The 222927-nt window shown below is 68.1% G+C and carries 202 protein-coding genes, 3 tRNA genes and 10 pseudogenes (2 of these 215 cut by a window edge); 118 read left to right on the top strand and 97 right to left on the bottom strand.

The features are described from left to right. On the top strand, nt 1-1140 hold the 3' portion of the coding sequence (locus tag ACWH43_RS19190; RefSeq protein ID WP_158446923.1) for an ABC transporter permease. It extends 579 nt beyond the left edge of the window; the window shows 1140 of its 1719 coding nt (coding positions 580-1719); its start codon lies off the left edge, out of view; its stop codon occupies nt 1138-1140. A gap of 2 nt (nt 1141-1142) precedes the next feature. Beyond that, nucleotides 1143-2237 (top strand): ABC transporter ATP-binding protein, encoded by a 1095-nt coding sequence (locus ACWH43_RS19185; RefSeq protein WP_158446922.1) that lies wholly within the window; start codon nt 1143-1145, stop codon nt 2235-2237. A 108-nt stretch (nt 2238-2345) separates the two neighbouring features. Here the strand turns inward: ACWH43_RS19185 and ACWH43_RS19180 are convergent, their stop codons facing one another. Continuing rightward, nucleotides 2346-3764, bottom strand: a complete 1419-nt coding sequence (locus ACWH43_RS19180) for a LysR family transcriptional regulator (RefSeq protein ID WP_158446921.1) — start codon at nt 3762-3764, stop codon at nt 2346-2348. A 354-nt stretch (nt 3765-4118) separates the two neighbouring features. Between ACWH43_RS19180 and ACWH43_RS19175 the strand changes: the two genes are divergently transcribed. From ACWH43_RS19175 to ACWH43_RS19155, 5 genes are all read left to right on the top strand, one after another. After that, nucleotides 4119-6230, top strand: a complete 2112-nt coding sequence (locus ACWH43_RS19175) for a TonB-dependent receptor domain-containing protein (RefSeq protein ID WP_158446920.1) — start codon at nt 4119-4121, stop codon at nt 6228-6230. An 83-nt stretch (nt 6231-6313) separates the two neighbouring features. Continuing rightward, nucleotides 6314-7246, top strand: coding sequence for a siderophore ABC transporter substrate-binding protein (locus ACWH43_RS19170; RefSeq protein ID WP_158446926.1), 933 nt, complete (start codon nt 6314-6316; stop codon nt 7244-7246). A gap of 63 nt (nt 7247-7309) precedes the next feature. Continuing rightward, nucleotides 7310-8266, top strand: a complete 957-nt coding sequence (locus ACWH43_RS19165; RefSeq protein WP_158446919.1) for an ABC transporter permease — start codon at nt 7310-7312, stop codon at nt 8264-8266. After that, nucleotides 8256-9218, top strand: a complete 963-nt coding sequence (locus ACWH43_RS19160) for an iron chelate uptake ABC transporter family permease subunit (RefSeq protein WP_260349280.1) — start codon at nt 8256-8258, stop codon at nt 9216-9218. Before ACWH43_RS19165 ends, ACWH43_RS19160 begins: the two co-directional genes overlap by 11 nt. After that, nucleotides 9215-9970 carry an iron ABC transporter ATP-binding protein gene (locus ACWH43_RS19155; RefSeq protein ID WP_260349279.1) on the top strand — a complete coding sequence of 252 codons (756 nt, stop codon included), beginning with the start codon at nt 9215-9217 and terminating at the stop codon, nt 9968-9970. Before ACWH43_RS19160 ends, ACWH43_RS19155 begins: the two co-directional genes overlap by 4 nt. Before the next feature lie 34 nt (nt 9971-10004). Here the strand turns inward: ACWH43_RS19155 and ACWH43_RS19150 are convergent, their stop codons facing one another. Then, nucleotides 10005-10847, bottom strand: coding sequence for a helix-turn-helix transcriptional regulator (locus tag ACWH43_RS19150; protein ID WP_158446917.1), 843 nt, complete (start codon nt 10845-10847; stop codon nt 10005-10007). A 97-nt stretch (nt 10848-10944) separates the two neighbouring features. On the opposite strand from ACWH43_RS19150, the gene ACWH43_RS19145 reads away from it, so the two are divergent. The 4 genes from ACWH43_RS19145 to ACWH43_RS19130 all read left to right on the top strand — a co-directional run bounded on the left by ACWH43_RS19145 (nt 10945) and on the right by ACWH43_RS19130 (nt 16046). Next, on the top strand, nt 10945-12471 hold the full coding sequence (locus ACWH43_RS19145; protein WP_158447989.1) for a sugar ABC transporter ATP-binding protein: 1527 nt from the start codon (nt 10945-10947) through the stop codon (nt 12469-12471). A gap of 23 nt (nt 12472-12494) precedes the next feature. Beyond that, the gene (locus ACWH43_RS19140) at nt 12495-13550 is read left to right on the top strand and encodes an ABC transporter permease (RefSeq protein ID WP_158447990.1); all 1056 of its coding nucleotides are present in this window, start codon (nt 12495-12497) and stop codon (nt 13548-13550) included. Between the two features lie 61 nt (nt 13551-13611). Continuing rightward, the gene (locus tag ACWH43_RS19135; protein WP_158447991.1) at nt 13612-14715 is read left to right on the top strand and encodes a substrate-binding domain-containing protein; all 1104 of its coding nucleotides are present in this window, start codon (nt 13612-13614) and stop codon (nt 14713-14715) included. A 74-nt stretch (nt 14716-14789) separates the two neighbouring features. Further along, the gene (locus ACWH43_RS19130; RefSeq protein ID WP_158447992.1) at nt 14790-16046 is read left to right on the top strand and encodes an LVIVD repeat-containing protein; all 1257 of its coding nucleotides are present in this window, start codon (nt 14790-14792) and stop codon (nt 16044-16046) included. A 417-nt stretch (nt 16047-16463) separates the two neighbouring features. On the opposite strand, the gene ACWH43_RS19125 is transcribed toward ACWH43_RS19130, so the two are convergent. The 7 genes from ACWH43_RS19125 to ACWH43_RS19095 all read right to left on the bottom strand — a co-directional run bounded on the left by ACWH43_RS19125 (nt 16464) and on the right by ACWH43_RS19095 (nt 23658). After that, nucleotides 16464-17618, bottom strand: coding sequence for a pyridoxal-phosphate-dependent aminotransferase family protein (locus ACWH43_RS19125; RefSeq protein WP_158447993.1), 1155 nt, complete (start codon nt 17616-17618; stop codon nt 16464-16466). 80 nt (nt 17619-17698) lie between these two features. Further along, entirely contained in the window at nt 17699-18751 is a 1053-nt protein-coding gene (locus ACWH43_RS19120; protein ID WP_158447994.1) for an NAD/NADP-dependent octopine/nopaline dehydrogenase family protein, read from the bottom strand. Nucleotides 18752-18761: 10 nt separating this feature from the next. Continuing rightward, complete coding sequence (locus ACWH43_RS19115) at nt 18762-19883, bottom strand: NAD(P)/FAD-dependent oxidoreductase (protein ID WP_158447995.1); 1122 nt, start codon at nt 19881-19883, stop codon at nt 18762-18764. Between the two features lie 40 nt (nt 19884-19923). Further along, nucleotides 19924-20718 carry an ABC transporter permease gene (locus ACWH43_RS19110; protein ID WP_158447087.1) on the bottom strand — a complete coding sequence of 265 codons (795 nt, stop codon included), beginning with the start codon at nt 20716-20718 and terminating at the stop codon, nt 19924-19926. After that, nucleotides 20715-21578, bottom strand: coding sequence for an ABC transporter permease (locus ACWH43_RS19105; protein ID WP_260349278.1), 864 nt, complete (start codon nt 21576-21578; stop codon nt 20715-20717). Before ACWH43_RS19105 ends, ACWH43_RS19110 begins: the two co-directional genes overlap by 4 nt. Then, a complete protein-coding gene (locus tag ACWH43_RS19100) occupies nt 21571-22644 on the bottom strand; it encodes an ABC transporter ATP-binding protein (protein WP_158447997.1) in 1074 nt (357 codons plus the stop codon). The genes ACWH43_RS19105 and ACWH43_RS19100 overlap by 8 nt, the downstream gene beginning before the upstream one ends. A 60-nt stretch (nt 22645-22704) precedes the next feature. Continuing rightward, the gene (locus ACWH43_RS19095) at nt 22705-23658 is read right to left on the bottom strand and encodes an ABC transporter substrate-binding protein (protein ID WP_260349277.1); all 954 of its coding nucleotides are present in this window, start codon (nt 23656-23658) and stop codon (nt 22705-22707) included. Between the two features lie 288 nt (nt 23659-23946). On the opposite strand from ACWH43_RS19095, the gene ACWH43_RS19090 reads away from it, so the two are divergent. Continuing rightward, nucleotides 23947-24840 carry a LysR substrate-binding domain-containing protein gene (locus ACWH43_RS19090; protein ID WP_158447999.1) on the top strand — a complete coding sequence of 298 codons (894 nt, stop codon included), beginning with the start codon at nt 23947-23949 and terminating at the stop codon, nt 24838-24840. A gap of 62 nt (nt 24841-24902) precedes the next feature. Here the strand turns inward: ACWH43_RS19090 and ACWH43_RS19085 are convergent, their stop codons facing one another. Genes ACWH43_RS19085 through ACWH43_RS19075 form a run of 3 tightly spaced genes read right to left on the bottom strand, consistent with a single transcriptional unit; the run spans nt 24903 to nt 29565 of the window. After that, nucleotides 24903-25841 carry a siderophore ABC transporter substrate-binding protein gene (locus tag ACWH43_RS19085; RefSeq protein ID WP_158448000.1) on the bottom strand — a complete coding sequence of 313 codons (939 nt, stop codon included), beginning with the start codon at nt 25839-25841 and terminating at the stop codon, nt 24903-24905. 35 nt (nt 25842-25876) lie between these two features. After that, complete coding sequence (fes, locus tag ACWH43_RS19080; protein ID WP_158448001.1) at nt 25877-27472, bottom strand: enterochelin esterase; 1596 nt, start codon at nt 27470-27472, stop codon at nt 25877-25879. Continuing rightward, the gene (locus ACWH43_RS19075) at nt 27466-29565 is read right to left on the bottom strand and encodes a TonB-dependent siderophore receptor (protein ID WP_260349276.1); all 2100 of its coding nucleotides are present in this window, start codon (nt 29563-29565) and stop codon (nt 27466-27468) included. The genes fes and ACWH43_RS19075 overlap by 7 nt, the downstream gene beginning before the upstream one ends. Nucleotides 29566-29841: 276 nt before the next feature. Between ACWH43_RS19075 and ACWH43_RS19070 the strand changes: the two genes are divergently transcribed. Further along, nucleotides 29842-30726: a helix-turn-helix transcriptional regulator gene (locus tag ACWH43_RS19070; RefSeq protein WP_158448003.1), complete on the top strand. Its 885-nt coding sequence runs from the start codon at nt 29842-29844 to the stop codon at nt 30724-30726. Between the two features lie 54 nt (nt 30727-30780). On the opposite strand, the gene ACWH43_RS19065 is transcribed toward ACWH43_RS19070, so the two are convergent. The 9 genes from ACWH43_RS19065 to ACWH43_RS19025 all read right to left on the bottom strand — a co-directional run bounded on the left by ACWH43_RS19065 (nt 30781) and on the right by ACWH43_RS19025 (nt 44876). Beyond that, the gene (locus ACWH43_RS19065; RefSeq protein ID WP_158448004.1) at nt 30781-31149 is read right to left on the bottom strand and encodes a hypothetical protein; all 369 of its coding nucleotides are present in this window, start codon (nt 31147-31149) and stop codon (nt 30781-30783) included. An 11-nt stretch (nt 31150-31160) separates the two neighbouring features. Next, on the bottom strand, nt 31161-33362 hold the full coding sequence (locus ACWH43_RS19060; protein ID WP_260349275.1) for a TonB-dependent receptor: 2202 nt from the start codon (nt 33360-33362) through the stop codon (nt 31161-31163). Next, a complete protein-coding gene (locus ACWH43_RS19055; protein ID WP_158446178.1) occupies nt 33359-34633 on the bottom strand; it encodes a hypothetical protein in 1275 nt (424 codons plus the stop codon). Before ACWH43_RS19055 ends, ACWH43_RS19060 begins: the two co-directional genes overlap by 4 nt. Beyond that, a complete protein-coding gene (locus ACWH43_RS19050) occupies nt 34630-36354 on the bottom strand; it encodes an ABC transporter ATP-binding protein (RefSeq protein ID WP_158446179.1) in 1725 nt (574 codons plus the stop codon). The genes ACWH43_RS19055 and ACWH43_RS19050 overlap by 4 nt, the downstream gene beginning before the upstream one ends. Next, the gene (locus ACWH43_RS19045; RefSeq protein ID WP_158446180.1) at nt 36351-38243 is read right to left on the bottom strand and encodes an ABC transporter ATP-binding protein; all 1893 of its coding nucleotides are present in this window, start codon (nt 38241-38243) and stop codon (nt 36351-36353) included. Before ACWH43_RS19045 ends, ACWH43_RS19050 begins: the two co-directional genes overlap by 4 nt. A gap of 118 nt (nt 38244-38361) precedes the next feature. Next, nucleotides 38362-39315, bottom strand: coding sequence for a helix-turn-helix transcriptional regulator (locus ACWH43_RS19040; protein ID WP_260349274.1), 954 nt, complete (start codon nt 39313-39315; stop codon nt 38362-38364). 417 nt (nt 39316-39732) lie between these two features. After that, the gene (gene fhuB / locus ACWH43_RS19035; protein WP_158446182.1) at nt 39733-41730 is read right to left on the bottom strand and encodes a Fe(3+)-hydroxamate ABC transporter permease FhuB; all 1998 of its coding nucleotides are present in this window, start codon (nt 41728-41730) and stop codon (nt 39733-39735) included. Further along, a complete protein-coding gene (locus ACWH43_RS19030; RefSeq protein ID WP_158446183.1) occupies nt 41723-42613 on the bottom strand; it encodes an ABC transporter substrate-binding protein in 891 nt (296 codons plus the stop codon). Before ACWH43_RS19030 ends, fhuB begins: the two co-directional genes overlap by 8 nt. A gap of 67 nt (nt 42614-42680) precedes the next feature. Next, complete coding sequence (locus ACWH43_RS19025) at nt 42681-44876, bottom strand: TonB-dependent siderophore receptor (protein WP_260349273.1); 2196 nt, start codon at nt 44874-44876, stop codon at nt 42681-42683. A 249-nt stretch (nt 44877-45125) separates the two neighbouring features. Here ACWH43_RS19025 and ACWH43_RS19020 point away from each other — a divergent pair, with 249 nt between their 5' ends. Further along, a complete protein-coding gene (locus tag ACWH43_RS19020; RefSeq protein WP_158446185.1) occupies nt 45126-46025 on the top strand; it encodes a helix-turn-helix transcriptional regulator in 900 nt (299 codons plus the stop codon). Between the two features lie 31 nt (nt 46026-46056). Here ACWH43_RS19020 and ACWH43_RS19015 read toward each other — a convergent pair whose 3' ends face one another. Both ACWH43_RS19015 and ACWH43_RS19010 read right to left on the bottom strand, forming a co-directional pair. After that, on the bottom strand, nt 46057-46578 hold the full coding sequence (locus ACWH43_RS19015; RefSeq protein WP_260349272.1) for an AraC family transcriptional regulator: 522 nt from the start codon (nt 46576-46578) through the stop codon (nt 46057-46059). Further along, nucleotides 46553-47494: an N-carbamoyl-D-amino-acid hydrolase gene (locus tag ACWH43_RS19010; RefSeq protein ID WP_158446187.1), complete on the bottom strand. Its 942-nt coding sequence runs from the start codon at nt 47492-47494 to the stop codon at nt 46553-46555. The genes ACWH43_RS19015 and ACWH43_RS19010 overlap by 26 nt, the downstream gene beginning before the upstream one ends. 114 nt (nt 47495-47608) lie before the next feature. On the opposite strand from ACWH43_RS19010, the gene ACWH43_RS19005 reads away from it, so the two are divergent. From ACWH43_RS19005 to ACWH43_RS18985, 5 genes are all read left to right on the top strand, one after another. Beyond that, nucleotides 47609-48520: a LysR family transcriptional regulator gene (locus ACWH43_RS19005; RefSeq protein ID WP_158446188.1), complete on the top strand. Its 912-nt coding sequence runs from the start codon at nt 47609-47611 to the stop codon at nt 48518-48520. 142 nt (nt 48521-48662) lie between these two features. Further along, nucleotides 48663-49670, top strand: coding sequence for an ABC transporter substrate-binding protein (locus ACWH43_RS19000; RefSeq protein ID WP_260349271.1), 1008 nt, complete (start codon nt 48663-48665; stop codon nt 49668-49670). 37 nt (nt 49671-49707) lie between these two features. Further along, nucleotides 49708-50487: an ABC transporter ATP-binding protein gene (locus ACWH43_RS18995; protein ID WP_158446189.1), complete on the top strand. Its 780-nt coding sequence runs from the start codon at nt 49708-49710 to the stop codon at nt 50485-50487. Next, nucleotides 50474-51265 (top strand): ABC transporter permease, encoded by a 792-nt coding sequence (locus tag ACWH43_RS18990; protein ID WP_158446190.1) that lies wholly within the window; start codon nt 50474-50476, stop codon nt 51263-51265. The genes ACWH43_RS18995 and ACWH43_RS18990 overlap by 14 nt, the downstream gene beginning before the upstream one ends. Before the next feature lie 22 nt (nt 51266-51287). Next, nucleotides 51288-52790, top strand: a complete 1503-nt coding sequence (locus ACWH43_RS18985) for an amidohydrolase family protein (protein WP_158446191.1) — start codon at nt 51288-51290, stop codon at nt 52788-52790. 33 nt (nt 52791-52823) lie between these two features. Here the strand turns inward: ACWH43_RS18985 and ACWH43_RS18980 are convergent, their stop codons facing one another. Both ACWH43_RS18980 and ACWH43_RS18975 read right to left on the bottom strand, forming a co-directional pair. Next, nucleotides 52824-54068: a Zn-dependent hydrolase gene (locus tag ACWH43_RS18980; RefSeq protein ID WP_158446192.1), complete on the bottom strand. Its 1245-nt coding sequence runs from the start codon at nt 54066-54068 to the stop codon at nt 52824-52826. Nucleotides 54069-54074: 6 nt separating this feature from the next. Then, entirely contained in the window at nt 54075-55424 is a 1350-nt protein-coding gene (locus tag ACWH43_RS18975; protein WP_158446193.1) for a dihydroorotase, read from the bottom strand. Between the two features lie 262 nt (nt 55425-55686). Between ACWH43_RS18975 and ACWH43_RS18970 the strand changes: the two are divergent. Continuing rightward, nucleotides 55687-55835 (top strand): annotated as a pseudogene (locus ACWH43_RS18970) (aldehyde dehydrogenase); the annotation flags it as partial. A gap of 1 nt (nt 55836) precedes the next feature. Continuing rightward, a pseudogene (locus ACWH43_RS18965) lies at nt 55837-55991 on the top strand (DUF779 domain-containing protein); the annotation flags it as partial. A gap of 43 nt (nt 55992-56034) precedes the next feature. Here the strand turns inward: ACWH43_RS18965 and ACWH43_RS18960 are convergent. Then, complete coding sequence (locus ACWH43_RS18960) at nt 56035-56658, bottom strand: DsbA family protein (RefSeq protein WP_158446194.1); 624 nt, start codon at nt 56656-56658, stop codon at nt 56035-56037. 177 nt (nt 56659-56835) lie between these two features. On the opposite strand from ACWH43_RS18960, the gene ACWH43_RS18955 reads away from it, so the two are divergent. Then, nucleotides 56836-57498: a response regulator gene (locus tag ACWH43_RS18955; RefSeq protein WP_158446195.1), complete on the top strand. Its 663-nt coding sequence runs from the start codon at nt 56836-56838 to the stop codon at nt 57496-57498. After that, nucleotides 57495-58826 carry an ATP-binding protein gene (locus ACWH43_RS18950; protein WP_158446196.1) on the top strand — a complete coding sequence of 444 codons (1332 nt, stop codon included), beginning with the start codon at nt 57495-57497 and terminating at the stop codon, nt 58824-58826. Before ACWH43_RS18955 ends, ACWH43_RS18950 begins: the two co-directional genes overlap by 4 nt. 382 nt (nt 58827-59208) lie before the next feature. Here the strand turns inward: ACWH43_RS18950 and ACWH43_RS18945 are convergent. Next, a tRNA-Leu gene (locus tag ACWH43_RS18945) sits at nt 59209-59293 on the bottom strand. Nucleotides 59294-59571: 278 nt separating this feature from the next. Here ACWH43_RS18945 and ACWH43_RS18940 point away from each other — a divergent pair. Together ACWH43_RS18940 and ACWH43_RS18935 are read left to right on the top strand one after the other, a co-directional pair. Continuing rightward, nucleotides 59572-60576: a complex I NDUFA9 subunit family protein gene (locus tag ACWH43_RS18940; protein ID WP_158446197.1), complete on the top strand. Its 1005-nt coding sequence runs from the start codon at nt 59572-59574 to the stop codon at nt 60574-60576. Nucleotides 60577-60594: 18 nt separating this feature from the next. Next, the gene (locus ACWH43_RS18935) at nt 60595-61263 is read left to right on the top strand and encodes an HAD family hydrolase (RefSeq protein WP_158446198.1); all 669 of its coding nucleotides are present in this window, start codon (nt 60595-60597) and stop codon (nt 61261-61263) included. Nucleotides 61264-61279: 16 nt separating this feature from the next. Here the strand turns inward: ACWH43_RS18935 and ACWH43_RS18930 are convergent, their stop codons facing one another. Then, entirely contained in the window at nt 61280-62275 is a 996-nt protein-coding gene (locus ACWH43_RS18930) for a 2-hydroxyacid dehydrogenase (protein ID WP_158446199.1), read from the bottom strand. Between the two features lie 172 nt (nt 62276-62447). On the opposite strand from ACWH43_RS18930, the gene ACWH43_RS18925 reads away from it, so the two are divergent. Then, nucleotides 62448-62978, top strand: coding sequence for an SH3 domain-containing protein (locus tag ACWH43_RS18925; RefSeq protein ID WP_158446200.1), 531 nt, complete (start codon nt 62448-62450; stop codon nt 62976-62978). Nucleotides 62979-63007: 29 nt separating this feature from the next. On the opposite strand, the gene irrA is transcribed toward ACWH43_RS18925, so the two are convergent. Then, a complete protein-coding gene (gene irrA / locus ACWH43_RS18920; protein WP_158446201.1) occupies nt 63008-63472 on the bottom strand; it encodes an iron response transcriptional regulator IrrA in 465 nt (154 codons plus the stop codon). Nucleotides 63473-63776: 304 nt separating this feature from the next. Between irrA and fabA the strand changes: the two genes are divergently transcribed. From fabA to ACWH43_RS18895, 5 genes are all read left to right on the top strand, one after another. Continuing rightward, entirely contained in the window at nt 63777-64289 is a 513-nt protein-coding gene (fabA, locus tag ACWH43_RS18915) for a 3-hydroxyacyl-[acyl-carrier-protein] dehydratase FabA (protein WP_158446202.1), read from the top strand. Nucleotides 64290-64414: 125 nt separating this feature from the next. After that, nucleotides 64415-65641, top strand: coding sequence for a beta-ketoacyl-ACP synthase I (gene fabB, locus ACWH43_RS18910; RefSeq protein WP_158446203.1), 1227 nt, complete (start codon nt 64415-64417; stop codon nt 65639-65641). 7 nt (nt 65642-65648) lie between these two features. Beyond that, nucleotides 65649-66479, top strand: coding sequence for an enoyl-ACP reductase FabI (gene fabI / locus ACWH43_RS18905; RefSeq protein ID WP_158446204.1), 831 nt, complete (start codon nt 65649-65651; stop codon nt 66477-66479). Between the two features lie 11 nt (nt 66480-66490). Continuing rightward, nucleotides 66491-67015 carry a YcxB family protein gene (locus ACWH43_RS18900; RefSeq protein ID WP_158446205.1) on the top strand — a complete coding sequence of 175 codons (525 nt, stop codon included), beginning with the start codon at nt 66491-66493 and terminating at the stop codon, nt 67013-67015. A gap of 41 nt (nt 67016-67056) precedes the next feature. Beyond that, a complete protein-coding gene (locus ACWH43_RS18895; RefSeq protein WP_158446206.1) occupies nt 67057-67302 on the top strand; it encodes a DUF2188 domain-containing protein in 246 nt (81 codons plus the stop codon). A gap of 23 nt (nt 67303-67325) precedes the next feature. Here the strand turns inward: ACWH43_RS18895 and ACWH43_RS18890 are convergent, their stop codons facing one another. Together ACWH43_RS18890 and ACWH43_RS18885 are read right to left on the bottom strand one after the other, a co-directional pair. Continuing rightward, the gene (locus ACWH43_RS18890; protein ID WP_158446207.1) at nt 67326-67670 is read right to left on the bottom strand and encodes a hypothetical protein; all 345 of its coding nucleotides are present in this window, start codon (nt 67668-67670) and stop codon (nt 67326-67328) included. Nucleotides 67671-68029: 359 nt separating this feature from the next. Further along, complete coding sequence (locus tag ACWH43_RS18885; protein ID WP_158446208.1) at nt 68030-69262, bottom strand: argininosuccinate synthase; 1233 nt, start codon at nt 69260-69262, stop codon at nt 68030-68032. A 241-nt stretch (nt 69263-69503) separates the two neighbouring features. Between ACWH43_RS18885 and ACWH43_RS18880 the strand changes: the two genes are divergently transcribed. Beyond that, entirely contained in the window at nt 69504-70112 is a 609-nt protein-coding gene (locus tag ACWH43_RS18880) for a 2-hydroxychromene-2-carboxylate isomerase (RefSeq protein ID WP_158446209.1), read from the top strand. Between the two features lie 33 nt (nt 70113-70145). Here ACWH43_RS18880 and ACWH43_RS18875 read toward each other — a convergent pair whose 3' ends face one another. Together ACWH43_RS18875 and ACWH43_RS18870 are read right to left on the bottom strand one after the other, a co-directional pair. Further along, entirely contained in the window at nt 70146-71231 is a 1086-nt protein-coding gene (locus ACWH43_RS18875; RefSeq protein ID WP_158446210.1) for a M48 family metallopeptidase, read from the bottom strand. Nucleotides 71232-71268: 37 nt separating this feature from the next. After that, a complete protein-coding gene (locus tag ACWH43_RS18870) occupies nt 71269-71826 on the bottom strand; it encodes a LemA family protein (protein ID WP_158446211.1) in 558 nt (185 codons plus the stop codon). Between the two features lie 441 nt (nt 71827-72267). Between ACWH43_RS18870 and rpsA the strand changes: the two genes are divergently transcribed. The 8 genes from rpsA (at nt 72268) to mepA (ending at nt 79726) form a co-directional block, all read left to right on the top strand. Further along, the gene (gene rpsA / locus ACWH43_RS18865; protein WP_158446212.1) at nt 72268-73971 is read left to right on the top strand and encodes a 30S ribosomal protein S1; all 1704 of its coding nucleotides are present in this window, start codon (nt 72268-72270) and stop codon (nt 73969-73971) included. Nucleotides 73972-74225: 254 nt separating this feature from the next. Continuing rightward, complete coding sequence (locus tag ACWH43_RS18860; protein WP_260349269.1) at nt 74226-75515, top strand: Hsp70 family protein; 1290 nt, start codon at nt 74226-74228, stop codon at nt 75513-75515. 182 nt (nt 75516-75697) lie between these two features. Next, entirely contained in the window at nt 75698-76669 is a 972-nt protein-coding gene (gene sppA / locus ACWH43_RS18855) for a signal peptide peptidase SppA (RefSeq protein WP_158446213.1), read from the top strand. Between the two features lie 28 nt (nt 76670-76697). Next, a complete protein-coding gene (gene ihfB, locus ACWH43_RS18850) occupies nt 76698-76982 on the top strand; it encodes an integration host factor subunit beta (protein ID WP_089176829.1) in 285 nt (94 codons plus the stop codon). A 148-nt stretch (nt 76983-77130) separates the two neighbouring features. Further along, nucleotides 77131-77469 carry a LapA family protein gene (locus ACWH43_RS18845; protein ID WP_158446214.1) on the top strand — a complete coding sequence of 113 codons (339 nt, stop codon included), beginning with the start codon at nt 77131-77133 and terminating at the stop codon, nt 77467-77469. Then, on the top strand, nt 77469-78422 hold the full coding sequence (locus ACWH43_RS18840; RefSeq protein WP_158446215.1) for an ornithine cyclodeaminase family protein: 954 nt from the start codon (nt 77469-77471) through the stop codon (nt 78420-78422). Before ACWH43_RS18845 ends, ACWH43_RS18840 begins: the two co-directional genes overlap by 1 nt. A gap of 24 nt (nt 78423-78446) precedes the next feature. Next, nucleotides 78447-78755: a hypothetical protein gene (locus ACWH43_RS18835; RefSeq protein ID WP_158446216.1), complete on the top strand. Its 309-nt coding sequence runs from the start codon at nt 78447-78449 to the stop codon at nt 78753-78755. A 32-nt stretch (nt 78756-78787) separates the two neighbouring features. Then, nucleotides 78788-79726, top strand: a complete 939-nt coding sequence (gene mepA, locus ACWH43_RS18830) for a penicillin-insensitive murein endopeptidase (protein ID WP_158446217.1) — start codon at nt 78788-78790, stop codon at nt 79724-79726. A gap of 52 nt (nt 79727-79778) precedes the next feature. Here mepA and ACWH43_RS18825 read toward each other — a convergent pair whose 3' ends face one another. Both ACWH43_RS18825 and ACWH43_RS18820 read right to left on the bottom strand, forming a co-directional pair. Then, nucleotides 79779-80960 (bottom strand): extensin-like domain-containing protein, encoded by a 1182-nt coding sequence (locus ACWH43_RS18825; RefSeq protein ID WP_158446218.1) that lies wholly within the window; start codon nt 80958-80960, stop codon nt 79779-79781. A 593-nt stretch (nt 80961-81553) separates the two neighbouring features. After that, entirely contained in the window at nt 81554-81853 is a 300-nt protein-coding gene (locus ACWH43_RS18820; protein ID WP_158446219.1) for a hypothetical protein, read from the bottom strand. Nucleotides 81854-82066: 213 nt separating this feature from the next. On the opposite strand from ACWH43_RS18820, the gene ACWH43_RS18815 reads away from it, so the two are divergent. The 3 genes from ACWH43_RS18815 to ACWH43_RS18805 all read left to right on the top strand — a co-directional run bounded on the left by ACWH43_RS18815 (nt 82067) and on the right by ACWH43_RS18805 (nt 84648). Then, nucleotides 82067-83035, top strand: coding sequence for a Tim44 domain-containing protein (locus ACWH43_RS18815; protein WP_158446220.1), 969 nt, complete (start codon nt 82067-82069; stop codon nt 83033-83035). A gap of 172 nt (nt 83036-83207) precedes the next feature. Further along, complete coding sequence (gene dapB, locus ACWH43_RS18810; RefSeq protein ID WP_158448021.1) at nt 83208-84014, top strand: 4-hydroxy-tetrahydrodipicolinate reductase; 807 nt, start codon at nt 83208-83210, stop codon at nt 84012-84014. 13 nt (nt 84015-84027) lie between these two features. Beyond that, on the top strand, nt 84028-84648 hold the full coding sequence (locus tag ACWH43_RS18805; RefSeq protein WP_158448007.1) for an alpha-ketoglutarate-dependent dioxygenase AlkB family protein: 621 nt from the start codon (nt 84028-84030) through the stop codon (nt 84646-84648). Nucleotides 84649-84661: 13 nt separating this feature from the next. Here the strand turns inward: ACWH43_RS18805 and ACWH43_RS18800 are convergent, their stop codons facing one another. From ACWH43_RS18800 to ACWH43_RS18790, 3 genes are all read right to left on the bottom strand, one after another. After that, nucleotides 84662-85282, bottom strand: coding sequence for a trimeric intracellular cation channel family protein (locus tag ACWH43_RS18800; protein WP_158448008.1), 621 nt, complete (start codon nt 85280-85282; stop codon nt 84662-84664). A 17-nt stretch (nt 85283-85299) separates the two neighbouring features. After that, a complete protein-coding gene (gene grpE, locus ACWH43_RS18795; RefSeq protein ID WP_158448009.1) occupies nt 85300-85920 on the bottom strand; it encodes a nucleotide exchange factor GrpE in 621 nt (206 codons plus the stop codon). Between the two features lie 114 nt (nt 85921-86034). Then, entirely contained in the window at nt 86035-88803 is a 2769-nt protein-coding gene (locus ACWH43_RS18790) for a [protein-PII] uridylyltransferase (RefSeq protein ID WP_158448022.1), read from the bottom strand. Nucleotides 88804-89107: 304 nt separating this feature from the next. Between ACWH43_RS18790 and ACWH43_RS18785 the strand changes: the two genes are divergently transcribed. The 5 genes from ACWH43_RS18785 to ACWH43_RS18765 all read left to right on the top strand — a co-directional run bounded on the left by ACWH43_RS18785 (nt 89108) and on the right by ACWH43_RS18765 (nt 93033). Next, entirely contained in the window at nt 89108-90067 is a 960-nt protein-coding gene (locus tag ACWH43_RS18785; RefSeq protein WP_158448010.1) for an aliphatic sulfonate ABC transporter substrate-binding protein, read from the top strand. 15 nt (nt 90068-90082) lie between these two features. Next, nucleotides 90083-90916: an ABC transporter permease gene (locus ACWH43_RS18780; protein ID WP_158448011.1), complete on the top strand. Its 834-nt coding sequence runs from the start codon at nt 90083-90085 to the stop codon at nt 90914-90916. Between the two features lie 11 nt (nt 90917-90927). Continuing rightward, nucleotides 90928-91710: an ABC transporter ATP-binding protein gene (locus ACWH43_RS18775; protein WP_158448012.1), complete on the top strand. Its 783-nt coding sequence runs from the start codon at nt 90928-90930 to the stop codon at nt 91708-91710. 111 nt (nt 91711-91821) lie between these two features. Beyond that, entirely contained in the window at nt 91822-92331 is a 510-nt protein-coding gene (locus ACWH43_RS18770; RefSeq protein WP_158448013.1) for an OsmC family protein, read from the top strand. Nucleotides 92332-92493: 162 nt separating this feature from the next. Then, nucleotides 92494-93033 (top strand): hypothetical protein, encoded by a 540-nt coding sequence (locus ACWH43_RS18765; protein ID WP_158448014.1) that lies wholly within the window; start codon nt 92494-92496, stop codon nt 93031-93033. Between the two features lie 33 nt (nt 93034-93066). Here ACWH43_RS18765 and ACWH43_RS18760 read toward each other — a convergent pair whose 3' ends face one another. Beyond that, nucleotides 93067-94251 carry a DNA recombination protein RmuC gene (locus tag ACWH43_RS18760; protein WP_158443742.1) on the bottom strand — a complete coding sequence of 395 codons (1185 nt, stop codon included), beginning with the start codon at nt 94249-94251 and terminating at the stop codon, nt 93067-93069. A 113-nt stretch (nt 94252-94364) separates the two neighbouring features. On the opposite strand from ACWH43_RS18760, the gene def reads away from it, so the two are divergent. From def to truA, 3 genes are all read left to right on the top strand, one after another. Continuing rightward, nucleotides 94365-94901: a peptide deformylase gene (gene def / locus ACWH43_RS18755; RefSeq protein WP_158443743.1), complete on the top strand. Its 537-nt coding sequence runs from the start codon at nt 94365-94367 to the stop codon at nt 94899-94901. 151 nt (nt 94902-95052) lie between these two features. Then, on the top strand, nt 95053-95982 hold the full coding sequence (gene fmt, locus ACWH43_RS18750) for a methionyl-tRNA formyltransferase (RefSeq protein WP_158443744.1): 930 nt from the start codon (nt 95053-95055) through the stop codon (nt 95980-95982). 145 nt (nt 95983-96127) lie between these two features. Then, nucleotides 96128-96871 carry a tRNA pseudouridine(38-40) synthase TruA gene (gene truA / locus ACWH43_RS18745; RefSeq protein WP_158443745.1) on the top strand — a complete coding sequence of 248 codons (744 nt, stop codon included), beginning with the start codon at nt 96128-96130 and terminating at the stop codon, nt 96869-96871. 7 nt (nt 96872-96878) lie between these two features. Here the strand turns inward: truA and ACWH43_RS18740 are convergent, their stop codons facing one another. The 3 genes from ACWH43_RS18740 to ACWH43_RS18730 all read right to left on the bottom strand — a co-directional run bounded on the left by ACWH43_RS18740 (nt 96879) and on the right by ACWH43_RS18730 (nt 99172). Next, a complete protein-coding gene (locus ACWH43_RS18740; RefSeq protein WP_158443746.1) occupies nt 96879-97460 on the bottom strand; it encodes a hypothetical protein in 582 nt (193 codons plus the stop codon). 66 nt (nt 97461-97526) lie between these two features. Next, the gene (dapE, locus tag ACWH43_RS18735) at nt 97527-98738 is read right to left on the bottom strand and encodes a succinyl-diaminopimelate desuccinylase (protein ID WP_158443747.1); all 1212 of its coding nucleotides are present in this window, start codon (nt 98736-98738) and stop codon (nt 97527-97529) included. Further along, the gene (locus ACWH43_RS18730; protein ID WP_158443748.1) at nt 98735-99172 is read right to left on the bottom strand and encodes a DUF805 domain-containing protein; all 438 of its coding nucleotides are present in this window, start codon (nt 99170-99172) and stop codon (nt 98735-98737) included. The genes dapE and ACWH43_RS18730 overlap by 4 nt, the downstream gene beginning before the upstream one ends. A gap of 235 nt (nt 99173-99407) precedes the next feature. Here ACWH43_RS18730 and ACWH43_RS18725 point away from each other — a divergent pair, with 235 nt between their 5' ends. The 10 genes from ACWH43_RS18725 to ACWH43_RS18680 all read left to right on the top strand — a co-directional run bounded on the left by ACWH43_RS18725 (nt 99408) and on the right by ACWH43_RS18680 (nt 108945). Continuing rightward, nucleotides 99408-100022, top strand: a complete 615-nt coding sequence (locus tag ACWH43_RS18725) for a ribonuclease D (RefSeq protein ID WP_158443749.1) — start codon at nt 99408-99410, stop codon at nt 100020-100022. Between the two features lie 246 nt (nt 100023-100268). Further along, nucleotides 100269-101051, top strand: a complete 783-nt coding sequence (gene lptC / locus ACWH43_RS18720; RefSeq protein WP_158443750.1) for an LPS export ABC transporter periplasmic protein LptC — start codon at nt 100269-100271, stop codon at nt 101049-101051. A 1-nt stretch (nt 101052) separates the two neighbouring features. After that, nucleotides 101053-101760, top strand: coding sequence for an LptA/OstA family protein (locus tag ACWH43_RS18715; protein WP_260349268.1), 708 nt, complete (start codon nt 101053-101055; stop codon nt 101758-101760). Beyond that, complete coding sequence (lptB, locus tag ACWH43_RS18710) at nt 101699-102664, top strand: LPS export ABC transporter ATP-binding protein (RefSeq protein WP_260349267.1); 966 nt, start codon at nt 101699-101701, stop codon at nt 102662-102664. The genes ACWH43_RS18715 and lptB overlap by 62 nt, the downstream gene beginning before the upstream one ends. Nucleotides 102665-102893: 229 nt before the next feature. After that, a complete protein-coding gene (rpoN, locus tag ACWH43_RS18705) occupies nt 102894-104423 on the top strand; it encodes an RNA polymerase factor sigma-54 (RefSeq protein ID WP_158443752.1) in 1530 nt (509 codons plus the stop codon). Nucleotides 104424-104732: 309 nt separating this feature from the next. Further along, complete coding sequence (hpf, locus tag ACWH43_RS18700; protein ID WP_158443753.1) at nt 104733-105317, top strand: ribosome hibernation-promoting factor, HPF/YfiA family; 585 nt, start codon at nt 104733-104735, stop codon at nt 105315-105317. 83 nt (nt 105318-105400) lie between these two features. Beyond that, a complete protein-coding gene (gene ptsN / locus ACWH43_RS18695) occupies nt 105401-105862 on the top strand; it encodes a PTS IIA-like nitrogen regulatory protein PtsN (protein ID WP_158448015.1) in 462 nt (153 codons plus the stop codon). A gap of 270 nt (nt 105863-106132) precedes the next feature. Continuing rightward, nucleotides 106133-107749, top strand: coding sequence for a fumarate hydratase (locus ACWH43_RS18690; protein WP_158443755.1), 1617 nt, complete (start codon nt 106133-106135; stop codon nt 107747-107749). Then, complete coding sequence (locus ACWH43_RS18685; RefSeq protein WP_158443756.1) at nt 107746-108072, top strand: hypothetical protein; 327 nt, start codon at nt 107746-107748, stop codon at nt 108070-108072. Before ACWH43_RS18690 ends, ACWH43_RS18685 begins: the two co-directional genes overlap by 4 nt. 216 nt (nt 108073-108288) lie before the next feature. Continuing rightward, complete coding sequence (locus ACWH43_RS18680) at nt 108289-108945, top strand: MBL fold metallo-hydrolase (protein ID WP_158443757.1); 657 nt, start codon at nt 108289-108291, stop codon at nt 108943-108945. A 69-nt stretch (nt 108946-109014) separates the two neighbouring features. Here ACWH43_RS18680 and ACWH43_RS18675 read toward each other — a convergent pair. Next, nucleotides 109015-109361, bottom strand: a pseudogene (locus tag ACWH43_RS18675) (carboxymuconolactone decarboxylase family protein). Nucleotides 109362-109411: 50 nt separating this feature from the next. On the opposite strand from ACWH43_RS18675, the gene ACWH43_RS18670 reads away from it, so the two are divergent. Both ACWH43_RS18670 and ACWH43_RS18665 read left to right on the top strand, forming a co-directional pair. After that, nucleotides 109412-109738 (top strand): ArsR/SmtB family transcription factor, encoded by a 327-nt coding sequence (locus tag ACWH43_RS18670; protein WP_260349266.1) that lies wholly within the window; start codon nt 109412-109414, stop codon nt 109736-109738. After that, the gene (locus ACWH43_RS18665) at nt 109735-110271 is read left to right on the top strand and encodes a rhodanese-like domain-containing protein (RefSeq protein ID WP_158448016.1); all 537 of its coding nucleotides are present in this window, start codon (nt 109735-109737) and stop codon (nt 110269-110271) included. Before ACWH43_RS18670 ends, ACWH43_RS18665 begins: the two co-directional genes overlap by 4 nt. Before the next feature lie 286 nt (nt 110272-110557). Here the strand turns inward: ACWH43_RS18665 and efp are convergent, their stop codons facing one another. After that, a complete protein-coding gene (efp, locus tag ACWH43_RS18660) occupies nt 110558-111127 on the bottom strand; it encodes an elongation factor P (RefSeq protein WP_158448017.1) in 570 nt (189 codons plus the stop codon). A 117-nt stretch (nt 111128-111244) separates the two neighbouring features. Here efp and epmA point away from each other — a divergent pair, with 117 nt between their 5' ends. The 3 genes from epmA (at nt 111245) to ACWH43_RS18645 (ending at nt 114106) form a co-directional block, all read left to right on the top strand. After that, complete coding sequence (epmA, locus tag ACWH43_RS18655; protein ID WP_158448018.1) at nt 111245-112309, top strand: EF-P lysine aminoacylase EpmA; 1065 nt, start codon at nt 111245-111247, stop codon at nt 112307-112309. Continuing rightward, nucleotides 112306-113373, top strand: a complete 1068-nt coding sequence (locus ACWH43_RS18650) for a lysine-2,3-aminomutase-like protein (protein WP_158448019.1) — start codon at nt 112306-112308, stop codon at nt 113371-113373. The genes epmA and ACWH43_RS18650 overlap by 4 nt, the downstream gene beginning before the upstream one ends. 70 nt (nt 113374-113443) lie before the next feature. Next, nucleotides 113444-114106 (top strand): DsbA family oxidoreductase, encoded by a 663-nt coding sequence (locus ACWH43_RS18645; RefSeq protein ID WP_260349265.1) that lies wholly within the window; start codon nt 113444-113446, stop codon nt 114104-114106. A gap of 59 nt (nt 114107-114165) precedes the next feature. On the opposite strand, the gene ACWH43_RS18640 is transcribed toward ACWH43_RS18645, so the two are convergent. Next, nucleotides 114166-114936 carry a sulfite exporter TauE/SafE family protein gene (locus ACWH43_RS18640; protein ID WP_158445802.1) on the bottom strand — a complete coding sequence of 257 codons (771 nt, stop codon included), beginning with the start codon at nt 114934-114936 and terminating at the stop codon, nt 114166-114168. Nucleotides 114937-115113: 177 nt separating this feature from the next. Here ACWH43_RS18640 and pyrF point away from each other — a divergent pair, with 177 nt between their 5' ends. The 10 genes from pyrF to ACWH43_RS18590 all read left to right on the top strand — a co-directional run bounded on the left by pyrF (nt 115114) and on the right by ACWH43_RS18590 (nt 126825). After that, nucleotides 115114-115818 carry an orotidine-5'-phosphate decarboxylase gene (gene pyrF, locus ACWH43_RS18635; RefSeq protein ID WP_158445801.1) on the top strand — a complete coding sequence of 235 codons (705 nt, stop codon included), beginning with the start codon at nt 115114-115116 and terminating at the stop codon, nt 115816-115818. 40 nt (nt 115819-115858) lie between these two features. Further along, a complete protein-coding gene (locus ACWH43_RS18630) occupies nt 115859-116146 on the top strand; it encodes a DUF1330 domain-containing protein (protein WP_158445800.1) in 288 nt (95 codons plus the stop codon). A gap of 3 nt (nt 116147-116149) precedes the next feature. Further along, entirely contained in the window at nt 116150-116458 is a 309-nt protein-coding gene (locus ACWH43_RS18625; RefSeq protein WP_061965366.1) for a DUF1330 domain-containing protein, read from the top strand. A gap of 80 nt (nt 116459-116538) precedes the next feature. After that, on the top strand, nt 116539-117660 hold the full coding sequence (locus tag ACWH43_RS18620) for an anhydro-N-acetylmuramic acid kinase (protein WP_448153583.1): 1122 nt from the start codon (nt 116539-116541) through the stop codon (nt 117658-117660). Between the two features lie 196 nt (nt 117661-117856). Next, complete coding sequence (locus tag ACWH43_RS18615; protein ID WP_158445799.1) at nt 117857-118477, top strand: helix-turn-helix transcriptional regulator; 621 nt, start codon at nt 117857-117859, stop codon at nt 118475-118477. A gap of 375 nt (nt 118478-118852) precedes the next feature. Beyond that, on the top strand, nt 118853-119638 hold the full coding sequence (locus ACWH43_RS18610; protein ID WP_158445798.1) for an IclR family transcriptional regulator: 786 nt from the start codon (nt 118853-118855) through the stop codon (nt 119636-119638). Then, on the top strand, nt 119635-123483 hold the full coding sequence (locus tag ACWH43_RS18605; RefSeq protein ID WP_158445797.1) for a hydantoinase B/oxoprolinase family protein: 3849 nt from the start codon (nt 119635-119637) through the stop codon (nt 123481-123483). Before ACWH43_RS18610 ends, ACWH43_RS18605 begins: the two co-directional genes overlap by 4 nt. Before the next feature lie 55 nt (nt 123484-123538). Next, nucleotides 123539-125212, top strand: coding sequence for an OPT/YSL family transporter (locus ACWH43_RS18600; RefSeq protein WP_158445796.1), 1674 nt, complete (start codon nt 123539-123541; stop codon nt 125210-125212). A gap of 62 nt (nt 125213-125274) precedes the next feature. After that, entirely contained in the window at nt 125275-125946 is a 672-nt protein-coding gene (locus ACWH43_RS18595) for an AroM family protein (RefSeq protein WP_158445795.1), read from the top strand. 180 nt (nt 125947-126126) lie between these two features. Next, nucleotides 126127-126825 (top strand): ribonuclease activity regulator RraA, encoded by a 699-nt coding sequence (locus ACWH43_RS18590; protein ID WP_158445794.1) that lies wholly within the window; start codon nt 126127-126129, stop codon nt 126823-126825. 196 nt (nt 126826-127021) lie between these two features. Here the strand turns inward: ACWH43_RS18590 and ACWH43_RS18585 are convergent. Together ACWH43_RS18585 and ACWH43_RS18580 are read right to left on the bottom strand one after the other, a co-directional pair. Beyond that, nucleotides 127022-127357: pseudogene (locus ACWH43_RS18585) on the bottom strand (transposase); the annotation flags it as partial. 464 nt (nt 127358-127821) lie between these two features. Next, a pseudogene (locus tag ACWH43_RS18580) lies at nt 127822-128575 on the bottom strand (IS5 family transposase). Nucleotides 128576-129125: 550 nt separating this feature from the next. On the opposite strand from ACWH43_RS18580, the gene ACWH43_RS18575 reads away from it, so the two are divergent. From ACWH43_RS18575 to ACWH43_RS18560, 4 genes and pseudogenes are all read left to right on the top strand, one after another. Further along, nucleotides 129126-129521, top strand: a complete 396-nt coding sequence (locus ACWH43_RS18575; protein WP_158448020.1) for a hypothetical protein — start codon at nt 129126-129128, stop codon at nt 129519-129521. 88 nt (nt 129522-129609) lie between these two features. Then, nucleotides 129610-129762, top strand: a pseudogene (locus tag ACWH43_RS18570) (transposase); the annotation flags it as partial. Between the two features lie 329 nt (nt 129763-130091). Next, nucleotides 130092-130382: pseudogene (locus tag ACWH43_RS18565) on the top strand (transposase); the annotation flags it as partial. Continuing rightward, nucleotides 130334-130945, top strand: coding sequence for an IS5 family transposase (locus tag ACWH43_RS18560; protein WP_448153582.1), 612 nt, complete (start codon nt 130334-130336; stop codon nt 130943-130945). The pseudogene ACWH43_RS18565 and the gene ACWH43_RS18560, both read left to right, overlap by 49 nt. Here ACWH43_RS18560 and ACWH43_RS18555 read toward each other — a convergent pair. Together ACWH43_RS18555 and ACWH43_RS18550 are read right to left on the bottom strand one after the other, a co-directional pair. After that, nucleotides 130942-131671 (bottom strand): annotated as a pseudogene (locus ACWH43_RS18555) (IS5 family transposase). The gene ACWH43_RS18560 and the pseudogene ACWH43_RS18555 overlap by 4 nt on opposite strands. A gap of 102 nt (nt 131672-131773) precedes the next feature. Next, a protein-coding gene (locus ACWH43_RS18550) for an IS630 family transposase (protein WP_375796999.1) occupies nt 131774-132717 on the bottom strand; the annotation gives its coding sequence in 2 pieces (ribosomal slippage) (nt 131774-132381 and nt 132381-132717; 945 coding nt in all). Nucleotides 132718-132840: 123 nt separating this feature from the next. Between ACWH43_RS18550 and ACWH43_RS18545 the strand changes: the two are divergent. Continuing rightward, nucleotides 132841-133195 (top strand): annotated as a pseudogene (locus tag ACWH43_RS18545) (integrase core domain-containing protein); the annotation flags it as partial. A 193-nt stretch (nt 133196-133388) separates the two neighbouring features. Here ACWH43_RS18545 and ACWH43_RS18540 read toward each other — a convergent pair. The 11 genes and pseudogenes from ACWH43_RS18540 to ACWH43_RS18490 all read right to left on the bottom strand — a co-directional run bounded on the left by ACWH43_RS18540 (nt 133389) and on the right by ACWH43_RS18490 (nt 145905). After that, complete coding sequence (locus tag ACWH43_RS18540; RefSeq protein WP_158444711.1) at nt 133389-134606, bottom strand: glycosyltransferase; 1218 nt, start codon at nt 134604-134606, stop codon at nt 133389-133391. After that, a complete protein-coding gene (locus ACWH43_RS18535; RefSeq protein ID WP_448153666.1) occupies nt 134587-135360 on the bottom strand; it encodes a class I SAM-dependent methyltransferase in 774 nt (257 codons plus the stop codon). Before ACWH43_RS18535 ends, ACWH43_RS18540 begins: the two co-directional genes overlap by 20 nt. Nucleotides 135361-135405: 45 nt before the next feature. Further along, a pseudogene (locus ACWH43_RS18530) lies at nt 135406-136593 on the bottom strand (glycosyltransferase). Between the two features lie 368 nt (nt 136594-136961). After that, nucleotides 136962-137726 carry a class I SAM-dependent methyltransferase gene (locus ACWH43_RS18525; RefSeq protein ID WP_158444706.1) on the bottom strand — a complete coding sequence of 255 codons (765 nt, stop codon included), beginning with the start codon at nt 137724-137726 and terminating at the stop codon, nt 136962-136964. 45 nt (nt 137727-137771) lie between these two features. Beyond that, nucleotides 137772-138638, bottom strand: a complete 867-nt coding sequence (locus ACWH43_RS18520) for a TylF/MycF/NovP-related O-methyltransferase (RefSeq protein ID WP_158444704.1) — start codon at nt 138636-138638, stop codon at nt 137772-137774. Further along, nucleotides 138635-140038 (bottom strand): Wzt carbohydrate-binding domain-containing protein, encoded by a 1404-nt coding sequence (locus ACWH43_RS18515; RefSeq protein ID WP_158444702.1) that lies wholly within the window; start codon nt 140036-140038, stop codon nt 138635-138637. Before ACWH43_RS18515 ends, ACWH43_RS18520 begins: the two co-directional genes overlap by 4 nt. Next, on the bottom strand, nt 140035-140838 hold the full coding sequence (locus ACWH43_RS18510; RefSeq protein WP_260348066.1) for an ABC transporter permease: 804 nt from the start codon (nt 140836-140838) through the stop codon (nt 140035-140037). Before ACWH43_RS18510 ends, ACWH43_RS18515 begins: the two co-directional genes overlap by 4 nt. Beyond that, entirely contained in the window at nt 140835-142781 is a 1947-nt protein-coding gene (asnB, locus tag ACWH43_RS18505; protein WP_448153581.1) for an asparagine synthase (glutamine-hydrolyzing), read from the bottom strand. Before asnB ends, ACWH43_RS18510 begins: the two co-directional genes overlap by 4 nt. Before the next feature lie 12 nt (nt 142782-142793). Further along, a complete protein-coding gene (locus ACWH43_RS18500) occupies nt 142794-143846 on the bottom strand; it encodes an SDR family oxidoreductase (protein WP_158444697.1) in 1053 nt (350 codons plus the stop codon). Between the two features lie 73 nt (nt 143847-143919). Then, on the bottom strand, nt 143920-145182 hold the full coding sequence (locus ACWH43_RS18495) for a nucleotide sugar dehydrogenase (RefSeq protein ID WP_311734784.1): 1263 nt from the start codon (nt 145180-145182) through the stop codon (nt 143920-143922). A 123-nt stretch (nt 145183-145305) separates the two neighbouring features. Further along, on the bottom strand, nt 145306-145905 hold the full coding sequence (locus tag ACWH43_RS18490) for an IS5 family transposase (protein ID WP_260348160.1): 600 nt from the start codon (nt 145903-145905) through the stop codon (nt 145306-145308). A gap of 462 nt (nt 145906-146367) precedes the next feature. Between ACWH43_RS18490 and ACWH43_RS18485 the strand changes: the two genes are divergently transcribed. Next, a complete protein-coding gene (locus tag ACWH43_RS18485) occupies nt 146368-147570 on the top strand; it encodes a BaiN/RdsA family NAD(P)/FAD-dependent oxidoreductase (RefSeq protein ID WP_158446149.1) in 1203 nt (400 codons plus the stop codon). Nucleotides 147571-147734: 164 nt separating this feature from the next. On the opposite strand, the gene ACWH43_RS18480 is transcribed toward ACWH43_RS18485, so the two are convergent. Next, a tRNA-Gly gene (locus ACWH43_RS18480) sits at nt 147735-147809 on the bottom strand. A 380-nt stretch (nt 147810-148189) separates the two neighbouring features. On the opposite strand from ACWH43_RS18480, the gene ACWH43_RS18475 reads away from it, so the two are divergent. The 5 genes from ACWH43_RS18475 (at nt 148190) to ACWH43_RS18455 (ending at nt 153754) form a co-directional block, all read left to right on the top strand. Further along, entirely contained in the window at nt 148190-149593 is a 1404-nt protein-coding gene (locus tag ACWH43_RS18475; RefSeq protein WP_375797000.1) for a GNAT family N-acetyltransferase, read from the top strand. Between the two features lie 76 nt (nt 149594-149669). Next, the gene (locus ACWH43_RS18470; protein WP_260348068.1) at nt 149670-150353 is read left to right on the top strand and encodes an FAD-dependent oxidoreductase; all 684 of its coding nucleotides are present in this window, start codon (nt 149670-149672) and stop codon (nt 150351-150353) included. A gap of 475 nt (nt 150354-150828) precedes the next feature. Then, a complete protein-coding gene (locus ACWH43_RS18465) occupies nt 150829-152346 on the top strand; it encodes a porin (RefSeq protein WP_260348069.1) in 1518 nt (505 codons plus the stop codon). Between the two features lie 125 nt (nt 152347-152471). Further along, the gene (locus ACWH43_RS18460; protein ID WP_260348070.1) at nt 152472-152780 is read left to right on the top strand and encodes a helix-turn-helix transcriptional regulator; all 309 of its coding nucleotides are present in this window, start codon (nt 152472-152474) and stop codon (nt 152778-152780) included. A gap of 293 nt (nt 152781-153073) precedes the next feature. Further along, complete coding sequence (locus tag ACWH43_RS18455; protein WP_260348071.1) at nt 153074-153754, top strand: Crp/Fnr family transcriptional regulator; 681 nt, start codon at nt 153074-153076, stop codon at nt 153752-153754. 216 nt (nt 153755-153970) lie between these two features. Here ACWH43_RS18455 and ACWH43_RS18450 read toward each other — a convergent pair whose 3' ends face one another. Continuing rightward, a complete protein-coding gene (locus ACWH43_RS18450) occupies nt 153971-155101 on the bottom strand; it encodes a helix-turn-helix transcriptional regulator (RefSeq protein ID WP_448153579.1) in 1131 nt (376 codons plus the stop codon). Nucleotides 155102-155129: 28 nt separating this feature from the next. Between ACWH43_RS18450 and ACWH43_RS18445 the strand changes: the two genes are divergently transcribed. Together ACWH43_RS18445 and ACWH43_RS18440 are read left to right on the top strand one after the other, a co-directional pair. Next, nucleotides 155130-156152 (top strand): outer membrane protein, encoded by a 1023-nt coding sequence (locus tag ACWH43_RS18445; protein ID WP_158446140.1) that lies wholly within the window; start codon nt 155130-155132, stop codon nt 156150-156152. Between the two features lie 101 nt (nt 156153-156253). Then, nucleotides 156254-156985, top strand: a complete 732-nt coding sequence (locus tag ACWH43_RS18440; protein ID WP_158471886.1) for a GDSL-type esterase/lipase family protein — start codon at nt 156254-156256, stop codon at nt 156983-156985. A gap of 227 nt (nt 156986-157212) precedes the next feature. Here ACWH43_RS18440 and ACWH43_RS18435 read toward each other — a convergent pair. From ACWH43_RS18435 to ACWH43_RS18425, 3 genes are all read right to left on the bottom strand, one after another. Further along, nucleotides 157213-157287, bottom strand: a tRNA-Thr gene (locus ACWH43_RS18435). 107 nt (nt 157288-157394) lie between these two features. Then, nucleotides 157395-158114, bottom strand: a complete 720-nt coding sequence (gene pdeM, locus ACWH43_RS18430) for a ligase-associated DNA damage response endonuclease PdeM (RefSeq protein WP_375797001.1) — start codon at nt 158112-158114, stop codon at nt 157395-157397. Beyond that, a complete protein-coding gene (locus ACWH43_RS18425) occupies nt 158111-160588 on the bottom strand; it encodes a ligase-associated DNA damage response DEXH box helicase (protein WP_158446122.1) in 2478 nt (825 codons plus the stop codon). Before ACWH43_RS18425 ends, pdeM begins: the two co-directional genes overlap by 4 nt. Before the next feature lie 170 nt (nt 160589-160758). On the opposite strand from ACWH43_RS18425, the gene ACWH43_RS18420 reads away from it, so the two are divergent. Further along, the gene (locus ACWH43_RS18420; protein ID WP_158446121.1) at nt 160759-161583 is read left to right on the top strand and encodes a glutamate racemase; all 825 of its coding nucleotides are present in this window, start codon (nt 160759-160761) and stop codon (nt 161581-161583) included. A gap of 115 nt (nt 161584-161698) precedes the next feature. Here ACWH43_RS18420 and ACWH43_RS18415 read toward each other — a convergent pair whose 3' ends face one another. Beyond that, entirely contained in the window at nt 161699-162637 is a 939-nt protein-coding gene (locus ACWH43_RS18415; protein WP_158446120.1) for a class I SAM-dependent DNA methyltransferase, read from the bottom strand. Nucleotides 162638-162738: 101 nt separating this feature from the next. Between ACWH43_RS18415 and ACWH43_RS18410 the strand changes: the two genes are divergently transcribed. Further along, complete coding sequence (locus ACWH43_RS18410) at nt 162739-163821, top strand: ligase-associated DNA damage response exonuclease (RefSeq protein ID WP_260348074.1); 1083 nt, start codon at nt 162739-162741, stop codon at nt 163819-163821. Between the two features lie 4 nt (nt 163822-163825). Here the strand turns inward: ACWH43_RS18410 and ACWH43_RS18405 are convergent, their stop codons facing one another. After that, entirely contained in the window at nt 163826-164599 is a 774-nt protein-coding gene (locus ACWH43_RS18405) for an SGNH/GDSL hydrolase family protein (protein ID WP_158446119.1), read from the bottom strand. A 134-nt stretch (nt 164600-164733) separates the two neighbouring features. Here ACWH43_RS18405 and ACWH43_RS18400 point away from each other — a divergent pair, with 134 nt between their 5' ends. The 3 genes from ACWH43_RS18400 (at nt 164734) to ACWH43_RS18390 (ending at nt 167641) form a co-directional block, all read left to right on the top strand. After that, on the top strand, nt 164734-166371 hold the full coding sequence (locus ACWH43_RS18400) for a cisplatin damage response ATP-dependent DNA ligase (RefSeq protein WP_158446118.1): 1638 nt from the start codon (nt 164734-164736) through the stop codon (nt 166369-166371). Nucleotides 166372-166565: 194 nt separating this feature from the next. Then, nucleotides 166566-167246, top strand: a complete 681-nt coding sequence (locus ACWH43_RS18395; protein WP_158446117.1) for a response regulator — start codon at nt 166566-166568, stop codon at nt 167244-167246. 140 nt (nt 167247-167386) lie between these two features. After that, nucleotides 167387-167641, top strand: a complete 255-nt coding sequence (locus ACWH43_RS18390) for a DUF6460 domain-containing protein (RefSeq protein WP_260348075.1) — start codon at nt 167387-167389, stop codon at nt 167639-167641. A gap of 32 nt (nt 167642-167673) precedes the next feature. Here the strand turns inward: ACWH43_RS18390 and ACWH43_RS18385 are convergent, their stop codons facing one another. Together ACWH43_RS18385 and ACWH43_RS18380 are read right to left on the bottom strand one after the other, a co-directional pair. Continuing rightward, nucleotides 167674-168762 (bottom strand): quinone-dependent dihydroorotate dehydrogenase, encoded by a 1089-nt coding sequence (locus ACWH43_RS18385; protein WP_158446115.1) that lies wholly within the window; start codon nt 168760-168762, stop codon nt 167674-167676. 62 nt (nt 168763-168824) lie between these two features. Then, complete coding sequence (locus ACWH43_RS18380) at nt 168825-169178, bottom strand: DUF952 domain-containing protein (RefSeq protein WP_158446114.1); 354 nt, start codon at nt 169176-169178, stop codon at nt 168825-168827. Nucleotides 169179-169343: 165 nt separating this feature from the next. On the opposite strand from ACWH43_RS18380, the gene ACWH43_RS18375 reads away from it, so the two are divergent. After that, nucleotides 169344-169973 carry a S24 family peptidase gene (locus tag ACWH43_RS18375; protein ID WP_158446113.1) on the top strand — a complete coding sequence of 210 codons (630 nt, stop codon included), beginning with the start codon at nt 169344-169346 and terminating at the stop codon, nt 169971-169973. An 83-nt stretch (nt 169974-170056) separates the two neighbouring features. On the opposite strand, the gene ACWH43_RS18370 is transcribed toward ACWH43_RS18375, so the two are convergent. From ACWH43_RS18370 to ACWH43_RS18355, 4 genes are all read right to left on the bottom strand, one after another. Beyond that, entirely contained in the window at nt 170057-171511 is a 1455-nt protein-coding gene (locus ACWH43_RS18370; RefSeq protein WP_158446112.1) for a sensor histidine kinase, read from the bottom strand. 10 nt (nt 171512-171521) lie between these two features. Beyond that, on the bottom strand, nt 171522-172976 hold the full coding sequence (locus ACWH43_RS18365) for an FAD-dependent oxidoreductase (RefSeq protein ID WP_377785479.1): 1455 nt from the start codon (nt 172974-172976) through the stop codon (nt 171522-171524). 86 nt (nt 172977-173062) lie between these two features. Beyond that, the gene (locus ACWH43_RS18360) at nt 173063-175393 is read right to left on the bottom strand and encodes a putative bifunctional diguanylate cyclase/phosphodiesterase (RefSeq protein WP_158448101.1); all 2331 of its coding nucleotides are present in this window, start codon (nt 175391-175393) and stop codon (nt 173063-173065) included. Nucleotides 175394-175588: 195 nt separating this feature from the next. Further along, complete coding sequence (locus ACWH43_RS18355) at nt 175589-176530, bottom strand: enoyl-CoA hydratase-related protein (protein ID WP_158443640.1); 942 nt, start codon at nt 176528-176530, stop codon at nt 175589-175591. A gap of 440 nt (nt 176531-176970) precedes the next feature. Here ACWH43_RS18355 and ACWH43_RS18350 point away from each other — a divergent pair, with 440 nt between their 5' ends. The 6 genes from ACWH43_RS18350 (at nt 176971) to ACWH43_RS18325 (ending at nt 181554) form a co-directional block, all read left to right on the top strand. Then, nucleotides 176971-177138, top strand: a complete 168-nt coding sequence (locus ACWH43_RS18350; protein WP_260348079.1) for a hypothetical protein — start codon at nt 176971-176973, stop codon at nt 177136-177138. A gap of 58 nt (nt 177139-177196) precedes the next feature. Continuing rightward, nucleotides 177197-178486: a UDP-N-acetylglucosamine 1-carboxyvinyltransferase gene (murA, locus tag ACWH43_RS18345; RefSeq protein ID WP_158443639.1), complete on the top strand. Its 1290-nt coding sequence runs from the start codon at nt 177197-177199 to the stop codon at nt 178484-178486. 45 nt (nt 178487-178531) lie between these two features. Further along, a complete protein-coding gene (locus ACWH43_RS18340; RefSeq protein WP_158443638.1) occupies nt 178532-178975 on the top strand; it encodes a DUF2948 family protein in 444 nt (147 codons plus the stop codon). Nucleotides 178976-179175: 200 nt separating this feature from the next. After that, nucleotides 179176-180468 carry a histidinol dehydrogenase gene (gene hisD / locus ACWH43_RS18335; RefSeq protein ID WP_158443637.1) on the top strand — a complete coding sequence of 431 codons (1293 nt, stop codon included), beginning with the start codon at nt 179176-179178 and terminating at the stop codon, nt 180466-180468. A gap of 85 nt (nt 180469-180553) precedes the next feature. Further along, nucleotides 180554-181042, top strand: a complete 489-nt coding sequence (locus tag ACWH43_RS18330) for a UPF0262 family protein (protein WP_158443636.1) — start codon at nt 180554-180556, stop codon at nt 181040-181042. Nucleotides 181043-181149: 107 nt separating this feature from the next. Then, nucleotides 181150-181554 carry an arsenate-mycothiol transferase ArsC gene (locus ACWH43_RS18325; RefSeq protein ID WP_158443645.1) on the top strand — a complete coding sequence of 135 codons (405 nt, stop codon included), beginning with the start codon at nt 181150-181152 and terminating at the stop codon, nt 181552-181554. A 171-nt stretch (nt 181555-181725) separates the two neighbouring features. On the opposite strand, the gene ACWH43_RS18320 is transcribed toward ACWH43_RS18325, so the two are convergent. From ACWH43_RS18320 to ACWH43_RS18285, 8 genes are all read right to left on the bottom strand, one after another. Further along, nucleotides 181726-183450, bottom strand: a complete 1725-nt coding sequence (locus ACWH43_RS18320) for a pilus assembly protein TadG-related protein (RefSeq protein ID WP_158443635.1) — start codon at nt 183448-183450, stop codon at nt 181726-181728. A 30-nt stretch (nt 183451-183480) separates the two neighbouring features. Further along, a complete protein-coding gene (locus ACWH43_RS18315; protein ID WP_260348081.1) occupies nt 183481-183897 on the bottom strand; it encodes a TadE/TadG family type IV pilus assembly protein in 417 nt (138 codons plus the stop codon). 180 nt (nt 183898-184077) lie between these two features. Next, nucleotides 184078-185295, bottom strand: a complete 1218-nt coding sequence (locus tag ACWH43_RS18310; protein WP_158443633.1) for a phosphopentomutase — start codon at nt 185293-185295, stop codon at nt 184078-184080. A 2-nt stretch (nt 185296-185297) separates the two neighbouring features. Further along, on the bottom strand, nt 185298-186926 hold the full coding sequence (locus ACWH43_RS18305; RefSeq protein WP_158443632.1) for an ABC transporter ATP-binding protein: 1629 nt from the start codon (nt 186924-186926) through the stop codon (nt 185298-185300). Further along, a complete protein-coding gene (locus tag ACWH43_RS18300) occupies nt 186923-188098 on the bottom strand; it encodes an ABC transporter permease (protein WP_158443631.1) in 1176 nt (391 codons plus the stop codon). Before ACWH43_RS18300 ends, ACWH43_RS18305 begins: the two co-directional genes overlap by 4 nt. A 2-nt stretch (nt 188099-188100) precedes the next feature. Continuing rightward, nucleotides 188101-189189, bottom strand: coding sequence for a microcin C ABC transporter permease YejB (locus ACWH43_RS18295; RefSeq protein ID WP_158443630.1), 1089 nt, complete (start codon nt 189187-189189; stop codon nt 188101-188103). 175 nt (nt 189190-189364) lie between these two features. Further along, nucleotides 189365-191233: an extracellular solute-binding protein gene (locus ACWH43_RS18290; protein ID WP_448153578.1), complete on the bottom strand. Its 1869-nt coding sequence runs from the start codon at nt 191231-191233 to the stop codon at nt 189365-189367. 302 nt (nt 191234-191535) lie between these two features. After that, on the bottom strand, nt 191536-192078 hold the full coding sequence (locus tag ACWH43_RS18285) for a c-type cytochrome (RefSeq protein ID WP_158443628.1): 543 nt from the start codon (nt 192076-192078) through the stop codon (nt 191536-191538). A gap of 204 nt (nt 192079-192282) precedes the next feature. Here ACWH43_RS18285 and ACWH43_RS18280 point away from each other — a divergent pair, with 204 nt between their 5' ends. Together ACWH43_RS18280 and ACWH43_RS18275 are read left to right on the top strand one after the other, a co-directional pair. After that, entirely contained in the window at nt 192283-193026 is a 744-nt protein-coding gene (locus ACWH43_RS18280) for a 3-deoxy-manno-octulosonate cytidylyltransferase (protein WP_158443627.1), read from the top strand. Nucleotides 193027-193034: 8 nt separating this feature from the next. Next, complete coding sequence (locus ACWH43_RS18275) at nt 193035-193889, top strand: prephenate dehydratase (protein ID WP_158443626.1); 855 nt, start codon at nt 193035-193037, stop codon at nt 193887-193889. A gap of 190 nt (nt 193890-194079) precedes the next feature. Here the strand turns inward: ACWH43_RS18275 and ACWH43_RS18270 are convergent, their stop codons facing one another. The 4 genes from ACWH43_RS18270 to mmsB all read right to left on the bottom strand — a co-directional run bounded on the left by ACWH43_RS18270 (nt 194080) and on the right by mmsB (nt 197110). Beyond that, nucleotides 194080-194385, bottom strand: a complete 306-nt coding sequence (locus tag ACWH43_RS18270) for a DUF6295 family protein (protein ID WP_260348083.1) — start codon at nt 194383-194385, stop codon at nt 194080-194082. Nucleotides 194386-194399: 14 nt separating this feature from the next. Further along, entirely contained in the window at nt 194400-195146 is a 747-nt protein-coding gene (locus ACWH43_RS18265; protein ID WP_260348084.1) for a dienelactone hydrolase family protein, read from the bottom strand. A 76-nt stretch (nt 195147-195222) separates the two neighbouring features. Then, nucleotides 195223-196179, bottom strand: coding sequence for an NAD(+) diphosphatase (gene nudC, locus ACWH43_RS18260; RefSeq protein ID WP_158443625.1), 957 nt, complete (start codon nt 196177-196179; stop codon nt 195223-195225). A gap of 43 nt (nt 196180-196222) precedes the next feature. Beyond that, a complete protein-coding gene (gene mmsB, locus ACWH43_RS18255) occupies nt 196223-197110 on the bottom strand; it encodes a 3-hydroxyisobutyrate dehydrogenase (protein WP_158443624.1) in 888 nt (295 codons plus the stop codon). A 60-nt stretch (nt 197111-197170) separates the two neighbouring features. Here mmsB and ACWH43_RS18250 point away from each other — a divergent pair, with 60 nt between their 5' ends. Further along, nucleotides 197171-197449 carry a type II toxin-antitoxin system RelE/ParE family toxin gene (locus ACWH43_RS18250; RefSeq protein WP_158443623.1) on the top strand — a complete coding sequence of 93 codons (279 nt, stop codon included), beginning with the start codon at nt 197171-197173 and terminating at the stop codon, nt 197447-197449. After that, entirely contained in the window at nt 197424-197771 is a 348-nt protein-coding gene (locus tag ACWH43_RS18245) for a HigA family addiction module antitoxin (protein WP_158443622.1), read from the top strand. Before ACWH43_RS18250 ends, ACWH43_RS18245 begins: the two co-directional genes overlap by 26 nt. A gap of 1 nt (nt 197772) precedes the next feature. Here the strand turns inward: ACWH43_RS18245 and ACWH43_RS18240 are convergent, their stop codons facing one another. Then, nucleotides 197773-198927 (bottom strand): isobutyryl-CoA dehydrogenase, encoded by a 1155-nt coding sequence (locus ACWH43_RS18240; RefSeq protein WP_260348085.1) that lies wholly within the window; start codon nt 198925-198927, stop codon nt 197773-197775. 268 nt (nt 198928-199195) lie between these two features. Continuing rightward, nucleotides 199196-200692 (bottom strand): CoA-acylating methylmalonate-semialdehyde dehydrogenase, encoded by a 1497-nt coding sequence (locus tag ACWH43_RS18235; RefSeq protein ID WP_158443621.1) that lies wholly within the window; start codon nt 200690-200692, stop codon nt 199196-199198. 124 nt (nt 200693-200816) lie between these two features. Here ACWH43_RS18235 and ACWH43_RS18230 point away from each other — a divergent pair, with 124 nt between their 5' ends. Then, nucleotides 200817-201746: a LysR family transcriptional regulator gene (locus ACWH43_RS18230; RefSeq protein WP_158443620.1), complete on the top strand. Its 930-nt coding sequence runs from the start codon at nt 200817-200819 to the stop codon at nt 201744-201746. A 27-nt stretch (nt 201747-201773) separates the two neighbouring features. On the opposite strand, the gene ACWH43_RS18225 is transcribed toward ACWH43_RS18230, so the two are convergent. The 3 genes from ACWH43_RS18225 to ACWH43_RS18215 form a co-directional block, all read right to left on the bottom strand. Further along, complete coding sequence (locus ACWH43_RS18225; RefSeq protein ID WP_158443619.1) at nt 201774-203081, bottom strand: GGDEF domain-containing response regulator; 1308 nt, start codon at nt 203079-203081, stop codon at nt 201774-201776. 173 nt (nt 203082-203254) lie between these two features. Continuing rightward, nucleotides 203255-205015 (bottom strand): ABC transporter permease, encoded by a 1761-nt coding sequence (locus tag ACWH43_RS18220; protein ID WP_260348087.1) that lies wholly within the window; start codon nt 205013-205015, stop codon nt 203255-203257. A gap of 19 nt (nt 205016-205034) precedes the next feature. Beyond that, complete coding sequence (locus tag ACWH43_RS18215) at nt 205035-206024, bottom strand: ABC transporter substrate-binding protein (RefSeq protein ID WP_158443618.1); 990 nt, start codon at nt 206022-206024, stop codon at nt 205035-205037. A 198-nt stretch (nt 206025-206222) separates the two neighbouring features. On the opposite strand from ACWH43_RS18215, the gene tal reads away from it, so the two are divergent. From tal to ACWH43_RS18200, 3 genes are all read left to right on the top strand, one after another. Then, nucleotides 206223-207176 carry a transaldolase gene (gene tal / locus ACWH43_RS18210; RefSeq protein WP_158443617.1) on the top strand — a complete coding sequence of 318 codons (954 nt, stop codon included), beginning with the start codon at nt 206223-206225 and terminating at the stop codon, nt 207174-207176. 2 nt (nt 207177-207178) lie between these two features. Further along, entirely contained in the window at nt 207179-207889 is a 711-nt protein-coding gene (locus tag ACWH43_RS18205) for an SDR family NAD(P)-dependent oxidoreductase (RefSeq protein ID WP_158443616.1), read from the top strand. Nucleotides 207890-207997: 108 nt separating this feature from the next. Next, the gene (locus ACWH43_RS18200) at nt 207998-208600 is read left to right on the top strand and encodes an HdeD family acid-resistance protein (protein ID WP_158443615.1); all 603 of its coding nucleotides are present in this window, start codon (nt 207998-208000) and stop codon (nt 208598-208600) included. Between the two features lie 6 nt (nt 208601-208606). On the opposite strand, the gene ACWH43_RS18195 is transcribed toward ACWH43_RS18200, so the two are convergent. Further along, a complete protein-coding gene (locus tag ACWH43_RS18195) occupies nt 208607-209125 on the bottom strand; it encodes a hypothetical protein (protein WP_158443614.1) in 519 nt (172 codons plus the stop codon). 95 nt (nt 209126-209220) lie between these two features. After that, complete coding sequence (locus ACWH43_RS18190; RefSeq protein ID WP_158443613.1) at nt 209221-210900, bottom strand: thiamine pyrophosphate-binding protein; 1680 nt, start codon at nt 210898-210900, stop codon at nt 209221-209223. Nucleotides 210901-210951: 51 nt separating this feature from the next. On the opposite strand from ACWH43_RS18190, the gene ACWH43_RS18185 reads away from it, so the two are divergent. After that, nucleotides 210952-211221 carry a type II toxin-antitoxin system Phd/YefM family antitoxin gene (locus ACWH43_RS18185; RefSeq protein WP_260348089.1) on the top strand — a complete coding sequence of 90 codons (270 nt, stop codon included), beginning with the start codon at nt 210952-210954 and terminating at the stop codon, nt 211219-211221. Continuing rightward, nucleotides 211191-211574: a type II toxin-antitoxin system VapC family toxin gene (locus ACWH43_RS18180; protein WP_158443611.1), complete on the top strand. Its 384-nt coding sequence runs from the start codon at nt 211191-211193 to the stop codon at nt 211572-211574. The genes ACWH43_RS18185 and ACWH43_RS18180 overlap by 31 nt, the downstream gene beginning before the upstream one ends. A 9-nt stretch (nt 211575-211583) precedes the next feature. Here ACWH43_RS18180 and ACWH43_RS18175 read toward each other — a convergent pair whose 3' ends face one another. The 3 genes from ACWH43_RS18175 to amaB all read right to left on the bottom strand — a co-directional run bounded on the left by ACWH43_RS18175 (nt 211584) and on the right by amaB (nt 215777). Continuing rightward, nucleotides 211584-212768: a CaiB/BaiF CoA transferase family protein gene (locus tag ACWH43_RS18175; protein ID WP_158443610.1), complete on the bottom strand. Its 1185-nt coding sequence runs from the start codon at nt 212766-212768 to the stop codon at nt 211584-211586. A gap of 142 nt (nt 212769-212910) precedes the next feature. Beyond that, the gene (locus ACWH43_RS18170) at nt 212911-214107 is read right to left on the bottom strand and encodes an acyl-CoA dehydrogenase (RefSeq protein WP_158443609.1); all 1197 of its coding nucleotides are present in this window, start codon (nt 214105-214107) and stop codon (nt 212911-212913) included. Between the two features lie 149 nt (nt 214108-214256). Beyond that, nucleotides 214257-215777, bottom strand: a complete 1521-nt coding sequence (amaB, locus tag ACWH43_RS18165) for an L-piperidine-6-carboxylate dehydrogenase (RefSeq protein ID WP_158443608.1) — start codon at nt 215775-215777, stop codon at nt 214257-214259. Between the two features lie 254 nt (nt 215778-216031). On the opposite strand from amaB, the gene gcvA reads away from it, so the two are divergent. The 3 genes from gcvA to ACWH43_RS18150 all read left to right on the top strand — a co-directional run bounded on the left by gcvA (nt 216032) and on the right by ACWH43_RS18150 (nt 218908). Then, complete coding sequence (gene gcvA / locus ACWH43_RS18160; RefSeq protein ID WP_158443607.1) at nt 216032-216946, top strand: transcriptional regulator GcvA; 915 nt, start codon at nt 216032-216034, stop codon at nt 216944-216946. A gap of 159 nt (nt 216947-217105) precedes the next feature. Further along, nucleotides 217106-218329, top strand: a complete 1224-nt coding sequence (locus ACWH43_RS18155; protein WP_448153576.1) for an NAD(P)/FAD-dependent oxidoreductase — start codon at nt 217106-217108, stop codon at nt 218327-218329. 72 nt (nt 218330-218401) lie between these two features. Further along, on the top strand, nt 218402-218908 hold the full coding sequence (locus tag ACWH43_RS18150) for a DinB family protein (protein ID WP_158443605.1): 507 nt from the start codon (nt 218402-218404) through the stop codon (nt 218906-218908). Nucleotides 218909-218964: 56 nt separating this feature from the next. Here ACWH43_RS18150 and ACWH43_RS18145 read toward each other — a convergent pair whose 3' ends face one another. Further along, nucleotides 218965-219540 carry a GNAT family acetyltransferase gene (locus ACWH43_RS18145; protein ID WP_448153575.1) on the bottom strand — a complete coding sequence of 192 codons (576 nt, stop codon included), beginning with the start codon at nt 219538-219540 and terminating at the stop codon, nt 218965-218967. 175 nt (nt 219541-219715) lie between these two features. Here ACWH43_RS18145 and ACWH43_RS18140 point away from each other — a divergent pair, with 175 nt between their 5' ends. The 4 genes from ACWH43_RS18140 (at nt 219716) to ACWH43_RS18125 (ending at nt 222788) form a co-directional block, all read left to right on the top strand. Then, the gene (locus ACWH43_RS18140; RefSeq protein WP_158443603.1) at nt 219716-220348 is read left to right on the top strand and encodes a LysE family translocator; all 633 of its coding nucleotides are present in this window, start codon (nt 219716-219718) and stop codon (nt 220346-220348) included. Between the two features lie 6 nt (nt 220349-220354). After that, nucleotides 220355-220921 carry a chromate transporter gene (locus ACWH43_RS18135; RefSeq protein WP_158443602.1) on the top strand — a complete coding sequence of 189 codons (567 nt, stop codon included), beginning with the start codon at nt 220355-220357 and terminating at the stop codon, nt 220919-220921. Next, the gene (locus ACWH43_RS18130; RefSeq protein ID WP_158443601.1) at nt 220921-221460 is read left to right on the top strand and encodes a chromate transporter; all 540 of its coding nucleotides are present in this window, start codon (nt 220921-220923) and stop codon (nt 221458-221460) included. The genes ACWH43_RS18135 and ACWH43_RS18130 overlap by 1 nt, the downstream gene beginning before the upstream one ends. A gap of 119 nt (nt 221461-221579) precedes the next feature. Next, complete coding sequence (locus ACWH43_RS18125; RefSeq protein WP_448153574.1) at nt 221580-222788, top strand: M20 family metallopeptidase; 1209 nt, start codon at nt 221580-221582, stop codon at nt 222786-222788. Between the two features lie 6 nt (nt 222789-222794). Here the strand turns inward: ACWH43_RS18125 and ACWH43_RS18120 are convergent, their stop codons facing one another. After that, a protein-coding gene (locus ACWH43_RS18120; RefSeq protein ID WP_158443599.1) for a TetR/AcrR family transcriptional regulator crosses the window boundary here: on the bottom strand, nt 222795-222927 show its end. It continues 449 nt past the right edge of the window; the window shows 133 of its 582 coding nt (coding positions 450-582); its start codon lies off the right edge, out of view; it ends in the stop codon at nt 222795-222797.

Raw genomic sequence — 222927 nt, 5'->3', positions numbered from 1 at the left:
CTCGGCTGCTCCGGCTTCAGGCTGTTCCGCCGCATCGTCTTCCCGCTGGCGCTGCCGGGCTATCTCGCCGGCGCCTCGCTCGTCTTCGTCAAGGTCTTCGACGACCTCGCCACGCCGCTGCTCCTCAACGTCAAGGACATGCTGGCGCCGCAGGCCTATCTGCGCGTCACCTCGATCGGCATCGCCGATCCGATGGGCTACGTCATCTCGGTCGTGCTGATCGCCGCTTCGGTGCTGGCGATGTGGCTCTCGGCGGCGGCGCTGAAGGGGCGCGACTATGCCACGACGCAGCGCGGCGGCGGCGGGCTCGCGAGGCGGCGGATGCGGCCGGGCGAGGCCGTGCTCGGCTATGGCGTCGTGCTGCTGATCCTGGCGCTGGTGCTGGCGCCGCATCTGGGGCTGCTGCTGCTCTCCTTCGCCACGGTCTGGTCGTTCTCGCCCCTGCCGGACGGCTATACGGTGGCGCATTACGCGCGCGTCTTCGGCGAGAGCTCGCTCTACATCAAGAACACGCTGATCTATGCGACGCTGGCCGGCGGCATCGACGTGGTGCTCGGCATCGCCATCGCTTATCTCGTGCTGCGCACCAGGCTCGTCGGGCGCGAATGGCTGGACTGGGCCGCCTCGGCGGCGCTCGCCATCCCGGGCGTCGTGCTCGGCATCGGCTATCTGCGCAGCTTCTACGGCATCACCCTGCCGGACGGCACGCCGCTCGCGGCGCTCTGGATCACCATCGTGCTGGCGCTGGCGATCCGGCGGCTGCCCTATGCGCTGCGCGCCTGCCATGCCGCGCTCCAGCAGATCTCGGTCTCGCTCGAGGAGGCGGCGGAGAATCTCGGCGCCACCAAGGCGCGCACGGTCCGCCGGGTCGTGGTGCCGCTGATGGCGGGCGGCATCCTCGCCGGCTTCGTCACCAGTTTCGCGACGGCGGCGGTCGAGCTTTCCGCGACGCTGATGCTGGTGCAGTCCAATTCCGACGCGCCGCTCGCCTATGGGCTCTACGTCTTCATGCAATCGGCCGCGGGGCGGGGGCCGGGCGCGGCGCTGGGCGTGGTCGCGGTGCTGCTGGTCGCGCTCTGCACCTATCTCTCGCATCTCGTCATCGAACGCGGCCAGAAAGCCAAGGGACTGGGCCATTGACCATGAACGCCGCTTTCCGCGCCACGCCCGCCGTCTCGGTCGAGATCGAGGGCGTCAACCTCTCCTATGGCGACAACCATGTGCTGAAGGATGTCAGCCTGGCGATCAGCCCCGGCGAGTTCTTCGCCTTTCTCGGCCCCTCCGGCTGCGGCAAGACCACGCTGCTCCGGCTGATCGCCGGCTTCAACCAGGCCGATACGGGCCGCGTCCTGATCGGCGGCAGCGACATCTCCCGCCTGCCGCCCTGGAAGCGCGATGTCGGCATGGTCTTCCAGTCCTACGCGCTCTGGCCGCATATGACGGTCGCCGCCAATGTCGCCTTCGGGCTGGAGGAGAAGGGCGTTCCCCGGGCGGAGATCGCGCGGCGGGTCGAGGAGGCGCTGGCGATGGTCGGCCTTGCCCATCTCGCCGGCCGCCGGCCCTCGCAGCTCTCCGGCGGCCAGCAGCAGCGCGTCGCGGTGGCGCGCACCATCGCGGTCGAGCCGAAGGTGCTGCTCCTCGACGAGCCGCTCTCCAATCTCGACGCCAAGATGCGCGTGCAGGTGCGCCGCGAATTGCGCGACCTGCAGCAGCGCCTCGGCCTGACCACGATCTTCGTCACCCATGACCAGGAGGAGGCGAACACGATCTGCGACCGGATCGCGGTGATGAACGACGGCACGGTCCAGCAGGTCGGCACGCCGATGGAGCTCTATGAGCGGCCCGCCAATCTCTTCGTCGCGAATTTCCTGGGCACCGCCAATATCCTCGACGGCAGGCTCGTCGGCAGCGGCGGCGAACGCGCCTTCGTGCTCGGCGACGGGCTCAGCCTGCCCGTCCCGGCCGGGGCCGTCCTGCCGGCGCAGCCGAAGCTGCTCTTCCGGCCCCAGCATGCGGCGCTGGAGCCGGCGGGTGCGGTCGCCGGCGAGGCTCCCGTGCTGCCGGCCACCGTCGCGCGCTACGAATTCCTCGGGGCGACGATCCGCTACGGCGTGGCGGTCGGCGGCGCCGAGATCGCCGTCGACGTGCCGTTCCGGTCCGGGCGCGACCTCTATGCGGTGGGGACGCCGGTCGGGCTGAGGCTGGCGGCGCCCGCCCTGTGCTGGATGGAGCGCTGATCCCGTGGCTCCGGCCTGCGATCGGTGGCGGGGAAGCGCCGCTGCACGAAATGGAGCGCGAAGATCGCCGGCTCGCGCTATCCGGAAGGCGCCGGGGCCGGCGCCTCGTCAGGGCGTGGTCCTGCGCCTGCTCGCGGCGGTGCGCACCCGCGCAGCCGCCGGCGCCTGCTGCTGTCGGTCGCCCCAGCAAAGGGCGGCCTGCTCCCGCAGGGCGCGGAATTCCGAAGCGGGGCTGCGCGTCGCCATCATCAGCGCGACGGCCGCCATCTCCAGGATCTCGTGCGTGGCCTGGGGATCCTCGGCCTGTCCGCGCCAGACCTTCAGCCAGTGATCGAAGGTCGTCGGCCGCGCCCCGCGGCGCAGATTGTCGCGCGGCGAGGGTGCAAGCTCGATCTCGGCGACGTCGCCCTCCGCGAAGCGCTGGAGGCCCCGGCCCTTGCTCGGGCCGAGCTCGAACACGCCGCGCCCGCCATGGCCGATCAGGGCCTCGCCCTCGCCGAGAAGCCTGAGCGCGTCGGCATGGATTCCGGGGTAGGACGGCCGGTGGGCGCCGATCAGGCTTGCCGGCGCGCGCAGCGGATTGAGATGGCGGACGCCCATATTGGCGAGGGTGTGCAAGCCGAATAGCCGCCGCAGCCGCAGCAGGCCGATGACCGGCGCGGCGAAGGCGGCGAGCGGCAGATAGACGATGCCGTGCTTGCCGAGCCCCCGCTTCGCGGCGGCCAGGGAACTCGCGACCCGGATGCCGAGCGCCCGGCAGTGCAGGGCCAGGAGATCGCCATTGCCGCCGGTCGAGCCGCTATGCCCGTGCAGGATGACGGGGTGGCCGGCCCGCGCGACCAGCGCCGCCGCCTGAAGGAACCAGAACGGGTGCCGGCCGCGCGGCGAGATGTAGACCGGCCAGTCGAGCGCCGCGCCGGCGTCGAGGGGCGGCGCCGGGGGCACGATCCTGCGGGCCGCCCTGATGAAGCCGCCGAGCTCGCTCGCGGTCTCGCCGCGCCGATGCAGCGCGATCACCAGCGCCCCGACCTGCTCGGGGTGGACGGATTCGGCCAGGATGGCCGAGAAGGCGTCGTCGGCCTCGTCCAGGGTCAGGCTACGGGCGCCCGCTCCGGCGCCGGTGGCGCGCACATAGCCCATGAAGCGGGAGACCGCGTCCGCCGGCCTGCCGGCATCGGGGGAGAAGGCGCTGCGCCAGGGTTCCGGCCGGATCTCGTCCTTGAGCGGGAGCGGCTGCTCCTCCGCGGCCTCCTGCTCGGGGGAGAGCAGGGCGCGCGCCCGGGAGAGCACCTCCCTGACGGGCTCGCGCATGGCCTGGGCCCTGACGGTCGGCACCATCCTCTGCCCGGCGCTGCGGGTGAAGATCGCGTCGCCTGTCGCCATGCGGAGCTGCGCCAGCGCCCGGCTGACCGCGGAGGGGCTCAGCCCGAGCCGCTGCGCCGCCCCCCCGACGCTGCCCTCCTCCAGCAGGATGTCGAGCGTCGCCAGCAGGTTGAGGTCGGTGGGGGCGGAGGTGGGGCGCGACATGGCCTGACGGATGAAGGAGCGGAGAGGATAACGGGAGGATGACAGGGAAAGTGTTCTTTCCGCAACATCTCAAGGCAATTTCTCGTGAGCTTGTTGCGCGTGATGAAATATAGAATCGTTACAAACAGCGTTCTCCTTGAGATTATGGGCGGTTTTGCCGAAAGGTCTTCGTCGGGAGAATGATTACAAAGAGAGTTCCATAATTTATCATTGCTTGCGGTTGCTCTGAACGGTAGCGCCTTCATCCGTCACTTACACCTGCGGTTTCGCTTTGTCTTGCTCGATATGCCTTCAACGGCGCGGAGGACGAGGCGTGGCAGGCTGCAAGACAATCAGTGGGCGAAGGAGAAGGGCATGTTGGGGCAAGCCGAGGCGGCCGGGCCGGGAGCGGAATGCGGGAGCGGGAAGGCTTCCGGCGGCGGGTGGGCACTGAAGGGCGGGATCTCGCTGCTGGCCCTCGCATTGGCGGCCGCCCTGCCGGAAGCGGCGGCGGCCCAGCAGGGCCAGGCCGCGAGCGGGGCCGATCTCGACCTCGATACGATCACGGTCACCGCTTCCTCGACCCAGTATACGGTCCGCGATGCGCCGGCGAGCGTCTCGGTGATCGGCGAGCAGGAGATCCAGCGCCGCCCCGTCAACGACGTCGACGAGATCCTGCGCGAGGTGCCCGGCGTCAATATGGGCTTCGGCAGCGACGGCAAGCGCGGCATCAGCATCCGCGGGCTCGGCTCCGGCTACACGCTGATCCTGGTCGACGGCAAGCGCGTCAATGCCGGGCTGACGAATCTGCGCCACGGCAACGGCGACAGCAACTGGGTCCCGGTCGAGGCGATCGAGCGGATCGAGGTGGTGCGCGGACCGATGTCGACGCTCTACGGCTCGGACGCCTTCGGCGGCGTCGTCAACATCATCACCAAGCGCCCGGGCAGCCGCTGGGGCGGCTCGGTCTCGGTCGAGACCATGGTTCCCGGCAACGCCAAGGCCGGGCGCAGCGACAAATCCGCCTTCACCCTGTCGGGGCCGCTGATCCCGGACACGCTCTCGCTGCGGATCTACGGCAACTATGCCAGGCGCGGCGACGACGAGCCCGGGCTCAACCTGCTCAATACCGGCCGCTACGGGCTGCGCAACTATGACGGCAGCGCCATGCTGAGCTGGACGCCGAACAGCGACCATACGGTGGATCTGGAGGTCACGGCCAGCGAGCAGAAGGCGACCGGGGAAGTGGACGAACTGGAGGGCGGCGTGTCGCGCGGCCCCTCGCGGATGACCCGCGAGACCGTCTCGCTCTCGCATAAGGGCAATTGGGGCTTCGGCACCTCGACCCTGACGGCCTCGGCCGAATTCGCCACCAATCACAGCCGCACGGTCACGGCGGGGCTGCCGGTCGACAACAGCATCGACGCCAATCTCTACACGCTGGAAGGCCGCTTCAGCCGGCCCTTCGACCTGTTCTTCCGGCACAACCTGACCGTCGGCGGCACTGTGCAGCACGAGACGCTGGACGACCCGCAGAATCTCGGCAAGACCAACTCCGTCACCAAGTCGACGGGCACCACCGACACGAGCCTCACCAATTACGCGCTCTATGTCGAGAACAACACCACCCTCACCGACAAGCTGATCTTCACCCAGGGGCTGCGCGGCGACTTCCACGAGAAGTTCGGCGAGCACGCCTCGCCGAGGCTCTACCTCGTCTACAATCCGACGGATTCGCTGACCTTCAAGGGCGGCTGGTCGACGGGCTTCAAGGCGCCCAATCTGCGCCAGCTCAACCCGAACTGGGTGACGACCTCGCGCGGGCGCGGCTGCGGCGCGGTCGGCGGGCCCTGCGAGATGGTCGGCAACCCCGACCTCAAGCCGGAAACCCTCGACGCCTTCGAGGTCGGCGCCTATTTCGACGGCGCCCTCTTCGGCATCCATGGCTGGAAGGCGAGCGCGACCTATTTCTACAACGACATCCAGAACAAGATCACCTCGGCGCGGGTCGCCTCGCTGATCCTGCCCAACGGCACGAAATACGTGCAGCAGGTCAATGTCGACCGGGCCCGCACGCAGGGCATCGAGGGCAATCTGACCGTGCCGCTGCACGAGCGCCTGACCTGGACGACCAACTTCACCTATCTGATCGAGGCGGTGAATCTCGAGACCAAGGAGCCGCTGAGCGCCTCTCCCGAGCTGTCGGTCTATTCCGAGCTGAGCTGGAAGGCGACCGAGAAGCTCTGGCTGAACCTGTCGGCCAACTATCTCGGCAAGCAGGTCGATTATGTCGCGACGTCGGAGACGCTTACGGCCCAGGTGGTCAAGCCCTATACCATCTTCAATCTCGGGGCGACCTACCAGATCCGCGACGATCTCAGGCTGAAGGCCGGCGTGCTCAACCTCTTCGACAGGCAGGTCTCGACCGGCAGCAACTACACCGAGGAAGTCCGTCGCTACTATGTCGGGCTGAACGGCACCTTCTGAGCCGGAACCCGGCCCGTCACGGCCGTCGCCGCCGGCGGCGGCCGCTTGCGTCATCCTCCATAACCCAGGGAGCTATCCTCATGATGATCTCGCGCCGGGGCTTCGCCTCATGGTTCGCCTCACGGGCGGCGGCACTCTCGCTCGGCGTCGGCCTCGGCCTCGCGCCGGCCCTCGCCGAGCCGATCAAGATCGCGCACGCCAAGGGCGAGACCACGCTGCCCGCGACGCCGCGGAAGGTGATCGTCTTCGATCTCGCCTCGCTCGACACGCTCGACGCGCTCGGCGTGTCCGTCGCCGGCGTCCCGGGCGGCAACCGCCCGCGCTATCTGGCGAAGTACGACGCGGACAGCTACGCCAAGGTCGGCACCCTGTTCGAGCCGAACTACGAGGCCGTCGCCGCGGTGGGGCCTGATCTCATCATCGTCGGAGGCCGCTCCGGCGCCAAATACGAGCAGCTCGCCAAGCTCGCGCCGACCATCGACCTCACCTCCGACGCCAAGGACCCCTATGGCAGCGTCCAGCGCAACGTCGCCACGCTCGGCCGGATCTTCGGCAAGGAGGGCGAGGCCAAGGCGAGGCTCGACCGGCTGCAGGGCTCTGTCGACGCGCTCAAGGCCAAGGCGCCGTCGGTCGGCAAGGGGCTGCTCGTCCTCACCACCGGCGGCAAGATGAGCGCCTATGGCCCGGGCTCGCGCTTCGGCCTCCTGCATGAATTCGGCGTGGCGCCGGCGGTGACCGACCTCAAGGTCGGGCGGCACGGCCAGCCCGTCTCCTTCGAGTTCATCCGCAAGGCGAATCCGGACTGGCTGTTCGTGATCGACCGCGACGCCGCGATCGGCCGGGAAGGCGCGGCGGCGAAGCTGCTCGACAACGAGCTGGTCGCGCAGACGACGGCGTGGAAGAAGAAGCAGGTGGTCTATCTCGACCCGGTCAACTGGTATCTGGTCGGCGGCGGGCTGACCGCGATGCAGGCCACGGTCGACCAGCTCGTCCAGGCTTTCGCCGGGGCGAACTGACGGAGCGTCGAAACCGAGCGCATGCGGCTTTCCAAACCTCCGCCGTCGCGTTACCTGCGCCGCATGCGGCTTCTTCCCATCTCGGCCCTGTTCGTCCTGGCCCTGGCCGCGACGAGCCTGCTCATCGGAGCGGGCGGCCTGTCGCCGGCCGAGCTGCTCGCCGGCGGTGACGAGGGCCGGCTGCTGCTGCTCGCCAGCCGGCTGCCGCGGACCTTCGCGCTGATCCTCACCGGCGCCTCGATGGCGGTCGCCGGCATGATCATGCAGCTCATCGCCCGCAACCGCTTCGCCGAGCCCTCGACGGCCGGGACGGTGGAGTCGGCCGGGCTCGGCATGCTGACGGTGACGCTGCTCGCGCCCGGGGCGCCGGTCCTGCTGCGGATGCTGGTCGCGTCCGCCTTCGCGCTCGCCGGCACCTGCCTGTTCCTGGCGCTGCTGCGGCGGGTGCCGCTGCGCTCGCCGCTGGTGGTGCCGCTGGTCGGGCTGATCCTCGGCGGGGTGATCAGCGCGATCTCCAGCTTCATCGCCTATCGCTACGATCTGCTGCAGTCGCTGGGGGCCTGGACGACCGGGGATTTCTCGGCCGTGCTGCGCGGCCGCTACGAGATGCTGTGGCTGGCGCTGGCGCTGACCGGGCTCGCCTGCGTCGCCGCGAACCGCTTCACCGCGGCCGGGATGGGGCGCGACTTCGCCACCAATCTCGGCATCGACTATCGCCGCGTCGTGGCGTTCGGCCTCTCCATCGTCGCCATGGTGACGGCGCTGGTGGTCGCGACCATCGGCATGATTCCCTTCCTCGGCCTGATCGTGCCCAACATCGTCAGCCTGATCATGGGGGACAACATGCGCCGCTCGGTGCCCTATGTCGCGCTGTTCGGCGCCGCCTTCGTCCTCGCCTGCGACATTCTCGGCCGGGTGCTACGCTATCCCTTCGAGATTCCCGTCGGCACGGTGATGGGCGTGTTGGGCAGCGGGATCTTCCTGTTCCTGCTGCTCCGGCGAGGCGCGCGTGCGGGTTAGGGCTCCTTCTCCGCGCGCCGTGCTGATCCTGCTCGGCCTGCTGGCTCTGGCCGCGGCGGCGGGCTTCATGACCATCGGCCTGACCGGGCGGCTCGACTTCGTGCTGCCGCTGCGCGCGACCAAGCTCGCCGCGCTGCTGCTCGTCGGCTATGCCGTCGCGGTCTCGACCGTGCTGTTCCAGACCGTCAGCGGCAACCGCATCCTGACGCCCTCGATCATGGGGCTGGACGCGCTCTATGTGCTGATCCAGACCGTGGTCGTCTTCCTGTTCGGAGCCGCCGCCTTCGGCGCGGTCGATGCGCGGCTGGTCTTCCTGGTCGAGGCGGCCAGCATGATCGGCTTCGCGGCCGTGCTCTATCGCTGGCTCTTCCTCGGCGCGCGGCACGGGCTGCATCTGCTGCTGCTGGCGGGGGTGATCTTCGGGGTCTTCTTCCGCAGCCTCTCGAACCTGCTGCAGCGGATGATCGACCCGACCGAGTTCGTGGTGCTGCAGGACCGCTTCTTCGCCAGCTTCAACACCATCGATCGCGACCTGCTCGGGCTCACCGCCGTGATCGTGCTGCTGGTGTCGGTCGCGGGCTGGCGGATGCGCCATGTCTTCGACGTGCTGGCGCTCGGCCGCGACGCCGCGATCTCGCTCGGCGTCCCGCATCGCGCCACCGTCACGCGCGTGCTGCTGATGGTCACGGTGCTGGTCAGCGTCTCGACGGCGCTGGTCGGGCCGGTCACCTTCCTCGGGCTTCTCGTCTCCAATCTCGCCTACCAGCTCGTGCGCTCGCACCGCCATGTCCTGATCCTGCCGGCGGCGGTGCTGATCGCCTGGATCTGCCTGGTCGGCGGGCAGGTGGCGCTCGAGCGCGCCTTCGGCTTCGACACCGCGCTCAGCATCGTGATCGAGTTCGCGGGCGGCATCGTCTTCATCCTGTTGCTCTTGCGCGGAGGCCTGCGGTGATCGAGATCAGCGGCGTCAGCAAACGCTATGACGAGACCGTCGTGGTCGACGACGTCTCGATCACCCTTCCCCGGGCCGGCATCACCGCCGTGGTCGGCCCGAACGGCGCCGGCAAGTCCACGCTGCTGACGATGATCGGCCGGCTCGTCTCGGCGAGCGCCGGGCGCATCGCGGTGGACGGGCTCGACGTCGCCACCACGCCCGGGGACGTGCTGGCGCGGCGGCTCTCCATCCTGCGGCAGGACAACCACATCGTGTCGCGCCTGACGGTGCGCGATCTCGTCGCCTTCGGCCGCTACCCCAGCTCCAAGGGCCGTCTCACCCGCGACGACGCCGCGCATATCGAGCGCGCGCTCGCCTATCTCGGGCTCGAGGCCCTGGCGGAGCGCTTCCTCGACGAGCTTTCCGGCGGCCAGCGCCAGCGCGCCCATGTCGCCACGGTGCTGTGCCAGGACACCGACTATGTGCTGCTCGACGAGCCCCTGAACAATCTCGACATGAAGCATGCGCGCGACATGATGCGGCTCGTCCGCCGCATGGCCGACGAGCTCGGCAAGACGATCGTGATCGTGCTGCACGACATCAACGTGGCCGCGACCTATGCCGACCGGATCGTGGCGATGCGCGACGGCCGGATCGTCCGCTCCGGCCCGCCGGAGGCGATCATGACCTCGCAGGCGCTCGCGGCGATCTACGACATGGAGATCGAGGTCGCGCGGATCGGCGATCGGATGCTCGCCATCCCCTATTAGAGCGTCGGGCCGAATATCGTACGCGGCACGGCGCCTACCAGGCCGCCAGGCAGCGCCGCGCGACGTATTCGGTCGGCGTCATCTCGAAGCGCCTGGCGAAAGCCGTCGTGAAGGCCGCGCTCGTCCCGAAGCCGATCTGCCGCGCCACCGCGCTGACGGGCATGCGCTGACCCGCCAGCAGCTCGAGTCCGCGCATCATCCGCGCCTCGCGCAGCAGGTCCCGCCAGGACATGCCGAGTTCCGCCCGGCACTGCCGCTGCAATGTCCGGCCGGACAGGCCCGAGGCGGCCGCGGCACCTTCGAGCGAGGCGTCGCCGAGATGATCGCGCAGATACAGGGCGACCCGGCGCATCGGCTCCGACTGGACCACCGGCAGCCACAGCATCCGCTTGTTGGCGAACCACTCGGCGCACAGACCCGACAGGGTCCGGAAGAACATCCGCGCGGTCCCCCCGTCCGCGACCTGCGCCGGCGACCAGCGCACCGCCCGCGCCAGCATCTCCCGCGCCAGCGGCGTCGCGGCCGTCGTCCAGCAGCCGTGATGGATCCAGGCCGCGTCCGCGGGCTCGAGATGCGCCACCAGCAGCGTCGTGCCGGGCGCCGAACGCATCCTGAAGGCGCGGTCGGCCGGTACGAAGATCAGATGCCCGGCCACGATCAGCCAGCCGCCCGCGGCGCCCTCGACGTCGAGCTGCCCGGTCTCGACCAGGATCAGCTTGTGCATCCGGTCGCCGGGAGACGCCTCGCAGAGCTGCGCCGTCACCGTTTCGGCATAGGGGGCCGCCGCGTCCTCCGCGGCGATCAGGCGCCGCGTCGACGCTTCGGGCGCGAAAGGCCGCGTCAATCGCTCCAGCCGGTCGCGTGTGCTGACGCTCAAGAAAAATTCCTTGCCAGTTTTTTCAATTTACGACAGCCTCCCCCTCCTAGAACGAAGCGTTCCTGATCGCAAGGACGCTCATGGGGAAACGGCTTTGATGGCTGCGTTTGCGCCAGAAGGCGTCGAGGAATCGGGGGCACGCCCGCTGCTGTCGATTGCCGGCCTGTCGAAATCCTTCGGCGGCACGCAGGCGGTGCGCGATGTCTCGTTCGACCTGCGCGCCGGCGAGGTCCTGGCGCTGCTCGGGCAGAACGGCGCCGGCAAGTCGACCGTCATCAAGATCCTGGCCGGCGTGCACCTGCCCGATGCCGGCGCGATCCGGCTGGCCGGGGCGCTCCACGATCCGCGATCGGAGCCCGGCGGCATCGCCTTCATCCATCAGGATCTCGGCCTGCTCGACTGGATGACGGTCGCAGAGAACATCGCCATGGCGCAGGGCTATCCGCGGCGGCTGGGGCTGGTGGACTGGCGCGCGGTCGAGGAGCAGGCGCGCGCCTCGCTGGCCGGGATCGCCGACGGGATCGACCCGCGGCAGCGGGTCGGCGATCTGTCGCGCACGGAGAAGTCGCTGGTCGCCATCGCCCGCGCGGTCGGGATCAGGGCGCGCGTCCTCGTGCTCGACGAGCCGACGGCGAGCCTGCCGCAGGGGGATGTCGAGACCCTGTTCAGCGTGCTGAGGAAGCTGCGCTCGCGCGGGGTCGGGATGATCTACGTGTCCCATCGCCTCGACGAGGTCTTCGCCGTCTGTGACCGCCTCGTCGTGATGCGCGACGGCCGGGTGGTCGATCAGAGGCCGGTCTGCGACGCGCAGCCCGACAGCCTGATCGAGACCATCGTCGGGCGCCGGCCGGACAGCGTCTTCGTCCGCTCCGAGCCGCCGCCGCCCCAGCCGATGCTGGTCTGCGAGGATCTGCGCTGCGGCGGCTCGCCGCCGCTGAGCTTCTCGGTCGGCCGCAGCGAGATCGTCGCCCTGGTGGGCCTGCGCGGGGCGGGGCAGGAGCTGGTCGGCCGCGGATTGGCCGGCGCCGCCGCCATGAGCGGAAGGGTCACCCTGGAGGGGCGGCCCGTCGCGGCGCGGTCGCCCCAGGACGCGATGCGCTGCGGCCTCGGCTTCGTCGGCGGAGACCGGCTGGCCGAAAGCGTCGCCGCTCCGCTGACCGTCCGCGAGAATCTGTTCATCAACCCGGCCGCGCTCGGGCGCGGCGGGCTCGACCTGCGGACGCCGGCGGCCGAGCGCCTGGAGGCCGTCGCCCTCGGCGACCAGGTGCGGCTGCATCCCAACGATCCCGACATGCCGATCGAGATGCTGTCGGGCGGCAATCAGCAGAAGGTGGTGGTGGCGCGCTGGATGCGCATCGGGCCGAACCTGCTCATCCTCGAGGACCCGACGGCGGGGGTGGATGTCGGGGCCAAGGCCGAGATCTACCGCCTGCTGCACGAGGCGCTCGGCCGGGGCCAGGCGATCCTGCTGGTCTCGACCGATTTCGAGGAGGTCGCGGCGATCTGCCATCGCGCGCTCGTGTTCCGGGACGGCGCCATCGTCGCGGAGCTCGCCATGGCCGAGCTCACGGTCGCGGTGCTGACGCGGGCCGCCGCCATGGGCGCAGCGCACAGGCATCACTGAGGGCACCCACCAACGGAGCGTATATGGCCAGCATCAAGTCCGCAGCGCTCGAACCGACCGAGCTCGACCTCGAAGGTCTCGGCCCGGGCCAGCGCGTCCTGCGCCTTCTTCCCGTCTACGGCCTGCCGATCCTGATGGTCGCGCTGATCGCGCTGTTCTCGATTCTGCTGCCCGAGACCTTTCCGACCCTGCTGAACCTGCGCTCGATCCTGGCCGACAAGTCCATCATCGCCATCCTCTCGCTCGCCGCCATGGTGCCGATGATGGCCGGCCGCATCGATCTCACCGTCGGCTACGGTATCGTGCTCTGGCACATTCTCGCCATCGCCCTGCAGACGCAGTTCGGCCTCGACTGGCGCGTCACCATCGTGATCGTGCTCCTGCTCGGCTGCCTGCTCGGCCTGATCAACGGCCTGCTGGTCGAGATGGCGCAGATCGACAGCTTCATCGCCACGCTCGGCACCGGCACGGTGCTCTACGCCACCGCGCTCTGGTACACGGGCGGCCGCCAGGTCATCGGCATGATCCCGCGCGATTTCACCGCGCTCTACACCTCGCAACTGTTCGGCCTGCCCATCGCCGCCTTCTACGTCCTGGCGATCAGCCTGATCCTGTGGATCGCGACGGAATATCTCCCGGTCGGCCGCTATCTCTACGCCATCGGCGGCAACCAGCGCGCCGCCGCGCTGAACGGCATCCCGACCCGGCGCTATGTCATCGGCGCCTTCGTCGTCTCGGGCCTGCTCGGCGCCGTCGCGGGCGTGATCCTGGCCGCCCGGCTGCGTATCGGCCAGGCGAGCGTCGGCCTCGAATTCCTGTTGCCGGCGCTGGTCGGCGCCTTCCTCGGCTCGACCACGATCCGGCCCGGCCGGGTCAATGTCTGGGGCACGGTCGTCGGGGTCGGCATCCTGGCGGTCGGCATCTCGGGCATCCAGCAGTTCGGCGGCCAGTTCTATGTCGAGCCGCTGTTCAACGGCGTGACGCTGCTCGTTGCGATCGGCATCGCCGGCTACACGCAGCGCCGGCGCCGCCTGCGGCCTCCGGCCCCGCCGAGGCCGACCGGCGCCGAAGGCGCCTGAACATCCTCCGCGCCGGCGCTCGATCGCCGTCGCGGCCGGCCACAACCAAGGGAGGAAAGAAATGGGCACACGCATTTGGCAATTGCTGCTCGTGATCGCGCCGAGCCTGCTGCTCGCCCCGGCCGCGCGCGCCGACGCGGTTTCGGACGCCAGGGCCTTCGCGGCCAAGATGTCGGCGCCGGCGGCGCCCTGGGCCGGCCCGACGACGGGCCCCAAGGCGCTGCCTGGCAAGACGATCGTCTACATCTCCACGGACCAGAACAATGGCGGCGCCCGCGGCGTCGGCGAAAGCGTCAAGGAGGCGGCCGACGCGATCGGCTGGAAATACCGCCTGCTCGACGGCCAGGGCTCGGTCTCCGGCCGCACCAGCGCGATGAGCCAGGCGATCGCGACCAAGCCCGACGTGATCGTGCTCGGCGCCATCGACGCCACCGAGCAGTCGAGCGCGCTGGAGGATGCGGCCAAGCAGGGCATCGTTCTGATCGGCTGGCATGCGGTGGCGCATTCGGGCCCCGCGCCCAAGCTCTCGCTGTTCACCAACATCACCACCGACCCGCTCGAGGTCGCCCGCGCCGCGGCCTCGCTGCCCTGCGCCGAGACGAACGGCAAGGCCGGCGTCGTGATCTTCACCGACAGCACCTATGAGATCGCGGTCCGGAAGGCGCGCGCCATGGAGGCGCTGATCAAGGAGTGCGGCGACAGCAAGGTGCTCGAATTCGTCGACACCCCCCTGGCCGAATCCTCGACCCGCATGCCGCAACTGACGACCTCGCTCCTCCAGAAATACGGCAAGAGCTGGACGCATTCGCTCAGCATCAACGACCTGACCTTCGACTTCATGGCGCCGTCCCTCGCCGCCGCCGGCATTCCCGGCGACGGGGCGCCGCTCGCCGTTTCGGCCGGGGACGGCAGCGGCGCCGCCTTCCAGCGCATCCGGCAGAAGGAATACCAGCAGGCGACCGTGGCCGAGCCGCTGCGGCTGCATGGCTGGCAGATCGTCGACGAGGCGAACCGCGCCTTGAGCAAGCAGAAGGACAGCGGCTTCGTCGCCCCCGCCCATCTCTTCACGGCCGCGAATATCGGCTCGGACGGGGGGCCGAAGGACAATTACGACCCCGACAACAATTACGCCGCCATCTACAAGAAGATCTGGGCCGGCCAGTAGCAGCGCTCGCCCGGGCCGGCGGCGTGCCGGCCCGGGCGATGCTTCCCCTCCACGCTCCAAAACCTGGATCGACCATGTCACAGGACCTGCCGAAGCCGGATTATGCCCGCAACCTCAAGCTGATCGGCCATTCCGACCAGGGCGGCCGCCCCGACGGCGTCCAGCTCATGGTCAACAAGGGCCATGCCATCACGGGCCACATGTTCTCGAAGGGGTTCAGCGTCGTCGACGTCCGCGATCCGCGGCGGCCCAGGGCGGTGAACTACATCCCGGCGCCGCCGAACACCTGGAACATCCATCTCCAGACCTTCGGCGACCTCCTGCTGGTCATCAACGCGAAGGACATGTTCGCCTCGGCCGAGTTCCAGGACGAGAAGAACTATTATTCGGGGGCGCTCGGCGAGAAGGTCGGCACCGCCGCGAGCAGCCCGGCGGTCCGGAACTGGACGGCCGGCATGGCGGTCTACGACATCGCCGACCCGGCTCACCCCCGGCAGATCGGCTTCCTGCCGGTCGCGGGCGGGGGAATCCACCGCATCTGGTACACGGGCGGGCGCTGGGCCTATGTCTCGGCGCTGCTCGACGGCTTCACCGACTACATCTTCATGACCGTCGACCTGGCCGATCCGACCAGGCCGCGCGAGGGCGGCCGGGTCTGGCTGCCGGGCATGAACGCGGCCGCCGGCGAAACCCCGAGCTGGCCGGCGCATCGCCGCTTCGGCCTGCATCACGCCACGGTCAGCGGGACGACGGCCTATGGCGCCTGGCGCGATGCCGGCCTCGTCGTCATCGACGTGGCGGACCCGGCCGCTCCGGCCCTGAAGCTCCACCACAACTGGTCGCCGCCCTTCAACGGCGGCACCCATAACTGCCTGCATCTGCCGGCCCGCGACCTGCTCGTCGTCGCCGACGAAGCCGTGCTCGACGATTATGAGGACGGCTTCAAGCCGATCTGGCTGTTCGATGTCCGCGATCCGATGAAGCCCATCAGCATCTCGACCTGCCCGGAGCCGGACGATGCCGACTACCGCCGCAAGGGCGGCCATTTCGGCCCCCACAACATCTACGAGAACCGCCCCGACGGCTTCGTCAGCGACCGGCGCATTTTCGCGACGCAGCAGAACGCCGGGATCCGGGTCTACGACATCGCCAACCCGTTCCGGCCCGAGGAGATCGCCGCCTTCGTTCCGCCGCAGCCGCCGCGGCTGATGGACCATCGCCCCAACCGCCCCAGGGTCATCCAGTCCTGCGACGTCTATGTCGACAGGGAGGGGCTGGTCTACGCCAACGACTACAATGGCGGGCTCTCCATCCTCGAACTGACGGTGTGAGCGGCGGCTGCCGCGGAACTGGGGGGCGCCCCGCCGCAAGGCCCGGAGCATCGGCCCCGAAAACGGGAATGCGGGTCTCGAAAAGCCGAGGCGGAAGCAGGGCGTCAGCCTGCGGCGGCCTCGCTCTTCCGCTTCCTGCGCAGAGCCTGGAGAAGCGCGGTCCCCCTTCAGGGCCAGGAGCAGGAGGAAGGTCAGGGTCATGACGATGCAGGCCGCCGCCGCGATGGCGGGGCTGATGTTCGCGCGCAGCGAGGAGCGCGGCAGGCGCCGGCGGCGAGGCGAGCCCGCCGCCGAGCAAGGGCGGGGTGCTTCCTGTGGGGCCGACCGGTCGGGCACGGGCATCTTCCCGCCCGTCCACGGAACGCGACCCGCGGATCCCGTCCTCTCGCGGATTTCGGCTTGGGCGCGCGCCTTGGCTCAGTCGCGCAGCAAGGCCATCGCCGCGTCGACGCCGCCTCGCTGGTGCGGGACGTCCGCCGCCGCGAGCCCCATCTCGACCCCGGCCAGCGCGCCGATCAGGCTCAGTTCGTTGCATTCGCCGAGATGGCCGATCCGGAAGACCTTTCCCGCGACCTTGCCCAACCCCGAACCGAGCGAAATGTTGAAGCGCTCGAGGGCGATCCGGCGGAAGCGGTCCGCATCGTGCCCTTCCGGCATCATCACGGCCGTCAGCACCGGCGATTGCTCCGCCGGGACTTCGCACAGCACCTCCAGCCCCCAGGCCTGAACGGCAGCGCGGCAGGCATCGGCGAGGCGCCGATGGCGCGCGAACACGTTGGCGAGCCCTTCTTCCTGCAGCATCGCCAGCGCTTCCCTGAGCCCGTAGAGCAGGTTCGTCGCCGGCGTGTAGGGGAAGAAGCCGCCGGCGTTGAGCTTGATCATCTCCTGCCAGTCCCAGTAGGAGCGCGCCATCCTGCTGGAGCTGGCCGCAGCCAGCGCCTTTTGCGAAACCGCGTTGAAGCTCAGTCCCGGCGGGAGCATCAGCCCCTTCTGCGAGCCGGAGACCGTGACGTCGACCTGCCATTCGTCGTGCCGGTAGTCGACGGAAGCGAGCGACGAGATCGTGTCGACCATGAAGAGGGCGGGGTGTCCGGCGGCGTCGATCGCCCTGCGGATCTCGGCGATCCGGCTGGTCGCTCCCGTCGAGGTTTCGTTGTGAACCACCATCACCGCCTTGATGCGGTGCGCCTTGTCGTCCGCGAGATGCGCCTCGATCGCGTCCGGATCGGCACCGCGGCGCCAGTCGCCGGGGATGAAGGCGACTTCGATCCCGAAGCGCGCCGCGATCGCCTTCCAGAGCGTCGCGAAATGCCCGGTCTCGGCCATCAGCACGGTGTCGCCGGGGGACAGCGTATTGACGATCGCCGCTTCCCAGGCGCCGGTCCCGGAAGAGGGATAGATCACGACCGGCTGGGTCGTCCCGAACACGGTCTTGCAACCCTCCAGGACGGTTCGGCCGAGTTCCGCGAACGCCGCGCTGCGATGGTCGATGATCGGCATCGCGATCGCTCTCAGGATCCGGTCCGGAATCGGGCTCGGTCCCGGGATGTTCAGAAAGTGCCGCCCCTGCATGGCCTCGCCTCCGGTCAATGGGCCGCGCCGCGGCGGCCGTGTTTGGCTTCGTGGTTCGTCGTGTCCCGCCGCCTGCGGCCTCAGGCCAGCAACTGCTCGCGCGACAACCCTCTCCGGGCGAGGGCGGGCAGGATGTCGTTGTCCTGCGCGAGGTCCCGGCCGTAGAGGGCGGAGAAGATGGCGAGGCCCGCCTGATGCAGCGGCATCGGCACTCCGGCGAGGCGCCCCAGCTCGGCCAGCGGCAGAAGCCCGAAGGGCACGTCCTCCAGCGTGTAGCGCGTCTCGATGGTGGCGGGGCCGAGCGTGACCGGCTGCGTCCCGGCGAGCATCCGCGAGGTCTCGCCCAGCGGCGCGTCCGGCACGCCATAGGTCAGCGAATAGTGCTCGCGCATCGTTCTCACCTGCACGCCGAAGGCCGCGGCCAGGGCCAGCCGCTCCGCATCGATCGCTTCCAGCAGGCGCCCGACCGCCATCGTCATGTTCTCGCTCTGGCCCCAGGCTTCTCCCTTCTCCATGCGGGTGAAGTTGGCGAGCGCCAGCGCCATATGGCTTTGCGGATTGACGTTGCTGAGGGAGACGGCGAGGAGACCGTCGACGGCGCGGAAGCGGTCGCCGAACAGGCTGCGGCAGAGCGCGAGCCCTTCGTCGGCCAGGCGGCGGGGCAGGGTGGCGATATCGACCTTGCTGCGGATCGTGGCGATCCTGACCGTGTGGGGGCCGGTGCGGCGGGAGCGGAGAATCGTGGTGCTCAGCGCCACGACGGGCGCTTCGACGCCGCGGTCCGCGAGCAGCCGCGACAGGTAGAAGGCGCCCAGCGAGGCATGCGAGGAGATGATGACGGGCTGCCCCGCCCGGAGCAGCGGCGCCATGGCGTCCATGACGTGCTTGTGCCCGTTCGCCGGCAGGGCGACCAGCACCGCGTCGGCGCCTGCGAGCGCGGATTCGCAGCTCTTCGCCACGTCCGGCCGGAATTCTCCCTCGATCTTTCCTTCGCTGACGAGTGCGGCTCCCGCGGCGAGCGCCTCCGTGCTCCTGCCGCTCGGCGACCAGAGCACGGCGTCGTGCCCGCGTTCGGCGAGAAAGGCGGCTGCGGCGAAGGCGGCAGCGCCGGCTCCCATGATGGCGACGCGCATCGGGCGATCCTCAATTGAAGAAGCGGCTGGGGCGGAATGCGGAGAGTTCGTCGCGGCTGCGCCCATGCACGAGTTCGTCGGCGACGGCTTCGCCCAGGAAGGCTCCCAGCGTCACGCCGCTATGCGTCACCACCGCATAGTAGTTCGACAGGCCCGGAACGGGGCCGACGGCCGAGTAGCTGTCCTGCGGAATGGGGCGCGTCGCGATGCGGACGGCCTCGACGGGGACGTTCTTCAGCGCCGGAACGGTCCTGGCGGCCCGCCGCATCAGCTCCTGCGCCAGCGGATGGCCGGGCAGGGCGCCTTGGTCGTCGGCGAGCAGGCGGTCGAGCTCGTTCGAGCGCAGCAGGAAACGGCCGCCGCCATCGGGGCGCATATTGATCAGCGGGGTGCGAAGCGCGCTTCTGAGAGGGGCGCCGGCGGGTGGCGTATAGGCGACGATGCCGAGCGTCGGCGCCAGCGGGATGCGGTATTCGGGCGCCGGGACGATGTCGTTGAGCCACCGGCCTGCGCAATTCACCACGACGTCGGCCTCGATCGTGCGGCCGTCCTCCAGCACGACGCCGCCGCAGCGGTTCCCGGCCAGCATCAGCCGGGCCGCGCGAGCCTCGAGGAGGCTGGCGCCGTGACGCTCCCGGGCCGCGCCGATCAGGGCGCCGGAATAAGGGACGGGGTCGAGCCAGCCGTCGCGGGGGTAGTGAATGACGGGCGCGCTGCCGATCGCCTCGGGATTGATCTCCGGCTCGAGCCGGCGCACGTCGTCCAGCCCGAGGACCTCCGCCGGATAGCCCCAGGCGACGAGCTGCTCCAGCTTCGCCATCGGATCGCTGCCGTCGCGGCCGCCGGCCTCCGCTTCCGCGTCCTGCCATTGCAGCACGCCGGGCCGGTGATACCAATTCGCGCCGGGGAATTCGGCCAGAATCGCCTCATGCGCCTGGCGCCCGGCGAAATTGAGCCGGAAATAGGCCTCGGATGTCAGCTTCTCGCAGGCGTTGACCCAGGCATAGGTCACGCTCGACGTGCCGCCGCCGGGCCGCCGCTCCTCGACGACGGTCACATCCGCTCCGGCCTGCGCGAGGCGATAGGCCACCGACGAGCCGACGACGCCGGCCCCCACAACAATTGCTTTCATTGTCCAGTCCTCGAGAGGTCGGGGTCGATCGGCGGGGCGTTCAGCCCTTGCCGACCAGGATGCGGTCGAGCCCGTAGATGCGGTCCACGACGGCCATGAGCAGGAAGGTGAGAAGGATGACGACGGTCGAGACCGAGGCGACCAGCGGGTCGATCGACTCCTCGATGTAGTGGTACATGCGTACCGGCAGCGTCATCGAGGACGGGGTCGCGACGAACACGGTCATCGTCACCTCGTCGAAGCTCTGGATGAAGGAGATGACCCACCCGCCAGCGACGCCGGGAATCATCAGCGGAAGGAGCACCCGGCGGAACACGGTCCATCGTGAGGCTCCGAGCGAGATCGCCGCGCGTTCGATGGCCGGATCGCTCGTCGTCAGGGCCGCCAGGACGAGGCGCAGCCCATAGGGAAAGATCACCAGCACATGAGCTCCGAGAAGCCCGGCGAAGGTTCCCGTCGTCCCGATCTGCGTGAAGAAGCGCAGGAAGGCGACGCCGAGCACGACATGCGGGATGATTAGCGGCGACAGGAAGAGCGCGACCAGGCCTTCCCGCCCGGGAAAGCGATGGCGCGCCAGGGCGAGCGCCGCCGGCACGGCCAGCAGCATCGCCAGCGTGGCCGAGAGGAAGCCCAGCAGGATGCTGAACCAGAAGGCGTCGATGAACTGGCTATGGTCGAGAATGGCCCGGAACCAGCGCAGCGAGAGCGCCGAGGTCGGCAGGGACAGCAGGTTCGCGGGCGTCAGCGACATCCACATGACCACCACCAGCGGCGCCAGCATGAAGGCGACGAACAGGGTGTGGAAGGCGATCGCGAAGGCTCCGTTGCGGCTCATTGCGCGAACCTCGCATAGCGCCGCTCGACGATGCGGTTATAGGTCAGCATGATCGCGGCGTTGACGGCGAGCAGGACGATGGCGATCGCGGCTCCGAGCGGCCAGTTCAGCGTCCCGAGGAATTCGTCGTAGGTCGCCGTGGCGACGACCTTGAGCTGCCGCCCGCCGATGATCGCCGGGGTTGCGAAGGCGCTGGCCGCCAGGGCGAAGACGATCAGCGACCCCGACAGGATGCCCGGGACGACCTGCGGCAGCACGATGCGCCGAAAGACCGTGAATTCGCTGGCGCCGAGCGAGCTCGCCGCCCGGATCACCTTGGGGTCGAGGCGCTGCAGCGCGGCCCAGACCGAGATTACCATGAACGGCACCGCCACATGCACCAGCGCGATGACGACGCCCTGAACGGTATAGAGCATCGGTATCGGGCTCGAGGCGAGGCCGAGGGCCGCGAGGACCTGGTTGATCACGCCGTTCCGGCCGAAGAGCAGGGCCCATCCCAGCGTGCGCACGACGACCGAGATGAGCAGCGGGCTCAAGGTCACGATCAGGAAGATCGAGCGCCAGGGAGCGCGCATGCGCGACAGGAAATAGGCTTCCGGGGCGCCGATCAGGATGCAGATCGCCGTCGTCGCCAGCGCGATGCCGACCGTGCGCAGGAAGATGGCGTGATAATAGGGGTCCCCCAGCGTATCGGCGTAGTTGCCGAATGTCAGGCCGCCCGTCCGGCCCGTGTTCAGGTCGAAGGCCTGGAAGCTCAGGCCGGCGATCATCACGAGGGGAGTGACCAGCAGCGCGGCGAAGAACAGCAGCGCCGGCAGGCTCAGGAGATAGGGCGCGCTCCGGCGCCTGGCGCTAGCCATGGGCGGCCTCCGGGACGATGGCTGCATCTTCCGCGGCCCAGGCGATCGACACCGCATCGCCTTCCCCGAAGCGCGGGACGCCGCGATGCGGCTCCGACACGAGCACGGCGCCGACCTGGGTGTCGACCGAGAACAGCCAGCAATTGCCCTGGAAGACGCGCGATTGCAGGAGGCCCTCGACCGTGCCCGTGCCGGGAGCGCCGAGCCGGACCTTCTCGGGGCGCAGCGCGATCGAGACGGCGTCCCCCGCCGCCAGCGAATGGCGAAGCCGCCCGCCGACCTCCGTCGCCAGGCCGTCGATGCGCAGGCGCGCGAGCGCCCCGTCGACGGCCGCGACCTTGGCCGGGATCTGGGAGGATCGCCCGACGAAGGCGGCGGCGAAGCGGCTGGCTGGCGCGTCGTAGAGCGTCAGCGGGTCGGCGAGCTGGACGATGCGGCCGGCATCCATCACGGCGATCTTGTCGCAGGTCGCGAGGGCCTCGGCCTGGTCGTGCGTGACCATGATCGTCGTCGTGCCGACGCGCCGCTGGATGGCGCGGATCTCGATCTGCATCTCCTCGCGCAGCTTGGCGTCGAGATTGGACAGCGGCTCGTCGAGCAGGAGGAGGGCGGGCTCGATGGCGAGGGCCCGCGCCAGCGCGACCCGCTGTTGCTGCCCGCCGGAAAGCTGGCGCGGATAGCGCTCGCTCATGGCCGACAAATGCACCAGGTCGAGCGCCTGGCGGACCTTCCCCTCCCGCTCGGCGCGGCCGATCCCGCGCATCTCCAGCCCGAAGGAGACGTTTTCCGCCACGGTCATGTGCGGAAAGAGGGCGTAGCTCTGGAACACGATGCCCATTCCGCGCCGGTTCGCCGGCACGCCCGCCAGGTCCCGGCCGTCCAGAAGGACGCGCCCGCTGCTGGGCTCCTCGAACCCCGCCACGATGTTCAGGGTCGTGGTCTTGCCGCAGCCGGAAGGCCCGAGAAGTCCGACGAATTCTCCCGGTTCGATCGCCAGGTCGATGCCGGCGAGCGCCGTGAAGGCAGCGAAACGCTTCGTGAGCGCCTCGAGCGCGATCTTAGCCATTGTCTGGAAAGTCCGTTCTGGAATGCCCCGGCCGGGCGAAGCCGGCCGGGCCGGGAAGGATCAGCGTTCCACTTCGCGATTCCAGCGCTGCGTCCAGGCCGCGCGGTGCTGGTTGACCACCGGCCAGTCGATCTTTGCGAGCTTGCCGACGGCCTCGTCGCCGACGGCAAGCCCCTCCTTCTCCTCCGCGCTGAGCTCGGTCTTCCGGTTGACCGGCCCGTAGCCCGCCTTGGCGAAGACCTTCTGGATGGCGGGCGAGAGCATGTGCTGGATGAATTTCTGCGATTGCGCGGGGACGTCGCTGTCGACGACCGGGCACATCGTCACCATCAGGGCGGCGGCGCCTTCCTTCGGCTCCACCGCCTCGAGCGGCAGGCCTTCCTTCCTGAGGGCGACGGCGCGCGAGCGGGCGATGACCGTCATGGCGATCTCGCCGCTTTGCAGGAGTTCCTCCAGTTTCGGGGCGGAGGGGGCGAAGGTCACGATGTTCGGGCGGATCTCCTCCTTGAAGGCCTTGAAGCCCGGGTCGATATTCGCCTCGCCGCCGCCCTTGGCGCGGGCGACCATGATCAGGCCGTGGAGGCCGGTCGTGCTGGCGGCGCCGAGCAGCGCGACTTGGCCCTTATAGGCGCTGTTGCCGAGATCCGCCCAGGATGCCGGGGCCGGAAGACCCTTCTCCTTGAAGATCTTGGTGTTGTAGACCGGCGCGGTGACGCCGATGCCGAAGGCGATCGCTTGCTCCGACAATTTCGCGATCGGATAGATGTCGTCGAGGACGGGCGCCTTCTGGATCGGCGCGCAGAAGCCGAACTGCACGGCCTGGTACATCGGGCCGTCATCGACGATCGCGATGTCGATTTCCTGCTTGCTGCGCTGCGCCTGCAATTTCGCCAGCGTCGCGGTCGACTGGCCGGCGACGTACTCGATCCTGACGTTGTTGGCCTTCTCGAACGGCGGAATCACGGATTCGCGCATGAGCCGCTCGAAGGAACCGCCATAACCCGCGACATACATGGTATCCTGCGCGCGGGCGCCGGACGATACCGCCGCCATGGCCAGCAGCGCCGCCCCGATTGCCGTCGGACGGATTCTGCGACGTGGAGAACTCATAGCTTCGACCCCTCGGTTCTTATCCTGGTTGACCGCAGGGTTTCGACGAGAGGGTTATATGTCAATTGACGAAATCTGGATCGCTCGATCCGGATTTGATATGAGTAGGTTCGACCGCCTCGTGGCGGCGGCCTGCCGCCCGCGCCCGACAGCACCGGCAGTCTGGATCCTCCGGCTTCGAGGCGCCTTGATGTGACGCAGATCAGCCACAAGCATTGGGAGGCCTTCAACGCCGTCTTGCATGTCGGCAGCTTTACCCAGGCCGCGCGCCTGCTGCGAACGTCGCAGCCTTCGATATCGAGGCTCCTGAAGGAGCTTCAGGAACGCCTCGGATTCGCGCTGTTCACCCGCGCCGACGGGCGGAGCTGGCCGACGGCCGAGGCGCTTGCCCTCCATGACGAGGTCGAGCGCAGCTTCGTCGGGCTCGAGCGCATCGCCGAGCGGGCCGCGCAGATCAGGGAGCGGCGCGTGGAGCAGCTCCGGATCGTCAGCATGCCGGCGCTGGCCCATCAGTTTCTGCCGGCCGCGCTGGCGCGTTTCCTGGCGGCCCGGCAGGGGGTGGCGGCCGCCTTGCAGGTGCAGCGCTCCGAAACCATCGCGTCCTGGGTCTCGACGCGCCAGTTCGATATCGGCTTCGCCATGCTGCCGATGGAAAAGCCGGGCGTGGACATCGAGCTTTTCGACCCGGCCATCGGGGTCTGCGTGATGCAGCCGGACCATCCGCTGGCCGGGCGCGAGGTCGTCACGCCGCGGGATCTGCACGGGCTGCCCTTCGTCGGCAAGGGACGCGACAGCTTCGTGCATTTGCCGCTGCAGCAGGCGCTGGACGACGCGGGCGCCGTACCGGACATCCGTGTCGATACGCCCATCGCCGCCATAGCCTGCGAATTGGTGGCGAATGGAGTGGGCGTTACGGTCACGGACCGCTTCACGGCCGGCGCCTTTGCCGCCAGGGGATTGGTCTGGCGCCGTTTCCAGCCCGACGTACCTTACAATTTCGGCGTGCTCTTCCCCTCGCACAGTCCACGGACCGAGCTCGTGAACGAGTTCATGCGCTTCCTGCGCAGCGATTGCCTCGCTCCCTGACGCATCCCGATCCTGCTGGGAAGCGTGCGGCCATCCCCGTCGCCCGGTCTCGGGCGCTGCGTTCAGCGCGGCCGCGAGAAGGCCTGCGTCAGTTGGTCGATCGCACCCTGCAGCGACTGGGCGCCGCCGCCGGAGAGATACCAGGCGGGCGCGTCCAGATAGACGACCTGCTTCGTCTTCCAGGCCGTCGTCTGCCCGACGAGCTCGTTGTCGAGCAGGGTCGCCGCTGCCTGGCCTTCCTTCTGCCGCCCGATGGCGGCGTCGCGATCGAGCACGAAGAGCCAGTCCGGGTTCGCCTTCCGGATGAGCTCGTAGGAGATCGGCTGGCCATGGACGCCGGGCTTGATGTTTGTCATGGCCGGGGCGACGCCGAAGACGTCGTGGATCATGCCGAAGCGGGAGCCCGGACCATAGGCGCTGATCCGGCCGCCGGTGACGAGCAGGAAAAGGCCCTTGCCGGCCTGCATCGCCTTCTGGCGCAATGCGGCGACGGAAGCCTGGATGCGCGCGACCAGCGCCGCCGCCTCCCTGTCCTTGCCGAAGAGCTGGCCCAGCGTCGCGATGTTGACCAGGTCGCTGGCATAGGGCTGGGCGGCGTCGCCGGTCAGGTCGAGCGTCGGCGCGATCCGGGAGAGTTCGGCATATTTCGCGCGCGAGCGGCCGCCGACGATGATGAGGTCCGGGCCAAGCGCGCTCAGCGCCTCGTAATCGGGCTCGAAGAGCGAGCCGATCCGCGCATAGCGCTTGTCGGCATAGCCGGCGAGATAGGACGGCATGGTGAAATCCGGCACGCCGGCGACGGGAACGCCGAGCGCATCCAGCGTGTCGAGCGCCGTCAGGTCGAAGGTCGCGACCCTGGCGGGAATGCCGGGCAGGGACAGTTCGCCGCGATCATGCTTCACCGTGACCGGCGCGGCATGAGCCCGGCCGCCGGCCGCGGGGATGGCGAGCAGGGCAGCGCCGGCGATCTGGCGCAGGAACTGGCGGCGGTCACATGGCATGGTTCGGACTCCTGGAGCGATGCGCCAGCGATGATCTAGCGTCTGCCGAACAGCGCCAGCAGGCCGTCGGCCAGCGCCCCGCGCCAGACGAGATAGTCGTGGCCGCCGGCATAGTCGCGATAGGTCACCTCATAGTCGCGTGCAACGAGCACGTCGCGCAGATGTCGTGAGGTTTCGAGGATGCCGTCGCCATGAGAGGGGCTGCCGCCCTCGAAGAGGCCGGCGCTCAGGAAGAAGCGCACCGGCAGGCGCGGCGAGCGGGCGAAGAGCGCGGCGACGTGGTTGGGGCTGGCCGGGTCGCTTCCGGGGGGATGCCACCAGAACGAGCCGGACAGGCTGATCGCATTGCCGAACCGCGCCGGGTGCCGGAAGGCGACCGTCGCAGCCGCGAGCCCGCCGAAGCTCGATCCGGCGAGGATGGTGCGCGCCGCATCGTGCTTCAGCCCCGTCTCCGCCAGGACCCGCGGCAGCAATTCCTCGGCCATGAAGTCGGCGAAGGCGGGATTGCCGGGCAATTCGCGCCCCCGCGCCTCGCGGTCGGCATTGGCGACGAAGACCGCCACGGTCGGCGGCAGGGCGCCCGCCGCGATCATCGCGTCGAGCATGCGCGGTGTCGGCACCTTCGACTGGTATTCCGGGCCGTCGAAGACGAAGAGCAGGAGATTGTCGGGGCGGCCCGCATCGAAGCCCGGCGGGCGATAGATCGTGATCTGCCGGCTGTTGCCGAGACGAGAGGAGGCGATGGAGCCGTCCGTCGCCGTCCCGGCAGGCGCCTGGGCCCGGTCGAGCCAGGGCTGCGCCGGCGCGGCCGGCAAGACGACGGTCGATTCCCGGTTGAAGCGGTCGGGCGCGTCGCCTGGCCAGGAATGCCGGTTGAGCGGGTCGGCCTGCGCCGTGGCGAGGATGGCGATGCGGCGCTCGCGGGCGGAGCCCGGCAGGTCCGGCACGTCGGGCGCGAGCTTGTAGGAGAGGCGCGTCTCCGCCGGCACGAGATAGCTGCGATACCAGACATCGCTTCCGGGCAGGCGCTGCATCTCGTCATGGTCGCCGCTCGGCGCGCCGAAAATGCGGACATTGCGCCTTGCCCCGCGATACAGGAAGGTGAGGATGGTCTTCCCGTCGGGGCCCGGCTCGACGAGAGGCGCGCCTGTCCGCTCGGCCTCCTGCCAGAACGCGTCGGCGGTGCCGCCGGCCGCGATCTCGGCGGATAATCTTGCGATCGCGGGGCTCAGCGGCGGCTGGGGCGTGAACCTCTGCTGCTCCCGCGCGAGGTGCTGGGACAGGCCGATCGTCACGCTGCCCGGGCTTGCGGCCGTCACCTGCAACACCTGTCCGGCCTTCTCGGCCACGAAGCGAAATTCGCTGCGGCCGCGCCCCGCCGTCACCAGCCGCCTGACCGGCCCGCCATCCGCATCCGCGAGATCGACGGTCACGGAACCGGCCGGGCCGCCATCGACGAAGCCGGCGAGATAGTCCCCGGCCCGGGCCTGCGGATCGAAGCGTTCCGGCGCCGCCTGCTTCAGCGCCACCGTCTGCGGCCGATTCGGGGCGAGCCTCGTCAGGGCGGCGGCCGGGCCGGCGACCGTGAGCATCGCGGCGACGAGCGCCGATGATCGGGACAGGCTCACCATGTGTATTTGAGCTGCGCGGTTACGACGCGTCCGGCGCCCCACCAGCAGGCATAGGCGCTGTTGCAGGAGGAGACATAGCGGCGGTCGGCGATATTGCTGGCATTGAGCTGCGCGCTGAGCCCCTTGAGCGTCGGATTGGTCTTGCCGAAATCATAGCTGATCATGGCGTCGAACAGCGCGACCTCCGGGACCTTGAAGGTATTGGTGTCGTTGCCCCAGCTCTCGCCGATATAGCGGACGCCGCCGCCGAGGCTGAGGCCGGCGAGCGCGCCGCCGCGGAAATCGTACTTGGCCCAGAGGGAGCCCTGATTGCGCGGAATGCGCGTCGGCATCTTGTGCAGGATCGTGCTGTCCAGCGAATCCGTCACCTCGGACTTGATGTGGCTGAAGCTGGCGAGCAGGGTCAGCCCCTCCAGCACCTCGGCCCGCGCCTCGAGCTCGAAGCCGCGATTCCGGATCTCGCCGATCTGCGTATAGGGGTCGGCGAAGGTCTTGCGCGTCAGGACGTTCTGCTGGGTCAGGTCGTAATAGGACGCCGTCACCTGATAGTTGGCGCCCTGCGGGGCGAATTTGAGCCCCGCCTCGAATTGCCGGGCCTCGGTCGGCTTGAACGGCGCCTGCCCGGCGGCCGGCGTCTGAAGGACGGGCTCGAAGGAGGTGCTGTAGCTGACATAGGGGGCCAGGCCGTTGTCGAAATTGTAGATCGCCCCCGCGCGCCAGGTCGTCGCGCTGCTGTCGACCGAGGTCTTGGCATTGCCGGCGAGGTGGTCCGTCACGCTGGTCTCGGCCCAGTCGCGGCGGAGGCCGAACAGCAGGTTCAGGCGGCCGATCTCGATCTGGTCCTGCACATAGACGCCGAGCTGGCGGGCGCGGGTCCGCGTATCCGTGCTGTAGACGACATTGGTGTCGCCGGGGTCGCCGTAGACGGGGTTGGTCCAGTCGATCGTGCTGGTTCCGCTGGCATAGCCCCACTGGTAGTCGCGCTTCGACCACTGGTAGTCGAAGCCGGTCAGAACCTTGTGCTTCAGCGGGCCGGTGAGGAAGTCGAGCTGCACCTGGTTGTCGATCACGAACTGGTTCAGCTTTTCCGGCCCGGCGCCGGCCTTGCGGGTGAACAGGTTCTGGTTCGCGCCCGATCCCATGCTCCATTCGACCATCGTGCGGAAGTCGGTGTCGATCACGCTGTAGCGCGCATTCTGCCGAACCGTCACGATATCGTTGAAGCGGTGCTCGAACTGGTAGCCGATCGAACTCTGCTCGCGCTTGTACCGGTCGAAATTCGGGTCGCCCATGAAGAAGCTGCGCGGCACATAGCCATAGGCGGAGCGGTAGCGGGTGCCGGCCGATTCGAGGAAGTTCCGGTAACCGGCATCCGGCTCGTTCTGGTAGAAGCCGAGCACGGTCAGCCGCGTCTGGTCGCTGGGGCGCCAGGTGAAGGACGGTGCGATGGCGAAGCGCTTCTGCTCGACATGGTCCTCCTGGCCGTCGACGCTCATGCCGAGACCGACCACCCGATAGGCGAAGTGCTCGCCGACCGGGCCGCCGATATCGAAGCCCGCCTCGGCGCGCGACCGGTTCCCCGTCCTGACGAAGACCTCGCGATGCGCCGCGAATTGCGGCATCTTGCTCACCAGATTGACGATGCCGCCGGGATTGGCCTGGCCGTAGAGCACCGAGGCCGGCCCCTTCAGCACCTCGACGCGTTCGAGCAGGTAGGGATCGACCTGCCCGAACGAATCCGAGCCGTAGCGCAGCCCGTCGAGATAGCGCGGCACATAGGCGAAACCGCGCACGAACATCTCGTCATGGAGGTTCGAGGAGCCGCGATATTCCGTCATCACGCCCGGCGTGTAGCGCAGCGCCTCGGCGACCGAGTTGACGGACTGGTCCTCCATCTGCTGGCGCGGCACCACGCTGACCGACTGCGGGGTCTTCTCGATCGGGGTGTCGGTCTTGCTGCCTGCGCGGCTGACCTGGGCGATATAGCCCTGGACGGGGCCGTTGCCGGTTTCGCCCTGGACAGTGATGCGATCGAGCTCGATGGCGGCGCCCTGCGCCTCCTGGGCCCGCGCATGCCCGGCCAGGAGGGCCATCAGGCTGGCTCCGGCCAGCAAGGCGAAGGAACGGGCCGCTGCCACGGAGGTCCGGCGGCCGGCCGTCACGGGCAGCCAATCAAAGGTCGGTAACAGTGTCATTCGGGTGCCCAGCCAGCAGGAAGCGCAACGCGCCAAGGTTGCAGCGCAAAATGTGATTGGGTCGTTTGCTTGTCAAAGCTTTACTTTTTGCCGATTTCAGCAAAAACTTATGCGTAAACGCTCCATGGCGGACGATTACCTTCTTTAGAATACTTAAATACTGGAACTGGAATTTTGATACAGGACGGTCATATCGAGAGCGTCACCCCTCTGGGGGTGGCCAGGGTCGCTGGCCTGCAAGGCTGGCCGAGCTGCAACCCGTCCTTCCGTACCGAGCAGATCACGCCTTATGTTCAGGTCTTCGTGCTGCTGCACGGCGCCCAGCATTTCCGCGTCGACGACAAGACCTTCCACTTCGATGCCGGCCATGGCGACCGCTGCCGGCCGGTCGCGGGCCTGTTCTGCGTGACGAGGCCGAGCGCGCTGACCTTCCTGACCGAGACCGACACGGCGATGCGCAAGGTGCGGGTTTCGGCGCCGATGAGCTGGATCACCTCGCTCGCCGGCGAGCAGGGGGCGCGGGTCCCCGAACTCGCGCGCTTCTTCTCGCAGCATCTCAGCCACCATGCCTTCGAGCCGCCGCCGCATCTCGTCCAGCTCGCCGAGCAGATCCTGAATCCGCCTCCCATGCTGCATGGCGAGCTGCTGACGCTGTATCGCCAGTCGCGGGGCCTCGAGATCATGAGCGATGTGTGCCGGGCCCTGATCGACAGCGAGGGCAAGGAATTGGCGCGCGGAACGGCGACGGCGATGCGCCAGAGCGTCAGCGCGCGCGACTACATCCTCGACAATCTGCGCGGCACCTTGAAGATCGAAGCCATCGCTTTCGAAGCCGGCACGAGTCCCAGCGCCCTGCAGCGCTGCTTCAAGGAGCATTATGGGGTGACCGTCGTCGAGTTCATTCGCCAGTCCCGGCTCGAGGCCGCCAAGGACGCGCTTGAACAGGGCGAGCTCACCATCGCCCAGGCCGCCCACCTCGCCGGATATGCCCATCATTCCAACTTCACGACGGCGTTCAAGCGCGCCTATGGCGTGACGCCCAAGATGCGGCGCCGCTAGATGCTCTGCCTCTTTGGTTCTGCAGCGGCTTTTCCCAAAAACCGCGTTCCGCTTTTAGGGCCGATGCGCGAGCGCGGCTTCCTCCGATGCCGCAACGCGAAACGGATAGGGCATGAACGCCGCCAGGGCCGCGTTCATCAGCCTGCCGAGCACGGCCTCGCGCCTCGCCGCATCCGGCTCGATCCGCGCCGCGCCGGCGACCCATCGCCCGAGCTGCCTGCGCCGTTCGCGGGACCAGGCCTTGTAGAGCCCGGCGAAGCGCGGCGACTGCTCGGGCCGCTCGGCCCCGTCGAAGACCAGGGCGAAGCGCTCGCCGCGCCGGAGCAGCGCATCGCATTCCGCGACGACGCGCTCGGCCTCCGCGTCGGGGATGCGGGCCGGCATGGTCCAGCGCACGACCGGCCAGGACGAGCTGTCGATCATCGCGCCGCGCTTCAGAACTTGATCGCGGCGCCGACGCCCATCGTGGCGCCGCGCGCATAGACCGTGCCGTAGACCGGCGCGCCGGTCAGCACGCTGGTGCCATAGGGCTGGGCGAAGGTGACGTAGCGCTTGTCGAGCAGGTTCTCGCCGAAGAGATAGGCCTCGCCCTTCTCCCATTCGACGCCGAGCCGGGCGGAGAGCAGGTGGACCGCCTTGAGCTTGGCCAGGTTGCCGGCCTCCGAATAGCGCGGGCCGATATAGTTGTAGCCGACGCGGGCGAGCAAGTTCCCCGGCCCGAAGGCCGCGATGCCGAGCGGGGCGCGATAGGTGACCGAGGCCTTGCCGGCCCATTCCGGCACCTGCGGCAACTGGTTGCCCTTCTTCAGCCCGGCCTGCGCGGCGGCCGCGGCGGCGGGCACGTCGGTGATCTCGGTCGAGGTGTAGGTGATGCCGCCGGCGATCTCCCAGTTCTCGGTGACGCGCCAGCTCGCATCGAGCTCCACCCCGTAGCTCTTGGTGTCGAGATTGAGCGACTGCTGGGCGAAGTTCTGCAGATCGTAGGCTAGGATCTGCTCCTTGCTGACGTCGTTGTAGAACAGGGCGGCCGAGACCTTCAGCCGATCGTCCAGGAACGAGCCGCGGCCGCCGATCTCGTAGGCGACGATGCTCGACGAATCATAGGGCGTGCGCGGCACGCCGGCCCACATCAGCGAGTTGAAGGTGCCGAAGCCACCGCTCTTGTAGCCGCGCGAGACGCTGGCGAAGCTGGTGAGCTTGTCGGTCCAGTCATAGGAGAGCGAGGCCCGGCCGGTCCAGAAATTATAGTCCCTCTTGCCGCCCTCGGCGAAGGCCGGAACCGTACCGGGCGTGCCGTCGTTCCAGAATTCGCCGTCATACTTCTTCTGTTCGCGCGTATAGCGGCCGCCGAGCGAGAGCTTCAGCCGGTCGATCACCGGATAGGTCACTTCGCTGAAGACCGCCTGGCCGGTCGTCGTCTGGTGCAGGTTGTCGAAGCCAGAGACGGCAGGGCCGTAGACGAAGACGTTGCGCATCGAGAACAACTTCGCCTCGTCGCGATAATAGGCGAGGCCGGCGATCCATTGCAGCGTCTCGCCCGGGTTGGAGCTCAGGCGCAGTTCCTGCGTGAAGCGGTTCTGGTCGATGTTCCGGTCGAAGTAGTTGCCGGCGATGTTGCCGAAGGCGTCGAGCGGCAGGCCGGTGATGCGGCTGCCGAGGAAGAAGTCGGCGCCGTTATAGGTCAGGTCGGCGCGGAGCGCGTTGTAGGAGGTCTGCGAGGTGAAGGTGAAACGCTCGAAGCTGTGCTCGAACTTCGACTGGAAGGCGTAGTTCTTCGTGACCTCCCGCCCCAGGTTCTGGGCCGCCAGGATCGGGAAGCCGTCGCCCTTCAGCGCATAGTAGACCGGCACGCCATCCGAGGAATCGGCGCTGCCGCTGAGCGTCCAGGTGGTCCGGTCGGTCGGCGTGAAGCGCAGCGTCAGGCGGCCCGTCGCGCTCTGCTCGCGGCCGAGATCGGGGCCGACGACGTTGTTGACGTAGCCGTCGATGCCGCGAAGGCGGAAGGCGATGCGCGCGCCGAGCTTGTCCTTGATCAGCGGGCCGCCGACCGCGCCTTCGAGCAGGCGATGGTTCTGCGTGCCGTATTCCGAGCGCAGATAGCCTTTCCAGGTGTCGTCGGGCAGGGCCGGCACCAGATTGACCGCGCCGCCCGTGGTGTTGCGGCCGAACAGCGTGCTCTGCGGCCCCTTCAGCACCTCGACGCGCTCGAGATCGAGATAATTGGCGTTGGAGGAGCCGATCGGCAGCGGCGTGCCGTCGACGAAGGTGAGCACCGAGGAATCGTCCGGGCCGAGCGGGAACAGGATGGGCCCGACGCCGCGCATGATCAGGAACGAGGTCGAGCGGTCGCCGAAGCCCGGTATGTAGACGCCGGCGACATCCTTCAGCGCCGCGGGCGCGTCATAGGCCCGCTTCTCGTCGAGCTGGGCCCGGCTCTGCACGTCCACCGCGAAGGGGATCTCCCGCAGGGTCTCGTCGCGCCGGCGCGCGGTCACCGTGATCTCGTCGAGCTGGAGCACCTGCGCGTCCCGGCCTTGCGCCCGGGCGGGCTCGGGTAGCGGGCAGAGCATCCCCGCGAGCGCCGTCGTCGCGAGCAGCATGAAAGGGCTGGCGGAGTGGCTGAAGGGCCGCTTCATGAGGGTCGGGCTCCGTGGGGTGAAGAGGTGTGAAGGTCGTCGCCGCGCCGGCGCGCGCGCCAGGCGACGAGCGCGCCGGCAGCGCAGAAGCCGGCCGCGAGGCCGAGCAGCAGGGGCAGGCCGCCGCGGCCGAGGACGAAGCCGGAGGCGATGGCCGAGACCGTCGCGACGAGGGCATCGATGCTGGAAAGGGCCGCGGCCTGCGTCGTGCCGCGATCGCCGGCGCAGATCGGCAGGACCAGCGCGCGGAAGACGACGAAGAAGGCGTAGCCGAGCGCCATCACCGCGAGCGACAGGGCGATGGCGACCATCGGCTCGGCCCTGACGCCCGAGAGGGCGAAGCCCGCGAAGCAGAAGGCCGAGGCGAGGCTGACCAGGAGCGCGACGCGCCAGACCTCGCTGCCGCGCAGCACCAGCCCCGTCGCCCAGGAGGCGATCACGCCGACGCCGTTGGCGCCGATCGCCGCCACGAGGCCGATCTGGCCGAGGCTCAAGCCCGCATCGACCTGCAGCACGGGCAGCATGCCGCCGGCAAGGCCGAGGCCGCCATGGCCGAGCAGCGAGAAGGCCAGCCGCCGGCGCGCCGGGACGCTTCTCAGGAAGCGCCAGAGGCCGGACGCCGCGTCGGGGCCGTTCCCGCCCTGGTCCGTCGCGGTTCCGCCGCCCGGAAGCAGCAGCGCCGGCAGCGCCAGCCCGGCCGTGATCAGGACGAGCAGCAGGATGATGCCGCTCCAGCCGGCGCCGTCGCAGAGCATGATGCCGGCGCCCATGACGAGGCCGCCCAGCGCGAAGCCGATGCCCTGGAGCGGGGCAGAGCGCACCCGCGCCTCCCGCGGGAAGCCGGCGAGCAGATAGCCGTCGAGCGCCACGGCCGCCGTCGCGATCGCCATGATCGCGAGCGTGGCGACGGCGATGATGCCGGATGTGCCGCCATGGGGCTCGAAGGCCGCGAGGCTCGCCGTGATCGCCACGGCGAGGGCGAGGCAGACGAGCACCATGCACCGGAAGACCGGCGCCTGCTCCCGGCCGAGGCGGGCCACGACCGGAGCCCAGGCGACGCGTAGCGCAAAGGGCAGATAGGCCAGGAAGACGAGATTGGCGGCTTCCGGCGGCTGGCCGGCCTGGCGCAGGCTCGCCGGCAGGATGTTGTAGATGAAGAAGAGGGGGACGGCGGCCGCGCCATAGACCGCGCCGATGCCGAGGCGCAGCGAGCGCTGCAGCGGCAGGGGTCGAGCCATGCCCGCAGCGGCGGAAGGCGATGCCAGACTCATCTCAGCCTCCATCCGGCCGCACGCTCCTGCGCCTGCCAGAGCCGGGCATAGAGCCCGCCCCGCGCGAGCAGTTCCGGATGCCGGCCTTCCTCGACGATCCGCCCCCGATCCATCACATGGATCCGGTCGGCTTCGGCGATGCTGCGCAGGCGATGGGCGACGACGACGAGGGTGCGTCCGTCTTCCAGCGCCGCGACCGCCTGCTGGATGGCGCGCTCGGTCAGCGGATCCATGGCGGAGCTGGCCTCGTCGAGCAGCAGGATCGGCGCGTCCTTCAGAAGCGCCCGCGCGACGGCGACGCGCTGGCGTTCGCCGCCCGACAAGGTGCGCCCGCCTTCGCCGATCACGGTATCGAGCCCGTCCGGCAGGGCCGCGATCAATTCCTCCAGCCTTGCCGCGCGGATGGCGGCGGCGAGCCGGGCTTCGTCGGCGCCGGGCGCGCCGAGCAGGATGTTGGCGCGCAGCGTGTCCCGGAAGAGGTGGACGTCCTGGTTCACCAGCGCCGTCAGCGCCTGCAGCCGGGCCGGCGGGATGTCCGCGATATCGACGCCTCCGACCGTCACGCGGCCGCTCTGGGGGTCGAAGAAGCGCATCATCAGGCCGACGACGCTCGACTTGCCGGCCCCGCTCGGCCCGACGATCGCGGTCATGCCGCCCTGGCGGGCGGCCAGGGCGATGCCGTCGACCGCGCCGCGCCTGCCGTCATGGCTGAACGAGACCCGTTCGAGCGCGAAGTCGAGAGGCGTGCCCGGCTCGCGCCCGCGATGCGCGAGCGCCGGTTCGGCGAGGAAGCGGGCCATGCCGGCCTCGGCCTGCATGCCGAGGCTGAACGGCAGCATCTGCCCGAGCACCGCCGCCGACAGGGCGTGGCCCGCCGCGAGCCCGAGCAGCAGCGCCGGGATCAGCGACGGCGCGGCCTCGCCGCCCCGCCAGGCCAGGATCATCAGCGCCAGCGGCAAGCCGGCGCCCATCAGCGTCGCGGCGACGCCATGGAGCGAGACCAGGACGGGCGTATAGCCGAGCATCAGGCGGCGCAGGCGGTCGGCCGCCTCGGCGAAGCGGGCGAAGGCGCCCTCGCCGGCGCGGAAGGAGCGGAACACCGCGATCCCCTCGCCATATTCGCCGATGCGCTGGCTGATATCGGTCAGCTCGGCGTTGCGGCGCGCGATCACCCGTTTCAGGAGGCGTCCGGCCACGGGCAGAGACAGCAGGCCGAGGCCGAAGGCGAAGAGAACAGCGAGTGCGGTCGCCGGGTCGAACCAGGCCGCCGCCAGCAGCAGGCACAGCCCCGCGGCGAGCCCCCCGAACAGCCGGTTCAGCGTGAAGGTCGAGGCTTCGTTGATCCAGCGCCCGTCCTCGGTGACGAGGCTTGCCAGCCGCGCCGCACTCCAGCGCCCGAGCGCGCCGAGCGGCACCGCCCGCATATGCGCGACCAGCCGGTTGCGGATCGCCTCGGTCGCGACATTGCCGGCGCGGAATCCCGACGACCAGGCGAGGCGGATCAGCACAATGCGCAGCGCCACGGCGGCGACCACGGCGAGGGCGTAGGGCAGCAGCGCCGGCAGGTCGGCGGGGCCCTGCGCCAGCCGCATCAGGCCGAGCGCGACGGCGACCACCGGCCCTGCCGTCATCAGCCCCTCGAGGAAGGTGAAGAGCATGGCGCGCCGGAACAGGGCGCGCGCATCGCCGAGATGGGCGTGGATGAAGGCGAGCAATCTCATGGGCGGGCCTCCGCCGCGAGCGCGGGCCGGGCGGCCTGTTCGTCACGGCGTCCATCGGCATGGCGATGATGGGCGACGGCTTCATGCGCCGCGAACATCCGGGCATAGAGCCCGCCCTGCTCGACCAGCGCGGCATGGCTGCCGCGCTCGGCCACGCGGCCGGCATCCAGGACCAGGATCTCGTCGGCATGGACGATGGTGTGCAGGCGGTGGGCGATCACGATCAGGGTGCGCTCGCGCGCGAGGTCCTCGATCGCGTCCTGGATCAGCGCCTCGTTCTCGGGATCGGCGAAGGCCGTGGCCTCGTCGAGCACGAGGATCGGCGAGTCCTTCAGGATGGCGCGCGCGATCGAGATGCGCTGGCGCTCGCCGCCGGAGAGCCCGAGGCCGCGCTCGCCGACGATGGTGTCGTAGCCCTGCGGCAGCGCCGCGATGAAGTCATGCGCCCGGGCGCGCCGCGCCGCGTCGATCACCGCGTCGCCATCGGCGTCGGGTCGGCCGAGGCGGATATTGTCGGCGATCGTGCCGGCGAAGAGGAAAACCTCCTGGAAGACGAAGGAGACGGCACGGTTGAGCGCGTCCGGCGCCAGCTCGCGGATATCGACGCCGCCGATCGAGACGGCGCCGCTGCCGACGTCGTGGAAGCGGGCGATCAGCCGCGCCAGCGTCGATTTGCCGGAGCCGCTGGGCCCGACCAGGGCGAGGCAGCGCCCCGGCGCCACCGTGAAATCGACGCCATGCAGCACCTGCCGCGCGCCATAGGAGAAGCTCACATTCTTGAAGCGCAGCAGCCTGTCGGCCGGCTCGCCCGGCGCGGCGCTGACCGGAAGCTCCGGGGCGGCGAGGACCGCGTCGATGCGGTCGAGCAACTGTACCTGGCGCATCAGGCGATGGCTGATGCCCTGCAGCGAGGTGAAGACGTCGCCGAGCCCGTAGGCGATGGCGAGGAAGGCTGCCAGCGTCGCCGGGCCGAGCCAGCCCTGCGCCGCCATCAGCAGGCCGGCGGGCGCGGCGAAGAGCAGATGGCTCGAGAGCAGCACCTGCGCGGCCGAGCCCGGCACCACGGCATGGTGCATCCAGGCATCGGAGAAACGCGTCATCTCAGCGAAGATGCGCTGCGTCCGCGCGGTGGCCTGTTCGTCCTGGTTGAAGGCGCGCACCGTGGGCAGGCCGTCGGCCATCTCGGCGACCGTCTCGGCCATGCGGGACTGGATCGCGAGATAGTCATGCGTCGGGCCTTCGCCCTGCTTCATCACACGCCCGATCAGGACGAGCCCGAGAGCGATCGGGAGAAGCGCGAGCAGCGTCAGGCGCCAGTCGATGGCGGCGAGCAGCGCGAGCGCGAGGACCGGCGCGACGATCGCCGCGCTGAGCTCCGGCACGAGATGGGCCATGCCGTCCTCGACCCCCTCGACATCGTCGAGCAGGATGGTGCGCAATTCGCCCTTGGAGCGGTCGTCGAAGAAACCGAGCGGCACGCGTGCGAGCTTGGCGGCGAGCGCAAGCCGCAGTTCCTGCTGGGTCTGGAAGGCGATCCGGTGCGACAGGCCGGTCGCCAGCGAGAAGAACAGGTGCCGCGCGGCCACGGCGCCGAGCGCGAGCCCTCCGACCAGGCCGATCCATTGCCAGTCGACGCCGCCATCGAGGATAGCCGCGAGCGCGGCGGCGGCAGCGGCATAGGGCGCGAGCGAGAGCAGCGCCGCCAGCGTCCCGCACAGGATCGAGAGCAGCAGGAGCCAGCGCCGCTTCCGCATCATCGCGAAGAGCCGCATGGCGACGGCGCCGATCGAGACCGAGGCGCGCGGCTCGGTTGCGGCCTTCGCCGCCTTGTCGTTGTCCGGCCCGCGCGCGTCGACGGCGAGGGCCTCTGTGGAAGCGCTGACCGTCACGGCAGACCTTCGATCCGAGGATGGACCGTCTTCTTATTGGCGCGCTGAAGGCGCCTCCATGCATCTCGCCTTTGCCGGCCGTAGTTTTTCCTTTGCGCGCCCGCAGGATTTGGAAGGGTTACAGATCCTGGCGCGGCGAGCGGCCGAAACGCCGGCGATAGGCGGTGGCGAAGTTCGCGGGGCTGGAGAAGCCGACGCGATAGCCGACCTCGGCGATCGACAGGCGCCGCTCCCGCACCAGCACGCGCGCGATCTCCAGCCGCCGTTCGCGCAGATAGTCGATGATGGTCGAGCCGAAGGCCGCCTTGAAGGCCTGCCGCAGGCTGGTTTCGTTGAGGCCGACGATGCGGGCGAGTTCCGGGACGGCGGGCGGGTCGGCGAGCTGGTTGTCGAGGATCAGGCGGGCATGCTCGGCATGCTCGCGATGCGAGCGGGAGAGCTGCGGCATCCCGCGCCGCTGCTCTTGGAAGATGCCCGCGACCTCGACCAGCGCGGACAGCACCCGGCTCTCGGAATAGAGCTGCGCCAGCCTGCCCTGATAGGGGTTCTCCGCGAGTTGCAGGAGATGGGCGCGCAGGGCCGTGCGGGCCTCGACCTCCTGCCAGAGGAAGCCGTCGGCGAAGCTGTCCAGCATCGTCTCGCAGCCGCTCAGCCCGGCCTCTTCCCCAAGCTCGCGGAGGAACTCGGCTCCGACATGGAAGCCGCTCATCCGGCAGACCTGGCCGGGCCTTTGCGCCGAGCGGATATCGACCTGATCGCTCACGCCCAGCAGCGTCGGCACGCCGATCCGCGAGGTCGCGATCGAATGGCCGTCGACGAAGCCGGTATGCTCGCCCGCGAGAAGGATGCCGACGAACAGGCTCGGCCGGTAGGAGCCCACCACCCGTTCGTCGTCGAGATATTCGAGGTCGCAGCCGGTGAGATGCACCGATGGCCTGATCGGCTCGATCCAGTAGCTGCCGCGGGCGAAGGAAACGCCGGTCTGGAGCACCTGCCGCGGCGCCGCGATCGACAGGTAGACTGTCCCGTCGAGATAGGCCTCGACGTCCCTGTAGGAAATCTCGCCGCTCACATGGAGTCGATGATCCTCGGAATATTCAATCATGCATCAGCATTGCGGGCCAGCGCCAACCGTGGCGGAGGCTGCACAGTACAATGTAACAAAAAATCCTTCAAACCATTGTTTTCAATATGTAATTAGAACGCTTCCATAGTGCTTCGCGCCGGCATTGCGGTTCGTCGCGGCGCCCTGCGCATTCATCGGGCTCGATCCGGGCGATGTGTCGTGCAGCACCACGTCGATGGCGAGCTACCGGCGCAGGGGATCGATCGAGCGGATCGTGTGGACGCGCCGCACCAGCTCGTCCGCGCCGCACGGCCAGATCACTCGATTGTCCGCTCCGGCGCCCGGCCAGACCGGCTCGCGCCCCGGCGGCGGGATCAGCACGCTGACATCGCCACCCGCGCCGCGGCGTGCAGCTCGGGTTCGTCAGCCATTGCGGGGGCCTCCACGGTTCAGGAGCCAGATCAGATAGGGTCCGCCGATCAGCGCGGCAAACAGCCCGACCGGGAGCTGATAGGGAAAGACGACGAGTCGCGCGAGCCAGTCGGCGGTGATCATCACCCCGCAGCCGATCAGCATGGCGGCGAGGAGCTGGTCGCGGCTGCGCGCGAAGCCGGCGAGACGCGCGAGATGCGGCGCGATCAGCCCGATCAGGCTAAGCGGGCCGACCAGGAGCGAAGCGACCGCCGTCGCCAGCGCGGCCATGGCGGCGAGGCAGAGGCGGCTGCGCGTCACGGCGAGCCCGAGGCTGCGGCCGGTCGCCTCTCCGAGCGGCAGCAGGTCGAGCCAGCGGCTGGCGAGCAGGAGCGGCGCGATCAGCACGATGCAGGCGATCAGGCCGGTCCAGGCCTCGAAGACGCCGGCCCGGTTGGTCGAGCCCGAGAGCCAGACCAGCAGCAGATAGGCGCGCAGGTCGCCCTGGGCCATCGCTGTCGAGACCACGGCCATGCAGAGCGCCCCCATGGCGATGCCGGCCAGCAGCAGGCGCTGCGGGCCGATGCCGGGGCGGGCGGCGAAGAGCAGCATGACGACCAGCACCGCCAGCGAGCCGCCCGCGATGCCGGAGAGCATCGCGAAGGGGCTCGTCGGCATCAGGGTGAGCGCGAGCAGCAATCCGACGCCGCCGCCGGCGCTGACGCCGAGCACCTCGGGCCCCGCGAGCGGATTCGCGGTCAGGCGCTGCATCAGGCAGCCGGCGGCCCCGAGAAGCGCGCCGGCCGTGCCGGCCGCGGCGAGGCGCGGGCCGCGGAAGGGCAGCAGGTCCCAGAACAGCGCGCCCGTCGCCCAGCTCCATCCGGCCGGCCCGCGGCCGAGCAGGAGGCCGAGCGCGGCCACCGCCAGGATGAGGCCGGCCAGCGGAGCGAGCGAACGCAGCGATCGCGCCGCCCGATAAGATCCCCATGCGGCGTCCTGCGCCTGCGGCGGCAGGGCGAGGGGAACCCGTCGCATCAGCCAGAGCAGGAGCGGCCCGCCGAACAGGGCGGTCGCCGCGCCCGTCGGCGCGAGATCGTTGAAGCCGGAGCCGAGCAGTTGCACGGCGCTGTCGGTGATCGAGAGCAGCAGGGCTCCGAGCGCCGGCGCCGCCAGCAGCATCTGGCGCGGCGTGCGGGCGCCGAGCTCGCGCGCCAGGGCCGGCGCGGCGAGGCCGACGAAGCCGATCACCCCGACCTCGGCGGTGACGCTCGCCGCCAGCCAGACCGCGATGCCGAGCACGGCGAAGCGGGCGGCGGGCAAGGTGAGGCCGAGGCCGTGCGCCACATCCTCGTCGAGGCCGAGGAGGGTGAGCGGGCGCAGCAGCAAGGCCGCGGCGGCGGCGCTCAGGGCGAGGCGCGGCGCGAGCGCGAGGACGGCGTCCCAGCTCTGCTGGTTGAGCGAGCCGGCGCCCCAGATGAACAGCGACAGCACATATTCGCCCTTGGCGAGGATAACGGTCGCGCTCGCGGCCGCCGCGACGAGCGCGACGACCATGCCGGAGAGAACGACGGTCATCGGATCGAGGCCGCGCCGCCAGCTCAGCCCGAGCACGAGCGCGACGGCGGCAAGGGCGCCGGCCAGCGCCACGCCCTCCCGCGATGCGGCGATCAGCGCAGGCGCGTAGGCGGAGGCGACGGTGAGCGCGAGCTGCGCCCCGGACGCGATGCCGAGCGTGGAGGCATCGGCGACCGGATTGCGCAGCACGCGCTGCAGCAGCATGCCCGCAAGCCCGAGCGCCGCGCCGCAGACCAGCGCGGTGGCGGCCCGCGGCATCAGGCTGTGCCAGAGCAGGATGCTCTCGAGCGTCCGCGCGAGCGCGGGCGAGGCCGGCAGGGCGGGCCGCGTCGCCACCACCGCCGCGAGCAGTGCCGCCGCCGCCAGCGCGGCGAAGGCCCAGGCGCCGGAGCGCCCGCCGAGCCGCGGGCGAGCAGGTCCGGCGGCGTCAGCCACGGGCCGCCTCCGCCGCGAGCAGGCCCTCGGTCAGCAGCCGGGCGAAGCGCCGTGCTGCGGGCAGGCCGCCGTAGGGATTGATCGAGCCGATCCGGAGCAGCCGGCCTTCGCGCAGATTGGGCAATGCGTTCCAGAAGGCGCTGCGCGCGAGCGTCTCCATGGCGCCGGGCGGCACCGGCGGAATCAGGGCGATCTCGGCTTGCGGCACCTGCGCCAGCGCCTCCAGCCCGATCGGCGCCGTGGCGGAATAGCTCGTATGGTCCGTCCAGGCATTGGCGAGGCCGAGCCGCCGCAGCACCTCGCCGAACATGCTGTCGTCGCCGAAGACGCGGAAATGCCTGGCATCGCCGAGATTGATGGGAATGACGGAGCGTGTCGCGAGCGGTTTCAGCCTGTCGCGCAGGGCCGCGAACTCGGCCTCGGTCTCCGCGACGTAACGCTCCGCCGCCGCCGCCGCGCCGAGCCGCTCCCCGATGCGGCGGGTCATCGCCAGTGCCGGCTCGTAGGGCGGCCGGCCCGGCGCATAGACGGAAAAACTCTCGACCGGCGCGATCCGGCGCAGGCGCGGCTCGGAGCCGGCATAGAAGCTCGACGACAGGATCAGATCCGGCCGCGACAGCAGCAGCAGTTCGAAATTGACGGAGCCACGCAGACCGAGATCGGTGACCTGCGCAGGCACCGCAGGCTCGACGGCGACCTCGCGGAACTGGCGCAATTCCGGCGCCGCGACGGGCGGCAGGCCGAGCGCGAGCAGGGTCTCCAGCACCGACCAGTCGACGGTCGCGACGCGCAGGCCGCCGGCCCGCGCCGGCCGGGCGCAGCCCGCGGCCGCGATCAGGCCAAGCGCGGTGCGGCGCGTCGGATGTGCCGTGAATCCGGTCATGCGCGGCACTACCACAACGGAAGGCCGCAGCGCAGCGCCGCGGCCCTCGATGCGTCGCCGGCGGGCCTCACCAGCGATAATTCGCCGAGACGGTGACGGTGCGGGCATCGCCGTAGCTGCAGCTCGAAAAGTCCTGGCAGCTCTTCACATAGGCCTTGTCGAAGAGGTTGGTGACGTTGACCGCCAGCCCCCAGTTGCCGACCTTGTAGCGGATCGCGGCGTCGACCAGCGTCGCGCCCGGCACCTTCAGCGTGTTGGCGTTGTCGGCCCAGGACTTGCCGACATAGCGCACGCCGGCGCCGAGGCTCAGCCCCTTCAGGACGCCCTCGGTGAAGGTGTAGTCGGCCCAGCCCGATGCGGTGATCTCGGGCACGATGAACGGCGTCTTGCCGACCAGCGACGGGTCGGTGTGCTTGCTGATCTCCAGGTTGAACGCCGTCAGCGCGGCCAGCACCTTCAGGTTCTCGGTGAGGTTGGCCTTGGCCTCGAACTCGAAGCCGGTCGAGGTCACCTGTCCGAGCTGCTGCTGGGCGAAGGCGTTGAAGAAGGTCGGTGCGGGGACGAGGACGTTGTCCTTGACGATGTGGAAGACCGAGGCGGTGAACAGCGCATCGACGAAGGTGGGCTTGTACTTGATGCCGCCCTCGACCTGCCAGCCCTTCTCCGGCTTGAACGGCAGGAAGACGCCGGGGACGCCGGTCGAGGTGCCGTCGAAGACCGGGTTGAAGAAGGTCGCGACGCTGGCATAGGGCGTCAGCCCGTTGGCGAATTCATAGGCGAGGCCGGCGCGCCCGCTGAAGGCCCCCTCCTTGTCGTCATAGCTCGGCGAGAAGGCGAGCGTGGCCGGGCTCACCGACTTCTTCTCGGCATAGTCGTAGCGCCCGTTGAACGTCGCCAGCCAGCCGCCACCGAAGCGGATCTGGTCCTGCAGATAGACGCCGATCTGATGGTGCTTCAGCTTCTGATCGAGATAGACGAAGCTCGCCCCTTGCGGCGCCCCGTAGACCGGGTTGGTGACGCTGATCGTCGTCCCGCCGCCCGATGCCTGGACATGGTCGATCTCGAAATACTTGTAGTCGAGGCCGATCATCCAGGAATGCTGCAGCGGCCCGGTGTCGACCTTGCCTTCGAGGCGGTTGTCAATGGTGAAGGTGTTGACCTTGGTGTGCTCCTGGAAGCCGATCCGGTAGAGCTGGTAGTCCGGTCCCAGCGGCTGGAAGCCGTTGCCGAAGGGCGCGTCGGGCCCAGCATAGCCATAGCCATAGGGGCCGAGCTGGGAGCCGCGCATCTGGCCGTAGCGGGCGTTCTGCGAGAAGGTCACGCCGCCGAAATCATGCTGGAACTCGTAGCCCAGCATCGTTGTGACCCGCTTCTGGCTGTCGATCGACGGCTCGCCGAGGAAGGCGTCGCGCCGGATCTTGCCGAAAGGCGCGTTCACCACCGTGCCGACATAGGGCAGGAAGTTGCCGCCGGAATGGATCTGGTCGAGATAGCTGTAGGCGCCATAGGCGGTGATGCGGGTGGCGCCGTTCGGCTGATAGGTGATCTGCGGCATGATCGTGCCGCGGAAATCGTTGGAATAGTCGGTGTACTGGTCGCCGCCCGAGAGCTTGCCGGTCAGGCGGGTGCTCCACACGCCCTGCTTGTCGCTGAGGCCGGCATCGATGCCGACATAGGCATTGCCGAAATTGTTGATGCCGGCTTCGACATAGCCGAAATTCCTGCCGTTCGGCCGCTTGCTGACCAGGCTGACGATGCCGCCGGGGTTGGAGCCGCCATAGAGCACCGAGGCCGGGCCCTTCAGCACCTCGACCCGCTCCAGCATGAAGGGGTCGATCTGGAAGCCGCCGAAACCGTAGCCATAGAGCTGGAGGCCGTCGAGATAGACGCCGGTCTGTGTCGCCTGGAAGCCGCGGATGAAGAACCAGTCCGTATCCGGGTCGGCGCCGAAGGGCTGCGCGGTGACGCCGGCCGTGTAGCGCAGCGCCTCGTCGACCTTCAGCGCCTTGCGGTCGTCGAGCTCGTCGCGGCCGATGACCGAGACCGATTGCGGGATGGCGGTGATCGGCGTGTTGCTCTTCGAGCCGGTGGTGGAGCGCGTCGCGACATAGCCGTTGACGGGCCCGGTCGCCGTCTCGGCCCGGCCCTCGACCGTGATCGTGTCGAGCTGGACCGTCGGGGCGGGCGCGGTCTGCGCCAGCGCGGCGGCTCCGTATAACAGCGCCGTCAAAGAAGCAGTCGAGTAAAGAACAAGGTTCTTCATCATGTCTCGTCGATAGCACATGGCCGGCTCAAGCCCCAATATTGCGTGCCGTACAGGAATAGGTCAAAATTAGAACCATTCAAAATACAGCCACTGCTTTGCATAGCGGCGTATCATTGGCGGTCAATTCTGGATTGATCGTTCCTGTCATGTATTGAACGTTCCTGGGCAGGCGGGTAGAATTGCGATTGTCGCGTTGCATTTTGAACACGCGCTTTGACGCGATTATCCGGCCGCAGGAGGGTCAGGATGGGTTTCCAGCCAGGCATGCGATCGGTCCGCGAAGGCATCAGCGTGATCGGCTCGCTCAAATGCCGGAGCTGGAACGGCGTCATCGCGGATCTCTGGCAGGCGGAGTGCCAGGCCGGCGCCACGGGCGAATACGTCTCGGACCATCCGCGGCTCTTCATCGTCCTCGACAAGGCCGGCGGCAGCTTCGAGACGCGGCTCGAGCCGTCGGAGCCGGGCATCTCGCCACGGGGCGGCGCGCATGGGATCAGCTTCATGCCGGCCGGTGTGCCGGTCTGGGGGCGCACGCAGCAGCGCATGCGCATCCGCCATCTCGACCTGCATTTCGATCCCGCCGGCGTCAGCGAGCGCCTGGGCGAGGCATTGTCGCGCGAGCTGCTGCGGCAGCCGCGCATCATGTTCTCGAATGAGCGCATCCAGATGCTGGCGCGGCTCATCGCCGGCGAATGCGCCGAGCCCGATGCCCGGCACGACCTTTATGGCGACAGCCTCGTCCTCGCGGTGCTGATCGACCTGTTCGGCGTCGCGCGCGAGGCGCCGCGCCGCCGGACGCCGCTGACCAGCCGGCAGCTCAAGACTGTGACGGACTACATCGCCGAGCACGCCGCCGGCAGGATCCGCCTGCAGGATCTCGCCGGTCTCGTCGGTCTGTCGCAATCGCATTTCAGCCACGCCTTCAAGGCCTCGACCGGGCTGCCGCCGCATCAATGGCAGCTCAAGGCCCGGATCGAGCAGGGCCAGCGGCTGCTCGCCGCCGGCGACCGGTCGCTGACCGAGGTCGCCGTCGAAGCCGGCTTCTCGGACCAGGCCCATTTCACGCGCGTGTTCCGGCGCATGGTCGGGGAGACGCCGGCCGCATGGCGGCGCAGCACGCTGGACAGGGCGCTGTCGCTGGATTGAGGCCAGCAGGGACGGGACGCGCTGCCGGCCTTCAGGGCTTGAGCTGCTTGGGCGAGAGCCGGAAGCGCTTCCGGAAGGCGACGGACAGATGGGCGGGGCTGTATCCGACGCGATAGGCCACCGAGGATACGTTCATGTCTCCCGCGCTCAGCAGCCGAGAGGCCTCCTCCAGACGCAGCGACTGGAGGTAGCCATAGACGCTGTCCTCGAATACGCGCTGGAAGCCGGCCTTGAGCTTGCGCGCATTGAGGCCGGTGGCCGCGCTGAACTCCGCCAGGGACGGAGGGTTGCGCAGGCGCGCCGCGCGGATGTCCCGCGCGAGGTGGAGCTCGATGTCGGAGGTCGCCAGCCGGGGAAGGTCGCGCGGCTCCGATGCGTCGAAGGCGGCGACGGCATGGGCGGCGATCTCGAGCGCCTTCCCCGACTGCGGCTGGTCGGGAAGCTTGCACAGGAGCTCGCCGCCCTCCACGATGACGAGCTTCAGGCGCGAGCTCGCGCCGTGGGCAGGCAGCCGGCGCCGCAGCCGCTCAGACGGCGCGTCCCAGCGGGGCACCGCTCCCCGTGCGCGAGGTGATGAGCCCATAGTGCTCGACGCGCCTATGCGCTGCAAAATTGAAGATCGTCTCCTTGCCGAAGCGCGTGGCGTCGAGATCGCAGGCATGGACGAGCAGCCCGTCCTCCTCATGGTCGAGCTCGCCGACGATCTTGCCGTCCGGCCCGGCGATCAGCGTGCCGCCGAACAGGGCATGCCCGTCCTCCACCCCGGCCTTGGCAACGGCTACCACCCAGGTCGAGTTCTGATAGGCGCCGGCCTGCACCGACAGGCGATGGTGGAAGAGGCGATCGGCCAGGGTTTCCGTGCTGGAATGGCCGTTCGCGGTCGGCGTGTTGTAGCCCAGCACGATCATCTCGACGCCCTGGAGCCCCATGATGCGATAGGTCTCGGGCCACCGTCGATCATTGCAGATCGCCATGCCGACCAGGCCGCCTTCGAAAGCCCAGACCGGGAAACCCAGGTCGCCGGGCTCGAAATACCGCTTTTCGAGGTGCTGATGCGCCCGGCTGGGGTCGTATTCGGCATGGCCCGGCAAATGCACCTTGCGGTATTTGCCGGCGATTCGCCCGGTCTTGTCGACGAGGATCGAGCTGTTGAAGTGCCGCCCTTCCGGCGTCAGCTCGGCATAGCCGAAATTCATCGCGATCTGCAGCTCCCGCGCCCTGTCGAACAGCGGCTGCGTCTGCGGGCCGGGCATGGCGGTCTCGAACCAGCGATCCGCCTGGGCGCGATCCTCGTAATGCCAGCGCGGAAAGAAGGTCGTCAGGGCGAGCTCGGGGTAGACCACGAAATCGGCGCCGCGCATCTTCGCCTGCTCCATCAGGGCGATCATCCGGCTGACGACCGAAGCACGGTCGTCAGCCTGATGGATAGGGCCGAGCTGAGCCGCAGCGACGGTGAGAATGCGCGACATCGATAGAACTCCATGGCAAGGCGCGCCCCATGCGGGCCCTGGAGAATCTAGCCGAGTGCTCCCAGAACAAGCATATGCTAATTTCCGCGCCATTCATAAGGGAGGGTTATGGGCATGGCGATGAATCTGCGGCAGATCGAGATGTTCCGCGCGGTGATGGCGACGGGGTCGATCAGCGGGGCGGCGCGGCTGCTGTCGGTCTCCCAGCCCGCCATCAGCCGGCTTCTGTCCTATACGGAAGACCGGCTCGGATTGTCCCTCTTCGAGCGCGTCAAGGGCAGGGTGCAGCCGACGCCCGAGGCGCGCCTGCTGTTCGCCGAGGTCGAGCAGGTCCACCAGGGGGTGGCCCGGGTCAACGAGCTCGCCGATGAGCTGCGGCGCGGCGCGGCCGGCTCGGTCCGGCTGGTCGCGAGCCCCAGCGTCGGCCATATGCTGGTTCCGAAGGCGATTGCCCGCTTTCGCCAGGCTCATCCGGAGGTGCGCGTCGAGCTCGAGATCCTGACGCTCGCCGACCTGATCGCCCGCATCGCGAGCCATCGCGCCGATCTCGCGGTGACGTCGATGGCGGTCGACGATCCGACGGTCAAGGCGACGCAGATCGGCGAAGGCCGCCTCCAGGTGATCTTTCCCGCCGGCCATCCGCTCGGCGAGAAGCGGGTGGTGAAGCCGGCCGACCTCGTGCCCTATCCGATCATCGGCTACGGTTCGCAGACGCCCTACGGCATGGTCGTCAGCCGCGCGCTGAGCGGCGCGCCGAAACCCATCCGCTTCAATGCGCAAGTGCGCTTCACGCCCAATGCCTGCTGCCTCGTCCAGGCCGGCGGGGGTGTCGCCATCGTCGATGATTTCGTGCTGATGGACAATGCCTGGCCGAATATCCGGTCGCGCCCGCTGGTGCCCAAGATGGCGACGCGGCCCCATCTGCTGTCGTCGCGGATCGAGCCGCTGTCGCGCATCGCCCGCAGCTTCGTCGACGGTTTGCGCACGCTGCTGCCGGCGGCGCCCGACGACGCCTTTCCTTCATGACGGGCGATGCGGAAGGCGATCGAATGAGGAGGCCGGAAGCGGCCATAACACGCCATTATGATTTCGCGAAAAATTGGTATTTGATTTGATCCGCGCTGCGGTTCCTTCTGCTGAGAAGGGAACCGGCAAAAGGATAATCGTGATGTTCAAGTTCATGTCGACCGCGGCCAGGGCCGTCCTCGGAGTCGCGGTCGCGCTCGGCGCCGCGACGGGAGCGGCGCGGGCCGCCGACAACGTCCACCTCATGCTCGACTGGATTCCGACGGGCGATTACGCGCCCTACTATGCCGGCATCGCCTCGGGGATCTATGCGCGCAACGGCATCACCCTTCGGATCAGCCGCGGCAACGGCTCGGGCGACACGCTCAGCAAGGTTGCCGGCGGAGCCGCCGATATCGGCATGGCCGACATCTCGGCGCTCTTCACCGCCCGCCAGCGCAGTTCCGTGCCGCTGAAGATGATCGGCGCGGTCTATGCTCACTCGCCCCATTCCCTTTTCGTGCTCAAGGATTCGGGGATCACGAGCTTCAGCGGCTTGGAAGGCAAGAAGATCGGCATCACGCCGGGCAACAGCCACAGGCTCTACTTCCCGGCAGTGGCGGCCGCCGCCCACACCGATCCGAGCAAGATCGAATGGGTGACCGTTGACGGCTCGGCGATGGGGCCGCTGCTGATCGCCGGCAAGATCGATGCGATGCCGTCCTACTCGACCAATTTCTACTACCAGAACAAGCAGGCGCAGAAGGCCGGCAAGGAGCTCGCCTTCCTACCCTTCGTCGAGGCTGGCTTCGCGATCTACTCGCTGGCGTTTCACACTTCCGAAGCGACCATTCAGAAGCGACCCGAGATGCTGCGCCATTTCATGAAGGCGACGCTGGAGGCCTGGGATGCCGCGCGCGCCGATCCGCAGGCGGCCTGCGAGGCCCATGTGAAGGCCAACCAGCAGGTCGACCTCGACGACTGCCTGGGCAGCCTGAAGGCGACCCTCGCTTTCATCTTCACCGACCATGCCAGGGAGGCGGGTGTCGGCGGCATCACGGCCGAGCGGCTGAAGAAGACCTACGAGGTCGTCGCGAAGGCCCAGGACCTGGATATCTCGGTCGATCCGCAGACGGCGGTCGACATGTCCTTCCTCCCGGCCAGGCAGTGAGCATCCGGCGGATACTGGCGGCCCTGGAGGCCTATCGATGATTGACATCAAGCAGGTCGGTCAGGTCTTCGGCGCGGTCGGCAATGGCGGCGTGAGAGCGCTGCAGGGCATCGACCTGACGGTGAAGGATCGCGAGATCGTCACGCTGGTCGGTCCCTCCGGCTGCGGCAAGTCCACGCTGCTGCGGCTGGTTTCGGGCCTCGTCGCGCCGACGGAAGGGAGCATCTTCATCCGCGACGAGCGGGTCACCGGGCCGCGCCAGGACACCGGCATCGTCTTCCAGGCGCCGACCCTGCTGCCCTGGGCGACGATCGTCGAGAACGTGATGTTTCCGTCGACCATCATGGGCCGCGCCGACGAGGCGGCGCGGCGCCGGGCGAAGGACCTGCTCAAGGTGGCCGGCATCGCCGATTTCGCCGAGCACCGCCCCCGCCAGCTCTCCGGCGGCATGCAGCAGCGCGCCGCGATCTGCCGTGCGCTGGTGCACGATCCCGACATCCTGCTGATGGACGAGCCCTTCGGCGCGCTCGACGCGCTGACGCGCGAGATCATGACGATCGAGCTGTTGCGGATCTGGTCCAACACGCCCAAGACCATTCTCTTCGTCACCCATTCCATTCCCGAGGCGGTGATCCTGGCCGACCGCGTGGTGGTCATGTCCCCGCGCCCCGGTCGGATCGCCGAGATCATCGACGTCGACCTTCCGCGGCCGCGCGACTTCTCGCTCTCGGGCCATCCCGAATTCCAGCGCTGCACGGGCCGCATCCGCGACCTGATCTTCGGCGAACAGGGGGCGCGCTTCGATGTCGAACACTAGGCTCCCCGGCTGGCTGAGCGCGAGCCGCGAATTCCTGATCCCGCTGCTCGCGCTGCTCGTGCTGATGGCGGTGTGGGAGGCGAGCGCCCGGCTCTTCGCCATTCCGGAGTATCTGCTGCCGTCGCCCTCGCGCATCGTCGAGGACATGGCGGCGATGGGCGGCCAGCAGCTCGGCGAGCACATGGTGGCGACGCTGCGCACGGTGCTGTTCGGGTTCTTCCTGTCGATCGCCGTCAGCTTTCCCCTGGCCGTGCTGATCTCGTCCTCGCGGCTCGCGGCGGATGCGATCTACCCCCTGCTGGTGCTGACGCAGTCGGTGCCGAAGGTGGCGATCGCGCCGATCCTCGTCGTGATGCTCGGCCCCAACGAGATGCCGCGCGTGATCGTGACCTTCCTCGTCGCCTTCTTTCCGCTGGTGATCGCGATGACGACCGGCCTGCTCGCGGTGCCGTCGGAGTTGATCGAGCTTGCGCGCTCCTGCCGGGCGAGCAAGCTGCAGGAGCTGTTCCGGGTGCGGCTGCCCTTTTCGATCCCCTTCATTTTCTCGGGACTGAAATCGGCGATCGCGCTGTCGGTCGTGGGCGCCGTGGTCGGCGAATTCGTCGCGGCCGAGCGCGGGCTCGGCTACCTCATCACCTCGGCGACGGCCTTTTTCAAGGTGCCTGTCGCCTTTGGCGCGATGCTGGTCCTGGCGCTGCTCGGCATCGTTCTTTTCCAGCTCATCGTGGTGGCCGAGCGGGTCTTCTTCCCCTGGGCCGCCGCCGAGGAGCGGCGCTGATGGACATGGCGGGTCGCCCAGCATGAAGAGCGCGCTCTACACCGTCATCCGCAACGCGCTCGTCCTGCTGCCGGGCCGGGCGCAGGCCGACGCCGTCGACCTCCTGCTCGAGGGCGACATGATCCGCGAGATCGGCCCGCGCGGGCTGGCCGCTCCGGAGGGCGCGCAGGTCGTCGATGCCGCCGGCAAGCTCATCCATGCCGGCCTGATCAACGCCCATACGCATGCGCATGGCGCGCTGGCCAAGGCGATGGGCGACCGCTGGTCGCTGGAGCTGCTGCTTGCCGCGGGCCCCTGGATCAGCGGCAACCGCAGTTTCGAGGACAAGTATCTCTCGGCGGCGCTGAACGGTGCCGAGATGGTCCTGAAGGGGACCACCGCTTGCTACGACCTGTTCTTCGAGGTGCCGGCGCCGACGGTGGAGGGCATGGAGGCGATCGCACGCGCCTATCGGGATGTCGGCATGCGGGCGACCATCGCGCCGATGGTGGCGGACCTGACGCTCTACCAGGCCGTTCCCGGCCTCTACGAGGCGCTGCCGGAAGCTCTGCGGGCCGAGGTCGACCGCTTCCGCCTGCAGCCCTATGAGCGGACGCTGAAAGGCTTCGAGACTTTCGTCCGCGACGGGCGCGTCGACGGCGAGAGGCTGAGGATCGCGCTGGCGCCGACGATTCCCCTGCACTGCACCGACGATTTTCTCGGCGCCTGCCGCGACTGCGCCCGGCGCCACGGCCTCGCCCTGCACAGCCATGTCTCGGAATCGAAGATCCAGGCGCTCTCGGGGATCAGGCGCTATGGCCGTACGCTGACCGCCCATCTCGACCGGCTCGGCCTCCTGGGGCCGGACTTCACCGTGGCGCATGGCGTCTGGCTCGATGACGAGGATATGCGCATTCTCGCCGGCCATGGCGCTTCCGTGGCGCATAATCCCGCCAGCAACATGCGCCTCGGCAGCGGGCTCGCCGATGTTCGGGCCATGCTCGAGGCCGGCGTCAATGTGGCGATCGGAACGGACGGCTCCAACAGCGGCGACAATCAGAACATGTACGAGGCGACCCGGCTCGCCTCCTTCGTGTCGAAGGTGCGCGGCCCGGAGGTGGACGGCTGGCTGACCACGCCGGAAGCCCTGCATGCGGCCACCGAGGGCGGCGCCCGCGCGCTGGGCTTCGACCGTATCGGGCGGATCGCGACCGGCTACAAGGCCGACCTCGTCTTTGTGGACCTCGGCCATATCAACTGGCTCCCGCACAACCACACGGTGAACCAGATCGTCCATGTCGAGGACGGCACCGCCGTGCGCGACGTGATGATCGGCGGGCGCTTCGTGGTCAGGGACGGACACCTTTTGACGCTCGACCTGGCCAGGCTCGCGCAGCAGGCCGAGGCGGCGCGCGAGCGGCTGACGGCGGTCAACGCGCCGATGAAGCTGCTCGCCGAAAGGCTGCAGGAAGCCGTGGCGCGGTTCTGCGTCGGCCTCGCCCGCGAGCCCTATCGGGTCGAGCGTTACGGGGCGCCCTTGCGCTGAGGCGGACCGCGGGCGTCGTTCGCCGGGCGGGCTTCAGCCCAGGCCGGCATCGAGCCGGCGCACCGTCTCGGCCAGCACGCGCGCGCCGTCGCCGGCCTGCCCGGGCGTGATCGATTCCTCCGGCGCGTGGCTGCGTCCGTCGAGGCAGGGTACGAAGATCATGCCGATCGGTTCGGTCCGGGCGACGAAGACGCCGTCATGGCCGGCGCCGCTGGGCAGGTTGCGCGTGGCGAGCCCGAGCGAGGCTGCGGCATCGGCGATGGCCTTGCGGATCCCGGCTGCGCAGGCGGTGGGCGCGACATGGCTGATCGGTTCGACCGCGATGGCGAGGCGCAGCGCCTCCAGCGTTGGCCGCAGGTCTCGCAGCAATCCGGCGCCGAAGGCCGCGACCGCCGCTTCGTTGCCGGAGCGGACTTCCAGCGTCAGCACGGCTTCGCCCGGCACGGCATTGGCCGCGTTGGGGCTGACCTCGATGCGCCCGAAGGTCGCGACCAGCGGCTGCTCGTCGCGCGCCGTCGCCAGCGCCCGCTCATGGGCGGCTTCGACCAGCTTCGCGGCGCCGACCAGCGCATCGGCGCGCAGCGGCATCGGCGTTGCGCCGGCATGGTCGGCCCGGCCGGTGACGGTGATGCGCTCCCGGCGGATGCCGACGATGTCGGTCACGATCCCGATCGGGATGCGCTCGTTCTCCAGCACGCGGCCCTGCTCGATATGGAGCTCGACATAGGCGGCGACGCCATCCGCCGGCCGCCTGGCCGAGGCGATCTCATCCGGCCGGCCGCCGACGAAGGCGATGCCGTCGCGCAGCGTCATGCCGTCCGGGCGGGCGAGGGCGAGGTGCTGCTCGCTCAGCGCTCCCGCGAGGGCGCGGCTGCCGATGCAGGAGAGGCCGAACTCGCTGGGCTCCTCCGCGAGGAAGTCGACGACCTCCAGCGTATGGCGCAAGCGCTCGCCGCGCTCCCCGAGGCTCTGGGCGACCTCCAGCGCCGCGATCACGCCGAGGATGCCGTCATAGCGGCCGCCGGAGGGCACCGTGTCCGAATGCGAGCCGATCAGGATCGGCTTCAATGCGGGATCGGCGCCGGGGAGGCGGCCGAAGAGGTTGCCGGCCGCGTCGAGCCCGGTCTCCAGCCCGGCGCCTCGGAACTGCGCCGCGAGCCATTCCCGGCCTTCGAGGAAGCGCGGCGTGAAGGAGCGGCGGGTCCAGGGACGCTCGGGGTCAGTGATCCGCGAGAGCGTTTCGAGACGCTGCCAGAGCCGGTCCTGGTCGATCGCCATGGCAGCTCACGCCGTGGGGCGCAGGAAGCGGCCGTCTCCGGCCTTGTTGCAGATCCGCTGACCGTCCCAGGCGAGCCGGCCGCGAACATAGGTGGCGGCGACACGGACGCGGAGCTCGCGGCCTTCCATCGAGCTCCACCTCACGGCCGAGAGGCTCTTGCCCGGATCATGGACGAAGCGGCCGGGTTCCAGCACGGCGATGTCGGCATCGGCTCCCGCTTCGAGCCGGCCCTTATCGGCGAGCAGGAAGGCTTTCGCCGGGCCCTCGCAGAGCTGCTTCACCACGATGGTGGGCGGGAGCCCGTGCTCCTCGCAGCCGGTCCAGAGCGCCGGCAGCAGGGTCTCGATCCCCGGCCCGCCCGAGGTGTTCCTGAAGATGTTCGGGTCACTCTTCTTCTCCAGCCCCCAGGAGACGTGATCCGACGAGATGAAGTCGCAATGGCCGGCGGCGAGATGGCTCCAGAGCAGGTCGCTCTCGGCCTTGGGGCGGATCGGCGGGTAGTGCTTGATCCTGGCGCCGAAGCGCGGGCCGTGCTCCTCGGCATTGAGCATGAAATACTGCACGCAGCTCTCGACCGTCGCCTTGTGGCCGGCGCGCTTGTACATGTTGCAGATCTCGAAGCCGCGCGCGGTCGAGACATGGACGGCGTGGGCGCGCGCGCCGGTCTCGGCGCCGATCTCGTAGATCCGGGCCGTCGCGAGATTTTCGATCAGTGCGGTGTGGGCGCGCAGGAAGGCGTCCGGGCCGGTGTCGCCCGCCTCGATCAGCTTCGCGATGTTGCGCCTCGTCATCTCCTGGTCCTGATTGTGGACGCCGCAGAGCAGGCCGGTCGGCTCGATCAGCCTGAAGGCTTCGTAGAGCGTGTCGTCGCCGATGCGCGGAAAACGCGTCGGATTGGCCTCGAAGGTCGAGAACTTGAAGGCGCAGGCGCCTGCCTCCACCAGCCCGGGAATGGCGTGGAGCCCGTTCTCGACGGCGATCGTGGCATAGAGCGCGACATCGACATGGGCGTCGCGCTCGACCACCGCGACCTTCGCGTTGAAGAGCCTGGCGCTGGTGACGGGCTCGGGCTCGTCATAGGGCATGTCGACCATGACCGTGACGCCGCCGGCCGCCGCGGCGCGGGAGCACATGCCGATGCCTTCGTGATCGGCCTGGCTGCCGGAATGGACCTGGCCGTCGATCACGCCCGGCATGATCCAGTGGCCGCGGAAATCCTGGGTTTCCCGGGCGGAAGGCGGGGCGCCGGCGCCGACCTTGCCGATCTTGCCGCCGCTGACGGCGACATGGCCGTCTTCGATGACGTGGTTGGACAGCACGATATTGCCGCGCAGGACGAGATCGAAATCGGACATTTCGGGCCACTTCGCAAGAATGATGATCTGCAGGGAGAACTTAGACGAAGCATTCTCAAAACAACGAATACCAATTGATGCCTTATGCATAACAGCCGATTATGCGCCTCTGTCCCGGTTTTGGGGTCCTCGCGTCAGCGATGGCCAGGGCGGAGGCTGAATGTCCCGGAGGCTGTATCGGAAGAAGAAACCGCGGATTTTTCGTGAGCCTTAAGCGGAGGAAGAAGACGATGGCGTCCGCGCGGATGTTTCGCCTCACGCTCAAACTGGCCGCTTCTGGACCAACTGCTACCATGCCTATCCGGCCTTCGGCGGCTACAAGCAGCCGGGCATCGGCCGCGAGACCCACAAGATGATGCTCGCTGCCGGCAGACCAAGAACCTGCTGGTCAGCTACGCGCCGAAGAAGCTCTGGCGCGACGCCGTCCTACATCGGCGCGGCGCAGTTCGAGGCCTGGAGCATACCCGCCTGATTCTCGACGTCGTGCCGGGGCGCGGCGGCATGTTCTCGCTCGATAACGGACGCGAGCGGAGGTTTCTCGTGAGGTCCGATCGCGTCCGGGAGTGAGCGGCAGCCGTGACGCCGGCTCCCGCCCGAAAGCCGGCCGCGCCTAAGGCCCGGTCTTCTTTCCGCGCGCGTCGGCGACGGCCTGCCTGAAGCCCTGGTAGTCCAGGGTCGAGGTGCGGAACGGGCCGACGAGATAGGTCGGCGTGCCCTGGAGCCCGAGCGAGTCGGCCTGGGCCATGTTGCGCTTCAGCAGGGCGACGATCCGGTCGCCATGGGCGTCGAGATCGGCCTGCAGGCGCGTCAGGTCGAGACCGGCATCCTTGAGCGCGGCCGATATCTGTTCCTTGCTCAACCGTCCCTTGGTCGCCATCAGCGCGTCATGCGCCCGCTGGTAGCCGCCCTGATAGGCCGCGGCGAGGGCGAGCTGCGCGGCATGGACCGAGGTTTCGCCGATGACCGGCCAGTCCTTGTAGACCAGCCGGATCTTGCCGTCCTCCTTGACGATGCGCGCGAGGTCGGGGGCGGATTTCTTGCAGAACGGACAGTTGTAGTCGAGAAAGGCGACGATGGTGACATCGCCCTTCGGGTTTCCCGAGACCGGAGCTTCCGGATCGTTGAGGATGGCCTCGACGTCGATCCGGGGCGCCGACTGGGCGGATGCGGGGCCCGGCAGCCCGAGGGCGAGGAGCGGTATGCCGGCGAGGATGGCCCGGCGGTGATGGAGCATGGATCTGAGCCCTTTTTCGGTGTCGGAAGGGTGCCGGGGGCGTCGCTGCCTTGGCGAGCGCAGCAGGCCCGGCGACCGCCTCCGCGCTTGCCTTGCGGTGAACGGATGCGGCCATCGGCACCGGCCAGCTTAAGCCAGCCTTAAGCTGGCGGAGGTTTCCGGGGGCAGGGAAGAAAGATGCGTGTCCTGATCGTCGAAGACGACCCCATTCTCGCCGACGGGCTCGCCGTGGGCCTGCGGTTCCACGGCGTCTGCGCCGAGGTGGTCGGTTCCTGCGCCGATGGCCGGCATGCTTTGGCGGCCGGCGCCTTCGACGCGATCGTGCTCGACCTCATGCTGCCGGACGGCTCGGGCCTCGACCTGCTCGAAAGCCTGCGGGCGGCCGGCGAGCGGCGGCCGATTCTTCTGCTCACGGCGCTCGACGAGACGCGCGACCGGATCGCCGGCCTCGATCGCGGCGCCGACGACTATCTGGGCAAGCCCTTCGATCTCGACGAACTCGCCGCCCGCCTGCGCGCGATCGTGCGGCGGGGCGAAGGCCGGGCTGCCGCCACCATTGCCGCGGCCGGGCTCGTTCTCGACCCTGGCAGCCACGGCGTCTCGCGCGGCGGCGTCCCTCTCGACGTGACGCGGCGGGAATTCGCCATTCTGCGCGCCCTCGCCGAGCGGCCGGGGATCATTCGCTCGCGCGCCGAGCTGGAGGAGCGGCTTTATGGCTGGCAGGAGGATGTCGAGAGCAACGCGATCGAGGTCCATGTCCACAATCTGCGCCAGAAGCTCGGCCGCGGGCTGATCGAGACCGTGCGCGGCCTCGGCTATCGCCTGAGGCAGGCGCCGTGACCTCGCTGCGGGCCAGGCTGTTCCTCATCCTGGTCGTGGCCACGGGCCTGATCTGGCTGGCGGCGACGATCTGGATCTATCTCGGCACGAAACGCGAGCTCGAGCACGTCCTCGACACCAGGCTCCAGGAGGCGGCGCGCATGGTCGCCTCGCTGGTCCGCGACGATGGCGGGGCGGGCGGCGCCGCGATCGCTGCCGCGCCGCAGGCCGCCAATGGCTATCAGCGCCAGTTGTCCTGCCAGATCTGGTCGCTGGACGGGCACCTCGTCGCGGCATCGAGCTCGGCGCCGGCCGAGCGGCTGACCGAGGCGGCGGAAGGCTTCTCCTCCAGCCTCGTCGCCGGCGAGCCCTGGCGGGTCTATGCCATCGAGGACGCCGCCAGGGGCGTGCGCGTGCTGGTCGGCGACAGGCTCGGCCTGCGCGACCGGCTGGTGCAGGACCTCGTGCGCGGACTGGTCGCTCCGGCCCTGCTGATCCTGCCGCTCCTGGCAGGGCTGATCTGGCTCTGCGTCGGCCGGGGGCTGGCGCCTCTGAAGAGCATCGCCGCCGATCTCAAGGGCCGCGCCGCCGACGACCTCGCACCGCTGCCGCCCCGGGACATCGCCGAGCTTCGCCCGCTGACCGAGGCGCTGAACGGGCTGTTCGGGCGGCTCGAGGCGGCGCGGCGGCATGAAAGGGCGATCACGGCCTTCGCCGCCCATGAGCTGCGCACGCCGCTCGCCGGCATCCGGACCCAGGCGCAGATCGCGAGGGCAGCGGAGGACGGCACGATGCGCCTGTCGGCGCTCGATAAGATCGTCCAGGGGGTGGATCGGACCGCCCGCCTGATGAGCCAGCTCCTCGCTCTCGCCCGCCTCGACGCCGGCACCGCCTCTCCGGCGGCGGGCCCTGTCGTGCTCGGCCCGCTGCTGCGGGAGATCGACAGGGAGCGCTCGCGGAGCGATCTCGTCGTGGAGATCGACCCGGCGCTCGACGCTTTCGCCGTTGCGGGCGACCCCGACACCCTCGCGGTGGTGCTGCGCAACCTGCATGAGAACGCCTGCGTCCACAGCCCGCATTCGGGACGGGTGCGATGGCGCCTCGAAGGCCGAAGTGGGCTTGCCGTGGAGGATGAGGGGCCGGGCATCCCGCCCGACGAAATCCCGCTCGTCACGCAGCGCTTCTACCGCGGACGCGGTTCCGTGGCGGCCGGAAGCGGGCTCGGGCTGGCGATCGTCGAAGTGGCCCTGACCCGGCTCCGATGCGGCGGGATCCGCTTGGAAAACCGCAGCCCCCGAGGCTTGAAGGCGACGGTCACCTTCCCGGTCGAGGGCGAACCGCGCTCCTGAAGGGCGGCCCCGCCGGGCGCTTGCGGCGCATGCTGCTATCCGCTTCGCCCGACGCGGCAGGAATGCAGATTGTTCGTCGAGGCTCTCGGCCGTTCCCGATCCCGATCCGCCGGAGCCATCGCCACGTCCCCGGCCATAGCGGAAAGGAACGCCTTGTCGATGATCGCCATGGCGCGCGGGAATCACCGAAGGGGTATGACGGTGCGGTCGCGCAGGCCTCGCGCAGCGCCGGCTTCAGTTTCACGCTGGGGTTGCTGGCGCCCGATGCGGCAGCAAAGGGACTGGTGACGCAAGGTCGGTGGCACGAAGTCGCGCCATAAAGGCGGCTGCCGGCCAAACCGTTGCCGACTATCCACTTCTTGTCGCGAAATGCGAGAAGAAGTGGTGCCCAGGAGAGGACTCGAACCTCCACGGCTTTCACCACTGGTACCTGAAACCAGCGCGTCTACCAATTCCGCCACCTGGGCAACGGCGGTTCGTGTACGGGGGGCGCGGCGCGCTGTCAACGGCCTCCCGAAAAGAATTGTGCCGGCTCCCGTCCCGGCTGTTGAAAAGCCGATTGCGGCCCCGCCGTTCCGCGCCCCGCGAAAGACCGGGGAGCGCGGCCTGGGGCCTCTCGCGAGCGTGCGCTGCCGCAGGCCGGAGCGTCGGCATGACCGCCCTGCGCCGCAGCGCGCAAAAGGGATTTCCACTTTCGCGGCATATGATCTAGGAGGACGGAACCATTCTAAACGGAGCTTTCCCGATGGCCGTTCAAGCCCCGTCCCAGCAGCTCGTCACCGTCTTCGGCGGCTCCGGCTTCCTCGGGCGCCATGTCGTGCGCGCCCTGGTCAAGCGCGGCTACCGGGTGCGCGTCGCCGTGCGCCGGCCGGATCTCGCCGGCTTCCTGCAGCCGCTCGGCGTCGTCGGGCAGATCCATGCGGTGCAGGCCAATCTGCGCTATCCCGCCTCCGTCACCGCCGCGGCCATGGGTGCCGATGCGGTCGTCAATCTCGTCGGCATCATGAAGGAGAGCGGCCGCCAGAGCTTCGGCGCCGTCCAGGCCAATGGCGCGCATGCGGTCGCCCTGGCCTGCGCCACGGCCGGCATCGGCCGGCTCGTGCAGGTCTCGGCGCTCGGCGCCGATGCCGAATCGCGCTCGGCCTATGCCCGCACCAAGGCCGAGGGCGAGGCCGCCGTCCGCCAGGTGGTTCCGCAGGCGGTCATCCTGCGCCCCTCGGTGATGTTCGGGCCCGAGGACACGTTCTTCAACCGCTATGCCGCGATGGCCCGGATGCTGCCGGTGCTGCCGCTGATCGGAGACGGGGAGGTCCGGCTGCAGCCGGCTTTCGTCGGCGACGTGGCCGAGGTCGTGGCCCGTGCCGTCGACGGCGGCATCGCGCCCGGCCAGGTCTACGAGCTCGGCGGCCCGGAGGTGATGAGCCTGCGCCGGATCGTCGAGGACATCTGCAAGGTCACCGGCCGCAGGCGCCTGATCGCGCCGCTGCCGCTGCCTCTGGCCGGCGTCGTGGCGCGCGTGCTCGAGGTGGTCGACACCCTCACGCTGGGCCTGCTGCCCAACGAGCTCAAGCTGACGCGCGACCAGGTGCTGCTGCTCGGGCAGGACAACGTCGTCTCGCCGGCGGCGGTCCGGGAAGGCCGCGATTTCGCCGGGCTCGGCATCGCCCCGGTCTCGGTCGAGGCTGAGGTGCCGTCCTATCTCTGGCGGTTCCGCAAGACCGGGCAGTTCGAGGGGGCCCGCACGGCCTGAACCGGCGGGCGACCCGCCATGGCGTTCGATCTCGTCATCTACGACTGCGATGGCACGCTGATCGACAGCGAGACGCTCTATGCCGAGGTCAGCCTCGCTCTGTGCCGTGAGGCCGGCCTGACGGCCTGGACGCTCGAGGATTATTTCAACAATCTCGTCGGGATTCCGCTCACCGCGGGTTTCGCGGTCATCGAGGCGGCGCTGGGCCGCCCGCTTCCCGCCGATTTCGAAAGCCGGATCGAGGCCGGCGTCGCCGCCCGGCTCGCCGGTGAGCTGCGGGCCCTGCCGGGCGTGCGCGCGGCGCTGACGGAGCTGGCCGGGCGCCGCTGCGTCGCCTCCTCGACCAGCCTGGCGCCGCTGCGGCACAATCTCGGGCTCGCCGGCCTTCTCGACCTGTTCGATCCGCATGTCTTCTCGGCCTCGCAGGTGGCGCGCGGCAAGCCGGCGCCGGATGTCTTCCTGTTCGCCGCGTCGCGGATGCAGGCGCGGCCGGAGCGCTGCCTGGTGCTTGAGGATTCGGTGCCGGGCGTCGCGGCGGCGCGGGCGGCCGGCATGCGCGTCGCGGGCTTCGTCGGCACGGCGCGCGACAGGGCGGCGATGGGCGAGCGGCTGCTGGCCGCCGGCGCCGCGCTGATCGTCGAGCGCTACGAGGACTGGCCGCGGGCGGTCGCCGGGCTCGCGGGCTGAGGGGCGGCCTGGCCGCTCAGAGCATGCTCGGCAGCACGCGGTCCGGCGGCTTGTGCCCGTCCATGAAGGTCTTGATGTTGACGATGACCTTCTCGCCCATCTCGGCGCGGCCCTCATGGGTGGCCGAGCCCAGATGGGGCAGCACCACGACCTTGTGCTGGCGCGCGAGCCTGAGCAGGCGCGGATTGATCGCCGGCTCCTGCTCGAACACGTCGAGCCCGGCGCCCGCGAGCTCGCCGGCTTCCAGCATGCGGGCGAGCGCCGTCTCGTCGACGATCTCGCCGCGCGCCGTGTTCACCAGGATGGCGTCCGGCTTCATCAGCTTGAGGCGGCGGGCCGAGAGCAGGTGGTAGGTCGCCGGCGTATGCGGGCAGTTGACGGAGACGATGTCCATCCGCGCCAGCATCTGGTCGAGCGAATCCCAGTAGGTCGCGCCGAGCTTCTCCTCGATGCGGGCGTCGACGCGGCGGCGGTTGTGGTAGTGGATCGAGAGGCCGAAGGCGGCGGCGCGCTTCGCCAGCGCCTGGCCGATCCGGCCCATGCCGACGATGCCGAGCCGCTTGCCGGTGATCCGGCGCCCGAGCATCCAGGTCGGCGACCAGCCGGCCCATTCGTCCTCGGGAATGACACGCGATCCTTCGGCGATGCGCCGCGCCACGGCGAGGATCAGCGCCATCGTCATGTCGGCGGTGTCGTCGGTCAGCACGCCCGGCGTGTTGGTGACGGTGATGCCGCGCTGCACGGCGCTGGCGACGTCGATATTGTCGACGCCGTTGCCGAAATTGGCGATCAGCTTGAGCTGCTCCCCGGCCTCGGCGATGGTCGTGGCGTCGATCCTGTCGGTCACGGTCGGCACCAGCACATCGGCCGTCTTCACCGCCTCGATCAGGGCCGCCTGCGACATCGGCTTGTCGTCGATGTTGAGCCTGGCGTCGAACAATTCGCGCATCCGGGTCTCCACCACGGCCGGCAGCTTGCGCGTCACCACGACCAGCGGCTTCTTCTTCGACATGGCGGTTCCCTTCCTGGCTCGCCGGATTGGCTTTTCTCCCTCAACGCGCCGTTAACCCTGGTGGCCCAGGAATGGGAGGCGGCGCCGTCCGGTTCCCGTTTGTCTAGGCGGCGCGCCGGCGGATGACAACTTGCCCTTTCGCCCGAAAGCGGGGGCCCTAGGAGAGCGATCGATGCTGAGCTTGCGGGTGCGGCCCCTCTTCATGGCGGGCTTCCTCATCGCCGTGACGACAGCGGGGGCGCGCGCGCAGGACATGCAGGCGGGCTCGGTCACGGGGTTGCCGGTGCCGCGCTATGTCAGCCTGAAATCGGACCGGGTGAACCTGCGCGAGGGACCGTCGAAGGAGCACCGCACGCGCTGGGTCTACCAGCGGGCCGGGCTGCCGGTCGAGGTGACGGCGGAGTTCGAGACCTGGCGGCGGGTCCGCGATGCCGACGGCACCGAGGGCTGGGTTCTCCACAGCCTGCTCTCCGGCCGCCGGACGGCGCTCGTCGCGCCCTGGTCCAAGAACAGGAAGGAACTGTTCCCGCTGCGCAGCGCTGCCGATGCCAACGCCGCGGTGGTCGCCGAGCTGCAGCCGGGCGTCGTCACCAGCGTCGCCTCATGCGCCCATCACTGGTGCCGCGTCAGCGTCCGCAACATCAGCGGCTATATGCCTCAGGAGAGGCTCTGGGGCGTCTATCCGAACGAGACGGTCGACTGAGGCGGCCGCGGCCCCGCCTCGGGAGCGGCTCAGCCTTCGATCTTGCGCAGCCGCACGACCACGTCGACATGCGAGATCTCGTAGCCTTCCGGCGGCGTCGGCAGGCTGGCGACGTCGATCTCGCGGGCGGGGATGTCGATGACGCGGTTCTCGCCCTCGACCACGAAATGGTGGTGGTCGTGGCTGGCCGTGTCGAAATAGGTCTTGTTGCCGTCGATGGCGAGCTCGCGCAGCAACCCCGCCTCGGTGAACTGGCGCAGCGTGTTGTAGATCGTCGCCAGCGAAACCGGGATGCGCTCCCTGACCGCTTCCTCGTGCAGCATCTCGGCGCTGATGTGCCGGTCGCCCTTGGCGAACAGCACCCAGCCGAGCGAGACGCGCTGCCGCGTAGGCCGCAGCCCCACCCGGCGCAGCTTCTGGCGGATGTCGTGGAACGGGCACCCCTGACGCATGCTCGATCCGTAGGCCTCGTCCCGGGAAACCAGATCGCCCATGCCTTCGCCGTGTCCCTTCTGCCTGCGGCGGGCACGCCATGCGCCCCGTCTCGTTTGGAATTCATCTGAAATGTAGGGCTTCGGCCGGGCCGCCGCAAGCGCGGGGCTCGTGCCAATCTACTGACAGCGGTTTTCGCCAGGCGGGACGCGGCCGTGCCGCGGCTGCCTCCGCCGGGACCTTCCGCAGCGTTCGCAGCGTCGTGTGGGTGAGCGTTCCTGCGCCCTTTCGTTTTCCGTACGCGGCGTGTTAGGCACGCAGGCATCTTCGTCGGCCGTTCGGCCGTCACCAGGCAACGGAGCAGGAATGCAGCGTCAATCGTCTTTCAGCTACGAGGAGATCCTCGCCTGTGGCCGCGGGGAGCTGTTCGGGCCGGGCAATGCGCAGTTGCCGCTGCCGCCGATGCTGATGTTCGACCGCATTACCGAGATCGCCGAGGAGGGCGGCGAGCACGGCAAGGGCATGGTTCGCGCCGAGTTCGACATCAAGCCCGACCTCTGGTTCTTCGACTGCCATTTCAAGGGCGACCCCGTCATGCCCGGCTGCCTCGGCCTCGACGCGCTCTGGCAGCTCACCGGCTTCTTCCTCGGCTGGCTCGGCCTGCAGGGCCGGGGCCGGGCGCTCGGCGTCGGCGAGGTGAAGTTCGCCGACCAGGTGCTGCCGACGGTCAAGCGCGTTGTCTACGGCGTCGACTTCAAGCGCGTCTTCAAGTCGAAGCTCGTCCTCGGCATCGCCGATGGCTGGCTGGAGGCCGACGGCAAGCGCATCTACACCGTCAGCGACATGCGCGTGGGCCTGTTCAAGCCGGAAGCGGCCTGAGGAAAAACGCAAGCCGACCTTGCGTGCGGCGCCCTTACGGTCCATTTGCGCCGTTGTGAATCCAGAGCGGCGCGGCCCGTCCCGCCGTGGGCGAAGAGCTGGCGAAAAGCTGGAGTGAAGCGAGCATGAGACGCGTCGTCGTCACCGGGATGGGTATCGTCTCGTCCATCGGCAACAACACCCAGGAGGTGCTGTCGTCGCTGAAGGAAGCGAAATCCGGGATCGTCTTCGTGCCCGAATTCGCCGAGCACGGCTTCCGCAGCCAGGTCGCTGGCGTGCCGACTCTCGATCCCGCGACGGTGCTCGACCGGCGCGCCATGCGCTTCCATGGCGGTGGCTCGGCCTGGAACCAGGTCGCCATGGAGCAGGCCATCGCCGATGCCGGCCTGGAGCCGGCCGAGGTCAGCAACGAGCGCACCGGCATCGTCATGGGCTCGGGCGGCCCCTCGACCCGCGCCCTGATCGACGCCTATGACAAGGCGCGCGAGAGCGGCTCCTCCAAGAAGGTCGGCCCCTTCGCCGTGCCCAAGGGCATGTCCTCGACCGCCTCGGCCACGCTCGCCACCTGGTTCAAGATCAAGGGCGTCAACTATTCGATCTCCTCGGCCTGCGCGACCTCGAACCACTGCATCGGCAACGCCTATGAGCTGATCCAGTGGGGCAAGCAGGACGTGATCTTCGCCGGCGGCTGCGAGGAGCTGGACTGGACGCTCTCCGTCCTGTTCGACGCCATGGGCGCGATGTCCTCCGACTTCAACGACCGCCCGGCGGTCGCCTCGCGCGCCTATGACGTCGCCCGCGACGGCTTCGTCATCGCCGGCGGCGCCGGCGTCGTCGTGCTGGAGGAGCTGGAGCACGCCAGGGCGCGCGGCGCCAAGATCTATGGCGAGGTCGTCGGCTACGGCGCCACCTCCGACGGCTATGACATGGTCGCGCCGTCGGGCGAGGGCGCGGTGCGCTGCATGCGCATGGCGCTGGAGGGCGTGAAGGCCAAGGTCGACTACATCAACCCGCACGGCACCTCGACCCCGGTCGGCGACGGCAAGGAGATCGAGGCGATCCGCGAGGTCTTCGGCTCGGGCGAGAAGAGCCCGCCGATCGCCGCGACCAAGTCGCTCACCGGCCATTCGCTCGGCGCGACCGGCGTGCAGGAGGCGATCTACTCTCTCCTGATGCTCAACAACGACTTCATCTGCGAGAGCGCCCATATCGACGAGCTCGACCCCGCCTTCGCCGACATGCCGATCGTGCGCAAGCGCATCGACAATGCGGGCTTGGGCTGCGTGCTCTCCAACTCCTTCGGCTTCGGCGGCACCAACGCCACCATCGTGATGAAGCGGCTGGAGGCGTGAGGGCATCATGCTTCCCCTGATGCAGAACAAGCGCGGCCTCGTCATGGGGGTCGCCAATCAGAACTCGATTGCCTGGGGCATCGCCAAGACCCTGCACGCGCATGGCGCCGCGCTCGCCTTCACCTATCAGGGCGAGGCGCTGGGCAAGCGCGTCAAGCCGCTGGCCGCGAGCATCGGCTCCGACCTGGTCATTCCCTGCGACGTCGAGGACATCGCCTCGGTCGATGCGGCCTTCGCGAAGCTGGACGAGGTCTGGGGCGGCGATCCCGAGCGCAACACGCTCGACTTCCTCGTCCACGCCATCGGCTTCTCCGACAAGAACGAGCTCAAGGGGCTCTATGCCGACACCACGCGCGAGAATTTCTCGCGCACCATGGTGATCTCCTGCTTCTCCTTCACCGAGGCGACGAAGCGGGCGGCGGCGCGCATGCCCCATGGCGGCAGCGTCATCACGCTGACCTATGGCGGCTCGACGCGCATCATGCCGAACTACAACGTCATGGGCGTGGCCAAGGCGGCGCTGGAGGCGAGCGTGCGCTATCTCGCCGGCGATTACGGCCCGCGCGGCATCCGCGTCAACGCGCTCTCGCCCGGTCCCGTCCGGACGCTGGCCGGCGCCGGCATCTCGGATGCGCGCGCCATGCTGTCCTGGCAGCGCGCCAATTCGCCGCTGCGCAAATCGGTGACGCTGGAGGAGATCGGCGGCGCCGCGCTCTACTACCTCTCCGACCTGTCGGGCGGCGTCACCGGCGACGTCCATCATGTCGACGCCGGCTATCACATCACCTCGATGCCGGTGCTCGAAAGCCTGCGGGCGGCGGACCAGGGCGAAGCCTGAGGGCCGCCCGGATGATGCGGCGCGAGGCGGTCGTCGCCGTCGGGGAAGACGACCTCGTCGCCGCCCAGCGGCTGATGCTGCGCGACGGCTTTCGCCAGCGCTCCAGATGGTGGAAGCAGGCCCTGCTCTGCTGCGTCGCCACGGCCTATTTCGCCCTGCTTCTCTCCGGCGCGGTTCCGGGCGGGCTGGCGGGAGCGATCGCGCTGGCCGGCGTCGGATCGCTGCTCCTGGTCTTCGGCCTGCCGGTGGTGATCGTGCTGCTGCTCGGCCGGCGCGCGGCCCGGCGCAATCTCCGCGCGGTGCCGGCCTTCCAGGCCCCCTTGCATTATCGCTGGGACGAGGAGGGCCTCAGCGTCGAGACCGTATCCGGCCATTCCATGCATCGCTGGCCGTCCTATCGGCGCTGGCTCGAGAACGACGCCCTGCTCCTGCTCTGGCCGCATCCGGCCACCTACCAGATCCTGCCGAAGCGCAGCTTCGAGCCGGCGCAGATCGAGGAACTGCGTCGCTTCCTGTCGCAGCGGACCGGAACCTGAAGCCACCGCCCAAGTTTCCCGGTTTTCGAACGGAGGTGGCCATGGCGATAGTCAGGTACGAAGTCGTCGAGCATGACGGGGGCTGGGCCTACAAGGTCGGCGACGTTCTGTCGGAAACCTTCCGCTCGCACGAGGCCGCGCTGAAGGCGGCCACCGAGGCGGCGGCGCGCCAGACGCTCGCCGGCAACACCGACGGCATCGTCTATCAGGACGGCGACGGCCAGTGGCACGAGGAGCTGGCCGACGGCAAGGACCGTCCCTCGACCGAGGTCATCGACGAACCCTGATTCAAAGTGGCCGGCGCTCCGGTTCAGCGCGCGGTGAAGAAGGTCAGCAGCACCTTGTTCTTCTCGCCGAGCAGGCAGAGGAAGCGGCGCGGCTTGTCGGAGCGGTCGGTGCGCAGATAGGCCTCGGCCATGACGATGCGCGTCACCGGAATCGCCTCGATCTTCGCCTCCGACACGGCGACGGTGGCGCCGTCCTCGTCGATATAGATGTCCTTGATCTCGGGCTCCTTCGCCGAGAGCGCGTCGAGCGCCGCCTTCTTGCAGGTCGCGATCTCGGGCGTCGCCGGTTTGGTCGGCGCGATTTCCTGCGCGAAGGCGGGCGTGGCGGCGAGCAGGGCGGCGATAGCAGTCGAAACGGGGAGCTTCATGCGGGGCACTCACGTGAAAGGTGAGAGCTGAACGCGCGAGGAGGGCGCCGGTTCATGCCGCGTGTCATCCCGTGCGCGCTGCGGCGCGCGGTGCCGCTGCGCGGACACGGGACCGTCGGCAGGATGAAATATCGACCGTCCGGTCCATGTCGAAACCTTCGACGATCCCCTGGAAGCGATTGCGTGCGAGAAGGTCATCCAGACATCGCGCCGGGCCTGGAAGGTCGCGCTCATCGAAAGGCAACCCGGCGTGGTCGGACCGCGCCGGGTGGTAGGAGCCTCTGTCGTCACGCGGTCCGGTATATGCGCTGCGGCATTCACATGCCGCAGCGCGCACGGGATGACACCCTCGATGAGCGTTACAATCCCAGCTTCTTCTTGCGCTGGCCGAGCGTGCGCAGGCGCAGCGCGTTGAGCTTGATGAAACCCGCCGCGTCGCGGTGGTCGTAGGCGACCGCGCCTTCCTCGAAGGTGACGAGGTCCTGGTCGTAGAGCGAATAATCGCTCGACCGGCCGATGACGTGGACGCCGCCCTTGTAGAGCTTGAGGCGGACCTCGCCGGTGACGAATTCCTGGCTCTTGTCGATCAGCGCCTGCAGCATCTCGCGCTCGGGCGAGTACCAGAAGCCGTTATACACCAGCTCGGCATATTTCGGCATGATCTCGTCCTTGAGATGGGCCGCGCCGCGGTCGAGGGTGATCGATTCGATCGCGCGGTGCGCGACGTTCAGGATCGTGCCGCCGGGCGTCTCGTACATGCCGCGGCTCTTCATGCCGACGAAGCGGTTCTCGACCAGGTCGAGCCGGCCGATGCCGTTGTCGCGGCCGAGGTCGTTGAGCTTCGCCAGCAGCGTCGCCGGGGAGAGCTTGACGCCGTCGATCGAGACCGCGTCGCCCTTCTCGAAGCCGATGGTGATGACGGTCGGCTTGTCGGGCGCCTCCTCGGGCGAGACGGTGCGCGAGAACACATAGTCCGGCACCTCCTCGTTCGGGTCCTCCAGCACGCGGCCCTCCGAGGAGGAGTGCAGCAGGTTGGCGTCGACCGAGAAGGGTGCCTCGCCGCGCTTGTTCTTGGCGATCGGGATCTGGTGCTGCTCGGCGAAGGCGATGAGCTGCTCGCGCGAGCGCAGATCCCATTCGCGCCAGGGCGCGATCACGGCGATGTCGGGTTTCAGCGCATAGGCGGTGAGCTCGAAACGGACCTGGTCGTTGCCCTTGCCGGTGGCGCCGTGGGAGACGGCGTCGGCCCCGACCTGCTCCGCGATCTCGATCAGCCGCTTGGCGATCAGCGGCCGCGCGATCGAGGTGCCGAGCAGATAGACGCCCTCATAGGCGGCGTTGGCCCGGAACATCGGGAAGACGAAGTCGCGCACGAATTCCTCGCGCAGATCCTCGATGAAGATGTTCTCCGGCTTGATGCCGAGCAGCAGCGCCTTGTCGCGCGCCGGCCCCAGTTCCTCGCCCTGGCCGAGATCGGCGGTGAAGGTCACGACCTCGCATCGATAGGTGGTCTGCAGCCATTTGAGGATGATCGAGGTGTCGAGACCGCCGGAATAGGCGAGGACGACCTTCTTCACGCTGCTGTCAGCCATCTGTTCGATTTCCTTCTGGCAGCCCCCATGGGCCGCGTTTCGGACGCAATGGCGCACTATCCCAGCCATGGGAGCGACGCAATCGGAACCTTCTGATCGATTCCGTGTCATCCGCTGATGGATCGCCGGAACCGGCTTCGCCCCTGCAACGCGAGCGTGCGTCCTGCGCGCTTGCCGTCGGGTCTCGCAGGGCACAAGCTCGCGGGGCGCGACACGAGATGACGACCTGTTCGGAGGCTGAATGCCGAATCGTCCCGTTCTGGACTTCTGGTATGAGTTCGCGTCGCCCTATTCCTGCCTGAGCGCCCTGAGGATCGAGAAACTGGCCGAGGAGGCCGATGTCGCCCTGCGCTGGCGGCCCTTTCTGCTCGGTCCGATCTTCGCCGCGCAGGGCTGGAACAGCTCGCCTTTCGCGATCTATCCGAACAAGGGCCGCTATATGTGGCGCGATACCGCCCGGCGCGGCCGGCGGCTCGGCATCGAGATGCTCAAGCCCGAGAACTTCCCGCAGAATTCGCTGGCGGCGGCGCGCCTCGCCCTGGCCGGGCGGGAGGAGGGCTGGACGCCGGCCTTCTCCCGGGCGGTCTTCCGGGCCCAGTTCTGCGAGGGGCGCAACATCGCCGACGAGGTCGTGCTCGGCGCCGCGCTGAAGCAGGCCGGCGGCGAGCCCGGCGCCGCGATCCCGCTGTCGCGCAGCGAGGAGGTCAAGGGCCGCCTGCGCGCCGAGATCGAATATGCCCGGTCGATCGGCATCTTCGGCGCGCCCTTCTTCGTCACCGGGGACGGCGAGCCGTTCTGGGGAGACGACCGCCTGGAGGAGGCGCTCGGCTGGGCCCGCGACGGGCGCTGAGACCCTGAGACGCGCGCGCCGGCTCCTGGCCGGTCAGCGCGTCCCCCGCTCCGGCTCCGGCTCCGGCTGCGGACGCGACCACGGACCGCGGGCGGCGTTCTCCTCGACCATGGTCGGCAGGTCCTGGCGCTCGGCGAGCTTCGGCGGGTGGGGCGGCATCGCCGGCATGCGCCCGCCGGCGGTCTCGATCAGCGCCTGCACGCGCTTGGTGACGGAGGGATGGGTCGAGAACAGATCGGCGAAATCGTCCGGGTCGTTCTCGAAGCACATATCCATCACGCCGGAAGGCACGCCGTCGATATCGGCCCGGCCCGAGATCTTGAGCAGGGCCGAGATCATCGCATCGGGATTCTTGGTCAGTTCCACCGCCCCGGCATCGGCGAGGTATTCGCGCGAGCGCGACAGCGACAGCCGGACCAGCACCGCCAGGAACCAGGAGACCGCGATCACGGCGATGCCGAGGAGGACGGCGAAACCGTTGCCCTTCTTCGAATCGTCGGAGGAGACGCGGATGTTGCTGCGCCCGAGGCCGCGGAAGACGAGCTCGCCGGCAAAGGAGATCACGCCCGCGATCACCACGGCGATCACCATCAGCCGGACGTCGCCGTTGCGGATATGGGTCAGCTCATGCGCCAGGACCGCCTCGACCTCCTGGTCGTCGAGCTGGGCCAGCAGGCCGCTGGTGACGGTCACGGTGAACTGCCTGTCGTTGACGCCGCTGGCGAAGGCGTTGAGCGCGTCGCTCTGCATGATCGCGAGCTTCGGCATCGGCAGGCCGCGCGAGATGCACAGGTTTTCCAGCATCCGGTAAAGCTTGGGGTTGTCCGCCTGGCTGATGCCCTTGGCTCCCGTCACCGCCCCGATCATCGCGACATTCATGCGGAAGCCGAGGAAGACCCACAGGACCGTCGCCAGGGTGATGAACGGGAACCACGAGCGGAAGACGCGGTTGGCCTCGCCTAAAACGGACTGCCCGCGCGGCACGCCGCCATAGCCATAGGCGACCAGCAGCAGCCCCCAGGTGGTGAGATAGACCAGCAGGAAGAGCCCGGCGATCAGGAGGTTGGACCTGATCCGGTTGTTGCGCTGATGGGTATAGAGCCCGAAGGCCTGCGCCATCGCAGCCGCTCCCTTGCCGTAAGCGCCGGTCCTGCCGTCAGAACTTCACGCTCGGTGCGGTCTCGATCTGGCTGCGGGTCTCGGGGCCGACATCGAAGAATTCGCGCTGGCTGAAGCCCATCTGCGGGGCGAAGAGAACGGCCGGGAAGGCCTGGATCGCGGCGTTGAACTCGCTCACCGCATTGTTGAAGAAGCGCCGGGCCGCCGCGAGCTTGTCCTCGACGTTGCCGAGGTCGACCTGCAATTGCTGGAAATTGGCGCTCGCCTTGAGGTCCGGATAGGCCTCGCCCAGCGCCAGCAGCCGCCCGACCGCGCCGGACAACTGCTGCTCGGCCGCCGCCTTGTCGTGGACGCTGCCCGCTCCTTGCGCGGCGTTGCGGGCGGCGATCACGGCGTCGAGCGTCGATTTCTCATGGGTGGCGTAGCCCTTCACCGTCTCGACGAGGTTCGGGATCAGGTCGTGCCGCTGCTTGAGCTGGACGTCGATATCGGCGAAGGCCTGGTTGACGCGCTGCCGCATCGCGACCAGCCCGTTATAGGTCATCACCAGATAGATCGCGAGGACGACGACCAGCCCCAGAATGATCCAGCCCATGAAGCGCTCTCCCCAAGCCCGCGCGATGCCGGGCGACAGAGTGGCATGAAACCGGGCGGGCACGGAAGCCGCGCCCTTCATCGCGATCTTGACGCGGCCGACGCTTCGTGCCGGACGGAGACGGCGCGGAAAAAACGCGGTTTCCCGGCCGATCCGGCCGATGGCCCTTGCCCTGATGCCGCGCTTGCACTAAATCCCGCCTGTCCGAATGGCCGTGATCCATCATGCGCCGGGGGCGGCCTCCGAGGCTGGCTCCCGTTTCGTGCTGGAAACGCAGCCTGCGGATGCGGATCTCTCCGGCGGCTCTGGTGCCTGCGGCTCTTCGACGAGCCGGAAGCCTCCCGAGCGGAGGCGCCGACGGCAGCGATCCGGCCTGCAACACGAACCGAAGGCACCATGCCGGACATCCGCGGGATACGCGGCCGGCTCCCAGGAGATTACATGTCAGCAGTTGAGAGCTACAACGCGGGCCGCGAGGATTTCGCCGCCCTGCTCGAAGAGTCCTTCACCAAGAACGAAGCCCTCGAAGGTTCCGTCATCAAGGGCAAGGTCGTCGCCATTGAGAAGGACATGGCGATCATCGACGTCGGTCTGAAGACCGAAGGTCGCGTCGCGCTCAAGGAATTCACCGGCCCCGGCCGCGAGCAGGAGCTGAACGTCGGCGACGAGGTCGAGGTCTATCTGGACCGGATCGAGAACGCGCTCGGCGAAGCCGTCATCAGCCGTGACAAGGCCCGTCGCGAAGAGAGCTGGGTCAAGCTCGAGAAGGCCTTCGAGGCCCGCGAGAAGGTCACCGGCATGATCTTCAACACCGTCAAGGGCGGCTACACCGTCGATCTCGACGGCGCCGTCGCCTTCCTGCCGCGCAGCCAAGTCGACATCCGTCCGATCCGCGACGTCGGCCCGCTGATGGGCCAGCCGCAGCCCTTCGAGATCCTCAAGATGGATCGCCGCCGCGGCAACATCGTCGTGTCGCGCCGCACCGTCCTCGAAGAGACCCGCGCCGAGGCGCGCTCCGAGCTGGTCGCCTCGCTCGAAGAGGGCCAGGTCATCGACGGCGTCGTCAAGAACATCACCGAATACGGTGCGTTCGTCGACCTCGGCGGCATCGACGGCCTGCTGCACGTCACCGACATGGCGTGGCGCCGCGTGAACCACCCGTCCGAGGTCGTGACCATCGGCCAGACGGTCAAGGTCAAGATCATCAAGATCAACCAGGACACGCACCGCATCTCGCTCGGCATCAAGCAGTTGCTGGCCGATCCGTGGGACGGCATCGCCGAGCGCTATCCGGTCGGCACCCGCCTCAAGGGCCGCGTGACCAACATCACGGACTACGGCGCGTTCGTCGAGGTGGAGCCGGGCATCGAAGGCCTGATCCACGTCTCCGAGATGTCCTGGACCAAGAAGAACGTCCACCCCGGCAAGATCGTCTCGACCTCGCAGGAAGTCGACGTCGCGATCCTCGAGGTCGATCCGGTCAAGCGCCGCATCTCGCTCGGCCTCAAGCAGACGCTCCGCAACCCGTGGGAAGTCTTCGCCGAGCAGCATCCGCAGGGCTCGGTGGTCGAGGGCGAGGTCAAGAACAAGACCGAGTTCGGCCTGTTCCTGGGCCTCGAAGGCGACATCGACGGCATGATCCACCTCTCGGATCTCGACTGGAACCGTCCGGGCGAGCAGGTCATCGAGGAGTACAAGAAGGGCGACGTGCTGCAGGCCGTCGTTCTCGATGTCGACGTGGAGAAGGAGCGCATCTCGCTCGGCCTGAAGCAGCTTGGCGGCGATCCCTTCGTGGATGCCGGCGAGTTCAAGAAGGGCCAGGTCGTCACCTGCGAGGTGGTCGAGGTCAAGGACTCCGGTCTCGACGTCAAGATCGTCGGCACCGACATGATGACCTTCATCAAGCGCGCCGAGCTGGCGCGTGACCGCGCCGAGCAGCGCCCCGAGCGCTTCGCGGCCGGCGAGAAGGTCGATGCCCGCGTCGTCCTCTTCGACAAGAAGGCCCGCAAGATCCAGGTCTCGATCAAGGCCCTGGAGATGGCCGAGGAGAAGGAGGCGATCGCCCAGTTCGGTTCGCAGGACTCCGGCGCCTCGCTCGGCGACATCCTCGGTGCCGCCCTCAAGAAGGCCGGCGACAAGAAGTGAGGTTTCGGCTGCTGCGGCAGCCGGCCTTCGAGATCAGCCCGCGCGGAGAAATCCGCGCGGGCTTTTGTTTCGGTTGTCATCATTCATGGGTTGGCGGTGGTCATCCCGGGCGAAGCGCAGCGTAGACCCGGGATCCATGCCTGAACCTTTGCCGGAAACGATCCGGCATGGATCCCGGATCGGCGCCGCTTCGCGGCTTGTCCGGGATGACGGCGCGATTGTTGGCCGCGCATCGCCTAGTGAGGAGAAGCATCATGACCCCCGCCGCCATCGGCATCGACTTCGGCACCACCAACAGCGTCGTCGCGCTGGCGGGAGCCGACGGCAAGGTCGTGACGCGCTCCTTCGCGACACGGCAGGGCGCGGTCGACGCCTATCGCTCGGCGCTGATGTTCTGGCGCGAAGGCCGGCCGCCGCAGAGCCGCATCACCCATGTCAGCGGCCCCGACGCGCTCGACATGGCGCTCGGCATGACCAGCGAGCACCGCTTCCTGCAATCGCTCAAGACGCATCTCTCCAGCCGCGCCTTCCAGGAGACGCGGCTCTTCGGCAAGCTCTTCCGGCTGGAGGATCTGATCGGCGTCTTCCTCGGCGACCTGACCAAGGGGCTGGCCGATGCCGCGACGCTGCCGCTGGTCTCGGGCCGGCCCGTCGTCTTCGCCGGCGAGCGGCCGGACGAGGAGCTGGCGCTGGGGCGCCTGAAGGGTTCCTATGGCAAGGCGGGCATGGACCAGGTCGATTTCGCCTATGAGCCGCTCGGCGCCGCCTACTGGTACGCCCGCGAGCTGAAGACGCCGCAGACCATGCTGGTCGCCGATTTCGGCGGCGGCACCAGCGACTTCTCGGTGATGCGCTTCGAGCCCGGCGAGCGCGGCGGGCTGGAGGCGATCCCGCTCTCCCATGCCGGCGTCGGCGTCGCCGGCGACACCTTCGACTACCGGATCATCGAGCACGCCGTCTCGCCGGCGCTGGGCAAGGGCACGGAATACCGCTCCTTCGGCAAGCTGCTGCCGGTGCCGGCGCATTACCACGCCGCCTTCGCGCAATGGCACAAGCTCTCGCTGATGAAGAGCCGCGAGACCATGGCCGAGCTCAACGCCCTGATCCGCGAGGCCGTCGAGCCCGGCAAGCTCGAGGATCTGCTGACCGTGATCGAATACGATCTCGGCTACGAGCTCTACCGCGCCGTCTCGGCCGCCAAGATCGCGCTGTCGGAACGGGACGAGACGGTGCTGCGCTTCGTCCAGATGGGCGTCGCCATCGAAAGCCCGATCCGCCGCCTCGATTTCGAGCGCTGGATCGCCGAGGATGTCGGCGCGATCGAGATCGCGCTCGACCGGGCGCTGGCGGATGCCGGCGTCGACGCCGGCCGGATCGAGGCCGTCTTCATGACCGGCGGAACCTCGCATGTGCCGGCGGTGCGAGCCCTGTTCGACCGGCGCTTCGGCGCGGGGAAGGTTCATATCGGCGACGCCTTCCGCTCGGTCGCGAGCGGGCTCGCCTTGGTCGCGCGCGACCGGGCGCGCGCCTCGGTCGCGGCCTGAAGCGGCGCCGGGCGCCTTGCCCGGCCGGCGCGACGGGGTTACACCACGGGCCCCAGAGCACGCGCTGATCGGATTGCGGTGCAATCTGATCAGGTCACGCGTTCCCTATCAATACGTTAGAGACGGATCGATCAGGTTGGCCCAGCCTGATCGATCCGTCCCTCGCCGACTGGAGTTCCCCGATGGCGTCCGATGCCGATCTGCTCGCCGACCGCCGCAATCTGCGGCGCAAGCTGACGCTCTGGCGCGTGCTGGCCGTCCTGGGGGTGATCGCGGCGGCCGTCATCGGCGGCCTCGCCTGGCGCGGCGATGGGCCGATCTCCCTCTCCAGCCCGCATATCGCCCGCGTCTCGATCTCGGGCTTCATCTCGGGGGACCGACGCACCCTGGACCTGATCAAGTCGGTCGGCGACAGCAAGGCGGTGTCCGGCGTCGTGCTCGACATCAACAGCCCCGGCGGCACCGCCTCCGGCGCCGAGGCGCTGCATATCGCGCTGCGCGAGCTCGCGGCCAAGAAGCCGGTGGTCACGGTGGTCGGCGGGCTGGCGGCCTCCGGCGGCTATATCGCGGCGATGGGCACCGACCATATCGTCGCGCGCGAGACCTCGCTCGTCGGCTCGATCGGCGTGCTCTTCCAGTATCCCAATGTCAGCCAGTTGCTGGGCACGGTCGGGGTCAAGGTCGAGGAGGTCAAGTCGAGCCCGCTGAAGGCGGCGCCGAACGGCTTCGAGCCGACCTCGCCCGAGGCGCGCGCCGCGCTGCAGAGCGTCGTCGACGACAATTACCGCTGGTTCAAGCAGATGGTGCGCGACCGGCGCCGCCTCGACGACGCCCAGCTCGGCGCCGCCTCCGACGGGCGCGTCTTCTCCGGGCGCCAGGCCCTGGCCCTGAAGCTGATCGACGAACTCGGCGGCGAGCGCGAGGGCATCGCCTGGCTGGAAAAGGAGAAGAAAGTCGCCAAGGACCTCAAGGTTCGCGACTGGAGGCCGCGCAGCAGCGCCTCGCGCTTCGGGCTGTGGAGCCTCGCCGAGGTGGGCGCGCGTCTCGCCGGCCTCGACGGGCTGGCGGCGTCGATCGCCCGGGCGGCGGATCAGCCCGTCGGCTTGCGGCTTGACGAGCCTCTGGCGCTCTGGCAGCCTGCCGCTGAAAAGTGATGTTGATACAAATGGTTATACTCCAGCGATGATTAAATCAGAACTTGTTCAGCGGATCGCCGAGCAGAACACCCATCTCTATCAGCGCGACATCGAGAACATCGTCTCGGCGATCCTGGACGAGATCGTGAAGGCGCTGGCGCGGGGAGATCGGGTCGAGCTGCGCGGCTTCGGCGCCTTTTCCCGCAAGGCGCGCTCGGCCCGCATCGGCCGCAACCCGCGTACCGGCGACGCGGTCGAGGTCGAGGAGAAGTTCGTGCCCGTCTTCAAGACGGGCAAGGAGCTGCGCCTGCGCCTCAACGGCAAGGCGTGAGCGCCGGGTCGTCGCGCGTCCTGTCGGAGGCGATGACGATGATCCATCTCATTGTTGGAGCGTCGGATTCTTCCGAAAAGTGGATTCCATTTTTCCGGCCCGACGCTCGAGAGCCGGCGGTTTTGCGAATGCCGCCACGGAGATTGCGATGAAGGCCTTCTTCAAGGCGCTGGTGCTGGTGCCGATCGCGCTGCTGATCGTGCTGTTCTCGATCGCCAACCGGGCGCCGGTGCGGATCTCGCTCGACCCCTTCAGCCGGGATCTACCGACGCTGTCCTATGAGGCCCCGCTCTTCCTGGTCGTGCTGGCCGCGATCTTCCTCGGCGTGCTGATCGGCGGGCTGGCCTCCTGGCTCGCCCAGGGCAAGCACCGCAAGGCGGCGCGCCGCAGCCGCCGCGAGGTCGAGACCCTGCGCTCGGAGACGCAGGCCCTGCGCTCGGCCGTGCCGGACTCCGCCCTGCCGGCGCTGACCGACGGACGGAACTGATGCGCCTTTTCGATGCGGCCGAGATCGACGCCGCCCTGAGCTATCCCGGCCTGATCGACATCCTCGACGAGGCCTTCCGCGGCGAGGTGATCGCGCCCAAGCGGGGCCAGTACGCCATCGAGCGCCCGGGCGAGGCCGACGCCGTCCTGCTGACCATGCCGGCCTGGAGCGGCCCGGCGGCGGAGAAGCCCTATATCGGCACCAAGATCGTCTCGGTCTTCTTCGGCAACGGCAAGCGCAACCTGCCGGGAGTGATGGGCGCCTATCTGCTGATGGACGGCGCAACCGGCCGGCCGCTCGCGGTCATGGACGGCAACCGCCTGACCACCTGGCGCACCGCCGCGGCTTCCGCCCTGGCCTCGCGCTACATGTCCAACCCCGAGGCCAGCCACATGCTGATGGTGGGCGCCGGGGCGCTCGCTCCCTTCATCGTCAAGGCGCATCGCTCGGTCCGGCCCCTGACCGACATCGCGATCTGGGCGCGTCGGCCCGAGGCGGCCGAGGCCACGGTGGCGGAGCTGGCGAGGGAGGGCATCGCCGCCCGCGCCACCACCGACCTCGAAGGCGAGGCCCGCACCGCCGACATCATCTCCTGCGCCACCAACGCCACCGAGCCGCTGATCCACGGCCACTGGCTCAAGCGCGAGGCGCATCTCGATCTGATCGGCGGCTTCACCATGCAGATGCGCGAGGCCGATGCCGACGCGCTGCATCGCGCCCGCGTCGTCGTCGATTCCAGCAAGGCGATCGACGAGGGCGGCGACGTCGCCGTCGCCATCGCCGAGGGCAGCTACAGCGCCGACAAGGTCGCCGGCACGCTGGCCGATCTCTGCCATGGGCGCATCGAGGGCGGGGTGGCGGGCGGCGGCATCACGCTGTTCAAGTCCGTCGGCGTCGCGCTCGAGGATCTCGCCGCGGCGGTCGCCGTCTGGGAGCGGGGCGAGGGCGCCTGATCGCCTCAGCGGCGCGAGCGAACGATGCCCGGCACGATCGAACTCACCGAGGAGGAGCGCAGCTATGTCGCGCAGGGCGCCGCCGCGAAGGCGGGCTTCCTGCCGGCGCTGCTGGGCTGGCTGCCCTATCTCGGGCCCGTCGTCCTGTTCGGCGCCTATGGCGTCGCGATCCGGGACCTGACGGCGGTCGCGCTGGCCTTCGCCTGCCTGCTCGGGCTGAATCTGTGGTGGCTTCACGGCCAGAGCCGGTCGGCGGCGCTGTTCCGGTCGGTCTGCGCGAAGATCCAGGCGGCGGCGTCCGGCCGGGCGGGGCCGGGCGCGCCTTCCGCTTGACCGGCGCTCGCCTCGCCGCCGAAGCTGCCCGCATGGGTCATCTGCGCCGAATCATTCCGCTTCTCCTCGTCATGGCCGGCGCGCTGCCGGCGGCCGGCCTGGCGCAGTCCACGGCCGAGCAGGAGGCGAGGACCCGCGCCGCCAATCTCGCCCAATGGCCTGATGCCGCCCGCTCCCTCTTCGGCCGGAAGACGACCCCGGCGCATCTGCCGCCGCGCGCGATCGGCTCCTATGCCCGCGGCTGCCTCGCCGGCGGCGCGGCGCTGCCGCCCGACGGGCCGAGCTGGCAGGTGATGCGGCTCAACCGCAACCGCAACTGGGGCCACCCGGTCCTGATCGACTATCTCGAGAAGCTCGCCCGCGACGTGCCGCGCATCACCGGCTGGGCCGGGCTGCTGGTCGGCGACATGTCGCAGCCGCGCGGCGGGCCGATGCTGACCGGCCATGCCTCGCACCAGATCGGCCTCGACGCCGATATCTGGCTGACGCCGATGCCGAAGGGCAGGCTCGACCGCGACCAGCGCGAGAACATGCCGGCGGTCAACATGGCCCGCGCCGACTGGCGCGACGTCGATCCGCGCGCCTGGACGCCGGCTCATGTCCGGCTGCTGCGCGCCGTCGCCGCCGATCCGAAGGTGGAGCGCATCTTCGTCAACCCGGCGCTGAAGGTCGCGCTCTGCCGCGAGCCCGGCGACCGGAGCTGGCTCGACAAGGTCCGGCCGATCTGGGGGCACAACTACCATTTCCACATCCGGCTGGCCTGCCCGGCCGGCATGGCGAGCTGCGTGCCCCAGGAGCCGCCGAATTTCGGCGATGGCTGCGGGGCCGAGCTCGCCGGCTGGGTCGAGCGCCAGTACAAGGCGATCTTCCACCCGCCGAAGCCCCGGCCGGGACCGAAGCCGAAGCCCAAGCCGCCGCTCTCGCTCGACGCCCTGCCGCCCGAATGCCGGCAGGTGCTGGCGGCGCCTTAGGGCTGCCAGCCCTCGCCCTCGGCATGAAATCGCTCATGGGGGCGGCCGGCCTTCAGCGCCGCGCCGTGCGCCCGGAGCTGTAGGCGAAGGGATCGTGGCCCGGGGTGATCGGCTGCGCCTCCTCGGAGTCCTGCTGGTCGACGACGCCGGAGCCGCCGCCGTCGCCGAGCACGGCCTCCTCCTCCGAGGGCTCGACCGCGCCGGGCAGGGCGAGCGGCCCGGCCGCCTCGCTCGGCAGCGGCTGCGGCCGGAAGCGCGGGCGCTCCTGGCTCTGGCGCTCCTGGCCCGAGCGCTCCTGGCCCTGGCGCGCGTCGTATTGCTGGAGAAAGCGCATCTGCGAATCCAGGCTGTTGTCCTGGCGTCCGCTATTGGCGACCGGGTAGCCGCCCTGCACCGCGCCCGGCGGGCGCAGCCCCCCGCTCGGCTGGCGCAGCATCGGCCCGCCGGCATAGGCGGTGGCGGCGGGCGCGGCGCCGCGCGTCGTCGCCGGGGCGGGCGCGCTCTGCGCCGAGGAATAGGTCCGCGACGGGTCCGGCGGCGGCAGGTTGTAGTTCGGCGTGTATTTGATGATCGGCTTGCAGATGTGCCGGCCCTTGGCGTGGCGGGCGAGGTCGATATGGATGTGGTCGTAATGCATCGGGTCGGCGCCCGGGCCGAGCACCGTGCCGAAATAGGTGCAGGCGCCGACGAAGATCTCGCGCAGGAAGTTCTGCTCCTCCGGCGAGCCGCGCCAGCCATCCTTGACCGTGACGACGCGGTTGTCGTTCAGCCGGAAGGAGAACACGTCGACGGCGTTGCCGAAGGCATGCTCGGAGGTGCGCGTCGTATAGGAGCCGTTGTTCATGGCGCGGCAGGAATAGGAGCCGGCCCGGATCTCGATCACCTGCGCGCCCAGGATGTTCATCGCGGCCGGCTGCACCACCTCGGCGAACCACCGGTCCGTCGTCGCCACCACGGGGCAGGCGAGCAGGGCCGGGCTCTTCAGGTTGACGCTGCCGTTCTGCAGGGCGGTGACCTTGAGCGGCTGCTGCATGCCGCAGGTCCCCGGCCCGTCGATCGCCTTGCCGCGCAGGCTGACATAGCTCGAGAGCTGCACCTGGCCGGAGGACAGGCAGGCCGCTTCCGCCTGGTCGCGCCAGGGCGCGCGCTGGGCCTTCTGGAATTTGCCGCAGCCGGCCAGCCCGGCGGCGCCGGCGAGGCCGAGTGCGATGATGGCGAGTTTCACGCGTCGCATGACCCATCAAATGCGAAGCGTTTGGTGAACGGTTTCTCAACCGACTGCGCCCCGGCCGCCACAGCCCGATTAACTTTGGCGAGGTGGTGAACGCCGGCTTAATCCGACGCTTCCGGCGTTAACCGGCAGGGCGCGCGCCGGGCCGGGCCGCCGCGACGGTCGAGCGCCAGCACAGTTGCGCGGCAAGGCGAGATGAGCCCGGCGCAGCTCCGGAAGAAGCCGTCGGCGCCGCCGGGAAGCGACTGCGGAGACCAGAAACATCCCCAAATCTATTCAAGGCTTTAACGTCGATTTAAGCATGATCTAGCCTTCGCCCCGGTGGCGCCACGATGCTGCCCCCTTGCGGCCGCCGTCGGTTCTGGTAGTTTCTGCGACAGGTCAATGACACAGGAGGGTGTGATGTCCGTCACGCTACGTCTCGACCGATTGATCATGGGAGCGGCCTTCGTTTTCATGATGGCGATCGTTTTGGGAGCGTTCTGACAAGGGTCAGTCTCGGAGTTTTCAGGACCGCAAGAGCCATAACAGGACGACGCCGCCGGGACCTCTCCCGGCGGCGTTTCCATGTCTGCGGCCGGACGGTTCCGGCGCTTTCAGCTTTCGGGGCAGGGCGTTTCCGTGACCTGCCAGGACATCAGGTTGGTCACCCGCCCGCAGGTCGCGATCCTGCGGCCCTGCGTCGTGCGGATGCAGGAGGCGGCGCCTTCCGCGACCTTGCGGCCGTCGTTCCAGCAGAAGCAGAGCGGTTCGGGCGCCTGGGCCAGGCGCGGCCCGTCGAGCGGGATGGCGGGCTCGCCCGCCCCGGCGCTTTCGGTGATGAGCAGGAGCACCGCGAACGCCAATAGCCAGCGCAGCAGGCGGTGTCGGCGAGGCCTCGGTTCGTCCGCGAACATGGCGCTCTCCCTCCGCCCGGTCCCGGTGGGAGGGCGGGCCGCCAGTCTAGCACAGCTTGCCGGCGGCTGCGACTGAAACCCATGCCGGATCGAAACGCTTCGGCCTTGAAACGCCTGGTCATGCCGCCCGGCCGGCGCGCAGCCGCCTTGCGGCCGGCGGGCGCCTTTCCCATATTGACGCTCGCTGAGCCTATGGAGGCTCCGGGAGGAAAAATGTCTCTGATCTCGCTCGCCCGTCACGGACGTGCCGTCGCCCTGGTCGTTGGAGCCCTGATGCTGGTGCCGCTGGCCGCCGAAGCGCGCCCCGGCGGCGGCCGCAGCTTCGGCAGCCGCGGCACCTTCACGCGCAGCGCGCCGCCGCCCACCCAGACCATTCCGGGCGGCGCCCAGCCTTTCCAGCGCAGCGCGCCCTCTTCGCCCTCCTATGCCAATCCGGGCATGGGTGCGGGCGCTGCCGCCCAGGCCGCCCGCCCGTCCTTCGCCCGCAACATGATGATGGGCATCGGCGCCGGCCTGCTCGGCGCCGGGCTGTTCGGCCTGCTCAGCGGCTCGGGCTTCTTCGGCGGTCTCGCCTCGCTCGGCGGCCTGCTCGGCTTCCTGCTGCAGATCGCCCTGATCGTCGGCGCCGTGATGCTGGCCATCCGCTTCTTCCGCCGCCGCTCCGAGCCGCAGCTCGCCGGCGCCGGCGCGCCCTATGCGCGCGAGGCCTATGGCGCGCGGCCGGATGCGCCGCGGCCCGGTTTCGGCGGTGGCGCGGCGCAGCCCGCCGCCACGCCGATCCAGCTCGAAGCAGCCGATTTCAATGCCTTCGAGCGCCTGCTCGGCGAGATCAACACGGCCTATTCCAACGAGGACGAGGCCGGGCTGCGCCGGCGCGTCACGCCGGAGATGTTCGGCTATTTCGACGAGGATCTGACCGAGAACGCCCGCCGCGGCGTCGCCGACCGCGTCTCCGACGTCAAGCTGCTGCAGGGCGACCTGTCGCAGGCCTGGCGCGAGGGCGCGACGGACTACGCCACCGTCTCGATGCGCTTCAGCCTGGTCAACGCGCTCTATGACCGCCAGAGCGGCCGCGTCGTCGAGGGCGACGCCAATGCCGTGCAGGAGGTCAGGGAGTTCTGGACCTTCCAGCGCGAGCGCGGCGGCGCCTGGCTGCTCTCGGGCATCCAGCAGGCGGCCTGACCGCCTCCACCGCAATGTTCGATCCGTGGACGGCCGGGGCGACCCGGCCGTTTCCATGTGGAGCGCCGAGGCGCGGTTTCGGGTGTCGCGGCCCGGCGAACCGGCTTATAGCGGGGTTTGCCTACCCGGCCGCTTCCGGCCGCACGCATTTCGGAGCCTGCCCATGAGTGACATGCGTCTCGTCGTCGTCGGTGCCGCTGGGCGCATGGGCCGCATGCTGATCAAAGCGATCGACCAGGCGCAGGGCTGCCGGCTCGCGGCGGCGGTGGAGCGTCCGGGCTCGCCCGCCCTCGGCGCCGATGCCGGCCCGCTCGCCGGCCTGCCGCCGCTCGGCGTCACCGTGACGGGAGACCCCGCGGCGGCCTTCGCCGGGGCCGATGCGGTGCTCGACTTCACCGCGCCCGGGGCGACCGTCGCCTTCGCGGAGCTGGCGGCGCAGGCCGGCATCCTCCATGTCGTCGGCACCACGGGGCTCGAGCCCTCCCATCTCCAGGCGCTGGCCGGGACGGCGCGGCGCATCCCGATCATCCGCTCCGGCAATATGAGCCTCGGCGTCAACCTGCTCGCCGCGCTGGTCCGCAAGGTCGCCGCGACCCTCGGCACCGACTGGGACATCGAGATCGTCGAGATGCATCACCGCATGAAGGTCGATGCCCCCTCCGGCACCGCCGTGCTGCTCGGGGAGGCCGCCGCCGAGGGCCGCGCCGTCGAGCTCGCCGAGCAGCGCGTCGCCGGGCGCGACGGCATCACCGGCGCGCGGGCGCCGGGCACGATCGGCTTTGCGGCGCTGCGCGGCGGCACCGTGGTCGGCGACCACAAGGTCATCTTCGCCGGCGCCGGCGAGCGGCTCGAGCTCGCCCATGTCGCGGAGGACCGCAGCCTCTTCGCGCAAGGCGCGGTGAGGGCGGCGCTCTGGGGCCGGGGCAGGGCGCCCGGCCTCTACTCCATGGCCGACGTGCTCGGCCTCGACGCGCTCTAGGCGGAGCGGGCCGATGACGCGCCTCGCCGTCGTCCCGGGCGTCTATCACTGGCCGGGCCGGCTCTCGGCCGGCGAGCAGGGCGCCCTGCTGGCGGAGCTGCGCGCCGTGGTGCGGCAGGCGCCCTTCTTCCAGCCGCGGATGCCGAAGACCGGAAAGCCCTTCTCGGTGCGGATGACGAATTGCGGCCCGCTCGGCTGGGTCTCCGACGAGGCCGGCTACCGCTACCAGCCGCTCCATCCCGAGACCCGCGAGCCCTGGCCGCTGCTGCCGGCGCCGCTGCTGGCGCTGTGGGAGGAGCTCTCCGGCTATCCGCATCCGCCGGAGGCCTGCCTCGTCAACCACTACGCCGCCGGTGCCAGGATGGGCCTGCATCAGGACCGCGACGAGCAGGAGTTCGACGCGCCGGTGCTCTCGGTCTCGCTCGGCGACGCCGCGCTCTTCCGCATCGGCGGGACGGCGCGCGGCGGCAGGACGACCTCGCTGAAGCTCGCCTCAGGCGACGTGCTGCTGTTCGGGGGCGCGGCGCGGCTGGCCTATCACGGCATCGACCGCATCCTCTCCGGCTCCTCGACGCTTCTGCCCGAGGGCGGGCGCATCAACCTGACGCTGCGCCGGGTGACGAAGCCGGATTGAGAGGCGCACCGGCCTATCCGGCCGTGCCGCCCGGCAGCCTCGGGAACGACCAGCCGAACAGCAGCGAGCCGGCCCTGAGCCCGAGGCAGGTGACGGCGCCGCCGAGCATGACGGCAAGGCCGCTCAGGCCGAGCCCGACCAGCAGGGCGGTGGCGACCGCGCCGGCCGTCGCGGCCGTGACGTAGAATTCACGGCTCCACAGCACCATCGGCCGGTCGCCGGCGAGGATGTCGCGCAGGATGCCGCCGAAGGTCGCGGTCATCGCGCCGAGCGCTACCGCCGACATCACCGGCGCACCGGCATCGAGGCCCCGCAGCGTGCCGATCACGGCGAAGAGCGAGACGCCGACCGCATCGGCCCAGAGCAGCAGGCGCCGCCCGCTCCAGCCCTCGAGCATGCCCGGGCGGAAATAGGCCAGCGTCCAGCCAGCGAGCGCGACCGCCGTGCAGATGACGACATCGGCGGGATCGCGCACCCAGAAGGCGCCGTGCCCGAGCAGCAATTCGCGCAGCGTCCCGCCGCCGACGCCGGTGACGGTGGCGAGCAGGATGAAGCCGAACGGATCCATGCCCTTGCGGGCGGCGACGAGGGCTCCGGTCAGCGCGAAAATGGCGACGCCGGCGCCCTCGAACATGGATCGGCGGCTTTCTCTCAGTGGCTCGCGGGCTTGTCGCCGCCGTTCTCGCCGGCCGGCGGCGGCTCCGCGGCCTTGGGCGCGCCGGCCGAGACGCCGACCAGGGCCGGGCGCAGCACGCGCTCGCCGATCTTGTAGCCGACCTGGACGACCTTCGAGACGAGGCCCTTCGGGATCGCCGCGTCGGGCGCCTCGAACATCGCCTGGTGCAGGTTCGGGTCGAATTTCTCGCCCTGCGGGTCGACCTTGCGGATGCCGTGGCGCTCCAGAGTCTTGAGCAATTCGCGCTCGGTCAGCTCGACGCCGTCATAGAGCGCCTTGAGCGTCGCGTCGGCGCCGCCGCGGGCCGCTTCCGGCACGCTCTCCAGGGCGCGGCGCAGATTGTCGGAGGAGCCGAGCAGGTCGCGGGCGAAGCTCGTCACCGCATAGGCCTTGGCATCGGCGAGCTCGCGCTCGGTGCGCCGGCGCAGATTCTCCATCTCGGCGAGCGTGCGCAGCAGCTTGTCCTTGAGATCGTCGCGCTCGGCCTGGAGCGCCGCGGTCCCGGCCTCGCTGCCGCCTTCGGCGGCCTGAGGCTGTCCGGCGGCGTTGGCCGCGGCTTCGAGGTTCGGGTCTTCCGTCGCAGGGTTCTGCGTCATCGCGTCTTCCAATTCCCTTCATCCGGCTCGCCGCGCCCGTTGCCCGACGCCATGCGATCGTCTCACGGTGCGCGGCCGCAGTCGCTGCCGATATCGGTCTTATGTTGGCCTAAATCAAGCTCGCGCCGGGAGTTTCGTCCGGGCCGAAGCCGCCTTGGCCCCCTCGAACTCGAAGACCTCGAGCAGCGCCTTGCGAATCGTGAGCTGGCGCGCCGTCGAGGTGATCTTCGCATGGGTCAGGTCGGTGACGTAGAAAACGTCGACCGCCTTCTCGCCGAAGGTCGCGATATGGGCGGAGGCGATGTTGAGGTTGAGCTTCCCGATCGCGGTGGTGAGGTCGTAGAGCAGGCCCGGCCGGTCGAGCCCCGAGACCTCCAGCACCGTGTGGCGGCTGGAGAGCACGTTGTCGATGACGATCTCCGGGGCGAGCTGGAAGGTCTGGCCGCGCGGCGGCGGCGCGCGCCGCTGCGCCACGAGGTCGGCGATCCTGATCTCGCCCTTCAGCGCCCGCTCGATCGCGGCGGCGATGCGCTCGGCCCGGCGCAGCTCGTCGTCGTCGCGGTCGAAGGCGCGCGAGACCGAGATCGTGTCGAGCACCTGCCCGTCGCTGGTGGTGAAGATCTGCGCATCGGCGATGTTGCCGCCGGCCGCGGCGCAGGCGCCGGTGACGATGGCGAGCAGCCGCGGATGGTCGGGCGCCAGCACGGTCAGCTTGGTGACGCCGCGGAACTGGTCGGTCTCGACCATGGTCGCGGTCAGGCGCCCGGCCTTCTCGGCCGCGCGCAGGAAGCGGGCGTGCCGCTCCTGGTCGGCGATGTCGACCTTGATCCAGTAGGCCGGATAGTGGCGCGCGATGTAGGCGTCGCGCTCCTCCTCCGGCCAGTCCGCCAGGCGCTGGCGCAGCTCCTCCTGCTTCTGGGCGACGCGCGCCTTGCGCTCGACGGCCGAATGGCCGCCGGTGAGAACGATCTCGGTCTCGTAGTAGAGCGTGCGCAGGAGCTGGCCCTTCCACCCGTTCCAGACGCCGGGGCCGACCGCCTTGATGTCGGCGACGGTGAGGATCAGCAGCAGCTTCAGTCGCTCCAGCGTCTGCACGGTGGCGGCGAAGCTCTCGATCGTCTTCGGGTCGCCGAGGTCGCGGCTCTGGGCGATGGTCGACATGTCGAGATGGTGCTCGACCAGCCAGGCGACCGTCTCCGTCTGGCCCGGCGTCAGCCCGAAGCGCGGCCCGAGCTTGCGCGCGATGCGCGCCCCCGCGATCGAATGATCCTCCGGCCGGCCCTTGGCGATGTCGTGCAGGAACAGCGCGACATAGAGCGCCCGCCGGTTGGCGATGCTGGGCATGATCTCGTTGGAGAGCGGATGCTCGGCCTCCAGCCCGCCCGCGTCGATCTCGGCCAGCACGCCGATGGCGCGGATCAGATGCTCGTCCACCGTGTAGTGGTGGTACATGTTGAACTGCATCATCGCCACGACCCGGCCGAAATCCGGGATGAAGCGGCCGAGCAGCCCGGATTCGTTCATCCGCCGCAGCACCACCTCGGGCGAGCGCCGCGCGGTCAGGATCTCGAGGAAGATGCGGTTGGCCTCGGGGTCGGTGCGCAGGCCGGGCGTCACCAGCCGGAGAGACTGGGTCACCAGCCGGCTCGTATCGGGATGGATGGCGAGGTCCTCGCGGCTGGCGATCTGGTAGAGCCGCAGCAGGTTGACCGGGTCGCGCTCGAAGGCGCTGTCGTCGACGACGGCGAGGCGCTGGCCCTTCAGCGTGAAGTCGGTATGGCCGAGCGCCCGCACGCGCTTGCGCTTGGCGAGGGAGCCGAGCAGATGCGACAGGCTGGCGCGCGGCTTCTGCTGGCGCGCCTCCAGCGCCGCGCAGACGATGGCGGTGAGGTCGCCGACATCCTTGGCGACGAGGAAATAGGCCTTCATGAAGCGCTCGACCGGCTCCTGGCCCTTGCGGCCGGCATAGCCGACCGCGGCCGCGACCTGGCGCTGCAGGTCGAAGGACAGCCGCTCCTCGGCGCGGCCGGTGATGAAGTGCAGCCAGCAGCGCACCCGCCAGAGGAAGTCCTCCGAGCGCCGGAACATCTGGAGCTCCTGCCGGTCGAACAGCCCGGCGGCGACCAGATCGCGCGCATCCTGCACGCGATAGGCGTATTTCGCGATCCAGAACAGGGTGTTGAGGTCGCGCAAGCCGCCCTTGCCGTCCTTGACGTTGGGCTCGACCAGATAGCGCGAGGCGCCGGCGCGCTGGACGCGCGTCTCGCGCTCCGACAGCTTCGCCTCGGTGAAGGCCGCCGCCGTGCCCTCGACGACCTCGGCGTCGAAGCGCCGGACCATCTCGTCGAACAGCGCCCGGTCGCCGGCCAGGAAGCGCGCCTCCAGCAGCGCCGTGCGGATCGTCATGTCGGCCCGCGCCTCGCGGATGCAGTCGTCGACCGAGCGGACGGAGTGGCCGGTCTTCAGCTTCAGGTCCCAGAGCGGGTAGAGCATCGACTCGACCACGCTCTCGCCCCAGGCGGTCTGCTTGTGCGGGAACAGGAAGAGCAGGTCGACATCCGAGCCCGGCGCCAGCGTGCCCCGGCCATAGCCGCCCACCGCGGCGACCGCGATATGCTCGGATTGCGAGGGGTTGTCGGCCGGATAGAAATAGCCCGTCGCCGCCTTGTGCAGGGCGACCATGACCGCGTCCATCACCGCCGAGAGCCGCTGCGCGCAGGCGAGGCCGCTGCGCTGCGCGACGAGGATCGCCCGGGCCGAGTCCCGGCCGTCGTCGAGGAGCTGCCGCAGCGCGGCGACGAGGAGCCGGCGCTTCTCGGCCTTGTCGCGCCGGTGCCCGGATTCGAGCAGCCGGGCCGTGCCGGCTTCGGCATCCTGCAGCATCTCGGGCAGCGGCAGGGCGGGCTTCTCGGCGGGGGCTGGCACGGCGGCAGGATCTCGTGGGGGCGCCTGTTTCTATCATGGTGGGGAGCGGCGACGGAAAGGTCAAATTAAACGGAATAATATGTGAATTACGGATAATGACATAGTGGATTGTATTGTTTGACATACAGAACGATCAGACCTAAGAAGCGGATACGCGCCGATTTGAGCCGTCAGCTTGCGGGCGCGAAACAAGTGCAGCTAAAGCGTGGGGAAGGGGCGTCTGCGCCCGCATCCCTCGCATCGTCGCAAGAGGGATCACCCGATGACCAGCATCACCCGCCGCCTCGCGCTCGCCGCCCTGGCCGCCGCCGCGCTCGCCGCCCCGGCCCTGGCGCAGCCCAAGGAAATCCGCCTCGACTACGCGACCTACAATCCCGTCAGCCTGGTGCTGAAGGAGCGCGGAACGCTGGAGAAGGCGCTGGAGGCCGAGGGCATCAAGGTGCGCTGGGTCTTCTCGGCCGGCTCCAACAAGGCGCTCGAATTCCTCAATGCCGGTTCGATCGATTTCGGCTCCACCGCCGGCGCCGCGGCGCTGATCGGCAAGATCAACGGCAATCCGATCAAGTCGGTCTATGTCTATTCGCGCCCCGAATGGACGGCGCTCGTCACCGGCGCGAAGAGCGAGATCACCAAGGTCTCGGACCTCAAGGGCAAGCGCATCGCGGTCACCCGCGGCACCGACCCGCATATCTTCCTCGTGCGCGCGCTGGCCGACGCCAGGCTGACCGAGAAGGACGTCAAGCTCGTCCTGCTCCAGCACGCCGATGGCCGGCTCGCGCTGGAGCGCGGCGATGTCGAGGCCTGGGCCGGGCTCGACCCGCTGATGGCGGCGGCGGAGGTCGAGAGCGGCGCCAGGCTGTTCTACCGCAAGGCCGAGGACAACACCTGGGGAATCCTCAATGTCCGCGAGGCCTTCGCCAAGGAGAACCCGGACCTCGTGCGCAAGGTGCTCGCCGCCTATGAGGAGGCGCGCCGCTACGCCCTCGCCAATCCCGCCGGGCTGAAGAAGGTGCTGGTCACCTACACCAAGCTGCCCGAGCCGGTGATCGAGCGCCAGCTCAGCCGCACCGAGCTGACCCATTCCGCCATCGGCCCGGCGCAGATCGAGAGCATCACCGCGGCCGGCGTCGCGCTCAAGGATGCCGGCGTCCTGCCTGCCGCGACCGATGTGAAGGCGGCGGTGGATTCGCTGGTCGACCGCAGCTTCGTCGCGACCAACTGAGGCGCGCCCGGGCCGATGAGCGCCGTCGAGGCAGGAGCGCTAGATACGGTCGAATCCGCGCCGCGCGGCAGGGCGGCGCCGGCCCGCTCCGGCCTGGCCTGGCTCGGCTTTGTGCTGCCGCTGCTCCTCGCCTTGCTCTGGGAGGCGCTGGTCGCAGCCGGCCTCGCCAATGGCCGGCTGATGCCGCCGCCCAGCGTCGTCGGCCGCACGCTCTGGGAGCTGGCGGCATCCGGCGAATTGCTGACCCATGCGGCGGCGACCCTGTCGCGGGTCGGCGCCGGCTTCGGCCTCGGCGCCCTGGCGGGGACGGTGCTCGGCGCCCTGACCGGGGCCCTGCCGGTGGCGCAGCGTCTGCTCGACCCCACCTTGCAGGCGCTGCGCGCGATCCCCTCCATCGCCTGGGTGCCGCTCTTCATCCTCTGGCTCGGCATCTTCGAGGCCTCGAAGGTCGCGCTGATCGCGGTCGGCGTGTTCTTCCCGGTCTATCTCGGCGTCGCCGCCGCGATCCAGGGCATCGACCGCAAGGTCGTCGAGGTCGGCCGGGTGTTCCGCCTGTCGCGGCTGGCCATGGTCAGGCGCGTCCTGCTGCCGGCGATCCTGCCCGACTGGATCACGGCGCTGCGCTCGGGCCTCGGCCTCGGCTTCATGTTCGTGGTCGCGGCCGAGATCATGGGGGCGAGCGAGGGGCTCGGCTATCTGCTCGTGGACGGCCAGCAGCTCGGCCGCCCCGACACCATCATCGCGGCCATCATCAGCTTCGCCGTGCTCGGCAAGCTGGCCGACGGCCTGCTCGTCGCCATCACGCGGCCCTTCCTCGCCTGGCAGGATACGGCGCGCGACAAGCTCTGAGAGCCTCAACCGTGCTGAGTTTCGACCGGCTGTCCAAGACCTATGCCGACGGCACCCACGCCCTCTCGGCGATCGACCTCACGGTCGGGCGCGGCGAGATCGTCGCCCTGCTCGGCGGCTCCGGCTGCGGCAAGACCACCTTGCTCCGGCTCGTCGCCGGGCTCGACCGGCCGAGCGAGGGCGCGATCCGCCTCGACGGCGAGGTCGTGGCCGAGCCGCGCGCCGATGTCGGCGTCATCTTCCAGGAGCCGCGGCTCTTCCCCTGGCTCTGCGTGGCCGAGAATGTCGGCTTCGGCCTGTCGCATCTCTCGGCCTTCGAGCGCGAGGGGCTGGTGACCAATGCGCTCGTCCGCGTCGGCCTCGCCGGCCATGAGAAGCGCTGGCCGCGCGAATTGTCCGGCGGCCAGCAGCAGCGCGTCGCCATCGCCCGCGCCCTCGTCACCCGGCCGAAGCTGCTGCTGATGGACGAGCCCTTCTCGGCGCTCGACGCCACGACGCGCGCGAGCCTGCACGGCCACCTGCTGGCGCTCTGGCAGGAGAGCCGCCCCACCGTCGTCATGGTCACGCATGACGTCGAGGAGGCGGTGACGCTGGCCGACCGCATCGTGGTGATGCAGCCGAAGCCCGGCCGCGTCTTCGACGAGCTGGGCAATCCGCTCGCCCGCCCGCGCGACCGGCTCTCGCCGGCCTTCGAGGCGGCCAAGCGCGAGGCCCTGCGCGCGCTCGACCGTTCGTTGCGCCACGAGGCCCCGCATCAGGAGAAGGCGGCCGAGACGGCCGGCATGTGGTGGTAGCGGCCGCGGGGCGCGCCGGCCGCGCTGGCTTCGCGACGCGCATCGGCCTATCAGCCGCCAGACGCGCCGCCCCGGCGCCCCCAACATGATGTGAACGGGAGGATTGGTTCCATGGACGTCACCGCGCTGCGCGCCCTGCAGGCTCCGCTCAAGGACGGATACCGCAGCAACCCCGAGGCGGCGGTCGTCACGCTCAAGGCCCGGGGCGAGCTCGACGACCAGCATATCGCCTGCAAGGTCGAGACCGGCCGTGCCATCGCGCTCGCCGGCCTGCATCCGGCGACGGGCGGTTCGGGCGCCGAGCTCTGCTCCGGCGACATGCTGCTGGAGGCGCTGGTCGCCTGCGCCGGCGTGACGCTGAAGGCGGTCGCGACCGCGCTCGAGATCGAACTGAAGAAGGGCGTCGTCCGGGCCGAGGGCGATCTCGACTTCCGCGGCACGCTCGGCGTGGCCAAGGACGCGGCGGTCGGCTTCAAGGCGATCCGCCTCTTCTTCGACGTCGAGACCGACGCGCCGCAGGAGAAGCTCGACACGCTGCTGAAGCTCACCGAGCGCTACTGCGTCGTCTTCCAGACGCTGAACGTCAAGCCGGAGCTATCCGCCGCGCTCAATCGCGGCTGAGCAAAAAAGGCGTCGCATGGCCGTCCGATCCTGCGCTCCCGCTTGAGCCGATCCCGCTCGAGCGGGCATAACGGATTCCTCCGGTTTCGGGCGCGGACGATTATGTCCGGCCCCCGTCCGCCACCGGAACGATTTGAGCGCTGATATTGCGGAGAGCCTGTCATGCCCGTCATTGCCGCCATCGTCGGAGCCGTCTTCACCGGCGTGATCTACTGGATGCTCTGGGGCGGCGGCATGGAATATCTGCGCGATTCGCTTGCATCGCATGGTCAGCAGAAACACCGCGAAAAGCTGCAGCAGCGGCGCGCGGAAGCGGAGACCGAGTCGCGCCGCGTGGCGCTGCGCACCTTGCCGGAAACCCGCGACGGCGCCGTCGCGCTGATGTGCCTGGTGGCGTCCGAACGCGGCGAGCCGACCAGCGAGCAGCGCGACATGATCCGCTCCGAAATGAAGGCGATCCTCGAATACGGGGCCGATCTGGAGGAGCGCCTGGCACTGGCGCAGCATGCCGTCTCGCGCGCGCCGTCGCGGACCATGGCGATGCTCGACCTGCGCGATCTGATGCGGCCTCATCTGACGGCGGCCGAGTTCGGCGAGCTCTTCGCCATGCTGCGCCGCGTCGCCGCGCTCCATGGCGGTCCGACACAGGGGCAGGAGAGCCTGATCGCCGAGGCGGAGCGGACCTTGCCGCCTCACAGATAGGACGGTCGACGCAGTTGTCCGACCCCGCAGGCCTTATTCCGCCGCGCGCTTCAGCTCCAACCCCTTGGCGAAGGGCAGCTTCGGCTCGCTTGTCTCGTCGTCGAATTCGAGCGCGCCGATCTTCTCGGCGCGGCTCGTCACCTTGCCGGCCGAGGTCTTGATCTGGCCGACATCCTCCTGCGCCTGGCGGAAATGCGTGTCGAGCTTGTCGACGCGCTCGCCCAGCCGCCTCACGTCGTCGAGCAGCTTGCCGACCTCGGTCTGGATGACGCGGGCCTCCTCGCGCATCCTGGCATCGCGCACCAGCGACTGCATGAGCTGGATCGCCAGCGCCAGCAGCGAGGGCGAGACGATCATCACGCGGGCCCGGTGCGCCCGCTGCACGACATCGTCGAAATGCTCGTGCAGATCGGCATAGATCGATTCCGACGGCACGAAGAGCAGGGCGATGTCCTGCGTCTCGCCGGGCAGGAAATAGCGCTCGGCGATATCCTTCACATGCACGCCGACATCGTTGCGCACGCGCTGGCCGGCTGCCTTCCTGGCCTCCTCGCCGCGGGCCTCGCGCAGCAGCGTGAAGCTCTCCAGGGGGAATTTGGCGTCGATGACGAGGCCGCGCCCGTCGCCGGGAAGCGTCACGAGGCAATCCGGCCGGCGCCCGTTCGACAATTGCGGCTGGAAGGCGAAGAAGGCGGCGGGCAGCCCGTCGCGGACGATCGCCTCCATCCGGCCCTGGCCATAGGCGCCGCGCGCCTGCTTGTTGGCGAGCACGTCGCGGAGCGTCACCACTTCCGAGGTGAGGTCGGTCAGGTTCTTCTGGGCGGTGTCGATCACGGCCAGCCGCTCCTGCAGCTTGCCGAGGCTCTCGCTGGTCTGCTGGACGTTGCGCTCGAGCCCGGCGCCGACCTGCTGGCGCAAGCCGTCCATCCGCTCGGCGACGAGGCGGGCGAGATCGCCCTGCCGTGTCGAGAGGATCTCGGCCATCGACTGCATCCGCCCCGCGAGCTCGGCCTGCTGGCGGTTCATCTCCGCCACCTTGTCGTCCATCTCGCGGGCGCGCTCGGCCGCCATCGCGGCCTCGATCGCGCGGCTGCGGCTGCCGCGCCAGCTCGCCACCACCGCGATCAGCAGCAGTGCGAGGCTCAAGCCCGCGAAGCCGAGCGCCGCTTCCGCCCAGGTCACGGGCCGTTCGAGCAGGGTGAAGGCGATGGCGTTCATGCGGAAAGGCTAACCGATTCGCGCGCGGATGGCGAACGAAAGCGGAACAGTTTGACCGCTTGCCCACAAATGCTTATGTCCCGGGCTCAACAGCTCTTTTCCTGCGGAATCCCATGGCCATTCGCCCGCTCGTCATCCTGCCCGACAGCCAGCTCCGGCTCGTCTCGAAGCCGGTCGAGGCCGTCACGCCCGAGATCCGGACGCTGGTCGACGACATGTTCGAGACCATGTACGACGCGCCCGGCATCGGGCTCGCCGCGATCCAGGTCGGCGTGCCGCTGCGCGTCGTGACCATGGACCTGTCGAAGCGCGAGGCGAAGGACGAGGAGGAGCCGGAGCCGAAGAGGCCGCAGGTCTTCATCAATCCCGAAGTGACCTGGTCCTCCGCGGATTTCAGCGTCTACGAGGAAGGCTGCCTCTCGATCCCGGACTATTACGAGGAGGTCGAGCGGCCGGCGCAGGTCAAGGTCCGCTATACCGATCTCGACGGCAAGACGCAGGAGATCGCGGCCGACGGCCTGCTCGCCACCTGTCTCCAGCACGAGATCGACCATCTCAACGGCGTGCTCTTCATCGACCATCTCTCGCGGCTGAAGCGCGAGCGCGTCACCAAGAAATTCGCCAAGGCCGCCAAGCGCTCGGCAGCCTGAGGTTTTCGGGTCCGCCGGCCGCCCTTCCGGGCGGAGCCGGGCGCAGGTCCGGGAACCATGCCGGAGCGCCGGCGCGAGAGGTTCAGGCATGGATCCCGGGTCGCCCTGCGGTAGCCCGGGCTCACGGCCGCCACGGAGTTATGGTCAGCATATGAGCTTGCGCGTCATCTTCATGGGCACGCCCGATTTCGCGGTGCCGGTGCTGACCGAGATCGTCGGCCAGGGCCACGAGGTCGTCTCCTGCTATACGCGCGCCCCCGCGCAGGCGGGCCGCGGGCTGGAGCTGCGGCCCTCGCCGGTGCACAAGGCGGCGGAGCGCTTCGGCATCCCGGTCCTGACCCCCGCCAGCCTGAAGAGCGACGAGCAGGCCGGGATCTTCGCCTCCCATCAGGCCGATGTCGCGGTCGTCGTCGCCTATGGCATGATCCTGCCGCAGGCGATCCTCGACCTGCCGGAGCTGGGCTGCCTCAACCTGCATGCCTCGCTGCTGCCGCGCTGGCGCGGCGCCGCGCCGATCCAGCGCGCGATCATGGCCGGCGATGCCGAGAGCGGCGTCTGCGTGATGAAGATGGAGGCCGGGCTCGATACCGGCCCGGTCGGCATGGTCGAGACGCTGGCGATCGGGCCGGACATGACGGCGGGAGAGTTGCACGACGGGCTCAGCATCCTCGGCGCCGATCTGATGGTGCGCGCGCTCGCGGCGCTCGGCCGCGGCGCCCTGCATTTCACGCCGCAGGCGGAGGAGGGCGTCACCTACGCCGCCAAGATCGCCAATGCCGAGGCGAAGCTGAGCTGGGCGCGCCCGGCGCAGCAGGTGCACGATCTCGTGCGCGGCCTCTCGCCCTTTCCCGGCGCCTTCGCCGAGATCGACCTCGGCAAGGGGCCGGAACGGCTCAAGATCCTGCGCACGGCGCGCGCCGGCGGCGCGGCCGAGCCGGGCACCCTGCTCGACGACGAGGGCACGGTCGCCTGCGCGGTCGGGGCGGTGAAGCTGCTCCAGGTGCAGCGCGCCGGCAAGGCGCCGATGAGCGGGGCGGAATTCCTGCGCGGCGCCCGGCTCGGGGCGGGCGACAGGCTCTGATGAGGTGGTTTCTCACGCGGTCGTCCCGGGCGGAGCGAAGCGGAGACCCGGGATCCATGCCGGAACGGTTCAGGCATGGATCCCGGATCGGCGCCGCTTCGCCGCTTGTCCGGGATGACGGCCCGGAGAATGGGATGAGCGCCTGATGCCGCGCTACAAGCTCGTCATCGAATATGACGGCACGCGCTTCTCGGGCTGGCAGCGCCAGGCGAGCGATCCGTCGGTGCAGCAGAGCGTCGAGGAGGCGGTCGAGGCCTTCTGCGGCCATCCCGTGCGGCTGCATTGCGCCGGGCGCACCGATGCCGGCGTTCACGCCCTCCACCAGGTCGCCCATGTCGATCTCGACAGGGAATGGCGCAGCGATGTGGTGCGTGACGCCAGCAACGCCCGGCTCAAGGCGCTGGTGCCGGTCAGCGTGCTCCAGGCCGAGATCGTGCCGGAGGATTTCGACGCCCGCCTCTCGGCGAGGCGCCGCTACTACATCTACCGCATTCTCGACCGGCGCGCGCCGCCGGCGCTGGACCGCAACCGCGTCTGGCATGTGCCGGTGAGGCTCGACCACGAGGCGATGGACCGCGCCGCCAAGGCCCTGCTCGGCAAGCACGACTTCACCACCTTCCGCGCCGCCGAATGCCAGGCCAACAGCCCGATCCGCACGCTCGACCGGCTCGACGTCCGGCGCGAGGGAGCGGAGATCGTGGTCTACACCCATGCCCGCTCCTTCCTGCATCATCAGGTCCGCTCGATCGTCGGCTCGCTGAAGATGGTCGGTGCCGGGCGCTGGCCGGAGGCGAAGATCGGCGCGGTGCTGGCGGCGCGGGATCGCTCGCAATGCGCGGCGCTCGCGCCCTCCTGCGGCCTCTATCTCGCCGGGGTAGACTACGAATAGGCCTGCCTCAGAGCAGCCCGAACAGCCGCAGCACGCCGTAATCGAGCACCACGCTGGCGATGACCAGCGGCCAGGCGATGCCGTTGCCGGCGCCGAAGGCGGCGCGCGCCACGCAATAGCGCAGGCGCAGCACGATCGCGGCGAAGAAGGCCGATTGCACCAGCGCCAGCGTGGGGGGCGCCCAGCCGAGCGCATAGACCGCCGCAGGCACGGCCATGAGGCTGGCGGAGACGATGCCGGACCAGTTCCAGGCGATGACGAAGCTGGTGAAGCGCGGCGCCTGCGCCAGCTCCGGCCGGATCACGATCAGGAAGGCCGGCACCACCAGGATGGCGAGCGACAGCGCCGCCGCGACCGAAAGCGCCAGCATGGGCGCGCCGAGCAGGCCGCCGGCATTGCCGAGCCCGGCCGCCAGCCGCATCGCGGCGAGGATTGCGATCGTCGCCGGCAGCATTAGCGCGAAGGCCAGGAAGGAGCGCCAGAATCCGTCGCGGCTGAGGTCGAGCTCGGGCAGCGCCTCGGCCCCCTTGCTCATCAGGCGCCAGGAACCGCGCAGCGACCGCGCGACATCGTCGGCATCGAGCCTCATCGCGAACTCCATCACAAAACCTTAGACTTTCGTCTAGGTCAGATAATGGTCCGCTTCGCGGGCAGGTCAAGCCCTATGCTGCGCTGCAAAATAGCGGGCGAGCAGGCGATGCGTGATCCGTTCCAGCGCGAGGAGGTCGGACACGGCGACGCATTCGTCGACCTGATGCATGGTCTTGCCGACGACGCCGTATTCGACGACGGGGCAATAGCTCTTGATGAAGCGGGCATCCGAGGTGCCGCCGGTCGTCGACAGCGCCGGTCGCTTGCCGGTCTCGGCCTCGACCGCGTCCGCGACCATCGCCACGAAGGGGCCGGGCTCGGTCAGGAAGGCGACCGAATTGGTTGGCCGGAAGCGGATCTCGTAGCGTACCGTGTTGCCGGCGGCCTCGCGCAGCCGGCGCTCTATCTCGGCGGCGAGGGTTTCCGGCGTCCAGCGATCGTTGAAGCGGATGTTGAAGACGGCCCTGGCCTGCGCCGGGATGACGTTGGTCGCCGGGTTGCCGACATCGAGCGTCGTCACTTCGAGATTGCTCGGGTCGAAATGCGTGGTGCCGGCGTCGAGCGGGGTCGCGTCGAGCGCGGCCAGCAGGCGCACCATGCCGCGGATCGGATTGTCGGCGAGATGCGGATAGCCGACATGGCCCTGTGTGCCGTTGACGGTCAGCTCGCCGGTCAGCGAGCCGCGCCGGCCGATCTTGATCATGTCGCTCATCGCCGCCGGATTGGTCGGCTCGCCGAGCAGGCAATGGTCGAAGCGCTCGCCGCGCTCATGCGCCCATTTCAGCAGCTTCACCGTGCCGTTGACGGCCGGCCCCTCCTCGTCGCCGGCGACCAGGAAGGCGATCGAGCCCGGCGCCTCCGGATTTTCGCGCCGATAGCGGATCGCGGCCGAGACCATCGCCGCGAGCCCGCCCTTCATGTCGCAGGCGCCGCGCCCGTAGAGGACGCCGTTCTCGATCGTGGCCGCGAAGGGCGCGCGCGTCCAGGCCGCCTCGTCGCCGACCGGCACGACGTCGACATGGCCGGCGACGACGAAGACAGGGCCTTCGCTGCCGATCCTGGCATAGAGGTTCTCGACATCCGGCATGCCGGGCTCGCTGAAGACCGGGCGGTGCACCGCATAGCCTTCCGCCGCCAGCACCTGCTCCAGCAGCGCGAGCACGCCGGCCTCGGCCGGCGTCACCGAGGGGCAGCGCACCAGCGCCTGCGTCAGCGCGACCGGGTCGGCGGGGTCGAAATCGAGGGGAGGGGCGGAGCGGGTCGGTGTGGCGGTCATTCCGCCGCTTTAGCACCCGCCACGGCCGTCGCAAGCCCGGATTCGCGCGGGTCGCGCTGCGCCGAGGGCATCAGGCCGAGATCGATGAGGGCGACGACCCAGGCGATCGTCCCGATCGCCTCCATCGAGGGCCGCCAGCCAAACGGCACATGCGGCAGCAACTGCTCCGGCAGGACGATGGCGCAGACCAGCAGGATGCCGAACAGCGAGGAGCCGCCGCGGTCCCGCGCGCGCTTCGCGGCGAGCGCCGACCAGGGAAACAGGGCGAAGGCCTTGGCGAAGGCGACCGCCTGCACCGCCGAGGCCGGGTCGGTCAGATGCGGGGCGAGCCGCTGGACCGCGAACAGGGCGAGCGCGACCGTGGCGCTGCCGAGCCAGAAGGCCCTGAGGCCGATGCGGCCGTCGAGATCGGTGAACAGGCGGATCGGGGACATGAGTCAGGCTCCGTTGCCCTTCTTCTCGCATGCCGCCGCCGCGGATTGAAGCTTATGGTGAATAAAAGGTTAACGCGATCCCAAATCCTTGTCCGGTCTCAGAAAAGGCTTGAACGCGGCGAGGCGGGCCGCTAGCTGCGAAGGCTTGTCGCGGCGGTTTTCCCCGGCGGGGGGCCGAAACGGCCCCTGTGTCGACGTGCCGGCCGAAGCGGCCGGAGCAGTGAGGTTTTCGAGCATGACCATCCGTTTCCATCGCGGCGATCTTCCGGACGGCTACGATGCCGGGGCGAGCGTCGCGATCGACACCGAGACGCTCGGCCTCAACCCGCATCGCGACCGGCTCTGCGTCGTCCAGCTCTCGCGCGGGGACGGGACGGCCGATGTCGTGCAGATCCCGAAGGACGCCGGGCGGCCGAAGAACCTGGTCCGGCTGCTGGAGGATCCGGCGGTGCTGAAGCTCTTCCATTTCGCCCGCTTCGACGTCGCCGTGCTGCGCCATGCCTTCGGCGTCGTCACCACCCCGGTCTACTGCACCAAGATCGCCTCGAAGCTGGCCCGCACCTATACCGACCGCCACGGGCTGAAGGACCTGGTGCGGGAGCTGCTCGGGGTCGAACTGTCGAAGCAGCAGCAATCCTCCGACTGGGGCGCCGACACGCTGAGCGAGGCGCAGCTCTCCTATGCCGCCTCCGACGTGCTGCACCTGCATGCCTTGCACCAGAAGCTCGAGGCGATGCTGGCGCGCGAGGGCCGGGGCCAGCTCGCCAGGGCCTGCTTCGACTTCCTGCCTGCCCGCGCCGAGCTCGACCTCGCCGGCTGGGAAGAGACGGACATCTTCGCCCATACTTGACATTTTCTAAGGTTTGCGGCGTCTGTCGGCACGCCAAAGCGGGGAATGTCCCGCTTCCCTTCCGAGGGGCGAGCGGCGCGGGGGCGCGATGCGGTTCGTCTTGGTTCATCGCGCGTCCTGTCGGGCGCGATAACGATGGTCCGCCGTGTCGGTATCGCATCGGATGCTTCCGAAAAGTGGATTCCACTTTCGGTCCGATGCCTTAGCGACACGAAAAAGCCGTGAGCGACTGCCATTGCGCGGGGCATGACTGTGGCAATGACCTTCAACAACCCGACCGCAGGGCTATCGGCACATGCCCTGCGCCGGAAGGCCGCCTTCGTGGCGGCGCAGCGGCACACCCGGCTCGTCCGCATCCTGCGCCGCGCCATCCCGGTCGTCGCCCTGGCTTCGGTGCTCGGCCTGATCGTCGTGCCGTTCCTCAATCCGCTGCGCGGCAAGCTCCAGAACGTCTCGATCGGCTCGGTCGGCATCTCCGGCGGCAAGGTCAAGATGGAGACGCCGAAGCTCTCCGGCTACCGCAAGGACAACCGGCCCTATCAGGTGACGGCCGAGAACGCCTATCAGGAAATCCGCAACCCGACGCAGGTCGAGCTCCAGACCCTCGTCGCCCGGATCCAGATGGAGCGCGAGGGCTGGGTGACGGTCAATGCGCGGACCGGGCTCTTCGATACGCAGAAGGAGAAGCTCAGGCTCGTCGACGACGTCAAGATCCGCACAGAAAGCGGCCACGACATGAGCATGCGGACCGCCGATGTCGACTTCAAGGCCGGGACGGTCGCCTCCAAGGAGCCCGTGACCGTCCATATGGACCAGACGACGGTTGACGCGAACACGCTCGACGTGAAGAACAACGGCGAGGTGATCGCCTTCGAAGGACGTGTACGGGTGCTGATCAAGAACGCGCCGGCCGGGACCATCGCCGGGCCCGAGCGCGAGGGCAGCACGCCGATGCCGGAACTGTTGAAGGCGAAGCCGGCGGCTTCCGCCGGGCCCGCAGCGCCGCAAGGCAATGAAAAGAGGCAGTGACATGAGAGCGCCGGCTCAGACGTTCCGTTTCATGCGCGCGCGCCGGGTTGCCACGCTGCTGGCGGCCGCCGGTCTTGCGCTTCTGGCGGCATCCCAGGACGGCTTCGCCCAGCCCAGGCAGAAGGGCGGCAACGCCTCCTCGCCGCTCGGCGGCCTGGGCGGCGACAGCAAGGAGCCGATCAAGATCGACGCCGACAAGCTCGACGTGCTCGACAAGGAGAACAAGGCGGTCTTCACCGGCAATGTCGTCGCCGTCCAGGGCGAGACGACCGTGCGCTGCACCGTGATGACCGTGCTCTATGAAGGGCGCGGCGGGCAGGGCGCCGCCGCTTCCGGCAAGGCGGCCGCGCCGGCGGCGCCGGCCCCCGCGGCGGGCGGCAAGGACCCGGCCAACGACAGCTCGATCAAGCGCATCCTCTGCAAGGGGCCGGTCACGGTCGTCTCCAAGACCCAGGCCGCGACCTCCGACAACGCCGAATTCGACCGCGCCAACAATCTCGTGATCATGACCGGCAATGTCGCGCTCAACGACGGGCCCAACATCACCCGCGGCGAGAAGCTGACCTACAACACGGTGACCGGCGTGGCCAATGTCGAGACCAGCAAGGGCGGCCGCGTGCAGGGCTTCTTCGTGCCGAACTCGACCGATGCGAACAAGGCCGAAGCCGGCAAGCCCGGCGCCAAGCCCGCCGCCAAGCCGACGAACTGAGTTGCCTCAAGCGATCCGGGCCGCAGTGACCGCCTCCGAAGCTCCCCTCCGCACCCCCACGGCGCCGGTGAAGGCCGCAAGCGGCCGGGGCGTGCTGTCGCGCCTGCGCGGCCTGTTCGGGCGTCGCCCGGACGCGGCCCGTCCGGGCGACGCCGGGCAGATCGCCGCCGCGATCGGCGGCCCGGGCATCCTGGCGGTCTCGGGGCTGCGCAAGAGCTATGGCGGGCGCACCGTCGTCAGCGACGCCAGCCTCTATCTGCGCCAGGGCGAGGCGGTCGGCCTGCTCGGCCCCAACGGTGCGGGCAAGACCACGATCTTCTACATGATCACCGGGCTGGTCGGGGCCGATCTCGGCGTCATCTCGCTGGAGGGCAACGACATCACGCCGCTGCCGATGTATCAGCGCGCCCGGCTCGGCATCGGCTATCTGCCGCAGGAGGCCTCGATCTTCCGCGGCCTCTCGGTGGAGGACAACATCCGCGCCGTGCTCGAGGTGGTCGAACCCAACCGCCGGGCCCGCGAGCGCCAGCTCGACCAGCTCCTGGAGGAGTTCAGCATCGCGCGGCTGCGCAAGGCGCCTTCGATCGCGCTTTCGGGCGGCGAGCGCCGCCGCTGCGAGATCGCCCGCGCGCTCGCCGGCAAGCCCTCCTTCATCCTGCTCGACGAGCCTTTCGCCGGCATCGATCCGATCGCTGTCGGTGACATCCAGGCGCTGGTCCGCCAGCTCACCGATCGCGGCATCGGCGTGCTGATCACCGACCACAATGTCCGCGAGACGCTGGGCCTCGTCGACCGCGCCTACATCATCCATTCCGGCCGCGTGCTCACCGAGGGCTCTCCGGCCGAGATCATCGCCAATCCCGATGTGCGTCGGGTCTATCTCGGCGAGGATTTCCGCCTCTGAGGCGTCGCCGTCCTGCCGTCATTGCGAGCGGAGCGAAGCAATCCGGGGACGGCCGCCCCCAAGGATCGCTTCGTCGCTTCGCTCCTCGCAGCGACGACGGAGCAGCCCGTCGACCGGCTTGCCCGGATCCGCGGCAGGGGCTTTGACGCGGCGCCGTCCAGACGCTAGGGTCCTTTCCGAAAGCAAGAAGCGTGCCGCTGGCGCGCCGTCGCAGAAGGGCCTTTCGCGCATGGCGATGATGCCGCGCATGGAATTGCGCCAGGGACAGTCCCTGGTGATGACGCCGCAGCTCCTGCAGGCGATCAAGCTCCTCCAGTTGTCTCATCTCGAGCTCCAGAACTTCGTCGAGGGCGAGCTGGAGCGCAATCCGCTGCTCGAGCGCGACGACGGCGCCGACCCGCCGGCGGAGGCGAACGGCGCCGACGGACCGCTCGCGGCCGATGCTGAGAGCTTCGCGCGCGCCGAGAGCCTGAACACGCTGGAAGGCATGGAAGGGCGCCTCGGCACCAGCCTCGACAACGTCTTTCCGGCGGAGCAGCCGAGCGCGGCGCGCAGCGACGCCGCCGGGACCGAAATGCTGCCGGTGATCGGCGGCAGCTACGGTTCCTCGGGCGGCTCCTTCGAGGAGGGGGCCGAGGGCTTCGAGAGCAGCCTCACCGCCGAACTGTCGCTGCACGACCATCTGAGCGCCCAGCTCGACCTCGCCGTCAGCGACCCCGGCGACCGGATCATCGGGCGCCATCTCATCGACGCGGTCGACGACAGCGGCTATCTCGGCGAGCCGGTCGCGGATTTGGCCGCGCGGCTCGGCGTCGCGGTCGCCCGGGTCGAGGCGGTGCTGGCCGTCATCCAGGGCTTCGACCCCTCCGGCGTGGCGGCCCGCGACGTCGCCGAGTGCCTGGCGATCCAGTTGCGCGAGCGCGACCGCTTCGACCCGGCCATGCAGGCGCTGGTCGCCAACCTGCCTCTCGTCGCCAGGCGCGACTTCGCCGCGCTGAAGCGGGTCTGCGGCGTCGACGACGAGGACATCGCCGACATGGTCGCCGAGATCCGCCGGCTCGATCCCAAGCCCGGCCGGGCCTTCGGCGGCTCGGCGGCCGAGACCGTGGTGCCCGACGTCTTCATCCGCGCCGCGCCGGACGGCTCCTGGCTGATCGACCTCAACCCCGACACGCTGCCGCGCCTGCTGGTCAACCAGACCTATCACGCCCGCGTCTCGAAATCGGCCCGCAGCGACCAGGAGCGCGCCTTCATCGCCGAATGCCTGCAGACGGCGAACTGGCTGACCCGCTCGCTGGAGCAGCGCGCCCGCACCATCCTGAAGGTCGCCAGCGAGATCGTGCGCCAGCAGGACGGCTTCTTCGCCCATGGCGTCGAGCATCTGCGCCCGCTCAACCTCAAGACCGTCGCCGATGCCATCGGCATGCATGAATCGACGGTTTCGCGCGTCACCTCGAACAAGTACCTGACCTGCTCGCGCGGCGTCTTCGAGATGAAGTACTTCTTCTCGGCGGCGATCGCGGCGACCGGCTATGGCGAGGCCCATTCGGCGGAGGCGGTGCGTTTCCGGATCAAGCAGATGATCGACGAGGAGAGCCCGCGCGAGGTGCTCTCGGACGATGCCATCGTCACCCGGCTCAAGGCGGGCGGCATCGACATCGCCCGGCGCACCGTGGCGAAATACCGGGAATCGCTCAGGATCCCGTCCTCCATGGAGCGGCGGCGCGAAAAGGTCGCGATGGCGCTGGGCGGGCGCTAGAAGCCGCTGGCTCGGCTCGGAAACAGACGCTCATCCCGGATCTCCGCGGAGTTTATCCTTGGGCCGATCGAAGATCGGAGCCGAGGGCTGCCTTCGGGGTGACCCGCGTTTCCAGGGAATAGCGGCACGCTCCAGGAAGCGGTCCGTCCGGGGCGATTCAGCGCGCCGATCCGGCTCCGCGCGATTTTGTTCCAAAGCGCCGCCGCATGGATGTCATGAGGGGCGTGGCTCATTGACATCCCGGACTCGCAGTCCTTAGCTCCTCTGGATGGCCGAACACTGGCCATGGCTAACAAGGGGAAGCAGTCCATGAGCTTGCGAATCTCCGGCAAGAATCTCGATGTCGGCGAGGCCCTGCGCGGCCAGGCCGAGGAGCGGGTCGCTGCGGCCGTCAGCAAATATTACGAGGGCGGCTATCAGGGGCATGTCACCGTCGACAAGGACGGTTCTGCCTTTCGCACCGACACCGTCATCCATCTCTCCTCCGGGATCACGCTGGAAGCCACCGCCACCGCCCATGATGCCTATGCCAGCCTGGACAAGATGGCCGAGCGCATCGAGAAGCGGCTGCGTCGCTACAAGCGCCGGCTGAAGGACCGCACCGGCGCCAATGGCCGCGACTCCGGGATCGAAATCCCCAGCTATGTGATCGCCGCCCCGGGCGACGAGATCGAGGAGGTCGACGGTGATTCGGGCGCCGACAACCCGGTCATCGTCGCCGAATCGACCAAATCCCTGCACAGCCTGACCGTCGGCGACGCCGTCGCCGAACTCGATCTCACCGGCGCTCCGGTCGTCGTCTTTCGTCATGCTGGCAATGGGCGCATGAACATCGTATATCGCCGCCGCGACGGTAATATCGGCTGGATCGACCCGCCGGCATCGTTGTCATAAGGCCGGCGGAATGACCGCACCGGCCGTCGAAACTTGACCCGTTTGCCGCTTTTCGGCGGCACGGGACATGCATGGACGGGCGAATGACGCTGACCGATCTCCTGAGCCCAGCCGCGGTGATCTCGCCGCTGCGGGCCAACGGCAAGAAGCAGGCTCTGCAGGAGCTTGCCCAGCATGCCGCCACTCTCACGGGTCTTCCCGAGCGCGAGATCTTCGAGGCGCTGCTGCAGCGCGAGCGCCTCGGCTCGACCGGCATCGGCGACGGCATCGCCATCCCGCATGGCCGCATGCCCGGCACCGACCGGCTCGTCGGCCTGTTCGCGCGGGCCGACAAGCCGATCGATTTCGACGCGCTGGACGGCCAGCCCGTCGACATCATCTTCGTGCTGATCGCGCCGGAAGGCGCCGGCGCCGACCATCTCAAGGCGCTGGCGCGGGTCGCGCGCGTGCTGCGCAACCAGCCCGTCCTGGAACAGATCCGCAAGATCCGCGATCCGGCAGCGATCTATGCCGTGCTGGCGGAATCGGCGGCGCAGGCGGCCTGAGAGCCTCCGGCCTTATGACCGCAATCCCGTCGTCATTCCGGGCTTGACCCGGGGGTCCATGCCAGAACCCTTTTGGCAAAGGCTCAGGTTTCGATTCCGGATCTCCGCTTCGCTCCGTCCGGGGTGACAGCGGATCTGTGGCGCAGGCTGCGTTTCGACTGATTAAAGACTGCTTGGACGCGGATGCCCGAGCGGCTATGACCCCCGCCAGAAAGGCGCCGCGCCAGCCCTGAGCCGCGCGCGGCGCGATCCGCTCCGGAGCCGCTGGTCATGGCCTATACGCATGTCGATCTCTTTCCTCTCGGCGAGGACAGGACGCCCTATCGCAAGCTCGGCAGCGAGGGCGTCGGCGTCGAGGCGATCGGCGGCCGCGAGGTCCTGACCGTCTCGCGCGAGGCGATCCGCCGGCTGTCCGAGCAGGCCTTCATCGACATCAACCACCTGCTGCGGCCGGCCCATCTCGCCCAGCTCGCAAAAATCCTCGAGGATCCCGAGGCGACCGCGAACGACCGCTTCGTCGCCTATGATCTCTTGAAGAACGCCAATATCGCCGCCGGCGGCGTGCTGCCGATGTGCCAGGACACCGGCACGGCGATCATCATGGGCAAGAAGGGCCGCATGGTCTGGACGGAAGGGCAGGACGAGGCGGCGCTCGGCGAGGGCGTCCACGACGCCTATCTCAAGCGCAACCTGCGCTATTCCCAGGTCGCGCCGCTGTCGATGTTCGAGGAGAAGAACACCGCGACCAACCTGCCGGCGCAGATCGACATCTATGCGGAAGGGGAGGACGCCTATAAATTCCTCTTCGTCGCCAAGGGCGGCGGCTCGGCCAACAAGACCTTCCTGTTCCAGGCGACGCCCTCGCTGCTGACCAAGGAGCGGATGATCGCCTTCCTGAAGGAGAAGATCCTGACGCTCGGCACGGCGGCCTGCCCGCCCTATCATCTCGCCATCGTCATCGGCGGCACCTCGGCCGAGCAGAACCTCAAGACCGTCAAGCTCGCCTCGACCAAATATCTCGACGAACTGCCGACGCAGGGCTCGCCCTCGGGCCACGCCTTCCGCGATCTCGCGATGGAGGAGGAGATCCACAGGCTGACGCAGTCCCTCGGCGTCGGCGCCCAGTTCGGCGGCAAGTATTTCTGCCATGACGTGCGCGTGATCCGCCTGCCGCGCCACGGCGCCTCGCTGCCGATCGGGCTCGGCGTCTCCTGCTCGGCCGACCGCCAGGCGAAAGGCAAGATCACGAAGGACGGCATCTTCCTCGAGGCGCTGGAGACCGACCCCTCGAAATACCTGCCGGATGTCGACGAGGCGAAGCTCGGCGGCGATGTCGTCAAGATCGACCTCAACCGGCCGATGAGCGCGATTCTCGCCACACTCTCGCAGTACCCGGTGAAGACGCGGCTCTCGTTGACGGGCACCATCATCGTCGCGCGCGACGCCGCCCACGCGAAGATCCGCGAGCGGCTGGAGCGCGGCGAGGGCATGCCGGACTATTTCAGGAACCACCCGGTCTATTACGCCGGCCCGGCCAAGACGCCCGAGGGCTTCGCTTCCGGCTCCTTCGGCCCGACAACGGCGGGGCGCATGGATTCCTTCGTCGACCAGTTCCAGTCCTTCGGCGGCTCGATGGTGATGCTGGCCAAGGGCAACCGCTCGGCCGCGGTGCGCGAGGCCTGCAAGAAACATGGCGGCTTCTATCTCGGCTCGATCGGCGGGCCGGCGGCGCGGCTGGCGCAGGACTGCATCCGCAAGGTCGAGGTGCTGGAATATCCCGAGCTCGGCATGGAGGCGGTCTGGCGCATCGAGGTCGAGGATTTCCCGGCCTTCATCGTCATCGACGACAAGGGCAACGACTTCTTCAAGGAGCTGAACCTGGGATGAGGCTGGCGCTTTCCTTCGCATTGGCGGCGCTGCTGGCGGGGCCGGCCCTGGCGCAGCAGCCGCGCCCCGCGACCTGCCCGCGCGACCTGTTCCAGAACGAGGCCGGCTTCCGCGTGCAGCAGACGCGGCTGGCGCAGGTGGCCAATGCCGATCAGGCGACGCAGTGCCGCGCCTATCGCGACCATGTGGCCTATCTGCAGAAATCCCGCTCGGTCTTCGCGACCTGCCAGAGCGGCGCCGAGCGCGCCCGCAATGTCGGGGAAATGGATTCGGAGCTGGTGAATTACCGCGCCCTCATCGCCAATCGCTGCGGCGGGCGGTAGGCTATATGCTGGTGGTTTGCTGACGCCGTCATTCCGGGGCGGCCCGCTGGGCCGAGCCCGGAACCCATGAACACTGCCGGTAGGAAGGAGGCTGTGGCCATCGTCTTGCCCTTTCCCCGCTGTCGTGTTCATGGGGTCCGGGCTCTTCGCTGCGCGAAGCCCCGGAATGACGGGTTTTTCCAATCCGCGCGTCGCTCCGATACGAAAGGCCCTCGCATGACCGACCAGCCGCAGCCGCCGTTCCAGATCGCCGTCGTGCCGGTGACGCCGTTCGAGCAGAATTGCGCGATCATCTGGGAGAGCAAGACGAAGCAGGCGGCGATCGTCGATCCGGGCGGCGACGTGCCGAAGTTGCTCGCGGCCATCAAGGAGCTCGGCGTCACGCCGGTCGCGATCTGGCTGACCCACGGCCATCTCGACCATGCCGGCGGCGCTGCCGAGCTGGCCGAGGCGCTGTCGATCCCGGTCATTGGCCCGCATGAGGGCGACAAGTCCCTGCTCGACGGCCTGCCGGAGCAGGGGCTGCGTTTCGACATCCACGGCCTGCGCGCGGTCACGCCGACGCGCTGGCTGAAGGACGGCGACGAGGTCTCGCTCGGCGATCTGGTCTTCTCGGTGCGGCATGTGCCCGGCCATTCGCCGGGAAGCGTCACCTTCTTCCAGAAGGATCTGCGCTTCCTGCTGGCGGGCGACACGGTCTTCGCCGGCTCGGTCGGACGCACCGATCTGCCCTATGGCAGCCATGCGACGCTGATCTCCGGCATCCGCGAGAAGCTCCTGCCGCTCGGCGACGACGTGCAGTTCCTGCCCGGCCATGGACCGGCCAGCACGCTGGGCGAGGAGCGGCGGAACAACCCGTTCCTGCAGGAGTAAAGCACCGGCCCGAGAACGGAAGCGCGGTTCTCGGGAGATCCGATGCTCCAGCGGGTCGCCGGGCCCGGCTCAGGCGGCCGCGGAGAACTGGTCGAAGGCCCGCAGCGCGTCCGCGGCATACATCAGGGCCGGGCCGCCGCCCATATAGACCGACATCGCCGCGACCTCGGCGATCTCCTGGCGCGAGGCGCCGAGTTCGGCCAGCGCCTTGGCGTGGAAGCCGATGCAGCCGTCGCAGCGCTGGGTGATGCCGATGGCCAGCGCGATGAATTCCTTGCTCTTCCGGTCGAGCGCCGCCTCGGCGCCGGCGGCTGCGCCAGGGCGCCGAAGCCCTTCATCGCCTCGGGCTGCAAGCCGCGCAGCTCCCGCATATAGGCCGAGATGTCCCGGGTGAGGGCGGGATAGTCCTTGCTCATGATCGGCCTCGCTGGCTTGACGATTCATAAATTTATAATATCATAAAAACATGAATTATGAGCAGGAGCAACCGCTGGCCGAGGCCATGGCGGAGAAGGCCGGGATGGTGGCGGATTTCCTCAAGGGGCTCGCCAACCCGCATCGGCTGCTCGTGCTCTGCGCCTTGTCGAAAGGCGAGCTGAGCGTCGGCGAGCTGATCGCCCAGACGGGGATCGCCCCGACCTCGATGTCGCAGCATCTCGCCAAGCTGAAGGCGGAAGGGATCGTCGACTTCCGGCGCGACCACCGCACCCTGCATTATTTCATCGCCCATCCGGCCGTGATGGAGCTGATGACGGTGCTCTATGTCCATTTCTGCGGAAGGCAGCCCTCATGACCCGTTCGATCACCCCGCAGGACGCGCAGCGCCGGCTGGCCACGGGGGAGGCGCTCCTGATCGATGTCCGCGAGCCGGCGGAGTTCGCCGCCGGCCATATCCCGCAGGCGATATCGCTGCCTCTGGGCGCGCTGCCGCAGGCGCTCGCCGGCCTGCCGGCAGGCCGGACATTGATCTTCCAGTGCCAGAGCGGAGCCCGGGGCGAGCGGGCCTGTGCGATCGCGGAGGAGATCGGCTCCGACGGCGCCGGTCTTGCGGCCAATCTCGCGGGCGGCATCGCCGCCTGGCGCGCCGCCGGCCTGCCCGTCATCGGCGAGAGCCGTGCGCGGCTCTCGATCTTCCGCCAGGTTCAGATGATCGTCGGCGGCGCGGTGGCCCTGCTCGTCGCCGCGGGCTTCGCCGGCCTGACCCCGGCCTTCGCCGCGGCCGGGCTGCTGGGAGCGATGCTCGCCTTCGCCGGCGCCACGGGCTGGTGCGGGCTGGCGCTGCTGCTTGCGCGGCTGCCGTGGAACCGCCCCTCCGCCATGGGCTGATCCTTCCAGAAACGCCAACGGCCATGCAGCAGAACGGTGCGCGTACATCCGGCGTCACACGTTCGGCTCATGGCCGTCTTCAGCGGCAACGGAGGGCTGTGGAACGCCCTCGACATCGTCGCAGAGCTGAGATGGGGAGGGCGCGGCGGGATTACAAGCCCCCGGCGGCACAGGATTTCCGCCACACGTAAAGCGCGTCCGGCTCGCCCTCTTCGTATGTGAGCACCGGAAGCGCAGAAAGCGCCGTCAATCGACCGCCGTAGCGGCGTTGACGGCGGCCTCTGGATCAATCTTTCGCGCGCTCGACATAGGAGCCGTCGGCCGTCATCACGACGATGCGGGTGCCGACGCCGATATGCGGCGGCACCGCGGTGCGCACGCCGTTGGAGAGGATCGCCGGCTTGTAGGAGGAGGAGGCCGTCTGGCCCTTGGTCACCGGCTCCGTCTCGACCACCTCGAGCACCGCCCGCTGCGGCATCTCGATTGCGACCGCCCGGTCCTCGAACATCGACAGCGTCACCGCCATGTTCTCCTGGAGATAGGGCGCGGCATCGCCGACGACGTCGCTGGAGACGTTGATCTGGTCGAAGGTCTCCGGGTTCATGAAGACGAACTGCTCGCCATCCTGGTAGAGATAGGTGAAGTCGCGGTCCTCGACATAGGCGCGCTCGACCTGCTCGGTGGTCTTGTAGCGCTGGGTGACCTTCACCCCGTCGGCGATGCGGCGCATGTCGATCTGCGTCGTCGGCGTGCCCTTGCCGGGGAAGAAGCTTTCGGCCGAGAGGACCGTGCACAGGTGCCCGTCGACTTCGAGGACGTTGCCCTTGCGGACGGAAGAGGCGATGACCTTGACCACGTGAATGTCCTTACTGGTGCGCTGCGCGCCCGCGCGCTATGCAAATTCCTGTCGCCGCGCAACTACCGCATTCGCGCGCGAAACGAAAGCTTTGCGACGCATCCGGCACGAGATTCGATGAGTTCTTCCCCGACGCCGTTCTGGCGGCCCGACATCCATGCCGACCGCCGTCCGGCCCTGCTGGCGCGCGGGCGGATCAAGGCGGCGCTGAGGCGCTGGTTCGAGGCGCGCGGCTTCACCGAGGTCGAGGCGGCGGTCCTGCAAATGTCGCCCGGCAACGAGACGCATCTGCACGGCTTCGCGACCACACTGATCGACAATGCCGCGGCGGCGCACCCCTATTACCTGCACACCTCGCCTGAATTCGCCGCCAAGAAGCTGCTGGCGGCGGGCGAGGAACGCATCTTCGATTTCGCCCGCGTCTTCCGCAACCGCGAGCGCACGGCGTTGCATCATCCCGAGTTCACCATGCTGGAGTGGTATCGCGCCGGCGCGGATTACGAGGTGCTGATGCGGGATTGCGCCGCGCTGATGGCCGAGGCCGCCGGCGCCGCCGGCGCCGCCACCCTGCGCTGGCGCGGCAGCGAAGCCGACCCCTTCGCCGAACCCGAGCGCCTGACGCTGCACGAGGCCTTCGCCCGCCATGCCGGCATCGATCTGCTCTCGACGGTCTCGCCGGACGGCGAGACCGACCGGGCGGCGCTCGCAGGACAGGCGGTCGGGGCCGGGATTCGCCTGGCCGAGGACGATAGCTGGTCCGACATCTTCAGCCGCGTGCTCTCCGCGCGCATCGAACCGCATCTCGGCCGCGGCCGCGCCACGATCCTCTGCGAATACCCGATCAGCGAGGCCGCGCTCGCCCGGCCCAAGCCCGGCGACCCGCGCGTGGCCGAGCGCTTCGAGCTCTATGCCTGCGGCGTCGAGCTCGCCAACGCCTTCGGCGAGCTCACCGACCCGGCCGAGCAGCGCCGCCGTTTCGAGGCCGATATGGACGAGAAGGAGCGCATCTATGGCGAGCGCTATCCGATCGACGCCGATTTCCTGGAGGCGCTGGCGCTGATGCCGGCGGCCTCGGGCATCGCGCTCGGCTTCGACCGTCTTGCGATGCTCTGCGTCGGCGCCCGCCGGATCGAGGATGTGCTCTGGACGCCGGTCGCGGAACCGGGCAGGGGAGGCGCATGACCGCGCATCTGCCTCCCGGCGGCCAGCCCTTGCGCAGCATCGACGCGCTCGTCGGGGCGGGCCTCGCCCCGCCCGCGCGCCGCGAGGCGCTGCAGCAGGTGGCCGAGCGCTACGCCGTCTCGGTGACGCCGGCCGTCGCCGGGCTGATCGATCCCGCCGATCCGGCGGACCCGATCGCGCGCCAGTTCGTCCCCGATGCGGCCGAGCTTGAGACGCTGCCGCAGGAGCTGGCCGATCCGATCGGCGACGAGGCCCATTCCCCGGTCGAGGGCGTGGTCCATCGCTATCCCGACCGGGCCCTGCTCAAGCTCGTCCATGCCTGCCCGGTCTATTGCCGCTTCTGCTTCCGCCGCGAGATGGTCGGTCCCGGCGGCGACGCGCTGACGGCTAAGAAGCTCGACGTCGCGCTCGCCTATCTCGCCTCCCGGCCGGAGATCTGGGAGGTGATCATGACGGGCGGCGATCCCTTCATCCTCTCGGCGCGCCGCGTGCGCGAAGTGGCGAAGCGCCTCGCCGCGATCCCGCATATCAAGGTGACGCGCTGGCACACCCGCGTGCCGGTGGTCGATCCGGGCCGGATCACGCCGGATTACGCGAAGGCGCTGCGCATTCCCGGCAAGGCGAGCTACATCGCCATCCACGCCAACCATCCGCGCGAGTTCACGCCGGAGGCCCGCGCCGCGATCGCGGCGCTGGCCGATGCCGGGCATGTCCTGCTCAGCCAGTCCGTGCTGCTCAGGGGCGTCAATGCCGATGTCGACACGCTCGGCGCCCTGATGCGCGCCTTCGTCGAGAACCGGATCAAGCCCTATTACCTGCACCATCCCGATCTCGCGCCCGGCACCTCCCATTTCCGTTTGACGCTGGAGGAGGGGCAGGCGCTGGTCAAAAGCCTGCGCGGCAACCTTTCGGGGCTGTGCCAGCCGGCCTATATCCTCGACATCCCCGGCGGTGCCGGCAAGATCCCGGTCGGCCCCTCCTTCCTCTCCGGCTGCGACAGGCCGGGCGTGGAGGCGGTCGCCGAAGACCGGCATGGCGGGCTGCATCCCTATCCGCCGGCCTGAGGCCTCGGCCCGAAAAGCGGAGTCCGGTTTTCGGAAAAGCCGATGCCGAAACGAGCATAAGGACATCGACATGCAGGACAAGCTGCCGCTCGCGATCGTTTCCGACATCGCCTGCCCCTGGTGCTTCATCGGCAAGACCCGGCTGGAGACGGCGCTGGAGCGCTACGGCATGGCCGAGCGCGTCGCCATCACCTGGCTGCCCTATGAGCTGAACCCGGAAATGCCCGAGGAGGGCATGGACCGCACGCGGTATCTCGACGGCAAGTTCGGCCCCGGGCGGCGCAAGGAGATCGAGCTCAAGCTCTCCGAGGCGGCGCTGGAGAGCGGCGTCACCTTCAACTGGGCGAAGGTGACGAAGAGCGTCAACACGCGCCTCGCCCATATGCTGGTCGCCGCCGCCTCGACCGTGCAGCGCGGCAGCGACATGACGGCGGCGCTGTTCAAGGCCTATTGGCAGGACGGGCGCGATGTCGGCGATCTCGAGACGCTGGTCGGGCTCGCCGTCGAGCAGGGCTTCGACGAGCAGGCGGCACGCGACGAGCTCGCCAACGACGAGTTGCGCGAGACGGTGATCGGGCTGGAGAACCATGCCCGCGAGGTCGGCGTCACCGGCGTGCCCTTCTTCATCGTCGATGGCAAGCTCGCCGTCTCGGGGGCGCAGCCGCCGGATGTCTGGGGCCAGGTCTTCCGGCAGGTGCTGGCGGCGCAGCAGCCGCAGATGCCGCAGTTCTGAGGGGCGCCCGGGAAACCGGGCTTTCCTCCCAACGGCTCTCAAAGTCTTGAAGCCGGGCGTCACAGCGCCTGCGCGACGAGGCGCACGAGCGCCGGCCCGCCGAGCGACACGCCCGACAGGAACAGCAGCAGGAACACGATCTGCCGCATGGCGCGCTGCGTCAGCGGCGGCGGATAGCGGCGGGCGAGATGAGTCGCCGCCATCACCATCGGCACGGCCAGCAGCCCTGAGAGCGTCGCGGCCGGCGGAAACGGGCCGGAGGCGGCGACGAGCCCGGTCCGGAACGCGGCATTGACGGCGAAGATCGTCACCAGCGTCTCGCGCACCACGACATGCGGCAGCGGCTGGCGGTAGAGATGGTAGACCACCGGCGGGCCGGAGGTGGAGAACATCCCGCCCATCACGCCCGCAATGCCGCCGAAGACCAGGAAGCTGAGCGGCCCGGAGGGCCGCTGGCGCGGCGGCGGCTTCCGCGCCAACTGGACGCTCGAGACGATGATGGTGGCGCCCAGCGCCAGCCTGAGCCAGTCGGCGCGGCTTTCGGCGAGCCAGTCCAGCAGGAAGAAGCCGAGGCAGAGGCAGGGCAGGCCCGCCAGCATCACCAGCCCGAAGCTGCGCCAGTCGACGTCGCGCCAGCCCTTCGTCAGCATCTGCGCGGCATTGACCAGCGTCAGCAGGCTGACCAGCATGGCCGCCTCGGGCAGGGACAGGAGCCCCGTCAGCCCGACGCCGCCCATGGTGATGAGCCCGAAGGCGAAGCCGGTCAGCGTCTGGGCATAGGCCGCGACCCCCGTCAGCAGCAGCAGGCCGGTCAGCGCGGTCCAGGACATCCTCGGCTCCTCGAAGGAAGAGCCCGAAGGCCTAGAAGGACAGGCGGGAAAGGGGAATATCCTTCTCGGAATGGCGCGGATGCGTGGAAGATCGTTCCGTTGCGCGTCGCGGCGGGCCATGCGCTTGCATCCCGCTTCGAATCATGCGCCTTGCCCCGGAACCCAGGGAGCCGGCCGATGCAGAAGATCAACGATGTCCGCGACCGCCTGATCGTCGCCCTCGATGTGCCGACGGTGTGGGACGCTTATCGCCTCGTCTCGACGCTGGGCGACGGCGTGACCTTCTACAAGATCGGCTATCGCCTCGCCTTCGCCGGCGGGCTCGACCTCGCGCGCCAGCTCGTGGCCGAGGGCAAGAAGGTCTTCCTCGACCTCAAGCTGCACGACATCGGCAACACCGTGAGGGAAGGCGTCGAATCGCTGACCAAGCTCGGCGTCACCTTCCTCACCGTCCACGCCTATCCGCAGACCATGCGCGGCGCGGTCGAGGGGCGCGGCGACAGCGCGCTCAAGCTCCTCGCCGTCACGGCCCTGACCTCCTATGACGACGGCGACCTGCGCGATGCCGGCTACGGGCTCGCCGTGCGCGATCTCGTGCGCCTGCGCGCCGAGCAGGCCCGCAGCGCCGGCATCGACGGCATCGTCTGCTCGGCCGCCGAGACCGGGATCGTGCGCGAGGTCATCGGGCCGGACATGGTCATCGTCACGCCCGGCATCCGCCCCTCCGGCAGCGCCGCCGGCGACCAGAAGCGCACGCTCACCCCGGCGGAGGCGATCCGCATCGGCGCCGACCATCTCGTCGTCGGGCGTCCCATCATCCGCGCGGCCGACCCGCGTGCGGCGGCGGGCGCGGTCATGGACGAGATCGTCGCGGCTTCGTAAGCTCCGGCCCGGAACCCGATTCAGCCAACGGATTGCAACCATGCCCAAGGGATATGTCATCGGCCGCGCCAAGGTCACCGACGCGACCAAATGGGCGGCCTATGCCGCCAGATCCTCGGAGGTGATGAAGATCTATGGCGGCACGCCGATCGTGCGCGGCGGCCAGATGACGGTGGGCGAGGGCGAGGGCCGCGCCCGCAACATCGTCATCGAATTCGCGGACTTCGCCTCGGCGCGCGCCTATCTGTTCTCGCCGGAATATGCCGAGGCCCGCAAGCTGCGCGAGGGCGCCGGCGAGATCGACCTCGTCGCCGTCGAGGGGGCCTGAGCCATGGCGAAGGGCTACTGGATCGCGCGCGTCGACGTCGAGAACGCCGAGGCCTACGCCAAGTACCGCTCGCTCAACGCCGTCGCCTTCGCCAAATACGGGGCGAAGTTCCTGGTGCGCGGCGGCGAGTACAAGCTCGCCCGCGGCGAGGGGCGCAAGCACAACGTGGTCATCGAGTTCAAGGACGAGGAGACGGCCCGCGCCTGCTACGCCTCGCCGGAATACCAGGAGGCGGTGAAGCACCTCAGCAGCGCCGGCCAGTCCGACCTCGTCATCATCGGCGGCTATGACGGCCCGCAGCCGGGCGAATAGCCCAGCCTCATGCTCCGGGTCATCCCGGATCTCCGCTTCGCTGCGTCCGGGATGACGGCGTGTTTCAGGGAGAGCAGTCGTTGACGGATCGCCTTTCCGACCCATCGGCGATGCTCACCGCCATCGGCGTGATCAGCGGCACCTCGATGGATGCCATCGACGTCTCGCTGGTGACGAGCGACGGGCGCGACCGGCTGAGCTTCGGCCCCGGCGCCTCCTATCCCTATCGCGACGGCACGCGCCGCACCCTGCAGGCGGTCGTCGCCGATGCCCAGCGGGCCTCGTCCGAACCCCTCGCGGAGCTGGAGGCCGCGGTGACGGCGGACCACCTCGCCGCGATCCGCAGCTATGTCGCGGACCAGGGGCTCGATCTCGCCGGCATCGATCTCGTCGGCCTGCACGGCCAGACGATCTACCACCGCCCCGAACGCCGCTTCACCCGCCAGCTCATCGACGGTCAGGCCGTGGCCGATGCGCTCGGCATCCCGGCGGTCGACCGCTTCCGCGACGCCAATGTCGCGGCCGGCGGCGAGGGCGCTCCCTTCGCGCCGCTCTATCACCGCGCGCTGGTGCAGGGGCTCGGCCAGCCGGTGATGGTGCTGAATCTCGGCGGCGTCGGCAACGTCACCTATGTCGACGGCGAGACCGTGATCGCCTTCGACACCGGCCCGGCCAGCGCCATCCTCGACGATTTCGTGCTGCGTCGCCTCGGCCGCCCCTACGATGCCGATGGCGCGCTGGCGGCGAGCGGCCGGGTCCATGACGATCTCGTCGCCGGCTTCATGGCCAATCCGTATTTCGACCGGCCGGCGCCGAAATCGCTCGACCGCAACGATTTCCACCGCCGCGCCCAGGTCGTCGAGGCGCTGCCGGATGCCGACGGCGCCGCGACGCTCGCCGCCTTCACCGTCGAGAGCATCGTCGCCGCGCTGCGCCATGTCCCGCAGCCGCCGCGACGCTGGCTGGTCGGCGGCGGCGGCCGGCTCAACCGACACTTCATGGAACGTCTCGCCCGGCGCCTCGGCGTGCCGGTCGAGCCGGTCGAGGCCGTCGGCTGGGACGGCGATGCGCTGGAGGCGCAGATCTTCGCCTATTTCGCCATCCGCTCGGTGCGCGGCCTGCCGCTCAGCCTGCCCGCGACGACGGGGGTGCCGCGGCCGCTGACGGGCGGGCGCCTGCACAGGCCGCGCGGACGAGCCTGACGGGCCCGGCCCGCGCCCCATCGCTCGGCCCGGGGCGCACAGGCTGCCTGGGCTCCGCTCTCGACCATGAAACGCCAATCTCTTTGAACCTGCGCGCGCGCCGGCGCGACGAAGGGATACGGACGCGCGCGCTGCCCGCTTCGGCCGGGTCCTCCGGCCGGCGCCGCGACTGCCGCGACGGCCCCGGACAACAGGGATGGATAGCTCGATGTCGCTCCAGTTCTCGGTTCCCAGCCATGCCTGCGGCCGGCCGCTCCCGGCCCGCGGCCTGCCCGCCTCCGAGACGGGCTGCACCTCCTCGAAAGCCGTCTTCGTCATCGATGCCCATCTCAACGTCGCGTTCAGCAATCGCGGTGCCCGGAGCCTGTCGGGCGAGGGGCTGGGCGGGCCGGACCGTTTCACGGCGGCGGACAAGGATTTCATGGCCCGCCTCCAGCTCTGGCTGAAGCGCTGCCCTGCCGGCGGGGCTCCGGGCGAGGTCCGGCTGCCCCTGTCGCTCGCCGGCGGCCGGCAGGTCGCCATCGACGCGGTTCATCTGGAGAGCATCGACCTCTTCGTCCTGACGGTGGACGATCCCGAGGCCGCCATCGGCCGCAAGCGCGGCCAGGTCGCGCGGGCCTGCGGCCTGACGCCGACGGAGGAGCGCATGCTGGCCCTGATCGTCGAGGGGCTCGACACCGTCATCGCCGCCAGGCGGCTCGGCATCGCTCCGACCACGGCCCGCACTCATCTCCAGCGGCTCTTCGCCAAGACCGGAACGGCCCGCCAGAGCGAGCTGGTTCGCTTCGTCGCGACCTATGTCGAGGAGCCGCGCTGAGCGGCGGCCCGCCGCTGCCGCCGGCACCATTGGCGGGCCGGGTCGCGTAGCCCTGCCGCGCCAGCCGGAACTCCGGCGCCGCCGGCGCCTTTCCTCCGCGCTTCCTCTCCTGCGCCGCCGCCCCGCACAGGCCGCTCTCGGTTCGGCCCCGCTTCCGGCAGGGACGGGCTCCGCGGCGCGGATCAGGGACCCATGCCCAGCCCCGACCGTGAGCGCTCCGGCTTGAAACCCGGATCGTCGCTTCATGCCGTGCCGGATGACCGCGACAGGGTGGCGAATGCGCCCCAGCGGCCGATTGACGCGGTTCGGATTCGGTGTCATGTTTCTGTTAATGGAACTTAAGTTCCATTTTTTGGAACTTCCTGGGGCGGAAGAATGACGATCCTGTCGGCGGCCGCGGATGTGCTTCGCTGCTTCTCCAGCACGCGGCATGACGTCACCGTCACGGATCTCGTCGCCTTGCTGGGCATGCCGAAGAGCAATGCCTCGCGCCTGCTCAGGTCGATGCGCGACGAGGGCTTCCTCGAGACCATCGGCGACAGCAAGCGCTACCGCCCCTCGCTGCTGCTCAACCAGGTCGGGCAGCTCTACCGCTTTGCCGCCTCGCTGATCGACCGGGCCGACGCCGTGGTCGGAAGCATCTCGGACCGGATCGGCCATACGGGCTATATCAGTGTCCGGCGCGGCGAGGAGATCATCGGCGTCACCGCCCATCCGGGCCGCCACGCGCTCAGGGTCGTGACCGCGATCGGCGACCGCATTCCCGCCTTCGCGTCCAGCACGGGCCGCGCCCTGCTCGCCCGGCTGACCGACGACGAGGTCCGCGCGCTCTATCCGGCCGGCTTCACCGCGCCCTCCGAGACCGCGCCGCGGGACATGGACGAGCTGCTCGCCCGGCTGGCCCGCGTCCGCGGCGCCGGCTTCGCCGAATCGCATGACGAGGCGGTGCGCGGCGTGCGTGCCATCTCCATCGCGGTGGGCGACCCCGCCACGGGCGACGAGGTCGCGCTCTGCATCTCCTTCCCGGCCGCCACGGTCGAGCCGGCCGAGCGCCTCGCCATCATCCGCTCGCTCGGGGAGGGCGCCGCCGAGATCGCGGCCCTGACCCAGGACAAGCGCTTCTTTCCCCTGAATCCCTCAATCCCGGAGACCGCTCCATGAGCAATCGTTGGCGTATCGGCTTCGACATCGGCGGCACCTTCACCGATTTCATCCTCTATGATTCGCAGGAGCGCTCGGTCCGGCTGCACAAGCGCCTGACCACCCCGCACGACCCCTCCGAGGCCGCGCTGATCGGCCTCGGCGAGCTGACCGAGATGGCCGGTATCACGCTGGCCGATGTCGGAGACATCGTCCATGGCACGACGCTGGTCACCAATGCGGTGATCGAGCGCAAGGGCTCCAAGCTCGGCCTGATCACCACCAAGGGTTTTCGCGACATCCTCGAAATGGGGACGGAGCAGCGCTACGACATCTACGACCTGTTCCTGACCTTCCCCGATCCGCTGGTCTCGCGCGAGCTGCGCCTGGAAGTGTCCGAGCGCATGGACCGTGACGGCAAGATCGTGACCCCGCTCGATCCGGAGGCCGTCCGCCACGCCGCCCGCGAGCTCGCCGCCGCCGGCTGCGAGGCGGTCGCGATCTGCTTCCTCAACAGCTACCGCAACCCGGCCCATGAGCAGGAAGCGGCTCGCATCGTCCGCGAGACCTGCCCGGAGCTCACCGTCTCGCTGTCGAGCGAGGTCGTGGCCGAGATCTGGGAATATCAGCGCTTCGTCACCACGGCGGCCAACGCCTATGTCCAGCCGCTGATGCGCCGCTATCTGGAACGATTGGAGCGCGAGCTCGCCGCCCGCTCCTTCCGCGGCTCGCTGACGCTGATGCATTCGGCCGGCGGCCTGGTTTCGCCCGAGACGGCGCGCACCTTCCCGATCCGCCTGCTGGAGAGCGGCCCGGCCGGCGGCGGCCTCGCCACGGCCCTGTTCGGCGAGCTTGCCGGCCATAAGGACGTGATCTCCTTCGACATGGGCGGCACCACCGCAAAAGCCTGCATGATCGAGGACGGCCGCGCCGAGATCGCGCCGATGCTGGAAGCCGGCCGCGTCAACCGCTTCGCCAAGGGCTCGGGCCTGCCGATCAAGGCGCCGGTGATCGACATGATCGAGATCGGCGCCGGCGGCGGCTCGATCGCCGCGATCGACGAGGTCGGCCTGCTCAAGGTCGGCCCGCATTCGGCCGGCTCCGATCCGGGTCCGGCCTGCTACGGCATGGGCGGCACCAGGCCGACCGTGACCGACGCCAATCTCGTGCTCGGCTATTACGATCCGAAGTTCTTCCTCGGCGGGCGCATGGCGCTGGATCTGGAGGCGGCGCGCAAGGCCGTCGCGACCGTGGCCGAGCCGCTCGGCCTCTCGGTCGAGGAAGCCGCCTGGGGCATCCACAAGGTCGTGGTCGAGAGCATGGGCGCCGCTGCCCGCGTCCATCTCGTCGAGAAGGGCAAGGACCCGCGCCATTACGCCATGGTCGGCTTCGGCGGCGCCGGCCCGGCCCACGCCGTCGATGTCGCCCGCGTGCTCGGCGTCAGGCAGGTCATCATCCCGCCGGCCTCGGGCGCGGCCTCCGCGCTCGGCTTCCTCGCCGCGCCGCTCTCCTTCGACATGGTGCGCTCGCTGCCGGTCGAGTTCTCGGAAGGTTTTGATGCCGCCGCCGTCAACGCGCTGCTCGGCCAGCTCGAGGAGGAAGGCCGCAAGCACCTGACCGAGGCCGGGGTCAAGCCCGCCGACGTCACGGTCGAGCGCTCGGCCGATATGCGCCTCGTCGGCCAGATGCACGACATCTCCGTGCCGCTGCCCGCCGGCACCATCGACGCGTCGAGCCTCGACGCGATCCGCGAAGCCTTCAGCAAGGCTTATTCCGCCCGCTATACCTCGGTTTATGAGGGCGCCCGGCTGGAGGCGATCAACTTCCGCGTCCGCTGCGCCGGTCCCGTCCCGACCTTGTCGCTCTCCGGCGCGGCCGGCGGCGGCGATGCCTCTGCCAAGGTCAAGGGTACCCGCAAGGCCTGGTTCGAGGGCGGTTGGAGCGAGGCGAAGGTCTATGACCGCTACGCGCTGCGTTCCGGCGACACCGTCGCGGGACCGGCCATCATTGAGGAGCGTGAGGCGACCACGATCGTCCCGCCCGGCGACAGCGTCGTCATCGATGATGTGCTGAACCTGCTCATCCATGTCGCCCAGCCCAACGCGGCCGAGACCACGATCACCGCCGACATGCCGCTGGCCGAGGCCGCGCGCCGGATCGAGGCCGATCCGATCTCGCTGGAGATCATGTGGAGCCGGATGATCAACGTCGTCGAGGAGATGTGGCTGACGGTGTGCCGCACCGCCTTCTCGCTGGTGATCTCGGAAGCGCAGGACTTCGCCTGCGAGCTGCTCGACCCCGAAGGCGAGACGCTGGCGCATTCGCCCCGCGCCATGCCGGTGTTCAACCTGACGCTGCCGCGCGCGGTCAAGGCGCTGCTGGAGCGCTATCCGGCCGAGACGCTGAAGCCCGGCGACGTGCTGATCACCAACGATCCCTGGCTCTGCGCCGGCCATCTCTTCGACATCGCAGTGGTGACGCCGGTCTTCCTCGGCGACCGCGTCGTCGGCCTGATGGGCACGGTCGGCCATGTCTCCGACATCGGCGGCACCAAGGATTCGCTGCGCGCCCGCGAGATCTATGAGGAAGGCTTCCAGATCCCGCCGATGAAGCTCTACGAGGCCGGCAAGATCAACGAGACCCTCGTGCGCCTGCTCGGCGAAAACGTGCGCAATTCCGAGCAGGTGCTCGGCGACCTGCACTCCTTCGTCGCGGCCAACGCCATCGGCGCCGAGCGGCTGCAATCCTTCCTCACTGATTACGGCATGCAGGATTTGCGCGCGCTCGCCCATGTCGTGCAGAGCCGTTCCGAGAAGGCGATGCGCGACGCCATCCGCGCCATTCCGGACGGGGTCTATCACGGCACCGCCTCGAACAACCCGCTCGGCACGCCGATGCATTACCCGCTGGCGCTGACGGTGAAGGGCGACACGATCCATCTCGACTTCGCCGGCGCCCCGCCGCAGCTCCCGCAGGGCGGGCTCAACTGCACGCTCAACTACACGATGGCGCATGCGACCTATCCGCTGAAATGCATGCTGACGCCGAATGTCCGCGGCAATGCCGGCTGCTACCGCGCCTTCACGGTCGAGGCACCGAAGGGCTCGATCCTGAACTGCGACAAGCCGCTAGCGGTGAACCTGCGCACCCGCACCGGCTGGTATCTGGCGCCGAACATCTTCCGCGCTTTGTCGGAGGCTGCCCCAAGGCAGGTCCAGGCCTTCACCGGCCTGCCCGTCGCGGCGAGCGTCTATGGCCGGGACGCGGCCGGCGACACCTATTCCGACATGCTGTTCTGTGGCGGCGGCCAGGGCGGCTCGGCTCAGGGCGACGGCAAGTCGGGCCTGCTCTACCCGACCTCCGCCGCGAACACCTCGATCGAGACCTTCGAATCGCGGGTGCCGGTGTTGGTGGTCGAGAAAACCTATCTCGCCGATTCCGGCGGCGCCGGAAAGCATCGCGGCGGCCTCGGCCAGCGCGTGCGGCTGCGCAAGCTCTCCGATGACGGCCTGCCGACGCTGGTCTCGCTCTATCCGGAGGGCGTCAACAACCCGATCCCGGGGCTGTTCGGCGGCAAGGCCGGCGGCGGCGCCTCCGGCCGGGTCATCGACGAGCAGGGCCACGTGCTGAAGGATGTCGGCACCGGCGAGCTGGTCCAGGTCAGGCAGCCGCACGAGATCGTCGAGCTCGTGCTCGCCGGCGGCGCCGGCTACGGCCCTGCCGCCGAGCGCTCGCGGGAGGCGATCGCGCGCGACATCGCGCTCGGGCTGGTCTCGCCCGAGGCGGCCAAGCGCGATTACGGCGTGCAGGGCGCGCATGCCACGCAGGATGTGGGCGAGGCCAAGGCCGGCATCCTGGTTGCTTGAGGCAAGGGACGAAACACCGATAGCCCGACAAGGGGCATGAGAGGGGACGTAAGGCATGACCAATCCGACTGAAGGGGTGCCTCACCGGCACCCCAGCCTGTTCGAGCCGGCGACGCTGGCGCTGATCGCGATTCTCTGCGTCTTCGGCTCGATCATCGGCATGCAGCTTCTGGTGTCGCTCGGCATCACGGCGAACACCTCGCTGATCGGCGCGCTCGCGGCCATGGCGCTGGCGCGCGTGCCGCTCGCCGCTTTCGCGCGCTACCGCTCGATCCATGTGCAGAACCTGGCCCAGAGCGCGATCTCCTCGGCCACCTTCGGCGCGGCCAACAGCCTGCTCCTGCCGGTCGGCATTCCCTGGCTGCTCGGGCGGCCGGATCTCGTGCTGCCGATGCTGGTCGGCGCCTTCTTCGCGATGCTGCTCGACGCCTATCTGCTCTACCGGATGTTCGATTCCCGCGTCTTCCCGGCGACGGGCGCCTGGCCGCCGGGCGTCGCCGCCGCCGAGGCGATCAAGGCCGGCGACGAGGGCGGCCGCAAGGCCGTGCTGATGGGCGTCGGCTTCGTCACCGGCATCGTCGTCTCCTTCGTCAAGGTACCGCTCGCCTGGATCGGCTTCGCCGGCTCGACGGCGGTGACCGGCATCCCAATGTCGGCCTTCGGCGTCGCCTTCATCGGCAATATCTGGGCGCTGACGATGTTCGGCGTCGGCCTGCTGCTGCGCGGCTATTCCGGCCAGCTCTTCGGCGGCCCGATGTTCGAGACCATCATCCCCAAGGGCGATCTGATGGCCGCCTATATCCCGCACGGCTTCATGATCGGCGCCGGGCTGGTGGCGCTGCTGCAGGTCGGCGTGCTGCTGTTCCACCGCAGCGAGGCCAGGCGGCAGGCGGAGGTCGAGGCCGGCGTCTCCGATGCCGAGGTGCGCGGCGCGCTCGGGCTGGGCACGATCGGCTATCTGGTGATCGCGGTGTTCATCGCCCTGATCGGCGGGCTGATGACCGACATGTCGATCGGCATGCTGATCCTGTTCGTGCTCTACGCCGCCTTCGCGGCCTATGTGCACGAGCTGATCGTCGGCCTCGCCGCGATGCATTCCGGCTGGTTCCCGGCCTTCGCCGTGGCGCTGATCACGCTGATCATCGGCATGCTGATCGGCTTCCCGATGCCGGCGCTCGCCCTGCTGGTCGGCTTCTCGGCCGCGACCGGCCCCGCCTTCGCCGATATGGGCTACGACCTCAAGGCCGGCTATCTGCTGCGCGGCAACGGCGCCGATCCCGCCTTCGAGCGCGATGGCCGCCGCCAGCAGCTCTTCGCCGCGATGTTCGCCTTCGTCATCGCCGGCGCGGTGGTGCTGTTCTCCTACCAGTCCTATTTCGACCGCAATCTGGTGGCGCCCGTCGACAAGGTCTATGCCGCGACGATCAAGGCCGGCGTCGCGCCGGGCGTGGCCTGGCAGCTCTTCATGTGGGCGATTCCCGGCGCGATCCTGCAATTCATCGGCGGGCCGAAGCGGCAGATCGGCGTGCTCTTCGCCACCGGCCTGCTGATCGCCTTCCCGATGGCGGGCTGGGCGGTGCTGGTCGGCATCGTCTGCCGGCTTATCTGGGAGAAGCTGCGCGGCGCGAGCGGGGAGGGCGACATGGAGGTCTTCGCCGCGGGCGTCATCGCGGGCGACGCGATCTTCTCCTTCTTCGATTCGGTCATCAAGAACTTCCACAAGCCCTGAACCAGGCGAAGCCCCGGGACGGCCGTCCCGGGGCTTCGCGCTTTCCGGAAAGGAGCATCGTCATGGGCAAGCTCGGAACCCTCACGATCGGCCAGGCGCCGCGAGCCGACATCACCCCGATCCTCGACGTGGTGCTGGCGGACGAGCTGCCGCGCGTCCATGCCGGCATCCTCGACGGCCTGAGCCGCGGCGAGATCGAGGAGGATTTCGCGGCGGTTCCGGGCAAGCCCGTCCTCATCACCAGGCTGCTGGACGGCTCCTCCGTGGTCATCGACCGGGCTCGCACGGAGGCGGCGGCCCAGCGCAAGCTCAACGCTCTGGAAGCCGAAGGCTGCACCACGATCCTGATGCTCTGCACCGGGCATTTCGAGACGCTCGCGACGAAGCAAGCCCGCTTCCTCGAACCCGACCGCATCCTGCCGCCGACGGTGGCCGCGCTGACCCGCGGCGCGCAGCTCGGCATCGTTGTGCCATTGGCCGAGCAGATCGACAGCGAAGCCGGCAAATGGGCGCCGCTGGCCTCGGCCCCGATCTGCGCGGCGGCCTCGCCCTACCAGGGCGACCTAGGTGCCGTCACCGCGGCGGCCGAGGACCTCCGCCGCCGTGGTGCCGAGGTTCTGCTGATGGACTGCATGGGGTTCGTCGAGAGCCATCGGCGAGCGGCCGCAGCGGCGGGCCTGCCGGTCATCCTCTCCAACAGCCTGATCGCCAAGCTCGCCTCCGAACTGGTCTGAGAGGCTTTGCGGGCATCTGAGCCCTCATCCCGAGGGGGCTGCCGACCGGCTGCGAGGCGGGGGAGGGGCTTTGCCTCGCCGGGCCGGCCTCCCGCTTTCGCATGGGATCGCCCCGAAAACCGCATGCCGTTTTCGGGACCGCTGCTGTAACGTTCCCGCGATAGCGAGGAGCATTTTCCGATGACGTTGACGGCCGAAGCGATCGAAACCCTGAAGGCCGTCTCGACGGCGACGCTGACCACGGTCCTGCTGAAGAAGGGGCTGCGCAATGTCTGGCTGCGTGGCGCCGCGCCGCTGCGGCCCGGCCAGCCGCGCCTCGTCGGCCCGGCCTTCACGCTGCGCTTCGTACCGGCCCGCGAGGATCTGGCGACGCCGGCCTCCTGGGCCTCGCCGATCTCCACCCGCGCCGCGATCGAGGCCATGCCCGAGGGCTGCGTCGCGGTGGTCGATGCGATGGGCGTCACCGATGCCGGCATCTTCGGCGACATCCTCTGCGCCCGGATGCAGAAGCGGGGCGTCGCGGCGCTGGTCACCGACGGCGTCGTGCGCGACGTCGCCGGCGTGCTCGAAACCAACCTTCCGGTCTGGTGCCGCGGCGTCGCCGCCCCGCCCTCGGTCGCGGGCCTGACCTTCGTCGCCTGGCAGGAGCCGATCGGCTGCGGCGGCGTGGCGGTGTTCCCGAACGATATCATCGTCGTCGACCAGGATGGAGCGGTGCTGATCCCGGCCGGGCTGCTCGCTGCGGTGCTTGCCGAGGCCCCCGAGCAGGAGCGCATGGAAGCCTGGATCATGACCAAGGTCGACGAAGGCGCCTCGCTGCCGGGGCTCTATCCGATGAATGCCGAGACGAAGGTGCTGTATGAGGCGTCGACGAAGTAATATAATAGCTTGAATTTTATTCCTAAATTATAGTAATTGTTTATTTAATTAATCTAAATAAGGGGTGTTGGGGATATTGTGTGACTTCCCTTTGATTGCATGAAAGCTGTCGCAATCGGAGTCTGACGGGTTGCGCAAAAATTCGACTCGCTAGGCCGCAAGCCCATTGCCGGCACCCTGGCATTAGGGTCGAGACTCAACGCAGCCCGTGAGCGACGAGCGCTGCAAGGCAGAGCGAGGCCAGATAATTTCTGGCAAGCTTGTCGTAGCGGGTTGCGATGCGCCTGAAGTCTTTGAGGCGGCAGAACATGCGCTCGATGGCATTGCGCGCGCGATAGCGTTTGCGGTCGAAGGGATGGAGGAACCTGCGATGGTCCTTGTTGGGGATGACCGGGCGCATGCCTCTTGCGATGAGATTCTCACGGATCCGATCGCTGTCATAGGCCTTGTCGGCCAGAAGCTCACTCGCCGGTGGAGCGGCGTCGAGCATGACGGGCAGCATCCTGATGTCGGCTGCCTGTCCGGGCGTGAGCGCGAATCCACCGCGCCATCGATGCCGCTAACGGCTAAGCCGAACCCGGCAGGTTCGAGGAAAGCCTTGGCTGAGCGCGAATCCCCGGTCATCGCCAACGCTGGAGGTAGTGTTCAGCATGGTGGGTCCGTGTGGCCACTTCCGCTGCAGTTCGGTATGCGCCCCGGGGAGTCATTGTCATATTGGCCGCACCGGAGTTTGCTCAATCCAGTCCAGCTACGCTGCCGACGCCAGCCGCGAGGGCAAGTGTACGGTGACACAATCGATTCTCAGCTTTCCCCCAAAAGGTGAGGATGAACCTGGCGGTCGTCCACTCGGGGCGGCTCCGTATGCGCTCAAGTCAAAAGCTGCTCAATACGATCTGATGCCCCCTCGTGGGGATAGTGGGCGTGCATCGCCATTCACCGGACACTATCCAGGCGCATGGGCGGGTCGCTACAGGGCAGCCTAGGCACTGTCTGCATTCACCGTAACCAGAGCATGGCGCAAGCGAGATGGACAAATCCCATGAAGGCGGTGATAGTTTTCTCACATCTGAGGGCGATGCGTCGGAAGCGTTTGAGCTTGTTGGAGAAGCACTCGACCTGATGGCGCTCTTTGTAGAGGCGCCAGTCGATGGGCTGCTTGGCGGAACGGCTGGGGTTGGCCTTGATCTGTGCGTTCGTCCCAGACTGTCAGCAATGAAAGCGCGCAACGGATCGGCGTCATAAGCCGCGTTGGCGATGACATGGCCGACGCCCTGCAAGCCGGACAGGAGAGCCTCGGCCTGCGGGCTACCCCCTATTGGCTCGGCGTCGGGTGGATACGCAGCGGCAGGCCGATGGCATCGACCGCCGCGTGCTGCTTGGTCGTCAGGCCGCCGCGCGAGCGACCGATCGCGGCAGCTTCAGCCCTCCTTTGCGCCCGTCGCATCGGCATGGACCTTCGAGATCGCGCTGTCGATCAGCACATACTCAAAGTCCGGCGTGTCGGCCAAGGCATGGAAAAGCCGCTCCCAGACGCCAGCATGCGACCAGCGCCGAAAGCGTGCGTGAACCGCAGTCCATTTGCCGAACACCTTCGGCAGGTCACGCCAGTGCGCCGCGTTGCCGGCCATCCATAGAACCGCATCAACAAACAGCCGATTATCAACCCCGCTTCACCCGGCGTGCCAATCCGCCCCGGCAAATACCCCTCGATCCGACTCCATTGCTCATCCGTCAGCGCTCGTCTGCTCAAGGTTTCTCTCCATTCGGAAACCTTGAATCAGAACTCAACAACAACGGGAAGCCATGAATGCAGACAGTGCCTAGACTTTCTTGAGCGCAGATCTTAGAAAAGAACAAAATTGAGGGCTCCACATTCGTGCGGCCTTATTCGGTAGGCGAATGGAAAACGTAGTGTCACGCACAAAAATTACCTTGCTCGTGTTTCTGCTCTTAGTGATAATTATTTTAATGTCAGATCATGTGATAACAAGATTTAATTTTTTTGGATCTCCCGAGGTCAGATTTTCAGGAAATATATCAATTTACAATTACAATATTAATAAAATAAAAGAGGCTACCATAAGTGGCGATAGACTAGAGTCGAAGCTTTCAATTATTAAGAATGCAAATGATTTTGTGCATAAAACAACATATAATTGCTATCCTAATAATTTTCGTCTTTCGATTATCGAAAAAGTATAACGAAACTTCGATCGAAGGATTATGTATTTGGTGATGGATTGCTAACAAGTCGGATGGTCTGCGGATTTTGCCATCAGCGGGCATATAGACTTGTTCGTTTGATTCGAGATAGCGGTTTCAATGCAGAAGTATTCGGAATTGGAGGTCATGTTGTTGCTCGTGTTTTGGTAGATAATATGTATTATGCCGTTGATCCTGATTATGGAGTCGGGCCATTTTTATGGCATAGCGAGGATAGGGTTTTGTCAGACACGGTGCGCGAAGCATACGAGCATTCGGACGCCGCAATGACTGAATCTGATCGTAATAATATGTCGGAGTGGTATATTTCGAAAGAAGACAATGGAAAGTATATGTATCTGGATGAGCGGGAAAAACAGCAGAAATTGATTTTCTTTCAATCGGATATAGTTTTCTTTATGTTCCTAATTGTGGGAAGTGTTATTGTCTGGAGCCTGTATGCGTTCCGCTCCCGGTGCCGCAAGCGGGCCTGATCTGAGACCCTGATCTCTCTCCAGATTTGAGTACCGTCCGTCACTCAAGGAGCCCCTTACGGTTTACGGAAGAGCAAATCATCAGGATATTGAAGCAGTAGGAGGCTGGGCGGCGCCGGCGAATATCTGCCGCAAGTATGGCATCTTCGCAGCGGCCTTCTACAAATTCAAGGCGAAGTATGGTGGGATGGACGTGTCGGACGCGCACCGGCTGAAGACCCTCGATGACGAGAATACCCACCTCAAGAGGCTGCCGGCCGCGCAGTTGCTCGACAACGCGATCCTGAAGGATGTCGCCGCAAAACATGGTTACGCCCGATGCGAAGCGGAAGGTGGTGGCTCATGCCTGCACGGTGCATGCGATGAGCCGGCGTTGAGCGTGCGAAACGACAACAATCAGCGTCCAGCACGGCCCGCTTCCGGGGCGACATCATCTCGGAATCAGGGAACGCCATCATCTCGGAAACGGGTGGCGGCTTCGTCGGAATCGGCACTACCGCGAGGAGAAGTTGCAGGCGCGCCGGCGAGACGGTCGCAAACGGGCCTTAGGTGGTGTGGACGGATTGGCGCATGTCGCGTTTTGAGGATTCCTCTGACGGGTATTGTCTGCTTCATGGAGAGCCGACTGCTTTGGAGGTCGGCGATGTCCCGAAGATGGCGGATGCGGATTGGTCGGTGGCGCTGGAGGTGTTCCGCGCCTTGTTGCCGCGCCGGGGCGACAAGGGCCGAAACGACCGGCTGTTCCTCGAAGCGCTGCACTATTTCTCGGTTCATAACATCACCTGGCGGACGTTGCCGGAGCGGTTCGGCAAGTGGAACAGCGTCTGGAAGCGCTTCGACCGGTTGAGCAAGGCGGGCGTGTTCGAGACCTTCTTCGATCACCTCGCCTCGCTGTCGTCCTCGGCACACCTCGTGCAGATGTTCGACTCGACCATCGTGCGCGCCCATGTCTCGGCGGCAGGCGCCAAAGGGGGCAGCAAGGTCAGGCGCCCGGCCGCTCCCGTGGCGGTTTCTCCGCCAAAATCCATCTGAAGACCGACTTCGACGGCCATCCCATCGCCTTCGATCTGACCGGAGGCGAGAAGAGCGACGCGCCGCATTTCCCGATCCTGCTCGGACACGGCCCCGACATCGACCCGGGTGCCACTGTCGGTGACAAGGGTTATGCCAGCAAGGCAAATCGGCAGGCGGCACGGTCACGCGGCATCATCCCGGTCATTCCGCACAAGGTGAACGAGAAGGACAAGCCCGGCTTCTTCGCGAAAGCCCTTTATCGCGGGCGTGCCCGCATCGAGCAGACCGTCGGCAAGCTCAAGCGCTTCAAGCGGGTCGCCCTACGATGCGAGAAGGCCAAGCGAAACTTCACAGCCATCGTCGCCCTCGCAGCAGCATTCGTCTTGGTCAAATCCGTCCACACCGCTTAGGGCTTGTAGGGATTCATCGTGAATTGATGACGGCGGCGACGAGATGGATCATTGCCGCGAAGCTTTTGGTCGGTTTTGTCGGCTCGCATTGCGATGCGCTTGAACTCCTTGAGCTTGCAGAAGAAGTTCTCGATGAGGTGGCGCCATTTGTAGAGCTCGCGGTCGAGCGGCAGCGGGGTTTTGCGGCGTGGGTGCTGCGAGATGACGATCTTAGTCCCGCGGGCGTTGAGATCTTCGACGATCCAGTTACTGTCGAAGGCCTTGTCGGCGATCAGGCCGCCGAAATCGATGCCTGCCAGCAGGGGCTCGACGCCGACCGTGTCGAAGCGGTGACCAGGCAGCAGTTCGAAGCGCACGAGATTGCCCAGTGCGTCGGTCAGCGCAAGGATCTTAGTGGTCATGCCGCCCTTGGAGCGGCCTATGGCTTGGCTCTGAGTCCCCTTTTGCGCCCTGGCCATGGCGGTGGACCTTAACGATGGTGGCGCCGACCATGGCGTATTCCATGTCAGGTTCGTCCGAACAGGCCTCGAAAAGCTTCACGAAGGCATCGGCCTTGCGCCAATCGCTGAAGCGCCGGAACGCTGTGCTCCGGTTGCCGAAATGGGCCGGAAGGTCGCGCCAAGGGCTTCCCGTCCGCGCGATCCATAAGACCGCCTCGATGAAAAGCCGGTTATCCTTACCACTGCGGCCCGGGTCCGCAGCCTTCCCCAGACAATGCGGCTCCATCTTCGCCCATTGGGCGTCCGTCAAGACAAAACGATCCATCAAAAGCTTGAATCACATCCAAATCTCCATGAGAATCCCCACAAGCCTTAGAGCGTTTCTGGTTTAATCCGGATCATATCCAGCGGCTTTGAAGTCGTTGGCACATTCGGTCGGCGAGAAGAGGTCGACGATCGCGCCGACTGCGTCCCACAAGGCACTGATGGAGCGCTCTGCTCTGGCTCGCAGCCTGGCCTTCAGCTTGGCGAAGGCATTCTCGATCGGGTTCATGTCCGGGCTGTAGGGCGGCAAGAAGGACAGCGTCGCGCCCGCGCGCTCGATTGCCTCGCGGACGCCGGCCGGCTTGTGGGCGGGCAGGTTGTCCATGATGACGATGTCCCCCGGCTTCAGTGTCGGGACCAGCACCTGCTCGACATAGGCGAGGCAGACGACGCCGTTCATAGCGCCGTCGTAGGCAAAGGGCGTCGTCATGCCGCCGAGACGCAGGGCTCCGGCGAAAGTGGTCGTTTTCCAATGGCCGTGAGGCACGCCGGCCCGGCAGCGCTCACCGCGCGGAGCCCGACCGCGCAGGCGGGCCATTTTGGTCGAGAGGCCGGTCTCGTCGATGAAAACAAGGCTCTGTGGATCGAGATCGGGCTGGGCCTCGAACCAGTCACGCCGCCGCTTCAGGACGTCGGGACGCTCCTGCTCCAGTGCATGGGCGGACTTTTTTTGTACGTCCAGCCCCGGCCCCGAAGCCAGGTGCTCAACGCGCTGCGGCGGATGGAGACGGTGCGTTCGCTCAGGAGCCGGGCCGTCATATCGTGCAGCGTGATGTCCCTCTGCTCCTCGATCACTTCGATGATGAAAGTCGCGTGCGCATCCAGGCTCGAGCCCCGGCGCCGGCCTTGTGGCCGAGCCGTCAGCTCACCTGTCCGAGCCCGCGCGATCCACCGGATCGCCGTCGAAATCCCGACCCCGAAACGGGACGCGGCCTGCCGAGCAGAAAGCCCATCCGTGGAGGCCTTCACAACACGCACGCGAAGATCGTCGCTCAAAGCCAGCGCCATCGTCCACCTCCTTCAACAGGCAGGTTGAATCAGCACAGCACCGGTTCGTCACATCACAATCGATTCAACGATCAACGGAATTGCTCTAGACACGCGCAGGCCCATGCTCATGCAGGATCAGGCCAATGCGCACTCAAGCGTCGATTTCTTTCCGACACGATCGCTGACGGTCGTCGCTTCAGGAGGCTTCTCCATCTTCGACGATTGCACGCGCGGGTTCCTAGCACTCGTCGCCGACACTTCGCTCTCAGGCCAGCGCGTGGCTCGGGAACTGGATGGTGTCATTGGTCTGCGCGGCCGGCTGGATACTATCGTTTCCGGCAACGGCGCCGAGTTCGCCTCGATGGCAATCCTGCACTGGTGCCAGTAGGCTGGCGTCGATTGGCACTACATCGTCCCCGGCAAGCCGAGGCTGAACGCTTTCGTCGAGAGCTGCAATGGACGCTTCCGGAACGAGTGCCTCAATGACAGGTTGTTCTCGACGCATATCGAGGCCGGCAGCGCCATCACCTCATGGAAGGAGGGTACAACCGCCACCGACCTCACTCGGCTCTCGGCAACATAACGTCCGCGGAGTTTGCCTTCAAATCCCAGCCGGAAAGACAGGTCGCCTGAGGCCAGAAGTGAAACTCAAGACTCTCCCGCGGATCGGAGGAGAGAAGGGTTCCAGGTCATTCGCGGCACAGTTTGTTTCGGTAAAGTTTCATATAGTTATTTGCTAGAGCTTCTGAAGAATAGCTGCGCTGTATAAACTCTGCGGCCTGCGCTCCGGTATCGCGCCAAACCGGAAGATTTTCGGCGATGGTTTTCATCGTTTCGGCAAGTATTTTCGGTGCTCGCGGGGGAACGAGCAAACCAAAAGAGCCGTTATCCAGCGCTTCGCGGTTGCCGCCGACATCCGTGGCAATCACGGGAAGGCCGCAGGCCAAAGCTTCCAGCAAGGCATTGGAAGAACCTTCCTCATGGCTCGGGAGAACAAAAATATCCATGGCGGACAGCAGGTTGGGGATGTCGTGACGCGCACCCAGGAATTGCACTTTTTCGGTGATACCAAGTGCTGCGGCGAGCGCTTTTAACTGCGCGCCGAGGCCGTCGTCGCGTCCAACTATGAAGAGTTTCGATGGAGGAATGGTTGCTCGCGCGACTGCAAATGCCTCCAGAAGATCGGCTTGCCCTTTGTACGGGATTAGGTTCGCGACGTTGATGAATCCGATTTCGCCGGCTTGAAGGCCGAGCTTTTGGCGAAGAGGCCATCTCTCCCCATCAACGGAGGCAGTACGGGTCGTCAGGCTGTCGAGGCCATTACGAATGAGGATGAGCCTGCTTGGTTCGATACCGTCGCGCGCTGCCGTGTCATCGGCGACAGCTTGGCTGTTGACAGTCACGACGTGGCTCAACTTGTTGGCGATGCGGTCGAAAATCCGCCACCAAGGATAACGATCTTGATGTGTCCCCAATCCGCGGCGGCAGGTGATGACCAACGGTACGCCGGCCAAGCGCCCGGCAACGGCTCCCATGAAGTTGGTCAAGGGCAGGTAGGCCTGTAAGATTTCGGGCTTGGTCGTGAGCGCCAGCCACCATAAAGCGACGAAGGCGCGAACAAATGTCGCGAGATTCCCGAGCTTGGCGAGGTGCGCAATCCTCCTAGCATGCGTGGCGACATGAACCGTGACATTCTCGGCATCGAGCCGCGGCCGCAATGGTCCGCTGCCATCGAACACGAAGACTTCGCAGTGGACGCCCAGACGCACAAGACCCTCGATAAGGACCACCATCTGCCGTTCGGCTCCCCCAGCCGAAAGAGAGCCTATGACAAAAAGAGCCTTCTTTGGATTCTCCAGGCTCTTCTCGTCTTGATGTGCGCCGGTTTTAGATTCGATCGTCAGCATTGCGGACAAACAGGAACTCGGTATTGGCTTCCCCTGTTGCGATCTTCTCGAGTTTGAAGCCGAGTTTCTCGACGAAATCGATGGCTTCCTTGTCGTAGACAAATTCCATCGGCCACCCGCCGAGCCAATCGCGGATGTCCGTAAAAATGCTCATGCCGCGGTTCTTTTCATATTCGCGTTTGCGCTGAAGGAACTCGGGAAGCCTCCGGATGTCTTTCCTCATTTGGAAGCGCCAGACATACCAAAGGTCCATTGCGCGGCGCCGCATCCAGCCGGAAGCGACGTATTTGCGTTTGATATCGAGCCAAAACTCCGGTGTCGGGTCGATCTGCACGTTGGCTGCGTATAAAGCGATATAAAAAAGGCCTCCGGGCTTTACACGGCTCGCGGCATTCTGGATAGCATGCCAGACCTCGCCAGTATGGTGCAGAACTCCCCAAGAATAGACGAAATCATAGGTTGAGAGCTTCGAAATATAATCATCGTCGAGAACTGAACCTTGCTCTGCGGTCCAATTTTCCGGGTGGCCAACCTGCTTCTGAATAAATTGAGTCGCTTTTACCGAATTGGGGTCGTAGTCGAAGCCATGGATTTTCGCTGCACCAGCTTCAAGCATTGCGACTGAATGCAGACCGCTCCCGCAGCCGATATCCAGAACCGTCAACCCGTTGAGGTTTTCACGCCCCATGAACTTGAGGATGTGCTGTTTTGAAATTTCGACTTTTTCCTTGCCGAAATTTTTTTTGAATGAAATCGTGCCAGTTCCTTCCGAACTCGAAGCGTTGTTCTTCAGTGTGGCTCATAGAAAGACGACCTCATTGGATCTATCTGCAAATGCATAAATGTTTTTAATATCGTCAATGGCGCGTCGCATTCCGAAGCGTGCCACAGCGAATTCGGGCCCGTGCTGCGCTGCAGCATGGCGCCAGCTTTGGTCGCGAAGGAGCGCCACCAGGCGTGCTCCCGCAGTTTCTGCATCATCGTGCTCCAACACCCATCCGGAGCGGCCATGGTCCACGGCTTCGGGCGCGCCGCCAACACGCGTCGTCACGACAGGCACGCCCACGAACTGGGCTTAAATGAGGACATTGGGCAAGCCTTCGGCGCGCGATGTGAGTAGCAAAAGATCCATATCTACCATTGCCGCTTGAGCGCCTGTTACAATGCCGATGAAATGCACTGAACCGGACAGATCGGGTTGTCTTGCTCGCTGCTCGAGGGAAGGCCGCAAAGGTCCGTCTCCGACAATCAAGAAATGTGCTTCAGGAATATCGCGGCGAACGCGCGCTGCGATCTCAAGCCACAGGAACGGTCGCTTCTCCTCGCTAAGACGGATGACTGTTCCGACAACCGGTGCTTTGTCAGGGATACCTGCAATTCGCCGGTAATGCCCTCGATCTGCTCGATAGCTTAACCGCGTCTCCTCGTCAAACGCATAGCCATTTCGCGTTACAAGGATTTTTCCGGCGGGCAGACCAAGCCATTCTTCATAGGCGCGCGCGCCCATTTCGCTGTTGTTGACCATCACGACATTGCGTTGCTTGGCCAGCCAGCGATAAGCCTCACGCATATATGGTTGGTGAAATCCGAAGTTCTGCGGAGGCAGGCTTCGCTGCGATAAAATGATAAGCGGGACTCCCGTCAGGACAGCAGCGATACCGCCTTTGACGTTGATCTCGTCCAGCCACAGATGGGCGATCCGGGGAAGCTCGGCATTGAGCGTCATCGCATAATTTGTTACCTCATGAAGCTCCCCGGGAAGGGAAGCGATGGCGCTCGCAACGTGCGCCGGCAGATGGTCACCCTGGCTGCCGATGATTGTGGCCGGTACTCCGGCAGCATCGAGATCGGGGAGAAAAAAACGCTGGGATGGATTCGATAAGCCGATGCAGGCTACCGAAATTCTCGTGCGGGTTTCCGATGCGATGGCTTTTGTGATCGAGACCAATTGGCGCTCGGCGCCACCCGGGCCGAGGGTGCCGATCATCATCAACGTGCCGTTGCGTGGACTTGATCTGGGCGTTTCAATCAGAGGTCGCGATAAAACCAGGTGTGCTTGACGAAAGCGACGGCGATAGTGGATGTCAGGGAGCGACAGCACGAATTCCGCGAGAGTCTTGGCGAGCCTTTGATGTAACGTCAGTTGATCCGCAGGAACAGACAAAAGTGGGCGCAACGGCGCGAGGCTTCCCCATGTTCGGGAGAGCATGCGCCGAAGCAGTGCATGCCACCGGCGTCTTTCGAACAGATGTGCGACACGGCGAGTTCTATGGAGCGCAGAAGATCGGCTAATAATCCTGCCGTACATCCCGTGAAGCACGCGGCGTGCAAGATTTTCCATCAGTAGGTCGCGCCTTAAGAATCGATTCGTCGGCCCACGTACATGAGATTACTTTCGGATCCTATTGTAGCCTTTTCGTTATTGTGCAGTTTGGTAATATAGTCGGGAATCGGGAGTGGCTGCCCATCCGCACCTAGCGGACCCATGGAATCCGGATCCCAGGGAAGCAAGACAGCAGGGTCGAATCCCAGTCGATGCGTCACGATTTCTTCAAAGCCGAACTGTGCAAGCAGGGCGGGTAACGTCTCTTCGTTGAAGGAGCGTACATGCTGCCAGCGGTGAAAGAGCTGATTCGAAACCGGGCAGTAAATCATGCCCATCTCGAGATTTTCGTTGTTTGGTGTGGTTATGATCAGCGTACCACCGGGGCGCGTGAATTCAGCTAGGCGATTAAGAGTGACATCCAGTTCTTCGTCGAGCACATGCTCAATCACTTCTGACATGATGACGACATCAAAAAGATGTTTCGCCTGGGGGCCGATCACACCCAGGAAACCCGGGATACCGGACAACGAGGTCTCCAGGGCGGAAATTCTTCCCTCTGCCGGCTCGTATGCTGCGGCTTGAAAGCCCTGCTCGCAAAGCAGTCGTACAAGGTCGCCATCACCTGCTCCGAAGTCGAGAATCTGACCTTGCCGTGACAGCAGGTGCTTTATCGCAGCCAGCAGGCTGGGGCCGGCCTGCTTGGCGAAATTGAGCTGGACCAAGGAGGTCTGTGCAATCCCGTTCCAAAAACGGTTGACCAGCTCCGGCGTCCATTTCAATCGCTCAGGTATCATTTGTGTGCAATCCTTCGGTCCTAGGCAAAATGATGTGGAATGGTTTCACTGCTTAACGATTATCGCTTGGCCAGTCGGCAGCATGGCGATCTGCTCGGGCTTCGCGGCAAAAAATTCGTCGGCCGCTTGTTTGGCGCCTGGACAGGAGCTGAAGCCATAGTCGTCGAGCAGAAAGATGCCCCCTGGAACCAGGTTCGGGTAAAAGAAGTTCAATGAGGAGAGCGTCGCCTCGTAGAGGTCGACGTCGATGTGGACGAAGCGCATTTGCCGGTCGGCGATCTCGCCGAAACGATCCGGAATCCAGCCCTTATAGGTCCGGTAGTTTGACAGGCCTTCGAGTGTGGCGTGAAGCGCGCTCTCCGGCGTGGTCAGTGATCCGCGCTGCCAATACGAACCGTCGACAGGAAGAGGGTCGGCTAGGCCTTCGAAACTGTCGAACAGATGCACCAGAGAGGGAGTACTCTCCGCAGCCTTGCACATGAGGTACGCGGACGCGCCCTTATAGGCTCCGCATTCGGCCATGTCGCCATCGAGATGTTCGACCAGCCGCAGGAGTTCGCGCAATGTGTACTTGCGATCGAACGAATGCCAGTTACCTGGGTCCATGATGTGTTCGTAATAGGAAATAAATTCGCGATCTTCGAGAAACAGTCGACCGTATTCGCTGAACTTGTACTTTGGATAGATGGCCGTCGATAGGGTTTCCGCGGCGATGTAGCGATCCCATTCGGCGGTTTCGGTCGACAGGCCGTGCTTGAGAGCCTTGAGCAGAGTGTGAGCGTTGTTGGGAGCTAGGCCTTCGATCTCGAGCGCCAGGTCGCAAATCTCACTGTTCGGCGCGGAACGGGAGCGTTCGTTCCGCCGGTTGCCGCCCATCATGCTCAGGCGCTCGACAACGGTTTTCAGTTTCATGTTAACGCCTCTGCCGCGGGCTTCCCTTGATCCATAGTGGACGCCGCGACCACTGCGAGTGTACTGTCAAGGTTGACGATCGAGGTGGTGAAGATGCCGGTTGTGCCAACGACGCGGAACTGCAAGGCGTCTTCGATGAAGTCGATCTTAGTTCCGTCCGCCAAGCGCGCGGCGCCTAATGTCACAAAGTAGTCTCCTGCCGCGAGCCACATAGTGCCATCGCATGTAACGGTTAGCACGTCCCCGCTGTGGGCGGAGTAGGCCTGCTGCGTGGCCGTGAGGTTTGTCTTCCCCCAGACGACAGTGCCCTTCCGATCCTTGATGGCGAAGCCGAAGGAGAGGTCCTGGATATCCTCCCGGCAGGCGAGACGCATCTTTAGCCGGAAACGTGCTCCGCTCGCCACGATTGGCATGTCACGATCCTGCCCATCGACAAGCCCCCAATCGAGAAGCTCGGCTTCGCCCGACCCGTAGCGCGCGCCGGTCGCCTGGGAGGAAGACGGTGAAGGCGCTTGCGTTTGTGCCGCCTGCGGTGTCAGCGCGGCTATAGGCGTATTCTCGGTGACCAGTGTCGCCTCCGATGGACTACCCGCGGGAGGCGGTGCGGCGTCGGGGATGGAGACGGATTCCAAGGTTGTGTTCTCAGGCTGCTTCGCGGCCGGGGATTGGCCGAAGAGCAGGTTATGATAAAGGACGGTCATGGGCTTGGCATCGCCTTCGGCGAATACCGCGCCGTTCTCTAGGATCATCGCCCTGTCGCAGAATGTCGTGATGGTGTTGGTGTCGTGAGAAACAAGCAGGACCGTCGCGCCCTTTTTCTTGAGCTGCTGAATCCAGCCGAAACACTTCATCTGGAAGCGTGCGTCGCCTACCGAAAGGGCTTCGTCGACGATCAGGATATCCGGATCGACGCTGATCGCCGTGGAGAATGTGAGGCGGGCCTGCATGCCAGTCGAGTAGGTCTTGAACGGCTGGTCTATGACGTCGCGCAGTTCGCTGAAATCGATGATCGAGTCGATCTTACGGTCGATTTCGATACGCGTCATGCCCAGGCATAGTCCGCCCATGAAGATATTCTCGCGGCCGGTGTAATCGGGATGGAAGCCCGTGCCGAGCTCGAGAATTGCGGTGATGCGGCCGTTGATGTCCAGGTCGCCGGAAGTGCGCTCCAGCGTGCCGGCGATGATCTTCAGCAATGTCGACTTGCCGGCGCCGTTGCGTCCGAGGATTCCTACGATTTCACCACGCTTGATCTCGAGATCGATCGAGCGCAGCGCCACCTGCTCGGTATGACGCGGCACGCCACGTACGATCTCGAGAAGCGGATCGATCGGGCTGGCGTAGTGCCTATAGGCCTTACGCAGTTTACGGGCTCGGATTGCCGGTTCCGGCGCGTTCATAATGCGTCACCAAGGAAGGGTCTGAGCCGGGAAAACGTGGCCCAGCCGATGGCAAAAGTCAGAAGGGCGCTGATCGGATAGATGATCCAGGCTGCGGGATGCTGGAAGCTGCCATGGTAGAGGGCATCCTGCCAGCACCAGACCTGATAGCTGAACGGATTCAACATAAACACCCGGTGCATGATAGGGGGAAGCGCTTCGGGATTGTAGAGGATCGGCTGCGCGAACAGGTTGACCGAGCAGAATACCGTGACCACGTCCCGCAGGTCCCGGAAAAAGATTCCGAGCACGGACAACAGGAGTGCTATGCCCGTCATGGCCAGGAGTTGGACGACGATTAGGAAAGGAGCGGTCAACACCATGAGTGTCAGCGTTCCGGACCATGCGGCGTAGGCAATGGTGAAGACGAGGGCGACGGAATAGGGCAGCGCAGTGGCAATCGCGGATTTGACCGGCAGTACTTCGACCGGGAAGACGATCTGCTTCACAAGACTGGTATGCGAGGCCAGGATTGTCGACGAGCGCGCGAGAATGTCCTGAAAAGCGAGCCAGGATAGCACGCCGGCCAGGACATTGACGGCAAAATCGCGCTGATCCCCTCCGGTGGAGGCGAAACGCGTCGGGAACACATAGGCGAACAGGAAAGTGTAGATCAGCATGAGCAGCAGCGGGTGCCCATAGGCCCAGAGCACGCCTAGGGTCTGGCCAACATGCCGATCTTTCAGTTCCCGTTTGACGAGTTCCGCGATGAGGTATCGGTTGCGTGCGAATGAATCGAATGGCGCGGGAAGGGCGATCACAAAACCACCTCTGGATTGGCGTCGAGCCAAGACTGCGCCATCAAGACATTCCACAGAGGATAGGCCCAGTCGGCTCCGCTCAAATGAGCCTGCCACCGTTCGCGGATCGGTTCAGGGTGAAACAGGCCTTGCTGTTTGAGGCGCGCCTCGGACAGCAGATTCTCAGTCCAGTCCCGTAGCGGTCCACGCAGCCAAGCCGCGAGCGGCACACCAAAACCCATCTTCGGTCGATCCAGCAACTCGCGTGGCACGCGGCGATAAAGCACTTGCCGGAGCGCCCATTTGCTGACGCCGTCTCGCACTTTCATGTGCTGGGGAAGCCTCCAGGCAAATTCGACCACACGGTGGTCGAGCAGGGGAACGCGGGCTTCCAAGGCCACGGCCATGCTGGCACGATCAACTTTCGTCAGGATATCGTCAGGCAGATAAGTCAATGTGTCGAACAGCATCATCCGATCGAGAAAATCCGGCACGGTGCGTTGCAAGTGCTTATCCCAAAGGGTGCCCTTCATCTCGTCGCCGCCAATAACGACCGTTTCGGGGGCGTGCCAATGGCTGAGCATTTGCCGATAGAGCCCATCGGGATCCTGGCTGAGCAGGGCGGTCGCGTACCGTTTCGCCTTCGATCCGAAGCGATCCTGGCGAAGGCGGCTCGGCAGGATCTGCCCTAGCTTATCGAGTATGGCCGCAGGCATTGCGAGGAGCCCATGCGCTGCGATCGTGCGCAAAGGCGAAGGCGCAAGCTGCTGCTTGCGCCACAGGTCGAGAGCCAGCGGATAGCGACTATATCCAGCAAATAATTCGTCGCCGCCGTCGCCGGACAGCACGACCTTCACATGTTGGCGGGTCAACTCGCAGACGAGGGCCGTCGGAAGCTGAGAAGAATTTGCGAAGGGTTCATCGTACCAATGCGGCAACTTCTCGACCATGCCGAGCGCGTGCTCGGCCTTGGCATAAAGTTCGGTATGCTGCGTGCCGAGATAGCGGGCGATCTCCCGAGCGTAGGGGGCTTCATCATACCCCTTCTCGGAGAAACCTATCGAGAAGGTATTGATCTTTCCGCCCGTGGTCTCCGTCATCAGCGCGGTCACGAGCGACGAGTCGATCCCGCCTGACAACAGAGCGCCAATCGGCACGTCGGCGACCAACCGCCGGCGCACTGCGTCAAGCAGGAGTTTATCGAGGCGGTCGAGAGCATCTCCATCAGCAATATTCGACGGACTAGCTACCGCTTTTTCGGCGATCGTGCGCAAATTCCAGAATGGCTCGACCGTGACGCTGCCATCGCGGCGCGCTCGAAGCAGAGTGCCTGGCTCGAGTTTTTGCACGCCCTTATAAATCGTCAGCGGTGCGGGGATGTAGTTATGGCGCATGAATGACGCCATGGCAGACCGGTCGACCACGGGTGTCCAGCTTGGCACCGCCCGGAGCGGCTTCAATTCCGAACCGAACAGGAGCAGGCCGTTCGCAGCGCTCCAGTAAAGCGGTTTGATGCCGAGACGATCGCGAGCAAGAACGAGCTCTCCCGTCTCCTTGTCGAACAGAGCGAACGCGAACATGCCGATAAGGCGCGGCAAAACCCGTTCGACGCCCCACTCTGCGAAGGCCTCCAGCATGATCTCGGTGTCGGAGTGCCCTCGGAGCGTGCGGCCGGTTCCTGCGAGATCGGCGGCGATCTCGTCATGCGAGTAAATTTCGCCGTTGTAGATGATGACGAACCGGCCGCAGGATGACATCATTGGTTGAGCACCGGCAGGCGAGAGGTCACGGATCGACAGCCGTCGGTGGCCGAAGCCGACGCCGCGGACCTCGTCATACCAAACGCCCCGCGCATCCGGTCCGCGATGAGCGAGGGTGTCGATCATGCGATCAAGAGACTCGGGTGACGGTAGGGGGGGGCCTGCCGTTCGTCCGATCCTTACAAACCCGGCAATTCCGCACATGCCGATCGCTCCTTAGATATGCTCGCGGCGCTGTTCGGCAGCCGAATACCATTCGGCTATTGCGAGGAGCCCCTGTCGCAACGTGTGACTTGGCTCGTAGCCCAGCAATCGCCGGGCCTTGCCGATATCGGCGAGCGAATGCAGAACGTCGCCTTTCCGGGGGGGCTTATATTGCGGCACGACGTCGGTGACGTGCGAATGCAGTGGACTCAACGCTTCTCGAATATACGCGACGAGCTGATTGAGGCTTGTGCGCTCTCCGACAGCCACATTGTAAATTTGATTGGCCGCGCCCGCCTTGTCGACCGTAGCTGCGAGCAAATTAGCTTGCACTGCATTTTCGACATAACAGAAGTCACGACTATTCTCGCCATCGCCGAAAATCTCGATGGGGAGGCCCTGGATTGCCGCGGAAATCCATCGGGGAATGACCGCAGCATAAGGGCCGTTCGGATCTTGCCGGCGACCGAAGACATTGAAATAGCGTAGGCCGACCGTTTCGATGCCGTAGAGCTTTCCGAAAACGTCGGCATAGAGCTCATTGACGTATTTCGTGACGGCATAGGGTGACAGCGGTCGTCCGATTACGGCTTCGACTTTTGGCAGGGCTTCATGATCGCCATAGGTCGAGCTTGACGCGGCGTAGACGAAGCGGCGCACGCCGGCATTATGGGCCGCGACTAGCATTGTGAGAAAACCGTCAATATTGACGGAATTGGACGTGAGCGGATCGTTGATCGAGCGAGGCACACTGCCGAGCGCAGCCTGATGCAGAACGAAGTCAACCCCTTGTACGGCGCGCTCGCAGGTCGGCTTGTCGCGGATATCACCCTCGATCATCGTGAAACGAGCGAACTGATCGGGGGAAACCTTCTCGGCAACCTCTTCCAGATTGTGCCGATGGCCCGTGGCGAAATTATCCAGACCCACCACGGTCTGATCCAATCGAAGGAGAGTTTCGAGCAGATTGGAGCCGATAAACCCGGCTACTCCCGTTACCAGCCATGTCCTAGGGTGAGCGCCGAGGCGCTCCTTGACGGCAGCATATCTCGGCACCGGCACCATCGGATTCCATCTTTCCTTCGTCAAAGGCGCGAGAGATTATCGGCGCCGAATCGACGCTCGATAATCCTTCAAATTAAAGCCGCAAAAGCTCGACGCCCTCAGGGCGTTCGGTGCGATCGAGTACGGACTTGATGTCTACGACGAGGCTGCGTTTGCCATCTTGAGGTAAGAGGCTCTTGATGATGTCCCAGCCGGATTTGACGTATTCGTCATGAGCAACGGCCAGAACGACAATCTCTGACTGGCGCAAGTCTTCAAGCGATTTCAAGGGAAGATCGTATTCATGCTTGACTTCTTTCGGGTCAGCGTGGGGGTCGTGGACATTGACTTCCCACCCGAAAGCCTCCAGTTCCCGAACGATGCTTACCACGCGCGTATTGCGCGTATCGGGCACATTCTCCTTGAAAGTTAACCCCAGAACCGCGGCTTTGCGAGGCCCGACCCGACCTGCGCCGAGTTTTGTCAACGCGCTACGTGCGATCCATTCACCCATCTGATCGTTGATGCGACGACCAGCAAGAATCACATGCGGATGATAGCCAACCATCTCCGCTCTGTGTGTCAGATAGTAAGGATCGACGCCGATGCAGTGGCCGCCAACAAGTCCTGGCGTAAAGCGCAGAAAGTTCCATTTCGTGCCGGCAGCAGCCAAAACGTCCGCGGTATCGATGCCAAGTTTTGAAAAGATGACGGAGAGCTCGTTCATCAACGCTATGTTGAGATCGCGTTGGGTGTTTTCTATGACCTTGGCAGCTTCCGCGACCATGATTGACGGAGCCTTATGGACGTTCGCCTTGATCACACTGCCGTAAACGTCGGCAACAATGTCGAGCGTCTCTTGGTTCTGCCCCGATACGATCTTTGCGATCGTTTCGAAGCGGTGCTCGCGGTCTCCCGGATTGATACGCTCAGGTGAATAGCCCACGAAAAAGTCGACGCCGGCCTTGAGGCCCGAAAAACGTTCCAAAACGGGAACGCACTCTTCCTCAGTTGCGCCCGGATAGACCGTTGATTCGTAAACGACGATACCGCCCGTTCGCAGCGCCTTGCCGACGGTTTCCGAGGCGCTGGTCAGCGCCTTGAGGCATGGCCTCTTGGCATTGTCGATTGGCGTCGGCACAGTCACGATGAAGAAATCCGCGGCTTTGAGATCAGCAGAATCCGTAGTGTAAGTTAGTGACGGAAAACGCAATTCGTGCGGCTCGACCTCGCGGGTGCGGTCAATGCCGGCGCGCAACTCTTCGATACGACCTTGATCGATGTCGAAGCCGATAACTCTGGCACCTGACCGGCCAAATGCGACCGCGACAGGAAGGCCAACATAACCGAGGCCCACGACGGCTATTATTCTATTCAAGATGCGACACTCCTGCAGCGCTACAAAACATAGCTGCAGCGGCTCGAGAGATGATTTTGACCCGCCTATATCACGCGTGCAGGCCACGATCTACCGCTCTCATTAGGCGGTGTGGACGGATTTGACCAAGACGAATGCTGCTGCGAGGGCGACGATGGCTGTGAAGTTTCGCTTAGCCTTCTCGCATCGTAGGGCGACCCGCTTGAAGCGCTTGAGCTTGCCGACGGTCTGCTCGATGCGGGCACGCCCGCGATAAAGGGCTTTCGCGAAGAAGCCGGGCTTGTCCTTCTCGTTCACCTTGTGCGGAATGACCGGGATGATGCCGCGTGACCGTGCCGCCTGCCGATTTGCCTTGCTGGCATAACCCTTGTCACCGACAGTGGCACCCGGGTCGATGTCGGGGCCGTGTCCGAGCAGGATCGGGAAATGCGGCGCGTCGCTCTTCTCGCCTCCGGTCAGATCGAAGGCGATGGGATGGCCGTCGAAGTCGGTCTTCAGATGGATTTTGGCGGAGAAACCGCCACGGGAGCGGCCGGGCGCCTGACCTTGCTGCCCCCTTTGGCGCCTGCCGCCGAGACATGGGCGCGCACGATGGTCGAGTCGAACATCTGCACGAGGTGTGCCGAGGACGACAGCGAGGCGAGGTGATCGAAGAAGGTCTCGAACACGGCCGCCTTGCTCAACCGGTCGAAGCGCTTCCAGACGCTGTTCTACTTGCCGAACCGCTCCGGCAGCGTCCGCCAGGTGATGTTATGAACCGAGAAATAGTGCAGCGCTTCGAGGAACAGCCGGTCGTTTCGGCCTTGTCGCCCCGGCGCGGCAACAAGGCGCGGAACACCTCCAGCGCCACCGACCAATCCGCATCCGCCATCTTCGGGACATCGCCGACCTCCAAAGCAGTCGGCTCTCCATGAAGCAGACAATACCCGTCAGAGGAATCCTCAAAACGCGACATGCGCCAATCCGTCCACACCGCCTAGATCAAAAGATATGGCCCGGCCGCCTATTTCCTGCAGATGGCTCTCGCAGGGTGCTCGGCCTGGTTCCGTCTGTTGATGGGCGGGGGCGGATCATCTACCCGGGTCCCAAGCCGTAGCGCCAACTCGTCCGGAGCGCTGCGCAAACCGTCAGGGCTGGATCCGGGGCTGGCAGCAATCGATGGCGATCGAGCGTTTCGATACGGTCATTCTGGGCGCGGGTGCCGCAGGAATGATGTGCGCGATCCAGGCCGGAGCGCGGGGCGGGCGTGTCCTCGTCGTCGACCATGCCAGGGCACCCGGCGAGAAGATCCGGATCTCCGGCGGCGGGCGCTGCAATTTTACCAATACCGGGACGAGCGCGCGCAATTTCCTGTCCGGCAACCCGCATTTCGCGAAATCCGCGCTCGGCCGGTATACGCCGCGGGATTTCATCGCATTGGTCGAAAAGCACGGCATTCCCTATCACGAAAAGACGCTTGGCCAGCTCTTCTGCGATGACACCGCCAAGGACATCATCGCGATGCTGCTGGACGAGATGGCGCGCGCCGCATGCGAATTGCGCCTCCGGACCACGCTGGCGGGCGTGGCGCGCAGCGATGACGGCTTTGCGATCACGCTCGCGGGAGCGGAGGCCGCCGAGATCCGCTGTCGGCATTTCGTCGTCGCATCGGGAGGGAAATCCATCCCGAAGATGGGAGCGACCGGCCTCGGCTATCAGATCGCCGGCCAGTTCGGCCTGGCCGTCACGGAAACGCGCCCCGCCCTCGTGCCGCTGACATTCGGGGAAGACGCGCTCGCCGGATTTCGCGAACTCGCCGGCCTTGCCGTGGGTGTGCGGGCGACCTGCGGCAAGATCGCGTTCGAGGAGGCCTTGCTGTTCACGCATCGCGGCCTTTCAGGTCCCGCCATCCTGCAGATATCGTCCTATTGGCGCGAGAAGCAGCCGGTCCGGATCGCGTTCCTGCCGAGGCAGGACGTCTTTGCCGCCTTGCGCGCCGCCAGGCAGGAGAGCGGCCGCCGAAGCATCGCGAATACGCTTGGCGATCTCCTGCCGAAGCGGCTCGCCGCCTATCTCGCGGAAACGCAGGGCTGGAGCGGCAGCATCGGCGCCGCGAGCGACAAGAGGCTGGCCGCGATCGCCGCTGCGATCCAGGACTGGGAGGTCATGCCCATCGGCTCGGAAGGATACCGGACCGCCGAAGTGACGCTCGGCGGCGTCGACACGGCCGGCCTGAACTCGAAGACGATGGAGGCGAGGGCGGTCGCAGGCCTGTATTTCATCGGCGAAGTGGTCGACGTCACGGGCTGGCTCGGCGGCTACAATTTCCAATGGGCATGGTCGTCGGGCTGGGCCGCAGGGACAGCCATCGCCGAAACTACCGGCTGAGGCGATGGCCGCTACGCGCGGGGCGCCAGCCGCAAGGCGGCGCAGGTGCGAGTCGCGCTGCGAACAGCACAGCCGCTGAACAGGGCTGGGAACCGCGACAGGGAATGCAGGGAACGCGAATTTGGCGGAAGTCCGCCACAGAATTCTGAGAATTCAAGGAGATTTGGAGCGGGCGATCGGGATCGAACCGACGACATTCAGCTTGGGAAGCTGACGTTCTACCACTGAACTACGCCCGCATGCCGGATCCGCGGTCGGGCCTCGACGGCGCATCGCAGCGGGGCGTTCTTAGCGTCTCCCGCGCCCGGTGTCATCCGGCATTTTGCTCCTGGCCGCGCGCCTTGCTCTGCGCGAGGGGAGGGAGAGGCCTGCGGCGGAAGGGCTCCCGCCCCGTGGCGCGCGGGCCGGCGCGCCGGACGCGGCGAACAGGGCCGCGCCGTGTCCCTCGTCCCGAAAGGCCGGGCCGCGGTCGGGGTGCCGGGAAAAATTGCTCCGGCGCCGCATCGGGAGAGACGATCTGGGTCGATATCGCTGTGCATTTGACGGCCTTTTCCGGGTGCCTCCGCTAGGTTGGCGCAATCTTCAGGCTTCCGAAGAAAAAGGCTTCGTTTCTAAGGGTTTGTTCCACATTGCCCGTTGGCGGGCACTCGTTGCGGCGACGGCGCTGATCTGTTTCGGCCCGCGCGGAGAGGCGGCCGCCGAGACGCTGACCATCGCGCAGGGCAACGATATCCTCTCGCTCGACCCGGCCAACCACGGCAACAACAGCACCGAGTCGGCGCTGGTGAACATCTACGACGATCTGGTCAACAAGGACTTCAGCCGGGGGCAACTGCGCTTCACGCCGCGCCTCGCCCTGTCCTCGAAGACCGAGGACAACATCCACTGGACCTTCAAGCTCCGCGACGACGTCTACTGGCACAATGGCGACAGCTTCACCGCGCAGGACGTCAAGTTTACCATCGAACGCTCGCAGCAGGACAAGAAGCCGGTCAATTCGTCCAAGTTCCGCCGCATCAACTCGCTGGAGGCTCCCGACGACATCACGCTGACCGTCGCGGCCGGCGGGCCGGACATCCTGCTGCCGCACGCCTTCGTCGGCAACGGCGCCGGCATCCTGCCCAAGGCCGCCTTCGAGAAGGCCGGCGGCAAGGAGGCTTTCTTCAAGCAGCCGGTCGTCACGGGCCCTATGTCTTCCAGCAGTGGAAGACGCGGGTCGGGGAGGGGGATGAAACCATCCGCCTTTCCTGACGACCGCGAAAATATCCTGCCTGAGACGATTGTCAGTATAGATAAATATACTTATTTTTTGACAAGTATTGATCGCATGTCGCGCCTGGATACGAAATGTCACGGGCGAGCTCGCTCGCGCCAAGACAATCGTTGGAATCGTGCCATGCCTGATCTGATCACGCGATCGTCCCCTCTCGATCCGAAGGCGGAGGCTCTGCTCGAAGGTCTGATCGCCGAATATGACGGCCGCTACGGGGTCAACAGCCGCCCGGGCGGTGCCCGTTCCGAGATCCTGCGCTATCCGGCGGAAGCCTTCGCGCCGCCGCTCGGGGATTTCCTGCTGCTGCGGCGGGGCGACGAGACCATCGCCGGCGGCGCCTTCATGAGTCATGATGACGAGACCGCCGAGCTCAAGCGCATCTGGACGCGCGACGATCTGCGGCGCCAGGGGCTGGCCCGGCGCATCGTGCTCGCGCTCGAGGAGGCGGCGGCCGCGCTCGGCTACACCCGCACCTATCTCACCACCGGCTTCCGGCAGCCGGAGGCGACGGCGCTCTATCTCTCCCTCGGCTACCGGCCGCTGTTCGATGTGAGCGTCGATCCCTCCCTCTACCGTTCGCTGCCCTTCGAGAAGCATATCGGCGCCAGGGCGGGCACGGTCGGGACCACCCCGGTCTATCCGCCCGCCGCCTCGCTCGAGGAGGCGACCGCCCGCGTCGCCGTCGTCAAGGCGGCGCAGGAGGCCAGGATCGCCGCCCGCTTGGCGGCCCACCGGGCTGCCGCGGCGTAGCCGGCGGCAACGGCCCGTCCGGCCGGGTCCGGGCCATCGCGGCAGATGACGGCTTCGGCCGGTTCGAGAGCACATCATGACATCGCAACGAAACAGTTTCGCGGCCCTGGAGACGCGGATCGGCGCGATCATCCCGCATGACGACCATGTCGAGCTGCGTACCGATGGCGAGACGATCCGTGCCGGTCGCGTCGTGGTCAGCGCCGGAGCCTGGGCCGCCACGCTGCTCGGGCACGAATTCGCCAGCCTGCTGCGCCCGACGCGCGAGATCCTGCACTGGTACGGGCTCGCGCCCGGGGCGCCGGGCGCATGGGCGGATGCGCCGGCTTTCATCTGGGCCACCGGCGCGCGGCAGGGCTTTTACGGCTTCCCGGCCTTCGACGGGGAGGTGAAGGCGGCGCATGGCGAGAAATCCGTCTTCGTCAACCCGGACACTTTCGACCGTTCGAGCGACGAGGCCGAATCGCGCACATTCTACGGCCGGGCGATCCAAGGGCGGCTCAACGGCCTGCGCGGCGAAGTCTCGCGGCACCGGACCTGCCTCTACACGGTTTCGCCCGATGGCGGCTTCGTCATCGACGCGTGGCCGCAGAGCGAGCGCGTGCTCGTCGTGTCGCCCTGCTCCGGACATGGCTTCAAGCATTCGGCCGCCATCGGCGAGGCGGTGAGCCAGCACGTGTTGGACGGCGCCAGCCGGATCGACCTGTCGCCCTTCCGGCTCGGGCGCTTCCGGGCGTCGGCCGGCAGCCACGCCGGCTGACGGGCGCGGCCGGACCGGCCGCGACGATCGCCCGCTCCCCGTCTCGCCTCTGATGCAGCGCAAGCGGCACGGTCGCTCCGTCGCGGCCCGAGCCGGCATCGTCTGCCGCGAACGGCGTCTTCATGGATGGCTCGCGGGCGTCGCCGAAGGCTGCCGAGCGATACGTCAATACCGCCTCGCAAGCGCATTGCAGAGCTGACCTGGCAGGGAGCGAATGCTCCCTGCTTTTCTACGTCGAAGGAGTACGTAAGGTTATTTCTATCAAATAGTGAAGTAAATCACATTGACATAGTGAAAATTATCACGTGTGCCGAGTTTACAACATAATCAAGATAGATATAGAAAAGTGAATATTTTCACCGTTCGATATTGCCAATGAAAATATGTTCATTGCGGGCTGACCAAAGGGATTCGGCCGAGACAAATACCAATTCAATTGGAGGTATTGATGAAGAGCTTCGTTTCAGCATTGGGCATGGCTACGGCAGCCTTCGCCGTTGCCACCAGTGCCGGTGCGGCCGATCTTCCCTCGCGGAAGTCTGCTCCGGTCGAATACGTCAGGGTCTGCACCGCCTATGGCGCCGGCTTCTTCTACATCCCGGGCACTGACTCCTGCCTGCGCATCTCGGGCCGCGTCCGCGCCGAATACGCCGTCGGCCAGCGCTATGGCGATGCCCAGGACGCCTATGGCACCCGTGCGCGCGGCCGCCTCAACGTTGATGCCCGCACGGCCACGGCCTATGGCACGCTGCGCACCTTCATCCGCTACGAGCTGACCAACAATACCGGCGTCTATGCCTCCAACTCCGCCGGTTCCTCGTTCAGCTCCGGCCAGTTCAACACCGGCTCGGGCGTTCCGGGCGTCTATCGCGGCTCGGCCGGCACCGGCTCGCTGCTCGATCTGGCCTATGTCCAGTTCGGCCCGATCACCGCTGGTCGCGCCCAGTCGTTCTTCGACTTCTACGCCTCGGACCTGAACTTCGCGTCGATCCGCACGGCTGACTCGCGCGTCAACCTGCTCGCCTACACCGCAACCTTCGGCTCGGGCTTCTCGGCAACGGTCTCGGCCGAAGACCGCACCTCCGGCACGGTCAGCCGCGAGCTCGGCGGCGCCCCGAACCTTCCGCTCGGCACGAATGCGATCGGCATCGCGCGGGCGAATGCGGCGCGTGCGGCCGCCGGCCTCGGCCCGCTGGGCACGGCTGCCAACGGCCTGGGTGCGGTGACCGAGGGTCAGGATTTCCCCGATCTCGTCGCCTCGCTGCGCGTCGACCAGGGCTGGGGCTCGGCCCAGTTCTCCGGCGCCATCGGCTCGCGTCGCTATTCGATCGGCGCGGCGGGCGGCGGTTCCAACGTCACGGTCGGCGCCACGACCTACACGTCGACCGCTCCGGTGTCGGGTCCTGTCCGCGGCAATCCGCGCGGCGATGAGCTCGTCTGGGCCGTGCAGGGCGGCGTCAAGATCAACCTGCCGATGCTCGCCGCCGGCGACGCCCTGTGGCTGCAGGCTGCCTATGCCGACGGCGCCCTCGGCTATCTCGGCTGGTCCAGCAACTCCTTCGGCCTGGGTCGGCTGGGGCGCCTCGGATTGTCCGACGCCTCCGTCGACGTCGTGACCGGCAACGTCAAGAACTCGACCGGCTACTCGCTCGTCGCGGCGTTCCGTCACTTCTGGACCCCGACCCTGCGCACCGAGATCGGCGCGTCCTATTCGGCGCTGAACCTCAAGTACCTGGACTCGAACGCGCTCAACTTCGCCGCCGCGAACAATCTCGTCGCCCGCTCGCTGGATCCGAAGGAATTCCTGCTCGCGGCCAACCTGATCTGGTCGCCGGTTTCCGGCCTCGATATCGGTGTCGAAGTGCTCTACTCGCACCTCGACGTCCGTTCGCCGGTGGGCTCCGTGAACAATTGGGCGACCCGCAGCAACGTCTTCGGCATCAAGTCCGAGGACTCGATCTCCGGCCGCCTGCGCGTGCAGCGCGACTTCTGATGCAAACCCGGTCCCCGGCCTCGGCCGGGGACCCCTTCGCTTCGCGGCCAGATCCGGCGGGGCGGTTGGGAAGCCGTTTTCGGCTCTCACCCAAGAGTAAAAACTGTCTCGTTGAGGGTTTGACGATGAACAGTGAGCAATGTCGCGTCGCGCGCGCGATGATGGGCTGGACGATCAAGCAACTGAGCAGGAAAGTCCGGGTCGCTCAGCGGACGATCAGCGAATTCGAGACGGAGGGGCGCGTCCGCCCGGAAATCAGGTCGCGGATCAGGTCGCTGTTCGTCGTCAGCGGGATCGAATTCATCGAAGACGATGACGGTATAGGTTTGAAGCGCCGCTTCAATCTCGATGAATATCTCGGCCGGGAAGAGGACAGGGCTTCCTACCTCCCGATCGCGGAGCTGGCATCGCCCATGGCCGATACCGCCGGCTGACGCCGCCCGCATACCCCATTTGGGGCATTCGCCGCGGGTCGATTGGCTGGATAACCGGCTCCGAAGGCGGAAGACCGCCGAGAGGGGATGCTGCGAAGCGCCGCGGGCGCGCGGATTGGCCGAATGCGACGCTGCGGGGGTTGCTGGCGGAGGCTGCAACCGAACCGACGGCGTCTGGATCAGGGGAAGGGGCATTGACGAAATGACATCGAGACGAAACCGGAAGCGGCGCCGACCCTCCTTAACGCATCCGCGGATTCGACCGCATTGGTTGCGGCGTTCCGGGTGAAGCCATGCTGACTGCAACTCACATGGCGATCGAGGTTCCATTACCCGCCCCGTTTCTGAGCGGCAGCTTTCCCAGGAGGCAGTTTGCCAAGGGGGCCTTCATCAAGCAGCCGGACGACAGGAGCGGAAATATCTACCTGATCGAAGCGGGCAAGGTGGTGCCATTCTTCCTGGGGCCTCAGGGGCAGGACGTGCCGTTCAAGGAGCTGGAAGCGGGGGATTTCGTCGGAGACCTGTCGGCTTTCGGCAGCGAGGAGCCGGCGACCTATTTCCAGGCGATCGAGGACACGGTGGTGCTCGTTCTGAATCGCGGGCAGTTCCTGGAGGCGCTGCGGACCGTGCCGGAATTCGCCGAGCTGGTGACGAAGACGCTGTATAGCCGCCTGCGCATCATGAAGCAGCTCTACATCGAAAGCCGCCTGCTGCCGATGAAGGCCCGCCTCTATGCCGAGCTCATCCGTCACGCGGTCCGCGATGCGCGAGGCCGGCTGCGGATCGTTCCGGCGCCGACGCATGCCGAACTGGCGCGCCGGATCGCGTCACAGCGCGAAACGGTGACCAAGCAGATGAGCCATCTCGTGAAGATGGGAGTGATCGACAACTCCGCCGGATATATCGAGGTTGCTGACGAGGCGTACCTTCGATCGGAGATCGGTAAAGAACTAGGTTTCCTGGATTTCAAGTAAGACAAGGACTGTCGATGTGAGTTTATTCACAGAAATCGTCGACAAAAATGATAGTGTCTTTCTTGGTTGAAGCCAAGCTGGTTCTCAACCTCCAAAAGAGACCCGACTTGAGGAGGCGGATCCCAATGTCCGCCTCCTCTTTTCGTCGCGGTGAGGGCCAGCCGCAGTCAAGGGAGCCGGCGCCCGAGGTCGATGCAGGAGGCCGCTGGCCTGGGCTCATCCTGCCGGCGGCGCGCCTGTCGAACCCGATGACGCCGCGGGTCGCTTGGCCAGAGGCGCGAGGCTGCGGATGAAATCCGCTTGCGACTGACATGCCGTCTTCGCCAGGACCTTCTTGAGCTGGGAGCGGACGGTCTCCCGCGAAACCCGGTGCGCGACCGCGATTTCGTTGACGGAGAGACCGTCGAGGATGCGGTTGGCCACGGCGGCCTCGGCGCGCGTCAGATCATAGAGCTCGCAGAGCAGCGAGGCCTCGATCATCAGCTCCCGGTCCGAGGTCGTGACCACCAGCATCGCCTGCGCCCGCGAGAAGATGTCGCGCGCCTGCCGCCTGATCGGCAGGACATGGATGATGCAGGCGGCGCCCTGGTCCTTGCCCGGCACCGGGATCGAGCGGGTGTCGCCGAGACGATCCTGCGCGAGGTTCGCCAGGGCTTGCCGAAGCAGCGCGTCGGCCCGCTTGTCGTCGAGCGCGATCTTGTCGCGGGCGCGGATGATGATCGGACCTTGCAGGGCCGCGAAGCGCGGATTCATCGCCATGACGTTGCCCGTGCCGTCGATCAGCGCCGCCGGGGAGCCGGCCTGCTCGAAGGAATCCAGGCTGACCTGGGCGCGCTGCATGTGGAGCTTGGCAGCGAGAACTGCCGCGCGTGCCAGATGTGGCCGGATTCCGTCGAGGAGCGCGATCTCCCTTCCGCCGATCGGGCCGCGGTCGTAGCGGCGCTCGAGCGAGAGGATGATGTGGTCGCCGGTCGCCGAGCGCACATGCGTTGCGGCTGCCCAGCCGAAGCCGTTCGGAACGAGGAAGTCGCGATAGACCGGCATCTCGGCCATTTCGGCATCGCTGAAGACGTCGTGGTCGCCGACGAAGCCTGTGCCGCAATGGGCCAGCAGCCCTTGCATCCGGGTGTTTCGCTGCATCCACCCATCGTCGATGAAGCGTTGGACGAGCGGGCGAATCGAGTCGCTGCTCATCCAGTTCGTCCCGTGCGGCGAATGGCTGAATAGCAGGCCGCCTTCGCAACCCGCCAGTTGCGAAAGCCGCGCGATGGCGGCGGGCCACATCTCCGGGATTGCCGCCGCCTCGTAGAGCATGGCCGCCGCATCGCCGAATTCGCTTGCGTCCATCATCAATGTTCGTCCCCCGATATTCGAGATGCTGCACGACGATGATCCCGTCAATCGTCACCCTGATGGGGGATGCCTCCCGCAGGGGCGCGGTGGCAAATGGACGAACGCTCCACGCGCCGAAAGCAAGTATGCCTCTACGGAAAGGCGAACCATGTCTTCCAATAACCTGCTCGCCGGCGCCGTCGCCCTGAGCTTCGTCGTCGGCTCCTCCGCGCTCGCTGCCGATCTGCCCTCGCGCAAATACGACCTCGTCGCGCCGCTCGCCCCCGCCTTCACCTGGACCGGCTTCGATGTCGGGGCGAATGCCGGCGTCGCCTGGACCCATGGCACAACGCGCCTGGCGCCGTTCGATCCGAGATGGTTCGACATCATCGACCAGTTCGGCGGCTGGCGTAAGAGCGGCAGCGATATCGGCTTCAGCGGCGGCGGCCAGCTCGGCTACGATTACCAGTTCGGGAGCATCGTTCTCGGCGCCGAAACCGATTTCAACCATGTCGACGCCAAATCCCGGTTGAACGGCCAGGGAGGCTTTTCCCTTGCCGACCTCGGCACTGTGGAGAACGCCTTCTCCGCCCGGTCGCGGGTCGCGTGGTTCGGCACGCTGCGCGCGCGCATCGGCCTCGCGCCTATGGAGCGCCTCATGGTCTACGGAACCGGCGGCCTCGCTTATGGCCTGGTCAAGAGCACGGCGGTCGAGACTATCGGCCTTTACGACCTTGCCGGGACGAACGTCTTCAGCCTCCCTTCGACCGGCTCCAAGAGCGGAACGCGCCTAGGCTGGACGTTGGGCAGCGGCGCCGAATACGCTTTGACCGACCATGTCTCGGTGAAGGCCGAATATCTCTACGTCGATCTCGGAGGCAGCGCTTCAATACCGCTTCCTCCCTGGGCGCCACCGAGGTCCGCGTCGATCGCAGCACGAAGTTCAGCGTGGCCCGGGCGGGCGTCAATTACCGCTTCTGACCGAGTGGGGGTGTGCGACTCGCCCAGGATGGGCGTGCCTCCGCTCCGGCATGGAATCCCGGCAAATTCGCCCGTCGCCGCCTGACAGGCGCCGCGCCTTCATCCCGCCTCGAACAACCGATGCGCCATCGGGTTGCCGTCTGCGCGCGGCCCCGCTTCCGCATCCCCGCCATTGCGAGCAGCCTGATGAGCATCGTCTCTCACTCGCGTGCAAGAGCGCGCGCGTCGTTCAAGATGATCGCCTTGGCGATGGTCGCGGCCGCTTCCGTCGGCGGCGTCGCTCATTATCGAAGCGCCAAGTCGGCTTCCGCGAAGGAGGTCGCCGCGAAGGCTCGCCCCGCAATGGCGGCGGAGCTGGCGCGGGCGCAGGAGGGCTTCGTGCTGATCGCCGGGGATTCGCACGCCGCGGCCCTGCATCTTCCCTGCGACAGCGTGAATGTCGCGGTAGGCGGGCTCAAGGCGCATGAGGTCCGGGCCCATCTGGCGCAGTTGCCGATGCCGGTTGAGCCCTCCGCCGTCCTTCTCGTCGTCGGCACCAACGACGTCCTCCGCAAGCAGAGCCCGCTGGAGCGGGTCGACGATTGGGTCTCCGCGGTCCGGCAGGTCGTGGGGCGCTTCCGCAAGGTCGTGGTGACGGCGATCCCTCCCGTTGGCGAGGAACTGGCCGCCATATTCGATCCCGACGCCATTCTCGTCTATTCCCATCGCCTTGACCATCTCTGCTCCGGGGGAGGCTGCGTCTATGCCGATCCCTGGAACGCGCTCAGGAGCCGGCTTTTCGGACAGGCGAGGCCGGGCGCCCTGGTCGACGGGCTGCATGTCGCGGATCACACGGCCGCCGTGCAAGAGCTCGCCGACGTTCTGTGCCGGGATCAGGCGCAGCGCGCCGACGGCGTCGAGACGGTGAAGGTCGACTGAGCCCGTTCCGCTCCCGGAGGCCGGCTTGATCGGAAAGATCGAGGAGGGCGCGCCGAAAAACGGACGCCGGCAAATCCGCGTCAGGTCATCATCGTCATGGAGGAGCGTGCCGCATAGCCGCGGATTTCGCACAGACCGGCGCACCATGTTCCGTAGGTGTTCGACAGAGGCTGCCGAGCGCAGCCTTGCGCGGTCAATCTTGAACCCTTGATCTGATTGAAAGCGGCTGGTGCTGCCAGCGAGGATTGAACTCGCGACCTCTCCCTTACCAAGGGAGTGCTCTACCACTGAGCTACGGCAGCAGGATCGTCAGCCAAATCGCGGGCGTTTGCCGGGGCATGTGCGGCGCGACTTCGTTGCGAAGCGGCGCCCTGATGCCACAAGCGCGCGGCCGACGCAACCCGCTCTCTCAATCGGGCAGCAATAACCGTGGATCGATCCGGAAGAGCCTGCCGTCGCCGATCAGATGCGCGCTCAGCTCCCGGCCGAACAGGGGCCGGAAGGCCGCATCGCGCAGATTGAGGCCGCCGGCATAGGCACCCATCGCCGGCATCACGCAGCGCCGCGCCGACAGGGCGAAGCAGCGCCGCCGGATCGCCCGCCCGCGCATCCTGACCTTGGCTGCCGGATGCAGATGCCCGGCGATCTCGCAGCCGGCCTCCGCCGGGTCCGGCTCGTGGCGCAGCGTCACCCCGGCGAGGCTGAGGCTGACGGCGCTTTCGCCGCCCATGGCCCGGCTGATCGCCGGGTCGTGGTTGCCGGTGATCCAGAGCCAGTCGCGGCCCTGCTGGAGCAGGCGCAGCGTGGCGCGCGCCTCCGGCAGGAGCCGGGTTTCCGCCGAACGGTCATGGAAGGAATCGCCGAGCGCGATCACGCGCGCCGGCCGGTGGCGGCGGATCGCTGCGCCGAGCGCGGCGAGCGTCGCGGTCGAATCATAGGGCGGCAGCATCACGCCGCGCGCCGCATAGGCAGAGCCCTTCTCCAGATGCAGGTCGGCGACGACGAGGGTGCGCTCATCAGGCAGCCAGAGCGCGCCGGAAAGATCGGGCGCGAGCGCGAGCCGGCCCAGCATGAAGGCCTCGCGCGTCTCCGCGGGCCTCCTGGCCGGTATCGTGGCCGCCGCCGTCACGCCATCGCCTCTTCCGTCAGCATCGCTTCCGCTTCCGCCAGAATCTCGTCCGCCGCCTCGCCATAGACCGCCTCGCGCCCGATCTCGAGCATCACCGAGACGCCCAGAGGCGAAACATGGTCCAGCGGCTGATGCACGATTCGGCCGCTGATCCGTGTCAGCATCTCACCCAGCCGGCGAATGTCGAGCAGTCCCGTCGCCGCATCGGCCCGCGCGGCCTTGAGCAGGATGTGGTCGGGCTCGTGCCGGCGCAGCACGTCGTAGACGAGGTCGGTCGAGATCGTCACCTGCCGGCCGCTCTTCTCCTGGCCGGGGAAGCGCCGCTCGATCAAGCCGCCGATGATGGCGCAGGAGCGGAAGGTGCGCTTCATCAGAGCCGATTCCGCCAGCCAGTCCTCGAGATCGTCGCCGAGCATGTCCTGCGCGAATAGCTCGTCGAGATCGAGCGCGCCGCGTGCGATCGCCGCCGTCATGTCGCCAAGCGTCCAGCAGGCCATGCCGTAATCGTTGCAGACGAAGCCGAGCGGGCGCATCCGGGTCCGCTCCAGCCGCCGCGTCAGCAGCATGCCGAGCGTCTGGTGGGCGAGGCGGCCCTCGAAGGGATAGGCGACGAGATAGAAGCGCCCGCCGCGTGGGAAGGTCTCGACCAGCAGCTCGCCCGGCTTGGGCAGGCGCGATTTGCGCTGCTGAGCATGCAGCCAGGCCGAAACCTCCTCGGGCAGCGTATGCCAGAGGCCGGGCGAAGCGAGCATGGCGCGCACGCGGGCGGCGAGGAAGGTCGAGAGCGGGAACTTGCCGCCATCATAGGAGGGCACCTTGGGGTCGGTGCCGGTGGTGGTGCGCGAGCAGACCGCCTCGTTCTCGATGATGCCCTCGAAGCGCAGCACCTCGCCGGCGAAGACGAAGGTGTCGCCCGGCACCATGGTCTCGGCGAAATACTCCTCGATCTCGCCGAGCACGCGCCCGCCGCGCGTGATCATGCCGGGCTTGCCCGCACGCGCCCGGCCGAGCCGGACCTTCAACATCGCCGCCTCGACGATGGTGCCGACATTCATGCGGTATTGCTGGATGACGCGGGCATTGCTGGCCCGCCAGAGGCCGTTCTTGTCCTGCCTGAGCTTGGCGAAGCGCTCATAGCTCTTTAGCGCATAGCCGCCGGTCGCGACGAAATTGACGACGGCGTCGAAATCCTCGCGGGCGAGGTCGGCGTAAGGGGGGGCGGTGCGGACCTCCTCATAGAGCGCATCGGCCTGGAACCCGTCCGAGCAGGCGACGCCGAGCACATGCTGGGCGAGCACGTCGAGCGCGCCGATGCGCGGCGGCGGGGTATCCTGCGCCGCCTCGTGCACGGCTTCGAGCGCGGCGCGGCATTCCAGCAATTCGAAGCGGTTGGAGGGCACCAGCAAAGCCTCCGAGGGCTCGTCCATCCGGTGGTTGGAGCGGCCGATGCGCTGGATCAACCGGCTGGCCCCCTTCGGCGCGCCGAGATTGACGACGAGGTCGACATCGCCCCAGTCGATGCCGAGGTCGAGCGTCGCGGTGCAGACCACGGCCTTGAGCCGCCCCGCCGCCATCGCCGCCTCGACCTTGCGGCGCTGCTGGGCGTCGAGCGAGCCGTGATGCAGCGCAATCGGCAAGCTGTCGTCGTTGAGGCTCCACAGCGCCTGGAAGGCGAATTCCGCCTGCATGCGCGTGTTGACGAAGACGAGGGTGAGCTTGTGCGTGCGGATCGCCTCATAGACCTCGGCCATGGCGTGCAGGGTGGTGTGTCCGGCGATCGGCAGGCTGCGTTCGGTGTCGAGGATGCCGATGCGCGGCTTGGCGCCGCCCGCGACCGTGACGAGCCCGGCCGGCGTCTCGCTGCCGCCGAGATAACGCTGGAGATCGGCCGGCTCGCGCACCGTCGCCGAAAGGCCGACGGTGGAAACCTGCGGCGCCAGCGCCTTCAGTCGCGCCAGATCGAGCGCCAGCAGGTCGCCGCGCTTGGAGGTGACGAGCGCGTGCAATTCGTCGAGCACGATGCGGCGCAGGTTTGCGAAGAAGGGCGCGGCGTCGCGATGCGAGACCAGCAGCGCAAGCTGCTCCGGCGTCGTCAGCAGGATATCGGGTGGGCGCTGGATCTGGCGCGTGCGCTTGGCGGCGGAGGTGTCGCCGGTGCGGGTCTCGATGGTGACGGCCAACCCCATCTCGCGCACGGGTGCTTCGAGATTGCGGGCGATGTCGACGGCGAGCGCCTTCAGCGGCGAGATATAGAGCGTGTGCAACCCGTCATGCCGGCCCCCGCGCTCGCTGAGCTCGACCAGCGAGGGCAGGAAGCCGGCGAGCGTCTTGCCGGCGCCGGTCGGTGCGACCAGGAGCGTCGAGCGGCCGGCGCGGGCCTCCTCCAGCAAAGCGAGCTGATGCGGCCGCACGCTCCAGCCGCGCCCGGCGAACCAGGCCTCGAAGGCGGGAGGGAGCGGGGAGGGGGCGGCCATGCCGGCCGAGGATAGGGGGCTCCGCGGGAGAACGAAAGGGGAATGACGGAACCGGCGCGCGGCGGCCGCATGGCCGCTGCCAAGCCGGGGCGGGATCGGCGGTTGTGAAACCGCTTCGCCCGCCGCAGATTTGCGGAGGATTGCGGGCGATGTGGAAGGCGCGGGACCTCATGAACCATTCCGTGAGCGGCGAGCCCTTGCCGAAGCTCGTCCGCCCCGTCGCCGTTTTCGACGCCGGGATCGGCAGCTATGCGGCGGTCGCGGCCATCCGGCGCCTCCTGCCCGAGCAGGACATCCTCTATTTCGCCGATCGCGCCAGCTTTCCCTATGGCGGCAAGGACCGCGCCGAGCTCCTCGCGATCCTGCGGCGCACGCTCGGCTACCTCGACGGCTTCGCCCCGGCGGCCATCCTCGTCGCATCGAACGCGCCTTCGATCACGGTCCTGGACGATCTCGCCGACGTCAGCGCCGCCCCGCTGTTCGGCGTCCGCCCGCCCATCGCGGCGGCGCTCGACCATGCAGGATCGCGGCAGGTGGCCGTGCTCGGCGTGCGCTCGATGGTCGAGAGCCCGGAGCTGCGCGCCTATGCCGAGGCACAGGCGGGGAGCCGGGCGGGGCAGGTCCGTCTCGTCGACGCCTCGCCGCTCGTGGAGCTGGTCGAGAGCGGCGCCTTCCTCTTCGCGCCCGACCGGACGCAGGCCGAGGTCGACGCCTTCCTGGAGGCGCTCGACGCGCGCCATCCGGGCATCGCGGCCTTCACGCTGTCGAGCACGCATCTGCCGTGGCTGCGCGGCTTCATCGAACGGGCGCGGCCCGGGCGGCGGCTGTTCGACCCGCTCGAAGACGCGCTCGCGGCGATCGTCCCGCATGCGGTGCCCGGCGGCGGCGAGACCCTGGCCCTGGTGACGGAGGACGAGCGCTACAGCGCGGCCGATTTCCGCAGGATGCTCGACCGCCTCGGGGTCGCCCTCCCGCTGCACACGGTCCGGCCTTAGCGCCTCGGCCCGGGAGGTGGAACGCGGCTTTCGGGAAAAGACGGTGCAAAATCACGGAGCTGGAGCCTCGGACCGCAGGCGGTGCGCCTTTCCGGGGCCGGGCGGCAAACGGCCTTCACCGCTTTTCCGCCACGATCAGCAGGCCGGGCACCGGCGCCCCGCGATCCTGCCTTATGCTGGCGGGCTCGACCCTTATCGGAACGAGCCCCGCTTCCTCGAGCCGCTGCCGCAGCCAGCCTTCCGCATGCGCGAACCGCCGATCCTCGCCGACGATCACGCCCTCGCCCTGATGGCTCTGCGCCGTGAAGGCGAAGAGCCCGTTCGGGGCCAGCACCCGCGCGCTCTGGGCGAAGCAGGGCGCGAGCGCGCCGAGATAGATGAAAACATCGGCCGCGATCACCAGCTCGGCCGATCGGTCGGGGCGGCTCGCCAGGAAGGCCGTCAACCCGGCGACGGCGAGCTTGTCGTAGAGCGGCGCGCCGTCGGCCTGCTTCTTGGCCTGCGCCCGCGCGATCATGCGCGGCGAGAGATCGCAGCCGGCGAGGAAGCCGCTCTGCGCGCGGATCGCCTCGCCCATCAGCCCGGTGCCGCAGCCGAGATCGTAGACCGTGCCGAACCGGAAGGCCCGCCCGGCGTTGTCGCAGCAGCGCTTCAGCGCATCCTTGAGCATGGCGGGGGCAGTGTAGTGCAGGGCCTGGGTGAGGTGGCTGTCGAAACGCTCGGCATAATCGTCGAACAGCGCGCCGGAGAAGGTCTCCGACGTCGCCTGCTCGGCGGGGATGGCGCCGATGCGGGCGAGGTCGAGCCTCGCCCCGAAATGGTCGTTGGGATCGAGATCGAGGCATTGCCGCCAGGCGGTCGCGGCGTCCTCCCTGTGGCCGAGAGCCTCCTGCGCGAGCCCGTAGAGATGCCAGGCCGGCGCGAAGTGATAGGCTTCGGCCAGCACCCGGTCGAGGATCTCGGCCGCGGCCAGGGCGTCGCCCGCCTCGAGCGCGGCCCTCGCCAGCAGGTAGCGACGGTCGAGCACCGGATCGCCGGAGCTGGCGAAATGCATGGTCTGGCCCTTGTCGATGATGCAGGCGGCTCCAGAGCCAAAACGGCAGCGGGAACATTCGCCTTTTGGAGCAGGGCGATGGCGGGCGGAAGAGGCTGCGGATGGCGGGCGCAATGAGGCCGGCCGGGCCGGGCGCCCGCTGGCGCCCCTCCGAATTGCTGCTGCCGACGCCGGCCGGGCTCTATTGCCCGCCGGCCGATATCCATATCGATCCCGTCCGGCCGGTGGCCCGCGCCCTGATCACCCACGGCCATTCCGATCATGCCCGGGCCGGCCATGGCGCCGTGCTGGCGACGCGCGAGACGCTGGCGATCATGGCGCTGCGCTATGGCGAGGGCTTCGCCGGCTCTCGGCAGGTCGCGCTGCCGGGCGAGGCGATCCGGATCGGCGAGGTCGATTTCCGCTTCCTGCCGGCCGGTCATGTCCTCGGCTCGGCGCAGATCGCGGTCGAGAGCCGGAACTTACGCATCGTCGCCTCCGGCGACTACAAGCGCGAGCGCGACCCGACCTGCGCGCCCTTCGAGCCCGTGCCCTGCGACATCTTCATCACCGAGGCGACCTTCGGCCTGCCGGTCTTCCGTCACCCGCCGGCGGCGGGAGAGGTCGCCAAGCTGCTGGAATCGGTCCGGCTCTTCCCGGAGCGGACGCATATCGTCGGCGCCTATTCGCTCGGCAAGGCGCAGCGCCTGATGGCGCTGATCCGCGAGGCCGGCTACGAGCGGCCGATCTACATCCATGGCGCAGTCGAGAAGATCACCGCCTTCTATCGCGAGGAAGGCGTCCCGCTCGGCGAGACCCGCCTCGTCGCCGGGCAGGACCGCAAGGCGCTCGGCGGCGAGATCGTGATCTGCCCGCCCAGCGCCACGCAGGACCTGTGGGCGCGCCGCTTTCCCGACCCCGTCACCGCCTTCGCCTCGGGCTGGATGCGGATTCGCGCCCGCGCCCGCCAGAAGGGCGTCGAATTGCCCCTGGTCGTCTCCGACCATGCCGATTGGGACGACCTGCTCGCGACCATCCGCGAGGTCGGGGCGGGCGAGATCTGGGTGACGCATGGCGAGGCCGATGCGCTCGTCCACTGGTGCGGAACGGCGGGCCTCAGGGCCAGGCCGCTGCATCTCGTCGGCTATGGCGACGAAGGCGAGGCGGAGACCGAAGCGGAGGCCGCCGATGCGCCGGAAGCCTGACGGCTCAGCGGGTCTCGGCCACGACCGGCCGGTTCGGCGCCGCCATCTCGACCAGCGCCGCCGCGATGTCGCGGGCGAGGCAGTCATAGCCCGCATCGCTCATATGGAAGCCGTCGGTCCAGAGCGCGGATTTGAAGGCCTCGGCGTCGCTGTCGTGCCATTCCCGCATCGTCTCGTAGCGGGTGAAGACCGGGACCGCCTTGTGCCGCGCGACCTCGGCGATCGCGGCCACGAAGCGGCGATAGGTCTGCGGGTCGCGCACCCTTGGGAAGAATTGCGGGTCGAGGATGGCGAGCGGCGTCTTCGCCCGCCGGGCCAGCCGGATGCCTTCGCCGAGCATGTCGCGGAAGGCGTCGAGATCGCCGCCCTTGACCGCGTCGTTGGTCCCGACCTGCCAGATCACCAGATCGAAGCGGCGCTCGCTAAGGGCCGTCTCCAGCCGCGCCAGAGTCTGCGGCGCGGTCTCGCCGCCGATGCCGGCATTGACGATCTCGATCTTCGATTTCGGCCAGGCCTTGCCAAGCAGGGCCTGCAGCCGGGCCGGATAGGTCCTGTCCCTGGCGCTGGCGCCGATGCCCTCGGTCGAGGAGGAGCCGATGGCGAGGATGGCGAGGGGGCGCCCCCGCGCGACCGCCTCGGCCAGCGGCGCGAGGGTGGCGTGCGACTGCACGATCGGCGTCTCGCGGCAGGAGAAGCCGGCGGCCTGGGCCGGGGCTCCGGCCGACAGCGTCGCGGCGATGACAGGCCAGGCGAGAAGGGACCGCATCGCGGCACGCATCGGCAGGGATCTCCCTTGGATGATCGTGCCGCTACGGAACCGCGGATGAATGGTGGCTGAACGATGCGTTGCAAGGCCGGACGATCGCGGGGCGGGGGCGGGAAAACCGCCGCATGTGGCCGGAGGGTGACGCCATGAACCGCTTCGCCTGGCTGCTCGACCGGCTGGCCTATGAGCCGCGCCGCAACGCCAAGCTCGCGCTGATCGCCGATTATCTGCGCGCCACGCCCGATCCGGATCGCGGCTATGCGCTGGCCGCGATGACGGGCGGCCTCGTCTTCCGCAACGCCAAGGCCGGGCTGATCCGCGCCTTGATCGCCGAGCGGACCGATCCGGTGCTGTTCGCTCTGTCCTACGATTATGTCGGCGACCTCTCCGAGACGGTCGCGCTGATGTGGCCGGCGCGGCATGGCGCCAACGCGACGCCGCATCTGCCGGAGGTCGTCGAGAGCCTGCGCGAGGCCGGCAAGACCGATCTGCCGCGCCTCGTCGCCTCCTGGCTCGACGCGCTCGACGAGACCGGCCGCTGGGCGCTGCTCAAGCTCATCACCGGTGCCTTGCGCATCGGCGTCTCGGCCCGGCTCGCCAAGACGGCGGCGGCGAGCCTCGGCGGCGTGCCGCCCGACGAGGTCGAGCAGGTCTGGCACGGGCTGGAGCCGCCCTACGCCGAGCTCTTCGCCTGGCTGGAAGGCAGGGGGCCGCGGCCGGAGGCGCGCGATCCCGCGCCCTTCCGCCCGGTCATGCTCTCGCATCCGCTGGAGGATGGCGATTTCGACAGGCTCGACCCGGCCGCATTCGCCGCCGAGTGGAAATGGGACGGCATCCGCGTCCAGGCGGCGAGCGGCCGCAAGGCGGATGGCACGCGCGTCACCCGGCTCTATTCGCGCACGGGCGAGGACATCGCCGGCGCCTTTCCCGACCTCGTCGAGGAGCTGACGCAGGATGGCGCGCTCGACGGCGAATTGCTGGTGATGCGCGACAGCGCCGTTCAGAGCTTCAACACGCTGCAGCAGCGGCTGAACCGCAAGACCGTGACGGCGAAGATGCTGGGCGAGTTCCCCGCCCATATCCGCGTCTACGATCTCCTGGTCGACGGCGAGGAGGACATCCGCCATCTGCCTTTCGCGGAGCGGCGCCGGCGGCTGGAGGCCTTCCTGTCGCGGCTCGCCAGCCCGCGCTTCGACCTTTCGCCGCTGATCCCCTTCGCCTCCTGGCGGGAACTGACGGCGGCGCGCTCCGATCCGGCCTCGGCCGGGGCGGGGGCCGATGCGGAGGCCGTCGAGGGCTGCATGATCAAGCGCCGCGATTCGCCTTATCTGCCGGGCCGGCCCAAGGGCTATTGGTGGAAATGGAAGCGCGACGCCCGGCTCGTCGACTGCGTGCTGATGTATGCCCAGCGCGGCCACGGCAAGCGCTCTTCCTTCTATTCCGACTATACCTTCGGTGTCTGGCGCGTCGCCGCCGAGGGCGGGCTCGAGCTGGTGCCGGTCGGCAAGGCCTATTTCGGCTTCACCGACGAGGAGCTGCTCGAGATCGACAGATATGTCCGCAAGAACACGCTGAACCGTTTCGGCCCGGTGCGGGAGGTGAGGCATGCGGCCGAGAGCGGCCTGGTCTTCGAGGTCGCCTTCGAGGGCTTGCAGCGCTCGACGCGGCACAAATCCGGGCTCGCCATGCGTTTCCCCCGGATCAATCGCATCCGCTGGGACAAGCCGCCGCGCGAGGCCGACCATATCGAGGTGCTGGAAGCGCTGTTGCCGACCAATGGCTGAGACCGGACGGGTTGCGGCCATGCGCTTGGAATGCTTGTGATCCGCCCGGCCCCTGGGGCAAAATATCGGAATCGCTGCCGCGGCGGCGAGCGAGGGCATTTTCGGGCGCGGCCGGAGACGGCGGGCGCGGGACATGCGGTGGAACAAAAGATGAGGGCGTTTCCGCGCGGCGGACACGCTCCGGGAGGGGCGCGATGAGCAAGCAGCCTGCGACACGGATCGTCGTCGCCGACGATCATCCGCTCTTTCGCGGCGCGCTGCGGCAGGCCGTCTCGCACGCCATCGCCGGGGCGGAGGTCAGCGAGGTCGGCTCGCTCGAGGCGTTGACCGAGGCGCTGGCCGGCGGCGGCGACGCCGATCTCGTCCTGCTCGACCTCAGCATGCCGGGCGTCCAGGGCTTTTCCGGCCTGCTCTTCCTGCGCGCCGACCATCCCGAGATCCCGGTCATGGTCGTCTCGGCCAATGACGATCCGGCGGTGATCCGCCGCTGCATCGAGTTCGGCGCGCTCGGCTTCCTGCCCAAGACGGCGGATGTCGCGCAGATGGGCGAGGCGATCCGCGCGGTGCTCGACGGCGGCGTCTGGACGCCGCCCGGCGTCGATCTGACGGCGCCGGTCGATGCCGAGGTCGCCGACATGGTCCGCCGCCTCTCGACGCTGACGCCGCAGCAGGTGCGCGTGCTGATGATGCTGTCGGAAGGCCTGCTCAACAAGCAGATCGCCTACGAGCTCGGCGTCTCCGAGGCGACGGTGAAGGCGCATGTCTCGGCGATCCTGACCAAGCTCGACGTCGACAGCAGGACGCAGGCCGTCATCGCCGCCTCGAAGATCGCCGGCACCGCCTGGGCCAATCTCGGGACCGGCTCGGCCGCGTGAAGGCGAGGGCCTGGCGGGACGGGCGGCCGCGGCTGTGCAGGCGGCGTTCAGCCGCCGTTCAAGCGCGGCGCGTTTCAGGTTAAGACAGCGCGGAAGCGCCCCGGAACGGCATGGGGCGCAACAGGATGGCCATCGCTTCCATGGAACGTTTTCTCGGCGGCTCGCCGCTCAGCGTCCTCGTCAGGCTGATCTTCGTTTCGCTGCTGGTCGGGGCCGCCATGGCCTTTCTCGGCCTGTCGCCGCGCGGGCTCTACGAGGCGGCGGCCCGCTTCGTGCGCTCGATCACCGGGCTCGGCTTCGGCGCGGTCCGCGAGGTCGGCCAATGGGTCGTCGCCGGCGCGTTGATCGTGGTGCCGCTCTGGCTGCTGATGCGGCTTTTCGCGGCGCGGAAATAGATTCGCCTGAGCCACGCCGTCATTCCTGCGCCTTAAAGCCCTTCGCCGCGCGCGATCGCGGCGGCGTCGCGGCCGATCAGGGCGGTGAGGCGCGGCAGCCCCGCCCGGCGCGCCTGCGAGGCCAGCCCGGCCTTGATCTCCCGCACCAGCCCCGGCCCCTTGTAGACCAGCGCCGAATAGAGCTGCACCAGCGTCGCCCCGGCCCGGATCTTGGCGAAGGCGGCCTCGGCCGAATCGACGCCGCCGACGCCGATCAGCGGGAACTGTCCTTCGACGCGCAGGAAGGTCTCGGCCAGGACTTGGGTCGAGGCCGCGAAGAGCGGCTTGCCGGAGAGCCCGCCGGTCTCGGTCCGGGCGGCGCTGCGCAGCGTCGCCGGCCGCGCCACCGTGGTGTTCGAGACGATCATGCCGTCCAGGCCGCGCCTGCGCGCGACCGCGACCATGCCGTCGAGCTCCGGCAATGTCAGGTCCGGCGCGATCTTGAGCAGGACGGGTGTGGGCGCGCCGCCGGCCGCGGCCTCGTCGCGCGCCGCCAGCGTGCGGGCGAGCAGGTCGTCGAGCGCGCTCTCGGCCTGCAGATTGCGCAGGCCCGGCGTGTTCGGCGAGGAGACGTTGACGGTCAGGAAATCCGCGAGCGGCGCCAGCCGCCGCGCCAGGACGGCATAGTCCTGCTCCCGGTCGGCCGAGTCCTTGTTGGCGCCGAGATTGACGCCGACGAGGCCGCCGCGCCCGCGCCGGGCGGCCAGGCGCCTGGCGACGGCCTCCATCCCCTCGCTGTTGAGGCCGTAGCGGTTGATGACGGCCGCGTCCTCGGCGAGCCGGAAGACGCGCGGCTGCGGATTGCCGGGCTGGGGCAGCGGCGTCACCCCGCCGACCTCGACGAAGCCGAAGCCGAGCCCCAGCGCGCCGTCGATCGCCTCGGCATGCTTGTCGAAGCCGGCCGCGAGTCCGACCGGATTGGGGAAGGACAGGCCGAAGGCCTCGCTCGTCAGAACCGGATCGTCCGCCGCCGGCTTCAGGGCCGGCGCCGATGCCAGCGCCATCACCGTCATCCGGTGGGCCTTCTCCGCATCCATCCGGTGGATCAGGGGGCGGGCGAGATGGAAGAGACTGGCGAGCATGGCGGGTCTTTAGAGCATCCGGCGCCGGGGTGGGTACGGATTTTTCGTCGCAGAAGACGGGCTCAGCGCGGGACGTCGAGATCGTCCGGAAGCGCGTGGCTTCCATCGGCTTCCAGGGGCAGCGGCGCCACCCAGCGCACGGCCTTCGGATCGAGCGGCGCATAGAGATGCGGAAACGGCGCGCCGCCTCGCGAGGGCTCGTAACGAAGCGCGTCGCCGAGGCGCGAATCGGCGACGGCGATCAGCAGCAGCCCCTCCTGCCCGGCAAAATGCTTCGCGGCGGTCTCGGCGAGCTGGGCGCCCGTCGAGAAATGGATGTAGCCGTCGGCAAGGTCGACCGGGGCGCCGTCGAAGCGGCCGCTCCGCTCGGCTTCGGCCCAGAGCGCGGCGGGACATATCTTGTAGATCAGCGGCATCGGAAGCCTCCTGCGCGAGCGGCTGGAGACGGCATAGACAGTGGCAGCAGCTTTCCGCAAGCGGGCTGAGGGTATTGCGCGAAAGCGGATTGAAATCTTACAGAATAGGGGATATTTCCTACATCTATCCCCGTCAAACGGCAAGAGCCCCGCGAGGCCCCGACGATGCTGTCACACCACCAGATCTGGGAGGCGATCGACACGCTCGCCCAGCGCTACGGCTTCACGGCTTCGGGGCTGGCCCGCAAGGCCGGGCTCGACGCTACCACCTTCAACCGCTCCAAGCGCATCGGGCCGGACGGGCGGGAGCGCTGGCCCTCGACCGAGTCGATCGCCAAGATCCTGGCCGCGACCGGCGCCTCGCTCGACGAGTTCATGAGCGTGGTGCTCCGTCGCGCGCCCGCCCCGGCGCGGACCATCCCGCTGATCGGCTTCGCCCAGGCGGGTTCGGGCGGCTTCTTCGACGATGGCGGCTTTCCGGCCGGGACCGGCTGGGAGGAGGTCGCCTTTCCCGGCGTGACCGACGAGAAGGCCTATGCGCTGGAGATCTCCGGCGATTCGATGCTGCCGCTCTATCGCGACGGCGACACCATCATCGTCTCGCCGACCGCGACGGTGCGGCGCGGCGACCGGGTCGTGGTCAAGACGGTGGAGGGCGAGGTGCTGGCCAAGCAGCTCAAGCGCCAGACCGCGAAGACCGTCGAGCTCGCCTCGCTCAACCCCGAGCATCCCGACCGGACCCTGAACCTCGCCGACCTCGCCTTCATGGCCCGCGTGATCTGGGCGAGCCAGTAGGCGGTGGTGGCAAGGCGCCGGCCCCGGCCGTCATTGCTGCGCCTCGCAATGATGGGAAAGGAGTGCCACGGCCCCGCGGACCGTCAGTGTCCGTTGCGCCGCAGCGGCAGCGAGATCCGGAAGACCGCGCCGACCGGCGCCGGCTCCAGCGCGATCGTGCCGCCATGGAGCCGGACGAGCTCGGCCGCGACGGCGAGGCCCAGCCCGGTGCCGCCGGGCGTGACCGAGCCGCGGAAAGCCTGGAACAGGTTGGCCTGGGCGCGCTGCGGCACGCCGGGGCCGTTGTCGATGACGCGCAGCGTCACGGCGCCGCCCGCCGCCGCCCCGGTGACCGTCAGGGTCGGCCGGCTGCCGGGCTCGGCCCCCGCCTGGGTCAGCGCCTGGACGGCGTTGCGCATCAGATTGGTCAGGACCCGCGCCATCTGGTCGGGGTCGCAAGGGGCGACGAGCTCGGCCGGGACCTGGTTCTCGAAGCTGAGCTGCCCGATCTCGGACAGGCCCAGCAGTTCGGCCTGCTCGGCGACGAGCTGGCGCAGCGCCACCGGCCGGATCGTCGGCGTCGCCTCCGCGGCGCGGCCATAGGCGAGGGTGGCCTGGCAGAACTCGATGGCGCGGCCGAGCGTCGCGATCAATCGCGGCGCGAAGCGGCGGATCTTGGCGTCGCGCGTCTCGACGAGCTGGTCCGACATGAGCTGCGCCGCCGCCAGCATGTTGCGCAGATCGTGGTTGATCTTGCTGACGGCGAGGCCGAGCTCGGCGAGGTGCTTCTTGGTGCGCAACTCGCCGGCGAGCGTCATCTGCATGCGGGCCAGCGCGCGCTCCGCCTCGCCGATCTCGTCGGCCCGGTGCGAGGGCGCGATGATCCGCTGCGGGTTCTCGGGCTCGGCCTCGAACTCCATCACATTGGCGGCGAGCCGGCGGATCGGCTCGACGATCAGGGAGTTCAGCGCGACATAGACGGCGAGCGCCGTGAGGCCGATCAGCAGCAGCGAGATCAGCAGCAGGCTCCAGGAGAATTTCAGCATCGCCCGCCTGAGCGGCGCCTCGTCGATGACGATCTCGACGAAATCCGCGCCGCCAACCGCCTCGCCGACGACGCGGATCGGCATCGGGGCCGGCGCCACCAGCACCGCCACGGCCTCGCGGATCGAGGTCCACCAGTCGAGCTGGCGCAGGTCGACGGAGCGCGAGACCTCGGGCGGCGGCATCGAATCGAGGCTGAGCAGCCGCCGCGCGCCGCCGACCCGGGCGGCGATGGCGCGGGCGCCGACGCCCATCAGCAGGCGGTTCTCGCTGCCCTCCGGCAGGCCGTCCTCGGGCGCGCCCTCCAGCACCAGCGCCGCGACCTGCGCGGCCGCGATCCGGTCGTTCAGCCAGTTGCGGCGGAAATTGGCGATGGAGGGCACGTAGATCAGCACCTCCGCCAGCATGACGAACAGCACGGTGACGAGCAGGAGCTTGGCCGAGAGGCCGAGCCGGGTCAGGCCGCGCGGAACGCTGATCGACAGGTCGTGTCTGGGCGCGCCGGGCTCGAGCATCGAGGCGATCCTAGCCGAAACGGCGCAGAAAGCCGATGAGGCGGCGCAGGCCTGGGCTTGTCGTCGCGCCGGCGTGGAAGCCGAGGGCCGCGCGCCGGGAGGCGTCGCCGAGCGCCAGAGCCGGAAGCGGGACCTCCGCCATCTCGGTGACGGCGAGCCCGGCCTTCAGCGCCAGGCACCAGGGCGCGATCAGCTCGGCGGCGCCGTCGCCGACGATGGTCACCCCGCGCAGCCGGCCCTTCCGGTCGGTCACGAGCTTGATATGGCCCTCGGTCCGCCCGGCTGCCGCGGCGGCTGGCACCTCGGCGAAGGGCCAGCGCAGCACCCGGACCCGGCCCGGTCGGGCTTCCCGGCCGGTGTCGCCGAGCGAGGCGACCTCCGGCCGGCACCAGGCCACCCGCGGGGAGAGCGCCGGAGCGACCGCGCCGTTGCGGCGGAACAGCACGCTGCGCAGCACGATGCCGACATGGTCGTCGCCGGCGGCGCTGCCCGATCCGGCCGCCGCGCCTCCCGCGCAGCTTCCCAGGGCGAATATCCGCCGGTTGGCGGTGCGCAGGCTCCTGTCGACGATCACGCCGCCGGAATCGGCGCGGATGCCCGCCAGATCGAGGTCGAGGGCGTCGATATCGGGCTTCCGCGGGCCGGCCACGAGCAGGCGCGAAACCGGGAGCGTGCCGTCGCCGTCCGGGCCCGAGACGGTGAGGCTCAGGCCGCCCCGGCGGCCTTCCGCCTGCACGATCGCGCTGTCCTCGTGCAGAGCCACCCCTTCGCGCAGCAGGCGCTGGCGCAGGATCAGGGCCGCCTCGGCATCGTGCTCCGGCAGGATGCCGGCCGGGCAGACCAGGGCGACGGCGCTGCCGAGGCGGGCGAAGGCCTGCGCCAGCGCAACGGCGGCGCCGTTGCCGCCGAGGACGCAGAGCCGCTCCGGCAGGCGCGTCAGCCCCGGCAGATCGTCCTCGCTGAGGACCAGGGCCGGGTCGAGCGCGGCGAGCCCGGGCAGGGCCGGAATCTCCGGCCGCGAGCCGGTCGCGATGGCGAAGCGCCGGGCCTTCACCACGACGTCCCCGACCGCGAGGCTGCCGCGGCCGATGAAGCGGGCCTCGCCCCGCAGCAGGCGGATGCCGAGGGCGGCGAGTCGTTCGGGCCGCTGGTTGGCGGCGCTGACGGCCAGCGCCCGCTGGATATGGTCTTGGATCCGCGCCTCGTTGACCCGCGGCGCGTCGAGCTGGAATCCGAGCCGGCCGGCCTCGCGCGCCTCCTGCACCCGGGCGGCGGCCGCGACGAGGGCCTTCGCCGCCAGCGCGCCTTGCCGGCCGCCGGCGGCCTCGCGCTCGACCAGCACGACCGGCGCGCCGAAGGCCGCTGCCGCCGCCGCCAGCGCGATACCCCTGTCGCCCGCGCCGATGACGCAGAGATCGGGGGTCAGTGCGGCGGGTTTCGCCGCCTTGGCCGTGGCCTCGCTCACCGGATGATCCGTTCCGCCTGCTTTCGCCATCGCAGATGCGTCGTTGCGATGGCGGAATCAAGGTCGCCCGCCGCAGGTTGCCGCATTCAGGCGACGTGGCGGCCCTTGGTGTCGCGCTTCAGGGCCGCGAGGCTCTCCGGCTTGCCGAAGAGATAGCCCTGGGCCCGGTGAGCGCCGAGCAACTGCACGGCGATGCGCTGCTGCTCGGTCTCGATGCCCTCGACCACCACGTTCATCTGCAGGCGCCGGGCGAGCTGGCAGACCGCCTCGATGATCGCCTTGGGCGCCTCGCTGGTATGGACGTCGCGGGCGAAGCTCTGGTCGATCTTCACCTGGGCGATGGGATAGGCGGAGAGATAGCCGAGCGCCGAATAGCCGGTGCCGAAATCGTCGAGCGCGAAGCTCACGCCGAGCGCCTTCAGCTCCTCGAGCACGGCGAGGGTCAGCTTGTTGTCCTCGATCAGCAGCGATTCCGTGATTTCGAGCGTCAGCCGCCGCGAGCTCAGCCCCGAGGCGATCAGCGCTTCCTTGACGGTGTCGATCAGGCGGCGCGGCTCGCGGAACTGCAGCGGCGAGACGTTGACCGAGACGCCGATGCCCGGCTCCCAGCCGGCGGCGTCCTTGCAGGCCTGCCGGATGGCCCAGTCGCCCATGGTGGCGATCAGCCCGGACTGCTCGGCGATGGGGATGAAGACGCTGGCCGGGACCATGCCGCGGGTCGGGTGGCGCCAGCGCATCAGCGCCTCGCGCGACACGATCGCCTGCGTCTTCAGGTCGACGATCGGCTGGTAGAACAGCTCGAGCAGGCCGTCGCTGCAGGCCTTGCGCAACTCGACTTCGATCTCGTGCCGCTCGAGCATCTCCTCGGCCATGGCCGGGTTGAAGAACATCAGCGTGTTGCGGCCGGCCGACTTCGCCTTGTAGAGCGCCGTGTCGGCATGGCGCAGCAGGTCGGCCGGGGAGGCGCCGTCATAGGGCGCCATCGCGATGCCGATGCTGGCGGTGACGTAGACGGTCTTGCCGTCGACGTCGAAGGAACGCGTCATGCTGTCGATCATGCGCTGGGCGATGGCCGAGACGATGCTGTGGTCGCCGGAGGGCAGGATCAGCAGGAACTCGTCGCCGCCGAAGCGCGCCAGCATGTCGTTGCTGCGGGTGGCGCCGCGCAGGCGGCTGGCCGTCTCCATCAGCACCAGATCGCCGATATCGTGGCCCAGGCTGTCATTGACCTGCTTGAAGCCGTCGAGATCGACATAGAGCAGCGCGAAGGCCTCGCCGGTCCGCTCGAGCCGCGCGAAGGCCTCGTCGATATGGCGGTTGTACTCGAAGCGGTTGGCGAGCCCGGTCAATTCGTCGAAGCGCGCCATCTGCTCGATGCGGGCCTCGGTCCGCTTCCGCTCGGTGGCGTCCTCGGTCAGCATCAGGATGCCGCCCTCGGCGGCCGGGGCGAAGGTCACGACCAGCACCAGCCCGCCGCGGGTGACGACCTCCTGGCTCGCCGCCTGCTGCGTCGACTGCACCGAGACCAGCGCCGAGCGGATGTCGCGGAGCTGCTCGGAGCTGATGACCTGGCGCTCGACCAGGAAGCGCGCGATCGCCGTCAGCGGCGTGCCGGGCAGGGCGAGCGTCTCGGGCAGGCCGTAGAGCGCGCTGTGCGGCGCGTTGCTGACCGCGAGCTTGAGGCTCCTGTCGAACATCGCCAGCCCGTCGATCATCGTGTTGAGCGCGGCGTCGAGCGTCAGGTTCTGCGAGTGCAGCGCGGTGGCCAGCGCCTTCGACTGCTTGGTCGCCTCGCTGAGGGCGAGCAGGTTGCGATGCAGCGAATTGGTGATCGCGATGTTCGCCGCCACGTACAGGAAGGCGAAATAGCCGATATATTTGTAATAGGGATTGTTGGCCCCGATCAGGCCGATCGCCATCGGGATGCAGAAGGTCAGCAACTGCACCGCGACGAATTTCGGCCGCCCCGCATTGCGCGCGACATAGCCCGAGGCGAGCGCGATCGTCGATGAAACCGAAGTGATGTGCGCGGCGGCATCGTCGGTATGCACCAGCGCGACGTAGCAGCTATAGCCGAGCACGGCGCTGAAGGCCGTGGCGCCGAGGAAATAGTCGCGGTCCCAGCGCCGCGTCTCGGCGTAGCTGTCCTTGGCGTGGTTGCGGCGCCGATAGGCGATGAGGGTGACCAGCCGCAGCGCCACGACCAGCGCGACCAGCAGCGTCAACTGGATGAAGACCTCGTGCCGGGTCGAGACCCAGCAGAGAAACGGAGTCAGGATCCCGGCGATCCCGCCGGGAATGATCGAGGCGGGGGAGGAGAACAGCGAGTTGACCAGCAGGGTATAGCCGGTCAGGTCGAAGTCATCGTCCCGCTCGCGCCGTCCTGTGGCCATCAAACGCCGGAAAGCGTCTGCCATTCACTCCTGCCTTTGCCGCTGCGGGCGGCTCGATGCGTGAGATGTCCGGAGGTCTCACGTCATCTCAAGCTTTAGGCGGGCAGAAGTAAATGCTTCGTGAGGGAAGGGCCCCATCCTCGGCCGCGCGCCCGCAGGAACGGGCGTTTCCCGTCCCGCGGATTGAGCGGCAGGAGGCCTTGCAGCCGCCGGTTGCCGTCAGGCGGATTCCGTCTGGCGCTGATAGACGCGCGCCAGCATCCGGTCCTGGGTCTGGGCGATGCGCTGCAGCTTCGAGATCGCGCTCGGGCTCAGGCGCAGCATGCAGTCGGCCCAGATCTGGCCGAGATGAGAGAGTTCCTCGCGCAGGTCGCCGGCCCGCCGGTTGAAGGCGGTGAACAGCGCCGTCTTGGCCGCGTGGATCGGCAGGGAATCGGCGCAGTATTTCCGAATCCAGGCCTCGCCGGTGCCGGTCGGCACCACGGCTTCCAGCCCGCCGGCCTCCATGAAGGCCTGGGCGCTCATCTCCTCGCCCGACATCAGGAGCTTCTCGGCGGCGCGCGCGCCCATCCGCCGCGACAGGATCGCGACCGCCGTGATCGGGAAATGGTTGAACTTGATCTCGGGATAGACGAACGAGGCCTGCTCCTCGGCGATCATCACGTTGCAGGAGCGCGGCGCGTCGATGCCGCCGCCGATCGCCTTGGCGTGGATCGTCGAGAGCGTCACCACCAGCCCGTTCAGGCCGCTGCTGTTCCAGATCGCGCCCTCGGCGGAGAGGCGCGCATATTCCGCCAGCGCCGCGCGGTCGTTCTTCGCCAGGCAGTCCAGATAGAAATCGAGATCGCCGCCCAGCGTGAAGAAGGGGCCCGTCCCGCGGAAGGCGAGGAAGCGCACCGGCGCGCGGTGATACTGGTCCGCAGCCCCCCAGAGCGCCGAGATCGCGGCCTGGATCTTCACCAGGCTGTCGAGCAACTGCAGCGTGAAGACCGGCTTGAGCTCGGGGCGGATCGTCACCCACAGCGTCTTGATCGCCGATTCATAGGCGAGCTCCACCTCGGGCAGGAACCCCGCCTTGTAGCGGATGGCGTCGATCACCTCGCAGCTTTCGAGGAGAGCCGGACCGGCGCGGTCTTCATTCAACGCAAACGACTCGAACATGACGCCACCCTCGCAACGTGAATGCCGCCACCGTAAACGAGCTTAACAAACTGTAAACGCATTCCACCGGAAATGGTTAATTTCATTAATGTTTTCATGTTACCTATGGTCATCTTCCGTCGCGTTCCGGCACGCAGCCGCGTGGCGCCGGCAAGATTCGCGCCGGGAGGAGCCGGCCCGGAGGGCGGCACGGCATGCGGCGATGGCGGGGATTCCAGGCGGAAGCCGGCCTCGGGGGGAGGAGATGCCCGAGGAGCGGGAGAATGTGCGCGCCGGCGGCTTCGCGGCTGTCGCAGAACGGGACGCCGCCTGCCCGGATGCGGGACGCCGGACGGGCGCCGCTGCGCGCCCGCGCTTGTCCCCAGCCGGCTCTGCGGCTAACCATGTCGCCGCGAATTCGCCGCGTTCCCGCGTTCAAACCTTGATGCCGAGTTGATGCCGTGACTCGCCAGACCGCCGACGACGAGAAGCAGGCGCGCCTTGCCGCCGCCCTCCGCGAGAACCTGAAGCGCCGCAAGGCACAGGCTCGCGCCCGTCGCGCGGAAGAGGCGCAAGCCCACGGGCATGACGCGGCGCCGCCCGTTCAGGCCGACACCCGGCGGACCTGACCCTCCTTATTCATGACGCGCCGCGGGCCCGAAGCCGCCGGCCGAGTAGGACCTGACGATGGACAAGATCCGCATCACCGGCGGCCAGCGCCTCAATGGCGCGATTCCGATTTCCGGCGCCAAGAACGCCGCCCTGCCGCTCATGATCGCGAGCCTGCTGACGGACGAGACGCTGACGCTGACCAACGTCCCGCGCCTGTCGGACGTCACCGCGCTCTCGCGCATCCTCTCCAATCACGGCGTCGACCGCACGGTCGCCGGCAAGCGCATCGGCCAGTCGGCCGAGACCGGCCAGACCATCTCGCTGACCGCCCGCCAGATCGTCGACACCTGCGCGCCCTACGAGCTGGTCTCGACCATGCGCGCGAGCTTCTGGGTGATCGCGCCCATCCTCGCCCGGATGGGCGAGGCCAAGGTTTCGCTGCCGGGCGGCTGCGCCATCGGCACGCGCCCGGTCGACCTGCTGCTGATGGCGCTGGAGAAGCTCGGCGCCGAGATCGAGATCGAGAACGGCTATGCGCTGGCCCGCGCGCCCCAGGGCCTCAAGGGCGGCGAGATCGTCTTCCCGAAGGTGACGGTCGGCGGCACCCATACCGCGCTGATGGCCGCCGTCCTCGCCGAGGGCACGACCGTGATCGAGAACGCGGCGCGCGAGCCCGAGGTCACCGACCTCGCCGCCTGCCTCGTCAAGATGGGCGCCAAGATCGAGGGCGCCGGCACCTCGCGCATCGTCGTCACCGGCGTCTCGCGCCTCGGCGGCGCCCATCACGCCGTGCTGCCGGACCGGATCGAGACCGGCACCTATGCGATGGCCGTGGCCATGACCGGCGGCGACGTGGTGCTGGAAGGCGCGCGGGCGGAATTGCTGCAATCGGCGCTCGACGTGCTGGTCAAGGCCGGCGTCGAGATCAGCGAGACCAATGAGGGCATCCGCGTGCGCCGCAACGGCCACGGCATCGACGCGGTCGATGTCGACACCGACCCGTTCCCCGGCTTCCCGACCGATCTGCAGGCGCAGTTCATGGCGCTGATGACCAAGGCCAAGGGTACCTCGCGCATCCGCGAGACCATCTTCGAGAACCGCTTCATGCATGTGCAGGAGCTCGCCCGCCTCGGCGCGAAGATCCGGCTCGACGGCGACGTCGCCCATGTCGAGGGGGTCGGGAAGCTCACCGGCGCGCCGGTGATGGCGACGGATCTGCGCGCCTCGGTCTCGCTGGTGATCGGCGGCCTCGCGGCCGAGGGCGACACCACGATCAACCGCGTCTACCATCTCGATCGCGGCTTCGAGGCGCTGGAAGCCAAGCTCGGGCGCTGCGGCGCCGTGGTCGAGCGGATCAGCAGCTAAGTCGCGGCGGTTGATTTTCTCGGTGCGGCTCGTCAGAACGATGTCATGTCTGACGACGCCGCCGAACCGCTCAAGCTCGTCGCGCTCGACGCCGACGACCTCGCCATCGTCTCCGCCCATCTCCAGGATGCGGTGCTGAAAGCGGCCGACATCGCCTATCTGCCGGCCGAGAAGCGCTTCGCGCTGGCCGTGCGGCGCTTCGACTGGGAAGGCGCCGTGCACGGCAAGCGCCGGCGCCGGCTGTCGGCCCTGCATTTCGACCGGGTGCTCGGCGTCCGCAGCGCCAGGCTCGACCAGAACGACGCCGGCAAGGTGCTGAACCTGCTCGCCATCACCTTCGAGCAGAACGACGAGCCGGCCGGGGACGTCACGCTGCATTTCTCGGAAGGCGCCGCGATCCGGCTTTCGGTCGAGTGCGTCGAGGCCCAGATAAAGGATCTCGGCCCGGTCTGGGAAGCGGTGGCGACGCCCGGCCATCCCGACGCCTGATCGCTGCCTTTTTTCGCACCGCGGCCGCTTCAATCGCCCCAGCCCTTCGTCTAAAGAACGCCTCATCCCGGACAAGCCGCCTCCGGTGGCGCCGATCCGGGATCCATGCCTGAACCGTTCCGGCATCCGGGCCTCCCCGCGGTCGCCCGGGATGACGGCTGCGGGGAACGGCTATCGGACTGCCAGCTTCGAGGACACCCATGCCGATCAGGCTCGACGACAGGGATGCAGGCTTTGCCGAAGGCTTCGCGGCGCTGCTTTCCGCCAAGCGCGAGGTTTCGGAGGAGGTCGACCGCGTCGCCGCCGACATCATCGCCGAGGTCCGCGCGACGGGCGATGCGGGGCTGATCGCCTATACCAGCCGCTTCGACGCGCTCGACCTGACGCCGCAGACCTTGCGCGTCGGCGAGGCCGAGATCGACGCGGCGGTCGCGGCCTGTCCGCCGGAGCTGCTGGCGGCGCTGGAGACGGCGCGCGAACGCATCGAGGCCTATCACCGCCGCCAGAAGCCCGAGGATTCCTGGGTGAAGGACGAGGCCGGCGTCGAGAGCGGCTGGCGCTGGAGCGCCGTCGAGGCGGTCGGGCTCTATGTGCCGGGCGGCACGGCGAGCTACCCGTCCTCGGTGCTGATGAACGCAATCCCCGCCAAGGTCGCCGGCGTGCCGCGCATCGTCATGGTGGCGCCGACGCCGCGCGGCGAGACCAATCCGCTCGTGCTCGCCGCGGCCCGGCTCGCCGGCGTCGACGAGGTCTACCGCATCGGCGGCGCCCAGGCTGTGGCGGCGCTGGCCTATGGCACGCAGAGCATTGCCCCCGTCGCCAAGATCGTCGGCCCCGGCAACGCCTATGTCGCCGCCGCCAAGCGCCGCGTCTTCGGCCAGGTCGGCATCGACATGATCGCCGGCCCTTCCGAGGTGCTGGTCCTCGCCGACCGCAGCGCCAATCCCGACTGGATCGCGGCCGATCTGCTGGCCCAGGCCGAGCACGACGTCTCGGCCCAGTCGATCCTGATGACCGACGATGCCGGCGTCGCCGACGAGGTCGAGAAGGCGGTCGCCTCCCAGCTCGGGACGCTGCCGCGCGCCGAGATCGCGGGGAAGAGCTGGCAGGAGTTCGGCGCGATCCTGCTGGTCGCCGATCTCGAGGCGGCGGTTCCGCTGGTCGACCGGATCGCGCCGGAGCATCTCGAGATCGTCACGGCCGCTCCCGAGCGCCTCGCCGGGCTGATCCGCAATGCCGGCGCGATCTTCCTCGGCGGCCATACGCCGGAGGCGATCGGCGACTATGTCGGCGGCCCGAACCACGTCCTGCCAACCGCCCGTTCCGCCCGCTTCTCCTCGGGCCTCGGCGTCGGCGATTTCATGAAGCGGACCTCGCTGCTGAAATGCGGGCCGGAAGGGCTGCGCCGGCTGGCCCCGGCCGCCACGCATCTGGCCGAGGCCGAGGGCTTGCAGGCGCACGGCCGTTCCGTGACGATCAGACTCAATCTCTAGGGGCGCGCGCGCCGGTTGGCCGGAACGGGCCGGCCGGAGCGCCGTCGCGAGGCGCCGCCCTGGCGGTGCAGTCACAGGAGGAGCGATGCCCGCCGGCCCGTCTTCGGAAAAGCAGTCCCTCGTCGGCGTCACGCTCGACGAAACCTCGCTGGGGCGCGGCTCGCCCGACCAGGAGCACGAGCGCGCGATCGCGATCTACGATCTGCTGGAGCGCAACCGCTTCGCCGTGCCCGGCCATGACGGCGGGCCCTATCTCGCCCATCTCGCGCTGGTCGAGCGCCGGCTGGTCTTCGACATCAAGCAGGCGGACGGCGCGCCCATCGTCACGCACCATCTCTCGCTCACGCCGTTCCGGCGGATCGTCAAGGATTACGAGCTGATCTGCGAGAGCTACTATGCCGCGATCCGCACGCAGACCCCCGAGCAGATCGAGGCGATCGACATGGGCCGCCGCGGGCTGCACGACGAGGCGGCCGGCATTCTGGTCGAGCGGCTGGCGAACAAGGTCGAGGTCGATTTCGACACGGCCCGGCGCCTGTTCACGCTGATCTACGCGCTGCATTGGAAGGGCTGACGCGCTTGGAGCCGACAACCTCTTCAAGCGGAGGGAGGCCCGGTTCGCCTGAAGACGATGCCCCGGAGGCGCGCTCGCCGCCGCGGAAGGTCCAGAGCGTGCTCTTCATGTGCGCGATGAACGCCGTGCGCTCGCCGATGGCGGAGGCGCTGGCCAAGCACTTCTTCGGCAAGTCGATCTATGTCCAGTCGGCCGGGGCCCGCAAGGGCGAGGCCGACGGCTTCGCCCGGACGGCGCTGGAGGAGATCGGCATCGATCTCAGCCGCCACAAGCCGAAATCGGTGGAGGAGCTGGAGGAGTGGGAGGGGCTGAATTTCGACCTGATCATCTCGCTCTCCCCCGAGGCCCATCACAAGGCGCTGGAGCTGACGCGGACGCTGGCGGCGGAGGTCGAATACTGGCCGACCATGGACCCCACCCTCGTCCAGGGCTCGCGCGAGCAGAAGCTCGACGCCTATCGCGATGTCCGCGACGGGCTGGCCCGTCGCATCAAGGAGCGGCTCAGGCGCTGATATCGCGCCGCGTTTTCGGATCCGCTCGGAAACCGGCCTGTCATTGCGAGCGCGGCGAAGCAATCCAAGGGGACGGGGTGAGACGTTCAGCCCCATCCTCCTGGGTCGTGCTTCGTCGCTGGCGCTCCACGCAGAGACGGCTGGCCCGCCCTGATCGAGGCGGGCGGCGCTCTACCTGACCAGCACGGCGCCGCCGCAGCGCACGCCGGTGACCCAGCTATCGGCCTGTCCGAGGCCGATGCCGAGCGTGCCGAGGATGCCGGTGAGCAGGCTGTCGAGCGGCGTCACCGCATTGCCGACGATGCCGCCGACCAGCCCGTCGAGCCCCGGCAGGCCGAGGCCCAGCCCCAGCGCCTCGACCTCCAGCCTGAGGTCGCCGACCAGGCGCCCGAGCAGGGTGGCGACGAAGTTCTGCGTCGAGGTGGTCTTCTTGTCGCCGCGCAGGATCTCGGCATAGCCGAAGCTCACCGGCGTCTCGGCGAGGTTGGTCATCGTCACATGGGCCCGGGCGTTGACCTTGGCGAGCCCGATGACGTTGAGCAGCGTCGCGGCCGGCGGGTTGGGCGCGGTGCGGAAATTGTTGAACTCCGCCATCGAGACCTGCCCGATCCAGGCATCGACCAGCGCCGGCTTCACGCCGAGCGTGACGCGCGAGGTCGAGACGTCGCCCGGCGCGCATTGCAGGGCGGTGAGCTTGGCCGTCGCCGCCGCGAGTTCCAGATAGAGCGGCAGCCTGACGAGCGAGGCGACGCCCGAGCCGACGAGGTCGACGGTGAGCAGCAGGCGGGTCTGCGCCGTATGGACGCTCGCCCCGGTCCGCCCGATCCGCACCATGGCGCCGCCGACCGGGCGCTCGCCGATGCCGAGCTTGAGATTGACCGCCGCGATGCCCGGCAGGTTGAGCGCCAGCCCGACATCGACCTGTCGCTGGCCGTTGGCGATCTGCGCGACCGCCGAAACGAGGTCGAGCGCCGAGAGCGAGGCGGCGAGCGGCTTCGGCCCGGAAACCGGCCGGTCTCCGGCCGGCCCGAAGGAAACGAGCTTGGTCAGGTCGACCGGCAATCCGCCGGCGGCGACGGAAGCGAGCCGGCCGAGCGCGGCGGTGGCGGTGCCGCTGCGGGCGTCGTTGTCGCGCGAGGCGTCGACGATGGCGGACAGCACGTCGCCGAGCCTGGCATGCGCCTTCAGCACGTCGTCATAGCTCGCCGCGGTCAGGTCGAGCCGGGTCGCCAGATGCTTCGAGACATCGAAGAGGTCGACCCGCGCCTTGAGCAGCTCCTCGTAGTCCATCACCGAGAGCGAGACGCCGCCGCCGAGCAGGCTGCCGAGCAGGCCGTTGAGCAGGCCGCCATCGAGCCTGACCAGGCGCGAGCCGATGGCGAAGGCGGCCTGCGCGTCCTGATAGGCGATGGCGCTGCTGCCGATCGGGACGTCGCCGGCGTCCATGCTGATTTGCGTCGGGGACGGCTTCGCGCCGGGCGGCAGCGGCGGTGCGGCGCGCGAGGCGGCGAAGGCGCGCCCGAGCAGGAGCGGCGTCAGCGTCCGCATGTCGATCCTGACGGCGTTCGCGCTGGCGGCGGGGCCCGGCACGAAGCGGTCTTCCGGCGCCTTCGCCGGGTCGGGCGTGTAGGTGCCGGGCTGCACGGCGCTAATGCTCTCGCCCGGGAAGCCGTTCTTGCCGGCGCTGGCCTGGGCCGCGGCCTGGGCGCGCGGGATGTCGCTGGCGGCCGCCAGCGCCGCGAGGTCGTTGGCGGTCTGCAGCTTGCGCTTCTCGTAGAAGAAGCTGCCGACATCGACCGCCATGGCGCCGAAGCCGAGCAGGGCGACCAGCGAGATCGCGAACAGGATGGCGGCGCCGCCGCGTTCGTCGCGATGAAAATCGGTGATCTTGCGCATGACGAGCCCTCCCAGCCCGATGCCGTGGGTTCAGTAGCCGCCGCGTTGCACGACGGCGCGGCGTTCGATCAGAGGCTGTGGCAGCGCGACGAGCAGGCTGAGCCGGTCATAGAGGGAGCCGGTCATGTCGTAGCTGACCGCGACCTCGAAATCCTGCCGCTGCGGCCCGGTCTGGAGCGTCCGCACCTTGACCTTGGCAGGATCGATGAAGGCATAGGCGTCGGCATGGGCCGCGACGTAATCCTGTGCGATCCGGGCGCGCTCGGCGTCGCTCAGGCCGGCGACGGACGAGCGCGCCGCTTCGGCCGCCATCTGCTGGACGCTGTGATAGATGCCGAAGACGTAGCCATAGCCCATGATGCCGAGCAGCAGCAGCAACAGCACCGGCGCGACGAAGGCGAACTCGATCGCGCTGGTGCCGGCCTGGTTCCTTCCGAAAGATCCCAATGAAGCAATCATCGCGAAAGTCCCGATGGAAATAACAACCATAGGTTGTGTTCGACTCCTTGACGAAGCCTTAACGCGCGGGTCCGGCCGCGTTTCTGCTTAAGCGGGGCTTCCTGGTTTCAGCGGCATTTTAAGCGGGGTCCCGGGGGAACCGTCAGGAGATCCCGAACCGGCGCGGGCTTACCAGTGCCGCCCGGGCCCGACCGGGCCGATGCCGAGCCAGATGCCGAGGCTGGCGGCGATGTCGGCGAAGCTTTCGCGCCGGCCGAGCGGCTCAGGCACGATGCCGGGGCCGAAGGCGAGGATCGGCACATGCTCGCGGGTGTGGTCGCTGCCGCGCCAGCTCGGATCGTTGCCGTGATCGGCGGTGATGACGGCAAGGTCGCCGGGCTTCAGCGCTGCCTCGATCCGGGGCAGCAGCCTGTCGAAGGCTTCGAGCGCCGCGGCATAGCCGGGAATGTCGCGGCGATGGCCGTATTCGGTGTCGAAATCGACGAGATTGACGAAGCAGAAGCCGCCATCGGGCAGGCCGTCCCAGGCTTCCAGCGCCGCCTCCACCATCGCATGGTTGCCGAAGGGCTTGACCTCGGTGCCGGTGGCGCGATGGGCGAAGATGTCGCCGATCTTGCCGACGGTGACGACCGCGCGTCCCTGTGCCGCCAGCCGGTCGAGAATCGTCTCCTCCGGCGGCGGTATGGCGAAATCCTTGCGGTTGCCGGTGCGGGTGAAGCCTTGCTCCGGCGACCCGGTGAAGGGCCTTGCGATGACGCGGCCGATCCTGAGCGGATCGACCAGAGCGCGCACCGTCCGGCACAGCGCATAGAGCCGGTCGAGCCCGAAATGCTCCTCATGCGCCGCGATCTGGAGCACCGAATCGACCGAGGTGTAGCAGATCGGCTTGCCGCTCCGGATATGCTCGGCTCCGAGCTCCTCGATGATCGCCACGCCCGAGGCGTGCCTGTTGCCGAGGATGCCGGGCAGGGCGCCTTCCTTGACGATGCCGGCGACGAGCTCGGGCGGGAAGGAGCTTTCCAGCGCAGTGAAATAGCCCCAGCGGAAGTTCACCGGGCAGCCGGCGATCTCCCAATGGCCGGAGGGCGTGTCCTTGCCCTGGCTCAGCTCGACGCCGTAACCCCAGCGCCCCTGCGGCTGCGCCGGCTTCGCCACGCCCGCGAGCGGCCGCCCGGTGGAGGCCTCGCAGGCATGGGCGAGGCCGAGCCTGACCAGGTTCGGCAATTGCAGGGGGCCGCTGCGCAGCCCCTCGCGGTCGCCGCGCCCTGCGGCGCAGGCCTCCGCGATATGGCCGAGCGTGTCGGAGCCGGCATCGCCATAGGCGGCCGCATCCGCGGCGCCGCCGCAGCCGACCGAATCCAGCACGATCAGAATGGCGCGGGTCATGGTCACTCCCTCACGGCGGCCATGCCGGCCGGTTCGAGGTTGAGCGCGGCGGCGAGCAAGGCCTGCGTATAGGTCTCGCGCGGCCGGGCGAAGACCTCTTCCGCCGGGCCCTCCTCGACGACCTTGCCATTCTGCATCACGACCAGCCGGTGCGAGAGCGCCCGCACCACCTTGAGATCGTGGCTGATGAAAAGATAGCCCAGCTTGCGCTTCGCCTGAAGGCCGCGCAGGAGGTCGACGATCTGCGCCTGGACCGACATATCCAGCGCCGAGGTCGGCTCGTCCAGCACCACGAATTTCGGATCGAGCGCCATGGCCCGCGCGATCGCGATGCGCTGGCGCTGGCCGCCGGAGAATTCGTGCGGATAGCGGTCCATCGCCGCGGGATCGAGCCCGACATCGGCCAGCGCCTGCGCCACCACCTCGCGGCGCGCGGCATAGGACAGCCCCTTCTGCTGCACGCCGAGTCCCTCCGCCACGATCTCGGCCACCGACATGCGCGGCGAGAGCGAGCCATAGGGGTCCTGGAAGACGACCTGAAGGTCCTTGCGCTTCGGCCGGACCTGCTTGCTCGACAGCCCGTCGATGCGGTCGCCGAGGAAGACGATTGGCCCCTCGGACGAGATCAGTCGCAGGATGGCGAGGCCGAGCGTGGTCTTGCCGGAGCCGGACTCGCCGACAACGCCCAGAGTCTCGCCCTCGCGCACCCTGACCGAGATGCCGTCGACCGCCTTCACATGGCCGGTGACGCGGCGCAGGAAGCCCGACTTGATCGGGAACCAGATCTTCATCGGCCCGGCTTCCAGCAGCGTCGCGGCGTCGCTCGGCACCGGCTCCGGCCGCCCCTTCGGCTCGGCCGCGAGCAGGCGCTTCGTATAAGGATGCTGCGGATCGGCGAAGATCTCGGCCACCGGCCCCTCCTCGACGACCTTGCCCTTCAGCATCACCACGACCCGGTCGGCGATGCGCCGCACGATGCCGAGGTCATGGGTGATGAACAGCATCGCCATGCCGAGCCGGGTCTGGAGCTCCTTGAGCAGCTTCAGGATCTGCGCCTGCACGGTGACGTCGAGCGCGGTGGTCGGCTCGTCGGCGATCAGCAGGTCAGGCTCGTTGGCGAGCGCCATCGCGATCATCACGCGCTGGCGCTGCCCGCCCGAGAGCTGGTGCGGATAGGCGTCGAGCCGGCTTGCGGCATCGCGGATGCCGACGAGGCCGAGCAGTTCGAGCGTGCGGGCACGGGCCTTCTCGCCGCGCAGGCCCTTATGCAGCTCGAGAATCTCGCCGATCTGCTTCTGGATCGTATGCAGCGGGTTGAGCGAGGTCATCGGCTCCTGGAACACCATGGTGATGTCGTTGCCGCGCACCTTGCGCATCGCATCCTCGTCGGCGGCGATCAGGTCCTGCCCCTTGAACAGCACCTTGCCGGAGGGGTGATGCGCCGCCGGATAGTTCAGCAGCTTCAGGATCGACAGCGCCGAGACCGACTTGCCCGAGCCGGATTCGCCGACGATCGCGACGGTCTCGCCCTTGTCGATCGCGAACGAGACATGGTCGACCGCGAGCGTCTCCCTGCCGCCCTGGCGGAAGGCGACGGAAAGGTCCTCGACCGAGAGGAGAGGCGCACTCATGCGAAGGTCTTCCGCGGGTCGAAGGCGTCGCGCACCGCCTCGCCGATGAAGATCAGCAGCGACAGCATCAGCGCGATGACGGCGAAGCCGGAGAGGCCGAGCCAGGGCGCCTGGAGATTGGCCTTGCCCTGCGCCAACAGCTCTCCCAGCGAGGGCGAGCCCGGCGGCAGGCCGAAGCCGAGGAAGTCGAGCGAGGTCAGCGTCGTGATCGAGCCGTTGAGGATGAAGGGCAGGAAGGTCAGCGTCGCCACCATGGCGTTGGGCAGGAGGTGGCGGATCATGATCGTGCGGTTGGAGAACCCCAATGCGCGCGCCGCCCGGACATATTCGAAGTTCCGCGCCCGCAGGAACTCGGCGCGCACCACCCCGACCAGCGAGACCCATGAGAACAGCAGGAGGATGCCGAGCAGCACGAAGAAGCCCGGCGTGATGATCGCCGCGACGATGATCAGCAGGTAGAGCGCCGGGATCGAGGTCCAGATCTCGATCAGCCGCTGGAAGATCAGGTCGGTCCAGCCGCCGAAATAGCCCTGCACGGCGCCGGCCGCGATGCCGATCACCGAGGAGACCGCGCAGAGGATCAGCCCGAACAGCACCGAAATGCGGAAGCCGTAGATCAGCCGCGCCACCACGTCGCGGCCCTGATCGTCGGTGCCGAGCCAGTTCCATTCGAGGTCGCGGCAGGTCGAGCCGCCGGTGCGCTCGGCGATCGGTTTGCACTGCTCGTCCTTGAGCAGCCATGTCGGCGGGGCAGGGGCGGGGACGGGCAGGTCGAGATTGTTGGTATTGTAGCTGTAGCGGATCGGCGGCCAGACCGCGAAGCCGTTGGCCGCGATCTCCTTGGCGATGACGGGATCGCGATAATCGGTCGTGGCGAGGAAGCCGCCGAATTTCTCCTCCGGATAGTTCACCGCGACCGGGAACAGCCACTCGCCCTTGTAGCGCACGAGGAGGGGCCGGTCGTTGGCGATGAACTCGGCGACGAGCGAGAGCAGGAACAGCGCCAGGAACAGCCAGAACGACCACCAGCCGCGCTTGTTGGCCTTGAAATTGTTGAGGCGGCGCCGGTTGATCGGCGTCAGCTTGAGCCAGCCCTGGCTGGCTTCGACCGGCGCGAGCGGGGCATCGGCGCGCAGGGACGGCGGCGGGATATCGAGCAGGGTGTCGCTCATGCTCAGCTCTCCCGCGTCTCGAAATCGATGCGGGGATCGACCCAGCTATAGGTCAGGTCGGTGAGCAGATGCACGAGGAGGCCGATCAGCGAGAAGATGTAGAGATTGGCGAAGACCACCGGATAGTCGCGGTTGACGATCGCCTCGAAGGAAAGCAGGCCGAGCCCGTCGAGCGAGAAGATCGTCTCGATCAGCAGCGAGCCGGCGAAGAGCGCGCTGACGAAGGCGCCCGGGAAGCCGGCGATGACGATCAGCATCGCATTGCGGAAGACATGGCCGTAGAGCACGCCGCGCTCGGAGAGACCCTTCATCCGCGCGGTCAGCACGTATTGCTTGCGGATCTCGTCGAGGAAGGAGTTCTTGGTCAGCAGCGTCGAGGTCGCGAAGGCGCCGAGCGCCATCGCCGTCACCGGCAGGCAGATATGCCAGAGATAGTCCTTCACCTTGCCGATCAGCGAGAGATCGCTCCAGTTGTCGGAGGTCAGCCCGCGGAGCGGGAAGATCTGCCAGAAGGAGCCGCCGGCGAAGAGCACGATCAGCAGGATCGCGAACAGGAAGCTCGGAATGGCATAGCCGACGATGACGACGGCGCTGGTCCACGTGTCGAAGCGCGAGCCTTCCTTCACCGCCTTGCGGATGCCGAGCGGGATCGAGATCGCGTAGGAGATCAGCGTCATCCACAGGCCGAGCGAGATCGAGACCGGTAGCTTCTCCTTGATGAGCTGGAGCACCGGCGCGCCGCGGAAGTAGGAGCGGCCGAAATCGAAGCGGGCATAGTCGGTCAGCATCTTCCAGAAGCGCTCTGGCGCCGGCTTGTCGAAGCCGAACTGCTTTTCCAGTTCCTTGATGAAGGCGGGGTCGAGCCCCTGCGCGCCGCGATAGGCCGAGGCCTCGCCGCCTTGTCCACCGGCATCGCCGCCCTGGCCGCCGCCCACGCGGTCGGCCGCGCTGCTATTCGGGTTCTGGAGCTGCGAGATCACGCGCTCGACCGGGCCCCCCGGCGCGAACTGCACGATGATGAAGGAGACGAGCAGGATGCCGAACAGGGTCGGCACCATCAGGGCGAGACGCCGGGCGATATAGCTCAGCATGGCGCCCCGCCGTCATTCCGGGGCATGGCGAAGCCATGAGCCCGGAACCCATGAACACAGCGCTGCGGAATGACCGGTTTTCCCGCTAAAGCAGCCTGATAATGTCCAGCGGTGTTCATGGGTTCCGGGCGCTTCGCTGCGCGAAGCCCCGGAATGACGTCGAGGTTCCGCACCATCACGCCTTCCCGATCCGCTTGGCCTTCTCGGCGTCGTACCACCAGATGCCCGGCGCGCCGGAGCCGTATTTCGGCTTGGTCTGCGGCCGGTCGAACATGTCCCAATAGGCCAGCCATTCCTCGTCGTTCCACCACATCGGGATCCAGTAGCGGCCGGCGCGCAGCAGGCGGTCGAGGCATTTCGCGGCGGTGATCGCCTCGGCGTAGCTGTGCGCCTGGCCGATCCTGTCGATCATCGCGTCGACCGCCGGGTCGCTGATGCCGTTCTGGTTGCGCGAGCCGCGCGTCCTGGCGGCTTCAGAGCCATAGACGACGCGCAGCGTGTCGCTCGGGATGGCGCTGCCGCCGAGGGCGCGGGTGATGATGTCGAAATCGAACTCGTCGAGGCGGCGCTGATACTGCGCCGGATCGACGAAGCGCGAGGTGGCGTTGATGCCGAGCCGCTTCAGATTGGCCTGGAAGGGCTGGGTATGCGGCTGGAGTGCCGGGTTGGAATCGAGGAACTCGATCTCGAAGGGCTGGCCGTTCGGCAGCTTCAGCACATTGCCCTCGCGCTTGCAGCCGGCGGCGCGCAGCATCTCGTCGGCCTTGCGCAGCAAGGCGCGGTCGCTGCCGGAGCCGTCCGAGACCGGCGGCAGCCAGGGCTCGCCGAAGACCTCGTCCGGCACCTTGCCGCGCCAGGGCTCGAGCAGGGCGAGCTCCTCCGGCGAGGGCTTGCCGACGGCCTTGGAATCCGAGTTCTCGAAATAGGAGGTCAGCCGCTCGTAGAAGCCGAACATGATGGTCTTGCGCGTCCATTCGAAGTCGAAGGCGAGTCCCAGCGCCTCGCGGATGCGCGGATCGGCGAATTTCTCGCGCCGCAGATTGTAGATCCAGCCCTGCGAGGCGACCGGGGCCGTCCGCGGCAGCGTGACCTTCTGGACCTTGCCCTCCTTGATGGCGGGGAAGTCGTAGCCGGTCGCCCAGATGCGCGAGGTGAACTCCTCCTGGAAGGTGACGACGCCGCTCTTGAAGCCCTCGAAGGCCACCTGCCGGTCGCGGAAATACTCCCAGCGCACCCGGTCGAAATTATTGGTGCCGACATTCACCGGCAGGTCCTTGCCCCAATAGTCGGGGACGCGCTCGAACTCGATGAAGCGGCCCTGCTCGAAACGCCCGACCTTGTAGGCGCCGGAGCCGAGCGGCGCTTCCAGCGTCGAGGCGGTGAAGTCCCGCGTCGACCAGTAGGCCTCCGAGAACACGGGAAGGCTCGCCACGACCAGATGCAGGTCGCGCCCGCGCTTCGGCGAGAGCTGCACCACGGCGATGTCGTCGCCCTCGGCGGTGGCCGAGACCATCTCGTTGAGGGTCAGCCGGTAGGAGGGGTGGCCCTTCTCCTTGAGGATGTTGAGCGAGAAGGCGACGTCCCGGGCGGTGACGCGCGAGCCGTCATGGAACTTCGCCTCCGGCCTCATCCGGAAGCGATAGGTCAGCTTGTCGGGCGAGACCGCGACGCTTTTCGCCAGGAGCCCGTAGAGCGAGCCCGGCTCGTCGCCGGAGCCTGCCATCAAGCTGTCGAAGCAGGCATCCATGCCGGCCGCGCCGTCGCCCTGCAGCACCCAGATGTTGAGGGTGTTGAAGGTGTCGAAGCTCTGGTTGCCGCTGGCGCTCTTGATCTGCACCGTCAGGGTGCCGCCCTTGGGAGCATCCGGGTTCACATAGGGGAAATGCGGGAAGTCCGGCGGCAGGGCGAGGTCGCCGAAGGTCGAGAGTCCGTGCAATTCGGCTTCCTGCGCGCGCGCTGCCCCGGACGATGCCGGCAGGGCGGCCGCGGCCGCCATGACGCCTCCGGCTTCCAGCAGCCTGCGGCGTGTGATGCGCATCGCCATCGTCTCGCGTCTCCTTCTCCGATTCGCCGTCTTCTTGTCGCGCGTGGACGCTGCAACGGCAATGCCGACGATCAGGCCTGCATTCTCGTCATGGTGAAGGCGGGAACGAGGCGCGGCAAGAAAAAGCCGGCAAGAAAAAGCCGGCAAGAAAAAGCCGGGCGGCGGCCGAGCAGGGACGGAGGCGTTCCCGGCCGAAAGGCCGGGTAAAGAGGTCCTCGCATGCGAAGATCGCCGCGCGTCCGGCGGGACGGCGGCGATCCGGGATCGGTGCTGGGGAAGCGCGGCGCGCGCAGGCAAGCCGGTCAGGGCTTTGGCAGCGGCTTCGGTGAATCCGACAGGGTGTTGAGATAGGCGACGACGTCGGCGCGGGTCTGGGGGTTGCTGATGCCGGCGAAGGACATCGCGGTGCCCGGGACATAGGCCTTCGGGTTCTTCAGGAAGTGGTCGAGGCCGTCGGCGTCCCAGGTCTTGTCGTTGCGGCCCTTCATCGCGGCCGAGTAGCCGAAGCCGTCGACGGTGCCTTCGTTGCGGCCATAGACGTCGAAGAGATGCGGGCCGACCTTGTTGGGGCCGCCCTTCTCGAAGCTGTGGCAGGCCTTGCAGGCGGCGGTCGCCTTCTCGCCCTTGGCGACGTCGGCCTTGGCGAGGCGCTCGACGATCGGGGGGTCTTCCGCCGGAGCGGGCGCGGCGCCGCCGGCGGAGGTCGGCTCGGCGCTCGGCAGGTCGTAACCGGGAACGGCCGGCTTGTGCGGCGCGAAGGCGATGCCGGCCACCATCTGGAGGCCCATCACCACGAGGAGCGTGGAGAGTACCGCACCGGCGATCTTGTTGGCTTCGATATTCATCGTATCCGAACCCTGGAGCCTTCCGCGGCCAGGGCGCGGGAGACGGAGATAGCGGTTGGCCGGAGTCTTGAACGGCTCCAGCCTCGGATGCTGCTTAACCGCTTTGCGCGCTTGATTGCAACTCGTATAAGCGCGCTTCGTTTCGAGAACTTTTCGCCGTCGCCGCCGCTCCGGTGCGGCGTCCCACCGGGCCTGCCGCCGATCATGCCGAATCCCCTGATTCTCATCCCCGCCCGCATGCAGGCCTCGCGCCTGCCGGGCAAGCCGCTCGCCGACATCCATGGCGAGCCGATGATCGTCCATGTCTGGCGCCGCGCCATGGAGACGGGGCTGGGACCCGTCGTCGTCGCGACGGATTCGCCCGAGATCGTCGCGGCTGTGGAAAAGGCCGGCGGCCGCGCCGCGCTCACCCGCCCCGATCATCCGTCCGGCTCGGACCGCATCAAGGAAGCGGCGGACCTCGTCGACCCGCAGGGCCGCCACGACGTCATCGTCAACGTCCAGGGCGACCTGCCGACCATCGACCCGCGGGTCATCGTCGCCTCGGTGGCGCCGCTCGCCGACCCGGCGGTGGACATCGTCACCCTCGCCGCCGTGATCACGCGCGAGGAGGAGAAGACGGAGGCGAGCGTGGTCAAGGCGATCGGCAGCGAGATCGGCCCCGGCCGGATGCGGGCGCTCTACTTCACCCGCGCGACCGCCCCGAGCGGGGAGGGGCCGCTCTACCACCATATCGGCCTCTACACCTATCGCCGCGGGGCGCTCGACCGCTTCGTCGCGCTGCCGCAATCGCCGCTGGAGCGGCGCGAGCGTCTGGAGCAGTTGCGCGCCGTCGAGGACGGCATGCGCATCGACATCATCGTCGTCGACGACGTGCCGCTCGGCGTCGACACGCCCCATGATCTCGATCGCGCCCGCGCGATCCTGAAGTCCCGTGCAGGAGTGTGAAGCGTCCCATGTCCTTCGTCGTGTCCTACCAGGGTGAGCCCGGAGCCTTCTCCTCGCAGGCCGCCCTCCAGGCCTTTCCGGACTGCGAGCTCCTGCCCTGCGCCACCTTCGAGGACGCGCTCGCCGCGGTCAGCGACGGCAAGGCGCGCTACGGCATGATTCCGATCGACAACTCGATCGCCGGCCGCGTCGCCGACATCCACCATCTGCTGCCGCGCTCGGGGCTGCAGATCGTCGGCGAGCATTTCCTGCCGATCCGCTTCCATCTGATGGGCGTTCCGGGCGCGACGCTGGGGACCGTCAAGACGGTGCAGAGCCACATCCATGCGCTCGGCCAGTGCCGCAAGATCATCCGCAAGCTCGGCCTCAAGGCCGAGGTCGCCGCCGACACCGCCGGCTCCGCCCGGCAGGTCGCCGAGGCGGGCGATCCGACCCGCGCCGCCATCGCCCCGCGGATCGCCGCCGAGGTCTACGGCCTCGACATCCTGATGGAGGACATCGAGGACGAGAAGCACAACACCACCCGCTTCGTCGTGCTCTCGAAATATCCCGAATATGCCCGCCAGGGCTCCGGCAAGACGGTGACGACGCTGATGTTCCGCGTCCGCAACATCCCGGCCGCGCTCTACAAGGCGATGGGCGGCTTCGCCACCAACGGCATCAACATGACGAAGCTCGAAAGCTACATGGTCGACGGGCTGTTCTCCGCGACCATGTTCTACGCCGATGTCGAGGGGCATCCGGACGATCCGGCGCTCAGGCGCGCGCTCGACGAGCTCGCCTATTTCTCCAAGGAGATGAAGATCATGGGCGTCTACCCCGCCAGTGATTTCCGCTCCACCATCGAGGAGCCGGCGGAGTAGCCGCGCAGGACTGGGAACCGCGCCGTCATTCCGGGGGCGGGCCTCGAGGCCCGAGCCCGGAATCCATGAACACGGCGGTTCCTCGGAAATATCGATCCGGGGAGCTTCATCGTCCCATATCGTGTTCATGGGTTCCGGGCTCTTCGCTGACGCGAAGCCCCGGAATGACGGCGTGTTTCTCTGATCGTCTTCAGGCCGCCTCGACCAGGCGCGCCGGCGCGCCCTTGCCGCGCACCTCGGCTTCCTCGAATTCCGCTTCCGCGATCGCCCGGCCGAGCGCCTCGTGCAGCGCCTTGGCGGTTTCCAGGGTCAATTCGACGCCGGCCCGCGCCCCGGCATCGAGCCGGGCGTTGACGAAGTCCAGCGTGATGGCGTCCGCCAGCGGCGCGTGGCGGGCATGGTCGTAGGCGACGACGGCCTGCGTCAGCGGAAACCAGCCGTCGCCGCGCTTGGCCATGCCCTCGACGGGAACGATCTCGACGATCGATGTGCACATGATGCGCCCTCCGGTTACGACAGGTGCTTGCCGAAGAAGGCGAGGAGCTTGCTCCAGCCATCCATGGCCTGCTCGGGACGATACATCGGCCGGTGCCAGTAGAAGAAGCCGTGGCCGGCGCCGTCATAGCGGTGGAATTCGTAGGCCTTGCCGTGCTGCTTCAGCTCGGCCTCGTGCTGGTTCACCTGTTCCGGGCTCGGCGCCCGATCCTCGTTGCCGAAGATGCCGATCAGCGGGCAGGAGAGGTCCCCCGTCAGGGTGTTCGGCGAGACCGGCGTCTTGGCGTTGAGATCCTCCGGCGGCATGATCACGCGCCCGCCCCAGAGCTCGGCGCAGGCGTCGACGTCCTGCTTGCGGCAGGCGTAGAGGAAGGCGTGCCGCCCGCCCGAGCAGGAGCCGAACAGGGCGACCTTGCCGTTATGCTCCGGCTGGCTGCGCGCCCATTTCACGGCAGCCTCGGTATCGCCGACGACCTGCGCGTCCGGCACGCCGCCCTCGGCCCGCACCCGGGCCGCGACGTCGTCCGGAGTGCCCGGGCCGGAGCGCTCGTAGAGATTGGCGCAGATCGCGATATAGCCGTGATGCGCGAAGCGCCGCGTCGTCTCGATATAGAACTCGCTCCAGCCGGGCAGGTGGTGGACCAGCACCACCGCGGGAAAGGGGCCGGGCCCCTCGGGCTTGGCGACATAGGCGGTGACGGGAAAGCCGCCGTCGCCGGCGATGGTCACATTGGCGCAGCTCATGCCTCGGTAGAAAGACATCGCGGTCCTCCAGCAGTGTCCGGCCGGCGCAGGGAGCGCCGGCTTCAGGCCGTCTGCGCGATGAAGCGGGACGGCTTCAGATCCGCTCGCCCTCCAGCGCCCAGGCGCGGACCAGCGTGTTGGCGATGGCGATGTGCTGCGGGCAGGCGAGGCCATCGGGATGCCGGCCGTCGAGCATCTGCAGCACCTCATCGCGCGGGAACCAGCGGCCGGCCTCGAGCTCGGTCATGTCGAGCGTGATCTCGTCGCCCAGCGCCTCGGCGATGCAGCCGACCATGATCGAGGAGGGGAAGGGCCAGGGCTGCGAGGCGACGTAGCGGACCGTGCCGACCCTGAGGCCGGCTTCCTCCCAGCTCTCGCGGCGCACCGCGTCCTCCAGCGTCTCGCCCGGCTCGACGAAGCCCGCGATGCAGGAATACATGCCCGGCGCGAAGCGGGCCTGGCGTGCGAGCAGGCAGCTTTCGCCGCGCGTCACCAGCATGATCACCACCGGGTCGGTACGCGGGAAATGCAGCGCGCCGCAGGCCGTGCATTCGCGCCGCCAGCCCGAGGTTCCGGCGACGGTCTGGCCGCCGCACTGGGCGCAGAAGCGGTGCCGGGCATGCCAGTCGAGCACCGCCTTGGCCTCGCCGAGCGGGCCGACCTCGTCCTCCGGCACGAGCCGCTTGAGAGCGACCGAGCGCAGATCGGTGACGACCAGCTCGGGGCGCTCCTTCAGCGTCTCCGCCAGGGCGCGGTCGAGCAGGCGTCCGAAGCGCGGCGAGCCGTCCTCGGCCATGCCGAGGAAGATCTCCTCCTGCGCCGGACCGAGCATCTCGGTCTCGCCATGGCTGAACCAGACCGAGAGTTTCTCGCCGTCGACGCGGTTGAGGATCGGCGTCTCGCCGGCCACGGCGGCGATCAGCGTGTCGGAGCGGTGACGCAGCGCCGTCACCGCATCCGGCTTGTTGCGCAGATCCTCGCGCCGGTCGAGCCGGTTGATCGCGAAACCGGTCAGGGAAGAGCGTTCGCGGCGCAAGGGAACATCGTTCATGGGTCCGTCCTAGACCCGCGACACCCTGTCGCGCAAGCGCTCCTCAATCATGCCCGCGCCCGCGCAGAAGCTGGATGATCCCGGAGAAATCCGTGCCGCCTTCGCCCCAGGCATTGTGCAGTCCGAAGAGCTGCGCCGCCGCCGCCCCGAGCGGGGTCGAGGCGCCGGCGGCCTGGGCCGCTTCCTGCGACAGCTTGAGGTCCTTCAGCATCAGGGCCGAGGCGAAGCCGGGCTTGTACGCGTTGTTCGCCGGCGAGGTCGGCACCGGCCCCGGCACCGGGCAATAGGTGGTCAGCGACCAGCACTGGCCGGACGAGGTCGAGGCGACGTCGAACAGCGCCTGATGCGAGAGGCCGAGCTTCTCGGCCAGCACGAAGGCCTCGCAGACGCCGATCATCGAGATGCCGAGGATCATGTTGTTGCAGATCTTCGCAGCCTGCCCGTTGCCGGCGCCGCCGCAATGCACGATCTTGCGGCCCATTTTGGCGAGGATCGGCTCGCCCCGGTCGAACGCCTCGGCGCTGCCGCCGACCATGAAGGTCAGCGTCGCGCCCTTGGCGCCGCCGGTGCCGCCCGAGACCGGGGCGTCGAGCGAGGGGCAGCCGCGCTCGGCCGCTAGCGCATGCGCCTTGCGCGCGCTCTCGACGTCGATGGTCGAGGAATCGATCAGCAGCGTCCCCGGCTTCACCGCCGGCAGGATGTCGGCCCAGACCGAGAGTACGTGCTTTCCGGCCGGCAGCATGGTGACGACGACCTCGGCCTCGGCCACCGCCTCCTTCGCCGAGCCGGCGATGCCGACCCCCATTTCCGCGGCGGCATCCTTCGACGCCTGTACCAGATCGAAGGCCTTGACGCTGTGACCGGCCTTGGCGAGGTTCCCGGCCATCGGGCCGCCCATATTGCCGAGGCCGATGAAGGCGATGTTGGTCATTGGCGCGTTTCCTTCCATTCTGGTTGACGGAATACCTTTTACGGAATAGCTTTCCTAGGCATGATCCGATCCTTCGCGCAGCGCGATGCCGAGCTGCTTTTCAACGACAGGCCGATCCGGCGCTTCGCGGCGATCGAACGGATCATTCGCCGCAAGCTCTTGTTGCTTCACGCCGCTGCGAGGCTCGACGATCTGCGCATTCCGCCGGGCAACAGGTTGGAGGCTTTGCGCGGCGACAGGGCGGGGCAGCATTCGATCTGCATCAACGATCAGTGGCGGGTCTGTTTCATCTGGAAGGACGGGGAGGCGCATGATGTCGAAATCGTCGACTATCACTGACGCGGAGGCCCGGTCGGGCCTCACCGATCCGCCGCTCGCGCCGATCACACCCGGCGAGATCCTGCTCGAGGAGTTCATGAAGCCCCTCGGCGTCAGCCAGAACAGGCTCGCGCGGGACATCGACGCGCCCGTCAGCCGCGTCGCAGGCATCGTCAAGGGCGAGCGGGCGATCACGGCCGACACGGCGTTGCGCCTCGCCCGGTTCTTCGGCACGTCGCCGGAGATATGGATGACGCTGCAGAGCGATTACGATCTGCGCCTTGCGCGGCGGGCGTCAGGCGGGGACATCGAAAAGCGCGTGAGGCCGCTCGCCGCCGCATAGCTCAATTTCCCTTCGCGCGTCCCACCAGCCCGCGCGCGACGATCATCCGCATCACCTCGTTGGTGCCCTCCAGGATCTGGTGGACGCGCAGGTCGCGGACGATCTTCTCGATGCCGTAATCGGCGAGATAGCCGTAGCCGCCATGGATCTGCAGCGCCTCGTTGGCGACCGAAAAGCCGGTATCGGTGGCGACGCGCTTGGCCATGGCGCAGAGCCTGGTCGCGTCCGGCGCCTTGGCGTCGAGCGCCGCCGCAGCGCGCCACAGGAAGGTACGCGCGGCCTCCAGCTCGGTCGCCATGTCGGCGAGCTTGAACTGCAGGGCCTGGAAATCGGCGATGGCCGAGCCGAAGGCCTTGCGCTCCTTGGCATAGGCGAGCGCCTTGTCGAGCGCGGCCTGCGCCCCGCCGAGCGAGCAGGCGCCGATATTGAGCCGGCCGCCGTCGAGCCCGGCCATGGCGATCTTGAAGCCGATCCCTTCCGGCCCGAGGCGGTTCGCCACCGGCACGCGGCAATTCTCGAAGATCACCGCCCGCGTCGGCTGGGCGTTCCAGCCCATTTTCTTCTCGTTGGCGCCGAAGGAGAGGCCGGGCGTGTGCTTCTCGACCACGATGGTCGAGATGCCGGCCGGGCCGGGCTCGCCGGTGCGCGCCATCACGACATAGACATCGGAGATGCCGGCGCCGGAGATGAACTGCTTCTGCCCGTCGAGGACGTAGTGGTCGCCGTCCAGAACCGCCTTGGTCTTCAGCGCGGCGGCGTCCGAGCCGGCACCGGGCTCGGTCAGGCAGTAGCTCGCCAGATGCTCCATGGTGCAGAGCTGCGGCAGGAAGCGCCGGCGCTGCTCGTCCGAGCCGTAGCGGTCGATCATCCAGGCGCACATGTTATGGATCGAGATATAGGCCGCGACCGTCGGGCAGCCGGTCGAGAGCGCCTCGAAGATCAGGGCAGCGTCGAGCCGCGTCAGCCCGGAGCCGCCGACATCGTCCCTGATGTAGATGCCGCCCATGCCGAGCGCGGCGGCGGCGCGCATTTCCTCGACCGGGAAATGCTTCTCCTCGTCCCAGCGCGCGGCATGCGGGGCGAGCGTCTCCGCGGCGAAATCCTGCGCCATCTCGCGGATGGCGATCTGGTCTTCGGTGAGAGCGAAGGCGTTCAAGGCTGGCCCTCCTGATCAGTGAGATAGTCCCGCCGCGCCGTCGCGCGCAATCGCGACGAAAGGCCCGGCCCGTCGGATCGGGATGGCGAGCGGAAGGGAAACGCGCGGTCGGGCGTGGCGTCGCGGCTGCGTGGAGCCGGGAGGAGCGCTGCCGGCACCTCGCGATGCGCCGGCAGCAGGGATGGCAGGGAACGAGCCCCGGCAAGTAAGCCGAAGCGAGGATGCGGACCGGCGCAGCGCTCGCTTCATGGCCTCCTCCGATGGCGCCTCAGCTCATCGTCGGGATGACGAAGCTGGCGCCGTCCTTGATGCCGCTCGGCCAGCGCGCCGTCACCGTCTTGGTCTTGGTGTAGAAGCGGATCGAATCCGGCCCGTGCTGGTTGAGGTCGCCGAACGAGGAGCGCTTCCAGCCGCCGAAGGTGTAATAGGCCAGCGGCACCGGAATCGGCAGGTTGATGCCGACCATGCCGACCTGGACCTTCGAGGCGAAGTCGCGCGCCGCATCGCCGTCGCGGGTGAAGATCGCGGTGCCGTTGCCGTATTCGTGGTCGTTGGTGAGCTTCAGCGCCTCTTCATAGGTGTCGGCGCGCAGCACCGAGAGCACCGGCCCGAAGATCTCCTCCTTATAGATGCGCATGTCCTTGGTGACGTGGTCGAACAGGCAGCCGCCGACATAGAAGCCGTTCTCGTAGCCCTGCATCTTGAAGTCGCGGCCGTCGACCAGGAGCTTGGCGCCTTCCTGGACGCCGATGTCGACATAGGACTTGATCTTCTCCATCGCCGCCTTGGTCACGACCGGGCCGTAATCGGCGCTGAGGTCGGTCGACGGGCCGATCTTCAGGCCCTCGACCCGCGGGATCAGCCGCTTGACCAGCTCGTCGGCGGTGGCCTTGCCGACCGGGACCGCGACCGAGATCGCCATGCAGCGCTCGCCGGCCGAGCCGTAGCCGGCGCCGATCAGCGCGTCGACCGTCTGGTCCATGTCGGCGTCGGGCATGATGATCATATGGTTCTTGGCGCCGCCGAAGCACTGCACGCGCTTACCCGCCGCGCAGCCGCGGCTGTAGATGTACTCCGCGATCGGGGTCGAGCCGACGAAGCCGACCGCCTTGATCTCGGGATGGTCGAGGATGGCGTCGACCGCCTCCTTGTCGCCGTTGACGACGTTGAGGATGCCGGGAGGCCCGCCGGCCTCGATGAAGAGCTCGGCGAGGCGCATCGGCACGCCGGGGTCGCGCTCGGACGGCTTCAGGATGAAGGCGTTGCCGCAGGCGATGGCGGGGCCGAGCTTCCAGAGCGGGATCATCGCCGGGAAGTTGAACGGGGTGATGCCGGCGACGACGCCGAGCGGCTGGCGCATCGAATAGATGTCGATGCCGGGGCCGGCGCCGTCGGTGAACTCGCCCTTCATCAGGCCCGGCACGCCGAGCGAATACTCGATCACCTCGACGCCGCGCTGGATGTCGCCCTTGGCGTCGGGGATGGTCTTGCCGTGCTCGCGGGCGAGGAGGTCGGCGAGCTCGTCGTTGTTCTGCGCGATCAGGTCGAGGAACTTCATCAGCACGCGGGCGCGGCGCTGCGGGTTGACGGCCGCCCATTTCGGCTGGGCCTCGGCGGCGTCCTTCACGGCGGCGTCGAGCTCGGCGGCGGTGGCGAGGGCCACCTTGCCGATCACCGTGCCGTCCATCGGCTGGTAGATGTCGGCCGTGCGGCCAGAGGTGCCGGCGACGTTCTTGCCGCCGATGAAATGTCCGACCTGACGCATGGGCGCCCTCCCTACGAATTGCTGTTGTGGCGATCCTGCCGTTTCCCTACCATTCACGTTTGCGCACGGCTATAGCGAGAGTGGTACGCCAGCCGTGCAAAAAAACAAATATGAGGAGGGAGGCTTGGAGCGCTTCGACTGGGACGATCTCCGTTTCTTTCTGGCGGTGGCGCGCTCCGGGCGCCTGACCGCGGCGGCGCGGCGCCTCGGCGCCGACCATGCCACGGTCTCGCGCCGCGTCACCTCGCTGGAGGAGGCCCTGAAGGCGAAGCTGTTCGAGCGCCGCCCGCAGGGCTACACCCTGACCGCCCATGGCGAGCGCCTGCTCGCCAAGGCCGAGAGCATGGAAACCGAGGCGCTCGCGATCCAGAGCGACATCGGCGGCGCCGACATGGCGCTGTCGGGCACGGTCAGGATCGGCGCGCCGGACGGCTTCGGCACCGCCTTCCTGGCGCCCCGGCTGGCGCTGTTCGCGAAGTCCTATCCGGGGCTGGAGATCCAGCTCATCGCCATGCCGCGCCTGCTCTCGCTGTCGAAGCGCGAGGCCGATGTCGCGATCACGCTCGCCCCGCCGAAGGAGGGCAAGGTGGTGGCGCGCAAGCTCGCCGACTACCGCCTCGGCCTCTACGCCTCGCGCGACTACCTCGCGCAGATGCCGCCGGTGACGAAGCCCGACGACCTCTTCGCGCATCGCATCATCGGCTATATCGACGACCTGATCTTCTCGCCGGAGCTGGACTATCTCGACGAGGTCGCCAAGGGCCTGCGCGCCCATGTGCAGAGCTCCAGCGTCATCGCGCAGATGAACGCCGTGGTCGCCGGCGCCGGGATCGGCGTGATCCATCATTTCATGGCCGAGGGGGACGCCCGGCTCGTGCCCGTCCTGCCCGAGGCGGTGCAGATCACCCGCTCCTTCTGGCTGCTCGTCCATGCCGATCTGAAGGACGTCGCGCGGGTGCGCGCCATCGTCGATTTCATCGTCCGCGAGGCCAAGGGATCGCGCGCGCTGCTGATGGGCGAGCCGAAGCCGGAGCTGCGCGCCGCGGCGGAATAGTCGGGCGTCGGGGGATGGCGGGCCGCGTCAGGCTTCCTGGCCGGCGGCGCAGACCCGGTTGCGGCCTTCCTGCTTGGCCGTATAGAGCGCCCGGTCGGCCCTGCCGAGGCTGGCGTCGAGGCTTTCGGAGACGCCGATCTCGGCCACGCCGATCGAGACGGTGAGCGACAGCTCGGCGCCCCCGAGCAGCAGGGGCTCGCGCGCGATCTCCGCGCGGATGCCTTCGGCGAGCCGGCAGGCGGTGGCGAGGTCGGCGCCGGCGAACAGGATCGCGAACTCCTCGCCGCCGACTCTGGCCAGCAGGCGGGTTTCGTGCTCCGCGAGCCGGCTGAGGTTGCCGGCGACCGAGCTGAGCACCTTGTCCCCGCCGTCATGGCCGTAGCGGTCGTTGAGCTGCTTGAAATGGTCGATGTCGAGCAGCGCGATCGAGACCGGGAAGCCGGCCTTCTGGGCGGTCCCGATCAGTGGCGGTCCCTGCTCGAAGAAATGGCGGCGGTTGAACAGGCCGGTCAGGTAGTCGCGGGCGGCGAGCTCCTGGAGCTGCTTGAGCTGGGTCAGCGTCTCGACATTCGAGGCGATGCGGCATTGCAGCTCCTCGAGCACGAAGGGCCGCGAGACGAAGTCGTGCGCCCCCGCCTTGAGGAAGCCGGCGGAGGTCTTCCGGTCGGTCGAGGAGGAGATGCCGATCAGGCGCACCTTCGGATGGCGTCGGCGGATGCTGCGGGCGAGCTCGAAGCCGTCCATGTCGGGCATGTAATAGTCGCTGACGACGAGCTGGAGGTCGGGATTGGCGTCGAGCAGGGCGAGCGCCTCGGCGCCGGAGCTGGCCTCGACCACGACATATTGCTGGATCGCCAGCATGCGGGCGAGCACCTTGCGGGTGGTGCGGGTGTCGTCGACGACCAGGATGCGGGTGTGGCGGTTGTCGAGGGCGCGCTTGACCGTGCCGACCAGGTTGCCGAGCGCGAATTCGCTGTCCTTGAGGACGTAGTCGATGACCTCGCGCTCCATGATCCGGCCGCGCGTGGCGAGGTCGAAGGTCGCGGTGAAGACCACCGTCGGGATGCCGTGGGCCACCGTCCAGTCGAGGGCTTCCCCGCGCGGCGCGTCGGGCAGGTTGAGGTCGACCACCGCGATCGCATAGGCCCCCGGCGCGGCGACAATCAGCTCGCTCAGATCCTTCAGCGAGGCGCAGGTGGTGACGGGCAGCCCGGTTTCCGCTTCGAGGAACTGACGCAGGGCCAGGGCAAATGTCCGCGAGTCCTCGATCACGAGGATGCCGCGCGCGTCCTTGCGGAGCCCGTCATGTCCAAGAGCCGTGGTCAAAGCATTCATGCTCCATCTACGGCGGCGCCAAGCTTAATTTTCCGTCACGATTTTCCGGCCGGCGCCGCGATCCCGCCGGCCTAGAGCATCGGCCCGAAAAGGGGAACGCGGTTTTCGCGAGGAGCCGATGCAAGGTCAAAGAACGGGAGCGCCGGGCTGAATACGGCATTCGGTCCGGTGCGCTAGATGCGCCAGGGCAGCACATTCTGCGGCAGCCGCCGGCCGAGCAGGTCGAGGGCGAGCATCGCCGCGAGGATCACGGCGGAGGCGCTGATCGCGATCGCCGCCGCCTCGCCCGCCAGCCCGGCCTCCTTGAGGCTGAACAGCACGACGCCGAGCGTCTCCGTGCCGGACGACCAGAGCAGCGCCGAGACGGTCAGCTCGTTGAAGGCGACGAGGAAGACCATCAGGGCCGAAACCGCGGCCGCAGGCGCCAGGATCGGCGCCACGATGAAGCGCAGCATCTGCCAGAGCCCGGCGCCGTCGAGCCGGGCCGCCTCCTCGTGATGCGCCTCGATCTGCGCCATCGCCGCGACGGGCGCCTTCAGCGCCAGCGGCAGGAAGCGGGCGAGATAGGCGAACAGGATGATGAAGGGCGTGCCGTAGATGCTGACGCCGATCAGCGGCAGCGGCTTCAGGAAGAGCAGGATGCAGGCGATCGCGAGCACCACGCCGGGCAGGGCATAGGGCAGCTCGACGACGAGCTCGACCGGGCGCCGGAGCCTGCCGAGGCGCCGTTCCAGCCCGTAGGCGAAGGCGATCGAGACCAGCGAGAGCAGCACGGCGGCGCTCGCCGCGAACCAGAAGGAGTTCCAGAAGGCCCGGACGGTCACGGCCTGGCGCAGCAGCACCTCGGCGAATTTGTCGAAGGTCAGGCTCTGCCAGGAGAGCGGCACGCCGAGCGCCGGGGTCAGCGCCTCGCTCAGCAGCGCCAGGAAGGGCAGGCCGAGCTTGACCGCAAGCAGCAGCCAGAGCGCCGCGGCGACCAGCGGCCTTGCGCGCCCCAGCAGCCAGAACGGCTCCAGCGGCCTTTCGATCTCGACCCTGCCGCCCTGGCGGCGGGCGACCGCCATGCCGGCCAGGATGCCGAGCGCGGCGACCGCGCCGACGAGCAGCGCCAGCGCCGCCGTCTCCGGCAGGCTCTCCGGGCCGAAGCTCGACAGCCGGCGATAGATCAGCGTCGGCAAAGTGAGGTAGTTGACCGGCAGGCCGAGCAGGGCCGGGATGCCGAAATTGCCGACGCCGGCGACGAAGGCGATCAGCCCGGCCGCGATGAGCTGCGGCCGCAGCACCGGCAGGATGATGCGGGCGGTGATGGTCGCGGGGCCGGCGCCTTCCATCTGCGCCGCCTCGACCAGGGAGTGCGGGATGCCGCGCAGCCCGGTCCAGAGCGTGATCGCGACCAGCGGCGCGTGATGCAGCGCCATCACCAGAATGATCCCGCCGCGCCCGAGCAGCGGGTTGGCGGAGCCGGGCTCCGGCGCCAACCCGAGCAGGGCGAGGATCTGCGAATTCGGCGCCAGCAGGCTAAGGAAGGCGAGCGCGGCCACCTGCGGCGCGATCATCATCGTGAAGACGAAGGCGAAGGCGAGCGGGCGCTTGCCGCGGATATCGGTGACGCCGAGTGCCAGGGCGACCACGCCGCCGAGCCCGAGCGCGCCCAGCGCCGAGAGGAGCGAGGTGTCGAGCGTGTGCAGCGTGGCGGCGACGGCCGAGCGGCCGGTCATCGCGGCGAGGGCGGCCTCCGGCGCGAACTGCCAGCCCGGCGCGAAGGCAGCGAGCGCCAGCCGCAGGAAGGGCAGCCCGCCGAGCAGCAGCGCGACCGCGACGACGAGCGCCGGCAGGGCGGCCTCGGCGGGCAGGCGGACATGCGGAAGCGGGGCCGCCGGAACGGACTCCCGCTTCCGGGAGAGGCGCATGGCCAGCGTCACGGCGCCGGCCATGCGGAAGCCGAGGCCGGCATCACTCGAAGATCGCGCTGAAGCGCTTGCGGGCGGCGTCCGAGTCGGCGAGCGCCTTGGCGGCATCGAAGGGCATCAGCTTGATGGCGTCGCGGGCGGGGTAGCCGGCCGGCAGCGCGACATCGGGGCGCGCCGGGACGTAGCCCTGCTTCAGCGCGACCTCCTGCCCGTCCTTCGACAGCACGAAGTCGATGAAGGCGCGGGCGGCGGCCTCGTTCCTGGTGCCCTTCAGGATGGCGACCGGCTCGCTGACGGAGGAGACGCCCTCGCTCGGGAAGACGAAGGCGACGGGAGCGCCCTTGGCCTTCTCGCGGATCGGCATGAAGTCGACGATCATGCCGTAGAGCTTCTCGCCCGTCGCGACCTGGCGCAGGATGTCGCCATTGGCGCCGGCGGCGAGCGTGCCGTTCTCCTTGAGCGCCTCGTAATACTTCCAGCCGTCCTTGAGGTTGCCGGTCAGCGTGATGGTGTGGATCAGCGCGGCGCCCGAGTTCAGCGGGCTCGGCATGGCGACCTGGTTCCTGGCCTCGGCCTTGGTCAGGTCGAGCCAGCTCGTCGGCTTCATCGTCGCCCTGGTGTTGTAGACGATGCCGGTGGTGATCAGCTTGGTGGCGAACCAGGCCTTGCCGGGGTCATGGATGCCGGCCGGGTAGGCCGAGACGTCGGCCTTGTCGTAGGCTTCGAGCCGGCCTTCCTTCTTCAGCCCTTCCATCGTCACCGAATCGGCGATCAGCAGCACGTCGGCCTGCGGGCTGCCTGCCTCGAACTCGGCCCGGAGCTTGGCGAGGATGCGCGGCGTGCCGTCGCGGACGAAGGAAACCTCGACCTTGGGGTACTTCGCCTTGAAGGCGTCGATGGTCTGCTGGGCGTCGGTGTTCGGCTGGCTCGTATAGAGCACGAGCTTGCCTTCGACGCCCTGCGCCTGCGCGCCCGGCGCCGCGAGGGCGAGGCCGGCGGCAATCGTGAATGCGCTCAAAGCCTTACGCTGCATCTGACTCTCCATCTCTGGCCGCATCTGCGGAATGGCGCTGGCGGTAGCTGCTGGAGATGACAGTTCCATGAAGGGGCCGGCGGGACGGCCCCGCCTCCGGGATTGCATGGCGGCATTGCCATGGCGGGCTCGCAATGGCAGGTCAGAGGCGCCACATTGCAACCGACCGTCCAAGCACGAAGACACCGGGAACAGATCATGGCTTCCAAGCTCGACCAGCTCCGCGAGATGACCACCGTCGTCGCCGACACCGGCGATATCGAGGCGGTGCGCCGGCTCAAGCCGGTCGACTGCACCACCAACCCGACGCTGCTGTTCAAGGCGGTCGAGACCCCCGCCTATGCCCATCTCGTCGAGGAGGCGATCGCCTGGGGCCGCAAGCAGGGCGGCGGCGACAAGGCTGTCCAGGCGGTCTGCGACCGCCTCGCCGTGAGCTTCGGGACCGAGCTCGCGAAGATCGTGCCCGGCCGCGTCTCGACCGAGGTCGACGCCGACCTCTCCTTCGACGGCAAGGCGACGATCGAGAAGGCGCGCGCCATCATCGCCGCCTATGAGGAGCGCGGCGTCGGGCGCGAGCGCATCCTGATCAAGATCGCCTCGACCTGGGAGGGCCTGCAGGCCGCCAAGGTGCTGCAGGGCGAGGGCATCGACTGCAACCTGACCCTGCTCTTCGCCCTGCCGCAGGCGATCGCGGCCGCCGATGCCAGGGCCTTCCTGATCTCGCCCTTCGTCGGGCGCATCCTCGACTGGCACGTCAAGGCCGGCGGCGGCCCCTACACCGCCGAGACCGATCCCGGCGTCGTCTCGGTCCGCAGCATCTACGCCTATTACAAGACCTACGGCATCGACACGGTGGTGATGGGCGCCTCCTTCCGCAACACCGGCGAGATCGAGGCGCTGGCCGGCTGCGACCGGCTGACCATCGGTCCCGGCCTGCTCGACGAGCTCGCCGCCGCGAGCGGCGAGCTGCCGCGCAAGCTGAAGCCCGAGGCGCCCGGTCAGGCGCCGGCGAAGCTGGCGCTCGACGAGAAGGCCTTCCGCTTCGCCATGAACGAAGATGCGATGGCGACCGAGAAGCTGGCGGAAGGCATCCGCGGCTTCGTCAAGGACCTGCGCAGCTTGCGCAAGCTCGTCGCCGAGAAGCTGGCCTGAGCATGGCCGGGCCGCGGATCGCCGTCGTCACCGGCGGCGCCGGGGGGATCGGGGCGGCGGTGGCCGCCCGGCTCGCCCGGGACGGGCTGACGCCGGTCGCCTGGGACATCGCGGCGCCGGCGGCGGCGGGGCCGGCCCATATCCGCTGCGACGTCGCCGACGAGGCTTCGGTGGCAGCGGCGACCGCGGCGACCGAGCGCGAGCACGGCCCCATCGCCGTGCTCGTCAACAATGCCGGGCTGACCGGCCCCTCGACCACCGTCGCGGACACGCCGCTGGCGCAATGGCGGAAGATCCAGGCGGTCAACCTCGACGGCGCCTTCCTCTGCGCCCGCGCCGTCGCGGCGGTAATGATGCCGCGCGGCTATGGCCGCATCGTCAACATCGCCTCGCTCGCCGGCAAGGAAGGCACCCCGACGCTCTCGGCCTACAGCGCCGCCAAGGCCGGCGTGATCGCGCTGACCAAGGCGCATGGCAAGGAACTGGCCGGCACCGGCATCCTGGTCAATGCCGTCGCTCCGGCGGCGATCGAGACCGATCTGCTCCGGCAGATGAGCGAGGAGACGGTGCAGACCATGATCGGCAAGAGCCCGCTCAAGCGCCTCGGCACCGTCGACGAATTGGCGGAACTCGTCGCCTGGCTGGCGAGCGAGCGCTGCACCTTCTCGACCGGGGCCGTGTTCGATCTCTCCGGCGGCCGTGCGACCTATTGAGGCGCGAGCGCCGCATCGGATTGACGCGGCGGTTGTGCGGGGGTCTCATGGCGGGGTTCGACTGGCGGTCGCGATCGTCGATGGCCGCCTCCAAGGAGCCGGTTCGCCATGAGCACACCCTCTGAAACCTCCGCGCCTCAGCCCGCCTCGCTCGGCTCGCATCTCGTTCCGCTGCGGCGGAACTGGGGCTGGCTGATGGCCGCCGGCATCGCCCTCATCGTCCTCGGCGTTCTCGGCCTCGGCGCGGTCGCCCTGCTGAGCGTCGCGAGCGCGGTCTGGTTCGGCGCGATGATCTTCGTCGGCGGCATCGTCGTGCTGTTCGACGCCTTCCGCCATCAGGGCTGGAAGAGCCGGCTGCTGCACATCCTGATCGGCCTGCTCTATCTGGCGGTCGGCGTGGTCACCTTCGTCAATCCGCTGGTCGCCACGGCCTCGCTGACGCTGCTCGCCGGCTGCGGCCTGGTGGCGACCGGCGTGCTGCGCCTGGTCGTCGCCTTCCAGAATCGCGAATTGCCGTTCTGGGGCTGGGTCGCCTTCTCGGGCTTCCTGTCGCTCGTGCTCGGCGGCCTGATCTTGGCGCAGTGGCCGGCCTCGAGCCTGTGGGTGCTCGGAACCTTCCTCGCCATCGAGCTGATCTTCCAGGGCTGGGCCGCCGTCGCCCTGGCGCTGGCGATCCGCTCGACCTTCGACGGCGAGCGCGCGCAGCGCTGAGCCGTTTCAGCGGGCCGCCGGCTCGGCCGGGCCGGGCGCCGGCTGGCCGAGCGAGGCGGTGGCGGCCGCTCCCGGAGCCGTCGCCCGGAAGAAGCTGCGGCCCCCGGCGGCCGCGGCCTGCAGACGCTCCTTCCAGCCCCTGTCGCCCGGCGTGCCGCCGAGTGCGGCGAAATCTCCCGCGGCCGGAGCATCGGCGCTGCGGCCGCGATAGACCAGGATGCCGCGGCGCGTGACCACGATATCGCCGCGCCGCAGGGTCGGATCCTTCAGATGCCAGTCGGGGTCGGCCGCCGGATCGAGCCGGACCGCCGCCGGCTTCGGCTTCGCAGCGACCTCGGGCGGCCGGCGCCGCGCCGGGCGGCGCAGCGGCTCGTCCTGCTCATAGATCGGTGTCGCATGGAGGCGCGGACCGCCGAAGATGGCGCGCGCCAGCGAATCGAACAGCCCGGCCGCCTGCGCCTGAGAGGCGCCCGGCAGGGTGAGCGCGGTTACGATTGCGAACCTTGCCAGGCCTGCGCGCGCCATTGCCGCTCTCCTCCTCCCCCGACGGGAGTGACGAGCTTTGGTCGCGCGAGGGCCGTGGCAGGTTCAATGCCGCGGCGGTCGTCCCGGCGGGCCGATCAGCCCTTGCCGCGCGCCGCCAGCGCCTCGGCCCGGATCGTCGAGAGCGACTTGGCCGGGGTGATCGCCTCGGGATCGAGCAGGCAGTGGATGATCGCGGGCTTGCCGCTCCGCACCGCGCGCTCGAAGGCGGGGGCGAATTCCTCGGTCGTCTCGACGCGCTCGCCATGGCCGCCGAAGGCCTTGGCATAGGCTGCGAAATCCGGGTTCTTCAGCGTCGTCGCCGAGACCCGGCCGGGATATTCGCGCTCCTGATGCATGCGGATCGTGCCGTACATGCCGTTGTCGACCACGACGACGATCACCGGCAGATCGTACTGCACCGCCGTCGCGAAATCCTGCCCGTTCATCAGGAAGCAGCCATCGCCGGCGAAGGCGACGACGGTGCGTTCCGGGAAGATCCGCTTGGCGCCGATGGCCGCCGGCACGCCATAGCCCATCGAGCCGGAGGTCGGGGCGAGCTGCGTCGCGAATCTGTTGAAGCGGTGGAAGCGATGCACCCAGGTCGCGTAATTGCCGGCGCCGTTGCACAGGATGGCGTCGTCCGGCAGGCGGCTGCGCAGCCAGCGCACCATCTCGCCGGGATGGAACCGCCCCGGCACCGCGGCCGGCTGCTCGCTCCAGGCCACATAGGCCTCGTGAGCCGCCGCGCCCGCGCCGGCCCAGGCCGGAGCCTCGGGCGGCGCGATCGCCTGAAGCGCCGCGCAGAAGCCGGCGGGCGAGGCGTTGATCGCCAGCGTCGGGCGGTAGACCCGTCCGAGCTCCTCCGGATCGGGATGGACATGCACCAGCGGCCGGCCCGGGTTGGGAATGCCGAATAGCGTGTAGGACTGGCTCGGCATCTCCGAGAGGCGCCCGCCGACCAGCAGGACGAGGTCGCTCTCCTTGATGCGCGCCAGCAGCTTCGGATTGATGCCGATGCCGACATCGCCGGCGAAATGGGGATGCGCGGCCGGGAACAGCATCTGGCGGCGGAACGAAACCGCTACGGGTAAGTCGAAGCGCTCCGCGAAAGCCTGGAAGTCCGCGATCGTCTCCGGGCTCCAGCGCGAGCCGCCGAGGATCGCGATCGGCGACTTGGCCGAAGCGAAGCGCCTGGCGAGCTCGTCCATCTGCGCCGCCGAGGGATGCTGCTCGGTGACCTTGTAGGGCTCGGCATCGGCGACCTCGGCGAGGTCGGTCAGCACGTCCTCGGGCAGGGCGATCACGACCGGGCCGGGCCGGCCGGAGGTCGCGACATGGAAGGCGCGGCTGACGATCTCCGGGATGCGCGCGGCATCGTCGATCTCGGTCGCCCATTTGGTCATGGTGCCGAAGACGGCGCGGTAGTCGAGCTCCTGGAAGGCCTCGCGCTCGCGCATGCCGCGCTCGATCTGGCCGACGAAGAGGATCAGCGGCGTCGAATCCTGGTCGGCGATATGGATGCCGGGCGAGGCGTTGGTGGCGCCGGGGCCGCGCGTCACGAAGCAGATGCCGGGCTTGCCGGTGAGCTTGCCGGCGGCCTCGGCCATCATGCAGGCGCCACCCTCGGCCCGGCAGATGGTGACGTTCATCGCGGCGTCGTGCAGCGCGTCGAGCACGGCGAGATAGCTCTCTCCGGGCACGCAGAAGGCGTCGGTGGCGCCATGGATCAGAAGCTGGTCGACAAGGATCTGTCCGCCGGTGCGAGGTGTGGTCATTGACGGCGTTCCCGCTGGTTGGCTAAGTTGGTCAGGTTGAAGGAGGCCGTGATGACGCGCGTCACCGTGCATGAGGCCAAGACGCATCTTTCCCGCCTGCTCGAAGAGGTCGAGAAGGGCGGCGAGGTTGTGATCTCGCGCCGGGACAAGCCGGTCGCGCGGCTGGTCCCGATCGAGCAGCCGCGCCCGGAGCGCAAGCCGGGGCGGATGAAAGGGCTGTTCGAAATCGGCGACGAGATTTTCGATCCCCTACCCGAAGATGAGCTGCGCCTGTGGGAAGGGAGGGATGATTGGGACTTCTCCTCGACTCCGCGACGCTGATCTGGTGGGTGCTGGATAGTGGTCGGCTGAGTGTTGCTGCCAAGCACGCCATTCGCTCCGCTCCGAGAATCTTGGTGAGTTCGGTGACGGCGATGGAGCTGGCGACCAAGTTGCGCATCGGCAAGCTGCCCCAGGTCAAACCGCTTGTCGAAGCCTTCGCCGCGCAATGTTCGGCTGAAGGCTTCGAACTGCTGGCGCTTCGCCATGAGCACGCCCTTGTCGGGGGCACAATTCCAGGCGAGCATCGCGATCCCTTCGACCGCATGCTTGCCGGTCAGGCGATCGTGGAAGATTTGACGATCATGTCTCCCGACCTCGCCTTCGACGCGCTCGGCGCACGCCGTCTCTGGTGAGCGCCGCATTCAGCCGCCTCCGCCCCAGGCCGGATCGTTCAGGATGTCGTCCGCGTGCTCGCCGAGTCTTGGGCTCGGGCGCCCCGCCACCTGCCGCACGCCGTTCATGACGATGGGCGAGGCGACGGTCGGAATGGTGCCTGCCTTCGCGGCCTCGCTCGGCAAATCGACCCTGACGCCGCGCGCGATGACCTGCGGGTCGGCGAAGACCTCGCCGATATCGTTGATCGGCCCGGCCGGCACATGGACCTTTTCCAGCGCCGCCAGCAGGTCGGCCTTGGCATAGCGCTGGCAGAGCAAGTGCAGCTTCGCCGTCAGCGCGACGCGGTTCTTCACCCGCGACCTGTTGTCGAGATAGTCGGGATGGTCGGCCAGCGTCGGCTCGCCCAGAACCTCGCAGAGCTTGCGCCACTGCCCGTCATTGCCGGTCGCGATGATGATATGGCCGTCCGCGACCGGGAACACGTCATAGGGCACGATGTTCGGATGGGCGTTGCCGAGCCGCGGCGGCGGGTTGCCGCCGACCAGATAGTTCATCGCCTGGTTGCCGAGCACCGCGACCTGAGCGTCGAGCAGGGCGAGATCGAGCGTCGCGCCCTCGCCGGTCGCGTCGCGCTGGCGCAGCGCCGAGAGGATGCCGACCGTGGCGTAGAGCCCGGTATAGATGTCCGCGACGGCATAGCCCGCCTTCATCGGCGCGCCCTCAGGCTCGCCGGTGATCGACATCGCCCCGCCCATGCCCTGGACGAGGAAGTCGTAGCCGGCGCGCGGCGCATAGGGGCCGTCCTGCCCGAAGCCGGTGACCGAGCAATAGACGAGGCGCGGGAAGTCCTTGCGCAGCGAGGCGGCGTCGAGCCCGTATTTCGAGAGGCCGCCGACCTTGAAGTTCTCGATCACCACGTCGGCATGGGCGGCCAGCCGCCTCACCAGCGCCTGCCCCTCCGGCGTGCGGAAATCGGCGGTGATCGAACGCTTGCCGCGATTGGCGGCGTGGAAATAGGCGGCGGAGAGATGCTCTTCGCCCGCGCCCTCGACGAAGGGCGGCCCCCATTTGCGGGTGTCGTCGCCTTCCGGCGCCTCGACCTTGACGACGTCGGCGCCGAGATCGGCCAGGAGCTGGCCGATCCAGGGACCTGCGAGGATGCGCGCCAGTTCGAGGACGCGCAGGCCGGTCAGCGGTGGGGTCGAAGTCATCGGGCTCGATCCGCGCCGTCATCCTGGCCGGAGCGAAGCGGAGAGCCGGGATCCATGTCTGACCGCCGATCGGCGCCGGTCCGGCATGGATCCCGGGCCGACCTGCGCTCGCCCGGGATGACGCGGAGGGGGTGGGGAGGGCTCAGAAGAACGCCTGCAGGCCGGTGATCGCCCGCCCGAGGATCAGCGCATGGACGTCATGCGTGCCCTCATAGGTGTTCACCGTCTCGAGGTTCGCGGCGTGGCGCATCACCTGGTACTCGATCTGGATGCCGTTGCCGCCGTGCATGTCGCGGGCCGCGCGGGCGATGTCCAGCGCCTTCCCGCAATTGTTGCGCTTGACCAGCGAGATCATCTCCGGGGCCATCTTGCCCGCGTCCATCAGGCGGCCGACGCGCAGGCTACCTTGCAGGCCGAGCGTGATCTCGGTCAGCATGTCGGCGAGCTTCTTCTGGTAGAGCTGCGTCTGGGCCAGCGGCTTGTTGAACTGCTTGCGGTCGAGCCCGTATTGCCGGGCGCGGTGGAAGCAGTCCTCGGCGGCGCCCATCACGCCCCAGGAGATGCCGTAGCGGGCGCGGTTGAGGCAGCCGAACGGGCCCTTGAGCCCCGAGACGTTCGGCAGCAGGTTCTCTTCCGGCACGATGACGCCGTCCATGACGACCTCGCCGGTGATCGAGGCGCGCAATGAGAGCTTGCCGCCGATCTTCGGCGCCGAGAGCCCCTTCATGCCCTTTTCGAGGATGAAGCCGCGGATCTGGTTGTCATGCGCGGCCGATTTCGCCCAGACGACGAAGACGTCGGCGATCGGCGAGTTCGAGATCCACATCTTGGAGCCGGTCAGCCTGTAGCCGTCGGCGACCTTCTCGGCGCGGGTCTTCATGCCGCCGGGATCGGAGCCGGCATCCGGCTCGGTCAGGCCGAAGCAGCCGACCCATTCGCCCGAACCCAGCTTCGGCAGGTACTTCCTGCGCTGCTCCTCGCTGCCATAGGCATGGATCGGGTACATCACCAGCGAGGACTGCACCGACATCATCGAGCGATAGCCGGAGTCGATGCGCTCGACCTCGCGGGCGACGAGCCCGTAGGAGACGTAATTGGCGCCCGCGCAGCCGTACTCCTCGGGAACCGTGACGCCGAGCAGGCCGAGCTCGCCCATCTCGTTGAAGATCGAGCGGTCGGTCTTCTCGTCGAGATAGGCGTCGTGGATGCGGGGGGCGAGCTTCTCCTGCGCATAGGCGCGGGCCGTGTCGCGGATCAGACGCTCGTCCTCGGTGAGCTGCTCGTCGAGCAGATAGGCGTCGTCCCAGGTGAACTTCGCGAGCTTGTGGCTGGCGGCCATGGTTGTCGTCTCCCTTGAACCTGTTGCGGTGTCATCCCGGGCGACCGGAGGGAGACCCGGGATCCATGCCGGAACGGTTCAGGCATGGATTCCGGCTCTGCGGTTCGCTCCGGCCGGGATGACGACGCGGATGTTGTTAAACCTGCCGATTACGCATCCACGTCGAAGCTGACGCCCTGCGCCAGCGGCAGCGTCGTGCCGTAGTTCAGCGTGTTGGTGGCGCGGCGCATATAGGCCTTCCAGGCATCGGAACCCGCCTCGCGGCCGCCGCCCGTCTCCTTCTCGCCGCCGAAGGCCCCGCCGATCTCGGCGCCCGAGGGGCCGATATTGACGTTGGCGATGCCGCAATCGGAACCTTCGTCCGAGACGAAGAGCTCGGCCTCGCGCATGTCCAGCGTGAAGATCGAGGAGGACAGGCCGGCGCCGACCGCGTTCTGGATCGCGATCGCCTCCTCGATCGACCTGTACTTCATCACATAGAGGATCGGGGCGAAGGTCTCGCGCTCGACCGGGCCGCACTGCTTCGGCATCTCGACCAGCGCCGGCCGGACATAGAAGCCGCCGGAACCGACATCGACCTTCTCGCCGCCATGGACCTTGCCGCCCTCGGCCTTGGCCTCGGACAGCGCCTTCTGCATGCCCTGATAGGCGGCCTCGTCGACCAGCGGGCCGACCAGCACGCCGGCCTCGCGCGGATCGCCGATCTTCACGCTGGCATAGACCTTGGCGAGCTTCGGCACGAGCTTGTCATAGACGTCCTCATGCACGATCAGGCGGCGCAAAGTGGTGCAGCGCTGGCCGGCGGTGCCCATCGCCGCGAAGGCGATGCCGCGCAGCGCGATGTCGAGATCGGCCGAGGGCGCGACGATCGCGGCATTGTTGCCGCCGAGCTCCAGGATGGCGCGGGCGAAGCGCGCGGCGAGCTTCTGGCCGACTTCCTTGCCCATGCGGGTCGAGCCGGTCGCCGAGACGACCGGGACGCGGTGGTCGTTGACCAGCACGTCGCCGATCTCGCGGCCGCCGATCAGCAGCTCCGAGAGGCCGGCCGGCGCCTCGGGGCCGAAGCGCTTCATCGTCTTCTCGACGATGGCCTGCACGGCGAGCGCCGTCAGCGGGGTCTTCTCGGAGGGTTTCCAGACGACGCTGTCGCCGCAGACGAAGGCCAGCGCGGCGTTCCAGGACCAGACCGCGACCGGGAAATTGAAGGCCGAGATCACGCCGACGACGCCGAGCGGATGCCAGGTCTCCATCATCCGGTGGTTCGGGCGTTCGGTCGCGATGGTGAGGCCGTAGAGCTGGCGCGACAGGCCGACGGCGAAGTCGCAGATGTCGATCATCTCCTGCACCTCGCCGAGGCCCTCGGAGGTGACCTTGCCGGCCTCCAGCGTCACCAAGAGGCCGAGATCGGCCTTGGCGGCGCGCAGTTCCTCGCCGAGCAGGCGGACGAACTCGCCGCGCCGCGGCGCCGGCACCTTGCGCCAGGCGAGATAGGCGGACTGGGCCCGGCCGATCGCGGCCTCGGCCTCGGCGGCGCTGGTCTCGCGCAGCGTCGCGACGCTCTCGCCGGTGATCGGCGAGCGCGCCGACAGGCCCGCGGCGGCATAGGCGGATTCGGCGACGCCGAGGCGCTTGAGCAGGGCGAGCGTGTCTTGGGGAAGGGAGGTCGTCATGCGTTTGATCCTGATCGCCAGCGAACCACAGCCCTCATCCTGAGGAGCGCTTCCGACGGAAGCGCGTCCCGAAGGATGCTCCAGCCGGCCTCCATGGTGCGGACTGGAACATCCTTCGAGACGCCGCTGCGCGGCTCCTCAGGATGAGGGCTCGTATCGGGCCGCGGGGGCGGCCCGGCATTCACAGCGGAGAATGCCCTCTTTCCTAGTGCGGGGGCAACCGATATGTTCTCACCACTTGGTGAGTTTTATTCATGGATGACGCCATCGTTCCCGGCCGCCTCTCGGTGCCGTCCCTCTCCGCGCTGGCGGCTTTCGAGGCCGCGGCGCGGCACAGCAGCTTCACCCGCGCGGCGGAGGAGCTGAACCTGACCCAGGGCGCCGTCAGCCGGCAGGTCGCCCATCTTGAGGAGGTGCTCGGGGTCAGCCTGTTCGAGCGCGTCAAGAAGCGCGTCAGCCTCACCGTCGCGGGCGCGGCCTATGCTGCCGAGGTGCGCGACGGGCTGTCGCGGCTCGCCGCGGCGACCGTCTCGGCGATGGCCTTCCGGGGGGCGGCCGGCGTGCTCAACCTCGCCATCCTGCCGACCTTCGGCACGCGCTGGCTGATCCCGCGCCTGCCGCGCTTCACCGAGGCCCATCCCGGCATCACCATCAATTTCGCCACCAAGCTGGTGCCCTTCGACTTCACGCGCGAGCCGCTCGACGCCGCCGTCCATTTCGGCGACCCGGTCTGGCCCGGGGCCAGGCTGCACCGGCTGATGGGCGAGGAGATCGTGCCGGTGGCCTCGCCGGCGCTGGTCGCCCGTTTCGGCCTGTCCGAGCCGGCCGACATGCTGAAGGCGCCGCTGCTGCAGCAATCGACCCGGCCGCGCGCCTGGGCGAACTGGCTGGAAGAGCAGGGCCTGCCGCCGCAGCGCGCCTTGATGGGGCCGCGCTTCGAGCAGTTCGCCATGGTCTCGCAAGCGGCGGTGGCGGGCTTGGGCCTCGCGATCGTGCCGCGCTTCCTCGTCGAGGAGGAGCTGCGCTCCGGGGCGCTTGTCATCCCGGTCGAACGCTCGCTGATCGGGCGGGAGGGCTATTACCTCGTCTACCCGGAGGAGAAGGCGAGCCTGCCGACGGTGGCGGCGTTCCGCGACTGGCTCCTGGCGGAGTGCGCCCCTTCCGCCTGATGCCCTGGAGCGAAGCGGCGCCCGGCAGGCCGCCCGGTCGCCGCTTCGCGCTTGGCGCATGCCTCGCGCTCTCGCCTCTCGACAAGCGCGCCCGGCCGCGTCATTCATGCGAAGAATTCACCAACCGGCTCCCTGCGGAGCCGTCGCGCGAGGCCCGCCATGCCGTCCGTCTCCGAAACCGCCAATGTCGTGATTTGCGGCGGCGCCGCGATCGGCTCCTCCGTCGCCTATCATCTCGCGGCCGAGCCCGGCTTCTCCGGCAAGGTCGTGGTGATCGAGAAGGACCCGACCTACCGCTACTCCGCCTCGGCCTTGTCGGCCGCCTCGATCCGCCAGCAATTCTCCAGCGCGGTCAATATCCGCATCTCGCTCTTCGGCATCGACTTCCTGCGCCATATCGGCCGCCATCTCGCGGTCGACGGCGAGGTGCCGGCGATCGACCTGCACGAGGGCGGCTACCTCTATCTCGCCGACGCGGAGGGCAAGAAAATCCTCGAAGCCAACCACAGGCTTCAGCGGCAGGAAGGCGCCGATATCGCGCTTTACGGCGCTGAGGCGCTGCGGGGCAGATTTCCCTGGCTGAACACGGAGGATCTCGCCTGCGGCAGCTACGGCGTCAGCGGCGAGGGCTGGTTCGACGGCTGGGCTCTGCTGCAGGCCTTCCGCAGGAAGGCGCGCAGCCTCGGCATCGAATACCGCCAGGGCGAGGTCGCGCGCTATCTCACCGAGAACGGCCGCATCACCGGGGTCGAGCTCGCCGATGGCGGCCGCATCGCCTGCGGCGCCGCGGTCAACGCCAGCGGCACCCATGGCGCCAGGCTCGCCGCCACCGCCGGCGTCGCGATCCCGGTCCGGTCGATGAAGCGCTACATCTTCACCTTCCACTGCAAGGGCGATGTCGGGAACTGCCCGCTGCTGATCGACACCGCCGGCGCCTGGTGCCGGCCGGAAGGGCAGCGCACGGCGGAGGGCCAGCTCTTCATCGGAAGCTGCTCGCCGCTGACCCCTGAGCAGGACGTCGAATGGATCGAGACCGATCCGGCCGCCGAGGACGTCGACTGGCCCTTCTTCGAGGAGGCCGTCTGGGCGCCGCTGGCGCATCGCATCCCGGCCTTCGAGCAGATCAGGCCCGGCCGCGCCTGGGCCGGCCCCTACGACATGTGCGGGCTCGACCACAACGCCATTGTCGGCCCGGCCGTCGGCCTGCCGAACCTCTATCTCGCCAACGGTTTCTCCGGGCATGGCCTGCAGCAGTCGCCGGCGGTCGGGCGCGGCATCGCCGAGCATATCGCGCATGGCCGCTATCGCTCGCTGGACCTTGCCGATCTCGGCCACGAGCGCATCGTGGCGGGCAGGCCGCTGGCGGAGGCCAACATCATCTGAGCCGAAGCGTCCCCGCGCGAAGCGGATGCCGGTTCGCATCGCGAGAATGCGGCAAGCCGAGAGGAGCCAGCCATGGTCGACCCCGCTTTCGTCCTGACCATGGCGCGCTACAACGCCTGGCAGAACGAGAACCTGATGGCCGCAGCGGCCGGGCTGACGGACGAGGCGCGCAGGCTCGATCGCGGCGCCTTCTTCAAATCGATCCACGGTACCTTCAACCACATCCTCTGGGCCGACGAGGTCTGGCTGAGCCGGCTCCTCGGCACGGAGAAGCCGACGGTCGGCGGGCGCGGCTCAGCGGCCTATATCGAGGGCTGGGACCCGTTCTGCGCCCGCCGGCGCCAGCGCGACCGGGCGATCCTCGACTGGGCGCAGGGCGTGCAGCCCGACTGGCTGCGCGGCACCCTGATCTGGTATTCCGGCGCCGCCGGCCGGGAGATGGGCAGGCCGCGCGCCTTCGTCATCGCCCATCTCTTCAACCACCAGACCCATCATCGCGGCCAGATCCACGCCATGCTGACGGCGGCCGGCGCCAAGCCGGACGACACCGACCTCTTCCTGGTCGACGAGGCGCGTTGAAGCAGCACCGTCATCCGGGGCGACCGGACGGGGATCCGGGATCCACGCTTGAACTTTTATCGGATGGGCTCGGGCATGGAACCCGGCCCTGCGCTTCGCTTCGGCCGGGTTGACCCGTGTTCCGGGTCTTCCGCCGAGGGCTTTGGTTCAACGCCTTCGGCTTTCCCTGCGGCATCCTCATGCTGCGGCGGGACGGCGGCGGTGGCGTGCTGGCTCAGCCTCTGGAACAGGCCGAGGCCGACCAGGATGAGCACGGCCAGCAGCACCAGCAGGCCGGGATAGACGATCTCGGCGATCGTCTCGCGGGTGGTCTTGGCGATCAGCACCAGCGCCTCCAGCGAGAGCGCCACGATCATGATCGACATGAACTTGGTCAGCGAGCCGCGCGCCTCGGCGGGGCGGCGCATCTCGCGATCCGCCATCACCTCCTCCTCGAACAGGAACTTGCCGACATTGGCGACGGCGACCGCGATGATGACGAGGCCGATCGCGTCCAGCATCGCGCCGAGCGCGTCCTCGCCGTTCCAGTAGCCCGTGGCCGTGCGCCAGACCGCGACGCCGATCAGGATCACGGAGGCGCAGAGCAGCGCGAGAGAGATCACGGTGTAGAGCAGCCGGCTGAAGACCGTCATGTTTTTCCCCTGTGCCTGCTGCCGACAACCGATGGTGCTCCCGCCGGTTCCGCCCGGCGGTGGCGATGCGGGTCTCGATGCATCCCGGCGCTGCATGGCCGTCCCGGCGGCGCCGTCGATTGTCCGCGGCCGCGATCCATGCTCCATGCGCAGGATCCCGCCGGAGCGCTCGCCCATGCCCGAGACGACGACACTCGCGACTTTCGCCCTGATCGCGCTCGGCATGGTGCTGACGCCGGGGCCGAACATGATCTACCTGATCTCGCGCTCGATCGCGCAGGGCAGGGCGGCGGGGTTGATCTCGCTCGGCGGCGTCGTCCTCGGCTTCGTCGTCTACATGGTCTGCGCCGCCTTCGGCATCACGGCGCTGCTCTTCGCGGTGCCTTACGCCTATGACGTGCTGCGACTCGGCGGCGCGGCCTATCTGCTCTGGCTCGCCTGGCAGGCCGTGCGCCCCGGCGGCCGCTCGCCCTTCCATCTGCGCGATCTGCCCCATGACGGGCCGCGCAAGCTCTTCGCCATGGGCCTGCTGACCAGCCTGCTCAATCCGAAGATCGCGATGCTCTATCTCGCGCTGCTGCCGCAATTCATCGACCCCGCCGCCGGCCATGTGCTGGGCCAGTCGATCGTGCTGGGCTTCACCCAGATCGTCGTCAGCGGCAGCGTGAACGCCTTGATCGCGATCGCGGCGGGCAGCATCGCCCTCTTCCTGAGGACGCGGCCCTTCTGGTCGCTGGTGCAGCGCTGGCTGATGGGCACGGTGCTGGCCGGCTTCGCCCTGCGCATGGCGATGGAAGCCCGCCGCTAGCTGCCGATGGGCGCCCTCGAAACCGCCACGGAGGCGGGCCGGCCGGGCCTGCCCGACCTGTTCACCGGCTTCCTCAAGATCGGGCTGATGGGTTTCGGCGGCGTCGGCCCCGTGGCGCGGCACATCATCGTCGCCGAGCGCAACTGGCTCGACGACCGCGCCTATGCCGAGCTGATGGGCATCTGCCAGGCCCTGCCCGGAGCCAACACCGTCAACGCCGCCGTCATGCTGGGCGACCGCTTTCGCGGCGCGGCCGGGGCGCTGACCTGCGTCTTCGCGCTGATGGCCATGCCGCTGCTCTCGCTGGTCGCGCTCGCGAACATCTATGACGCGGTCTCCGGCCATCCGCTGGCGCAGGTCGCGCTGACCGGCGCGGCCGCCAGCGCCGCCGGCCTCATCCTCGGCACGGCGGCGCGGCTCATGGCCAAGGCGGGGCTGGCGCGCTGGGCCTGGCTCATGGCGGCCGCCGCCTTCCTCGCCGTCGGCGTGCTGCGCCTGCCCATGCTGCCGAGCCTGCTGGTGCTCGTGCCGCTCGGCCTCGCCGCGGCCTCGCTCGGAGCGCGGCGGCTCTGATGGAACGCGGCGTCCTCGGTCAGCTCGTCGTCACCTTCGGCACGATCTCGCTGATGGCGATCGGCGGCGCCAATGCCGTGGTGCCGGAGATTCACCGGCAGATCGTCGAGATCCTCGGCTGGATGGACGCGCCGACCTTCGCCCGGCTCTTCGCCATCGCCCAGACCGCGCCGGGGCCGAACGTCATGCTCGCCAGCATCGTCGGCTGGCATGTCGCCGGGACGGGCGGCCTGCTGGTCGCCACCGCGGCGATGCTGCTGCCGTCCTCCGTGCTCGCGCTCGTCTGCAGCCGCGGCTTGCGGCGCTTCGGCGACAACCGCATCGTCCGGGTCGTCACCCTGGCGCTGGTGCCGATCGCGCTCGGCCTGATGCTGGCGAGCGGCGCGGTCGCGGCGCTGGCCGCCGATGCCGGCCTCTTCGGCTTCGCGATCACGGCGGCGACGGCCTTCGTCACCTACCGCTCCAAGGTGAACCCGCTGGTGCCGATGGCGGCGGGAACGGCGGTCTATGTCGCCGCCTGGTCAGCCGGCCTGCTGTGACGCGTCCCGGCGGCATGCGCGGCATGAATGGCGTCGCCGCGGCCATCCGCCATTGCCGCATGCCGCCCAGCCGCTAAGCTGCCGGCCTTGTCCCATCCGGAACGAATGCGAGTGAGCCGATGAGCGCGTTGACCCCCGAGGAACAGAAGGTCACGGAGTGGCTGGCGAACCGCAAGGAGGGCATGGTCGCGCTGCTGCGCGAGCTGGTCGACACCGATTCGGGCTCCTACGACAAGGCCGGCGTCGATGCGGCCGGCGCGGTCCTGGCGCGCTTCCACGAGGCCAACGGCCTCGCGGTCGAGATCGTGCCGGACAGCCGCTTCGGCGATGCCGTCAAGGCGCGCCTGCCCAATCCGGCGGCCAACGACCAGCGCCCGGTGCTGCTGCTCGGCCATCGCGACACGGTCTTCCCCAAGGGCGAGCCGACGCGCCGGCCCTTCACCATCAAGGGCACGCGGGCCTATGGCCCGGGCGTCGCCGACATGAAGAGCGGCGTGGTGATCGAGGCTTTCGTCGCCGCCGCCTTCGCCGAATGCGGCGGGCTCGCCGCGCCGCTCATGATGCTGACGACCAGCGACGAGGAGATCGGCTCGCCCTCCTCGCGCCCGGTGATCGAGGCGGCGGCGCGCGAATCGCGCTGCGTCTTCAACGCCGAGCCGAGCCGCCTGCCGGCCGGCACCGATTTCGCGAAGGACCACAGGCAATCGGTCACCAGCGGCCGCAAGGGTGGCGTCTTCATGCGCGCCGAGTTCACCGGCAAGCCGGCCCATTCCGGCGCGAATTACGAGAAGGGCGCCTCGGCCATCGTCGATCTCGGCATCAAGATCCCGAAGCTCCAGGGCCTCACAGATCTGGAGAAGGGCGTCACCGTCAATGTCGGCCTGATCGGCGGCGGCCAGACCGTCAACACCGTCGCACCGAGCGCCTGGTGCGAGATCGACCTGCGCTACGTCACCGCCGCCCAGCGCGACGAGATGGTCGGCAGGATCAGGGCGATCGTCGAGACGCCGGAGGTCCCCGGCACCGGCGCCGCGCTCTCGATCAAGGGCGAGTTCCTGCCGCTGGAGCGCTCCCCGGAATTGGCTGCGCTCTACGACACCTATCGCGAGGCGGCCGCGGCTTTCGGCATCGGCGTGACGGCGGAATTCACCGGCGGCTGCGCCGATTCCGGCTTCACCGCGGCGCAGGGCACGCCGACCCTGTGCAGCGTCGGCCCGATCGGCGGCATGGCCCATACGCCGGACGAGTTCCTCGAGGTCGAGAGCCTGGTGCCGGCGGCGCAGGTGCTGGCGCTCGCGGTGATGCGGGCGGCGGCCAAGGTGGAGTGAAGGAGCTCAGCGGCAGAGCAGATCGATCTTGCGGCTGAGCGAAGCCTCGTCCTCGCTCAGCCGGTCGGTCAGCACGTGCAGCCAGTTGAAGCCGACCCAGAGTTCCAGCCGGTCGTCGATTTCGGCAGGCTCGAATTCA

The organism is Allobosea minatitlanensis (assembly GCF_964020775.1).
The sequence above is the reverse complement of the archived record's forward strand: the minus strand, read 5'-3'. Positions and strand labels throughout refer to the sequence as shown.

What these genes read in the sequence shown, in the direction of transcription:
- fmt (WP_158443744.1), top strand. Translation starts at nt 95,053, where the DNA reads ATGAGCTTGCGCGTCATCTTCATGGGCACGCCCGATTTCGCGGTGCCG.
- asnB (WP_448153581.1), bottom strand. Translation starts at nt 142,781, where the DNA reads ATGTGCGGAATTGCCGGGTTTGTAAGGATCGGACGAACGGCAGGCCCC.
- ACWH43_RS19075 (WP_260349276.1), bottom strand. Translation starts at nt 29,565, where the DNA reads ATGGCCCTCCTGGCCGGGCATGCGCGGGCCCAGGAGGCGCAGGGCGCC.
- ACWH43_RS18725 (WP_158443749.1), top strand. Translation starts at nt 99,408, where the DNA reads ATGACCATCCGTTTCCATCGCGGCGATCTTCCGGACGGCTACGATGCC.
- murA (WP_158443639.1), top strand. Translation starts at nt 177,197, where the DNA reads ATGGACAAGATCCGCATCACCGGCGGCCAGCGCCTCAATGGCGCGATT.
- ACWH43_RS18990 (WP_158446190.1), top strand. Translation starts at nt 50,474, where the DNA reads ATGTCGAACACTAGGCTCCCCGGCTGGCTGAGCGCGAGCCGCGAATTC.
- ptsN (WP_158448015.1), top strand. Translation starts at nt 105,401, where the DNA reads ATGACGCTGACCGATCTCCTGAGCCCAGCCGCGGTGATCTCGCCGCTG.
- ACWH43_RS18455 (WP_260348071.1), top strand. Translation starts at nt 153,074, where the DNA reads ATGCTGACTGCAACTCACATGGCGATCGAGGTTCCATTACCCGCCCCG.
- ACWH43_RS18595 (WP_158445795.1), top strand. Translation starts at nt 125,275, where the DNA reads ATGGGCAAGCTCGGAACCCTCACGATCGGCCAGGCGCCGCGAGCCGAC.
- ACWH43_RS18600 (WP_158445796.1), top strand. Translation starts at nt 123,539, where the DNA reads ATGACCAATCCGACTGAAGGGGTGCCTCACCGGCACCCCAGCCTGTTC.
- ACWH43_RS18740 (WP_158443746.1), bottom strand. Translation starts at nt 97,460, where the DNA reads ATGAGGCTCGATGCCGACGATGTCGCGCGGTCGCTGCGCGGTTCCTGG.
- ACWH43_RS18305 (WP_158443632.1), bottom strand. Translation starts at nt 186,926, where the DNA reads ATGAGTGCGCCTCTCCTCTCGGTCGAGGACCTTTCCGTCGCCTTCCGC.
- ACWH43_RS18935 (WP_158446198.1), top strand. Translation starts at nt 60,595, where the DNA reads ATGGCGTTCGATCTCGTCATCTACGACTGCGATGGCACGCTGATCGAC.
- ACWH43_RS19005 (WP_158446188.1), top strand. Translation starts at nt 47,609, where the DNA reads ATGGCGATGAATCTGCGGCAGATCGAGATGTTCCGCGCGGTGATGGCG.
- ACWH43_RS18170 (WP_158443609.1), bottom strand. Translation starts at nt 214,107, where the DNA reads ATGGCCGCCAGCCACAAGCTCGCGAAGTTCACCTGGGACGACGCCTAT.
- ACWH43_RS19025 (WP_260349273.1), bottom strand. Translation starts at nt 44,876, where the DNA reads ATGAAGAACCTTGTTCTTTACTCGACTGCTTCTTTGACGGCGCTGTTA.
- ACWH43_RS19055 (WP_158446178.1), bottom strand. Translation starts at nt 34,633, where the DNA reads ATGAGTCTGGCATCGCCTTCCGCCGCTGCGGGCATGGCTCGACCCCTG.
- ACWH43_RS19000 (WP_260349271.1), top strand. Translation starts at nt 48,663, where the DNA reads ATGTTCAAGTTCATGTCGACCGCGGCCAGGGCCGTCCTCGGAGTCGCG.
- ACWH43_RS18805 (WP_158448007.1), top strand. Translation starts at nt 84,028, where the DNA reads ATGACGCGCCTCGCCGTCGTCCCGGGCGTCTATCACTGGCCGGGCCGG.
- dapB (WP_158448021.1), top strand. Translation starts at nt 83,208, where the DNA reads ATGCGTCTCGTCGTCGTCGGTGCCGCTGGGCGCATGGGCCGCATGCTG.
- ACWH43_RS18995 (WP_158446189.1), top strand. Translation starts at nt 49,708, where the DNA reads ATGATTGACATCAAGCAGGTCGGTCAGGTCTTCGGCGCGGTCGGCAAT.
- ACWH43_RS18515 (WP_158444702.1), bottom strand. Translation starts at nt 140,038, where the DNA reads ATGAACGCGCCGGAACCGGCAATCCGAGCCCGTAAACTGCGTAAGGCC.
- ACWH43_RS18880 (WP_158446209.1), top strand. Translation starts at nt 69,504, where the DNA reads ATGCCGAATCGTCCCGTTCTGGACTTCTGGTATGAGTTCGCGTCGCCC.
- ACWH43_RS19145 (WP_158447989.1), top strand. Translation starts at nt 10,945, where the DNA reads ATGGCTGCGTTTGCGCCAGAAGGCGTCGAGGAATCGGGGGCACGCCCG.
- ACWH43_RS18625 (WP_061965366.1), top strand. Translation starts at nt 116,150, where the DNA reads ATGGCGAAGGGCTACTGGATCGCGCGCGTCGACGTCGAGAACGCCGAG.
- fes (WP_158448001.1), bottom strand. Translation starts at nt 27,472, where the DNA reads ATGGTGAGCCTGTCCCGATCATCGGCGCTCGTCGCCGCGATGCTCACG.
- ACWH43_RS18245 (WP_158443622.1), top strand. Translation starts at nt 197,424, where the DNA reads ATGTCGAAATCGTCGACTATCACTGACGCGGAGGCCCGGTCGGGCCTC.
- ACWH43_RS18265 (WP_260348084.1), bottom strand. Translation starts at nt 195,146, where the DNA reads ATGTCTTTCTACCGAGGCATGAGCTGCGCCAATGTGACCATCGCCGGC.
- ACWH43_RS18205 (WP_158443616.1), top strand. Translation starts at nt 207,179, where the DNA reads ATGGCCGGGCCGCGGATCGCCGTCGTCACCGGCGGCGCCGGGGGGATC.
- ACWH43_RS18310 (WP_158443633.1), bottom strand. Translation starts at nt 185,295, where the DNA reads ATGACCCGCGCCATTCTGATCGTGCTGGATTCGGTCGGCTGCGGCGGC.
- ACWH43_RS18900 (WP_158446205.1), top strand. Translation starts at nt 66,491, where the DNA reads ATGATGCGGCGCGAGGCGGTCGTCGCCGTCGGGGAAGACGACCTCGTC.
- epmA (WP_158448018.1), top strand. Translation starts at nt 111,245, where the DNA reads ATGAGTTCTTCCCCGACGCCGTTCTGGCGGCCCGACATCCATGCCGAC.
- ACWH43_RS18975 (WP_158446193.1), bottom strand. Translation starts at nt 55,424, where the DNA reads ATGTCCGATTTCGATCTCGTCCTGCGCGGCAATATCGTGCTGTCCAAC.
- ACWH43_RS18955 (WP_158446195.1), top strand. Translation starts at nt 56,836, where the DNA reads ATGCGTGTCCTGATCGTCGAAGACGACCCCATTCTCGCCGACGGGCTC.
- ACWH43_RS19125 (WP_158447993.1), bottom strand. Translation starts at nt 17,618, where the DNA reads ATGCAGGGGCGGCACTTTCTGAACATCCCGGGACCGAGCCCGATTCCG.
- ACWH43_RS18250 (WP_158443623.1), top strand. Translation starts at nt 197,171, where the DNA reads ATGATCCGATCCTTCGCGCAGCGCGATGCCGAGCTGCTTTTCAACGAC.
- mepA (WP_158446217.1), top strand. Translation starts at nt 78,788, where the DNA reads ATGGGTCATCTGCGCCGAATCATTCCGCTTCTCCTCGTCATGGCCGGC.
- ACWH43_RS18375 (WP_158446113.1), top strand. Translation starts at nt 169,344, where the DNA reads ATGCTGTCACACCACCAGATCTGGGAGGCGATCGACACGCTCGCCCAG.
- fabB (WP_158446203.1), top strand. Translation starts at nt 64,415, where the DNA reads ATGAGACGCGTCGTCGTCACCGGGATGGGTATCGTCTCGTCCATCGGC.
- ACWH43_RS19030 (WP_158446183.1), bottom strand. Translation starts at nt 42,613, where the DNA reads ATGACCGGATTCACGGCACATCCGACGCGCCGCACCGCGCTTGGCCTG.
- ACWH43_RS18680 (WP_158443757.1), top strand. Translation starts at nt 108,289, where the DNA reads ATGACCGACCAGCCGCAGCCGCCGTTCCAGATCGCCGTCGTGCCGGTG.
- ACWH43_RS18870 (WP_158446211.1), bottom strand. Translation starts at nt 71,826, where the DNA reads ATGGGCTGGATCATTCTGGGGCTGGTCGTCGTCCTCGCGATCTATCTG.
- lptB (WP_260349267.1), top strand. Translation starts at nt 101,699, where the DNA reads ATGCGAACAAGGCCGAAGCCGGCAAGCCCGGCGCCAAGCCCGCCGCCA.
- ACWH43_RS18465 (WP_260348069.1), top strand. Translation starts at nt 150,829, where the DNA reads ATGGCTACGGCAGCCTTCGCCGTTGCCACCAGTGCCGGTGCGGCCGAT.
- ACWH43_RS18640 (WP_158445802.1), bottom strand. Translation starts at nt 114,936, where the DNA reads ATGTCCTGGACCGCGCTGACCGGCCTGCTGCTGCTGACGGGGGTCGCG.
- ACWH43_RS18820 (WP_158446219.1), bottom strand. Translation starts at nt 81,853, where the DNA reads ATGTTCGCGGACGAACCGAGGCCTCGCCGACACCGCCTGCTGCGCTGG.
- ACWH43_RS18320 (WP_158443635.1), bottom strand. Translation starts at nt 183,450, where the DNA reads ATGCGCAAGATCACCGATTTTCATCGCGACGAACGCGGCGGCGCCGCC.
- ACWH43_RS19060 (WP_260349275.1), bottom strand. Translation starts at nt 33,362, where the DNA reads ATGAAGCGGCCCTTCAGCCACTCCGCCAGCCCTTTCATGCTGCTCGCG.
- ACWH43_RS18520 (WP_158444704.1), bottom strand. Translation starts at nt 138,638, where the DNA reads ATGAAACTGAAAACCGTTGTCGAGCGCCTGAGCATGATGGGCGGCAAC.
- ACWH43_RS18280 (WP_158443627.1), top strand. Translation starts at nt 192,283, where the DNA reads ATGCCGAATCCCCTGATTCTCATCCCCGCCCGCATGCAGGCCTCGCGC.
- ACWH43_RS19050 (WP_158446179.1), bottom strand. Translation starts at nt 36,354, where the DNA reads ATGAGATTGCTCGCCTTCATCCACGCCCATCTCGGCGATGCGCGCGCC.
- ihfB (WP_089176829.1), top strand. Translation starts at nt 76,698, where the DNA reads ATGATTAAATCAGAACTTGTTCAGCGGATCGCCGAGCAGAACACCCAT.
- ACWH43_RS18845 (WP_158446214.1), top strand. Translation starts at nt 77,131, where the DNA reads ATGAAGGCCTTCTTCAAGGCGCTGGTGCTGGTGCCGATCGCGCTGCTG.
- ACWH43_RS18500 (WP_158444697.1), bottom strand. Translation starts at nt 143,846, where the DNA reads ATGGTGCCGGTGCCGAGATATGCTGCCGTCAAGGAGCGCCTCGGCGCT.
- ACWH43_RS18425 (WP_158446122.1), bottom strand. Translation starts at nt 160,588, where the DNA reads ATGGCCGCCCCCTCCCCGCTCCCTCCCGCCTTCGAGGCCTGGTTCGCC.
- def (WP_158443743.1), top strand. Translation starts at nt 94,365, where the DNA reads ATGGCCATTCGCCCGCTCGTCATCCTGCCCGACAGCCAGCTCCGGCTC.
- ACWH43_RS18330 (WP_158443636.1), top strand. Translation starts at nt 180,554, where the DNA reads ATGCCCGCCGGCCCGTCTTCGGAAAAGCAGTCCCTCGTCGGCGTCACG.
- ACWH43_RS18590 (WP_158445794.1), top strand. Translation starts at nt 126,127, where the DNA reads ATGACGTTGACGGCCGAAGCGATCGAAACCCTGAAGGCCGTCTCGACG.
- ACWH43_RS18985 (WP_158446191.1), top strand. Translation starts at nt 51,288, where the DNA reads ATGAAGAGCGCGCTCTACACCGTCATCCGCAACGCGCTCGTCCTGCTG.
- ACWH43_RS18715 (WP_260349268.1), top strand. Translation starts at nt 101,053, where the DNA reads ATGAGAGCGCCGGCTCAGACGTTCCGTTTCATGCGCGCGCGCCGGGTT.
- ACWH43_RS18765 (WP_158448014.1), top strand. Translation starts at nt 92,494, where the DNA reads ATGCCCGTCATTGCCGCCATCGTCGGAGCCGTCTTCACCGGCGTGATC.
- ACWH43_RS18385 (WP_158446115.1), bottom strand. Translation starts at nt 168,762, where the DNA reads ATGCTCGCCAGTCTCTTCCATCTCGCCCGCCCCCTGATCCACCGGATG.
- ACWH43_RS19095 (WP_260349277.1), bottom strand. Translation starts at nt 23,658, where the DNA reads ATGTATGTCGCGGGTTATGGCGGTTCCTTCGAGCGGCTCATGCGCGAA.
- ACWH43_RS18615 (WP_158445799.1), top strand. Translation starts at nt 117,857, where the DNA reads ATGGATAGCTCGATGTCGCTCCAGTTCTCGGTTCCCAGCCATGCCTGC.
- ACWH43_RS18685 (WP_158443756.1), top strand. Translation starts at nt 107,746, where the DNA reads ATGAGGCTGGCGCTTTCCTTCGCATTGGCGGCGCTGCTGGCGGGGCCG.
- nudC (WP_158443625.1), bottom strand. Translation starts at nt 196,179, where the DNA reads ATGAACGATGTTCCCTTGCGCCGCGAACGCTCTTCCCTGACCGGTTTC.
- ACWH43_RS18470 (WP_260348068.1), top strand. Translation starts at nt 149,670, where the DNA reads ATGACATCGCAACGAAACAGTTTCGCGGCCCTGGAGACGCGGATCGGC.
- ACWH43_RS18130 (WP_158443601.1), top strand. Translation starts at nt 220,921, where the DNA reads ATGGAACGCGGCGTCCTCGGTCAGCTCGTCGTCACCTTCGGCACGATC.
- ACWH43_RS18770 (WP_158448013.1), top strand. Translation starts at nt 91,822, where the DNA reads ATGGACGTCACCGCGCTGCGCGCCCTGCAGGCTCCGCTCAAGGACGGA.
- ACWH43_RS19140 (WP_158447990.1), top strand. Translation starts at nt 12,495, where the DNA reads ATGGCCAGCATCAAGTCCGCAGCGCTCGAACCGACCGAGCTCGACCTC.
- hpf (WP_158443753.1), top strand. Translation starts at nt 104,733, where the DNA reads ATGAGCTTGCGAATCTCCGGCAAGAATCTCGATGTCGGCGAGGCCCTG.
- ACWH43_RS18895 (WP_158446206.1), top strand. Translation starts at nt 67,057, where the DNA reads ATGGCGATAGTCAGGTACGAAGTCGTCGAGCATGACGGGGGCTGGGCC.
- ACWH43_RS18145 (WP_448153575.1), bottom strand. Translation starts at nt 219,540, where the DNA reads ATGACGGTCTTCAGCCGGCTGCTCTACACCGTGATCTCTCTCGCGCTG.
- sppA (WP_158446213.1), top strand. Translation starts at nt 75,698, where the DNA reads ATGGCGTCCGATGCCGATCTGCTCGCCGACCGCCGCAATCTGCGGCGC.
- ACWH43_RS19065 (WP_158448004.1), bottom strand. Translation starts at nt 31,149, where the DNA reads ATGATCGACAGCTCGTCCTGGCCGGTCGTGCGCTGGACCATGCCGGCC.
- fabA (WP_158446202.1), top strand. Translation starts at nt 63,777, where the DNA reads ATGCAGCGTCAATCGTCTTTCAGCTACGAGGAGATCCTCGCCTGTGGC.
- ACWH43_RS19175 (WP_158446920.1), top strand. Translation starts at nt 4,119, where the DNA reads ATGTTGGGGCAAGCCGAGGCGGCCGGGCCGGGAGCGGAATGCGGGAGC.
- ACWH43_RS18445 (WP_158446140.1), top strand. Translation starts at nt 155,130, where the DNA reads ATGCTGCACGACGATGATCCCGTCAATCGTCACCCTGATGGGGGATGC.
- ACWH43_RS18380 (WP_158446114.1), bottom strand. Translation starts at nt 169,178, where the DNA reads ATGCCGCTGATCTACAAGATATGTCCCGCCGCGCTCTGGGCCGAAGCC.
- ACWH43_RS18325 (WP_158443645.1), top strand. Translation starts at nt 181,150, where the DNA reads ATGTGCGCGATGAACGCCGTGCGCTCGCCGATGGCGGAGGCGCTGGCC.
- ACWH43_RS18630 (WP_158445800.1), top strand. Translation starts at nt 115,859, where the DNA reads ATGCCCAAGGGATATGTCATCGGCCGCGCCAAGGTCACCGACGCGACC.
- ACWH43_RS18815 (WP_158446220.1), top strand. Translation starts at nt 82,067, where the DNA reads ATGTCTCTGATCTCGCTCGCCCGTCACGGACGTGCCGTCGCCCTGGTC.
- ACWH43_RS18840 (WP_158446215.1), top strand. Translation starts at nt 77,469, where the DNA reads ATGCGCCTTTTCGATGCGGCCGAGATCGACGCCGCCCTGAGCTATCCC.
- ACWH43_RS18295 (WP_158443630.1), bottom strand. Translation starts at nt 189,189, where the DNA reads ATGCTGAGCTATATCGCCCGGCGTCTCGCCCTGATGGTGCCGACCCTG.
- rpoN (WP_158443752.1), top strand. Translation starts at nt 102,894, where the DNA reads ATGGCGATGATGCCGCGCATGGAATTGCGCCAGGGACAGTCCCTGGTG.
- ACWH43_RS18220 (WP_260348087.1), bottom strand. Translation starts at nt 205,015, where the DNA reads ATGGCCGGCGCCGTGACGCTGGCCATGCGCCTCTCCCGGAAGCGGGAG.
- ACWH43_RS18650 (WP_158448019.1), top strand. Translation starts at nt 112,306, where the DNA reads ATGACCGCGCATCTGCCTCCCGGCGGCCAGCCCTTGCGCAGCATCGAC.
- ACWH43_RS18290 (WP_448153578.1), bottom strand. Translation starts at nt 191,233, where the DNA reads ATGGCGATGCGCATCACACGCCGCAGGCTGCTGGAAGCCGGAGGCGTC.
- ACWH43_RS18400 (WP_158446118.1), top strand. Translation starts at nt 164,734, where the DNA reads ATGAACCGCTTCGCCTGGCTGCTCGACCGGCTGGCCTATGAGCCGCGC.
- ACWH43_RS19100 (WP_158447997.1), bottom strand. Translation starts at nt 22,644, where the DNA reads ATGGCTAAGATCGCGCTCGAGGCGCTCACGAAGCGTTTCGCTGCCTTC.
- ACWH43_RS18415 (WP_158446120.1), bottom strand. Translation starts at nt 162,637, where the DNA reads ATGCATTTCGCCAGCTCCGGCGATCCGGTGCTCGACCGTCGCTACCTG.
- ACWH43_RS18460 (WP_260348070.1), top strand. Translation starts at nt 152,472, where the DNA reads ATGAACAGTGAGCAATGTCGCGTCGCGCGCGCGATGATGGGCTGGACG.
- ACWH43_RS18690 (WP_158443755.1), top strand. Translation starts at nt 106,133, where the DNA reads ATGGCCTATACGCATGTCGATCTCTTTCCTCTCGGCGAGGACAGGACG.
- ACWH43_RS18395 (WP_158446117.1), top strand. Translation starts at nt 166,566, where the DNA reads ATGAGCAAGCAGCCTGCGACACGGATCGTCGTCGCCGACGATCATCCG.
- ACWH43_RS19185 (WP_158446922.1), top strand. Translation starts at nt 1,143, where the DNA reads ATGAACGCCGCTTTCCGCGCCACGCCCGCCGTCTCGGTCGAGATCGAG.
- irrA (WP_158446201.1), bottom strand. Translation starts at nt 63,472, where the DNA reads ATGGGCGATCTGGTTTCCCGGGACGAGGCCTACGGATCGAGCATGCGT.
- fabI (WP_158446204.1), top strand. Translation starts at nt 65,649, where the DNA reads ATGCTTCCCCTGATGCAGAACAAGCGCGGCCTCGTCATGGGGGTCGCC.
- ACWH43_RS18270 (WP_260348083.1), bottom strand. Translation starts at nt 194,385, where the DNA reads ATGTGCACATCGATCGTCGAGATCGTTCCCGTCGAGGGCATGGCCAAG.
- ACWH43_RS18540 (WP_158444711.1), bottom strand. Translation starts at nt 134,606, where the DNA reads ATGCTGACGATCGAATCTAAAACCGGCGCACATCAAGACGAGAAGAGC.
- ACWH43_RS18890 (WP_158446207.1), bottom strand. Translation starts at nt 67,670, where the DNA reads ATGAAGCTCCCCGTTTCGACTGCTATCGCCGCCCTGCTCGCCGCCACG.
- ACWH43_RS18405 (WP_158446119.1), bottom strand. Translation starts at nt 164,599, where the DNA reads ATGCGTGCCGCGATGCGGTCCCTTCTCGCCTGGCCTGTCATCGCCGCG.
- ACWH43_RS19085 (WP_158448000.1), bottom strand. Translation starts at nt 25,841, where the DNA reads ATGCCATGTGACCGCCGCCAGTTCCTGCGCCAGATCGCCGGCGCTGCC.
- ACWH43_RS18235 (WP_158443621.1), bottom strand. Translation starts at nt 200,692, where the DNA reads ATGCGTCAGGTCGGACATTTCATCGGCGGCAAGAACGTCGCCGGCACC.
- ACWH43_RS18275 (WP_158443626.1), top strand. Translation starts at nt 193,035, where the DNA reads ATGTCCTTCGTCGTGTCCTACCAGGGTGAGCCCGGAGCCTTCTCCTCG.
- ACWH43_RS18135 (WP_158443602.1), top strand. Translation starts at nt 220,355, where the DNA reads ATGGGCGCCCTCGAAACCGCCACGGAGGCGGGCCGGCCGGGCCTGCCC.
- ACWH43_RS18150 (WP_158443605.1), top strand. Translation starts at nt 218,402, where the DNA reads ATGGTCGACCCCGCTTTCGTCCTGACCATGGCGCGCTACAACGCCTGG.
- ACWH43_RS18200 (WP_158443615.1), top strand. Translation starts at nt 207,998, where the DNA reads ATGAGCACACCCTCTGAAACCTCCGCGCCTCAGCCCGCCTCGCTCGGC.
- dapE (WP_158443747.1), bottom strand. Translation starts at nt 98,738, where the DNA reads ATGACCGCCACACCGACCCGCTCCGCCCCTCCCCTCGATTTCGACCCC.
- ACWH43_RS18390 (WP_260348075.1), top strand. Translation starts at nt 167,387, where the DNA reads ATGGAACGTTTTCTCGGCGGCTCGCCGCTCAGCGTCCTCGTCAGGCTG.
- ACWH43_RS18215 (WP_158443618.1), bottom strand. Translation starts at nt 206,024, where the DNA reads ATGCAGCGTAAGGCTTTGAGCGCATTCACGATTGCCGCCGGCCTCGCC.
- ACWH43_RS18875 (WP_158446210.1), bottom strand. Translation starts at nt 71,231, where the DNA reads ATGGCGCAGGCCTTCGGGCTCTATACCCATCAGCGCAACAACCGGATC.
- tal (WP_158443617.1), top strand. Translation starts at nt 206,223, where the DNA reads ATGGCTTCCAAGCTCGACCAGCTCCGCGAGATGACCACCGTCGTCGCC.
- ACWH43_RS18125 (WP_448153574.1), top strand. Translation starts at nt 221,580, where the DNA reads ATGAGCGCGTTGACCCCCGAGGAACAGAAGGTCACGGAGTGGCTGGCG.
- ACWH43_RS18780 (WP_158448011.1), top strand. Translation starts at nt 90,083, where the DNA reads ATGAGCGCCGTCGAGGCAGGAGCGCTAGATACGGTCGAATCCGCGCCG.
- amaB (WP_158443608.1), bottom strand. Translation starts at nt 215,777, where the DNA reads ATGACGACCTCCCTTCCCCAAGACACGCTCGCCCTGCTCAAGCGCCTC.
- ACWH43_RS18420 (WP_158446121.1), top strand. Translation starts at nt 160,759, where the DNA reads ATGAACCATTCCGTGAGCGGCGAGCCCTTGCCGAAGCTCGTCCGCCCC.
- ACWH43_RS18195 (WP_158443614.1), bottom strand. Translation starts at nt 209,125, where the DNA reads ATGGCGCGCGCAGGCCTGGCAAGGTTCGCAATCGTAACCGCGCTCACC.
- ACWH43_RS18860 (WP_260349269.1), top strand. Translation starts at nt 74,226, where the DNA reads ATGACCCCCGCCGCCATCGGCATCGACTTCGGCACCACCAACAGCGTC.
- ACWH43_RS18190 (WP_158443613.1), bottom strand. Translation starts at nt 210,900, where the DNA reads ATGACCACACCTCGCACCGGCGGACAGATCCTTGTCGACCAGCTTCTG.
- gcvA (WP_158443607.1), top strand. Translation starts at nt 216,032, where the DNA reads ATGGATGACGCCATCGTTCCCGGCCGCCTCTCGGTGCCGTCCCTCTCC.
- ACWH43_RS18930 (WP_158446199.1), bottom strand. Translation starts at nt 62,275, where the DNA reads ATGTCGAAGAAGAAGCCGCTGGTCGTGGTGACGCGCAAGCTGCCGGCC.
- ACWH43_RS18885 (WP_158446208.1), bottom strand. Translation starts at nt 69,262, where the DNA reads ATGGCTGACAGCAGCGTGAAGAAGGTCGTCCTCGCCTATTCCGGCGGT.
- ACWH43_RS18185 (WP_260348089.1), top strand. Translation starts at nt 210,952, where the DNA reads ATGACGCGCGTCACCGTGCATGAGGCCAAGACGCATCTTTCCCGCCTG.
- ACWH43_RS18825 (WP_158446218.1), bottom strand. Translation starts at nt 80,960, where the DNA reads ATGCGACGCGTGAAACTCGCCATCATCGCACTCGGCCTCGCCGGCGCC.
- ACWH43_RS18410 (WP_260348074.1), top strand. Translation starts at nt 162,739, where the DNA reads ATGGCGGGCGCAATGAGGCCGGCCGGGCCGGGCGCCCGCTGGCGCCCC.
- ACWH43_RS18980 (WP_158446192.1), bottom strand. Translation starts at nt 54,068, where the DNA reads ATGGCGATCGACCAGGACCGGCTCTGGCAGCGTCTCGAAACGCTCTCG.
- ACWH43_RS19180 (WP_158446921.1), bottom strand. Translation starts at nt 3,764, where the DNA reads ATGTCGCGCCCCACCTCCGCCCCCACCGACCTCAACCTGCTGGCGACG.
- ACWH43_RS18835 (WP_158446216.1), top strand. Translation starts at nt 78,447, where the DNA reads ATGCCCGGCACGATCGAACTCACCGAGGAGGAGCGCAGCTATGTCGCG.
- rpsA (WP_158446212.1), top strand. Translation starts at nt 72,268, where the DNA reads ATGTCAGCAGTTGAGAGCTACAACGCGGGCCGCGAGGATTTCGCCGCC.
- ACWH43_RS19120 (WP_158447994.1), bottom strand. Translation starts at nt 18,751, where the DNA reads ATGCGCGTCGCCATCATGGGAGCCGGCGCTGCCGCCTTCGCCGCAGCC.
- ACWH43_RS18605 (WP_158445797.1), top strand. Translation starts at nt 119,635, where the DNA reads ATGAGCAATCGTTGGCGTATCGGCTTCGACATCGGCGGCACCTTCACC.
- ACWH43_RS18785 (WP_158448010.1), top strand. Translation starts at nt 89,108, where the DNA reads ATGACCAGCATCACCCGCCGCCTCGCGCTCGCCGCCCTGGCCGCCGCC.
- ACWH43_RS19135 (WP_158447991.1), top strand. Translation starts at nt 13,612, where the DNA reads ATGGGCACACGCATTTGGCAATTGCTGCTCGTGATCGCGCCGAGCCTG.
- ACWH43_RS18525 (WP_158444706.1), bottom strand. Translation starts at nt 137,726, where the DNA reads ATGATACCTGAGCGATTGAAATGGACGCCGGAGCTGGTCAACCGTTTT.
- ACWH43_RS19170 (WP_158446926.1), top strand. Translation starts at nt 6,314, where the DNA reads ATGATCTCGCGCCGGGGCTTCGCCTCATGGTTCGCCTCACGGGCGGCG.
- ACWH43_RS18225 (WP_158443619.1), bottom strand. Translation starts at nt 203,081, where the DNA reads ATGAATGCTTTGACCACGGCTCTTGGACATGACGGGCTCCGCAAGGAC.
- ACWH43_RS18155 (WP_448153576.1), top strand. Translation starts at nt 217,106, where the DNA reads ATGCCGTCCGTCTCCGAAACCGCCAATGTCGTGATTTGCGGCGGCGCC.
- ACWH43_RS18665 (WP_158448016.1), top strand. Translation starts at nt 109,735, where the DNA reads ATGACCCGTTCGATCACCCCGCAGGACGCGCAGCGCCGGCTGGCCACG.
- ACWH43_RS18440 (WP_158471886.1), top strand. Translation starts at nt 156,254, where the DNA reads ATGAGCATCGTCTCTCACTCGCGTGCAAGAGCGCGCGCGTCGTTCAAG.
- ACWH43_RS18370 (WP_158446112.1), bottom strand. Translation starts at nt 171,511, where the DNA reads ATGCTCGAGCCCGGCGCGCCCAGACACGACCTGTCGATCAGCGTTCCG.
- ACWH43_RS18140 (WP_158443603.1), top strand. Translation starts at nt 219,716, where the DNA reads ATGCCCGAGACGACGACACTCGCGACTTTCGCCCTGATCGCGCTCGGC.
- lptC (WP_158443750.1), top strand. Translation starts at nt 100,269, where the DNA reads ATGACTGTGGCAATGACCTTCAACAACCCGACCGCAGGGCTATCGGCA.
- ACWH43_RS18760 (WP_158443742.1), bottom strand. Translation starts at nt 94,251, where the DNA reads ATGAACGCCATCGCCTTCACCCTGCTCGAACGGCCCGTGACCTGGGCG.
- ACWH43_RS18175 (WP_158443610.1), bottom strand. Translation starts at nt 212,768, where the DNA reads ATGACTTCGACCCCACCGCTGACCGGCCTGCGCGTCCTCGAACTGGCG.
- ACWH43_RS18730 (WP_158443748.1), bottom strand. Translation starts at nt 99,172, where the DNA reads ATGTCCCCGATCCGCCTGTTCACCGATCTCGACGGCCGCATCGGCCTC.
- ACWH43_RS18360 (WP_158448101.1), bottom strand. Translation starts at nt 175,393, where the DNA reads ATGGCAGACGCTTTCCGGCGTTTGATGGCCACAGGACGGCGCGAGCGG.
- ACWH43_RS19130 (WP_158447992.1), top strand. Translation starts at nt 14,790, where the DNA reads ATGTCACAGGACCTGCCGAAGCCGGATTATGCCCGCAACCTCAAGCTG.
- ACWH43_RS18610 (WP_158445798.1), top strand. Translation starts at nt 118,853, where the DNA reads ATGACGATCCTGTCGGCGGCCGCGGATGTGCTTCGCTGCTTCTCCAGC.
- ACWH43_RS18925 (WP_158446200.1), top strand. Translation starts at nt 62,448, where the DNA reads ATGCTGAGCTTGCGGGTGCGGCCCCTCTTCATGGCGGGCTTCCTCATC.
- ACWH43_RS18670 (WP_260349266.1), top strand. Translation starts at nt 109,412, where the DNA reads ATGAATTATGAGCAGGAGCAACCGCTGGCCGAGGCCATGGCGGAGAAG.
- ACWH43_RS18940 (WP_158446197.1), top strand. Translation starts at nt 59,572, where the DNA reads ATGGCCGTTCAAGCCCCGTCCCAGCAGCTCGTCACCGTCTTCGGCGGC.
- ACWH43_RS18960 (WP_158446194.1), bottom strand. Translation starts at nt 56,658, where the DNA reads ATGCTCCATCACCGCCGGGCCATCCTCGCCGGCATACCGCTCCTCGCC.
- ACWH43_RS19110 (WP_158447087.1), bottom strand. Translation starts at nt 20,718, where the DNA reads ATGAGCCGCAACGGAGCCTTCGCGATCGCCTTCCACACCCTGTTCGTC.
- ACWH43_RS18645 (WP_260349265.1), top strand. Translation starts at nt 113,444, where the DNA reads ATGCAGGACAAGCTGCCGCTCGCGATCGTTTCCGACATCGCCTGCCCC.
- ACWH43_RS18450 (WP_448153579.1), bottom strand. Translation starts at nt 155,101, where the DNA reads ATGGACGCAAGCGAATTCGGCGATGCGGCGGCCATGCTCTACGAGGCG.
- ACWH43_RS18300 (WP_158443631.1), bottom strand. Translation starts at nt 188,098, where the DNA reads ATGAGCGACACCCTGCTCGATATCCCGCCGCCGTCCCTGCGCGCCGAT.
- ACWH43_RS18285 (WP_158443628.1), bottom strand. Translation starts at nt 192,078, where the DNA reads ATGAATATCGAAGCCAACAAGATCGCCGGTGCGGTACTCTCCACGCTC.
- grpE (WP_158448009.1), bottom strand. Translation starts at nt 85,920, where the DNA reads ATGACGCAGAACCCTGCGACGGAAGACCCGAACCTCGAAGCCGCGGCC.
- truA (WP_158443745.1), top strand. Translation starts at nt 96,128, where the DNA reads ATGCCGCGCTACAAGCTCGTCATCGAATATGACGGCACGCGCTTCTCG.
- ACWH43_RS18790 (WP_158448022.1), bottom strand. Translation starts at nt 88,803, where the DNA reads ATGCTGCAGGATGCCGAAGCCGGCACGGCCCGGCTGCTCGAATCCGGG.
- ACWH43_RS19165 (WP_158446919.1), top strand. Translation starts at nt 7,310, where the DNA reads ATGCGGCTTCTTCCCATCTCGGCCCTGTTCGTCCTGGCCCTGGCCGCG.
- pyrF (WP_158445801.1), top strand. Translation starts at nt 115,114, where the DNA reads ATGCAGAAGATCAACGATGTCCGCGACCGCCTGATCGTCGCCCTCGAT.
- ACWH43_RS19010 (WP_158446187.1), bottom strand. Translation starts at nt 47,494, where the DNA reads ATGTCGCGCATTCTCACCGTCGCTGCGGCTCAGCTCGGCCCTATCCAT.
- ACWH43_RS19020 (WP_158446185.1), top strand. Translation starts at nt 45,126, where the DNA reads ATGGGTTTCCAGCCAGGCATGCGATCGGTCCGCGAAGGCATCAGCGTG.
- hisD (WP_158443637.1), top strand. Translation starts at nt 179,176, where the DNA reads ATGCCGATCAGGCTCGACGACAGGGATGCAGGCTTTGCCGAAGGCTTC.
- ACWH43_RS18355 (WP_158443640.1), bottom strand. Translation starts at nt 176,530, where the DNA reads ATGTTCGAGTCGTTTGCGTTGAATGAAGACCGCGCCGGTCCGGCTCTC.
- ACWH43_RS18340 (WP_158443638.1), top strand. Translation starts at nt 178,532, where the DNA reads ATGTCTGACGACGCCGCCGAACCGCTCAAGCTCGTCGCGCTCGACGCC.
- mmsB (WP_158443624.1), bottom strand. Translation starts at nt 197,110, where the DNA reads ATGACCAACATCGCCTTCATCGGCCTCGGCAATATGGGCGGCCCGATG.
- ACWH43_RS19105 (WP_260349278.1), bottom strand. Translation starts at nt 21,578, where the DNA reads ATGGCTAGCGCCAGGCGCCGGAGCGCGCCCTATCTCCTGAGCCTGCCG.
- ACWH43_RS18800 (WP_158448008.1), bottom strand. Translation starts at nt 85,282, where the DNA reads ATGTTCGAGGGCGCCGGCGTCGCCATTTTCGCGCTGACCGGAGCCCTC.
- ACWH43_RS19115 (WP_158447995.1), bottom strand. Translation starts at nt 19,883, where the DNA reads ATGAAAGCAATTGTTGTGGGGGCCGGCGTCGTCGGCTCGTCGGTGGCC.